This window comes from Paraburkholderia translucens (genome assembly GCF_020881035.1).
Lineage (GTDB): Bacteria > Pseudomonadota > Gammaproteobacteria > Burkholderiales > Burkholderiaceae > Paraburkholderia > Paraburkholderia translucens.
The window spans coordinates 1-230,686 of the sequence record NZ_JAJITC010000003.1; the positions used below are offsets into that span (position 1 = coordinate 1).

At 64.6% G+C, this 230,686-nt stretch carries 193 protein-coding genes, 1 tRNA gene, 1 rRNA gene, 6 pseudogenes and 3 riboswitches (1 of these 204 cut by a window edge); of the genes and pseudogenes, 121 read left to right on the forward strand and 80 right to left on the reverse strand.

The genetic code is table 11. The annotated features are described in order from the left end of the window. A 5S ribosomal RNA gene (gene rrf / locus LJ655_RS05590) occupies positions 1-114 on the forward strand. A gap of 126 nt (positions 115-240) precedes the next feature. Here rrf and LJ655_RS05595 read toward each other — a convergent pair. Continuing rightward, the gene (locus LJ655_RS05595; protein WP_230560277.1) at positions 241-1,191 is read right to left on the reverse strand and encodes a dTDP-4-dehydrorhamnose reductase family protein; all 951 of its coding nucleotides are present in this window, start codon (positions 1,189-1,191) and stop codon (positions 241-243) included. Between the two features lie 11 nt (positions 1,192-1,202). After that, positions 1,203-1,406: a heavy-metal-associated domain-containing protein gene (locus LJ655_RS05600; protein ID WP_230560278.1), complete on the reverse strand. Its 204-nt coding sequence runs from the start codon at positions 1,404-1,406 to the stop codon at positions 1,203-1,205. Positions 1,407-1,541: 135 nt separating this feature from the next. Between LJ655_RS05600 and cueR the strand changes: the two genes are divergently transcribed. The 4 genes and pseudogenes from cueR to LJ655_RS05620 all read left to right on the forward strand — a co-directional run. Then, entirely contained in the window at positions 1,542-1,964 is a 423-nt protein-coding gene (gene cueR / locus LJ655_RS05605; protein WP_230560279.1) for a Cu(I)-responsive transcriptional regulator, read from the forward strand. A 291-nt stretch (positions 1,965-2,255) separates the two neighbouring features. Then, entirely contained in the window at positions 2,256-2,402 is a 147-nt protein-coding gene (locus LJ655_RS05610) for a DUF3563 family protein (protein WP_230560280.1), read from the forward strand. Positions 2,403-2,689: 287 nt separating this feature from the next. Continuing rightward, positions 2,690-2,992 carry a hypothetical protein gene (locus tag LJ655_RS05615; protein WP_230560281.1) on the forward strand — a complete coding sequence of 101 codons (303 nt, stop codon included), beginning with the start codon at positions 2,690-2,692 and terminating at the stop codon, positions 2,990-2,992. 165 nt (positions 2,993-3,157) lie between these two features. Continuing rightward, positions 3,158-3,326: pseudogene (locus tag LJ655_RS05620) on the forward strand (ABC transporter substrate-binding protein); the annotation flags it as partial. Positions 3,327-3,357: 31 nt separating this feature from the next. Here the strand turns inward: LJ655_RS05620 and LJ655_RS05625 are convergent. Both LJ655_RS05625 and LJ655_RS05630 read right to left on the reverse strand, forming a co-directional pair. After that, positions 3,358-4,203: a 23S rRNA (adenine(2030)-N(6))-methyltransferase RlmJ gene (locus tag LJ655_RS05625; RefSeq protein ID WP_230560282.1), complete on the reverse strand. Its 846-nt coding sequence runs from the start codon at positions 4,201-4,203 to the stop codon at positions 3,358-3,360. A gap of 116 nt (positions 4,204-4,319) precedes the next feature. Next, the gene (locus tag LJ655_RS05630; protein ID WP_230560283.1) at positions 4,320-5,291 is read right to left on the reverse strand and encodes a potassium channel beta subunit family protein; all 972 of its coding nucleotides are present in this window, start codon (positions 5,289-5,291) and stop codon (positions 4,320-4,322) included. Positions 5,292-5,526: 235 nt separating this feature from the next. Here LJ655_RS05630 and LJ655_RS05635 point away from each other — a divergent pair, with 235 nt between their 5' ends. Together LJ655_RS05635 and LJ655_RS05640 are read left to right on the forward strand one after the other, a co-directional pair. Beyond that, positions 5,527-6,324 (forward strand): 3-hydroxybutyrate dehydrogenase, encoded by a 798-nt coding sequence (locus LJ655_RS05635; protein ID WP_230560284.1) that lies wholly within the window; start codon positions 5,527-5,529, stop codon positions 6,322-6,324. Between the two features lie 9 nt (positions 6,325-6,333). Continuing rightward, positions 6,334-7,566: a DUF3734 domain-containing protein gene (locus tag LJ655_RS05640; protein WP_230560285.1), complete on the forward strand. Its 1,233-nt coding sequence runs from the start codon at positions 6,334-6,336 to the stop codon at positions 7,564-7,566. A 154-nt stretch (positions 7,567-7,720) separates the two neighbouring features. Here the strand turns inward: LJ655_RS05640 and LJ655_RS05645 are convergent, their stop codons facing one another. Next, on the reverse strand, positions 7,721-8,920 hold the full coding sequence (locus tag LJ655_RS05645; RefSeq protein WP_230560286.1) for an amino acid aminotransferase: 1,200 nt from the start codon (positions 8,918-8,920) through the stop codon (positions 7,721-7,723). Between the two features lie 383 nt (positions 8,921-9,303). On the opposite strand from LJ655_RS05645, the gene uvrB reads away from it, so the two are divergent. The 5 genes from uvrB to LJ655_RS05670 all read left to right on the forward strand — a co-directional run bounded on the left by uvrB (position 9,304) and on the right by LJ655_RS05670 (position 15,070). Continuing rightward, entirely contained in the window at positions 9,304-11,397 is a 2,094-nt protein-coding gene (uvrB, locus tag LJ655_RS05650) for an excinuclease ABC subunit UvrB (protein ID WP_230560287.1), read from the forward strand. A gap of 343 nt (positions 11,398-11,740) precedes the next feature. Then, entirely contained in the window at positions 11,741-12,289 is a 549-nt protein-coding gene (locus tag LJ655_RS05655; RefSeq protein WP_230560288.1) for an iron transporter, read from the forward strand. A 112-nt stretch (positions 12,290-12,401) separates the two neighbouring features. Beyond that, on the forward strand, positions 12,402-12,734 hold the full coding sequence (locus LJ655_RS05660; RefSeq protein ID WP_230560289.1) for a cupredoxin domain-containing protein: 333 nt from the start codon (positions 12,402-12,404) through the stop codon (positions 12,732-12,734). Positions 12,735-12,818: 84 nt separating this feature from the next. Beyond that, positions 12,819-13,664, forward strand: coding sequence for an FTR1 family iron permease (locus tag LJ655_RS05665; RefSeq protein ID WP_230560290.1), 846 nt, complete (start codon positions 12,819-12,821; stop codon positions 13,662-13,664). Continuing rightward, positions 13,661-15,070, forward strand: a complete 1,410-nt coding sequence (locus LJ655_RS05670; RefSeq protein ID WP_230560291.1) for a 4Fe-4S binding protein — start codon at positions 13,661-13,663, stop codon at positions 15,068-15,070. Before LJ655_RS05665 ends, LJ655_RS05670 begins: the two co-directional genes overlap by 4 nt. Before the next feature lie 253 nt (positions 15,071-15,323). Here the strand turns inward: LJ655_RS05670 and hemP are convergent, their stop codons facing one another. From hemP to LJ655_RS05690, 4 genes are all read right to left on the reverse strand, one after another. Then, positions 15,324-15,584, reverse strand: a complete 261-nt coding sequence (gene hemP, locus LJ655_RS05675; RefSeq protein ID WP_230560292.1) for a hemin uptake protein HemP — start codon at positions 15,582-15,584, stop codon at positions 15,324-15,326. A gap of 179 nt (positions 15,585-15,763) precedes the next feature. Continuing rightward, positions 15,764-16,246, reverse strand: a complete 483-nt coding sequence (locus LJ655_RS05680) for an SRPBCC family protein (protein WP_230560293.1) — start codon at positions 16,244-16,246, stop codon at positions 15,764-15,766. A gap of 74 nt (positions 16,247-16,320) precedes the next feature. Beyond that, positions 16,321-16,719, reverse strand: coding sequence for an OsmC family protein (locus LJ655_RS05685; protein WP_230560294.1), 399 nt, complete (start codon positions 16,717-16,719; stop codon positions 16,321-16,323). Positions 16,720-16,929: 210 nt separating this feature from the next. Further along, on the reverse strand, positions 16,930-17,808 hold the full coding sequence (locus LJ655_RS05690) for a pirin family protein (RefSeq protein ID WP_230560295.1): 879 nt from the start codon (positions 17,806-17,808) through the stop codon (positions 16,930-16,932). Positions 17,809-17,930: 122 nt separating this feature from the next. Between LJ655_RS05690 and LJ655_RS05695 the strand changes: the two genes are divergently transcribed. After that, entirely contained in the window at positions 17,931-18,941 is a 1,011-nt protein-coding gene (locus tag LJ655_RS05695) for a LysR family transcriptional regulator (protein ID WP_230560296.1), read from the forward strand. 426 nt (positions 18,942-19,367) lie between these two features. Here the strand turns inward: LJ655_RS05695 and LJ655_RS05700 are convergent, their stop codons facing one another. The 8 genes from LJ655_RS05700 to LJ655_RS05735 form a co-directional block, all read right to left on the reverse strand. After that, positions 19,368-19,787, reverse strand: a complete 420-nt coding sequence (locus tag LJ655_RS05700; protein ID WP_230560297.1) for an ExbD/TolR family protein — start codon at positions 19,785-19,787, stop codon at positions 19,368-19,370. A gap of 16 nt (positions 19,788-19,803) precedes the next feature. Then, positions 19,804-20,535, reverse strand: coding sequence for a MotA/TolQ/ExbB proton channel family protein (locus LJ655_RS05705; RefSeq protein ID WP_230560298.1), 732 nt, complete (start codon positions 20,533-20,535; stop codon positions 19,804-19,806). Between the two features lie 27 nt (positions 20,536-20,562). Next, positions 20,563-21,276 carry an energy transducer TonB gene (locus LJ655_RS05710; protein ID WP_230560299.1) on the reverse strand — a complete coding sequence of 238 codons (714 nt, stop codon included), beginning with the start codon at positions 21,274-21,276 and terminating at the stop codon, positions 20,563-20,565. Positions 21,277-21,555: 279 nt separating this feature from the next. Continuing rightward, positions 21,556-21,816, reverse strand: coding sequence for a (2Fe-2S)-binding protein (locus LJ655_RS05715; RefSeq protein ID WP_230560300.1), 261 nt, complete (start codon positions 21,814-21,816; stop codon positions 21,556-21,558). A 171-nt stretch (positions 21,817-21,987) separates the two neighbouring features. Continuing rightward, positions 21,988-22,875 carry a glutamate racemase gene (gene murI, locus LJ655_RS05720; protein ID WP_230560301.1) on the reverse strand — a complete coding sequence of 296 codons (888 nt, stop codon included), beginning with the start codon at positions 22,873-22,875 and terminating at the stop codon, positions 21,988-21,990. A gap of 163 nt (positions 22,876-23,038) precedes the next feature. Continuing rightward, positions 23,039-23,518 (reverse strand): bacterioferritin, encoded by a 480-nt coding sequence (gene bfr / locus LJ655_RS05725; protein WP_230560302.1) that lies wholly within the window; start codon positions 23,516-23,518, stop codon positions 23,039-23,041. Between the two features lie 150 nt (positions 23,519-23,668). Beyond that, positions 23,669-25,192, reverse strand: coding sequence for a fumarate hydratase (locus LJ655_RS05730; protein ID WP_230560303.1), 1,524 nt, complete (start codon positions 25,190-25,192; stop codon positions 23,669-23,671). Positions 25,193-25,443: 251 nt separating this feature from the next. After that, a complete protein-coding gene (locus tag LJ655_RS05735; RefSeq protein ID WP_230560304.1) occupies positions 25,444-26,346 on the reverse strand; it encodes a DMT family transporter in 903 nt (300 codons plus the stop codon). Positions 26,347-26,759: 413 nt separating this feature from the next. On the opposite strand from LJ655_RS05735, the gene acs reads away from it, so the two are divergent. From acs to LJ655_RS05760, 5 genes are all read left to right on the forward strand, one after another. Continuing rightward, positions 26,760-28,742, forward strand: coding sequence for an acetate--CoA ligase (gene acs, locus LJ655_RS05740; protein WP_230560305.1), 1,983 nt, complete (start codon positions 26,760-26,762; stop codon positions 28,740-28,742). Between the two features lie 156 nt (positions 28,743-28,898). Next, the gene (locus LJ655_RS05745; RefSeq protein ID WP_230560306.1) at positions 28,899-29,315 is read left to right on the forward strand and encodes a DUF4212 domain-containing protein; all 417 of its coding nucleotides are present in this window, start codon (positions 28,899-28,901) and stop codon (positions 29,313-29,315) included. 4 nt (positions 29,316-29,319) lie between these two features. Then, complete coding sequence (locus LJ655_RS05750; RefSeq protein ID WP_230560307.1) at positions 29,320-31,338, forward strand: sodium:solute symporter family protein; 2,019 nt, start codon at positions 29,320-29,322, stop codon at positions 31,336-31,338. 70 nt (positions 31,339-31,408) lie between these two features. Then, positions 31,409-31,499 (forward strand) — tRNA-Ser (locus LJ655_RS05755). Positions 31,500-31,733: 234 nt separating this feature from the next. After that, on the forward strand, positions 31,734-32,153 hold the full coding sequence (locus LJ655_RS05760; protein WP_230560696.1) for a hypothetical protein: 420 nt from the start codon (positions 31,734-31,736) through the stop codon (positions 32,151-32,153). Here the strand turns inward: LJ655_RS05760 and LJ655_RS05765 are convergent. Next, positions 32,088-32,228 (reverse strand): annotated as a pseudogene (locus tag LJ655_RS05765) (phosphohydrolase); the annotation flags it as partial. The gene LJ655_RS05760 and the pseudogene LJ655_RS05765 sit on opposite strands and share 66 nt — an antisense overlap. Positions 32,229-32,663: 435 nt before the next feature. Here LJ655_RS05765 and LJ655_RS05770 point away from each other — a divergent pair. The 3 genes from LJ655_RS05770 to LJ655_RS05780 all read left to right on the forward strand — a co-directional run bounded on the left by LJ655_RS05770 (position 32,664) and on the right by LJ655_RS05780 (position 34,334). Continuing rightward, positions 32,664-32,930, forward strand: a complete 267-nt coding sequence (locus LJ655_RS05770; protein WP_230560308.1) for a hypothetical protein — start codon at positions 32,664-32,666, stop codon at positions 32,928-32,930. Between the two features lie 236 nt (positions 32,931-33,166). After that, a complete protein-coding gene (locus tag LJ655_RS05775; protein ID WP_230560309.1) occupies positions 33,167-33,907 on the forward strand; it encodes a hypothetical protein in 741 nt (246 codons plus the stop codon). Positions 33,908-33,917: 10 nt separating this feature from the next. After that, positions 33,918-34,334, forward strand: coding sequence for a DUF4279 domain-containing protein (locus LJ655_RS05780; RefSeq protein ID WP_230560310.1), 417 nt, complete (start codon positions 33,918-33,920; stop codon positions 34,332-34,334). Between the two features lie 600 nt (positions 34,335-34,934). Here LJ655_RS05780 and LJ655_RS05785 read toward each other — a convergent pair. Next, a complete protein-coding gene (locus LJ655_RS05785) occupies positions 34,935-37,466 on the reverse strand; it encodes a penicillin acylase family protein (RefSeq protein ID WP_230560311.1) in 2,532 nt (843 codons plus the stop codon). Between the two features lie 607 nt (positions 37,467-38,073). Next, positions 38,074-38,970, reverse strand: a complete 897-nt coding sequence (locus tag LJ655_RS05790; protein ID WP_230560312.1) for a LysR family transcriptional regulator — start codon at positions 38,968-38,970, stop codon at positions 38,074-38,076. A gap of 113 nt (positions 38,971-39,083) precedes the next feature. Here LJ655_RS05790 and LJ655_RS05795 point away from each other — a divergent pair, with 113 nt between their 5' ends. From LJ655_RS05795 to LJ655_RS05805, 3 genes are read left to right on the forward strand one after another with little or no spacing between them, the layout of a single operon-like run. After that, positions 39,084-39,308 (forward strand): hypothetical protein, encoded by a 225-nt coding sequence (locus LJ655_RS05795; protein WP_230560313.1) that lies wholly within the window; start codon positions 39,084-39,086, stop codon positions 39,306-39,308. Between the two features lie 25 nt (positions 39,309-39,333). Next, complete coding sequence (locus LJ655_RS05800; RefSeq protein WP_230560314.1) at positions 39,334-40,299, forward strand: NAD-dependent epimerase/dehydratase family protein; 966 nt, start codon at positions 39,334-39,336, stop codon at positions 40,297-40,299. An 8-nt stretch (positions 40,300-40,307) separates the two neighbouring features. After that, the gene (locus LJ655_RS05805; RefSeq protein WP_230560315.1) at positions 40,308-40,889 is read left to right on the forward strand and encodes an SRPBCC family protein; all 582 of its coding nucleotides are present in this window, start codon (positions 40,308-40,310) and stop codon (positions 40,887-40,889) included. A 100-nt stretch (positions 40,890-40,989) separates the two neighbouring features. Here LJ655_RS05805 and LJ655_RS05810 read toward each other — a convergent pair whose 3' ends face one another. Genes LJ655_RS05810 through LJ655_RS05820 form a run of 3 tightly spaced genes read right to left on the reverse strand, consistent with a single transcriptional unit; the run spans position 40,990 to position 43,731 of the window. Beyond that, complete coding sequence (locus tag LJ655_RS05810; protein ID WP_230560316.1) at positions 40,990-42,003, reverse strand: aldo/keto reductase; 1,014 nt, start codon at positions 42,001-42,003, stop codon at positions 40,990-40,992. Positions 42,004-42,040: 37 nt separating this feature from the next. Further along, positions 42,041-42,937, reverse strand: a complete 897-nt coding sequence (locus tag LJ655_RS05815) for an SDR family NAD(P)-dependent oxidoreductase (RefSeq protein ID WP_230560676.1) — start codon at positions 42,935-42,937, stop codon at positions 42,041-42,043. 32 nt (positions 42,938-42,969) lie between these two features. Next, positions 42,970-43,731: a glucose 1-dehydrogenase gene (locus tag LJ655_RS05820; RefSeq protein WP_230560677.1), complete on the reverse strand. Its 762-nt coding sequence runs from the start codon at positions 43,729-43,731 to the stop codon at positions 42,970-42,972. 108 nt (positions 43,732-43,839) lie between these two features. On the opposite strand from LJ655_RS05820, the gene LJ655_RS05825 reads away from it, so the two are divergent. Next, the gene (locus LJ655_RS05825) at positions 43,840-44,769 is read left to right on the forward strand and encodes a LysR family transcriptional regulator (RefSeq protein ID WP_230560317.1); all 930 of its coding nucleotides are present in this window, start codon (positions 43,840-43,842) and stop codon (positions 44,767-44,769) included. Positions 44,770-45,046: 277 nt separating this feature from the next. Then, positions 45,047-45,841 carry an SDR family NAD(P)-dependent oxidoreductase gene (locus tag LJ655_RS05830; RefSeq protein ID WP_230560318.1) on the forward strand — a complete coding sequence of 265 codons (795 nt, stop codon included), beginning with the start codon at positions 45,047-45,049 and terminating at the stop codon, positions 45,839-45,841. Between the two features lie 185 nt (positions 45,842-46,026). Here LJ655_RS05830 and LJ655_RS05835 read toward each other — a convergent pair. The 3 genes and pseudogenes from LJ655_RS05835 to LJ655_RS05845 all read right to left on the reverse strand — a co-directional run. Then, positions 46,027-46,353, reverse strand: a pseudogene (locus tag LJ655_RS05835) (DDE-type integrase/transposase/recombinase); the annotation flags it as partial. A gap of 309 nt (positions 46,354-46,662) precedes the next feature. Beyond that, positions 46,663-47,580, reverse strand: a complete 918-nt coding sequence (locus LJ655_RS05840) for an NAD-dependent epimerase/dehydratase family protein (protein WP_230560319.1) — start codon at positions 47,578-47,580, stop codon at positions 46,663-46,665. A gap of 59 nt (positions 47,581-47,639) precedes the next feature. After that, a complete protein-coding gene (locus LJ655_RS05845; RefSeq protein ID WP_230560320.1) occupies positions 47,640-48,362 on the reverse strand; it encodes an SDR family NAD(P)-dependent oxidoreductase in 723 nt (240 codons plus the stop codon). A 341-nt stretch (positions 48,363-48,703) separates the two neighbouring features. Continuing rightward, positions 48,704-48,816, forward strand: a riboswitch (guanidine-I (ykkC/yxkD leader). Between the two features lie 56 nt (positions 48,817-48,872). Between LJ655_RS05845 and LJ655_RS05850 the strand changes: the two genes are divergently transcribed. The 6 genes from LJ655_RS05850 (at position 48,873) to LJ655_RS05875 (ending at position 54,375) form a co-directional block, all read left to right on the forward strand. Beyond that, positions 48,873-49,877, forward strand: coding sequence for an ABC transporter substrate-binding protein (locus tag LJ655_RS05850; protein ID WP_230560321.1), 1,005 nt, complete (start codon positions 48,873-48,875; stop codon positions 49,875-49,877). Between the two features lie 5 nt (positions 49,878-49,882). Continuing rightward, positions 49,883-50,893 (forward strand): fatty acid desaturase family protein, encoded by a 1,011-nt coding sequence (locus LJ655_RS05855; protein ID WP_230560322.1) that lies wholly within the window; start codon positions 49,883-49,885, stop codon positions 50,891-50,893. Between the two features lie 84 nt (positions 50,894-50,977). Next, positions 50,978-51,763 (forward strand): creatininase, encoded by a 786-nt coding sequence (locus LJ655_RS05860; RefSeq protein ID WP_230560323.1) that lies wholly within the window; start codon positions 50,978-50,980, stop codon positions 51,761-51,763. Between the two features lie 23 nt (positions 51,764-51,786). After that, positions 51,787-52,692: a hypothetical protein gene (locus LJ655_RS05865; protein ID WP_230560324.1), complete on the forward strand. Its 906-nt coding sequence runs from the start codon at positions 51,787-51,789 to the stop codon at positions 52,690-52,692. Beyond that, complete coding sequence (locus tag LJ655_RS05870) at positions 52,679-53,536, forward strand: ABC transporter permease (protein WP_230560325.1); 858 nt, start codon at positions 52,679-52,681, stop codon at positions 53,534-53,536. The genes LJ655_RS05865 and LJ655_RS05870 overlap by 14 nt, the downstream gene beginning before the upstream one ends. After that, positions 53,533-54,375, forward strand: coding sequence for an ABC transporter ATP-binding protein (locus LJ655_RS05875; protein ID WP_425605774.1), 843 nt, complete (start codon positions 53,533-53,535; stop codon positions 54,373-54,375). Before LJ655_RS05870 ends, LJ655_RS05875 begins: the two co-directional genes overlap by 4 nt. Positions 54,376-54,399: 24 nt before the next feature. Here LJ655_RS05875 and LJ655_RS05880 read toward each other — a convergent pair whose 3' ends face one another. After that, positions 54,400-55,092 (reverse strand): cysteine hydrolase family protein, encoded by a 693-nt coding sequence (locus tag LJ655_RS05880; RefSeq protein ID WP_230560326.1) that lies wholly within the window; start codon positions 55,090-55,092, stop codon positions 54,400-54,402. Positions 55,093-55,302: 210 nt separating this feature from the next. Further along, positions 55,303-55,445, forward strand: a riboswitch (guanidine-I (ykkC/yxkD leader). A gap of 60 nt (positions 55,446-55,505) precedes the next feature. Here LJ655_RS05880 and LJ655_RS05885 point away from each other — a divergent pair. The 8 genes from LJ655_RS05885 (at position 55,506) to LJ655_RS05920 (ending at position 64,160) form a co-directional block, all read left to right on the forward strand. Next, positions 55,506-56,261 carry an urea amidolyase associated protein UAAP1 gene (locus LJ655_RS05885; RefSeq protein ID WP_230560327.1) on the forward strand — a complete coding sequence of 252 codons (756 nt, stop codon included), beginning with the start codon at positions 55,506-55,508 and terminating at the stop codon, positions 56,259-56,261. Between the two features lie 9 nt (positions 56,262-56,270). After that, positions 56,271-56,927, forward strand: coding sequence for an urea amidolyase associated protein UAAP2 (locus tag LJ655_RS05890; protein WP_230560328.1), 657 nt, complete (start codon positions 56,271-56,273; stop codon positions 56,925-56,927). Further along, positions 56,924-60,511: an urea carboxylase gene (uca, locus tag LJ655_RS05895; protein ID WP_230560329.1), complete on the forward strand. Its 3,588-nt coding sequence runs from the start codon at positions 56,924-56,926 to the stop codon at positions 60,509-60,511. Before LJ655_RS05890 ends, uca begins: the two co-directional genes overlap by 4 nt. After that, the gene (gene atzF / locus LJ655_RS05900; protein WP_230560330.1) at positions 60,508-62,340 is read left to right on the forward strand and encodes an allophanate hydrolase; all 1,833 of its coding nucleotides are present in this window, start codon (positions 60,508-60,510) and stop codon (positions 62,338-62,340) included. Before uca ends, atzF begins: the two co-directional genes overlap by 4 nt. Positions 62,341-62,423: 83 nt before the next feature. After that, positions 62,424-62,642: a hypothetical protein gene (locus LJ655_RS05905; RefSeq protein WP_230560331.1), complete on the forward strand. Its 219-nt coding sequence runs from the start codon at positions 62,424-62,426 to the stop codon at positions 62,640-62,642. 135 nt (positions 62,643-62,777) lie between these two features. Next, positions 62,778-63,128: a hypothetical protein gene (locus LJ655_RS05910; protein WP_230560332.1), complete on the forward strand. Its 351-nt coding sequence runs from the start codon at positions 62,778-62,780 to the stop codon at positions 63,126-63,128. Between the two features lie 68 nt (positions 63,129-63,196). Further along, positions 63,197-63,685, forward strand: coding sequence for a hypothetical protein (locus LJ655_RS05915; RefSeq protein ID WP_230560333.1), 489 nt, complete (start codon positions 63,197-63,199; stop codon positions 63,683-63,685). Next, the gene (locus LJ655_RS05920) at positions 63,678-64,160 is read left to right on the forward strand and encodes a hypothetical protein (RefSeq protein ID WP_230560334.1); all 483 of its coding nucleotides are present in this window, start codon (positions 63,678-63,680) and stop codon (positions 64,158-64,160) included. The genes LJ655_RS05915 and LJ655_RS05920 overlap by 8 nt, the downstream gene beginning before the upstream one ends. Before the next feature lie 205 nt (positions 64,161-64,365). Here LJ655_RS05920 and istA read toward each other — a convergent pair. Continuing rightward, positions 64,366-64,982 (reverse strand): annotated as a pseudogene (gene istA, locus LJ655_RS05925) (IS21 family transposase); the annotation flags it as partial. A 259-nt stretch (positions 64,983-65,241) separates the two neighbouring features. Here istA and LJ655_RS05930 point away from each other — a divergent pair. The 4 genes from LJ655_RS05930 to LJ655_RS05945 all read left to right on the forward strand — a co-directional run bounded on the left by LJ655_RS05930 (position 65,242) and on the right by LJ655_RS05945 (position 66,882). After that, entirely contained in the window at positions 65,242-65,622 is a 381-nt protein-coding gene (locus LJ655_RS05930; RefSeq protein WP_230560335.1) for a hypothetical protein, read from the forward strand. Further along, positions 65,619-66,005, forward strand: coding sequence for a hypothetical protein (locus LJ655_RS05935; protein WP_230560336.1), 387 nt, complete (start codon positions 65,619-65,621; stop codon positions 66,003-66,005). Before LJ655_RS05930 ends, LJ655_RS05935 begins: the two co-directional genes overlap by 4 nt. Before the next feature lie 17 nt (positions 66,006-66,022). Beyond that, entirely contained in the window at positions 66,023-66,466 is a 444-nt protein-coding gene (locus LJ655_RS05940; RefSeq protein WP_230560337.1) for a hypothetical protein, read from the forward strand. 122 nt (positions 66,467-66,588) lie between these two features. Further along, positions 66,589-66,882: a hypothetical protein gene (locus LJ655_RS05945; RefSeq protein ID WP_230560338.1), complete on the forward strand. Its 294-nt coding sequence runs from the start codon at positions 66,589-66,591 to the stop codon at positions 66,880-66,882. A 115-nt stretch (positions 66,883-66,997) separates the two neighbouring features. Here LJ655_RS05945 and LJ655_RS05950 read toward each other — a convergent pair whose 3' ends face one another. From LJ655_RS05950 to LJ655_RS05980, 7 genes are all read right to left on the reverse strand, one after another. Then, on the reverse strand, positions 66,998-67,288 hold the full coding sequence (locus tag LJ655_RS05950; RefSeq protein WP_230560339.1) for a hypothetical protein: 291 nt from the start codon (positions 67,286-67,288) through the stop codon (positions 66,998-67,000). An 85-nt stretch (positions 67,289-67,373) separates the two neighbouring features. Then, positions 67,374-67,742 carry a Na+/H+ antiporter subunit G gene (locus tag LJ655_RS05955; protein ID WP_230560340.1) on the reverse strand — a complete coding sequence of 123 codons (369 nt, stop codon included), beginning with the start codon at positions 67,740-67,742 and terminating at the stop codon, positions 67,374-67,376. A gap of 14 nt (positions 67,743-67,756) precedes the next feature. After that, on the reverse strand, positions 67,757-68,032 hold the full coding sequence (locus LJ655_RS05960) for a K+/H+ antiporter subunit F (protein WP_008922284.1): 276 nt from the start codon (positions 68,030-68,032) through the stop codon (positions 67,757-67,759). Further along, complete coding sequence (locus LJ655_RS05965) at positions 68,026-68,520, reverse strand: Na+/H+ antiporter subunit E (RefSeq protein WP_230560341.1); 495 nt, start codon at positions 68,518-68,520, stop codon at positions 68,026-68,028. Before LJ655_RS05965 ends, LJ655_RS05960 begins: the two co-directional genes overlap by 7 nt. Before the next feature lie 2 nt (positions 68,521-68,522). Then, positions 68,523-70,313, reverse strand: a complete 1,791-nt coding sequence (locus LJ655_RS05970) for a monovalent cation/H+ antiporter subunit D (protein WP_230560342.1) — start codon at positions 70,311-70,313, stop codon at positions 68,523-68,525. Next, entirely contained in the window at positions 70,310-70,642 is a 333-nt protein-coding gene (locus tag LJ655_RS05975) for a Na+/H+ antiporter subunit C (RefSeq protein ID WP_230560343.1), read from the reverse strand. The genes LJ655_RS05970 and LJ655_RS05975 overlap by 4 nt, the downstream gene beginning before the upstream one ends. Further along, positions 70,642-73,443, reverse strand: coding sequence for a monovalent cation/H+ antiporter subunit A (locus LJ655_RS05980; RefSeq protein ID WP_230560344.1), 2,802 nt, complete (start codon positions 73,441-73,443; stop codon positions 70,642-70,644). Before LJ655_RS05980 ends, LJ655_RS05975 begins: the two co-directional genes overlap by 1 nt. Before the next feature lie 282 nt (positions 73,444-73,725). Here LJ655_RS05980 and LJ655_RS05985 point away from each other — a divergent pair, with 282 nt between their 5' ends. The 3 genes from LJ655_RS05985 (at position 73,726) to LJ655_RS05995 (ending at position 77,383) form a co-directional block, all read left to right on the forward strand. Beyond that, the gene (locus tag LJ655_RS05985) at positions 73,726-74,628 is read left to right on the forward strand and encodes a class I SAM-dependent methyltransferase (RefSeq protein ID WP_230560345.1); all 903 of its coding nucleotides are present in this window, start codon (positions 73,726-73,728) and stop codon (positions 74,626-74,628) included. A gap of 73 nt (positions 74,629-74,701) precedes the next feature. Then, positions 74,702-75,898 carry a phytanoyl-CoA dioxygenase family protein gene (locus LJ655_RS05990; RefSeq protein WP_230560346.1) on the forward strand — a complete coding sequence of 399 codons (1,197 nt, stop codon included), beginning with the start codon at positions 74,702-74,704 and terminating at the stop codon, positions 75,896-75,898. Between the two features lie 222 nt (positions 75,899-76,120). After that, positions 76,121-77,383, forward strand: a complete 1,263-nt coding sequence (locus tag LJ655_RS05995) for an MFS transporter (RefSeq protein ID WP_230560347.1) — start codon at positions 76,121-76,123, stop codon at positions 77,381-77,383. A gap of 33 nt (positions 77,384-77,416) precedes the next feature. Here the strand turns inward: LJ655_RS05995 and LJ655_RS06000 are convergent, their stop codons facing one another. Further along, positions 77,417-78,409 (reverse strand): chemotaxis protein CheV, encoded by a 993-nt coding sequence (locus LJ655_RS06000; RefSeq protein WP_230560348.1) that lies wholly within the window; start codon positions 78,407-78,409, stop codon positions 77,417-77,419. Between the two features lie 346 nt (positions 78,410-78,755). Between LJ655_RS06000 and LJ655_RS06005 the strand changes: the two genes are divergently transcribed. From LJ655_RS06005 to rfbC, 6 genes are all read left to right on the forward strand, one after another. Continuing rightward, positions 78,756-79,322, forward strand: coding sequence for a DUF4142 domain-containing protein (locus tag LJ655_RS06005; RefSeq protein ID WP_230560349.1), 567 nt, complete (start codon positions 78,756-78,758; stop codon positions 79,320-79,322). A gap of 110 nt (positions 79,323-79,432) precedes the next feature. Next, a complete protein-coding gene (locus LJ655_RS06010; RefSeq protein ID WP_230560350.1) occupies positions 79,433-81,172 on the forward strand; it encodes a tetratricopeptide repeat protein in 1,740 nt (579 codons plus the stop codon). Between the two features lie 67 nt (positions 81,173-81,239). After that, on the forward strand, positions 81,240-82,265 hold the full coding sequence (locus LJ655_RS06015) for an aldo/keto reductase (protein WP_230560351.1): 1,026 nt from the start codon (positions 81,240-81,242) through the stop codon (positions 82,263-82,265). A gap of 268 nt (positions 82,266-82,533) precedes the next feature. Beyond that, on the forward strand, positions 82,534-88,473 hold the full coding sequence (gene uvrA, locus LJ655_RS06020; RefSeq protein WP_230560352.1) for an excinuclease ABC subunit UvrA: 5,940 nt from the start codon (positions 82,534-82,536) through the stop codon (positions 88,471-88,473). 695 nt (positions 88,474-89,168) lie between these two features. Beyond that, entirely contained in the window at positions 89,169-90,161 is a 993-nt protein-coding gene (locus tag LJ655_RS06025) for a GlxA family transcriptional regulator (RefSeq protein WP_230560353.1), read from the forward strand. Between the two features lie 116 nt (positions 90,162-90,277). After that, positions 90,278-90,829, forward strand: coding sequence for a dTDP-4-dehydrorhamnose 3,5-epimerase (rfbC, locus tag LJ655_RS06030; protein WP_230560354.1), 552 nt, complete (start codon positions 90,278-90,280; stop codon positions 90,827-90,829). Positions 90,830-90,913: 84 nt separating this feature from the next. Here the strand turns inward: rfbC and LJ655_RS06035 are convergent, their stop codons facing one another. Next, positions 90,914-91,075 carry a DUF1328 domain-containing protein gene (locus tag LJ655_RS06035; RefSeq protein WP_230560355.1) on the reverse strand — a complete coding sequence of 54 codons (162 nt, stop codon included), beginning with the start codon at positions 91,073-91,075 and terminating at the stop codon, positions 90,914-90,916. 222 nt (positions 91,076-91,297) lie between these two features. Then, positions 91,298-91,927 (reverse strand): LysE/ArgO family amino acid transporter, encoded by a 630-nt coding sequence (locus tag LJ655_RS06040; protein WP_230560356.1) that lies wholly within the window; start codon positions 91,925-91,927, stop codon positions 91,298-91,300. A gap of 116 nt (positions 91,928-92,043) precedes the next feature. Between LJ655_RS06040 and LJ655_RS06045 the strand changes: the two genes are divergently transcribed. Next, positions 92,044-92,937, forward strand: a complete 894-nt coding sequence (locus tag LJ655_RS06045; RefSeq protein WP_230560357.1) for a LysR family transcriptional regulator ArgP — start codon at positions 92,044-92,046, stop codon at positions 92,935-92,937. A 66-nt stretch (positions 92,938-93,003) separates the two neighbouring features. On the opposite strand, the pseudogene LJ655_RS06050 reads toward LJ655_RS06045, so the two are convergent. The 3 genes and pseudogenes from LJ655_RS06050 to LJ655_RS06060 form a co-directional block, all read right to left on the reverse strand. Continuing rightward, positions 93,004-93,276: pseudogene (locus LJ655_RS06050) on the reverse strand (methyl-accepting chemotaxis protein); the annotation flags it as partial. Next, the gene (locus LJ655_RS06055; protein WP_230560358.1) at positions 93,272-94,540 is read right to left on the reverse strand and encodes an MFS transporter; all 1,269 of its coding nucleotides are present in this window, start codon (positions 94,538-94,540) and stop codon (positions 93,272-93,274) included. The gene LJ655_RS06055 and the pseudogene LJ655_RS06050, both read right to left, overlap by 5 nt. Beyond that, positions 94,537-95,586 (reverse strand): PRC-barrel domain-containing protein, encoded by a 1,050-nt coding sequence (locus LJ655_RS06060; RefSeq protein ID WP_230560359.1) that lies wholly within the window; start codon positions 95,584-95,586, stop codon positions 94,537-94,539. The genes LJ655_RS06055 and LJ655_RS06060 overlap by 4 nt, the downstream gene beginning before the upstream one ends. A 431-nt stretch (positions 95,587-96,017) precedes the next feature. Between LJ655_RS06060 and LJ655_RS06065 the strand changes: the two genes are divergently transcribed. Beyond that, the gene (locus LJ655_RS06065; protein ID WP_230560360.1) at positions 96,018-97,415 is read left to right on the forward strand and encodes an NCS2 family permease; all 1,398 of its coding nucleotides are present in this window, start codon (positions 96,018-96,020) and stop codon (positions 97,413-97,415) included. Between the two features lie 87 nt (positions 97,416-97,502). Then, complete coding sequence (locus LJ655_RS06070; protein WP_230560361.1) at positions 97,503-98,249, forward strand: DUF899 domain-containing protein; 747 nt, start codon at positions 97,503-97,505, stop codon at positions 98,247-98,249. A 21-nt stretch (positions 98,250-98,270) separates the two neighbouring features. On the opposite strand, the gene LJ655_RS06075 is transcribed toward LJ655_RS06070, so the two are convergent. Continuing rightward, the gene (locus tag LJ655_RS06075) at positions 98,271-98,453 is read right to left on the reverse strand and encodes a hypothetical protein (protein ID WP_230560362.1); all 183 of its coding nucleotides are present in this window, start codon (positions 98,451-98,453) and stop codon (positions 98,271-98,273) included. A gap of 348 nt (positions 98,454-98,801) precedes the next feature. On the opposite strand from LJ655_RS06075, the gene hutH reads away from it, so the two are divergent. The 9 genes from hutH to LJ655_RS06120 all read left to right on the forward strand — a co-directional run bounded on the left by hutH (position 98,802) and on the right by LJ655_RS06120 (position 110,004). Further along, positions 98,802-100,322 carry a histidine ammonia-lyase gene (gene hutH / locus LJ655_RS06080; RefSeq protein WP_230560363.1) on the forward strand — a complete coding sequence of 507 codons (1,521 nt, stop codon included), beginning with the start codon at positions 98,802-98,804 and terminating at the stop codon, positions 100,320-100,322. A gap of 25 nt (positions 100,323-100,347) precedes the next feature. Next, on the forward strand, positions 100,348-101,043 hold the full coding sequence (gene hutC, locus LJ655_RS06085) for a histidine utilization transcriptional repressor HutC (protein ID WP_230560364.1): 696 nt from the start codon (positions 100,348-100,350) through the stop codon (positions 101,041-101,043). 71 nt (positions 101,044-101,114) lie between these two features. Beyond that, entirely contained in the window at positions 101,115-102,803 is a 1,689-nt protein-coding gene (gene hutU, locus LJ655_RS06090) for a urocanate hydratase (RefSeq protein ID WP_230560365.1), read from the forward strand. Between the two features lie 29 nt (positions 102,804-102,832). Beyond that, the gene (locus LJ655_RS06095; RefSeq protein WP_230560366.1) at positions 102,833-103,468 is read left to right on the forward strand and encodes a HutD/Ves family protein; all 636 of its coding nucleotides are present in this window, start codon (positions 102,833-102,835) and stop codon (positions 103,466-103,468) included. Continuing rightward, positions 103,465-104,694 carry an imidazolonepropionase gene (hutI, locus tag LJ655_RS06100; RefSeq protein ID WP_230560367.1) on the forward strand — a complete coding sequence of 410 codons (1,230 nt, stop codon included), beginning with the start codon at positions 103,465-103,467 and terminating at the stop codon, positions 104,692-104,694. The genes LJ655_RS06095 and hutI overlap by 4 nt, the downstream gene beginning before the upstream one ends. 15 nt (positions 104,695-104,709) lie before the next feature. Continuing rightward, complete coding sequence (locus LJ655_RS06105) at positions 104,710-106,095, forward strand: formimidoylglutamate deiminase (protein ID WP_230560368.1); 1,386 nt, start codon at positions 104,710-104,712, stop codon at positions 106,093-106,095. Positions 106,096-106,144: 49 nt separating this feature from the next. After that, entirely contained in the window at positions 106,145-106,960 is an 816-nt protein-coding gene (gene hutG, locus LJ655_RS06110) for an N-formylglutamate deformylase (protein ID WP_230560369.1), read from the forward strand. A gap of 392 nt (positions 106,961-107,352) precedes the next feature. Then, on the forward strand, positions 107,353-108,015 hold the full coding sequence (locus LJ655_RS06115; RefSeq protein ID WP_230560370.1) for a hypothetical protein: 663 nt from the start codon (positions 107,353-107,355) through the stop codon (positions 108,013-108,015). Between the two features lie 45 nt (positions 108,016-108,060). Beyond that, a complete protein-coding gene (locus tag LJ655_RS06120; protein ID WP_230560371.1) occupies positions 108,061-110,004 on the forward strand; it encodes a DUF3857 domain-containing transglutaminase family protein in 1,944 nt (647 codons plus the stop codon). A 60-nt stretch (positions 110,005-110,064) separates the two neighbouring features. On the opposite strand, the gene LJ655_RS06125 is transcribed toward LJ655_RS06120, so the two are convergent. The 5 genes from LJ655_RS06125 to glgC form a co-directional block, all read right to left on the reverse strand. After that, positions 110,065-111,216 (reverse strand): branched-chain amino acid ABC transporter substrate-binding protein, encoded by a 1,152-nt coding sequence (locus tag LJ655_RS06125; protein ID WP_230560372.1) that lies wholly within the window; start codon positions 111,214-111,216, stop codon positions 110,065-110,067. Positions 111,217-111,530: 314 nt separating this feature from the next. Continuing rightward, entirely contained in the window at positions 111,531-111,992 is a 462-nt protein-coding gene (locus LJ655_RS06130; protein WP_230560373.1) for a hypothetical protein, read from the reverse strand. A 135-nt stretch (positions 111,993-112,127) separates the two neighbouring features. Further along, a complete protein-coding gene (pdxY, locus tag LJ655_RS06135) occupies positions 112,128-112,994 on the reverse strand; it encodes a pyridoxal kinase PdxY (RefSeq protein WP_230560374.1) in 867 nt (288 codons plus the stop codon). 265 nt (positions 112,995-113,259) lie between these two features. Beyond that, the gene (gene glgA, locus LJ655_RS06140) at positions 113,260-114,720 is read right to left on the reverse strand and encodes a glycogen synthase GlgA (protein WP_230560375.1); all 1,461 of its coding nucleotides are present in this window, start codon (positions 114,718-114,720) and stop codon (positions 113,260-113,262) included. Positions 114,721-114,810: 90 nt separating this feature from the next. Continuing rightward, complete coding sequence (gene glgC, locus LJ655_RS06145) at positions 114,811-116,076, reverse strand: glucose-1-phosphate adenylyltransferase (RefSeq protein ID WP_230560376.1); 1,266 nt, start codon at positions 116,074-116,076, stop codon at positions 114,811-114,813. A gap of 479 nt (positions 116,077-116,555) precedes the next feature. On the opposite strand from glgC, the gene LJ655_RS06150 reads away from it, so the two are divergent. Beyond that, positions 116,556-117,647, forward strand: a complete 1,092-nt coding sequence (locus LJ655_RS06150; RefSeq protein WP_230560377.1) for an alpha/beta fold hydrolase — start codon at positions 116,556-116,558, stop codon at positions 117,645-117,647. A gap of 158 nt (positions 117,648-117,805) precedes the next feature. Here LJ655_RS06150 and LJ655_RS06155 read toward each other — a convergent pair whose 3' ends face one another. Together LJ655_RS06155 and LJ655_RS06160 are read right to left on the reverse strand one after the other, a co-directional pair. Continuing rightward, positions 117,806-118,660 (reverse strand): hypothetical protein, encoded by an 855-nt coding sequence (locus LJ655_RS06155; protein WP_230560378.1) that lies wholly within the window; start codon positions 118,658-118,660, stop codon positions 117,806-117,808. A 17-nt stretch (positions 118,661-118,677) separates the two neighbouring features. Beyond that, on the reverse strand, positions 118,678-119,715 hold the full coding sequence (locus LJ655_RS06160; protein ID WP_230560379.1) for a hypothetical protein: 1,038 nt from the start codon (positions 119,713-119,715) through the stop codon (positions 118,678-118,680). Between the two features lie 431 nt (positions 119,716-120,146). On the opposite strand from LJ655_RS06160, the gene LJ655_RS06165 reads away from it, so the two are divergent. After that, a complete protein-coding gene (locus LJ655_RS06165) occupies positions 120,147-120,530 on the forward strand; it encodes a VOC family protein (RefSeq protein WP_230560380.1) in 384 nt (127 codons plus the stop codon). A 142-nt stretch (positions 120,531-120,672) separates the two neighbouring features. Then, positions 120,673-121,623 (forward strand): NADP-dependent oxidoreductase, encoded by a 951-nt coding sequence (locus LJ655_RS06170; protein WP_230560381.1) that lies wholly within the window; start codon positions 120,673-120,675, stop codon positions 121,621-121,623. Positions 121,624-121,681: 58 nt separating this feature from the next. On the opposite strand, the gene LJ655_RS06175 is transcribed toward LJ655_RS06170, so the two are convergent. Next, complete coding sequence (locus LJ655_RS06175; protein WP_230560382.1) at positions 121,682-122,809, reverse strand: aldo/keto reductase; 1,128 nt, start codon at positions 122,807-122,809, stop codon at positions 121,682-121,684. Positions 122,810-122,924: 115 nt separating this feature from the next. Here LJ655_RS06175 and LJ655_RS06180 point away from each other — a divergent pair, with 115 nt between their 5' ends. Next, complete coding sequence (locus tag LJ655_RS06180) at positions 122,925-123,845, forward strand: LysR family transcriptional regulator (protein ID WP_230560383.1); 921 nt, start codon at positions 122,925-122,927, stop codon at positions 123,843-123,845. Between the two features lie 192 nt (positions 123,846-124,037). Here LJ655_RS06180 and LJ655_RS06185 read toward each other — a convergent pair whose 3' ends face one another. Then, complete coding sequence (locus tag LJ655_RS06185) at positions 124,038-125,033, reverse strand: LLM class flavin-dependent oxidoreductase (RefSeq protein ID WP_230560384.1); 996 nt, start codon at positions 125,031-125,033, stop codon at positions 124,038-124,040. 315 nt (positions 125,034-125,348) lie between these two features. Here LJ655_RS06185 and LJ655_RS06190 point away from each other — a divergent pair, with 315 nt between their 5' ends. The 15 genes from LJ655_RS06190 to LJ655_RS06260 all read left to right on the forward strand — a co-directional run bounded on the left by LJ655_RS06190 (position 125,349) and on the right by LJ655_RS06260 (position 142,890). Next, a complete protein-coding gene (locus LJ655_RS06190; protein ID WP_230560385.1) occupies positions 125,349-126,950 on the forward strand; it encodes a rhodanese-related sulfurtransferase in 1,602 nt (533 codons plus the stop codon). A gap of 501 nt (positions 126,951-127,451) precedes the next feature. Then, positions 127,452-128,003: an outer membrane protein assembly factor BamE domain-containing protein gene (gene bamE, locus LJ655_RS06195; RefSeq protein ID WP_230560386.1), complete on the forward strand. Its 552-nt coding sequence runs from the start codon at positions 127,452-127,454 to the stop codon at positions 128,001-128,003. 49 nt (positions 128,004-128,052) lie between these two features. After that, on the forward strand, positions 128,053-129,006 hold the full coding sequence (locus LJ655_RS06200) for a patatin-like phospholipase family protein (RefSeq protein ID WP_230560387.1): 954 nt from the start codon (positions 128,053-128,055) through the stop codon (positions 129,004-129,006). Positions 129,007-129,491: 485 nt separating this feature from the next. Beyond that, entirely contained in the window at positions 129,492-130,181 is a 690-nt protein-coding gene (locus tag LJ655_RS06205) for an ABC transporter permease (RefSeq protein WP_230560388.1), read from the forward strand. Positions 130,182-130,186: 5 nt separating this feature from the next. Continuing rightward, entirely contained in the window at positions 130,187-130,900 is a 714-nt protein-coding gene (locus LJ655_RS06210; protein ID WP_230560389.1) for an ABC transporter permease, read from the forward strand. 104 nt (positions 130,901-131,004) lie between these two features. After that, a complete protein-coding gene (locus LJ655_RS06215) occupies positions 131,005-131,796 on the forward strand; it encodes an ABC transporter ATP-binding protein (protein ID WP_230560390.1) in 792 nt (263 codons plus the stop codon). A 48-nt stretch (positions 131,797-131,844) separates the two neighbouring features. Beyond that, positions 131,845-132,888: a GlxA family transcriptional regulator gene (locus tag LJ655_RS06220; protein WP_230560391.1), complete on the forward strand. Its 1,044-nt coding sequence runs from the start codon at positions 131,845-131,847 to the stop codon at positions 132,886-132,888. Positions 132,889-133,081: 193 nt separating this feature from the next. Next, complete coding sequence (locus LJ655_RS06225) at positions 133,082-134,317, forward strand: aspartate aminotransferase family protein (protein ID WP_230560392.1); 1,236 nt, start codon at positions 133,082-133,084, stop codon at positions 134,315-134,317. Between the two features lie 67 nt (positions 134,318-134,384). Further along, on the forward strand, positions 134,385-135,437 hold the full coding sequence (gene aruF / locus LJ655_RS06230; RefSeq protein ID WP_230560679.1) for an arginine/ornithine succinyltransferase subunit alpha: 1,053 nt from the start codon (positions 134,385-134,387) through the stop codon (positions 135,435-135,437). Beyond that, on the forward strand, positions 135,434-136,471 hold the full coding sequence (gene astA / locus LJ655_RS06235; protein ID WP_230560393.1) for an arginine N-succinyltransferase: 1,038 nt from the start codon (positions 135,434-135,436) through the stop codon (positions 136,469-136,471). Before aruF ends, astA begins: the two co-directional genes overlap by 4 nt. A 2-nt stretch (positions 136,472-136,473) precedes the next feature. Next, positions 136,474-137,937 (forward strand): succinylglutamate-semialdehyde dehydrogenase, encoded by a 1,464-nt coding sequence (gene astD, locus LJ655_RS06240; RefSeq protein ID WP_230560394.1) that lies wholly within the window; start codon positions 136,474-136,476, stop codon positions 137,935-137,937. Positions 137,938-137,949: 12 nt separating this feature from the next. Beyond that, on the forward strand, positions 137,950-139,290 hold the full coding sequence (gene astB, locus LJ655_RS06245) for an N-succinylarginine dihydrolase (protein ID WP_230560680.1): 1,341 nt from the start codon (positions 137,950-137,952) through the stop codon (positions 139,288-139,290). Beyond that, positions 139,274-140,356 (forward strand): succinylglutamate desuccinylase, encoded by a 1,083-nt coding sequence (gene astE / locus LJ655_RS06250; RefSeq protein WP_230560395.1) that lies wholly within the window; start codon positions 139,274-139,276, stop codon positions 140,354-140,356. The genes astB and astE overlap by 17 nt, the downstream gene beginning before the upstream one ends. 146 nt (positions 140,357-140,502) lie before the next feature. Further along, a complete protein-coding gene (locus LJ655_RS06255) occupies positions 140,503-141,297 on the forward strand; it encodes an ABC transporter substrate-binding protein (RefSeq protein WP_230560396.1) in 795 nt (264 codons plus the stop codon). Positions 141,298-141,537: 240 nt separating this feature from the next. Then, a complete protein-coding gene (locus LJ655_RS06260; RefSeq protein ID WP_230560397.1) occupies positions 141,538-142,890 on the forward strand; it encodes an EAL and HDOD domain-containing protein in 1,353 nt (450 codons plus the stop codon). Positions 142,891-143,010: 120 nt separating this feature from the next. Here LJ655_RS06260 and LJ655_RS06265 read toward each other — a convergent pair whose 3' ends face one another. Together LJ655_RS06265 and LJ655_RS06270 are read right to left on the reverse strand one after the other, a co-directional pair. Next, positions 143,011-144,468 carry an HDOD domain-containing protein gene (locus LJ655_RS06265; protein ID WP_230560398.1) on the reverse strand — a complete coding sequence of 486 codons (1,458 nt, stop codon included), beginning with the start codon at positions 144,466-144,468 and terminating at the stop codon, positions 143,011-143,013. Positions 144,469-144,563: 95 nt separating this feature from the next. Next, a complete protein-coding gene (locus LJ655_RS06270) occupies positions 144,564-146,378 on the reverse strand; it encodes a putative bifunctional diguanylate cyclase/phosphodiesterase (RefSeq protein ID WP_230560399.1) in 1,815 nt (604 codons plus the stop codon). A gap of 355 nt (positions 146,379-146,733) precedes the next feature. On the opposite strand from LJ655_RS06270, the gene LJ655_RS06275 reads away from it, so the two are divergent. Both LJ655_RS06275 and LJ655_RS06280 read left to right on the forward strand, forming a co-directional pair. Beyond that, positions 146,734-148,035, forward strand: coding sequence for an EAL and HDOD domain-containing protein (locus LJ655_RS06275; protein WP_230560400.1), 1,302 nt, complete (start codon positions 146,734-146,736; stop codon positions 148,033-148,035). A gap of 174 nt (positions 148,036-148,209) precedes the next feature. Further along, a complete protein-coding gene (locus tag LJ655_RS06280; protein WP_230560401.1) occupies positions 148,210-148,773 on the forward strand; it encodes a peroxiredoxin in 564 nt (187 codons plus the stop codon). A gap of 142 nt (positions 148,774-148,915) precedes the next feature. Here the strand turns inward: LJ655_RS06280 and LJ655_RS06285 are convergent, their stop codons facing one another. The 5 genes from LJ655_RS06285 to LJ655_RS06305 all read right to left on the reverse strand — a co-directional run bounded on the left by LJ655_RS06285 (position 148,916) and on the right by LJ655_RS06305 (position 159,692). Beyond that, positions 148,916-152,224 (reverse strand): efflux RND transporter permease subunit, encoded by a 3,309-nt coding sequence (locus tag LJ655_RS06285; protein ID WP_230560402.1) that lies wholly within the window; start codon positions 152,222-152,224, stop codon positions 148,916-148,918. A gap of 3 nt (positions 152,225-152,227) precedes the next feature. Next, complete coding sequence (locus LJ655_RS06290; RefSeq protein ID WP_230560403.1) at positions 152,228-155,362, reverse strand: MdtB/MuxB family multidrug efflux RND transporter permease subunit; 3,135 nt, start codon at positions 155,360-155,362, stop codon at positions 152,228-152,230. A 23-nt stretch (positions 155,363-155,385) separates the two neighbouring features. Beyond that, positions 155,386-156,756 carry an MdtA/MuxA family multidrug efflux RND transporter periplasmic adaptor subunit gene (locus tag LJ655_RS06295; protein ID WP_230560404.1) on the reverse strand — a complete coding sequence of 457 codons (1,371 nt, stop codon included), beginning with the start codon at positions 156,754-156,756 and terminating at the stop codon, positions 155,386-155,388. Positions 156,757-157,172: 416 nt separating this feature from the next. Beyond that, positions 157,173-158,018: an IclR family transcriptional regulator gene (locus tag LJ655_RS06300; protein WP_230560405.1), complete on the reverse strand. Its 846-nt coding sequence runs from the start codon at positions 158,016-158,018 to the stop codon at positions 157,173-157,175. 507 nt (positions 158,019-158,525) lie between these two features. Continuing rightward, entirely contained in the window at positions 158,526-159,692 is a 1,167-nt protein-coding gene (locus tag LJ655_RS06305) for an MFS transporter (RefSeq protein WP_230560406.1), read from the reverse strand. A gap of 463 nt (positions 159,693-160,155) precedes the next feature. Here LJ655_RS06305 and LJ655_RS06310 point away from each other — a divergent pair, with 463 nt between their 5' ends. Beyond that, entirely contained in the window at positions 160,156-161,181 is a 1,026-nt protein-coding gene (locus LJ655_RS06310; protein WP_230560407.1) for an alpha/beta fold hydrolase, read from the forward strand. A gap of 231 nt (positions 161,182-161,412) precedes the next feature. Here the strand turns inward: LJ655_RS06310 and LJ655_RS06315 are convergent, their stop codons facing one another. The 3 genes from LJ655_RS06315 to LJ655_RS06325 all read right to left on the reverse strand — a co-directional run bounded on the left by LJ655_RS06315 (position 161,413) and on the right by LJ655_RS06325 (position 163,828). Beyond that, complete coding sequence (locus LJ655_RS06315) at positions 161,413-161,775, reverse strand: BON domain-containing protein (RefSeq protein WP_230560408.1); 363 nt, start codon at positions 161,773-161,775, stop codon at positions 161,413-161,415. 273 nt (positions 161,776-162,048) lie between these two features. Beyond that, positions 162,049-162,429: a fluoride efflux transporter CrcB gene (gene crcB, locus LJ655_RS06320; RefSeq protein WP_230560409.1), complete on the reverse strand. Its 381-nt coding sequence runs from the start codon at positions 162,427-162,429 to the stop codon at positions 162,049-162,051. Positions 162,430-162,501: 72 nt separating this feature from the next. Next, positions 162,502-162,563: riboswitch (Fluoride riboswitch) on the reverse strand. 77 nt (positions 162,564-162,640) lie between these two features. Further along, positions 162,641-163,828 carry an ammonium transporter gene (locus LJ655_RS06325; protein WP_230560410.1) on the reverse strand — a complete coding sequence of 396 codons (1,188 nt, stop codon included), beginning with the start codon at positions 163,826-163,828 and terminating at the stop codon, positions 162,641-162,643. A 434-nt stretch (positions 163,829-164,262) separates the two neighbouring features. Between LJ655_RS06325 and LJ655_RS06330 the strand changes: the two genes are divergently transcribed. The 5 genes from LJ655_RS06330 (at position 164,263) to LJ655_RS06350 (ending at position 170,788) form a co-directional block, all read left to right on the forward strand. After that, positions 164,263-165,942 (forward strand): sensor histidine kinase, encoded by a 1,680-nt coding sequence (locus LJ655_RS06330; RefSeq protein WP_230560411.1) that lies wholly within the window; start codon positions 164,263-164,265, stop codon positions 165,940-165,942. A gap of 78 nt (positions 165,943-166,020) precedes the next feature. Next, positions 166,021-166,485, forward strand: a complete 465-nt coding sequence (locus LJ655_RS06335; RefSeq protein ID WP_230560412.1) for a BCAL1086 family glycoprotein — start codon at positions 166,021-166,023, stop codon at positions 166,483-166,485. 93 nt (positions 166,486-166,578) lie between these two features. Continuing rightward, on the forward strand, positions 166,579-167,088 hold the full coding sequence (locus tag LJ655_RS06340) for an Rrf2 family transcriptional regulator (RefSeq protein WP_230560413.1): 510 nt from the start codon (positions 166,579-166,581) through the stop codon (positions 167,086-167,088). A gap of 105 nt (positions 167,089-167,193) precedes the next feature. Then, a complete protein-coding gene (locus LJ655_RS06345; protein WP_230560414.1) occupies positions 167,194-167,841 on the forward strand; it encodes an NAD(P)-dependent oxidoreductase in 648 nt (215 codons plus the stop codon). 118 nt (positions 167,842-167,959) lie between these two features. After that, on the forward strand, positions 167,960-170,788 hold the full coding sequence (locus LJ655_RS06350; RefSeq protein ID WP_230560415.1) for a mechanosensitive ion channel family protein: 2,829 nt from the start codon (positions 167,960-167,962) through the stop codon (positions 170,786-170,788). A 59-nt stretch (positions 170,789-170,847) separates the two neighbouring features. Here the strand turns inward: LJ655_RS06350 and LJ655_RS06355 are convergent, their stop codons facing one another. Further along, a complete protein-coding gene (locus LJ655_RS06355; RefSeq protein WP_230560416.1) occupies positions 170,848-171,414 on the reverse strand; it encodes a cysteine dioxygenase family protein in 567 nt (188 codons plus the stop codon). Between the two features lie 138 nt (positions 171,415-171,552). Between LJ655_RS06355 and LJ655_RS06360 the strand changes: the two genes are divergently transcribed. Together LJ655_RS06360 and LJ655_RS06365 are read left to right on the forward strand one after the other, a co-directional pair. Then, positions 171,553-172,026, forward strand: coding sequence for an Lrp/AsnC family transcriptional regulator (locus LJ655_RS06360; protein WP_230560417.1), 474 nt, complete (start codon positions 171,553-171,555; stop codon positions 172,024-172,026). Between the two features lie 171 nt (positions 172,027-172,197). Continuing rightward, complete coding sequence (locus tag LJ655_RS06365; RefSeq protein WP_230560418.1) at positions 172,198-172,407, forward strand: hypothetical protein; 210 nt, start codon at positions 172,198-172,200, stop codon at positions 172,405-172,407. A gap of 19 nt (positions 172,408-172,426) precedes the next feature. Here the strand turns inward: LJ655_RS06365 and LJ655_RS06370 are convergent, their stop codons facing one another. Then, positions 172,427-174,820 (reverse strand): FUSC family protein, encoded by a 2,394-nt coding sequence (locus LJ655_RS06370; RefSeq protein WP_230560419.1) that lies wholly within the window; start codon positions 174,818-174,820, stop codon positions 172,427-172,429. A gap of 214 nt (positions 174,821-175,034) precedes the next feature. Here LJ655_RS06370 and recC point away from each other — a divergent pair, with 214 nt between their 5' ends. From recC to recD, 3 genes are read left to right on the forward strand one after another with little or no spacing between them, the layout of a single operon-like run. Further along, positions 175,035-178,427 carry an exodeoxyribonuclease V subunit gamma gene (gene recC / locus LJ655_RS06375; RefSeq protein ID WP_230560420.1) on the forward strand — a complete coding sequence of 1,131 codons (3,393 nt, stop codon included), beginning with the start codon at positions 175,035-175,037 and terminating at the stop codon, positions 178,425-178,427. After that, entirely contained in the window at positions 178,424-182,143 is a 3,720-nt protein-coding gene (gene recB, locus LJ655_RS06380; protein WP_230560421.1) for an exodeoxyribonuclease V subunit beta, read from the forward strand. The genes recC and recB overlap by 4 nt, the downstream gene beginning before the upstream one ends. Then, positions 182,140-184,149, forward strand: coding sequence for an exodeoxyribonuclease V subunit alpha (gene recD, locus LJ655_RS06385; RefSeq protein ID WP_230560422.1), 2,010 nt, complete (start codon positions 182,140-182,142; stop codon positions 184,147-184,149). Before recB ends, recD begins: the two co-directional genes overlap by 4 nt. 62 nt (positions 184,150-184,211) lie before the next feature. On the opposite strand, the gene LJ655_RS06390 is transcribed toward recD, so the two are convergent. Then, positions 184,212-184,853: a VC0807 family protein gene (locus tag LJ655_RS06390; protein ID WP_230560423.1), complete on the reverse strand. Its 642-nt coding sequence runs from the start codon at positions 184,851-184,853 to the stop codon at positions 184,212-184,214. A gap of 170 nt (positions 184,854-185,023) precedes the next feature. Between LJ655_RS06390 and arfB the strand changes: the two genes are divergently transcribed. Then, on the forward strand, positions 185,024-185,428 hold the full coding sequence (gene arfB / locus LJ655_RS06395) for an alternative ribosome rescue aminoacyl-tRNA hydrolase ArfB (protein ID WP_230560424.1): 405 nt from the start codon (positions 185,024-185,026) through the stop codon (positions 185,426-185,428). Positions 185,429-185,470: 42 nt separating this feature from the next. On the opposite strand, the gene LJ655_RS06400 is transcribed toward arfB, so the two are convergent. After that, entirely contained in the window at positions 185,471-186,790 is a 1,320-nt protein-coding gene (locus tag LJ655_RS06400; protein ID WP_230560425.1) for a sensor domain-containing phosphodiesterase, read from the reverse strand. Between the two features lie 603 nt (positions 186,791-187,393). On the opposite strand from LJ655_RS06400, the gene LJ655_RS06405 reads away from it, so the two are divergent. Continuing rightward, positions 187,394-187,684: a putative quinol monooxygenase gene (locus LJ655_RS06405; protein ID WP_230560426.1), complete on the forward strand. Its 291-nt coding sequence runs from the start codon at positions 187,394-187,396 to the stop codon at positions 187,682-187,684. Between the two features lie 78 nt (positions 187,685-187,762). On the opposite strand, the gene LJ655_RS06410 is transcribed toward LJ655_RS06405, so the two are convergent. From LJ655_RS06410 to LJ655_RS06420, 3 genes are all read right to left on the reverse strand, one after another. After that, complete coding sequence (locus tag LJ655_RS06410; RefSeq protein WP_008923870.1) at positions 187,763-188,020, reverse strand: hypothetical protein; 258 nt, start codon at positions 188,018-188,020, stop codon at positions 187,763-187,765. A 233-nt stretch (positions 188,021-188,253) separates the two neighbouring features. Next, positions 188,254-188,493 carry a hypothetical protein gene (locus tag LJ655_RS06415; protein ID WP_230560427.1) on the reverse strand — a complete coding sequence of 80 codons (240 nt, stop codon included), beginning with the start codon at positions 188,491-188,493 and terminating at the stop codon, positions 188,254-188,256. Positions 188,494-188,782: 289 nt separating this feature from the next. Then, positions 188,783-189,502, reverse strand: coding sequence for a YdcF family protein (locus tag LJ655_RS06420; RefSeq protein ID WP_425605775.1), 720 nt, complete (start codon positions 189,500-189,502; stop codon positions 188,783-188,785). 265 nt (positions 189,503-189,767) lie between these two features. Here LJ655_RS06420 and LJ655_RS06425 point away from each other — a divergent pair, with 265 nt between their 5' ends. Continuing rightward, a complete protein-coding gene (locus LJ655_RS06425) occupies positions 189,768-190,091 on the forward strand; it encodes a hypothetical protein (RefSeq protein ID WP_027197390.1) in 324 nt (107 codons plus the stop codon). A 367-nt stretch (positions 190,092-190,458) separates the two neighbouring features. Here LJ655_RS06425 and LJ655_RS06430 read toward each other — a convergent pair whose 3' ends face one another. Beyond that, positions 190,459-190,710, reverse strand: coding sequence for a hypothetical protein (locus LJ655_RS06430; RefSeq protein WP_230560429.1), 252 nt, complete (start codon positions 190,708-190,710; stop codon positions 190,459-190,461). A 340-nt stretch (positions 190,711-191,050) separates the two neighbouring features. Then, a pseudogene (locus tag LJ655_RS06435) lies at positions 191,051-191,446 on the reverse strand (transposase); the annotation flags it as partial. 410 nt (positions 191,447-191,856) lie between these two features. On the opposite strand from LJ655_RS06435, the gene LJ655_RS06440 reads away from it, so the two are divergent. From LJ655_RS06440 to truB, 9 genes are all read left to right on the forward strand, one after another. Further along, positions 191,857-192,759 carry a LysR family transcriptional regulator gene (locus LJ655_RS06440; protein WP_230560430.1) on the forward strand — a complete coding sequence of 301 codons (903 nt, stop codon included), beginning with the start codon at positions 191,857-191,859 and terminating at the stop codon, positions 192,757-192,759. A 189-nt stretch (positions 192,760-192,948) separates the two neighbouring features. After that, complete coding sequence (locus tag LJ655_RS06445) at positions 192,949-194,169, forward strand: pyridoxal phosphate-dependent aminotransferase (RefSeq protein ID WP_230560431.1); 1,221 nt, start codon at positions 192,949-192,951, stop codon at positions 194,167-194,169. Positions 194,170-194,543: 374 nt separating this feature from the next. After that, complete coding sequence (gene scpB, locus LJ655_RS06450) at positions 194,544-195,581, forward strand: SMC-Scp complex subunit ScpB (protein WP_230560432.1); 1,038 nt, start codon at positions 194,544-194,546, stop codon at positions 195,579-195,581. A 62-nt stretch (positions 195,582-195,643) separates the two neighbouring features. Continuing rightward, entirely contained in the window at positions 195,644-197,428 is a 1,785-nt protein-coding gene (rluB, locus tag LJ655_RS06455; RefSeq protein ID WP_230560433.1) for a 23S rRNA pseudouridine(2605) synthase RluB, read from the forward strand. 624 nt (positions 197,429-198,052) lie between these two features. Then, positions 198,053-198,511 (forward strand): ribosome maturation factor RimP, encoded by a 459-nt coding sequence (rimP, locus tag LJ655_RS06460; RefSeq protein WP_006052964.1) that lies wholly within the window; start codon positions 198,053-198,055, stop codon positions 198,509-198,511. Then, entirely contained in the window at positions 198,508-199,983 is a 1,476-nt protein-coding gene (gene nusA, locus LJ655_RS06465; protein WP_062123531.1) for a transcription termination factor NusA, read from the forward strand. The genes rimP and nusA overlap by 4 nt, the downstream gene beginning before the upstream one ends. A gap of 94 nt (positions 199,984-200,077) precedes the next feature. Further along, positions 200,078-202,999: a translation initiation factor IF-2 gene (infB, locus tag LJ655_RS06470; protein ID WP_230560434.1), complete on the forward strand. Its 2,922-nt coding sequence runs from the start codon at positions 200,078-200,080 to the stop codon at positions 202,997-202,999. Positions 203,000-203,255: 256 nt separating this feature from the next. After that, positions 203,256-203,621, forward strand: a complete 366-nt coding sequence (rbfA, locus tag LJ655_RS06475) for a 30S ribosome-binding factor RbfA (protein ID WP_230560435.1) — start codon at positions 203,256-203,258, stop codon at positions 203,619-203,621. A 77-nt stretch (positions 203,622-203,698) separates the two neighbouring features. Then, on the forward strand, positions 203,699-204,634 hold the full coding sequence (truB, locus tag LJ655_RS06480) for a tRNA pseudouridine(55) synthase TruB (RefSeq protein WP_230560436.1): 936 nt from the start codon (positions 203,699-203,701) through the stop codon (positions 204,632-204,634). 124 nt (positions 204,635-204,758) lie between these two features. On the opposite strand, the gene LJ655_RS06485 is transcribed toward truB, so the two are convergent. The 4 genes from LJ655_RS06485 to LJ655_RS06500 form a co-directional block, all read right to left on the reverse strand. Beyond that, positions 204,759-206,321 (reverse strand): DHA2 family efflux MFS transporter permease subunit, encoded by a 1,563-nt coding sequence (locus tag LJ655_RS06485; RefSeq protein WP_230560437.1) that lies wholly within the window; start codon positions 206,319-206,321, stop codon positions 204,759-204,761. 33 nt (positions 206,322-206,354) lie between these two features. Then, entirely contained in the window at positions 206,355-207,593 is a 1,239-nt protein-coding gene (locus LJ655_RS06490) for an EmrA/EmrK family multidrug efflux transporter periplasmic adaptor subunit (protein ID WP_230560438.1), read from the reverse strand. An 83-nt stretch (positions 207,594-207,676) separates the two neighbouring features. After that, on the reverse strand, positions 207,677-209,197 hold the full coding sequence (locus LJ655_RS06495; RefSeq protein WP_230560439.1) for an efflux transporter outer membrane subunit: 1,521 nt from the start codon (positions 209,195-209,197) through the stop codon (positions 207,677-207,679). Positions 209,198-209,246: 49 nt separating this feature from the next. Beyond that, a complete protein-coding gene (locus LJ655_RS06500) occupies positions 209,247-209,762 on the reverse strand; it encodes a MarR family winged helix-turn-helix transcriptional regulator (RefSeq protein WP_230560440.1) in 516 nt (171 codons plus the stop codon). Positions 209,763-210,087: 325 nt separating this feature from the next. Between LJ655_RS06500 and typA the strand changes: the two genes are divergently transcribed. The 6 genes from typA (at position 210,088) to LJ655_RS06530 (ending at position 219,922) form a co-directional block, all read left to right on the forward strand. Then, on the forward strand, positions 210,088-211,917 hold the full coding sequence (typA, locus tag LJ655_RS06505; protein WP_230560441.1) for a translational GTPase TypA: 1,830 nt from the start codon (positions 210,088-210,090) through the stop codon (positions 211,915-211,917). Positions 211,918-212,319: 402 nt separating this feature from the next. Next, positions 212,320-215,181: a 2-oxoglutarate dehydrogenase E1 component gene (locus LJ655_RS06510; RefSeq protein ID WP_230560442.1), complete on the forward strand. Its 2,862-nt coding sequence runs from the start codon at positions 212,320-212,322 to the stop codon at positions 215,179-215,181. Between the two features lie 151 nt (positions 215,182-215,332). Continuing rightward, a complete protein-coding gene (gene odhB / locus LJ655_RS06515) occupies positions 215,333-216,616 on the forward strand; it encodes a 2-oxoglutarate dehydrogenase complex dihydrolipoyllysine-residue succinyltransferase (RefSeq protein WP_230560443.1) in 1,284 nt (427 codons plus the stop codon). Between the two features lie 138 nt (positions 216,617-216,754). Continuing rightward, positions 216,755-218,185 (forward strand): dihydrolipoyl dehydrogenase, encoded by a 1,431-nt coding sequence (gene lpdA, locus LJ655_RS06520; protein WP_230560444.1) that lies wholly within the window; start codon positions 216,755-216,757, stop codon positions 218,183-218,185. Between the two features lie 88 nt (positions 218,186-218,273). Continuing rightward, entirely contained in the window at positions 218,274-219,371 is a 1,098-nt protein-coding gene (gene zapE, locus LJ655_RS06525) for a cell division protein ZapE (protein ID WP_230560445.1), read from the forward strand. Between the two features lie 98 nt (positions 219,372-219,469). Then, positions 219,470-219,922 carry a transposase gene (locus tag LJ655_RS06530; protein WP_230560446.1) on the forward strand — a complete coding sequence of 151 codons (453 nt, stop codon included), beginning with the start codon at positions 219,470-219,472 and terminating at the stop codon, positions 219,920-219,922. A gap of 122 nt (positions 219,923-220,044) precedes the next feature. Here the strand turns inward: LJ655_RS06530 and LJ655_RS06535 are convergent, their stop codons facing one another. Further along, positions 220,045-220,530, reverse strand: a complete 486-nt coding sequence (locus LJ655_RS06535) for a DUF2147 domain-containing protein (protein WP_230560447.1) — start codon at positions 220,528-220,530, stop codon at positions 220,045-220,047. Between the two features lie 616 nt (positions 220,531-221,146). Here LJ655_RS06535 and LJ655_RS06540 point away from each other — a divergent pair. Then, positions 221,147-221,863: a DUF2968 domain-containing protein gene (locus tag LJ655_RS06540; protein WP_230560448.1), complete on the forward strand. Its 717-nt coding sequence runs from the start codon at positions 221,147-221,149 to the stop codon at positions 221,861-221,863. Positions 221,864-222,105: 242 nt separating this feature from the next. On the opposite strand, the gene LJ655_RS06545 is transcribed toward LJ655_RS06540, so the two are convergent. After that, positions 222,106-222,297 (reverse strand): hypothetical protein, encoded by a 192-nt coding sequence (locus LJ655_RS06545; RefSeq protein ID WP_230560449.1) that lies wholly within the window; start codon positions 222,295-222,297, stop codon positions 222,106-222,108. Between the two features lie 307 nt (positions 222,298-222,604). After that, complete coding sequence (hfq, locus tag LJ655_RS06550) at positions 222,605-223,072, reverse strand: RNA chaperone Hfq (protein ID WP_230560450.1); 468 nt, start codon at positions 223,070-223,072, stop codon at positions 222,605-222,607. 369 nt (positions 223,073-223,441) lie between these two features. Between hfq and LJ655_RS06555 the strand changes: the two genes are divergently transcribed. The 5 genes from LJ655_RS06555 (at position 223,442) to LJ655_RS06575 (ending at position 227,165) form a co-directional block, all read left to right on the forward strand. Further along, positions 223,442-223,579, forward strand: coding sequence for a hypothetical protein (locus LJ655_RS06555; protein WP_230560451.1), 138 nt, complete (start codon positions 223,442-223,444; stop codon positions 223,577-223,579). A 26-nt stretch (positions 223,580-223,605) separates the two neighbouring features. After that, a complete protein-coding gene (locus LJ655_RS06560) occupies positions 223,606-224,166 on the forward strand; it encodes a sigma-70 family RNA polymerase sigma factor (protein ID WP_230560452.1) in 561 nt (186 codons plus the stop codon). Beyond that, positions 224,166-225,074 carry an anti-sigma factor family protein gene (locus LJ655_RS06565; protein ID WP_230560453.1) on the forward strand — a complete coding sequence of 303 codons (909 nt, stop codon included), beginning with the start codon at positions 224,166-224,168 and terminating at the stop codon, positions 225,072-225,074. The genes LJ655_RS06560 and LJ655_RS06565 overlap by 1 nt, the downstream gene beginning before the upstream one ends. Positions 225,075-225,138: 64 nt before the next feature. After that, the gene (locus LJ655_RS06570; RefSeq protein ID WP_230560454.1) at positions 225,139-226,716 is read left to right on the forward strand and encodes an FAD-binding oxidoreductase; all 1,578 of its coding nucleotides are present in this window, start codon (positions 225,139-225,141) and stop codon (positions 226,714-226,716) included. Positions 226,717-226,733: 17 nt separating this feature from the next. After that, on the forward strand, positions 226,734-227,165 hold the full coding sequence (locus LJ655_RS06575) for a hypothetical protein (RefSeq protein ID WP_230560455.1): 432 nt from the start codon (positions 226,734-226,736) through the stop codon (positions 227,163-227,165). Here LJ655_RS06575 and LJ655_RS06580 read toward each other — a convergent pair. From LJ655_RS06580 to LJ655_RS06590, 3 genes are all read right to left on the reverse strand, one after another. Then, the gene (locus LJ655_RS06580; protein ID WP_425605776.1) at positions 227,162-228,094 is read right to left on the reverse strand and encodes a DUF1571 domain-containing protein; all 933 of its coding nucleotides are present in this window, start codon (positions 228,092-228,094) and stop codon (positions 227,162-227,164) included. The genes LJ655_RS06575 and LJ655_RS06580 overlap by 4 nt on opposite strands. A gap of 96 nt (positions 228,095-228,190) precedes the next feature. After that, positions 228,191-229,954: an AMP-binding protein gene (locus LJ655_RS06585; protein WP_230560457.1), complete on the reverse strand. Its 1,764-nt coding sequence runs from the start codon at positions 229,952-229,954 to the stop codon at positions 228,191-228,193. 25 nt (positions 229,955-229,979) lie between these two features. Further along, positions 229,980-230,686: the 3' portion of an acetyl-CoA C-acetyltransferase gene (locus LJ655_RS06590; RefSeq protein WP_230560458.1), read on the reverse strand. The gene runs 595 nt beyond the window's last position; 707 of the gene's 1,302 nt are visible here — the last part of the coding sequence; its start codon lies beyond the right edge, outside the window; it ends in the stop codon at positions 229,980-229,982.

The window sequence follows — 230,686 nt, forward strand, 5'->3', positions numbered from 1 at the left end:
CCTGATGACCATAGCGAGTCGGTCCCACCCCTTCCCATCCCGAACAGGACCGTGAAACGACTCCACGCCGATGATAGTGCGGATTGCCCGTGTGAAAGTAGGTAATCGTCAGGCTCCTTACCCCAGACAGAAACCCCACCCAGCGCGGTGGGGTTTCTGCGTTTACGCACTGTCAATGCACGCCTGAAAAATCCGGCACTCAGCGGCGGTTTTTCTCTTATCTAGGCCATTGCTTCGCCATCACCCTCGTGGACGTGAGCTGTCGGAACCAACTGGACTCGCGGACCCGCGCCACGGAAGCTTCGCCAGCACCTGACCGATCGCAACGTCGAACGGCGTGCGTCGGCCAATTCCAAGCGCCTCCAGGCGGCTTGACGTCAGATGGCAGTTGTGCGGCCGCCGCGTCGAGTCTGTGGGGGCGCGCTGCGGCGTCAGATGCGCATTGAGTTGTAGCGCCGCCGCAAGGCGCACGGCGATCTCGTACTTGTTCATCGGTTCATTGCCCGACCATTGAACGATGCCCGAGATCGTTTCGCCGCGCCCGTGCCGCTCGAGCATCTGCCGAATCACGACCGCGACATCGGGCGTGAACGTGGGATAGCGGATCGCCCAAGCGTCCATCGTGGCAGTCTGGCCGTCCGGCGCGGCCGAAGCCGCGATCGCCGGCACCAGGCTAGTCACGGCCGACTCCGACCAGTTGACGATCGGCCCATACAGCAGAGGCAGTCGTAGCACGCATCCGAGGTCAGCCGTTTCGATTAGCGCTCGCTCGCCTTCGAGCTTGCTCTGGCCGTACGCGTTGAGCGGCCGAGGTGTGCTGTCGTGTCGATAGGGCGGGCGCGTGCCGTCGAATACATAGTCGGTCGAGATCGATAGCGTCCAGGCGCCGTTTCGGTTCGCCGCCCTGGCGATCGTTCGTACGGCATCGACATTTAGCGCGCGTGCAAGCGCTGGATCGCGCTCGCATACATCGGGCCGGCGCTCTGCCGCAGCAATCACGACGGCGTCTGGCGCCACGTGCTCGATGAAACGCTCGACCGCAAAGCTATCGCGAACGTCCAACGCGACCAACTGCAGCGATGGCCGGCTGAATGCGGTGGTGACGATCTGCCAGCCAACCTGGCGTGCAAGTTCTTCGTTGAGCGCTCGGCCCAGCAGCCCGGAACCACCAATCACCGCAACCTTGAACATGATTGGCGCCCTCAGCGCATAGACGTGACCGTGTATCCGGCTTCGTCGATTGCGTGCTTCAGCGCATCGACCGTTTGTGTCGAGTCCACGACGACGCGGCCGGTCGCGAGATCCACTTGAACCTGGGCGGCGGCGTCATGCTCGCGAATCGCGCTCGTAACGGCGCCAACACAGTGCTGGCAGCTCATGCCTTCTACATGGAGTTCGATTGTCATTGGGGAGCTCGGCGGGAATCAGATTGGGGATAGTCGAATTATGCCTGCCGATCCGCATTTGGTGATGCTGACCTTCCGTCCATGGGAAAGAGTAGGATCGGCTCGAGTTCGGCCAAGATCAGGAAGGAAACAGTCATGAACATTGGTGAAGCGGCCCGCGCGTCGGGCGTTACGGCGAAGATGATCCGCTACTATGAAAGTGTCGGCCTGTTGGCAGCGAAGGCGCGTACGAGCGCCGGTTATCGCGTGTATGGCCCGCAGGAAGTGCATTCGCTGCGTTTTATTCGCCAGGCGCGACGGCTCGGATTTCTAGTCGAGGATATCCGGCGACTGCTGGCGCTATGGCACGACCGCTCGCGTGCAAGCGCGGAAGTGAAGCGGATCGCGCTCGAACATGTCGCCGAACTCGATCGCCGCATTGCCGAGCTGACCGATATGCGCGACACCCTCGCGCATCTGGCCGATCATTGCCACGGCGACGACCGGCCCGAATGTCCCATCATCGAGCGCCTCGCCGATACGGATCTGGTCTCGGGACAAGGTTGCCATCCCCTTTAACGGTTCGGTTCCGCAAGAGGTGCAACCTATAACTTGATATTCCTTGACACGCGCGTACTGGCACCTAGATTGTGCATAGAGAGCAGCGAAGCAATCACGATCGCGGGAAGATCGCCAGAAATCGGATAAGATGACGTGATCGATGCACCGATACGGTGCGTCATTCCAGGAGGGAATGCCCCTCATGCCAGGATTTCAATGTCAAGGTTGGACGCTTTGGTTATAATGCGGGTTAACCCTTATGAGGGAAATCCCTGACGTCCTGTCACGGGGATTCGGTGGAGAACATTAATGTTTGCGTACTTCCTTGAAAAGCTGAGCACCTGGTTCGAAACCGCGGAACGTAGCCGCCGCGAAGCGTATCTGGCATCGTCCTCGGATATCGTCCAACTCGAGCAGCGCATCCGTTCGCTCGAAACCAACGGCTTCTCTCTATAAGTCCACGTTTCGAGAGTGACGCGGCGTCGCGAGCAGTCGCGCTGCCATCGCAGTACCAATGTCGGGCCCCGTAAAAGCGGGGCTTTGTTATATCTGAACACCCAAAATTGCGCTCCTGCAGGTATTTTTTCGGGTGGTCGGCACCAGAACGCTTGTCATGCCGAGTATCGACTAGCTTCGAAACGCAGGCCGCGGTAAGGTAGGGCGTTTTTCGCGCAAGACGGCATTCATAATCTATCGGGCCGCCCATGTCCTCCGTCCGTTCGCTCCAAACACTCCGGTCTGTGATGACCATTGCCGCCGTGGCGACGCTCTGCGTCGCGTCGGACGCATTCGCAGTCTCCGATAACGACCGCCGGCCAGTGATTCTCGATACGCTAGGCGGCGTCAATAATGGCCAGAGCGGCACGGTGCTGCTGAATTCGCCGGCTGACCCACAGCCGCTCGTCGGCGCCCCACCGATCTCGGCACCGGTCGAGCTGCCGCAGGAATCGTCGCCGCCGTTCGTGGTCGCGCCCTATATCCAATTGCCGCCGGGTGGCGGCGTACCGCAGGGGTCGACACCTCGACCAGTCCCGCTTCCGCAATGACGTAGCAACGGCACGAAAGATCGCCGGCGACGCTTCTACCCCGGCCGTTTCTGTTCCGTCTTGCTGTTTGTGATTTTCGCGGGCGCGACGGCGCTCGAAACGGCAGTGGGTGGTAGCGCCGAGATCGGCGCTGGCGCCTTCGAGCACCCCATGTTTATGGGGGACAACGTGCGCAACGCGTATTCGCCCGATGGACTAATGCGGACGGACAGGCAGGCGACGGTCGCTGCGCGCGTTGTCGCCGTTCGATAGCCGCCTCGATTCGAAGAAAGTCGATCCGAGCGGGACCGATACGGACGAATTCGCGAGCAAGGCGGTCGCACAGTTCAAGTGAGCGCAAGCCGCTCACGCGCCAATCGTCGCATTCAATTGCCGCGAAACTCGAGCTTGAACGTCGCGGCCTTGTCCTCGCCGAGCACCTTGACGAGCCATGGCATCTGGTCCTTCAGCATCTTGGCGAGCGTATACGGTGGATTCAGCATGAACATGCCGCTGCCGAACAGTCCATAGCCGTCCTCCGGAGGATTGCTGACGGTCAGACTGACGTGCAGCCAGTTGTCTTTCTGCAGTTGTTTTAGCTGATCGGGGAAGCGCTGCGACTCGGGACGCTTAACCTGCGGATACCAGACCGCGTACGTGCCGGTCGGAAACCGCTTCAGGCTTTCCTCGACACAGCGCAACGTGCGCCCGTAATCGCGCTTGTCTTCATACGAAGGATCGAGCAGGATCAGCGCGCGACGCGGCGCCGGCGGCAGCAGCGCGAGAATGCCGTCGAAGCCGTCGCCCGCGTACAGCATCGCGCGACGACCCGCGTCGCGGAAATTGTGTCGCAGCACATCGATTTCGGTGCTGTGCAGCTCGAACAGTCGCATGCGATCCTGCGCACGCAATTGCCGCCACGCGAGATACGGCGAGCCGGGATAGAAATGCAGCTGGCCATCGGCATTGAGCGCGCTGACTTCGTCGACGTAGTCGGCGAACAGCGGCGGCAGATCGTTTCGGCCCCACAGTTTCGCAATGCCCGTCTCGAACTCGCCGGTCTTTGTCGCGTAGCCGTCCTGCAGCGAGTAGACGCCGGCGCCCGCGTGCGTGTCGATATACCAGTAGGCCTTGTCCTTCTGGCCAAGGTAGCGCAGAAGCTGCAACACGACGGCGTGTTTCAGAACGTCGGCGTGATTGCCGGCATGAAAGGCGTGGCGGTAGCTGAGCATGATGAGAAGACACTGAAAGAGCGCAGGCTGGCCCGAAGGAGCCGGTGGCGCGGCTGCGTATTGTACGCGACCGCGCGTGCCTGATTATCCACTCAGTGCGTGGTGCGGCGCGCCGATTACTCGTGCGCGTCGCCGACGATTTCTTCGATCCGCTGTTTGATTTCCGGCGTGATGCGCTCGGCCACCTCGGCGGACTTCATGTTTTCGCCGATCTGTTCGACCCGCGACGCACCGGTGATCACCGTGCTGACATGCGGATTCTTCAGAATCCACGCGATGGCAAGCTGACCGACCGTACAGCTGAGTTCATCGGCAACCGTGCCGAGCCGGCCGACCACGTTGTTTCTCGTCGGATCGGTCAGCTGCTGACGCAGCCAGTCATAGCCCTGCAACTGCGCGCGACTGTCGGCGGGTACGCCGTCGCGATATTTGCCGGTGAGCAGACCCGACGCGAGCGGACTCCACGTCGTCAGGCCCAGGCCGATATCCTCGTAGAGCCGCTTGTATTCCTGTTCGACGCGTTTGCGGTGAAACAGGTTGTATTGCGGTTGCTCCATGACCGGCTTGTGAAGATGATGCCGCTCGGCGATTTCATAAGCCGCGCGAATCTCGTCGGCGCTCCATTCCGACGTGCCCCAGTACAGCGCCTTGCCGCGCGCGATCATGTCGCTCATCGCCCAGACCGTCTCCTCGATCGGCGTGTTCGGGTCGGGACGATGACAGAACACGAGATCGACATAGTCGAGTTGCAGGCGCTTCAGCGATCCGTCGATCGCGTTCATCAGGTACTTGCGGTTCAACGTGTGGTACTGGTTCGGCGCCTCGGTGAGCCCCCAGAAAAATTTTGTCGATACGATGTAGCTCACACGCGGCCAGGCGAGTTCCTTCAATGCATGGCCCATGATCTCCTCGGATTTGCCGCCCGCGTAAACCTCGGCATTGTCGAAGAAATTGACGCCCGCGTCGCGCGCCGCGGCAAGCGATTCCCGCGCGGCGCGATGATCCACCTGGTTGCCGTACGTGACCCACGAGCCGATGGACAATTCGCTCACTTGCAGGCCGGAGCGACCCAGACGTCGATAATTCATGCATGTCTCCTGGTTGGTGATGCCACGGGAACAGAGCCCGAGTTCGGTCCGAAAGGCATCAGTTTAAAGAGATAAGGATCGGTGTGCGTTTTACCTATGTCGTTCACAGGGTTCATGCACAATAGCAAAACCGGCCGCCGCGCTGCATCCGCCGAACGGTGTATGCCGTTTGGCCGACTTCAAACCGGGCGCGGTCTTGTGGTCTCATTGCTCATCAACTGCATGGAGGTTCCAGATGTCGTCTCTGAGCACGAATCTGAACGGCAAGGTCGCCGTCGTCACGGGCGCCGCGAGCGGCATCGGCAAGCAGATCGCGTTGACTCTTTCTGCGGCGGGTGCAGCGGTCGCGATCGCCGATCTGAACCAGGACGGTGCGAACGCCGTGGCTGAAGAAATCAGAAAGGGCGGCGGCAAGGCAATCGGCGTGGCAATGGACGTGACAAGCGAAGACGCCGTCAACCAGGGTATCGACAAAGTCGCCGAGGAATTCGGCTCGATCGACATTCTCGTTTCCAACGCCGGTATCCAGATCGTCAATCCGATTGAAAACTATTCGTTCTCGGACTGGAGAAAGATGCAGGCCATTCACGTGGACGGCGCGTTCCTGACCACCAAGGCGGCGCTCAAGCACATGTACAAGGACAATCGCGGCGGCGTCGTGATCTACATGGGCTCGGTCCACTCGCATCTCGCCTCGCCGCTGAAGTCCGCCTACGTGACCGCGAAGCACGCGCTGCTGGGCCTCTCGCGCGTGCTCGCCAAGGAAGGTGCTGCGCACAACGTACGTTCGCACGTCGTGTGCCCGGGCTTCGTGCGCACGCCACTCGTCGACAAGCAGATCCCCGAGCAGGCGAAGGAACTCGGCATCAGCGAAGAGGAAGTGATCAAGCGCGTGATGCTTGGCGGCACCGTCGACGGGATCTTTACGACGGTCGAAGACGTCGCGCAGACCGTGCTGTTCCTGTCGGCCTTCCCGACGGCGGCGCTGACCGGCCAGTCGTTCGTGGTGAGCCACGGCTGGTACATGCACTAGGGAGAGCCCATGGCGCAACGCAATCTGAAGCGGGCGCGCGCGGGCGTGTCCGGCGACGGAGAGGGCGCGGGTTCAGCGTCCGCCGCTCGTCCGCATCGGCATCTCCGGTTGCCCAACTACGAAACCGTCGCGCTGATGCTGCAAGGCGGTGGCGCGCTAGGCGCTTATCAGGCCGGCGTCTTTCAGGGACTTTACGAAGCCGGCATTGAACCGAACTGGATCGCGGGCATTTCGATCGGCGCGCTGAATACGGCGATCATTGCGGGCAATCCGCCGGAAAAGCGCGTCGAGCGTCTGCTGCAGTTCTGGGAAACGATCTGCGAGCCGGCGTTCGGGCCGCCGTTGCCGGCTCCGATCGAGCACGTGCTGTTCAATTCGAGCGAAGCGGTGCGTAAGGCATTTACGGCAGCGCAGGCGATGGGCGCCATCGTCGAAGGCCAAAAGGGCTTTTTCGTGCCGCGTTTCCCGCCGCCGCTGCCCACTGTCTCCGGTCCGCCACAACTGGCGAGCTACTACGACACCACGCCGCTGAAGGCGACGCTCGAGACGCTGTGTGATTTCGAGCGGATCAATTTGGGAGAAATACGCGTGTCGGTGGGGGCGGTGAATTGCGGCACGGGTAATTTCGCGTACTTCGACAATACGCACACCACGCTCAGGCCCGAGCATTTCATGGCGTCAGGCGCGTTGCCGCCGGGCTTCGCCGCTGTCGAGATCGACGGCCAGTTCTACTGGGACGGCGGACTGATGTCGAATACGCCGCTCTACGAGGTGCTCCAGTCCACGCCGCGCCGCGACACGCTCGCGTTTCAGGTCGATCTATGGAGTGCAATCGGGCCCGTGCCGGACAACATCACCGACGTACAGGGGCGCATGAAGGACATTCAGTATTCTAGCCGCACGCGTTTCGTGACCGACATGCTGCAGCGCTCGCAGCGGTTTCGTCACGTGCTGCGCGAGGTGCTGGATCGCGTGCCCGTCGAGCGGCGCGACGATCCCTGGTGTGAGCTGGCCGAGGAGCTGTCGTGTTCAAAGCGCTACAACGTGATACACCTGATCTACCGGCACAAGGAATACGAAGGACACTACAAGGACTTTCAGTTCGGTCTGTCCACGATGCGTGAGCATTGGCGAAGTGGTCTCGAAGACATACGCCGTTCGCTCGAGCACCCCGACTGGCTCGAGATGCCCGATAACGATGCCGGGTTCGTCACGCACGACATTCATCGAGACTCGCGCTGACCTGCCGCTGATAGAGCCGGCGTTGCGCCGGCAAGGTCAAACTGTCAGGAAATAAAAAACGGCGCCTATTTCGGAAAAGGGCGCCGTTTCTACAAGCGGTGGCAGCGGCGAACCATCTGCATCGGCGCGGTAAAACTCCGCGCCGCGAATCGCCTTACTTCAGCACGTGAGCAATCGCGTTCGCGACCACGTCCAGGTTGCGCGTATTGAGCGCAGCCACGCAGATGCGGCCAGTGCTGACCGCATAGATGCCGAACTCTTCGCGCAGGCGGTCCACTTGCGCTGCCGTTAGGCCCGAGTACGAGAACATGCCGCGCTGTGCGTTCACGAAGCTGAAGTCGCGATCAACGCCGCTTGCCTTCAGACGCTCGACGAGACCATTGCGCATTGCACGGATGCGGTCCCGCATTTCACCCAGTTCGCTTTCCCACGTCGCACGCAGTTCGGGGGACGCGAGCACCGCCGCGACCACCGAGCCGCCGTGCGTCGGCGGGTTGGAGTAGTTCGTGCGGATCACGCGCTTCAGTTGCGACAGCACGCGTGCGGCTTCGTCCTTGCTCGCAGTGATGATCGACAGCGCGCCGACGCGTTCGCCATACAGCGAGAACGACTTCGAGAACGACGACGAGACGAACACGTTCAGTTCCTGCGCCGCAAATAGACGCACCGCTGCGGCGTCCGATTCGATGTTATCGCCGAAGCCCTGGTAGGCGATATCGAGGAACGGCACGAGATTGCGTGCCTTGACGACCTCGACGACCTGCTTCCACTGCTCGACGCTCAGATCGACGCCGGTAGGATTGTGACAGCAAGCATGCAGCACGACGATGGTGCCGGCCGCGTAGCTGTTCAGCGCGCTCAACATGCCGTCGAAGTTCACGCCGTGCGTCTGCGCGTCGTAGTACGGATATGACTCGACGACGAAGCCCGCGCCTTCGAACAGCGCGCGGTGGTTTTCCCAGCTCGGGTCGCTGATCGCGACCTTGCTGTCCGGGTTGACACGCTTCAGGAAGTCCGCGCCGATCTTCAGCGCGCCCGTGCCGCCCAGCGCCTGCGCCGTGACGACGCGGCCGGCCGCGATCAGGGGCGAGTCGTTGCCGAGCAGCAGCTTTTGCACAGCGGCGTCGTAAGCGGCGATACCTTCGATCGGCAGATACCCGCGCGGCAGTGCGGCTTCGACGCGGGCCTTCTCGGCATCGCGCACGGCGCGCAGCAGCGGAATCTTGCCTTCTTCATTGAAGTACACGCCAACGCCGAGGTTGACCTTGGTGGCGCGCGTATCGGCGTTGAAGGCTTCGTTCAGGCCCAGAATCGGGTCGCGGGGAGCAAGTTCGACGGCGGAGAACAGAGACATGATGGGTGGGCAGCAGTAGTGAAAAGAGGGCGGCTCGCGCGCGGCGGTCCGGTCTGCGGACAGCGGCGAGCGAACGCGACTTCGCATTGTAACGAATCCGGGCGCGTTTTTCGGGCCACGAGACAGGCAACGGGCGATTTATTGCTTGAAAAACAGGCACTGCGGGGTCATGTGGCAATGAGGGATTTCGAGCGTGCGCGGCTGTGGCGCAGGCGCAAACGGACGAGATGTGTGTCGCATCAATCGCGCCGCGCATGCTCCCGCAAAGGGTCACAACGCGTCGTGGCCCCAGCGCGCGGCGATACCTTACGCAACCCCGCTCGATCTTCGCTTTTCGCAACCCGTTAGAATGATCCTTTGCCCAAGGCCCGGTGCCGCCCCTCATGTCCGAACACCATCTGACTGAAGCCGACCAGACGCTCGACGAATCCAGGTTCGTTACGTTCAAAGGTTCGCCGTTCAAACTCTACCAGCCATATCCGCCTGCCGGCGACCAGCCCACGGCCATCGACACGCTCGTCGAAGGGATCGAGGACGGGCTCGCATTTCAGACGCTGCTCGGCGTGACTGGGTCCGGCAAGACCTTCACGATGGCCAATACCATCGCGCGGGTCGGCCGCCCGGCGATCGTGTTCGCGCCGAACAAGACGCTCGCCGCGCAACTGTATTCGGAGTTCCGCGAGTTCTTCCCGCGCAACGCGGTCGAGTACTTCGTCTCGTACTACGACTACTACCAGCCGGAGGCGTACGTACCGCAGCGCGACCTGTTCATCGAGAAAGACTCGTCGATCAACGAGCATATCGAACAGATGCGACTGTCGGCGACCAAGAGCCTGATGGAGCGTCGCGACGTGGTGATCGTCGCGACGGTGTCGGCGATATACGGTATCGGCAACCCGTCCGAATACCACCAGATGATTCTTACGTTGCGCACGGGCGACCGGCTCGGCCAGCGCGACGTCATCGCGCGCTTGATCGCGATGCAGTACAGCCGCAACGAAGCCGACTTTCAGCGCGGCTCGTTCCGCGTGCGCGGCGACACAATCGATATTTTCCCGGCCGAACATGCCGAAATGGCGGTGCGCGTCGAGCTGTTCGACGACGAAGTCGAAACGCTGCAGCTATTCGATCCGCTCACCGGCCGCGTGCGGCAGAAAATCCCGCGCTTTACCGTGTATCCGTCGTCGCATTACGTGACGCCACGCGACACCGTGCTGCGCGCGGTCGAAACCATCAAGGCCGAACTGCGCGACCGGCTCGAGTTCTTCTACAGCGAAGGCAAGCTCGTCGAGGCGCAGCGGCTCGAGCAGCGCACCCGCTTCGACCTCGAAATGCTGCAGGAGCTGGGATTCTGCAAGGGCATCGAGAACTATTCACGGCACTTTTCGGGCGCGGCGCCGGGCGAGCCGCCGCCGACGCTAGTCGATTACCTGCCGCCCGACGCGATCATGATGCTCGACGAATCGCACGTTCTGATCGGCCAGCTGAACGGCATGTACAACGGCGACCGCGCGCGCAAGGAAAACCTCGTCGGCTATGGCTTCCGGTTACCGTCGGCGCTCGACAACCGGCCGCTCAAGTTCAACGAGTTCGAGCGCAAGATGCGCCAGGTCGTGTTCGTCTCCGCGACGCCGGCCGATTATGAGAAGAAGAACTCGGGACAGGTCGCCGAACAGCTGGTGCGCCCGACCGGCCTCGTCGACCCCGAAATCGAAGTGCGGCCGGCTCGCACTCAGGTCGACGACGTGCTCGGCGAGATCAACGAGCGCATCAAGGCCGGCGACCGCGTGCTGGTCACGACGCTGACCAAGCGGATGGCTGAGCAGCTCACCGAGTTTCTGGCCGACCACGGCATCAAGGTGCGCTATCTGCACAGCGACATCGACACGGTCGAGCGTGTCGAGATCATCCGCGATCTGCGTCTGGGCGCGTTCGACGTGCTGGTCGGGATCAACCTGCTGCGGGAGGGGCTCGATATTCCGGAGGTGTCGCTCGTCGCTATTCTCGACGCGGACAAGGAGGGTTTCCTGCGCGCCGAGCGTTCACTGATCCAGACCATCGGCCGGGCGGCGCGTAACGTGAACGGCAAGGCGATCCTGTACGCGGACAACATCACCGATTCGATGCGCCGTGCGATCGACGAAACCGAGCGGCGCCGCACGAAGCAGATCGCGTTCAACGCGGCCCACGGGATCACGCCGCGTGGCGTGGTCAAGCGGATTCGCGACATCATCGACGGCGTCTACAACGTCGACGAAGCGCGTGCCGAGTTGAAGGAGCAGCAGGTCCGCGCGAAGTTCGAGGACATGTCCGAGAAGCAGCTCGCCAAAGAGATCAAGCGCCTCGAAAAGCAGATGATGGAGCACGCGAAGAATCTCGAATTCGAGAAGGCCGCGCAGACTCGCGACCAGCTCGCGCTGCTGCGTCAGCGCGTGTTCGGCGCGAACGTCGGCGACCATGTGTCGGGCGTCGAGTGACGGACGCGTTTCTCCTCTGCGTTTGTCCACCATCAAAAGCGCGCGGACATTGGCCGCGCCTGCTCACCGCCGCCGGCGCTTGAGCTCCCGCTCGAACCGGCTGCGCGGCCGCCATGGCCGCGAATCGTACCGTCCCTGTTTCACCGAGCGCAGACCACTTTTCTTGAGCGGGCCTTAAGACCCTGACGGCATAGGCCGGGCGTGTCGGCAGATTTGTTCTCCCCAGCGATCGATGATAAACTCAACCAATATTGAGAATGGTTCGCATTTAAATTCACATCTGGTTTGCGAGCGCTCTGTTCCAGTGAAATCGATTCCCGTCAGATAAAAACAAGGAGTTTCAATGCGGATGTCTTCCTTTGTGCGGGGCGGTGCGGCAGCGGTAGCCGCTGTCGCGGCGCTGTGCGCCTCGGCCGCCGAATATCCGATCGGCAAGCAGCAGATCCAGGGCGGCATGGAAATCGGCGCGGTCTATCTGCAGCCGATCGCGATGGAACCCGAAGGCATGATGCGCAAGGCGTCGGAGTCGGACATCCACCTCGAGTCCGATATCCACGCGGTCAAGAACAATCCGACCGGTTTCGCTGAAGGCGACTGGATGCCGTATCTGCAGGTGCACTACGAACTGACGAAGACCGGCTCGAACCAGCCGGTCAAGGGCGACCTGATGCCGATGGTCGCGAACGACGGTCCGCACTACGGCGACAACGTGAAGCTGCAAGGCCCGGGCAAGTACCACCTGAAGCTGATCGTCGAACCGCCGATGCAGACGGGCCACATGGCGTTCGGCCGCCACGTCGACAAGGAAACCGGCGTGGGTCCGTGGTTCAAGCCGATCACACTCGAATATGACTTCACCTTCGCCGGCATCGGCAAGAAGGGCGGTTACTGATCGGCGCGTGGTGCCAGTGCAGTCAATAACCCTATCAGTGAATGCAGCAGACGGCGCGCGCACGCTCGGGATCACACCCGGCGCCGGCGCGTCGCATTTTCCGGAAAGCTCAATGGGAATCAACCGAAAGATCGCGATGCTCGCCGCCACGCTTAGCCTGGCGGCCACGGCTCATGCGGCCGACCTGCCGACTTTCAAGCTCGAAATGAACGACGGCAAGCTGAACCCGGCTCGCATCGAAGTGCCGGCGGGCCAGCGTATCAAGATCGAAGTGCGTAACACCGGCAAGGGCGCGGCCGAATTCGAAAGCGTGCAGTTGCGCAAAGAGAAGGTATTGGCGCCGGGCGCTGATTCGTTCGTCGTGATCGCCCCGCTCGCGCCGGGCGAATACAAGTTTTTCGACGATTTCCACCAGCAGGCGCAAGGCGTGATCGTCGCGAAGTAAGCATTGGTCTCGGTCGAACGCAAGCGTCGTCTTTCGTGCGAGGCAATGCAGGCGGGTAGTCGAAGGATCGAAGGGAGAACTTGAATGGGTCAGATTCTGTTCATCGTGTGGCGGGAAAGTGTCGAGGCGCTGCTGGTCGTCGGCATCCTGTACGCGTGGTTGAAAAACGGCGACGATGACGCGCGCCGCGGCTTGCCGTATCTGTGGGGCGGCGTGGCGGCCGGCGTGATCGCGGCGGTGGCGCTCGGCGCGGCGCTGATCGGCTTCACGGAGGTGCTCTCCGGCGACGCGCAGGATTACTTCCAGACCGCGATGGTGCTCATTGCCTGTGTGCTGATCGTGCAGATGGTGCTGTGGATGAAGCAGCACGGCCGCACGCTGAAGCGCGACATGGAACGCTCGCTGCAGAAGAGCCAACGCGATTCGAACTGGTGGGGCGTCGCGGTTCTGGTCGCACTGGCGATTGCGCGCGAAGGCAGCGAAACGGTGATCTTCCTGTACGGCCTCGGCTTCGGACAGTCGGGTCATGTCGACGGCGGTCAGACGCTGGCGGTGGTGATCGGTCTCGCGCTCGCGTTCCTGACCTTCTACGTGTTGCAACTCGGCGGCAAGGTCATCTCGTGGCGGCTCTTTTTCCGCGTCACGGAAATCATGCTGCTGTTCCTCGGCGCGGGCCTGTTCCAGACCGGCGTCGACAAGCTGATCGACAAGGAAGTCCTCCCGACTCTCGTCGGCCAGGTGTGGAATTCGTCGGCGATTCTCGACGATTCGAGCACGTTTGGGTCGCTCGTCGCAACGCTGACCGGCTACCGCGCGCATCCGGCGCTGATGAATCTGATTGCCTACGGCGTCTACTGGGCGGTCGTTTATCTGCTGCTGCGCCGTGCCAATCGCAAGCCCGCGCGGCAGGCGGCAGGGCGCGCGGCATGAGCACCGTGACGGCTCTCCGGCCGGGTCGTCTCGCGGCAGCCGGCCAGTGGATGCAGCGCCACGGCGCGGTCATTCGCGGGATCCAGTGGACCGTGGTCGCCGTGTACGCGTTTCTGATCATCGTGCCCGCGCTGATGCCGCTGCCGGACGACACCGCGCATCTTTGGAACAACCTGACGCTCGCGGCGCAGTTCGTTTTCTGGGGCATCTGGTGGCCGTTCGTGCTGCTGTCGATGGTGATGCTCGGACGCGTCTGGTGCGGCGTGCTCTGCCCGGAAGGCGCGCTCGCCGAATTCGCGAGCAAATTCGGCCGCGGCCGCGCGATTCCTCGCTGGATGCGCTGGGGCGGCTGGCCGTTCGTCGCGTTCGGCATCACGACGATCTACGGGCAGATGGTGAGCGTCTATCAGTATCCCAAGGCGGTGCTGCTCGTGCTCGGTGGCTCGACGTTGGCGGCGATCGTGATCGGTCTGCTATACGGACGCGAGAAGCGCGTCTGGTGCAAATACCTGTGCCCCGTCAACGGGGTTTTTTCGCTTCTGTCCCGGCTCGCGCCGTTTCACTACAAGGTCGACGAAGACGCGTGGCGTCGCTCGTACAAAAACGGGGAGCATGGGCATCGCGTGATTCCGATCAACTGCGCGCCGCTCGTGCCGTTGCGCAACATGAAGGGCGCGGCCGAGTGCCATATGTGCGGCCGCTGCAGCGGACACCGCGACGCGATCGCGCTGACATGGCGCAAGCCGTCGACGGAAGTCGTGCAGTTGGGCGACCAGAAGGCGAACCCCTGGGACACCGCGCTGATCCTCTATGGCCTGCTCGGCATCGCGATCGGCGCGTTCCACTGGACCGCGTCGCGCTGGTTCATCGACCTGAAAATGTTCGTCGCGACGTGGCTCGTCGATCGCGACATCACGTGGCCGCTCGACACCAACGCCCCGTGGTTCCTGTTCACGCATTACCCCGACCAGAACGACGTGTTCTCGTGGCTCGACGGCTCGCTGCTGATCGGCTATATCCTCGCGACGGCGCTTGTTTACGGCACCGCGCTGCTGCTGTTGCTGGCCGGCGCGACGCGAATGCTTGGCCGTTTTGACGCAACCCGACTGCATCATCTGACGCAGGGGTTGATTCCGATCGCGGGCGCGGGCGTGTTCCTCGGTTTGTCGGCGACGACGCTGTCGCTGCTGCGCGCGGAGCACGTGTCGCTGTGGTGGGCGTCCGATCTGCGCGTCGCGATTCTCGTGATTGCGAGTGCGTGGAGCGCCTGGCTCGCGTGGCTCGTCACGCGCCGCTATAGCGAGCGCTTCGCGCCGCGCGCGCTGGCCATGTTGTGGTTCGTTGCGGCGCTGGCGGTCGTCAATAGCGCGTGGTGGCTGATGTTCTGGGGTTGGGCGTCGAAATGATGCGTTAGCCCGGGTGTTGCGCGAACCCGGACTTGCGCACAAGCAGAAAAGCCGTGGGATGTTGCTATCCCACGGCTTTTTCATTTTCAACGAATGAGAACCAAAAAAGCGGCCTGGCTGGCTGTGACGGCTGGCATGGTGTCTGCACGAAGGGGTCTAGTTCTCGCGTGCAAGCCGTCTTGGCTGGCTAATGCCCAACACCTCTCTGGGAGGTGGTCCCCACAATACCTGTTACTGACTCCAAGTTGCCTCGCTACTTCGTCAGGATCAGCTTGCCGAGGCGCGTCGCACGCAATTGGTACGTCTCGCCGTTATGCACGATGCTGACGTGACTCTGGCCTTGCAGCAGTGCATCGCTGCGCACGACCCGTTCTGGTGTCTCGCCTGGACCGGTGGCGCGCTTGGCGGCCGGTTTCGCCGCGGGCGCAACCATCGTCGACGCTTTCGGGCGGCTGGTCAGCGCGGCCGCCGAGCGGCGCAGGCTGAGCGTGGAGGAGCGAGTCATATCGGTCATTCGTTTTAGCTTGTTCGTCGATTCGGTGAGCTGATTCTAAATGATAACCATTCCTATTTACAAGGTCCAAAAATCGATCGGATTCGACTGGTGATAGGTGGGCAAAAGAACGGCAGGACGATTTCAGGGAGCATCCTGGACATGCCCCCAAGACGCGGGCAGAGCGCCCGCGCGGAAGGTCAGTGCAAAGGCCCCGGTTGCTGTTTGCCCGCGACGTACTGGCGGATCAGTCGAACCGTGTCGATATCATTCTCGCGATACGCGGACTTGACGATCTCCTGCGTCTGCACGGCATCCTGATCGGTCGAGACGGGCAGCGTGGTCGCGTATTCGAAGCGCAGGAACAGTTGCAGTTCGTCGGGCTGCTCGATCGTCATCGTGAGCGAGCCGCCGACGTACTCGGCGGTCGGCAGGATGTCGTAGCGCACGCTCTGACTTGCCTGCAGCGTAACGCGATCACGCACGGTGGCCTGGCCGTAGTGCAGTTCGCGCTCGAGCACATTGCCGTCGCGCGACAGGATCGTGCAGCTGTCGAGACCCATCACGAACAGCTGAGGTTGCTCGGCGCGCAGCACGAGCCCTTCCCATAACTGTTCGCGAGTCATCGATTCGACGAAAGGATTCAACGGATCGTTGATCTGAATGAGGTGTTCGAAATTCAAGACGACTGCGTCCTATGAAAATGTTGCAATACCCGTAGCCCGATCGGCCGAAGTCAGCTCGCCCTATGTTCGCGCTATGCGACGGCGAGCGCGGAGCGGATCGAGACCGTGCGCGTGAGGATCTTGTGCACCGGGCACGCGTTGGCAATTTGCAAAAGCCGTTCCCGCTGCTCGTCGGTCAACTCGCCGTCGAGCACGATCTGACGGTCGATCGTCGAGCCCGCGTCGCCGGTTTCCATCGACAGTTTGACGCGTACGCTCGCGAGCAGCCAGCCCTTGCGCTGCGCGTACATCTTCAGCGTAATCGACGTGCATGCCCCCAGGCTCGACAGCAGAAGCGAGACCGGTGTCGGACCACGATCGCCGCCGCCGAGAGATTCAGGTTCGTCGGCAAGCCAGGTGTGCTTGCCGTCGTCGAACATCACCTGAAAATTCGTCGAACCGATGTGGGCGTTGACGGTGGGTTCTGCCATGCGCGCTCCTGTGCGGGATGAAGTAGCGTCGCGCCGCGGCCCGTGGCAATCAACGCGCGCCGCGCGACATGAGTCGTTATTGTGAACGAATTTACCGGCGTTCGCGCCCCGAGGCGGGCGGTTTGCTGCGCGTAACAAGCGGGCGGCGCGTTTTGGCTCGCGTCGACGGGCATGAATGACGCACCGTGCTCGGTTGGCTTTCTGTGCCGGTCAGTGCGTGATCGCGCCCATCCGGCCCGCCTGATAGTCGATCACCGCCTGGCGGATCTCGTCCTCGGTATTCATCACGAATGGGCCATACCGCACCACCGGCTCCTTCAGCGGCAGTCCACCGAGCAGAAGCACTTCGAGCGGTTCGTCGCCGGCCGTAAGCGTCACCGCGTCGCCGTCGTTGGCGAACACGACCATCGTGCGTGCGTCGATGTCAGCGCGCGCGTCGCCTTCGCCGTACACCCCTTTGCCGGACAGTCCATACGCGAACACGCGATAGTCGGCTGGAACCGGCTGGCGGATCGTTGCGCCCGGCTGCAGCGAGAAATGCTGATACAGGATCGGCGTGCGCGTTTCGATCACGGCCTTGACTCCGAGCGCTTCGCCAGCGATCACTTTCACGCGCACCTTGCCGTCGTCGGACGTTGCCACTGGAATGCGCGTCGACGGAATCTCCTGATAACGCGGCGCGATCATCTTGTCGCAACGCGGCAGATTTACCCATAGCTGCAAGCCATGCACGCGGCCGCCGGTCCGCACGAATTCCGGGTCCGGCATTTCGCTATGCACGACGCCCGCGCCCGCGGTCATCCATTGCACATCACCGGCGCGCAGCGTGCCGGAATGACCCGCCGAGTCCTTGTGGCCGAACTGGCCCTCGAGCGCATAAGTGACCGTCTCGAAGCCGCGATGCGGATGATCGGGCGCGCCCTTGGCCTCGCCCGGCGCATAGTCGACCGGCCCCATTTCGTCGAGCAGCAGGAACGGATCGAAGTCCATCAGCAGACGCGTCGGAAACGGCCGATGGACGATAAAACCGCCGCCCTCCACCGTGCGCAGCGACGGGAACGTACGTTCAATCGTGCGTGACGTACTCATCAATATCACCTCGAAAAATGGGGAATGGCGTCATTTTTGAAACATGGAGCTATTATAGGGACCGTTTTTCACGGTGCCAGCCGCCCGGCAGCAATGGATTGTTCTGTTAATGGAACGACGAGATGAAGATCGATTCACATAATCTGAACGACCTGATGTACTTTTCACAGGTCGTCGAACATGGCGGATTTTCCGCCGCCGAGCGAGTGCTGGGCATCTCGAAGTCACGGCTATCCCGTCGGCTCACGGAGCTGGAGGCGTCGCTGGGCGTGCGCCTGTTGCAGCGTTCCACGCGCAAGCTCGCGCTGACCGAAGCGGGGCAGCTGTTCTACCAGCACTGTCAGGCGATGCTCAGCGAGGCTCAGGCGGCGGTCAACGTCGTGCAGCAGCTGCGCTCGTCGCCGCGCGGCACGGTGCGCGTGAGTGTGCCGGTCACGATCTCGCAGACGATTCTGTCGACCATCCTGCCGGAGTTCATGCACCGCTATCCGGAGGTGCGCGTCGTGATGCGCGTGACGAATCGCGTGGTCGATCTGTTCGAGGACTCGATCGACGTTGCGCTGCGGGTGCGTTCCGATCCGCCGGAAAACGCGAACATCGTCGTGCGGCCGTTGTGGCGCACCGAGCAGATGCTGGTCGGCGCACCGAGCCTGCTGCAGCAGAATGCGCCGCCGCTGACGCCGGCCGACCTGAACCGCTTCGAAACACTCGACGTGCCGACGAGCGACGGCCGCCACGTGTACAACCTGATCTCGCCCGATGGCACGCGCCATATTCACGAGCACGAGCCGCGCCTCGTGACCGCCGATCTGATGACGATCCGCGAGGCGGTGCTCGCCGGCGTCGGTATCGCCGCATTGCCGGAGATGATGTATGGGGCCGCATTGCGGGCGGGGCAGTTGTCGCCGGTGATGCCGGGCTGGAGTTTCCCGACGCCGCAGTTGTACGCGGTGTTCGTATCGCGGCAGGGCATGGTGCCGGCTGTGCGCGCCTTCGTCGATTATCTGGTCGAGATGCTCGATCCGGACGAGGGCAAGCACATCATGGGCGAGTGTCCGGCGCCCGGCAAAAATACGGTGTCGCAGACATCGGTGGCAGAGACTTCCGCCGTTGCGCCGACGTTGGTCTCCTAGCACGCCTGGCGGAAATTTGAGGGGCACAGGGTGCGCCGGTGGCCGCTATCGCGCGGCGCAAATCGCTTTTAGCATTTAAGCGCGGCCTGTCATCATTACTTTCAATGGCAGTTTGCTTGAATGCACGCGCATGCGGGCCTATATTGAAATCCCTTTCGCTAAGGAGTCTCTTATGCGAAAACTCATGGCCGCTATCATAGCGGGCCTGATAGGGCTGACCGCGCTGTCCGTGTCGACCACGGCCGTCGCATGCGGTGATAGGAGCTATCAGTCTTCGGCCGATGGCAAATGATCCCGCCGCCCGAAGGCGCCGAGCGCGCACAAGAAAAGGCCTTCATCCGATGATGAAGGCCTTTTGCTTTTTGGCCCCTGTTTCAAGGGGTTTTCGCGTGGACACGCATTGCGCTGCGCGTGTCACTTCACCGGTTACTTCGCTTTCGGCTGCGTGACGAAGCCGATCTTCGTCAGTCCGCCAGCCTGCGCGGCCGACATCACCTGCGCGACCTTCTCGTAAGGCACCTTGCGGTCCGCATCGAGGTGCAGTTCCGGCTGCGGGCTCGCCTGCGCGGCCGCGGCGATCTTCGCGGCGAGCGCCGCGTCGTCGACTTGCGTGGCGTCCCACTGCACGTTGCCGTCGGCGTCGATCGACACCGTCACCTGCGCGGGCTTCGGGTCTTCCTTCTGACTGCTCGCATGCGGCAGATCGATCTTGACCGCGTGACGGATTGCCGGAATCGTCACCATGAAGACGATCAGCAGAACCAGCATGACGTCGACGAGCGGCGTCATGTTGATCTCGCTCATCAGGCCGTCGTCATCGTCTGCGGCGAAAGGGCTCATTGCCATTGGAATGCCTCGTCGATCAGTTGGCGCGGGTCGCGAGACGCAGGCCGTCACCGCGCCTCGTCGACGACAGGCGCGCGCCCGTCACGAAGAACGCATGCAGGCCGTGCGCGAAGCGGGCGAGCTTCGCGACGATCGCCTTGTTGGCGCGCGTGAGTGCGTTGTAGCCGAGGACCGCCGGAATCGCGACGAACAGACCGAACGCGGTCATGATCAGCGCTTCGCCGACCGGGCCCGCGACCTGGTCGATCGACGACTGGCCGCTCGCGCCGATCGCGAGCAGTGCGTGATAAATGCCCCACACGGTGCCGAACAGACCGACGAACGGCGCCGTGCTGCCGATCGATGCGAGGATCGCGAGACCGCTCTGCATGCGTGCGACGCTTTCGTCCATCGTGTCCTTCAGGCAGCGCGTGATCCAGTCCGACACGTCCATGCGGTCATGCAGATGCGGCTGCGTCTGATGATGATGGTCGGCCGCCTCCTGGCCCGACAGCGCGAGCGCGAGGAACGGGTTGTGATGTGGCGTCGAGGTACCGCCGCCGAGCTTTTGCACGCCGTCGGCGAGGTCGTCCGAATGCCAGAACGCCTGCTCGGCATTCTTCGTGAGACGCTTCAGGCGCATCACGTTCCGCCCTTTGACGACGATCACGCTCCAGGACATCACCGACATGATCAAAAGCGCGAGCGCGATACCGCGCGTCACGAAATCCCCTTGGGTCCAGACGTGCGCCAATCCGTAGTTTTGCATTGCCATTCCTTGATTTTGAAATCTGCTTCAATCGGTCAGATCGAAGTTGAAAGACTGGGTGTACGCGGCTCTGACGGGCTCACCGTTCTCGAGATGCGGCTTGCAGGCGCTCGCGTGCATGGCGGCTACCGCGGCGTCGTCGAGGCGGCTATAGCCGCTGCTCTTCGTCAGTTCGATGTTGTCGAGCTTGCCGGTCAGGCCGATGACGAACCGCACCGACGCGATGCCGGTTTCGTGGCGCCGTTTCGAAAGCGTCGGGTAATCGGGATGCGCGATATTGCACTCGACGTGCGAGACGTTCCTTGGCGCGCTGATTTCCATCGTCGGCTTGCCGATGGCGGGCGTTGCCGCGGCGGGCGGCGTCGCCAGGCCGGGCGGCGACGCCGGTGCGGCCGGCGCGGGCGGCTGCGGATCGGGGGCTGCGACTTGCGTCGCCGACGGCGCGGCCGCCTGCGGCAACGGAGTCGGCGCCGGCTTGGGCGCCGGAGCCGGCTTTGGCCGGTGCGTCGGCTGCGAATGGACGGACGGCGCCGGATGAGGCGGCGGCGATGCGATCGATTGCAGCGCAGCCGGCGCGGGCGGCAGCAGTTCGGCGGTCATGACACGCGATTCGAGCGCGGCCTGGACGGGTTCGTGACGCAGCGTCATGATCGCGCCGAGCAGCGCGACGTGAATCGCCGCGACCACGGCAGTGGTCGTGAGCGCGCGGGAATTCGGTCGAGTGGACGACGCCGGCGTCATGTTCGGAAAATCAGCAGCGAAATGAACAAAGTAGTCACGAAACCAATCAGCAATTCCATCTCGACCTCCTTTTCAAGGATGAGCGGGGTAGCTGGCTGGTACGACTACTGGCTGGCTGACGGCAGTGGAATAACGCGGTACGGCGGTCAATACCGCGGAGGTGTTGCAGACGCGCGGCACATCCAATGTCACATCAAGTGATGCATCAGATGTGCGTCGCGCATGAACGCGTAGGGGACACATGGACCGCGGCTCGCGCCGCGCCCCGGCAAGCTGGACTCAGGCTGCCTTGCGCTCGCAGAACGTCACTTGCACGACCTGCGCGACGTTCTGCACCTGTTGATGCTCGACGAGACCAACACCGCAACGGCTCGCGCATACGCCGCTTTGCAGCATGACGTCACGCACGGATTCCTCGCATTTGCCGCAGCAGGAAGCGACGCCGAGTTCGAACTGCAACTCGTCGAACGAATCGATGCCATCCGCAATCGAGGAGCGGATTGTGCGGTCGGAGACGGATTTGCAGACGCAGACAATCATGGCAGGGCGGGATAGCTAGAGTTAATGCGAATTATTATCATTATGTTTGTCGCGTTTGGCAAGCGTTCTGTGCGGCTTTTTGTAACAAAACCAGTCCCTTAGCGGGGATCTCGCCAGACGCGAGTGCCGCGAGTGCCGCCCCGGGCACGTCGCGCGCGCCGGATCGAGGCGCTAAGCGGCCCGGGAATCCGGTGCGGCCGTACGCGGAGATGGAATCAGCACCTGTTCGACCGCCGCCTCGATCTGCAACAGCGTGGCAGCTAGTTGTTGCTGATGGACCCCATCGTCGGTGGAATAGAAGCGCGGCAGCGGCGTGCCCGCGGCCGGCGTGGCGGCGCGCAGGCCGTGCTGGTCAAGCACGCGTTCGAGTTGACGGGCGATTGCGACGCTCGTGTCGATCAACGCGAGACGCTCGCCGACGATATCGCGAATCGCCGCATCGAGAAACGGGTAATGGGTGCAACCGAGCACCAGCGTGTCGGCGCCTGCGTCGAGCATCGGCTCGAGATAGCTGCGCAACAGCTCACGCAGCTCGGCCGACCCGATGTCGCAACGCTCCACCGCCTGCACGAGTCCGTGGCCGGGCTGGCACAGAAAGCGGCAGTCGGCGGCGTAGCGTTCGAGTAGTGCCTGGAAGCGGGCGCTGCGCAGCGTCGCCTGGGTCGCGAGCACGCCGGCGACGCGGCTTTTCGACTGCAGCGCGGCGGGCTTCACGCCGGGTTCGACGCCCACGAGCGGAATCGGCAGCTTTTCGCGCACCAGCGCGATCGACTGCGCGGTCGCCGTGTTGCACGCGACCACGACCGCCTTCGCGCCTTGTGCGGCAAGCCATGCGCCGATGGCGAGCGTGCGGTCGGTGATGAAGTCGTCGTCGCGCTCGCCGTAGGGCGCGTATAGCGAGTCGGCGACATATAACAGCGCCTCGTCAGGCAGTTGCGCACGTACCGCGCGCAGCACCGACAGACCACCCAGCCCCGAATCGAAAATACCGATCGGCGCCTGGGACGCGGCGCCAGCGGCAACACTGCGGACAGTCGGGGACGGCGAAGGGGCGGGCATAGGCGAAGAAATCGAGCGTGACGTGGCGGTCGTAGAAATAAGCGAAACCTGAGCGAAGCGCGAGGCGGCGCGCAAGTATACCGTCAGTGTGGTGCGGTCCGGCGCGAGTGCCTCGTTCACAGGCGCCACGCGCTACCGCGCGGGATGCGTCAGCGTGCTCCGATCAGGACTCGACCGAGCCCATCGCGCTTTGCTGGTAGTTCTGGATACCGACCTTGTCGATCAGATCGAGTTGGGTTTCGAGCCAGTCGATGTGCTCTTCGGTGTCCTCGAGAATCGTCGTGAAGATCTCACGCGAGACGAAATCGCGCACCGATTCGCAGTACGCAATCGCTTCCTTGCAGGTGCTCTGCGAAACCTGTTCGAGCTTCAGATCGCATTCAATGATTTCTTTGGTTTCCTCACCGATCAGCAGCTTGTGCAGATCCTGCAGATTCGGCAGGCCGTCGAGCACGAAGATGCGTTCGATCAGCAGGTCCGCGTGCTTCATTTCGCCGATCGACTCGTCGTACTCGTGCTTGCCGAGCTTGTCGAGGCCCCAGTGGCTGTACATCCGGGCATGCAGGAAATACTGGTTGATCGCGGTCAGCTCGTTCTTCAGCTGGGCGTTCAGATATTCGATGACCTTCTTGTCGCCTTGCATGTCCTTTCCTCTTTCGGGGACCTCGAATTTCCAACAACAATAAACGCCATGCCCGAAAAAGCCAAGAAATTGCATGACGCAAGGCAATAAAAAAGCCGGGATCGCGGTCCCGGCTTTTCGACTGGATGCAGTGGCGTTAATTGCCGGTCATCAAGCGGTAGCGACCGGAATCTTGCCGATCTTGGCCTGCCATTCCTTCGGGCCGGTCTGGTGTACGGAGGTACCGGTCGAATCGACGGCGACCGTAACCGGCATATCCTGCACGTCGAACTCGTAGATCGCTTCCATTCCGAGGTCTTCGAACGCGAGGACCTTCGCGCTGCGGATCGCCTTCGACACGAGGTACGCGGCGCCGCCGACGGCCATCAGATACGCGGCCTTGTGCTTCTTGATCGACTCGATCGCGACCGGGCCGCGCTCGGCCTTGCCGATCATCGAAATGAGGCCCGTTTGAGCGAGCATCGTCTCGGTGAACTTGTCCATCCGCGTCGCGGTGGTCGGGCCGGCCGGGCCCACCGCTTCGTCGCGCACCGGATCGACCGGGCCGACGTAGTAGATGACGCGGTTCGTGAAGTCGACCGGTAGCTTCTCGCCCTTCGCGAGCATGTCGGCAATGCGCTTGTGCGCGGCGTCGCGGCCCGTCAACATCTTGCCCGACAGCAGCAGCGTCTGGCCCGGCTTCCAGCTGGCCACTTCTTCCGGCGTCAGCGTGTTCAGATCAACGCGCTTGCTGGTCTCCGTGTTCGGTTCCCAGTGCACCTTCGGCCATGCATCGAGCGAGGGCGCTTCGAGTTTGGCGACGCCCGAACCGTCGAGCGTGAAGTGCGCGTGGCGCGTCGCCGCGCAGTTCGGGATGATCGCGATCGGCTTGGACGCGGCGTGCGTCGGCGCGGCCATGATCTTCACGTCGAGCACGGTCGACAGACCGCCGAGACCCTGCGCGCCGATGCCGAGCGCGTTGACCTTCTCGTGCAGCTCGACGCGCAGCTCTTCGATCCAGTCCTTCGGGCCGCGCGCGATCACGTCCTGAATGTCGATCGGGTCCATCAGCGATTCCTTCGCCATCACCATCGCTTTTTCAGCGGTGCCGCCGATGCCGATGCCGAGCATGCCCGGCGGGCACCAGCCTGCGCCCATCGTCGGCACGGTCTTCAGAATCCAGTCGACGATCGAATCCGACGGGTTGAGCATCGCGAACTTCGACTTGTTCTCCGAGCCGCCGCCCTTGGCCGCGACCTGCACGTCCACCGTGTTACCCGGCACGATCTCGTAGTGGATCACGGCCGGCGTGTTGTCCTTCGTGTTCTTGCGCGCGCCTTCGGGCGGGCTCACGATCGATGCGCGCAGTACGTTGTCCGGATTCAGATAACCACGGCGCACGCCCTCGTTGATCATGTCGGTGACGCTCATCGTCGCGCCGTCCCAACGCACATCCATGCCGACCTTCACGAACACCGTGACGATACCGGTGTCCTGGCAGATCGGGCGCTTGCCTTCGGCGCACATGCGGCTGTTGGTGAGGATCTGCGCGATCGCGTCCTTCGCTGCTGGGCTCTGTTCGAGTTCGTACGCGCGGCCGAGCGCTTCGATGTAGTCGAGCGGATGGTAGTAGCTGATGTACTGCAGCGAATCAGCGATGCTCTGAATCAGGTCTTCCTGTTTGATGACGGTCATGGCTAGCTCAATGGGGAGTGGCGCTTGTTGTCGGATCGCAGCGCGGTGCGGTCAGTCTTACGCCTTCAGGGGAGTGGAAACCTTGATACCGCCCGCGGCGTGCAATGCCGCAGGCGCTTCGAAATGTTTGGACGGAACCCGGGGCCATGTGCCGACGGCGCGGCCACCGGGAGGTCCCGAGACTCGCGCCGGGCGCGCTATTGTACAGCGTCGGTCGAATCTGCTGCTTTCCGGCGGGCAGCCCGCCGGCCTTACGATGCGACCGGCGGCACGCTGCGCGCCTTCAGGCTCGCGAGGCCGATACCGGCGATCACGCAGGCGAGCGCGATGCCGTGCGCGAGCGTGGGCCGCTCGCCGAGGAACACGATGCCGTAAAGCGCCGCGGCGACCGGCAGCACCGCGCTGAACACGCCGGCGAGACTGCCCTGCACGTGACGGATGCCCTTCATCCACAGCCAGAACGAGAAGATGCTGGCCGACAGCCCGTACCACAGCACCAGCATCCAGACGCTCGACGGCACCGCGCGATAGTCGAAGTGCGCGAGCACGCTGGCGCCGAGCGGCAGCATCAGCAGCAGGCCGAACAGATGCGTGTACGCGCAGATGTCGATCGGCTCGAGCGTTTGCGTGAGGCGTCGCGACAGGATGACGTACAGCGATTCGCAGCACACGGCGCCCAGCACCATGAAGTTTCCCGAGAGCGATCCGGCGCCGGCTATCGCATGCGCGCCCGCTTCGGCGTGCGCGACATTGATGACGACGACGCCGACGATCGCCAGCACGATCGACGTGAGCGCGCGGCCATCCGGCCGCTCTTTCAGGATCAGCCACGACAGCAGCGCGACGACCGCCGGAATCGTGCTCGTGATCACGCCGGCGGCGACGGCGCTCGTGCGCGCGACGCCGTTGAGCATCAGCAACGTGAAGCCGAAGGTGCCGAACAGCGCCTGCAAAAACAGGTTGATCCACTCGTCGCGTTTGACGCGGCGCAGTTTGGTCACGCGCAGGAGCGGCCAGAGCACGGCCATCGCGATCACGAAACGCAGCAGCGCGAACAGTGGAACGGGGACGAAGGCGACGATCGATTTACCGATTCCGACATTGCTGCCGACCAGCAGCATCGAGGTAATGAGAAGCAGGGCGTAGCGATTCAAGCTGGAATCCGGGCGGCTGGTTCAGCTAGCATTGTAAGAGGCGGTGCGACAGAGCGTAACCATCGAACGCGCGTAAAACGCACGTAGAACGGGCGATCTTTTCCTCGCCCCTCTCGTCTGATCAACGCGCGGGCGCGTCGACGGCATGCTCGATCTAAGGGTTTTCGCTTGCAGATCAACATGATGCGCGTAAGTGGCTGGTAAGTTGCAGCGCTTATGGTTAAGCCTTGAGGCTCGGGCACGCTTGATGAGCGGGCCCGCATGCACGGATGTTGCGATGCCGCACGCACGCGCGTGGGGCGGCATCGCGAGGTGGGAGACAGTGCCGCTCGTGGCGGCTCGAACAGGATAAGGCCAGCGCGCGGGCCGCGCGCCGGCACAGATTTTTCGTTTCATCTTCCAAGGGGTTGTCGATGTCTGCGATTGAATCGGTTCTTCAGGAAAGCCGCGTTTTTCCGCCCTCCGCTGACACTGCGAAGGGCGCCGCGATCTCCGGCATGGATGCGTACCGGGCGCTAGTCGCCGAAGCGGAACGCGACTACGAAGGCTTCTGGGGGCGTCTCGCGAAGGAGACGCTGAGTTGGCACAAGCCGTTCACGAAGGTGCTCGACGAATCGAAGGCACCGTTCTACTCGTGGTTCGAGGACGGCCAGCTGAACGCGTCGTATAACAGCATCGACCGTCACGTCGAAGCCGGTCACGGCGAGCGCGTCGCGATCGTATTCGAAGCCGACGACGGTACCGTCACCAACGTCACCTATCAGGACCTGCGGCAACGCGTATCGCGCTTCGCGAATGCGCTGAAAAAACGCGGCGTGAAGAAGGGCGATCCGGTCGTCATCTATATGCCGATGTCGATCGAAGGCATCGTCGCGATGCAGGCGTGCGCGCGTATCGGCGCGACGCACTCGGTCGTGTTCGGCGGCTTCTCGTCGAAGTCGCTGAACGAGCGGCTCGTCGACGTCGGCGCGGTCGCGCTGATCACGTCCGACGAACAGATGCGCGGCGGCAAGGCCTTGCCGCTCAAGAACATCGCCGACGAAGCGCTCGCGCTCGGCGGCTGCGAGAAGGTCAAGAGCGTGATCGTGTACCGGCGCACCGGCGGCAAGGTCGGATGGGACGCAGGGCGCGACCTGTGGATGCATGAACTCACGCAGGGCGAGTCGGACCAGTGCGCGCCCGAATGGGTCGACGCCGAGCATCCGCTCTTCATCCTCTATACGTCCGGCTCGACCGGCAAACCGAAGGGCGTGCAGCACTGCACCGGCGGCTATCTGCTGTGGGCTGCGCAGACGCTGAAGTGGACCTTCGACTGGCGGCCCACGGACGTGTTCTGGTGTACCGCCGACATCGGCTGGGTCACCGGGCATACCTACATCACGTACGGGCCGCTGACGCTCGGCGGCACCCAGGTCGTGTTCGAAGGCGTGCCGACCTATCCGGATGCCGGACGCTTCTGGCAGATGATCGCGAAGCACAAGGTCACGCTGTTCTACACGGCGCCGACCGCCATCCGCTCGCTGATCAAGGCGTCTGAGGCCGACGCGAAAGTGCATCCGAAGCGCTATGACCTGTCGGCGCTGCGCATCATCGGCACGGTCGGGGAGCCGATCAATCCGGAAGCGTGGGTGTGGTACTACGAGAACGTCGGCGGGGGCCGCTGCCCGATCGTCGATACGTGGTGGCAGACCGAGACCGGTGGTCACATGATCGCGCCGATGCCGGGCGCGACGCCGCTCGTGCCGGGTTCGTGCACGCTGCCGCTGCCGGGCATCATGGCCGCGGTCGTCGACGAAACGGGCCAGGACGTGCCGAACGGGCAGGGCGGCATCCTGGTGATCAAGCGTCCGTGGCCGGCGATGCTGCGCAACGTGTGGGGCGACCCGGACCGCTATAAGAAGAGCTATTTCCCCGAGGAGCTCGGCGGCAAGCTCTACCTTGCAGGCGATGGCGCGGTGCGCGACAAGGAAACCGGCTACTTCACGATCATGGGCCGCATCGACGACGTGCTCAACGTGTCGGGCCATCGTCTCGGCACGATGGAGATCGAGTCGGCGCTGGTCGCCAATCCGCTCGTCGCGGAGGCGGCCGTGGTGGGCCGCCCCGATGCGACGACCGGCGAGGCAGTGTGCGCGTTCGTCGTGTTGAAGCGCGCGCGTCCGCAAGGCGAAGAGGCCGTCAAGCTCGCGAACGAACTGCGCAACTGGGTCGGCAAGGAGATCGGTCCGATCGCGAAACCGAAGGACATCCGCTTCGGCGAGAACCTGCCGAAGACGCGTTCAGGCAAGATCATGCGCCGCCTGTTGCGTTCGCTCGCGAAGGGGGAGGCAATCACGCAGGACGTGTCGACGCTCGAGAATCCGGCGATTCTCGATCAGCTCGGCGAGTCGATTTAAGGCGTTGTTATCGGGTCTCGCGCGGGCGGCGGCGGTGGTTCAGACACGCTTGCGGCCGCGTCGCGCGAGGCCCGTTGTTCGAGCGGCCGGCTTGCGTCGCGGCATCGCGCGGACAATCCCAATTGCCTGGCCGATGCCTTTTTGATACATAGGCGCATGGCCGCGCCGCATCCATCCTCCCATGTCACGTTGAACCCCGCGCCCGAACCGCCGCGAGTCTCGGCGGCGATGGCGCTCGCACATCGCAAGTACTGGCGTTTCAACCTCGCATTGATCGCGGTGCTGATGACGCTGGGCTTCTTCGTTTCCTTCGTCGTGCCGTTGCTCGCGCCCACGCTCGCGCAGGCGCACGTCGGCGGCTTCAGGCTGCCGTTCTACTTTGGCGCGCAGGGCGCGATCCTGATCTACCTCGCGTTGATCCTCGCCTATATCGTGCTGATGCAGCGCGCCGATCGCCGGTTGCAACGCGCGTTCGAAGCGGATTCGCGGCGCGATGCCGCAAGCGGTCCCACCGTGGATCTCGCGAGTCACGAGGACGCCGGCACGAACGCGCCGGCCGCACGCGGACGCTGAGCCGATGAAGCACACGCATCGGCTGATCCGCTCGTACACGCTTTATACGCTCGGCTTCCTGCTGTTCGTCTTCGTGATGTGGCGCATCGAGCGCCGCACCGGTCCGGGCGTATGGATCGGCTATGTGTTCCTGTTCGTCCCAATCGCGGTGTATGCGGTGATCGGTGTCCTGTCGCGCACGTCGGATCTGGTCGAATACTACGTGGCGGGGCGGCGCGTGCCGTCGGCGTTCAACGGTATGGCGACCGCGGCCGACTGGCTGTCGGCCGCGTCGTTCATCGGTCTTGCCGGCTCGATCTACGCGACCGGCTACGATGGCCTCGCGTACGTGATGGGCTGGACCGGCGGCTACTGCCTCGTCGCGTTCCTGCTTGCGCCGTATGTGCGCAAGCTCGCGCGCTACACGATTCCCGATTTTCTCGGCACGCGCTATTCGAGCCACGCGGTGCGCGGGCTCGCGGCGCTCGCCGCGATCCTGTGCTCGTTCGTGTATCTGGTCGCGCAGATTCAGGGGGTCGGGCTGATCGCGACGCGCTTCATTGGCGTCGATTTCGCGGTCGGCATTTTCTGCGGGCTCGCGGGCATTCTGGTGTGCTCGTTTCTCGGGGGCATGCGCGCGGTGACGTGGACCCAGGTCGCGCAGTACATCATCCTGATCCTGGCGATGCTGATACCCGTGTCGATGATCGCCCACAAAGACGGCCTCGGTTGGGTGCCGCAATTCAGTTATGGACGTTTGATGGAGCGCATGGAAGGGCTCGAGAAACAGGTGCGCGACGCGCCGCTCGAACAGCGCGTGCGCGACGACTATCGACGCCGTGCCGCGCTGATGCAGATGCGCCTCGATACGCTGCCGCAATCGTACGTCGACGAGAAGCAGCGGCTCACGCTTGAGGTCAGCGATCTGCGCCGCCATAACGGTCCGTTGCGCGAGATCAAGGAGCGCGAGCGCGCGCTCGAACAGTTTCCGCGCGATGCCGCCGCCGCGCAGATCGTCTGGAGCCAGCAGCGCGACGATATGCTGATGCGCGCGACCGCGCCGGTGCCGATGCACGAACCGTTTCCCGTTGTCGGCGATGAAGACCGCAGCACGCATGCGCGCAACTTTCTGTCCCTCCTGCTGTGTCTGTCGCTGGGCACGGCGAGCCTGCCGCATATCCTGACGCGCTACAACACGACGACCTCGGTCGCTTCGGCGCGGCGCTCGGTCGGCTGGACGCTCTTTTTCGTCGCGCTGTTTTACCTGACCGTGCCAGCGCTCGCGGTGCTGATCAAGTACGAGATGTTGACGAACGTGGTCGGTCATCACTTCGCCGATCTGCCGCAATGGCTGACGCAATGGCGCAAGGTCGAGCCGAGCCTGATCAGTCTCGCCGATACGAACGGTGACGGCATCGTGCGCTGGAGCGAGATCCAGATGCAGCCCGATATGGTCGTGCTCGCGGCGCCCGAGATCGCGGGGCTGCCGTACGTGATGTCGGGCTTGATCGCGGCGGGGGCGTTGGCGGCGGCGCTATCGACCGCGGATGGTCTGCTGCTGACGATTGCGAACGCGTTGTCGCATGACGTGTACTACCACATGGTCGATCCGAACGCGTCGAGCCAGCGGCGCGTGACGATCTCGAAGATTCTGCTGCTGGGTGTGGCGCTGTTCGCATCGTACGTGGCGTCGCTCAATACCGGGAACATTCTGTTTCTGGTCGGGGCGGCGTTTTCGCTGGCGGCGTCGAGTCTGTTTCCCGCGCTCGTGCTCGCCGTGTTCTGGAAACGCACGACGCGGCTAGGCGCGGTGGCGGGGATGGTCGCAGGGCTCGTCGTGTGCATCTACTACATCGTGTCGACGTATCCGTTCTTCACGCAGATGACGGGTTTCACGGGTGCGCGCTGGTTCGGCATCGAGCCGATCAGCTCGGGCGTGTTCGGCGTGCCGGCCGGGTTTCTCGTGGCGATCGGGGTGAGTCTGATCGATCGCAAGGCGGACGCTTATACGATCGCGCTGGTCGACTATATCCGGCATCCGTAGGCCGTCTGCGCGCGGCGTGGGCCGAGGTGTGGCGCAAGGCGCGAAGTTTGCTATAATTCGGCTCCCCGCCGGAGAGATGGATGAGTGGTTTAAGTCGCACGCCTGGAAAGCGTGTATAGGTTAATAGCCTATCGGGGGTTCGAATCCCCCTCTCTCCGCCAGGACGGAATACCAAAACCCTGTAAGTTCAATGGCTTACGGGGTTTTTGTTTTTTCTGGCCCATCAATTAGCCCATCATCGAGCAACGTTTCACGGCTGGGCCGGCGGTTTCTCCTGCTGGTCGCGCACCGTCGCGCGTTCGCGACACTCCGCTAGAATCCGGCTATGTCCGGTGCCCGCAAGTTGGCCTGCTGTGCAACATCGTCATGGCTACGGCGAGCCCTCAGGAGGCAACGTGAACGACCCGTATTCGTACAAGGCTATCAATCCGCTGTGGAGTCTGGTCGATCCGCTGACCGTAGAGCAGGCTGCGGCATTGATCGCTGGCTTCGATCCGAACGCGGTTGATGAGAGCGGCGAGTGGTTCAAGAATCGAGAAACCGGTTTTACTGACAGCGACGGCATTACATGGGTCCGGACTGCGTTCGAAGCGCTGGTCAACGCAATCAATGCTGGCAAGCTGAAGGCAACGATTCGCCGTTCTGCGTGGGAGCGAGGATGGGACGAAGAGCCCGAAGACAATGAGCGCTTCTCGGAAAAGGTGACGATACGCGAGGACGATGCAGCAGAAGCGTGGCACACCGATCCCGTCGTCGATGCCCCCTTCGTTGGCGAGGACATTGGCGAGTGCAATGGGATGGTTGACGTAGGGTGACGCATTGCTGTCCTTCCGCCGCTGGTTGCGGTGTTTTTCGGCGGCGAAGGCTATTGCCCGGATAAGGTTTTTCATTGTAGTTCTCTCTTCGTCTTGAACACGTTCGACATCGCGTATTTGTGCCCGTTCGTGAATCGACCGCGAACGATAGTCCTACCTTTGCGCGACTGCGAGCACTGCGTACACGCGGCGAGCATGGCTGACAATCATGATTCAAATGCGCCACGCCCCCATTGCCATGCAAATGGCGGCGCGCATGCATGGTGCGCTGTACTTCAAGCGTCACGTACACAGCGTGACCCCGGATTGGCGTCTGGGAACCGAATAGGCGGGCAACCGCCGACCGGCGGTTTTTTTACGCCCGCATCAAGCGCCCTTATGGTCGGGCCTTGGTGGGGGAGCGCTTGCGCTCGCCGGTTTCCTATTCGCCGGTACGCCAACCTTGCCATGTGCCCGGCCACCGCGATTGGCGTCGGGGGCCGGGTTCCAAATTCGAATAGGAGGTGTCTCTTGCACCATATCCCCGCTCGCCCTGAGCAAACTCAATCGCCCATTTCATCCCACAGGATCGACGCACAACGGGATGCCGCGATGCCTGACACCGCTGTTATCCGCGTCGATCAACTGTACGCGCTGGCGGGGCTGTTGAGTCTGGAAGAAGTCGCGGAGCAGTTTTCCGATCTCTCAACCGTTGCTCGGGTTTCCATTTTTGGTCTGTTCGAGGATGCGCTCGCTGACATACGCGCAGCACTGATGCAGACGGCGGCGCGTGAATAGCCTGCTTGCGAGTGCCGCCAGCGGCTGAAAAGCCGCGAATGGCGGCGCGAGTCCTTCCCGCGATCATTCGCACTGCGGGCGCGAAAAACCGCAACGTTCTGCCGGGTGCTTTTTTCTGTTTCGTTAAGAGCTGCGGAGATTTTGGGCCGTCGCCCATGTACGAATGTCTGTCGCACGGTAATCATCTGACTGCTGTCAACCCCGGCAGCGACTTCAGATGAACCGTCGACACACCTATGTCCCTGTCCATATTTGAGATGTTCTCGGTGGAACTGTGCTGCCAGAGGCCACCGGGTGCCCGTTATGTCATCTGTAACGAATTGCACTACAAGGCGTGCCTCGGGAAGGCCGCAGACCTCGGGAAAGCCAGGGCAGAAACCCGCGAATTTCTCGGTATTGCCGACCTGAACCGCAGGCAATGGGAGAAGGACGGGAAACTGATCAGGAAGCTCATTGGCCAGAGCTGGTTGTTTTTTCACAACGTGCGAAACGGGAACCCTGACACCGATGGCTGGTGGGTCATCGTCGCGCTTCTCGAAGAGGTTCGCCGGGGCAAACTGCTTGTCATTAAAGGCCCGCGTGATAGCCTGTTTCCGTCAGCCTACAGCAGTACGCCGTTGAGGAATCTCGCGAGGTCCGCCCAGTACCATCCGGCCACCTGGCAAGCCCAGTTAGCCGCTGCGCGCGCAGCGAGGGCTGGCGATAGAGGCGCATCAACGCTGCTCGGCGACGCGCAGCCGTTCGAGTACATACCAGATACCGTAAGCGGTGATGTCCAAGAACTCGCCGCGAGCACGAACAACCCGAAGTTCGCCGCAAAGATGCTTGGATACGACCAGCATACCTTCGGCGATATCTTGCACGACTTCAAACCCGACAATGGCCTTGGCCCGGCTGATAACGTTATCTGGCACGACAACGGCGACGTCTACTTCAACGGCCGTTTCGTAGCCAACTTCCACGATTGGGCCAACTGAGAGAATCGCAATGACCGACCATCAACTAGCTCACGCGACGTTTCACGTAATGGGTGACGCGGTAATCCCTCAATTCTGGACGGACTATTTCGGCGTTTCCCCGAGTTCGGCCATAACCAAGGGCGAGTCCTTTACCACACCTTCTGGCAGGGTCAGCCGGACACCCGGCCGCGTAGGGCTTTGGGCGGTCGCAAGCAAACCGTTCGTTCGCAGTAACGAACTCGAACCACATTTACGCTTTCTTATCGAACGACTCAACCTCACCCGGCCGGACTTGCGGGAAACGCTGGAGCGCGAAGGGGTAAAGGTGCGATTCTGGTGTTACTGGGACAACGAGAGCGGCGACCGCGTGCCCGATGTGCCCGACGATATTCGCACCATGATGGAAGCGATTGGCGGGACTGTTGAGATTGATGAATATCGATAGAACCTAGCTCGAACGCAAACGCCAACCCTCGCGAGTCGGCTTTTTTGTGCGGGCTTGTAAGGCACAGCGTGAGTGTTATGGGCCGCGCCTCTGAATCAATCCGCTATGCCGCAAACATGCACGGCCCACGCTTCCATCATCGGGCGGCGTTGTTCCAGCAGGTCGGTGCGGTGATATGCCGCCCTCTCTCCGCTAGCCTTCCCATGAGGCCTTCCAGCCGACGCAGCCCCCGATCTGTGCCATAGAACCGGGGGTGTGCCAGAGATTTTCATCGAAGCGGCTTCACGCGCTCCGGTTTTCTGCGGTAAATCCTTTTCGTTACCTTTCCGTCCGCATGGGCAAGAAGCGCTCGCGCGTGCTCGAGCGTCTCTGCATCGCTGGCGCATTTCGCCCGCAGATCGTGCTCGCTGACGTGATGCTGCGGCGCTGGAGATCGAAGCGGGCTGCTCACTCAAAGGGCGAGCGACATCACCGCATTGCTGCCACATGACTGGCAGCCTCTTACCGCTGTCGCCTGACTCACCGTTCGTCAAGGCGGGTTCACCGTGCCCCTTACTGCCAAAGTCGCCCCGGTCTGCAGGGTCTTCGAGGTGTCTTGAGTCAGCGAGGGTTCTTCTGAATCACCAAAGGTCCGCCCATAACGGTTGCCCGATGCGTATCAGCCACGTTGAGCTTAAGCGTATGCACGGCTGGGCCAGGCAGGAACGGCGCCACATCGCCGCGCACCCACGTTTCATGTCCCGCCAGAAAATACGGCGACAGTGGATTGCCGGACTGTCCGCCGGGCATCTCGAAGATGCCGTCCTGCTCACGCCCTGGCGATACTGCAAAACGCTCGGATGCGCCGAACACCGGTGACTGCACGCGCGGCATATTGATGTCGCCCGGCAGCGGATCGCCCGGCGTGCTGAGCCAGCTGCGCACCCACGGCAGCCACGACGGCACGATCCGCGCGAACGGATGCGCGATTGCCGAGCGGTTGCGCTCGCCCCAGCGTGCATCTTCAGGCTTCGTGCCCTTCGGCAATTGCGCGATCGAGCGGTCGATCCGATCCAGCACGAACGCGCGCCAGTCCGCGAAGCCCTCGGGTATCCACGCGTGCTGGCCGGCGAGCGTCTCCATTGTCGCCTCGTAACGCGAGTTCGCCGCCCGATAGCTGAGCTCGGGTGCGATCGCGGTCATCTGCTTGTCGAGCGCACCGAACCAGGCGTCGTACAGGGAGTAGTAGAACGCGCGCACCAGCCGGTAGCCGACCGCAGTCACATCCGCGTGACCATCCCAGGTTTCGACGAGCCGGCGGAATGCCGCGCGTTCGGGATGGCCGTTGAGAGCGGTCGCGTCGAGCGCGTCGAGGGCAGTGCGTCGCCAGTGTTCAATCCAGAAAGCCCGGTCGTCGGTCTGCACCGCCAGCATGTCGCGCTCGGTCGCATGCGGCAACGCGAGCAGATCGTCGCGAATCTGCGTCGCGCGTGCGCCGAGATCGGCGCCCGCATCGCCGATGCGTGCTGCCTCGCCCGGTGGCAACGTCCGGTTGTTCGCAGTCCAGATGCGGCCCGCCGGCGGATCGGTGCGCAACGGATACTCAGCGGGAGGCAGATACTTCTGCCAACCACTATAGGTATCGGAGCGGAACGGGAGGCTGGCGAGCGCCGTGGCATCCGCATCGGCAAAGCGCGGCAGGGGACCGGCGAGCGTCCAACCGATATGGCCCTGTGCATCAGCCGCCATGAAATTCTGCGTTGGCAGGCCGAAGGTCTGCGCAGCGTGCAACGCGTCGATGACGTTCGACACGCTTTCGAGCTGCATGAGGTTCACGTTGATCGCCTGCGGATCCTGCGCAACCCAATGCAAGGCATACGCATGCGGGCCCACCACGATCTGGGGCCCCCAGCGGGTTTGCACGACCGGAAGATCGACACTCGCGCCGCCGTTCACGTCGAGGCGCTCATGGATCACCTGCGCCGTCTGCCAGCCGCCGTCGGGCACTCCATAGCGAAGCGGATCGTCCGGGTCGCGCAGCAGTTCGATGAGATCGATGAACCGCCCGTAGCTGTTCGTGAATCCCCAGGCAATATGGCCGTTGCTGCCGCTCACGACGAGTGGCGTGCCCGGCAAGCTCACTCCCGTGATGCGCCGCACGCTGCCCTCTGGCGCGGGATAGACCAGCGATAACCGGTACCAGATGTTCGGCAGCGACAAGCCGAGGTGCATGTCGCTCGCGAGCAGCGCGCGTCCTTCCACGCCGTGCGCACCGTCGACCGCGAATCCATTGCTGCCGACCATCGAATCGACGTGAGCCCCGGCGTCGATGAGTCTGGGTACGCTGCTCAATGACCCGCTGGTCTGCGCGTCGAAGTCCGCGGCGGACCGCGTTGCGGCCAGCCACGGCGGCGGCGTCGCGGGCAGGGCGGGGGGTGACGGCGCGAATGCGCGCATGCCGTCGAGCGGAGCATCCCAGCGGCTCGTTGCGGGCAGCAGGAACGCAAGCAGGTCCGCAGGCAGCCGCTCGCGCAGCGCCGCGCGTGACAGCACGTGCGTGACCTGGCCGTACTGCAGGTCGATGTACATGGCATAGACGGCGAGCAACGTGTCCTCGGGACGCCACGGGACCGGTTGCGTGCCCAGCAGCCAGTATTCGAACGGCCGCGCGCGAAGCGAGCGCAGGCCGTCGTTGACGCCCGTCGCATAGTGTTCGATCAGTTGCCTCTGCTCTGCGGGCAACGCGGCGAGCGCCGCCCGCGCGTGTTCGCGAAAACGCATCGGCCGGTCGCGCCGGTCCAGCGCCAGCGCAGCCGGACCCATGAGCGCGGCCATCTCGCCGGCGGCGACCCGGCGCAGCAGATCCATCTGAAAGAAGCGGTCCTGTGCGTGAACGAAACCGGTCGCATACGCGACGTCGTCCCGCGTGCTGCCTTGCACCGTGGGCACGCCGAGCGCGTCGCGCGCGATTGTCACCGTTGCCGATACCGGCGCGGCGCGCGTGCCGTCGAGTTGCGGCAGGCTCGCCCGCAGAGTCAACCCGGTTGCCACCACCAACGCGACCAGAACGGTGACTACGGCGCACAGCAGAATCAGCGGCCACGCGCGGCGCCGCTTTTGCGGGAATGGCTCGAACGGATCATTGCGGATCATGCAGGCGGTTGTCCAATGCTTGCTGCAACGGCAATCTCATCGCCGAAATGCCTTGCGACGATAGCATGGCCGTGTGGAGACAATATGCGTGGACGTCACTGGAGCCGGATAATGATCATCGTCGCGCTCCGGATGGCATGGATTTTTTTCAGAGAAGTGAGGCTTTGTGGCCTCCATAAAGGCACTCGGTTTATCTGACGTCCGTATTCGAAGCCCTCCTTTTTGCGCACTCGCGCGCTCGCCTGATGCGCCGCGGAGCTAAATGTCAGCCAGCTCAAATGCGGCTTTGGCCGACGAATGGGCGATCGGGTCAGCCGTCGTACGAGCACTCCAGATCCGAAAGCTGACGGACGAGCTACTCGCACCTTTCGGGCATTGCGGACGCTTCGCCACAGACCTCGTCGGGCAGCAGCATCGTGCTAACCGGCCGTTCGCGCGAGCCTGCTCCCGAGCGGCGACTCTCCAATCGGCGAATACGAACTTACGACCCACAACGGTCCTTTGCCTTTCTCAATACCGGCCATTCGCGACAAGTCGAGCGCAACTGGTCACTGAGCACTCCTGCCAGCGCCTTCCGATGACGCGTTGCCGGCAGCCTCCGGGTAACCTACGAGCGCCGTATGTAAGCCTTCAAACCCGCCGCAATCGCTGAGAACGTCACCGCACAACGTGCGCTCTCGCGCAGGTCCTCGTGCATGGCCACCCAGGTGTCCATCGCAATCGAGAAGCTGGCCGGTAACACGCGTATCAGCGCCTTGTCCTGCGCGGTCAACGCCGCCTGGCACACGCCAATGCCGAAGCCCGCGCGGATGGCGGCTAGCTGGGCCAGGTCGCTGTCGGCGCGAAACGCCAGGGCAGCGCGCGAGAACACTGGGAATTGATCCTGGAGCCGGCGGATGAATGCGTTCTCGTGATCAAAGCCGACGATCGCGTGACGGGACAACTCATCCATCGATTTCGGCGTGCCGTGCGCTGCCAGATAGTGTTCGTGAGCATACAAACCGAGTTCGACGGCGCCTACGCGTCTGGCCACCAACGCGTCCTGCGTGGGCCGGAGCATGCGCACCGCGATGTCCGCCTCGCGGTGCAGTAAATCATCCACCTTGTTCGACAACACCAGTTCGATGACCAGTTCAGGGTGCTCGCGCCGCAATGCAGCGAGGATAGGCGGGAGCACCTCGACGCCCATGACCTCGCTTGCGGTCAATCGCACCGTACCGCGAACGCCTGCCCCGTGGCTGCTGGCCACCCGGAGCAGCGCCGCAGAGGTCGCGGCCACGCCGGCGGCATAGGGCCTCAGTTCGAGCGCAGCATCGGTAGGCGCGAAGCCATCGAACGAGCGCGTGAAGAGCTTTAACGCCAGTGCCGATTCCAGACCGTCGATGTGACGGCCGACCGTCGGTTGGGTCATCCCCATCGCGCGCGCGGCCGCTGACAGTGAACCTGTCTCCAGGACCGTCAGAAAAGTGCGGTACCACTCCCAGTTCGGTTCGCGTTGAATCATGGTATGCATTTTTGTATAGGCGCGATAGCAATCTAGGCGATTTTCGTTTGGCTGTCTATTGAGCAAACTACGGTCTCCAGCAGCAGGATCGATCGAAGTCTAAGGAGCGAAAAATGAACATCGCAGCCATCGAGGCGCGGACATCTCCGCGCCAGGGTACCTGCGTCACAGCCGTGTGGACCCGGCGGGGTGTCAACGTAGTGTTCGCTGCTTCCGTCGCAGCGCTCGAAGCCTGGCTGCGGGCACCGGTTCAACCCGTTCTCGATGCGTATCTGGGCACTGTGCTCGCTCGTGCCTCATCGATCTCTGTTGCGATCTTTCGCCACCTCTCGTCGTGAGCTTTCATCCCCAAGGAGAATCATCGTGTCCAAAGTAGCCCTGTTCGGCGCCGCAGGCGTTATCGGTCAAAGCATTGCCTCCTCCCTCCGTTGCAGCGGCCGTCCCTACCGCGTCGTCGGCCGTACCGAAGCAAGCCTGCGCGAGGCATTCGGCGCCGACCCGCTTGCTGAGATCGTCACCTGGAACCCTGACTCGCCCGCCTCGGTGCTGGCCGCGGCGAAGGGCATCGAGACGCTGATTTATATGGTCGGCGTGAACTACTGGCAGTTCGAACTGCATCCGGAGCTGATGCGCAAGACGATTGATGGTGCGGTCGCCGCCGGGGTCAAAAACATCATTTTGATTGGCACCGTGTACCCGTACGGCAAGTCCCGCGCCAACCCGGTACGCGAAGACCATCCGCGTGAGCCGCACACGTACAAGGGCCGCATGCGCAAGGCGCAGGAGGATCTGCTGATGCAAGCGCATGGCGACGGCCGCATCAACGCAACTGTCCTGCGCTTGCCGGACTTCTATGGACCCGGCGTGGAAGCCAGTCTGCTGCACCGCGCGGCGCAGGCTGCAGTGAACGGCGGCGCCGCAGACATGGTCGGGCCGATCGACCGCCCGCACGAGTTTGTCTTCGTACCGGACGTGGGGCCGGTGGTCGCGCGGCTGGTCGATACCCCCGCCGCGTTCGGGAAAATCTGGAACTTCGCCGGCGTGGGTGTCACGACGCAGCGCGCACTCGTGTCGGAAATGGAACGCCAGACTGGCAACAAGATCAGGTTACGCGTGGCAGGCAACATGATGCTGCGTCTGATCGGCCTGTTCAACCCATTCATGCGAGAGATGGTCGAGATGAACTACCTGATGACCGACCAGCTGATCATGGACGATTCGGCGCTGCAGCAACTGATCGGGCCGATCCGTAAGACGTCGTATGTAGAAGGCGTCCGGCAGACGCTTGCCGCTGTGGCAAATACCCGAGCGCTGGTCACCGCAGCCTGAGCGCCGTCATGAAAAACATCATTTCCAGCGCAGCCGCGCGCTTCGTCGCCCGTGCCTCTGTTCTGACGAGCATCGCGGTAGTCGCTGTTGCACTGCTCGCGGCAGAAGAGGCACACGCGGGGACTACCGTCGATATCGATCTGGCGGCTCCAGTAGTGTCGCGCCATGACGTTGACATCGATGCGCCGCTTTCGACCGTGTGGGCAGTTCAAACCAACATCTCGGCGTGGCCGACGTGGCGCCCCACAGTGACTGCCGCCCACTTTGACGGGACGCTGTCCGCCGGATCGGCATTCAAATGGGAGGAAGGCGGCTTGAAGATCACTTCTACGGTCCGGGAAATCGTGCCGCAGCGAAGAATCGTCTGGACAGGCCCGGCGCAAGGAATCTTCGCGGTGCATGTTTGGGAGTTCTCCGCAACGGGGCGCGGCGTCCATGTGCACACCGAGGAGTCATGGAGCGGTGACGTCGTGAGGGCCAACGCCACGACTTTGCAACCGATGCTGGATGGAGCCCTGGGGGATTGGCTGACGCGACTCAAGCAGGTCAGCGAAGCTGACTCGCCGCAGCGCCAGCAGAAGACTCAGTAAATGCTTGATTCGAGACATGCCGGATAGGCAGCGTCAAGCAGCATGGCCAACGTCAGTCAAGATAATTTGCGGTTGGCCGACCGATAAACAACCAGGGAGCTTAGCGCTCTTCCACCCGCTTTTCGCTGTCGAGCTCGGCGAGAAGAGCAGACGCATAGCGCTCCCCCGCAGCGGCGCCCTTCGGCACGGCCTGCTCAATTTCGCCAAGCTCACGTTCCGTCAGTCGAAGTTCGATGGAGCCAAGAGCCTCCTGAAGCCTCGCGCGCGTGCGTGCACCCACCAGTGGCACGATGTCCATCCCCTGCGCCGACACCCACGCAATCGCCAGTTGGGCAACGGTCACGCCCTTGCGCTCTGCCACCTTGCGAAGCGTTTCGACCAAAGCCAGATTGTGAGAGGCATTGTCGCCCTGAAATCGAGGACTGATGGCCCGAAAATCGTTTGGCCTCGCGCCAGCTTGCCAGTGTCCGCTAATCAGACCGCGAGAGAGCACGCCGTAGGCGGTGATGCCAATGCCAAGCGAGCGGCAGGTAGGCAAAATATCATCTTCAATCCCGCGTGAGATCAGCGAGTATTCGATCTGGAGGTCGCTGATCGTGTGGACGTTTGCCGCGCGCCGGATCGAATCCGCGCCGAGTTCGGAGAGGCCGATGTGCCGTACGTAGCCCGCCTTGACCAGATCCGCGATTGCGCCAACCGTGTCTTCGATCGGGACATTCGGATCGAGCCTTGCCGGCCGGTAAATGTCGATGTGATCGACTCCCAGCCGTTGCAGCGAATACGCGACGAAGTTTCGCACGGCCTGCGGACGGGCGTCATATCCGTGCCAGCCGCGAGCCGGATCGCGCAGCGCGCCGAACTTGACGCTGATCTGCACCGAGTCACGACGTGATGGTGGAAGCACGGACAACGCCTCGCGTATCAGCAGCTCATTGTGACCCATGCCGTAGAAGTCGCCGGTATCCAGCAGCGTAATGCCTGCTTCGATCGCGGCGTGTAGTGTCGCGATGCTTTCGCTGCGATCGGCCGGCCCGTACAGGTCGGAGATGCCCATGCAACCCAGTCCGATGGCGGATACAGCTGGCCCCTTCTGGCCGAGGATGCGTGCTTTCATGTGCGTTCTCCTCAAAAAAATCACGTGGGCAAAGCGGTTACCAGGTGCGCGGCCGGAGCAGGTCGGACATACCGACTCGATGCAGCATTTCGGCTCTGAGACGGTCGAGCACGGCGAATCCGACATCCGCGCCGTCCTGCGCTGGATCAACGTGGACGCGAAACGGTCGCCGACCCATAGGCGCGTCGACCGCATCGACGATGGCGTGCGCTACGAGACTTGCATCGGCGTCGGGCGGCACGATTGCGGCGAATGCCTGCTGGATACGCTCGCCCAGCCCCGCACAGGGCCCTTTTTCGTACTGACCGAGTACGCCCTGATCTTGCGGGCGGCCTGCATGCGCGAAGTGGTTCGTGCCGGACGTGAAGGCCCCGGGAACGACAATCGAGGTTTCAATGCCCCACGGCGACAGTTCTCGCGCGTACTGAACCGCGATGGCATCCATCGCGGCTTTCGCTGCGAAGTACGGCGCGAGGTAAGGCGGAGTGCCGCCTGCGGAACTGCTACTCGACACCCAGAGCACCAGCCCCTTTTTTTCCGCGCGCATGTGCGGCACAACCGCCCGATTGACGTGCTGGGTGCCCACTACGTTCGTGTCGTAAAGCTGGGCGAACTGCTCGGGTGTGAACGCCTCGGCTGGACCGAAGGCCATATGACCCGCGTTATGAACGATGACGTCGATGTGGCCGGCCTCCCTCACAACTCGAGCGATGGCGTTATCGACCGAAGGCTGCGACGAGACGTCCATCTCCGCGGTGCGAAGATCCGCTGGGCAGGTGCGGGCGAATTCGCGCATCTGCGCGACAGTGGAGGCGTTACGTCCTTCGGTTGCACGCATGGTCGCGTAGACGGTATGACCCGCCCGTGCGAGCGCCTCGGCGGCGAGGCGGCCGAAGCCGCTGGAAGCGCCGGTTACGACGATGACTTGTTTCACGTTGATCTCCTTGTCTGGTGGATGGTCGTCGCTCAAATGATTCCGCCATTCACGCGAAGGGTTTGTCCGTCAATCCAGCTCGCGGCGTTGCTAACGAGGAAGGCGACCACTTCGGAGATGTCCGCCGGCTCGCCGAGTCGTTCCATGGGCGCCGCCTTGGCGATGCGTTCGACCTGCTCGGGCGTCTTGTCCTTGAGAAAAAGCTCGGTTGCGGTCGGCCCGGGCGCGACAGCGTTCACTGTGATATTCCGGCCGCGCAGCTCCTTGGCGAAGATGTTGGTCATCGTCTCGACGGCTGCTTTCGTCGCGGCATAGACGGAATATCCAGGCTGCGAAAGACCGTTCATGCTGCTGGAGAAATTCACGATGCGGCCACCGGCGCGCAATCTTTTGGCGGCAGCGCGCAGCGTGTTGAAGGTTCCCTTCAGGTTGATGGCGACAAGCCGGTCGAACAGCGCGTCGTCGGTGTCGACGAGCGAGACGAGGCCGGGCTGCATGATCCCCGCGTTGTTGACGAGAATGTCCACACCGCCGAACAACGTGATGGCGGTATCGAACATTGCAGCCACCTGGGCAGGCACCGTCACGTCGGCGCGAATCGCCGCCGCCCGCCCGCCCGCGGCCTGAATCGATTCCACGACCGCCAATGCGTCGGCTTCGCGCCCCGCATAGTTGACGACGACGGCGATGCCGTCCGCGGCCAGGCGTTGCGCGATCGCTGCGCCGATTCCACGGGAAGCGCCAGTGACAATAGCGACCTTGGCGGCTTGTGCATGGTTGGCTTGGGTACTCATGGCAAATCTCCTTGGGACTGGTGGGTGTGACTGCGATGAGTGCATTTTCGTGAGGAGGCCACTCCAACGGTAGTGGCATGACCCGAATATCGGTTATGCTTTTCTCGTATGAGCATCTACGACAATCTTGACCTCCTTCGCGCATTCGTCGCCATCGTCGATAGCGGCAGCATTTCGGCGGCTGCGCGAAAGCGCCGGCTAAGTCAACCGACGCTGAGCCGACAACTGCAGGCGCTGGAGGCGCAGTCTGGCGCGGCGCTGCTGCGTCGTGATACGCATCGCATGAGTCTCACCGACGCGGGCCAGCAGATACTCGCGGACGCCCAGACGTTGCTTTCGCTGGCCGAGGAATGTGAAAGCCGGCTGCGCAGCGATCAGACAGCGTTGAGCGGTCAGATCCGCGTGTTTTCCACCATCGACTTTGGTCAAACGGTCGTCAGTCGCCTGATCAGCAGTTTCATTCAGACGAACCCTGCTGTGCGGGTCGAACTCGGATATTCGAATCGGCCTCTGCACATGATCGAGGAGGGCTGCGACGCCGGCATCCTCGCGGGGACGCTCAGTGACGAGCGGGTCGTGTCCCGCCCGCTGGGTGAGATAACGCGCTGTGTCGTCGGCTCTCCGTCACTGCTGAAGGAGCACAAAAAGCCGCGCAAACCGGCGCACCTGGCCGGCTTTCCATGGATTGCACTATCGGGAAGTCAGTTCGGCAATCCGAGGCACGTGACGTTGCACTCAGGGTCTGAGAGTTGCTCGCTGGAACTCGAGCCAGTGTTTTTGACTGAGGGTGGTGCAAGTATCCGCGAAGCGGTTCGCATGGGGCTCGGTCTTGCCGTGCTGCCCGAGTGGTTCGTCGAGGAAGACCTGCTGGCTCAGCGGATGGTCCGAGTTCTCCCGAAGTGGCGGCCCAAGCCGTGGTCGGCACAAATCGTCTATCCGGCACAGCGAAGAATGCCGCTTCGGGTCAAGGCATTTGTCGACTTTGCGACGCAATACATGGCAACCGTGCTCAAGCCGCATAAGGCCGCTTCGGGTTGAAAATCCATCCTTCGCGGGCTGCCGGCCGGCCCCGAGGCGCGGCGGGTCGTCCATCAGCCTGATCACTGGCCCCCGTGTCGCTAGCTCCGCGGCGTTGTATTGGAAACGCACGACGACGAGCACGTCTTTGCGGATCGCCACCTTCTCGTAGACAATGCGTCATTTGGGCGACAGACGGGAGGGCGCCACGAAGCCGGACCTGCTTGGCTCGCAAGAACGCTTGCATGGCGCACAGTCGGTTTCGTCGTCGCAGCGATTAATCAATACGGGAATGTGAATGGCAACTTCTAACGAAAAATCTTCGGGACAAGCACGTTACGCGAGCTATCCCAGTCTGGTAGACCGGGTCATCCTCATTACGGGCGGCGCAAGTGGCATTGGCGCTTCGTTCGTCGAGCACTTCGTTGCGCAAGGCGCACGTGTGGGCTTTCTCGACATCGACACGAACGCGGGAACAGCTCTCGCCGAATCGCTCGGTGACGCGCGCCATAAACCGCTCTTCGTCGCCTGCGACGTCACCGACATTCCCGCGTTGCACTCGGCCATCGCCGAAGTGCGGGCGGTATTCGGACCGATCGAGGTGCTCGTGAACAACGCGGCGAACGATCGCCGCCACACGCTCGCCGACGTTACGCCCGAGTCGTTCGATGCAGGCGTTGCAGTTAACGTGCGGCATCAGTTGTTCGCAGCGCAGGCCGTGGTCGAGGATATGAAGGCCGCACGCGCGGGCTCGATCATTAATCTCGGCTCGCATTGCTGGATGCTCAAGAGCAGCCAGTTTCCGGTTTACGCAATGAGCAAGGCGGCGGTACAGGGCCTGACGCGCGGGTTCGCCAAGGAGCTCGGCGCGTATGGGATCCGCGTGAACACGCTCGTGCCAGGCTGGGTGTTGACTGAGAAGCAGCGCAACCTGTGGCTCACCGACGAAGGCCGCGAAGAGATACGGCGCGGTCAGTGCATCGACGAGGAAATGGAGCCCGGCGATCTCGCGCGCATGGCGCTCTTCCTCGCGGCCGACGACAGCCGCATGATCACGTCGGAGGACGTCATGGTGACGGGTGGCTGGTCGTAATAAGGCCGATTCTCGCCAGGCGGTTTCGCCCATTGACGAGCGTAGGGGCATGACTGCTTTGGCGCACGGGTGCCCAGGTCGACGCGAGACAGACATTCAGCGCATGCTTGTGCGCACCACCGCTTCAGATCGCAGGAGCGAACCCCAGAGGACGGCACCCGAACGAGATCGTGTGGAAACGAGATTTCTCCGCCTGTGAGCGAGATCCGTGAGCAGTCGATGGTCACCGTATCGGGAATCCCGTTCCGTGCGATCGACTCTTCAAAGTAACGCGGGGCCGCAGTCTTGTCCCGATGGGCGCGTAGCAGAACGTCAAGGGTATGGCCGTCGTTGTCGACGGCACGGTAAAGATACCGCCATTCCTTTTCGACGCGGATGAACGTCTCGTCCATCGGCCAGCTCTTACCGACCGGGAGCTGGCGGCGGCGCAACGCCTTCTCCAGTACCGGCAACAGCTTGAGCACCCAGCGATGCACGGTTGAATGATCCACCGGGATGCCTCGCTCCGCCATGTGACGACGCTTCCCGACTCCTTCCGGCATCACACCGGCTTCTTTTTCTCTTCCCGTTGACGTTGCTTGCGCGGATTGAATTCGATAAAGCGTGATGCCATCAATGCGTAGAGAAACTGGCGAAGGCGGGGGGCAAACGTCACAGGATGACTCCTCGTCGTGGTGGGTCCCCAACCGACGCAATCCCCATGCCATCGCGCGTGAAGGGCGTTGCGATTCCCGGCTTGCCCTGAGATGGTGCTTTCGCCGTGATGAGGGTGCATCGTTCGCGTCGTTCACGGGCATGGTTCGACCATGCGCTGCTTGTGTTTAGCAGGCGTGCGTAGAGAGCCACTGCGCGTACGAATCGATGCCTTCCTCCAGACCAACCTGTGGCGCGTACCCCAGTTCTCGTTTCGCCAGCGAGAGATCGAACGGCGCGTTGCGATCGAGCACGTCGATCGTCCCCGGACCGATTTCGATCTGGGCTTCAGGAAAGCGCTTTCGCACCAGCGCGGCGACCTCGGCGTAGGAGCGCTGATCACCGCCCGTGATATTGAATGCACCGCCCGCCGCATGTGGCGCGGCGAGCGCCAGCAGGCTCGCCCTCGCGACGTCCGTGACGTGAACGTACTGAAAGCGGTAGTCGGCGCCGGCCGGCTCGTGGGTCGGACGGCCGTCAATCGCGTTGCGCAGCAGCGTATGCAGATAGCACTGCATGAATTGCCCCGGCCCATAGATCCAACCGGGACGCAACGACACGATCTGCATGCCGTAAAGGCCGCTATAGACCGCAGCCAGCTTCTCGGTGAAGACCTTGGTGGCGCCGTATGGCGTGGTGGGATCAAGCGGCGCGTCCTCTCGTGTCACTTCGAGATGGTCGTTGTTGCCGTAGACGCATTCGGAGCTGAAGTTCACAACCCGACGCACCGACTTCAGACGCGCCGCCTCGAAAACGTTTGTCGTGCCCAGCGCATTGGTCACGACCGTTTGCCAGGGAATCTCGCGTGAAAAGAACGGATGCGAGATGGCCGCCGTATGTATGATCGCGTCGATCTCGAAGCGATCGATCGTTTCGAGCAGTTGTGGCAAGTCGTTCAGATCGCCTTGCACATAGTGGACGCCGCGCGCTGTGTCCGTCGCGGCGGCGCGGCGGTCAAGGCTGACCGCAACGCGTCCGCCTTGCGCGATCATGTGCATGAGCGTGCTGCCGAGGAAGCCGCAGCCGCCTGTCACGAGTATTGCCATGTCACGTTCTCCTCTCCGTGTGGGTCGCTCCAGCACGCCTTGGCATGGTGCGCATGGGCTCAGCCGTTCATGACGCCGCCGCCGTTTACGCCGACTATCTGCCCGGTGATGAAGCTGGCCGCATCCGAACTCAGGAACCGCACGGCCTGAGCGATCTCTTCAGGCGTGCCGAGGCGCTTGAGCGGGTAGCGTGCAGCTTCCTCCTCGATATAGCGCGCGCCAAGCGCTTCGACCATCGGCGTGAGCACGCCGCCGGGCGCGACCGCGTTCACACGCACGCCGTGCGGCGCCAGCTCGCGCGCGAGGCTCTTGGTGAACGCAATGATTCCGCCCTTCGCGGCGCTGTAATGACTGAGGTTCTCGCAGCCGAGCTGGCCGAGGTCGGACGCAATGTTGACGATCGCTCCGCGACGCTGCTTTTGCATCAGACGCGCCGCTTCGCGCGAAAAGTAGAAGGCGCCGTAGAGATGCACCTTGATCATCCTGTCCCACTCGCTGTCGCTGATCTCGGTCACTGGCGCCTCACGCAGGATGCCCGCATTGTTGACGAGCACATCGAGCCTTTCGATATCCGCGAAAAGACCGCGTACGCTGGCGGCGTCGGCAACGTCTGCGGCGGCGAGCGTGCATCTCGCGCCTAGCGCTTCGATGTCTTTGCGTAGTTCATCGAGCGCCGCACTGGAGGGCAGGTCGTTGACGATCACATGGGCGCGCTCGCGTGCGAATGCGAGCGCGATCGCGCGGCCAATGCCGCTGCCAGCGCCTGTCACGAGGCACGTCATGGCGCGATCGCGCGCCGGGTCGAAGGAATCGCCTGGTTGCATGTTCAACGGGTGACCGTGAATGGTGATGCGGCCGATTCTAGGTCCGCTTTTTTTTGACGGCCAGCGTCAGCGCGAGATTGCGTGGCGGTGCGTCGTGGTCACCAATGTCGCCAGCCTTGTCCCATCAAGAGGGCATGTTGCACCGGGATGGGGCGGCTCCACCGGATCATGCGTGTGCTGCGCGCCGCTCACATGAGGCGCTTTTCACGCAATCTTTACATGCGCAAAGGGTTTTCCATGGGCTGGCAAGCTTCCTGCATAGTGCCAGGCGTCACGGGATGAGCGTTGAGTTCAGCTATTGACAGGAAAACTAGGGTTCCGGTCCGCGGGAGGTACGAGGCGGATGACTGGTCCGAGAGTTTTCCGGCTCCGGCATCAAGGGGCTCCACGGAGGGATAAAAGCCCGGGAGATGCGCAAGACAGCGCGCCTCCCGTGTCCATTTCCCTTCATGACCAGGAGCCTCAGATATGCCGTTCGGATTGAAAAAAGCGTTGTGCTCGCTCTCTATCGTCAGCGCTCTAGTTGCTTGCGCACTGCCCGGTTCGCCGGCAGTCCAGGCGGCCGAGTCGCTCAAGATCGGCACCGTCGTGTGGATCGGCTATGGGCCGTTCTACGTTGCCGAAGCCCTCGATCTCTACAAGAAGTACGGCCTTTCGGTCAAACTCCAGTACTTCACCGACCCCGGCCTGCTGCCTGCCGCGCTGACCAGCCATTCGGTCAACGGCGTGATGCTCACCTACGATCAGGTCGTCGGCTCGGTCGCCAAGGGGCTGTCCGAAAAGGTCGTGATGCCCATCGACTTTTCCGCGGGCGCGGATGCGATCGTCGCCTCGGGAGACATCAAGTCGGTGGCGGACTTCAAGGGCAAGAAGATCGCCTTCAATCCGCTCTCGCCGTCTGACTTCCTGCTCAGCTACGCGCTGCAAACGAGTGGCCTGAGCGACAAGGACATCCACTCCGTGAACATGACGCCCGAAGGCATTCCGGGCGCGATGCTCTCCGGCAGCCTGCCGGTTGGCGTGACCTACGAGCCGAACGTCTCTCAGATCGTCAACTCGGGCAAGGGTAAGTTCCACGTGGTCTACTCGTCGCGCAATGCGCCGGGCCTGATCGCGGACGTGCTGGTGTTCGACGATTCGTTCATCGACGCGCATCCGGCCGAAGTGAAGGGCATTCTGCAAGCCTACGCCGACGGCCTCGCGTATATGAAGAGCCATCCCGACGACGCCAACAAGATCATCGCCAAGGTGCTCGGCGTCACGCCCGCGGACGTCAAGGCGCAACTGACCGGCGTGTACAACATCCCCGTCGCGGAGATGCCGCAGAGTTTCGTGAAGGGGCCGACGACGCGGTCCTACTACACGAGCGGCGCGGTGATTGGCAATCTGCTGCTCAAGAAAGGGCAGATCAGTGCGCTGCCGCCCACCGAGAAGACGATCGACGCGCAGTTCGTCAACCAGCTCGTGAGGTAAGCGCCATGGCCGCGATCTACCGTTATCGGGACGCGCTGGTGCCCAATAGCGCCGCCATTGCTTACGCGGTCGGCGGTTACGCGCTCGGCGTCGTGATGCTGTGCTCGCATGCTGCATGGGTCGCGGCCGCCGGCGTCGTGTTGCTCGCGCACGCCATGATCATCGGCGCTTATCTGCTGCACGACGCCGCCCATCTGGCGATCTTCCGCACGCCCGAAGCCAACGCGCGTCTCGGCGCGGCCATGGCGTGGCTGACCGGTGCCTGCTATGCGCCGTTTAGCGCGCTGCGCCACAAGCACATGCGCCATCACGTGGACCGTGCAGACATCGTGACCTTCGACGCGAAGGCGTTCCTGCTGAAGCTGCCCGCCAGTCTGCGGCGCGCCATCGTGTTGGCCGAATGGCTCTATGTACCGGCGATCGAGCTCGTGATGCACGGCTACGTGATGCTCATGCCCTTCCTGCACGAGGACCAGCGTGCTCAACGGCGGCGCGTCGTCGTGATCCTGCTGGTGCGTGCCGCGCTGTTCGGCGTGCTTGCCTGGGTGTCGCCGAAGGCGGTGCTGCTTTACCTGCTCGCGTGGTTCGTCTGCCTCACTGTCCTGCGCTTCGCCGACGCCTATCAGCACACCTATGACGCCTTTGCCGTGCTCGAAGGCAACGGCGCGATCGCCGACGACAAGGTGCGCGACCGGGCGTACGAACAGCGCAACACCTACTCGAACCTCGTCTCGGTGCGCTATCCGGCGTTTAACCTGCTGCTGCTGAACTTCTCGTATCACAACGCGCATCACGACCGGCCCGTCGAGCCCTGGTACCGCCTGCCGCGCGCGCATCAGCAACTGTACGGCGACGACGCGAGCCAGGTCATTCCGATGTCGCGACTGCTGCGCGGCTTTCACCGGCATCGCGTCACGCGGCTGCTCTCGGCCGACTATGGATCGATGGATGTCACGCGCAAGCAGGTCGACGACTTCTATGGAGCGGTGGGTGTGTCATTCCTCACTGCGGTTTGACTGGCCGGAGGGCGCGCCGTGCGAGAGGAACGCCGCGCTCCCTTTGACGACAACGAACGCTTTACCCGATCACAGGATCGCTCAATGAATTCTCACCTGATGCAGCATCTGAGCTGGGTCGACTACCACCAGCGCATCCTTGGCGACGAGGCTATCGTGCTGTTGCCTTGCGGCGCGCTGGAGCAGCATGGCCCGCATCTTCCGCTCGGCACCGATGCGCTCCTGTCGAGCGCAGTGGCGCTCGACGTTGCACGCGAAGTGGGCGGCATCGTGGCGCCCGCATTCAATTACGGTTATCGCTCGCAGCCGAAATGCGGCGGCGGACAACATTTCTGCGGCACGACGAGTCTCGACGGCAACAACCTGAGCCAGATGACGCGCGACGTGATCCGCGAATTCGCTCGCCATGGCGTGCGACGGCTCGCGTTGATCGACGGCCACTACGAGAACCAGTGGTTCCTCACGGAAGGCATCGAGCTTGCGATGCGCGATCTGTCCCAGCAAGGCACCCGCACGCCGCCGCTGCGTGTCGTGCGGCTGGAGTACTGGGACTTTCTGACCGAGCCCACGCTCGCCAAGGTATTTCCGGAAGGGTTTCCCGGTTTCGCGCTCGAGCATGCGGCGGTGATGGAAACGTCGATGATGCTGCACTACCACCCGGACCTCGTATCGACCGACAAGATTCCCGACGACCGTCCTGCGGACTTTCCGCCGTACGACACCTACCCGGCACGCACGGGCTGGGTTCCGCTTTCGGGTGTGCTGTCGTCGGCTCGCGGCGCGAGTGCGGTCAAGGGGGCGTTGCTCGCGCAGGAAGTCGCGCAACGGGTAGCCGCCGCGTTGCGCGCGGAATTCTCGGACCTGTCCTGATCTGCACCAGGAGTGAGCCGGACATGACCCACCTGATGAATCAGATAGACGCAAGCGTCGTCGATGCGAGCGCCTGGCTCGACCGGCCCGTTGCGGCTGATTGTGTTGCCCAGCGCTATCGCGGCGTGTGGCGGCGCACGCTGTTGCGAGACGCGGCGGGGTGCGAGGACCGTGCAACGCGCGTGTTCTGGCTGCAAACGGCGCGCGTGCATGTGGATCTGCGCGTGAGCGCGGACCGCTCCGATTTCGAGGGCGTAAGCGGCCTCGACGCATTGCCGCGCGACATGCTGGTCGAGCTGGCGCGGCAGCAGGGCTTCGCGGGTTTCACCGGGATCGAGCCGGGCGCACCCGACGTTTGCACCTGGCATCGCCAGATCGACTTCAGTCCACCGGCCGACACGCGCGATATCGGCACGATGCGCTTCGAGTCACCCGGCGTGCTGCTGGAAGACGGCGTCGACGCCCATTATCACGAGCGCTGGGAACGCGAACCGGCTTCGGATGGCCCGACGTGGGCGGCGCGCGTGCCGCGCACGGCGTTGCTGGCCGCGGGCGCGCTGCAAGGCCCGACGGTGGAGCATGCATCCGATGAAGAGCCAATGAGCTTTCTGGCACGCGCCGGCGGCTTTTTCATGTTTGCGCGCGCGCGTTCTGCAACGGCGACCGCCTGGCTTGCACAGCATCGCGGGCGCACGCTGGCGCAGGTCGTCGGAGATCCGTCCGTCTCGCTCGAACAGGCCCGCGCGCTGCTCGATTTCGAAATATCGCTCGGGCGGGTGGCGGCCTCGCCTGGCGTGCTTCCTGTTATTGCGTTGTCAACACATCCATGGCGCGAAGGGCGCGCCGTGCCCTTCGAACTCGACCCGGATACCGAAATTGCCGAACCCGCTGGAATCGCTGACTCAAGGAGCAACCATGTCGACGACTGAACACGTGAGCCCGCGCGAATTACTGCCCGCGCGCGCCGCGACCAGGGCGCGGTCTGCGCCGCTATGGGCTGTGCGAGGCGAAATCAGCCGCCGCGCCTATATCGGGTTCGCCTTGACGGGGCTGATCGTGCCGCTCCTCGCCTGGTGGGCCTTGTCAATCTCCGGGCTCGTCGATCCGACCTTCATGCCGCAGCCTGGCGCCGTCGTGCATCGGCTCGTGAGCTGGTGGACGGACGACGGCCTTGCGGACGATATCTCCATCAGCATCTACCGCGTGGTGGGCGGCTGGGCGCTCTCGGCGGTGTTCGCGCTGCCGCTCGGCCTGCTGATCGGCACGTTCCGCCCGGTGCAGGCGTTGCTCGAGCCGCTGACCGACTTCATCCGCTACATGCCCGCCGTCGCGTTCATCCCGCTCGTGATGCTGTGGATCGGCATCGACGAAGGATCGAAGATCGCGATCATCTTCATCGGCACGTTCTTCCAGATGGTGCTGATGATTGCCGAGAACGTGCGCGCGGTGCCGATCGCGCAGATTGAAGCCGCGCAAACGATGGGCGCGACGCGAGAGGAGATGATCCGCCTCGTGATCTTTCCGTCGTCGCGGCCGGCCATCGTCGACACGCTGCGTATCACCATGGGCTGGGCCTGGACCTACCTCGTGGTCGCCGAGCTCGTGGCGGCCAACTCGGGACTCGGCTACGCGATCCTGAAGGCACAGCGCTATTTGCAGACGGATCGCATTTTCGGCGGCATCCTGCTGATCGGCGTCATCGGGCTCCTGATCGATCAGGCATTCCGCCTCGTTCACCGGCTGTGTTTTGGAAAATGGATGGCCAAGCGATGATGAACACTTCCTCGAAAATCTCCATCGAACTGGTATCGAAGTACTTTGGGCGCGGCGGCGACCAGGTGCGCGCGCTCGCCAGCATCGAACTCAACGTACGGCAAAACGAGTTCATCACGCTAGTGGGGGCCTCGGGCTGCGGCAAGTCCACCTTGCTGCGCATTCTCGGCGGCCTCGAAACGATCGACGAAGGCGCGGTTCGCGTGGACGGACAAGCGATCGAAGGCCCAGGCGTAGACCGCGCCATGGTGTTCCAGCACTACAGCCTGTACCCGTGGCTGACGGTTCGCCAGAACATCCAGTTTTCGCGGCGGCTCAAGACCAACCGGCGCGATCTGAGTTCGAGCGCGGTCGAGGTGGCGAGCGGGCGAGCGGACGCGCTGCTGCGCCTGATGGGGCTCACGCACGTTGCCGACGCGTTTCCGAACCAGCTCTCCGGCGGCATGCAGCAGCGCGTGGCAATCGCGCGCGCATTGCAGGGCAAGCCATCCATCCTGCTGATGGACGAACCGTTCGGCGCGCTCGACGCGCAGACCCGCGAGGTGATGCACGATTTGATTCTGCACGTGCATGCACTGGAGAAGTCCACTATCGTGTTCGTCACGCACGACGTGGAGGAAGCCATCTACCTCGGCCATCGCGTCGTGCTGATGGCGCCGCGGCCGGGTCGCATCGACACGATCTACGACGTGCCGTTGCCTGCCGTGCGCGATCCGGAGATGAAGCTCGCTCCGGAATTCAATGCGCTCAAACGCCAAATTCTGGCGCGTATTCGCGAGACGTCGGGCATGAAGACCGACCTCGAAATGCTCGAGCAGCTCACACGCACCGAGGCGTGAACCGCGCAGCGGCGCGCCGCATGCTCAGGCGTGCGGCGCGAACGTCTCCAGCGCGGCGAGCAGATCGTTCGAGCGCGCGGTGGCGGCGAGATACCCGCCCTCGACGCGCAGCAAGCGGATCGCGTCGGCGTGATCGCTCGCGTTCGGCTCCGCGCAGCAGTCTTCGAGCACGAGCACCTCATAGCCGCGATCGCTCGCCTCGCGCGCCGTGCTCGTCACGCAAACGCCGGTCGTCACGCCGGTCAGGATCAGCCGCGTGATGCCGGAAACCGTCAACACGTGATGCAGGTCCGTGGCGTGAAAAGCGCCGGTGCCGGGCTTGTCGATCACAATTTCGTTTTCGCGCGGCTGGAGTTCGTCGATGATCTGCCAGCCCGCTTCGCCGCGCACCAGCAACCTGCCGAGGGGCCCGCGGCTGCCGATTGCGGCGCCTGCCAGCGCAGTCTTCAGGCGCTTGCTCTCGGGAAGATCCGCGAGGTCGGGGCGGTGTCCTTCGCGCGTGTGCACGATCTTCATGCCGAGCTCGGCCGCACGGTCCCGTACGCGCTGGATATGCGGCACGATGGCCCGGGCGGGGCCGACATCGGCGCCGCGTGCGCCCATGTAACCACGCGGGTCGCAAAAGTCGCGTTGCATGTCGATGATGACGAGCGCGGTCGACTCGATCGTCAACGGGCCGGTGATCGGAAAATCGTAGGGCTGGGCAGGGATCTTCATGGTTGAGTACGCAAGGACCGAGCCGCCAGATTAAGCCGACAAAATTGTGCGGACACGCAGGCACCGAACTGAAGCTTGCCGTTTTGTGCGAGGCGTAAAGATGGTGCGGAATCGTCTGAAGTGGTGCTTCTTTCCCGGGCCTTTGCGCAGTTTTGATTGGCACGCTATTCGCTTAATTTCTGCTCGAGAGGTGCGAAGCAATTTGCATCATCTTAGGATGGCTAGGGTTCCGGTCGTCGCGCTGCAAAGCGCGACGATGGCTGGTCCGAGAGCCATCCGGTCTTGTTGCCTGCCTCATATTGCAAATCGAAGGCGGCGGTAAGGCTCCACGGAGGGATAAAAGCCCGGGAGGTCGCGATGTCGTCGGAATCGCCCTCTCACTGCTTTTGTCTACCCCGATATCAGGAGCCGCCATGTCGCCGCAACGATTTTCCGAACCCGTTCCCTTGTCCCAGGTTCTCTGGGAAACCGTCATCCCCGCCGGTACGCACTGGTCAGGCGTGCTGCGCCGCGGCCTCGCGCTGCGCCTTGTCGATATCGAGGGTGGCGCCAATCTCTCCGCTGTGTTCTACCGCCAGGAAGATCCGCTCGAACGCTACAACATGGCGGATACACTCAAGGCGCAGCACATCGCACATTTGACGAGCGGTCACGTGCTGTACTCGGACATGGGCCGTGTGATGGCCTCGATCACGCACGACACGCTGGGCTGGCACGATCCGGTCGGCGGTGTCGGCAACGCCAAGCTGTTCGAGCGCCGCTACGGCAAGACGACCTACCAGGCACAGCGAAACGACATGATCCGCAACGGGCGCGACAGCCTCGTGCTCGAACTCGCGAAGCACGGTCTCGGTGCGCGCGATCTGGTCGCCAACGTCAACTTCTTCAGCAAGGTCGCTTTTGGCGATGACGGCTCGCTGACCTGGGTGCCGGAGCACTCGAAGGCGGGAGCGTGCCTGGACCTGCGCTTCGAGATGAACACGCTCGCCGCGTTTTCGACAGCGCCGCATCCGCTCGATGCGAACCCGGCTTATGCGCCGAAGCCGGTGAAGCTCGTTGCCTACCGTGCCTACGCCGCCGATGCCCGCGTGCCCGACAACGACGCCTGCCGCAGCGCCTGCCCCGAGAACACCCGCGGGTTCGTCAACACCGACCGTCTGTTTGCGTAAGGAGCCGTCATGCCTATTGTCGAAAGCCAACTGGACACGCAACGCGCGTCTTACGACTTCACGCTGCTCGCAGGCGAGCCGTGGCTTCACCCGTTAAAGCGCGGCGAGGTGCTGCGCATTCTCGATCTCGAAGGCAACCAGGCCGTCGACACGCTCTTCTACAACAGCGCCGACCCGCTCGAGCGCTATAGCGCGCAGGACACGATTCGCGAGCAGGGCAATTTGTACCTCACGGCAGGCAGCGTCCTGATGTCGAACCTGGGCAACCCGATGCTGACCATCGTCGCCGATACCTGCGGGCGCCACGATACGCTCGGCGGCGCTTGCGCGGCGGAGAGCAACACCGTGCGTTACGCACTCGAGAAGCGCTATATGCACAACTGCCGCGACAGCTTTCTGAATGTCATCACGCATTGCGACTGTGGCGCCCATGCGCGTCTGACCAAACGCGACATTGTCAGTAACATCAACTTCTTCATGAATGTGCCAGTTACCCCGGAGGGAAAGCTGACGTTCGAGGACGGCATTTCGGCGCCCGGCAAATATGTCGAATTGCGCGCGCATATGGACGTGAGTGTGCTGATCTCGAACTGTCCTCAGCTCAACAATCCTTGCAACGGCTATAACCCGACGCCTGTGCGGTTGACCATCTGGGAGGCGTCATGAGCTTCGGCAAGGTTCTGATTGCGAATCGCGGCGAGATTGCGTGCCGCGTAGTTCGCACGCTGCGCCGGCTGGGTATCGCTTCGGTCGCGGTCTATTCGGAGGCGGACCGGCATGCGCGCCACGTGCTGGAAGCCGATGAAGCGGTGTGCGTCGGCCCCGCCCCGGCGGCGCAGAGCTACCTGAACGTCGCTGCCATCCTCGACGCGGCGCGCAAGACAGGCGCACACGCCGTGCATCCAGGCTATGGTTTTCTTTCGGAGAACGCAGCGTTCGCGCAGGCCTGCGAAGAGGCGGGGATCCGCTTCATTGGTCCGCGCCCGGAGCAGATGCGCGCGTTCGGCCTCAAGCATACGGCGCGTGCGCTCGCGCGCGCGCACGACGTGCCGCTGCTGCCCGGCACGGGCCTGCTCCCCGATCTGGCGAGCGCGCAAGCCGAGGCCGCGCGCATCAGCTATCCGGTGATGCTCAAGAGCACGGCGGGCGGCGGCGGCATCGGCATGGCGCTGTGTCGCGACGCGCAACAGCTCGAAGCCGCATTTGCGTCGGTCGCGCGTCTGGGGGAGGCGAACTTTGCCAACGCCGGCGTCTACCTGGAGAAGTTCGTCGAGCACGCGCGGCATATCGAGGTGCAGATATTCGGCGACGGCAAGGGCGGCGTGATCGCGCTCGGCGAGCGCGACTGCTCGGTGCAGCGGCGCAACCAGAAAGTGATCGAGGAAACGCCTGCACCCGGCCTCTCCGACGTGGAACGCGCGGCGCTGCATGCGAGCGCGGTGCGGCTTGCTCAGGCGGTGGCCTACGCTTCGGCAGGCACGGTGGAGTTCGTGTTCGACACGCTGGAGCGGCGCTTTTACTTCCTGGAAGTGAATACGCGCCTGCAGGTCGAGCACTGCGTGACGGAGGCGGTGACGGGCCTCGATCTCGTTGAATGGATGATTCGCCAAGCCGAAGGCACGTTGCCGCCGCTGGAAACGATTGCACGCGCGCCGAACGGCGCGAGCATCCAGGTGCGCCTCTACGCGGAAGACCCGCACAAGCAGTTCCAGCCGAGCGCGGGCACGCTGACCCATGTGGACTTTCCGTCCGATGCGCGCGTCGACACCTGGGTCGAGGCGGGCACCGAGATCAGTTCGTTCTACGATCCGCTTCTTGCGAAGCTGATCGTCAAGGGGGAAACGCGTGCGGAGGCGCTCGCAGCGCTGCGCGACGCGCTCTCGCGCACGCATCTCTACGGCATCGAAACGAACCTCGACTATTTGCGCGCCATTGCCGGTTCGAGCACCTTCGCACGCGCCGAGCAGACCACGGGCTTCCTGTCGCGCTTCGCGTTCGCGCCGCATACGATCGACGTGCTCGACGGCGGTGTGCAGACCACCGTGCAACAGACACCCGGCCGGCTCGGCTACTGGGACGTCGGTGTGCCGCCTTCGGGCCCGATGGACGATCTCTCGTTCGATCTCGTCAATGAGCTGGTCGGGAACGCCCCCGACGCCGCCGGTCTCGAGTTCACGATGGTGGGCGCAACGCTGCGCTTCAACAGCACCGCGCTTTTCGTCCTCGGCGGCGCGCCGCTCGCGGCGACGCTCGACGGCGCACCGGTCGCGTTCTGGCAGGTGCAGCGCGCCGCGCCCGGCGCCGTGCTGAAGCTCGGTGGCGTGACCGGCGCAGGCGTGCGTGCGTATCTCGCCGTCAAGGGCGGCCTCCAGGTGCCGGACTATCTCGGCAGCAAGGCCACGTTTACGCTCGGTCAGTTCGGCGGTCATGCGGGCCGCGCGCTGCGGCGGGGCGACGTGCTCCACTTTGCCGAAGACGCCGGCTCGGGCGAAGCGGGCGCCACGCTCCCTGCGGCCCGCATTCCCGAGCTGACGAGCCACTGGACGCTCGGCGTGCTCGACGGTCCGCATGGCGCGCCCGACTTCTTCACGCCCGCCGACATCGACATGCTGTACGGCACGCGCTGGGCGGTTCACTACAATTCGAGCCGCACGGGCGTGCGCCTGATCGGGCCGAAGCCGCAATGGGCGCGTGCGGACGGCGGTGAGGCCGGCTTGCATCCGTCGAACATCCACGACAACGCCTACGCGATCGGCGCCGTCGATTTCACCGGCGACATGCCGGTGATCCTCGGGCCGGACGGGCCGAGCCTTGGCGGCTTCGTCTGCCCCGTCACGGTGGTGCGCGAGGAGCTCTGGAAGCTCGGCCAGCTCCGTCCGGGCGATACCGTACAGTTCGCGCGCGTGGTCGAAAAGCGGGAACCGGCTGCACCTTCTGCGCCCGCTGGGGAGTGCGTGCTGTATCGCGACGCCGGGGCAGGCGAAGGGATCGGCGTAGTGTATCGGCGCTCGGGCGACGGCAATCTGCTGATCGAGTACGGTCCGCTTGTGCTCGACCTCAATCTGCGCTTTCGCGTGCATGCGCTCATGACATGGCTACAAAGGGCGGACCTGCCGGGCATCGTCGACCTCACGCCCGGCATCCGCTCGCTGCAGGTGCACTTCGACCCACGCGTGCTGGCGCGCGAGAAGCTCATCGAGCATTTGCAGCGGGCAGAGCGCGAGCTGCCCCCCGTCACCGAGATGCGTGTGCCGAACCGCATCGTGCATTTGCCGCTCTCCTGGGACGACCCGTCCACGCGCGTCGCGATCGAACGGTACATGCAGTCGGTGCGGCCCGACGCGCCGTGGTGCCCGAGCAATATCGAGTTCATCCGCCGCATCAACGGGCTCGAGAGCATCGACGACGTCAAGCGCATCGTGTTCGACGCGCGCTACCTCGTCATGGGCCTAGGCGACGTCTATCTCGGCGCGCCGGTCGCAACGCCGCTCGATCCGCGCCACCGGCTCGTCACCACCAAATACAACCCGGCGCGCACGTGGACGCCGGAGAACGCGGTCGGCATCGGCGGCGCCTACCTGTGCGTGTACGGCATGGAAGGGCCGGGCGGATATCAGTTCGTGGGCCGCACGGTGCAGATGTGGAACCGCTATCGCACCACACGCGAGTTCGAGGCGGGCAAGCCCTGGTTGCTGCGCGTTTTCGACGAGATTCGTTTCTACGAAGTCAGCGAAGCGGAGCTCGCGCAGCTGCGCGCCGACTTCATCGCCGGTCGCGCCAGCCTCAAGATCGAAGAGTCTGTATTCGATCTCGGCGCTTACAGCGAGCTTCTCCGTGAACAGGCCAGTTCGATCGCGGCGTTCAAGGCGACCCAGCAGGCCGCGTTCGAAGCGGAGCGCGAACGCTGGCGCGCGGCGGGCCACACGCAATACAGCGCCGATCAGGAGAGCGCGGGTACGGCGTCCGGCGGCGCCGGCGATGCGCTCGACGAAGGCTGCCTGGCACTGTCGGCCGATCTTTCCGGCAGCGTCTGGAAGCTGCTCGTGAAACCGGGCGATGCCATCGAGAAAGGGCAGGTTGTCGCCATTCTCGAATCGATGAAGATGGAAGTCTCCGTAAGCGCGAGCGAGGCGGGCACGATCGAATCGGTCGATTGCAGCGAAGGGGCGGCCATCGTCAGCGGACAACGACTCATGGTGCTGCGCGTCGAGGCGCGCACCCCCACACTTCAAGAGGAATCCCAGGTATGAATGCAGCGCAACCCATGACGATTGCCGGACTGCAAGCGCAGTATCGCGACGGCACGCTTACGCCGGCGCAGCTCGTCGATTCGATCGCCGCACGCCTTGCCGAGGGCGACCCCCATCACGCCTGGATCCGCCCGCTCACGCGCGACGAGATGATGCGCTACGCCGAGGCTTTGGAGGATCGCGATCCGGCGAGCCTGCCGCTTTATGGCGTGCCGTTTGCGATCAAGGACAACATCGATCTCGCGGGCATTCCCACCACGGCCGGCTGCCCCGACTACGCCTACGTGCCACAGACGAGTGCGCCCGTGGTCGCCCGCCTGATCGCGGCTGGTGCGATTCCGGTGGGCAAGACCAATCTCGACCAGTTCGCAACCGGCCTGTCCGGCCAGCGCTCGCCATATGGAGCGTGCCGCAATGCGCTCGACATGCGCTACGCTTCCGGCGGTTCGAGCTCCGGCTCGGCCGTGAGCGTAGCGCTCGGCATCGTCGCGTTTTCGCTGGGTACCGACACGGCGGGCTCGGGCCGCGTGCCCGCCGCGTTTCACGGCCTGATCGGCCTGAAGCCGACCAAGGGCGTGCTCAGCACGCAGGGCGTCGTGCCCGCCTGCAAATCGCTCGATTGCGTGACAATCTTCGCGCAGACGATCGGCGACGCGCGCATCGTGTTCGATGCGGCGCGCGGCGTGGCCGAAGACGATCCCTATGGCCGCCTGTGGTCGCCCCTCGCGGGCGCAGCAAGACCACGCGAAGCCCGGTCGCTGGCAGGCGTGCGGCTTGGCGTGCCGCGTGCCGCGCAGCTCGAGTTTTTCGGCGACGACTCGTATCGCGCCGCATTCGATGCCGCGCTCGCACGCGCGAAGGCAGCCGGCGCACACCTCGTGGAGATCGATTTCGAGCCGTTCCTCGCCACGGCGCGCCTGCTCTACGAAGGGCCGTGGGTGGCGGAACGGCTTGCGGCGATACGCGAGTTCCATGCGGCGAAGCCTGAGGCGCTTCATCCGGTGATCAGGGAGATCATTGGTGGCGCGGCGCGCTGGAGCGCTGCGGACGTGTTCGAGGCCTTCGATCGCCTCGCAACGTTGAGGCTGCAAAGCGAACGCGTCTGGTCCTCGATCGACGCGATCTTCATGCCGACCTCGGCGACGACGGCGACCGTCGACGAACTGGAAGCCGATCCGATCCGTGTGAACTCACGCTTCGGCTACTACACGAACTTCGTCAATCTGCTCGACCTTTCTGCGCTCGCCGTGCCGGCCGGGCAGTGCACCGTGGGGCGGCATGCCAGACTGCCTTTCGGCATCACGTTCGTTGCGCGAGCTCACGAAGACGCCTGGCTGCTCGACCTCGCGAAAGCATGGCTCGGCAATGACGAAACGGGCGCGGAAGCCGCCAACCCGAGCGACGACTTGAACGGCCGCACGCGCGTCGCGGTGGTTGGCGCGCATCTGACGGGGCAACCGCTCAACTGGCAACTCACGCAGCGCAACGCGCGCCTCATCCGCACCACACGCACCGCGCAGGAGTACCGGCTTTACGCATTGCCGGCCGCGCCCGGCGCAGTCGGCAAGCCGGGCTTGGTGCGTACGGCTCATGACGGCGTGGCGATCGAGGTCGAGGTCTGGGAGATGCCGGTCTGCGCCTATGGCAGCTTCGTGGCCGGGATTGCGCCGCCGCTCGGGATCGGCACGCTGAAGCTTGCCGACGGGTCGCTCGTACAGGGCTTTCTGTGCGAGAGCGCGGCGCTGGCGGGTGCGATCGACATCAGCGATGCGGGCGGGTGGCGGTCATGGGTCGGGGGTTGTTCTGAAACGGCTGACGTGGGGCCGTAAACGAGGAGTTGGGAATGGATCGAGGCGAACGCGCGTGAGTCGTTTCGGTCGGCATTGATCGACCGCGCCGAACGGGGAAAGCTATGAAGCCGGAGTCGATCGAAGTGAAGCCGGTTCTCTCCGACGATGAGGCGGAGATCCTCGCTGCACGTAACGCATTCGCGAGATGCGGCGCGGAGATCGCCGCGCGCCGCCGCGCCGCGATGGAGGTCGCCGCGACGAAGGCGGGACCGGACGGGGGCGTAGACCCTGCTTTCGGTTTGCTTGGCATACATGCTCCTTTGGGTACATTTATGCCTTGAACACAAAATTTCTGACAGGCTCAGCTGCGGAGATTTTGGGCCGTCGCCCATGTACGAATGTCTGTCGCACGGTAATCATCTGACTGCTGTCAACCCCGGCAGCGACTTCAGATAAGCCGTCAAACATCAACAGATATGGACAATGCCAAAACCCTTGATGGCTTCCACGACTCCTATCTCATAGGAATCGACGTGGATCATTTAACCAATTCCCTCACACTAAAACTGAGACTTGGCGAAACTGTAACATCTTTGATCTTTCAAGGTGCTACCCGGCTTTTGCTAACAGAAATGCTCATACAAAATATCGTCTATGATATTAAAGAACTGATGCCGGGTTCTGAGGCTCATCAAAACGCAAAGGCGTTACTTGATAAAACGTATTGGAAGGTCAACAATCCCGGCTCGCGCATTATCACAATCACTGCATCGCTTGGGGCGGAATTATTTATTGAATTCGAAAACGTAGAGAAACTGATTCATTGATCACTCGCGCGTAGCGCGGGAAACTGATCAGGAAGCTCATTGGCCAGAGCTGGCTGTTTTTTCACAACGTGCGAAACCGCAACCTTGACACCGATGGCTGGTGGGTCTTCGTTGCGCTTCTCGAAGAGGTTCGCCGGGGCAAACTGCTTGTCATTAAAGGCCCGCGCGATAGCCTGTTTCCGTCACCCTGCAGCAGTACGCCGTTGAGGAATCTCGCGAGGTCCGCCCAGTACGATCCGGCCACCTGGCAAGCCCAGTTAGCCGCTGCGCGCGCAGCGAGGGCTAGTGACAGGGACGCCTCAACGCTGCTTGGCGACGCGCAGCCGTTCGCCTATCAGCCGGACATGCCTGATGTGGACGCTGTGCAGGTCGCGGGTAGTGAGGGAACACCTCGCAACAACCTGGCGCAAAACAAGCAGTTCAAGGCTGTTGTAAAGGCGCTGGGGCTGAATAAAAATCAGGCCAGGCAGCTTCATGACGATATCAGTAAGCAAGGCCTCGGGTATCACGAAATGTTGGAGCGGGGGCAGGACATGTTTGGAGGTGGTGATGATTGATGCAAGGACAGAAATTGCGGGGCGGCTTGCTGTGCTCGTCGGGCTTGATGTGAGCTGGGTTAGCCATGCGGGAGACATGGTCACCATGCAATTTGGCCCACAGCGGCGGTACATGCTTCGGGGAAAAAGTCGGGAGGATGGAGAGTGGGCGCTTCATGTGCAATGTGCTTGGCAGCTCGAACGAGAGGGCGTCACCGTAGCAACGAGAGAGGATCTGCGGGGCTCCGATGAAAAGGCGCACGTCACGACCCGGCGCTTGCATGAAATGCTCGTCGGGCAAGGGCCTCTCAAGGTCGAGGATGCATCGGCAAACGACGCGGGCGGCATCGTCATTTCGTTTTCGCAAGGGTATCGCCTTGTGGTGATCCCGGACGGCGTTGAAGATGACGAGGACTGGCGCTTCTTCGCGCCGGGCAACGATGCTGCACATCTGGTAATTGAGGGGGGCGCGGTCGCCCCTGAGTCTTTCGACTGATAGGCAACAGCCGACCCTCCCGAGTCGGCTTTTTTTGGAGAAGCTCGAACTCTTCCCACGTCGTGCCGTGAATCTCGCCCCACGGGTCACGGTCAGAATCAGCAAGAGCAGGGCGGCGCGCGTGCCGTCGTCTTGCTGGGAGCTCGCAATATGCGCCTTAACGAACGCTGGCACGTTGCGCCAGGGCATGGTGGGCTGGTGTTCCTAATTGCCTGTTCCATCGATGCTCGCCTTCACCGAGCGCGTCGCGCTCGATAACCACGGACTTCGCTCGATCGAACCGCACGTGCTCGCGTTTGCCGCCGAAGTAGGCGAACGCTTCGCGCAGGCATTCGCACCGCGTGGCGGCATCCTCGCCGGCAGTAAAGCGCACGAAGCGGTACGGCTGCATCCGAGTGTCGCCACCAGCGCCGGCAGCGGCGCACGGCCACGCCGGATGACCGTGAAGTCGGCCTGCATCTGCTTGCCCGGCGGCGTTTCGAAGCGCACCACCGGCTCGGGCCCAGCACGCTTGTACGGCGCCAGAAATGCCTTGAGCTGGCTGACACCATCTTGGTAGCCGGCTTCCTGCACCTCCCGCAACAGCACTGTCGCCGGAATCCAGTGCCGTCGTGCAGCAACCACACGTTCGAGCAGATAGTCTTTGAACAGGTCGAGCTTCGTCGGGCGTGGCTCGCGTTGCCTGTAACGGCCCGCCTGGTCATCCCGCAAATAGCGGCGCACCGTGTTGCGCGATAAGCCCGTTTGCCGTGCTATCTCACACACCGCCGTTTCCCGCCTTGCCCATACCTTGATTTCTACTGCTTGCTCCTGAGACAGCATCGGCGGCAAAAAGCCGCCATCCTCTCCCAAGTGGGTCAGGTTTACTTCGGCGGTGGGTCAGTTTTGAATTGGCGCTAACATCTCGCGATCATTCGCACTGCGGGCACGAAAAACCGCAACGTTCTGGCGGGTGCTTTTTTCTTTTATCGAAAGCTGCGGAGATTTTGGGCCGTCGCCCATGTACGAATGTCTGTCGCACGGTAATCATCTGACTGCTGCCAAGCCCGGCAGCGACTTCAGATAAACCGTCGACACACCTATGTCCCTGTCCGTATTTGAGATGTTCTCGGTAGAACTGTTCTGCCAGAGGCCACCGGGTGCCCGTTATGTCATCTGTAACGAATCGCACTACAAGGCGTGCCTCGGGAAGGCCGCAGACCTCGGGAAAGCCAGGGCAGAAACCCGCGAATTTCTCGGTATTGCCGACCTGAACCGCCGGCAATGGGAGAAGGACGGGAAACTGATCAGGAAGCTCATTGGCCAGAGCTGGCTGTTTTTTCACAACGTGCGAAACCGCAACCTTGACACCGATGGCTGGTGGGTCATCGTCGCGCTTCTCGAAGAGGTTCGCCGGGGCAAACTGCTTGTCAAGGCCCGCGCGATAGCCTGTTTCCGTCACCTTACGACAGTACGCCGTTGAGGAATTTCGCGAGGTCCGCCCAGTACGATCCGGCCACCTGGCAAGCCCAGTTAGCCGCTGCGCGCGCAGCGAGGGCTGGCGATAGAGGCGCCTCAACGCTGCTTGGCGACGCGCAACCATTCGAATACACCGAAGATGCTCCAACCGCCGATGCCTTCGACATTGCAAAAACGCCCAATACCGGAGAGCCGGGCACTTGGTACACAAACCCTGGCAGTGGGCAGATGCGCTTATATGGCGATGACGGCAACCCGGTGGTCGATTTTGACTTTGATCACGATCACGGCCAAGGTATTCCGCACGCACACAACTGGGCAATCAACCCGCTGACCGGAAAGTTGAGGCGCGGAGCGGGTGTGCCCATGTCCATCCTTCCTTTTTGAGCGACCCAGAGTGTCATATGAACAACACCACCTATCGGAACGCTATCGGTTTCGAAGACATCCCCACCTTCCACGATGCCGAGCTCATCAAAATTGAGCACCATCCAAGCGAACGAGAACTGCAGCTCCAGTTCCAGCGAGTCGGAGGGACAACCGGAACTTTTCGCTTTACCGGCGTCGTATCGCAACGCATGGTCGACTTCGCTGAACAAAATGTCGTCTCACGCCTTCTGATTTCGCCGGCTTACAGATTTTCGACAGCCGAGGTCGGCCAGTGGCTGAGCTGGGTGGACGGCCGAGTGGATTCGCGATCTCCCGTCGTTGATGTGTCCAGGATTACCCGATGTGTGGAAGACCTTGCAGCCGGGCGACGGGCATTGTTCGTTCTAGAGCCGTCTTGCGGCGCTGAAGGAGTGGTACTTTGCGAGGCAATCGAACTTTGTCTGGAAACTGACGCCTGACATCCTGATCAGGGCAATCGACCGCTGCGGATTCGAGTCCCATCAGTTTCAGTGATTTCGAGCAGGAAATCGCGTCGATTGCAAGTACGGGCGATTTCAAATGCAAGTCGCAACAGCTATTGATGGCGAATATTCCAGAAAGGCGACGTGTCGTGGTTATGTGGTCCGAAGATAAGCAGGCGCTCGTCTCGTACACGCTCGACGCTGAGAAGGTGCAGGCTGTAACGGAGAGGTTTTTTCCTCTTGAACTGCCGCTTGCCGACTACAACAACGCTTTGTACGATGAGTTCGCCAAGCAGTTTGGTGCTGCAACACTCAACCTGCTTGCGCTTTCCAACCCCGATATGAAACCTTTTGTCAAAACTACACCGGCGGAGGATTCGCCGTGTCGCGGCACTCCATCAGGTAGGCAATAGACGGCATCGAGCAGAAGGCGGAGGACATCTCCGTGCTTGAAACACTGTCATAACGGGGCTGAAGGCGATGAAAATACTCCGCCGAAGTCTTATTGTGCCGGTGCTGTTGCTGGCGCTATCCCCTGCGGTTCATGCAATGAAAAAATTTCCCGTTCGCAACGGTACGCCCCAAGGCCCGCTCGGCAAGGTCGCGCGCATCGCCGCGTTTATCGTCGTTCGCCTTGACCCGGCGTAGCAGCGTCGTCAAGGTCATATTGGATAGCAACTTGCCGCGAGGCGACGGAAACACCAACGTCTCTTGCTGCTTCTGTTCCTTTAACGTCTTGACGACAGCAAGCGTTGCCGCCGAAAGCGGAACGCGATGCGGCTCTTTCGCTTTCATCCGCTCGCCGGAAATGGTCCACACCCCGGCCTTCAGGTCGAATCCATCCTACGTCGCGCCGCTGCGGGTCGCGGTCAGAATCAGCAAGAGCAGGGCGGCGCGCGTGCTGTCAATTCTTCCCCGCATCCCCCCGCTCCGCACACGCCCCCGTAACAGGCGGCCGCCCGCGCGTCGCCCCTGACAACGGCACCTGCTGCTGAATCCCAGCCTTCGCCAGCATATGAGCGCTAATGGGCGCCGTCAGAAACAAAAACGCGGGAATCAGCAACTCATGCAGACTTGCATAGTTGTGGTGCACGCTGAAATACACCACCGACGCGAACACGATTCCACCCACACCGAGGGTGGTCGATTTGGTCGGCCCGTGCAGCCGCATGAAGAAGTCAGGCAACCGCGCGAGCCCGATCGCGCCGATGAACATAAACAGACTGCCGACGAGCAGCAGCACACAAACGATCGCTTCGATAACGAATTGCATCGGTATGCCTCCCGCTAGTTGAGTTCGATGATGTCGCCGCGCTGCAGGTACTTGGTGAGCGCGACGGTGCCCACGAAACCCATCACCGCGATCAGCAGCGCAACTTCGAAGAGGACCGTCGAGCGCAGGCTGATGCCGTACACGACGATCAGCGCGATCGCGTTGATGTTCAGCGTATCGAGCGCGACGATGCGATCGGGCAGCGACGGACCGCGCACGAGTCGCCAGAGCGTGAGCAGGAACGCGATGCCGAGGATCGCGAGCGAGATCGGGATGACGATGGCTAGCATGCGAAGATCTCCATCAATGGGCCTTCATAACGGGACTTGATGAGCGCGATGAGCTCCGCTTCGTCGTCGAGGTCGAGTACGTGCACGCAGAGCTGCGTGCGGTCGTCGCTGAGCTCGGCGCACAGCGTGCCGGGGCTCAGCGAGACCACGCTGACGAGTAACGTGAGCGCGATCTCATGGGTGCTGTCGAGCGGCACTTCGATGAACGCCGGGCGCAGCCGCTTCGTCGGCCCGAGCACGAGCAGCGCGACTTCGACGTTGGCGACGATGATGTCGACGACCACACGCCAGGCGAGACGCACGAGCAGCCACGGCCGGACGAAGCGGACCGGCCGCAGCCACAGGCCTTCGGCTACGCGGAAAGAGATCACGCAGCCGAGCACGGCGCCGAGCAGCAGATTGCCCGGGGAGACGTCATTCATCAGCATCACCCAGCAAATGATCAGCACCACGGTGAGCCAGGGGTGAGGGAAGAGCCGTCGCAACATCGTCAGTTCCCCTTGCCGTCGTCGGCGCGTGCTGCCTGCGCCGTCGGCGCCGCGTCCGCGTCAGACAGAATCGCCTGCACGTAAGCACCGCGATCGAAGAGCTGCGCCGCCGTATCTGTGAGATAGTGCCGCACCGCGCCCGCGCCGAGCGTGATGGCCATGACGCAGCCGAGCAGCAGGGAGCAGGCGGCGAGCTTCGCGTTGCTGCCGCGCGGTGCGCGCGCTTCTTCGCCGGCAGCGGCGCGCGCGGCCGGCTCGGCCCACATCAGCCGCGTGCCCGTGCGGCTCAGCGCGACGATCGAGAGCAGGCCCGACAGCAGTACGGCCGGCCACAGCACGGCTGCCGCGCCGCCCGGCGTGGCGGCCAGCACCATTGCCTTGCCGAGGAAGCCCGAGAGCGGCGGCAGGCCGGCGGCGCCCACCGCGGCGATCAGATAGAGCAGCGCGGCAAGCTTCGACGGCCACGGCGCATGCGTTGGCGAGGCCGCTTCAACTTTGCCCTGGGCTTCGGCGGGAGCGGGGGCGACGGCAAGCACGGCAACCGCACCGGCCGCCGCGACCCGCAGCGGCTGCACCCGCGCCAGCGTCGCCACCACTTCGTCGTCCGGCTCAGGCGTGATGGCGGCCGCGGCCGCGTCGTCGAGCGCTTCGAGCGAGCCGGGTTCGATCGTATCGACATCGGCGGAAACGACGACGTAGGGGGCAGGGGCGGCGTGGATCGTCGCGGCGATGTCGGGTTCGAGCGTGTCCGCGAGCAGGAACAGCGCGCCTGTGCAGAGCGTCGTGCTGATCAGGTAGTAGAGCAGCGCGCTCCATGCAAGCGGCGTCTGCTGCGTGATCGCCGCGATCAGCAGTCCCACCGAGACGAGCACGAGATAGCCCGTCGTGGTCTTCAGACTCGACACCGCGAGCGCGCCCAGCGCGCCGAACGCGATCGTCGCGATCGCGAGCCACCACGCCCATTGATGCATGAACGCATCGAGTACGCCGCCCGCCGCGCCGAACACGAGTGCGTCGCAGCGCAGCATCGCATAGATGCCGACCTTGGTCATGATCGCGAACAGCGCGGCCACCGGGCCGATCGCGCTGCGGTATGCCTGCGGCAGCCAGAACGACATGGGAAAGACGGCGGCCTTCAGGCCGAACACGAGCATCAGTGTCGCGCCCGCGAACTGCGCGAGCGGCAGCGACCCGGGGCCAAGACGGGCAAGACGTTCGCCCATGTCCGTCATGTTGAGCGTGCCCGTGATGCCGTAGAGCACGCCGACAGCGATCAGGAAGAACGACGAGCCGACGAGGTTCATCAACAGATAGTGCAGCCCGTTGCGCACCCGCCGCGCGCCGCCGCCATGCAGCAGCAGCGCGTACGACGCGATCAGCAGCAGCTCGAAGAACACGAACAGGTTGAAGAGGTCGCCCGCGAGGAAAGCGCCGTTCAGGCCCATCAGCTCGAACTGGAACAGCGCGCGGAAATAACGGCCGCGCCTCGCGTCCTCGCTCGAGGTGCCGAGCAGGCAGCAGAGCGCCAGCACGGCGGTGAGCACCAGCATCAGCGCGCCGAGCCGGTCGAGTTGCAGCACGATGCCGAACGGTGCGGGCCATGCGCCGAGCGCGTAGCTCATGATCTCACCGTGCGCCGCGCGCTCCATCAGCAGGCACGCAATGGGCAGCAGCGCGATGATGGCGGCCACGTTGACCGCGCGCTGCAGACGATTCGCGCGCAGTGGCAACGCGACGATGACTCCCGCTGTGAAGAGCGGAATCAGGATCGGGAGCAGGAGGGCGTGGTTCATTCGCTGCGCGTCTCCTCGCCATTGACGTGATCGTTGCCCGTGATCGAAAACGAGCGCAGCGCGAGCACCACGGTGAAGGCTGTCATCGCGAAGCCGATCACGATGGCCGTCAGCACGAGCGCCTGCGGCACCGGATCGACGTATTGCGCCCCCGCCGCGATGACGGCCGGCTTGCCGAGCGCGAGCCGTCCCATGCCGAGCAGGAACAGGTTGATCGCGTACGAGAACAGCGTGATGCCGAGAATCACGGGCAACACGCGCGCGCACAGCAGCAGATAGATGCCGCACGCGCAAAGCACGCCGATCGCGATGGCAAAGGCGGCTTCCATCAGCTTTTCTCCACGGATTGCATGTCCTTGTCGCGCACGCCGAGGTGCGAGACGATCGTGAGCGTCGTGCCGACCACCGCGCCCATCACCCCGAAATCGAACAGCATCGCCGTGGACAGCTCGATTTCGCCGATGAGCGGCAGATGCAGATGCCCGAACGCACTGGTCAGGAACGGCCGGCCGAACGTGAGACTGCCGAGCCCCGTGGCCGCGGCGATCAGAATGCCGAGGCCGGCGAGCGAGCGGTAGTTGAGATGAATGCGCGACTCGGTCCACAGCACGCCGTTCGCGACGTACTGCAGCAACAGCGCGATCGAGATGATCAGCGACGCGATGAAGCCGCCGCCTGGCAGGTTGTGGCCGCGCAGGAACACGAACACGGCGACGAGTATGGTGAGCGGCAGCATGAGCCGCGCGAGAATCGCGAGCATCAGCGGATGCGATTGCGACGACCACGGCCGGCCGTCCGGCCCCGCGTCGGGCGACTTCAGGCGCAGCCCGCGCAACAGCGCCTTGACGGCGAGCCCCGCCACCACCAGCACGCTGATTTCGACCATCGTATCGAAGCCGCGAAAATCGACGAGGATCACGTTGACGACGTTATGGCCCCCGCTGCCGGGCAGCGCGTTGTCGAGGAAGTACGGCGCGATGCCCGCCGCCGGCGCGCTCGTCATGATCCTGTATGCGACGGCGCCGAGCAGCGCGCCGCCCGCGAGCGCCAGCACGCCGTTGCGCAACCGCACGGGAAGCGGCTCGACGGTGTTCTGCAACGCGGGCAGAAAATAGACGGCCAGCACCAGCAGCAGGATCGTGACCACTTCGACGGAGATCTGCGTGAGCGCGAGATCGGGCGCGGAGAAGCGCACGAAGACGAGCGACACGAGCAGGCCGCAGGTGCTCAGCATCACGAGCGCGTAAAGCGTGCGCGCTCGCACGAGCACCACGCCGACAGCGAGCAGCGACATCAGCACGAGGCCGCCGGGCGTAACCGGATCGAGCGGCAAGCGCGCGTGGCCGCCGCTCCAACTGCCGGGCGCGACGAGCGATACGCCGGGCACCATCAGCATGGCCGCGATCATCCACGCGAGGTAGCCCGGCAACGAACGCGTCTCGAACACGCGCACGATCACACCGGCGCTCTGTTCGAGCCGCTGCACGAGGCGGTCGAAGATTTCACTGGCGTTCAGCTCGGTGAGCAGCGTGCGGTGATGGCGGAACGCATTGCGGCGCAGGAAAAAGAGGGCCGCGCCGGCCGCGAACGACACCACGCTCATCACGAGCGGCGTGTTGATACCGTGCCACAGACTCAGGTCGTAGCGGGGCAGGTTGCCGCCAACGGTGAACCACGCCGCGGACTCGAGCAGCCTCCCGATGCATTGCTGCGGGAACAGGCCGATCAGCAGGCACAGCGCCACGAGAATTTCGACCGGCAGCTTCATGAAGCGCGGCGGCTCGTGCGGCGGATAGCGCGGCAGGTCGCGCGGCGTCTTGCCGTCGAAGAACACGCCCCACACGAAGCGCAGTGAGTACGCCACCGAGAGCGCCGCGGCCACGATCGCGATGACCGGCACGACGAGGTTGAAGGGCCCGAACATGCTTTGCGCGAGCGTTTCGCCGAAAAACATTTCCTTGGAGAGGAAGCCGTTGAGCAGCGGCACGCCGGCCATCGCGAGCGACGCCACGCTCGCGAGCGCGGCCGTATGCGGCATGTACCTGCGCAGACCGCGCAGACGGCCCAGATCCCGCGTGCCCGTCTCGTGATCGATGATGCCCGCGGCCATGAAGAGCGACGCCTTGAACACGGCGTGGTTGATCGTGTGAAAGAGCGCGGCGACGGTCGAAAGCTGCGTGTCGAGGCCGAACAGCAGCACGATCAGGCCGAGATGACTGATGGTGGAATACGCGAGCAGGCCCTTCAGATCGCGCTGGATCAGCGCCATCGCGGCGCCGCCCACGAGTGTGACGAGCCCGGCGAGCGTCGCCGTGTACGCCCACAGCGGCGAACTTTCGAAAACCGGATAGAGACGCGCGAGCAGGAACACGCCGGCCTTCACCATGGTCGCCGAATGCAGATAGGCCGACACGGGCGTGGGCGCCGACATCGCGTGCGGCAGCCAGAAATGGAAGGGAAACTGCGCCGACTTCGTGAACGCCGCGAATAGCGTGAGCAGCAGGATGGCCGGGTAGAGCGGATCGTGGCGCACTCCGTCGGCCTGGGCGAGCACGTCGTTCAGCTCGTAGCTGCCGCAGACGTGGCCGAGCAGCAGCACGGCCGCGAGCAGCGCGAGGCCCCCCGCGCCGGTGATGGTAAGCGCCATGCGCGCGCCGCGCCTGGCGTCGGGCCGCCATGGCCAGAAGCCGATCAGCAGGAACGAGACGAGGCTCGTGAGCTCCCAGAAGATGACGAGCAGCAGCAGGTTGTTCGACAGCACGATGCCGAGCATCGCGCCCATGAAGAGCAGAAGCAGCAGGTACAGACGCGGCAACGCATCGCTGCCGGCGAGGTAATAGCGTGCGTAGATGAAGACAAGCAGGCCGATCGCGAGTACGAGCAGCGCGAACATGAACGAGAGGCCGTCGAGGCGCAGCGATAGCGCGAGGCCGATGTCGGGCACCCACTCATGGCGCCATTGCATCACGTCGTGGTCGGCAATGCCCACGCGCTCGCTGAGCAGCAGCCCGCAGCCGAACAGCGCCGCCGCGAAGGCGATCGGCGTGCAGAGCGCGGCAGCGTGCCGCCTCGTGAGCGCAATGAGCGCCGCGGCTATGAACGGAAGTGCGACGAGCCACGCCAATACCATTCCGTGCCCTCCGGGAGTTCCAGTGCATGATAGGCGGTATGGCTGGCCGGTGGGAGTAGGCGGCGGTGCCGCCTTCCGGGCGGCTGCCCACGGCGCCCCATCATAGCCGCAAACCGGTCGGCAGTTCACATCGATCCGTGAGGCATGAATATACGCAGTCCGAAGCGCAGTGAGCCGGCTGGCCCCCGAGTCATTCCAATTGATGCGGACGCGCGCGTCGATTTGAAACCCCGCGTGACCGTGCCATAATCGGCAAACTTGACGACCGACCGAGGCGCCAAATTGAAAGGAACTGAACTGGATCTGTATGCAACGGAAGAGCCAGGCCATACCCTGGCTTTCAATCTTTTCAATGGCACATGGGTGTCCGATGTGCCGGGCTATGGTTTAGGTATGGCGCCCCATTTCGACGATGGGCGTCTACACTGGTTCGAGTCGGTGTGCGGGGGATTCTCCGGAAAAAGCGTGCTCGAACTCGGCCCCATGGAAGGCGGCCACACGTTCATGATGGCGAGAGCCGGTGCCTCTCGGGTGCTGGCTGTCGAGGCGAATTCGAAGTCCTTTCTGAAATGCCTGCTCGTGCAGAATGCATTGAAATTCAATGCCGAATTCATGTATGGCGATTTCAGGGAATTGCTGAAAAAGCGCGATCAGCGGTTCGATCTGATTCTGGCAAGCGGCGTGCTTTACCACATGCTCGATCCGGTATCACTACTGGAAAATATGGCGCACGCGTCCGACGCCATTTGCATCTGGACTCACTATTACGATGCCGAAGTGGCCCGCACGAATACGAACATGCAGATTCACGCCGATCCGACGCCAACCGTTTCGGAGTTTCGTGGACGCGAAGTCCATCTGCATCGATACAGTTATCTCGACAGCATCAACCACGCGAAATTTATCGGCGGGACTGCTCCGCAGGCCAACTGGATGACCCGCGAGAGCCTGATGGCAGTCCTCGACGCACTCGGTATGACGGTGATCGTGGGACTGGACGATCGCGACCAGCATCCGGCCGGCCCGTCGATTCTGCTTTTTGCCGCGCGCATAGCGCATTTCGATGAGGCGCGATACCTCCAGCGCTACCCCGACGTAGCGCAAGCGGTCGCGCAAAAGCATTTCAATTCTGGCGCGGAACACTACATCCGCTTTGGCCGCGCGGAAGGGCGCTCGTTCGAGTGATCGACACCGCGGAGCCAGCGTTCTGTTCAAGCCAGTTCCCGAAAACGCGAACCCGGAAAGTTTCCCGTAAAAGATGAATACTCCTGAAAATCAGCGCTTTTTCGATAAGCCCGTCGTCGCGGACGTACCGATCGACAGTCAGACTCAGATCTTCAAGTTCGAAAAATTTCCGGCGTCGGGCCCGATTCCCTGGCTCGATCGGCCGGATGCGCTGGAGCGGGTCGCCGAGCTGTTGTCGAGCGGAGTGATCAGCGAGCAGCAGGCCGAGTGGTGCAGAAAATGGGTGAGCGACGGCTACCTGATCATCGAAGGCTTTTTCAAGCACGAGCAGCTCGATGCGACATGGCAAGCGTATGAGAACGCCATTGCCGACGGCACGCTGCAGCCGCCGCACGAACCGCTGTTTGAAGGCGATACGCTGCCGGGCCGCACGCTGAATCCGCATTTCAAAGTTCCCGCGGTTCGCGAAATGCTATTTGACGAGCGCATGAACGAGATCGTAAGTCTGCTGCTGGGCGCGAAATCGGCGCCTTTCCAGACCATCGGTGGTCATAAGAGCAGCGAGCAACTCGAGCATTCCGATTCGATTCACATGTCGACCTATCCGAACGGGTATCTCGTCGCGAACTGGATCGCCTTCGAGGATATTCATCCGGATTCGGGGCCGCTCGTTTATCACCCCGGCACGCACAAGCTGCCGTATCTGATGTCGACTGAACTGGGCATGCCGTTCGGTTGCGGTTATTCGGCTTATCACGACATCTATGAACCCGCGATCCAGAAGCTGATCGCTGACCATTCGGCTGGCCCGCATTACTTCTACCCGAGGAAGGGCGACGTGCTGTTGTGGCACGCGAACCTGCTGCACGGCGGCAGCAAGCTGCGCGATCCGCAACACGTGAGTCGCAAGGCGCTCGTTTGCCATTTCTTCGCGGAGGGGTGTCTGTGCTATCACGACCTGATCGGCATGCCGTCGAGCCTGACGCCAATCGTCGACTTCGACGGCGAGGCGTACCTCGACGCCAATCCGGACGTGGCGGCGAGCGGCGGCGATGCCTTGCGGCACTACATCTACTACGGTCGATTCGAAGGCCGCCCCCTGACCAGCGCCGCATCGAGCCAACGCAAGGCGCGGCTCGCCCAACTGCCTGACGGGTTCGATGCGAAGCTCTACCTCGAAGCGAATCCCGACGTCGCCGCGGCGGGTGTCGACGCGGTCGATCACTTCGTCGAATTCGGCCGCGCGGAGGGCCGGCCGCTGCGGCCCTGAGGCATGCATGGCAACGCAAGCCGGGGAGGGCGGCCTGCTTCGGCATGTCCGCCGAAAGTGCATGCTGATACTTTGCATGCCGGTGCCCACGATCCAACGCGGGCATCCACTGGAGCGGTCGAGCCGCCCGCGCCAGCCCCCTGCAACACGTCCTCCGATCTTGCTCTAAACTAGCGCCCGCCCAATCCACTTCGCGATGCGCCACGTTACGAACAACAGCTGATGTCCCCCGCCTCCACCGATCCCGCCGATGCCCCGAATTTCAGCCTGCCGAAACACCCGCCGTTCCAGCGTTTCTGGTGCACTCGCATCCTGTCGTCGCTCTCGTTCCAGATGCTCGCGGTCGCGATGGGCTGGCATGTCTACGCGCTCACGCATAGCGCCTTCGCCCTTGGCCTCGTCGGCCTCGCGCAGTTTCTGCCGATGTTCCTGCTGACCCTCGTGGTCGGCCATGTCGCCGATCGTTACGATCGCCGCCGCATTGCCGCCGTCTGCCAGAGCCTCGCCAGCGTCGCCGCATTGCTGTTCGCGATCGGCACCTTCGGCGGCTGGATCAGCGCGCCGGTCGTCTATGTGCTGGCCGCCTGCGTCGGCGCCGCGCGCGCGTTCGAATCGCCCGCGGTGGCATCGCTGCTGCCTGCCGTCGTACCGCGCGGCCATCTGCCCAAGGCGACCGCGTGGGCCACGTCCGCGAATCAGACCGCGCAGATCGCCGGACCCGCGCTCGGTGGTCTGCTGTTCGGCATCGGTCCGGGTGCCGCATATCTGGCATGCACGCTGTCTTACGCGGCCGCGGCGGCCTCGGTGTGGAGCATTCCGCTGCAGGTGAAGCCGGCGAGCCGCGCGCCGGTCACGCTCGAATCGATCTTCTCGGGCATCCGGTTCATTCGCCGCGAGCCGGTGATTTTCGGCGCGTTGTCGCTCGATCTGTTCGCGGTGCTGTTCGGCGGCGCGACCGCGTTGTTGCCGATCTTTGCGCGCGATGTGCTGCATGCGGGCCCGATCGGTCTCGGACTGCTGCGTTCGGCCACGGCAATCGGTGCGCTCGCGGGCACCATCTGGCTCGCGCATTTTCCGTTGCGCAACCGGCCCGGCGCGGCGATGTTCGGCGGCGTGTTCGCGTTCGGCCTCGCGACGATCGTGTTCGGGCTTTCACACCAGTTCCTCGTGTCGCTGCTCGCGCTGATGGTGCTCGGCGCATCGGACACGATCAGCGTGGTCGTCCGGCTGTCGCTCGTGCAACTGCGCACGCCTGACGAGATGCTCGGTCGCGTCAGCGCGGTCAATTCGTTGTTCATTGGGACGTCGAATCAATTGGGCGAATTCGAATCGGGCCTGACCGCGGGATGGTGGGGCGCGCAGCCGGCGGTGCTGGCCGGCGGTATCGCGACGATCGCGATCGCGCTGTTGTGGATGCGGTTCTTTCCGCAATTGCGGCAAGCGCGCACGCTCGAGCGCGAAGAGGCACTCGCTGCGAGCGCCTGATTGCTTGCCGCGCATCGTCAAGCGCTGCAGCGATCAACCCGCCGCCGCATTCACCGGCGCAACCCCGAGCGCCTGACGGATCGCGTCGGCGAGTTCGCTCGCGGCGAACTTCGCGACATAGCCGTTCGCGCCGGCGTTCTTCACATGCGCCTCATTCGCCGCGCCCGTCAACGACGAGTGAATCAGCACCGGAATATCGCGCGTGCGCTCGTCGGCCTTGATCTGGCGCGTCAGCATGAAGCCGTCCATCTCAGGCATCTCGAGATCGGTCAGCACCAGCGCGATGCTGTCCTTCGCGCGCGTGCCGTTTTGCTGCGCTTCGCGTGCGACCTGCTGCAGCGTATGCCACGCTTCCTCGCCGGTCTTCGTCATGATGTAGTCCGCGCCGATCGCGGCGAGCGCCTGCTCGATCAGCTTGCGCGCGAAGCCGGAGTCATCGGCGGCGAGGATCTTCGCGCCGCGGGCAATGCCGAGCGCTGCGCCGACCGAGGCCGGATCGACGCTCGGATGCTGCGACGGAAACACGTCGCGCAACACCTGTTCGACGTCGATCACCTGGGCGAGCCGCGAGTCGCCGGTATTGCCGTCGATGCGCGCGATGCTCGTGACGAGCTGGCCGCCCGCCGAGCCCTCGGCCGACATCACCTGGTTCCATTCGAGCCGCACGATCTCGTCCACTTCCTCGACCGCGAAGGCCTGCGTCGAACGCGCGAACTCGGTGACGAGCAGGATGTTCAGGCCGCGCGTCGGCTCGCAGCCCATCAGCCGCGGCAGGTCGATCACGGGGATGATCTGCCCGCGAATGTCGACGGCTCCCATCACGAACGGCGACGATCCGGCGATCGGCGTGATGGCCGGCATCGTCGAGATTTCGCGGACCTTGAATACGTTGATCCCGTACAGCTCGTGCGCGTCGCTGCCCGGCACGCAGCCGAGCCGGTACAGCAGCAGCTCGAACTTGTTGGAGCTCGTCAGATTGCTGCGCTCGGTGTTGCGATCGTGATTGGCACGGTGATCGTCTGCCATTGGAACCTTTCTCCAGGGTTACGGTGCTGACCGGTGCTAAGCGGTGCCTGTCTCTGGTTATCGGCGTTGATGGCGAAAAATCCAGCTCTGCGTGGCGATTTGCGCGGCGCGCGGTTCGTCGGTATACGGCAAACGAATGCGAATTCATATGAGGCTTACCTAAGGTTACACAAGCGACAGCAGCGTTTCACCTGACCGGGGGCGTGGCTTCTAGAATCGGCAGCGACAAAAGCGTGGCGCCGCGCTGGGCTCGCAAGCTGTCCTCAAGGCCGTGCCTCGCACGCCTCCTTCGCGGCGCACGTATTTGTCGTTTCGCTTTCAGCTGCTTTCACCTCAAGGAGAACGTATGATCCGCCTGCCTTCCGTCCCCTTCGCCCGCATCGCCGCCGCAGCCTGCTTCGGCGGTCTTCTGACGGCCGCCTCGGTGGCCAGCGCGCAGAGCGCCGCACCCGCGGACACGGGCCGCCTGCACGCAGCCGATCAGGCTTTCATCGCGGATGGCACGCAAGCTGTCGCGACGCAGCGCGACGCCGCGCGTATCGCTACCGCGCGTTCGACGGACCGCGAAGTGAAGGCCTTCGCCGAACGCGTGTCGAGCGACGACGCGAAGATCACCGACGCCTTGCGAGCGGCGAGTCCGCGTGGCGTCGACGTGCCGAAGAACGATCCGGATGCCGCCGTGCTCGCGAGCATCAACAACCTGCGCGGCGCGGAGTTCGACAAGACGTACGTCGAGCAGGTCGCGCTCGCGGGTGAACAGAAAGCGCTGTCCGCTTTTCAGGCGGAAATCGCATCCGGCCGCGACGAGAAGTTGAAGAGCGCCGCGAAAGTGGCGCTGCCGACGATCCAGCAGCACTATGCGATGGCGCAGGAGCTTGCGAAGCGCAAGCATCTGTCCGTGGCCGCACAATAAGCGGGCGCTACGTCGCCACGCGGCAGCGGCGGTACTGCGAATGAGGGTTTTTCGGCGATAATCGCGCGCTGCTTCCGACGATTCTTCGCGCCTTCGATTCCAGGTACCGCATGAGCAAGCCAGCCAGTCTGCCGCAACAGTTGGACCATCTGCTTCGACGAGCCGTCGCGCTACAGCAGAACGGCGCGCTCGTCGAAGCGGAGGAACTCTATCGCGAGATTCTCGAACTGAAGCCCCGGCATGTCGACGCGTTGCGCTGGCTCGGAGAACTCGCGCTGCAAACCGGCCGTCTGCAGGAAGGCGTCGATCTGCTGAGAAAGGCGCTCGCGCTCAACCCGAAGCAGCCGGCCGTGCATTCGAATCTCGCCTATGCGCTGAACGCGTTGCAACGTCATGACGAAGCGCTCGCCTGCGCCGAGCGTGCGCTCATGATGCAGCCGAAATTCGCCGATGCGTTGAATAATCGCGGTAACGCATTGGCGGCGTTGAACCGTCTGGCCGATGCGCTCGCGAGCTACGAGCGCGCGCTGTCGCTTGCGCCGGAGTTCGCGGCGGCATGGAATAATCGCGCGTGCGTGCTGCGCGATCTCGGCCGCTATGCCGATGCACTCGAGAGCTGCGGCGAGGCGCTCGCATTGCAGCCGAATTATCCGGATGCGTGGAGCAATCGCGGCAACGTGCTCGGCGATCTCAACCAGCCACATGAAGCCGAGCGCTGCTACCAACGGGCGCTGGAACTCGCGCCCGCGTTCGTCGATGCATGGAACAACCTCGGTCTCGCGCAGATCGATCTGAATCAGCGCGAGGAGGCGTTGTCGAGCTTTGAGCAGGCGCTTGCGCTGAATCCCGCCTCGGCCGAAGCGCACTGGAACCGGGCGCTGTGTCTGCTGCAGATGGGGCGCTTCGATACCGGCTGGCGCGAATACGAATGGCGCTGGGAGCGCAGCCGCATCAAGCCCGGCAAGCGCGGGTTCGCGCAGCCGCTCTGGCTCGGCGATTTTCCGCTCGGCGGCAAAACGATCCTGCTGCATGCGGAGCAGGGCCTCGGCGACGCGCTGCAATTCTGCCGCTATGCGACGCTCGTCGCAGGGCTCGGCGCGAAGGTCGTGCTCGAAGTGCCGGGCCCGTTGTTGCGGCTGCTGTCGACGCTCGAAGGCGTCGATCAGGTGGTCGAAGCGGGGCAGCCGTTGCCGCCGTTCGATTGTCATTGCCCGCTACTGAGCTTGCCGCTTGCGTTCAACACGAACGAAGCGAGCATTCCGGCCGTCACGCCGTATCTTTTTGCGCAGCCCGCGGCGGTGAACGAATGGCGCGAGCGTATCGAAGGGGACGGCAACACTCACGCGGATGGCAACGCAATCAGGCCACTGAGAGTCGGCCTCGTCTGGGCTGGCGAGAACCGCGCGCATGTCGCGGAACTGCGCAAGATCGACGCGCGCCGCTCGCTCGTGTTCGAGCAACTCGCGCCGCTCCTCGACGTGCCGAACGTACGCTTCTTCAGCGTGCAGAAGGGCGCGGCCGCGCCGCAACTAGCCGAAAGCGCCCACCGTGACCGTGTCGCCGATTACACGGACCTGCTGCACGATTTCGCCGATACGGCCGCGCTCGTGGCCAGTCTCGATCTGGTGATTTCGGTCGATACGTCCACCGCGCACCTGGCCGGTGCGCTCGACAAACCCGTCTGGATTTTGAACCGATTCGACACCTGCTGGCGCTGGCTGCTCGAACGCAGCGACACGCCGTGGTATCCGTCCGCGCGTCTGTTCCGCCAACCGGCGCTCGGCGATTGGGACAGTGTGATCGACGCCGCGCGCGATGCGTTGGCCCAGTTGAGCGCGTCGACTTCGTGACGCCTGTTGGCGGACACGCGTAGACTGAATCTCCGTTCATCGACGGCAATGCCACGGAGATTCTGCAATGGAATACAGACATCTGGGTGCTTCGGGTTTCAAGGTGCCGGTGCTCAGCTTCGGCACCGGTACGTTCGGCGGCAAGGGTGAATTTTTTCAGGCTTGGGGGGCGACCGACGTCGCCGAAGCGCGGCGTCTGGTCGACATCTGCCTGGACGCGGGTGTCACGATGTTCGACACCGCCGACATCTATTCGAACGGCGCGTCCGAGTCGGTGCTTGGCGAGGCGCTGAAGGGCAAGCGCGACAAGGCGATCCTCTCGACGAAGGCGACCTTCCGTTTCGACGACGATCCGAACGGCGTGGGCTCGTCGCGCTTCCATCTGATCAAGGCGGTCGATGCGGCGCTCAGGCGTCTGCAAACCGATTACATCGACCTGTTCCAGCTGCACGGCTTCGACGCGAAAACGCCGATCCCCGAGGTGCTGTCCACGCTCGACGACCTCGTGCGCGCGGGCAAGATCCGCTACATCGGCGCGTCGAATTTCTCCGGCTGGCATCTCATGAAGTCGCTCGATATCGCGGACCGTTACGGCTATCCGCGCTACGTCGCGAATCAGACGTACTACTCATTGGTCGGCCGCGATTACGAGTGGGAGCTGATGCCGCTCGGCGTCGACCAGGGCGTCGGCGCGGTGGTGTGGAGTCCGCTCGGCTGGGGACGCTTGACGGGCAAGCTCAAGCGCGGCCAGCCGCTGCCGGAGACGAGCCGTCTGCACAAGACCGCCGACATGGGGCCGCCCGTGCCGGAAGAGTATCTGTTTCGCGTGCTCGACGCGCTCGACGAAGTCGTCGCCGAAACCGGCAAGACCGTGCCGCAGATCGCGCTGAACTGGCTGCTGCAGCGGCCAACGGTCGCGACGGTGCTGATCGGCGCGCGTAACGAGGAGCAATTGCGGCAGAACCTCGGCGCGGTCGGCTGGAATCTGACGCCCGAGCAGGTCGCGAAGCTCGACGCGGCGAGCGCCGTGCGGCCCGCGTATCCGTACTGGCATCAGGAAGGCTTCGCGGAGCGCAATCCGAAGGTGGTTTGAGCGACAAGCAGCGAGGCTCCGGCGTGGCTGCGGGCCGGACTTGGCAGTTGTCGAGCCGGCTGCGGGAGAATCGCCAGGCGGTGAGGCGATGAAACGACAACGCGCCCGCCATGTGCCCCTGTCATGGAAAACTGTATAAACATACAGTATAGTATCCCCCTACAGCCGGGCTTCCGCGCCCCCTCGCGCGGTCCCGGCTGCACCGAACTTGCGCGGTCGCGAGAGCCGGCCGTGAGAGGTGGTCCACTCCTTCAGACGGTCGGAAAAATTGTCCTCCAACGACGCAACCCGTGACACCCTCGCTGACAATCCCCACGGCAACAACCCAGGCAGCAGCAAAAGCCAGGGCACGATCCGCATCCGCGGCGCGCGCCAGCACAACCTGAAAAACGTCGACCTCGACGTGCGCACCGGCGAAATGACGGTCGTCACCGGGCCATCGGGCTCGGGCAAGTCGAGTCTCGTGTTCGACACGCTGTATGCGGAAGGGCAGCGCCGCTACGTCGAAACCTTCAGCGCGTACGCGCGCCAGTTCCTCGACCGGATGGACCGGCCGCAGGTGGACCGCGTCGACGGCGTACCGCCCGCCATCGCGATCGACCAGACCAACCCGGTGCGCAGCTCGCGCTCCACGGTCGGCACGATGACCGAGCTCAACGATCACCTGAAGCTGTTGTACGCGCGCGCGGCCGAGCTGTTCGACCGCCGGACCGCGCACCCGGTGCGGCACGACACGCCCGAGACGATCTACGCGGAACTGCTCGAGCGCACCGCGCAGGAGGAGCCGCGGCTCGTCGTCACGTTCCCGGTCGAGCTGCCCGAGTCGGCCTCCGAGCAGGAGGTCGAGCAATGGCTGTCGGCGAGCGGCTACACGCGCGTGCAGGCGCAGCGCGAAGTCGATTCGCCGACCGGCAAGCGCAGGCTGCTCGACGTCGTCGCCGACCGCTTCCGGCTGCATTCGGTGGACAAAGCGCGCGCGATCGAGGCAATCGAGGCGTCGCTGAAGCGCGGCGGCGGGCGCGTCAACATTTACGTGCTGCCGGCCCCGTCCGACGAAGCGCCGGCTGAAGGCGCCGAGCCGCGTATCTGGCGTTTCTCCACCGGTCTGCACAGCCCCGAAAGCGATCTGCGCTACGCCGATCCGCAGCCGGCGTTGTTCTCCTTCAACTCGGCCTATGGCGCGTGCGACGCCTGCCGTGGTTTCGGCCGTGTGATCGGCGTCGACCTCGGCCTCGTCATTCCGGACGCTCGCAAGACACTGCGCGAAGGCGCGGTCAAGCCGATGCAGACGCCCGCGTGGAAGGAGTGCCAGGACGATCTGATGCGCTACGCGGCGAAGGCCGACATCCGCCGCGACACGCCGTGGGGCGAACTGAGCGAGCGCGAGCGCAACTGGGTCATCAACGGCTCGCCGGACTGGAACGGCAAGTGGCAGACGCATTGGTACGGCGTCAAACGCTTCTTCGACTATCTCGAATCGAAGGCGTACAAGATGCATATCCGCGTGCTGCTGTCGAAGTACCGCAGCTACACGCCGTGCGAGACCTGCGGCGGCGCACGCCTGAAAACCGAATCGTTGCTGTGGCGCCTTGGCAGCAAGGCGAACGCGAACGAGGTGCTCGCGCCCGCGCAACGCTTCATGCCGCGCGGCGTAGAGTGGTCGCGCGCGCAGCTCGAAGCGTTGCCGGGCCTGACCGTGCACGACCTGATGCTGATGCCGATCGAGCGCATCCGCCGTTTCTTCGACGACATCACGCTGCCGAGCGCGTTGCTCGACGACGCGCTGAAGCTGCTGCTCGCCGAGGTGCGCACGCGCCTCAAATACCTATGCGACGTCGGCCTCGGCTATCTGACGCTCGACCGGCAAAGTCGCACCCTGTCGGGCGGCGAGGTGCAGCGCATCAACCTGACCACGGCGCTCGGCACGTCGCTGACCAAAACCCTGTTCGTGCTCGACGAGCCGAGCATCGGCCTGCATCCGCGCGACCTGAATCGCATCGTCGAGGCGATGCATCGCCTGCGCGACGCGGGCAATACGCTCGTCGTGGTCGAGCACGATCCGTCGGTGATGCTCGCGGCGGACCGGCTGATCGACATGGGGCCGGGGCCGGGCGAGCGCGGCGGCTCGATCATTTTCGACGGCGCGCCCGAGGCGATCCGTTCGTCCGGCACGCTGACCGGCGAGTACCTTGGCGGCCGGCGCCATGTCGCCGATGCCGCGCACTGGTCGCGTCGTCCGGTCGATGCGGGCACGCCGCGCATCGTGCTCGAAGGCGCGAGCGAACACAATCTGCGCGACGTCACGGTGGCGATTCCGCTGCAGCGGCTCGTCTGCGTGACCGGCGTGTCGGGTTCCGGCAAATCGACGCTGCTGCAGGACGTGCTGTATCCGGCCATGGCGCGCCACTTCGGCCTCGCCACCGAAGCGCCGGGCGCGTTCACGGCGCTGAAGGGCGCCGACCAGGTCACGGACGTCGTGTTCGTCGACCAGTCGCCGATCGGCAAGACCGCGCGCTCGAATCCGGCCAGCTACGTCGGCGCGTTCGACGAAATCCGCAAGCTGTTCGCGAAGGCGCCGCTTGCGCAGCAGCGCGGCTACGGCCCCGGCATGTTCAGCTTCAACTCGGGCGACGGCCGCTGCCCGACCTGCGGCGGCTCGGGCTTCGAGCACATCGAAATGCAGTTCCTCTCCGACGTGTACCTGCGTTGCCCCGATTGCGACGGGCGCCGTTATCGCGCGGAAATCCTCGAAGTGAAGATCGAACGAGGCACGCCCGCGCGCGCGTTGAGCATCGCCGACGTGCTCGAACTGACCGTCAGCGAGGCCGCCGCGTACTTCGCGCAGGACGCCGAAGTATTGCGCGTGCTGCAGCCGATCGTCGATGTCGGGCTCGAATACGTGAAGCTCGGCCAGCCGGTGCCGACGCTGTCGGGCGGTGAGGCGCAGCGGCTCAAGCTCGCGGGCTTTCTGGCGGAATCGGCGCAGGTGCGCGGCACGAAGCAGGCGGTTGCGAAGCGCCTGTTCATGTTCGACGAACCGACCACGGGTCTGCATTTCGACGACATTGCGAAGCTCATGCAGGCGTTCGGCAAGCTGCTTGCGAGCGGTCATTCGCTGATCGTGATCGAGCACAATCTCGACGTGATCCGCGCGGCCGACTGGATCATCGATCTCGGCCCCGAAGGCGGCGACGGCGGCGGCCGCGTGTTGTGCGCGGGTACGCCGGACGAAGTGAAGGCGTGCGCCGAGTCGCATACCGGCGAGGCGCTGCTGCATTACGACCGCACGATGGACACGGCAGCCGCAACGGAACCCCAGGGCATCCCGCTGCAGAAGGCGCTGAACGCGGCCCGCGCGCGGCGGGCGATCGAAGGCGAGGACGTGGTGCGCATCGTCAACGCGCGCGAGCACAACCTGAAGGCGCTCGACGTCGACATTCCGCACGGCAAGTTCAACGTGATCACCGGCGTGTCGGGCTCCGGCAAATCGACGCTCGCGTTCGACATCCTGTTCCACGAAGGCCAGCGGCGCTATCTCGAATCGTTGAACGCGTATGCGCGCTCGATCGTGCAGCCGGCCGGCCGGCCCGAAGTCGATGCGGTATACGGCATTCCGCCGACCGTCGCGATCGAGCAGCGGCTCTCGCGCGGCGGCCGCAAGAGTACCGTCGCGACGACCTCGGAGGTGTGGCACTTCCTGCGCCTGCTGTACGTGAAGCTCGGCTTGCAGCACTGCATTCACGACGGCACGCCGGTCACGTCGCAAAGCGCCGAATCAATCGCGGCGCAGTTGCTGCGCGATCACAAGGGCCAGCATGTCGGCTTCCTCGCGCCGCTCGTCGTGAACCGCAAGGGCGTCTATACCGACCTCGCGAAATGGGCGAAGGCGCGCGGCAATACGCATCTGCGTGTGGACGGCGAGTTCGTGCCGGTCGATCCGTGGCCGAAGCTCGACCGCTTCCGCGAACACACGATCGAGTTGCCGGTTGCGGACCTCGTCGTATCGGCCGATCACGAAGCCGAGCTGCGTGAAGCGCTCGATCAGACACTCGAGATCGGCAAGGGCGTCATGCATCTGCTCGCGCCGCTCGACGGCCTGCACGACGCGATCAACGGCGGCCGTTCCACCGCGAAGCTCGGCGGCGTGAAGGTGCTGTCGACGAGGCGAGCGTGCCCGGTATGCGGCACGAGCTACCCCGAGCTCGATCCGCGCATGTTCTCGTACAACAGCAAGCATGGCTGGTGCACGAGCTGCGTCGGCACGGGGCTGTCGCTCACACGCGAACAACGCGCCGCGTACGACGACACCATCGTCGTCGACGACAATCGCGGCCGTGAACAGAGCTTGCCGTCGGAGGAGCAGGAACCGGAAGGGCTCGTCGACGAGCCATGTCCCGATTGCGCGGGCACGCGTCTGAACCCAGTCGCGCGTGCGGTGACGTTCGACTCGCAGGCGATCGTCGACGTCGCGCAATGGACCGTGTCCGACACACGCGCGTGGATCGATTCGCTGCACCTGACGGGCCGCGACGCCGAAATCGCGCGTGACGTGGTCAGCGAAATCGGCAGCCGGTTGCAGTTTCTCGAAGAAGTCGGGCTCGGCTACCTGAGCCTCGATCGCGCGGCGCCGAGTTTGTCGGGCGGCGAAGCGCAGCGTATCCGGCTTGCCGCGCAGCTTGGCAGCAACCTGCAGGGCGTGTGCTACGTACTCGACGAGCCGACCATCGGCTTGCATCCGCGCGACAACCAGATCCTGCTGAACGCGTTGCGCAAGCTCGGCGACAAGGGCAATACGCTCGTCGTCGTGGAGCATGACGAAGATACGATCCGGCGCGCCGATCACATCATCGATATCGGGCCGGGCGCGGGCAAGCGCGGCGGCACGCTGATCGCGCAAGGCAATGTCGCCGACCTGGCCGCGCAGCCCGACTCGCTGACCGGGCGCTTCCTCGCGCAGCCGATCGTGCATCCGCTGCAGCCGCGTCGCCAAGTCGTCGCGCCGGGCAAGCGCGCAGCCGCGGTGCCGGAGAACTGGCTGACCGTGCATGGCGGCAAGCTCCATAACCTGCGCGACGTGACGGTCGGCATTCCGCTCGCGCGGCTCGTCGCGGTGACGGGCGTCAGCGGCTCGGGCAAGTCGACGCTCGCGCGCGACGTGCTGATGACCAATCTGCTCGATGCGGTCGGGCGCTCTGTGCTGTCGTCGCCGGCCACGCGGCGCGCGCGGGCGGCTGCCGAGGAGAAGCCGGCCGCGAACCGGCGCTCGAGCGTGCTCGCGCGCACCGCGCCGCGCGCACCGCTCCACGTCACGCACACGTGGCAAGGCTGCGATTCGGTCACCGGCTGGGAAAGCATCGACCGCGTGCTCGAAGTCGATCAGACGCCGATCGGCAAAACGCCGCGTTCGTGTCCCGCCACCTACATCGGCGTATGGGATGCGATCCGCAAGCTGTTCGCGGGCACGCTGGAGGCACGCGCGCGCGGCTATACCGCATCACGTTTCTCGTTCAATACCGGCGAAGGCCGCTGCCCCGCATGCGAGGGCCAGGGGGTGCGCACGATCGGCATGAGCTTCCTGCCCGACGTGAAGGTGCCGTGCGACGTTTGCCACGGCCAGCGCTTCAATCCGGAGACGCTCGCGGTCACGTGGCGCGGCAAGAACATCGGCGACGTGCTGACCATGGAGATCGACGAAGCGGTCGAATTCTTCGCGTCGATCACGAACATCGGGCATCCGCTGCAACTGATGAAGGACGTCGGGCTCGGCTATCTGACGCTCGGCCAGCCGTCGCCAACGCTGTCGGGCGGCGAGGCGCAGCGCATCAAGCTCGTCACCGAGCTGAGCAAGGTGCGCGACGACATCACGCGGCGCGGCCAGAAACCGCCCCACACGCTCTACGTGCTCGACGAGCCGACGGTCGGCCTGCATATGGCGGACGTCGCGAGGCTGATTCGCGTGCTGCATCGGCTCGTGGATGGCGGGCATAGCGTGGTCGTCATCGAGCACGACCTCGACGTGATCGCCGAGGCGGATTGGATCATCGACCTCGGTCCGGAGGGCGGGGTAGGCGGCGGCACGATCGTCGCCGCGACGGATCCCGAAAGCCTGTCGCGCGTCGTCGCGAGTCATACGGGCGCCGCCTTGCGGCCGGTGCTCGCGCGCACGGCGGCAACGGCGACGCTTGCCGGCGAAGGAACGAACGGTTGAAATAAAGTGACGTGCGCTGGCGCGGCAGTGCCTCATGGCTTGCCCGCCACGCGCGATTGCTGCACCGCATTCAATCGTCTCTGGTGAACTTCAGGTAGCGTGCGCGTGGGGTTAAGTCATACAAAATCGTTCAGCGATGTTTCAATTTTGAAACGTTTTTGAACGCATGATAAACGCGCATTTGGATATTAATTTGCGGCGTAGAATAAATACAACGGAAATGACTAATGCCGAGGGCCATAAATTCTTGCCTTGCGAATAGAAAGCGAAATCGCGATGGCATTATCGGGCGATAAGCAGTTCACGACTGAAACATTTTTGAAGTCCGCAAGAAACGTACTCGGTAGCGCCAATCAACACGCTTCGCATTACCGGAAGCTTTCTCTGAATACGGGAAAGCGGCGTCCGTAAAGGCCCGGCGGTAAGTTATCGATATCAGGGCCCGCACGGGCTTACCGCCGTATCCTGCCTCGGCGGGATGTTCATATCGAATACTCCATCACGGTTTTCCTCAGACATTAAATTTCGTGATGAAAACCGTTTTTCAAATTTACTATAGCGGACCATTCCGCTAACATCACGGTTATTCCTTTATGCGGCGCGACTTCGCTTTTCCGCCGAATAAACGCATTCTCTCGTCTCGTTTGGTTACGGGGCATTAGGGTCCACAATGTATGACCGCTTGGGGAAAGATCATGCCGCACATGCACCTTGATCCAACCAGAATTACGTGGCCACACACGCCCGCCGTGAACGTCCGTACTGCAGTGCGGCGAATCGGCATCCTACTGTTCGATGGCTTCTGGCTGCTCGGCCCGGGCACCGTCGTTGAAATGTTTCAGACCGCCAATGAGTTCGCGGGCACGCGAGCCGGCGAAGATCCGCCTTACGAAGTCCAATTCCTGTCGATGGAGGGCGGCAATGTCGCCAGTTCATCGTCGGCGCGCATCTGGACCGACCGCATCGACACACGCTTTGGCGGCGGCTTCGACGCGCTGTTCATCGCGGGCGGCTACGGCGCCCACGTGGCCGCCCGCGACGAACGCCTGCTGAACTGGCTGCGCGCGGTGCAATCGCGCACGCGCGCGATCGAAACCATCGGCGAGGGACGCCTCGTGCTCGAAGCGGCCGGCCCGACCGAGCATGATGGCCTGATGAGCCGCTATCCCGGCGCGAACGCAAGCGAAGGCGCGTTCAGCGCGGCCAACGACCGTCACGACTGCGCGCGCAGCGCGTTGATGTTCATCAAGCGCGACCTGGGCGCCGAGATCGCGCGCAGCGTCGCCGATCGCGTGATGCCCGGCATGGCCGCGACGTGGGTGCCGCTGCCGGCCGAGGGCGGCACGCTGAGCGTCGCCGAAAAGATTCGCGCGGCCGCGCGTTGGATGGAGGCGAACTGCGACCGTCCGGTATCGGTCGCCGATGCCGCGCAGGTCGCCGCAATGAGCGAGCGTAATTTTCTGCGCCGCTTCAAGCACGAGATGCAGGTCACGCCATCGGACTACCTGCTGCAGGTGCGGCTGCGCATCGCGTGCAACTTCCTGACCGAGACCGAGTTGCCGGTCGACAAGATCGCGCGTCGCAGCGGCACCGGTAACGGCGATCGTCTCGCCAAAATTTTCCGCAAGCGCATGGCATTGTCGCCAACCGAGTACCGCGCCCGCAGCCGGGCGGCCACTGAGGCGTAGCATGTATCTTTAGCATGCGATTGGGCGAGCGCGCCGCCAGTGCGCCTCGTCGGTCGGACGCGGCCGCGTTAGCGGTCGTATCTTCGCTGGCCTGCCTTTTTACGAGCACATTGGCGATGGGCAACACGGTCATGGCGACGGCATTGCCGGAAGTGAAACTGATCGAGCCGGAAGTGTTCGTCGACGAGTTCGGCTTCTGCTTCGAGAGTTTCAGCGCGGACGAGTTTTCGGACGACGTCGCGCAGGGTTTCAACTTCGTGCAGGACCGTCATTTGCGCGCGGTGCATCGCGTGCTGCGCGGCTTGCACTACCAGGTGCAGCGCCCCCAGGGACGGCTGTTGCGCGTCGTGCGCGGCGAGATCTTCGACGTCGCGGTTGACGTGCGCCTCAACTCGCCGAACTTCGGCAAGTGGAGCGGCGAGTATCTGAGCGCGGCCAACCACCGGCAGATCTGGGTGCCGCCCGGTTTCGCGCACGGTTTCGTTGTGCTTTCCGACGTCGCCGAGTGCGTGTGGAAAACCACCGAGTACTGGTTTCCCGAGCTCGAACGCTGCCTGCTGTGGTCCGATCCCGACATCGGCATCGAGTGGCCGATCGACTTTGAGCCGATCCTCGGCAGCAAGGATGCGGCCGGCCGCCGTCTCTACGAAGCCGAAAACATCGAGTGATTGGCATGTGAGTCTTGCGATATTTGTTCGCGCCGTCGGCAGCGATTGCAATACCCTGCGGCAAGTATTGCAACCGCTGCGGCGTCACCGTCGGATCAAGCCCATCAACAGGGTGACGAGGAAGATGACGACGAAGATGAAGAACAACACCTTGGCGATTTCGGTTGCGCCCGCCGCAATGCCCCCAAAGCCGAACACGGCGGCGATGATGGCGATGATGAAGAAAATCACAGCGTATCGAAGCATGGTGCCTCCACCGGTGGATTGTTGAACCGACGTCGGACCGGCGATCCGTTGCGTACGTCACGCGGCTTCGCGTGCGAGATGCCGGCGAGCGGGATTCAGCAATAGATGTGCCACCGCTTCATTTGCCCCGACCTTCACGTTCGCACGGGCGCGGGGGCAACGAGTCGGCAATGGCAGGAACAATGCACAAGACGCCGGACGGCGTGGGCTCGCGTCGAAATTTCAACGCAACTGGGTCACCGCGAGCAGCAACACCATGCTGCCGATGGCGCCATCGAGTACACGCCACGCGCTCGCGCGGCGAAACAGCGGCGCAAGCATGCGCGCGCCGTAGCCGAGCGCGACGAACCACACAGCGCTGACCATCATCGCTCCAATCGCGAAGGCGATCCGTGCGCCTTCCGGCTCGCGCGCACCGGCCGTGCCGATCAGCAGGAACGTGTCCAGATAGACGTGCGGATTGAGCCATGTGAACGCGAGCGTCATCAGCACGATCGGCAGCGCACGTTGCGCGGGCGGCGCCTGATCGGCGGCGGCGCCGCTCGAAGCGTCGAGCACCGCGTGTCCCGGCCGCAGCGCGCGCGAGAGCGCGCTGACGCCGAACCAGGCGAGATACCCGAGCCCGACGTAGAGCATCGCGTGCACGAAGTTCGGGTAGCGCTCCATCAGTACCGCGGCGCCGCCGACGCCCGCGCCGATCAGGACGAAGTCCGACAGTGTGCACAACAGCACGATCTTGCCGACGTGCGAGCGCATGATGCCCTGCCGCAGCACGAATGCGTTCTGCGCGCCGATCGTTACGATCAGCGACGCGCACAGCGCCGCGCCATGAGAAAAAGACGACCAGTTCATAAGCGGTCCGGAAGACGGGAGCAGTGGGGATGGACGGGGAAAAGCGACAGCGCTAGTCTGCGGGTTCGCGTCTCGTAAGAGAAGCTAATTTACTTAATGCAGATTAAGGAACGCTAATGCTCGACTATGCCTTGCTCGGCGCGCTGGCCGCCGTGGTGCGCCACGGCTCGTTCGATCGTGCTGCGAGCGAGCTCAATATCACGCCGTCTGCCGTATCGCAGCGGGTCAAGCTGCTCGAGGAGCGCGTCGGCAGCGTGCTCGTGAAGCGCGGCCAGCCCTGCGTGGCGACCGCTTCCGGCGCGCTGCTGTGCCGCCATACCGAGCGCGTCCAACTGCTCGAAGCGGAACTGAACGGCCGCTTGCCGGCATTGCCCGGCGCGCTCGTGGGGCCGTGGCCGGCATTGCGCGTCGCCGTCAACGACGACAGCGTCGGCACCTGGTTCATCGATGCGGTCGCGCCGTTCTGTGTCGAACGCGAGATGCTGCTCGACCTCGTGATCGACGATCAGGACTACACCGCGCAGCGTATTCGCGACGGCAGCGTGCAGGGCGCGATCACGACGCAGGCCGAACCGGTACAGGGCTGCCGCTCGACGCGCCTCGGCCGCATGCGTTACCTCGCGGTCTGCTCGCCCGCGTTTCGCGCGCGCTACTTCGCTAATGGCGTCACGCGCGAGAGCCTGCGGCGCACGCCGTGCGTCGACTTCAATCCGAAGGATCAACTGCAAAAACGTTTCATGCGACGCATCACGCGCGCGGAGCTCGATCCGCCGTTGCACTGGATTCCGCACGTCGCTGGTTTTCTGCGCGCGTGCGTGATGAGCCTTGGCTGGGGCATGTGCCCCGAGCGGATGATCGCGGGGCATCTGGCGCGCGGCGAACTGGTCGAGATCGCGCCGGGCAGGCATATCGACGTCGATCTTTACTGGCAGAGCTGGCGCCTGTCGATCGGCTGGCTCGACGATTTCAGCGCGATGCTGAGAAAGCGCGCGAGCGAGTTTCTGGATTGACTTTCTGATTGAATTGGCGGGTCAAGTGGCAAGCCGGAACACCGATACCGCCGACCTCGAGCGAGTCGCCATGCTTTCGATCACGGCGGTGATGTCAGCGATCCGAACAGACTGATCTGAAATCTGCCCCATCGTCTCGACGACTTCCTGCACGGCTGAACCGCCGAGCTCGGTCGCCGCCTTTGCGGTGGTCACAAGGCTATTGGCCTGACGTGCATTCCCGGCGTTCTGTTTTGCCGTCGCGGTGATCTGCTCCATGCTGGCGGCCGTCTCCTGTAGCGAGGCGGCCCCTTCCTCCGTGCGTTCCGACAGGTCCAGATTGCCTTGCGCGATCTCACCTCGCCGCCGACTTTCCGCGATCGGTCACGGCCGCGCCGTCCCCATTGCCGTTGCTGGCCGCCGGGGCGTCGCGCGTCTCGGGCATCGCCGCCCACACCAGCAGCACCGCGAGCGCGCCCGCCGCCGCGAGGCAGAAGAAGCTCACCGCATTGCCGAAACGATCGGCGACGAAGCCCGCCGCCGTCGTGCTCAGCGTCGCGCCGATGCCGGCCGCGAGCCCGAACAGGCCGATGCACAGGTTGTAGCGGCCCTTGTCGCCGGCCACGTCGGCGGCGATCAGCGGCAGCATCACACCGAACACCGCGGCGCTCAAACCGTCGAGCATCTGCACCGGCACGAGCAGATAGGGACTGCTGATGCCCGCGAACAGCAGCGCGCGGATCGGCAGCGCGGAGAAGCCGAGCAGCAGGATCGGTCGGCGGCCCCAGCGTTCGGCCGAGCGCCCCACCCACGGCGACATGATCGCCACGATCGCCTGCGGCACGATGATGCACGCCGCGATCACGAGCTGCACGTTGTCACCCATGCCGGCCGTTACTTCGCCGGCGGCCAGGTTCAGCATGGCCGCGTTCGACAAGTGGAATAGCACGATGCACGCCGCGAACAGCAGCATGCGCCGGTCGCGCAGCAGCTCGCGCAGGCTTTCGCGCCGTTCGAGTTGCTCCGGAGTGGGCGCCGCCTTTGGCAGCTCGATCGTGTCGGTGCGCTGGATCATCGCGAGCGCGATCAGCGCGGGAACCGCGAGGCCCGCGGTCAGAAAGAACACCGCGCGCGGCGTGTAGTACTCGCCGAACAGGCCCATCAGTCCGGCCGCGACCGCGCTGCCGATCGACGCCCAGCGCGCATTGCGCCCGAGCCGGTCGCCGAGATTCGCGCGCCCCACCAGCGCGAACGAAATCGCGGCGAGCGCCGGCGTCAGCATGCAGCTCGCGAAACCGTGGAACACCTCGGCGGCGATCACCGGCAGCACGGTCGGGCTCATCGCGAGCAGCATCGCGCTCAGGATGATCGCGCCGATCGCCCACGCGGCCGCTGCCTTCTTGTTGCGCAGCGCGTCGACCGCGGCGCCGCCCGGCACCTGGCTCACCATCGCGCTGATCGTGCCGACCGACAGCACCATGCCGATCTCGCCCTGGGTCCATTTGTGCGACGCGAGGTACGACGCGATGAACGGTCCGAAGCCCGTCTGCACGTTGGCGACGAAGAAGTTGAGCCAATCGAGCGCGCGCAGGCTTCGCGCCGTGACCAGAGTGCGGACCGTCATCGGACCGCCCGTGCGTTGGAAACCGGAAGGGCCGTCGACGCCGTCGGCGGCGCGGAGGCCGCGGTCGCGGCGCTCGCCGCGGGGGGCGCGGCAGGCGGCGCGGGCGACACTGCGCGGATCGGCTTGCCGGTCGCGTAGGGCGGCGTCGCGTTGATCTGCGCGTCGCTCAGATCGAGCTGCGGATGCAGCTCCTTGTCGCGCGTGACGAAGCGCAGCGCCGACCAGTTCGCGGCGATCGTGCGCCGGTCGGTGCTGACCATGCCGCTCACGTCGAGCACGATCGCCTGTGGCTGCGCGTTGGCATCGATCAGCACGTCCACCACGCGACCCACCTTCGCGCCGTTCGCGCGCTCGACGGTCGCATCGAGGAGCGCCAGTTCAGGCACGTTCGATTTGGTCGTCGTGCTCGGCACGGCGGTCGCGTTCAGCGTGATCGGCGCGCCTTTTGCCGTCGGCGTGAAGTGGAAGGTACCCCACGGGAAGTTCACCTTGCGGTCGCCGACGCCGAGGAAGCCCAGCAGATTGACGACCATCTCGCGTGGCTTGCCGGCCGCGTCGGCGGTCATGTCGATCGCGCGGCCCACCACCTTGCCGTCGGGCTTTTGCACCTGACTGTCGAGCAGCGTGCGCGCGTCGCTGCGCTCGATCGTGCGCAGCACGATCAGCGGCGGCGGGGGCGGGGGCGGCGGCGGGGCCGGCGCGACGACGGGCGGCGGCGGTTCGACCTTGTGCGGCTTGACGGCCGGCTTCTTCGGTTTCTTCTGCTCGGGACCCTCGTTCGCCTCGGTCTCGACCGGCTCCGGCGCCGAAGCGGCGACAGGCGCGCTCGCCGGCTCGACCGGCATCACGGTCGCCTCGACGATCGGCGCCTGCTGCGTACCCCACAGCAGCGCGCTGCAACCGGACAGCGCGGCGAGCGCGAGCAGCGCGGCCACGGCGCACAGCAAGCGGAACAGACGGAACAGATCAGGCGAATCGAGCGGACCAAACGGTCCAGGCGCGACAATCGGCAGGCGCCGGACGGGGCGCGGAAAACCGCCAGTCATCAGGAAAAACTCCACGGGCTGGTGCGGACGGGCGCAATGAGCCGCCGCGGTTGGATCGGGTACGGCCCAGAGTTTAACCCGCGCTGCCGCGCGGGGCCGTCTTTCGCAGGCTGTTTTGCCGGCAGTCCGGCGGCATCGCGCTGCACACCCCGTGCCAGGAATCTCGCCGCCGATGCGGCTTCGGCGCGTTTTCGCCGCAGGCCGAATGACGTAGGTGTAAACGCGCGGCGCGCTCGCGCGACCAACTGTCGCGCAGAACTCATAAGTCGCGCGACATGCCCGGCATGCGGTTCATGCGATTGGGCTCATGGTTGTCTTCACCTACATTTCGCCTCAGCAAAGCGCTACCCACACCAACGCATCCACGAGACGAACCTGATGACGGCCGCCGTAGCCGCCGTTTCAGCACGCTGATAAAGGAGGCACTCATCATGATGGAACCGCAGATCCTCGCGAATCCCGACGTCGCGAGCGAATCCTTCGACACCGGAGCACCGCGCGGCAAGGGCTTTCTCGACCGCTACTTCGACATATCCGCGCGCGGCAGCACGCAGCGTCGGGAGTTCGTCGCTGGCGTGACGACTTTCCTCGCGATGGTCTATTCCGTGTTCGTCGTGCCGGGCATGTTCGGCAAAGCGGGCTTCGACACCAGCGCGGTGTTCGTCGCGGTCTGTTTGACCACCGCGTTCGGTTCGTTGCTGATGGGCGTGTGGGCGCGTCTGCCGATCGCGATCGGCTGCGCGATCTCGCTGACCGCGTTCACCGCCTTCGGGCTCGTGCTCGGCAAAGGCCTCCATCCGAGCGTCGCGCTCGGCGCCGTGTTCCTGATGGGCGTCGTGTTTACCGCGATCTCCGTGACCGGCGTGCGCTCGTGGATCTTGCGCAACCTGCCGGCGGGCATCGCGCACGGCACCGGGATCGGCATCGGTCTGTTCCTGCTGCTGATCGCCGCGAACGACGTCGGGCTCGTCGTCAAGAATCCGGGCGCCGGCTTGCCGGTGTCGCTCGGCAATATCACCGCCTTGCCGGCGCTGATGTCGGTCGCCGGACTGGCCGTGATCTTCGGGCTCGTGCGGCGGCGCGTGCCGGGCTCGATCCTGATCGTGATCGTGGCGATCTCGGCAATCGGCCTCGCGATCGATCCGGCCGTCGCGTTTCACGGGGTGTTCGCGGTGCCGTCGTTGAGCGCGCCCGGTCATGCGTCGCTGATCGGTGCGATGGACGTGCGGGGCGCGCTGTCGATGGCGGTGCTGCCGAGCGTGCTCGCGCTCGTGATGACCGCCGTATTCGACGCGACCGGCACGATCCGCGCGGTCGCGGGCCAGGCGGGGCAGCTCGACGAGAACGGCCGCATCATCAACGGCGGCCGCGCGCTGACCGCCGATTCGCTGAGCTCGATCTTCTCGGGGCTGCTCGGCGGCGCGCCGGCGGCCGCGTATATCGAGTCGACGGTCGGCGTCGCGGCGGGCGCGAAGACCGGGATGGCGGCGGCCGTCGTCGGTCTGCTGTTTCTCGTCGTGATGTTCTTCTCGCCGCTCGCCGCGCTGGTGCCTGCGTATGCGACCGCGCCCGCGCTGATGTACGTGGGGCTGCTGATGTTGTCGAACGTGAGCAAGCTCCATATGGACGACATGGTCGACGCGATGGCGGGGCTCGTGTGCGCGGTGTTCATCGTGCTCACTGCGAACATCGTGACCGGCATCATGCTCGGCTTCGCGACGCTCGTGATCGGGCGGGTCGTCAGCGGCGAGTATCGCAAGCTCAACGCGGGGACCGTGGCGATCGCGGCGGTGCTGGCGGGGTTCTATCTCGGCGGCTGGGCGATCTGAATTCGTAGCGGGCCCTTGACTTTGGCCTCGGCGTTTCTAAACCATAAGCTTATGGTCAAGCCTGCATCCGCAGGAAAGGAGACGCAGATGGAACTGCAACATCGCATCGGCAGTCGGGAAGAATGGCTCGCCGCGAGCCGCGCGCTGCTCGCCGAGGAAAAAGCGCATATGCGCGCCGGCGACGAACTCGCGCGCAAGCGTCGCGAATTGCCGTGGGTCAAGGTCGAGAAGCTTTATACGTTCGATACGCCAGAGGGTCCCAGGACGCTCGCGGAGCTGTTCGACGGCCGCAGTCAACTGATCGTCTATCACTTCATGATGGGACCGGACTGGCAGGAGGGGTGCGTCGGCTGCTCGTTCCTGTCGGACCATATGAGTGGCATTCTCACGCACCTCGTCCATCACGACGTCAGCTATGTGACGGTATCGCATGCGCCGCTCGCGAAGATCGACGCATTCAAACGGCGCATGGGATGGACCTTTCCGTGGGTGTCGTCGAGCGGCAGCGAGTTCAATTTCGACTACCACGTGTCGTTCACGCCCGAGGAGCTGGCGAGCAAAAAGGCGTTCTACAACTTCAGCGAGCAGGACGTCGGCATCGACGAGCAGCACGGTCACAGCGTGTTCTACAAGGACGAAAACGGCGACGTGTACCACACATACTCATGCTATGGGCGCGGCGACGAGCGCTTCCTGAACACGTACGCGCATCTGGATATCACGCCGAAAGGGCGCAACGAGAAAAGCAATCTGACCGACTGGGTCAGGCATCACGACCGCTATGACGACCATGTGCACGCGGCTTGCCCGGCGTGCGGATCGTACACGGTGTGAAATGGCGAGGCGCGTTCAGCGCTACAGCGCCATATCGAAGGCGGGTTTGAGAAATACCTCGATCGCCATCACGACGAGGCCCATCGCCGCGGCGGAGAGCGTCAATACGCCGTATTCGTCGTAGCGCGTGTCGTACAGGCACGCGACGACGAACAGAATCGCCAGCAGGTTGGTCAGCCAGTAGAAGTCCAGCGCGAGGGGCATCGTTCGAATCCGGGCTCAGGTGTGACGGTGCGAATCGCACCGTCACGTCCGCGCGATTCTATCGAAACGAGATTACGAATTCTCGACGGCTGCGCTTACACGGATTACGGTCGTCACGCTCTAATTCCACCACCAGGTGTATATACAAGTCTCGGACTCGAGCGCGGCGGCCATGCCGACTCGACGCCCCAACCGCGGCACCCCCTAGCCGTGCGCCAGCGGGGGATTTTCCGCCTGAACGAAGCCGCAAACTATGGAAATCCCGAGGCACGATATTTAAAAAATAAGTTGTATATACAAGACTCGCCCGATAGACTTACTTGAACTTGTATAGACAGGACGACAACCATGATTCTGAAGCCCGGCTGCCTGACCCTCCCGCAACTGCGCCAGATCGCGCGTGAGCCGGTCACGCTTGAACTCGATCCCGCCAGCCATGCCGCTATCGACGCGTGCGCGCAGGCCGTCGCCGAGATCACCGCCAGGGGCGAGCCGGCCTACGGCATCAATACCGGCTTCGGCCGCCTCGCCAGCACGCACATTCCGCGCGATCAACTCGAACTGCTGCAGCGCAATCTGGTGCTGTCGCATGCGGTCGGCGTCGGCGAGCCGATGTCGCGCCCGGTCGTGCGTCTGCTGATGGCGCTGAAGCTGTCGAGCCTCGGCCGCGGCCACTCGGGCATCCGCCGCGAAGTGATGGAAGCGCTGATCGCACTGTTCAACGCCGACGTGCTGCCGGTGATCCCGGTCAAGGGCTCGGTCGGCGCATCGGGCGACCTCGCGCCGCTCGCGCATATGTCGGCGATCCTGCTCGGCGTCGGCGAAGTGTTCGCGAAAGGCGAGCGCATCCCGGCTACCGAAGGCCTCGCACTCGTCGGCCTGAAGCCGCTCACGTTGCAGGCGAAGGAAGGTCTGGCGCTGCTGAACGGCACGCAGGCCTCGGCCGCGCTCGCGCTCTACAACATGTTCGCGATCGAAGACCTGTACCGCACGGCGCTCGTCGCCGGCGCGCTGTCCGTCGACGCGGCGATGGGCTCGGTCAAGCCGTTCGACGCGCGCATCCACGAACTGCGCGGCCATCGAGGTCAGATCGACGCGGCGGCGGCTTATCGCTCGCTGCTGCAAGGCTCGGCGATCAACGTGTCGCACGCCCACTGCGACAAGGTGCAGGACCCGTACAGCCTGCGCTGCCAGCCGCAGGTGATGGGCGCGTGTCTCGACCAGATGCGTCAGGCCGCCGAAACGCTGCTGGTCGAAGCGAACGCGGTCTCCGACAATCCGCTGATTTTCCCGGACACCGGCGAAGTGCTCTCGGGCGGCAACTTCCACGCCGAGCCGGTCGCGTTCGCGGCCGACAACCTCGCGCTGGCCGCTGCGGAAATCGGCGCGCTCGCGGAACGCCGCATCGCGCTGCTGATCGACGCGACACTGTCGGGCCTGCCGCCGTTCCTCGTCAAGGACGGCGGCGTCAACTCCGGCTTCATGATCGCGCACGTGACGGCGGCGGCGCTCGCGTCCGAGAACAAGACGCTCGCGCACCCGGCCTCGGTCGATTCGCTGCCCACGTCCGCGAACCAGGAGGACCACGTGTCGATGGCGACTTTCGCCGCGCGCAAGCTCGGCGATATCGCCGAGAACACCGCGAACATCCTGTCGATCGAACTGCTCGCCGCCGCTCAGGGCGTCGATCTGCGCGCGCCGCACAAGACCAGCCCGAGCCTGCAGAAGGTGATGGACCTCGTGCGCAAGCACGTGCCGCACTACGAGCTCGACCACTACTTCGCGCCGGACATCGCAGCCGTCACGAAACTCGTGCAGGCCGGCTCGATCGCGAAGCTGAGCCCGTTGTCGTTCGCCTCGGAACAATGAGTCGCCGGGAACACGGATCACACCTATGAACGCACCGGCTTATCAGGGCATCAAGGACTTCATCCTCGCGCGCATTCACGCGGGGGAGTGGGGCGAGGGCGACCAGGTTCCCTCGGAAAACGAGCTTGCGCGCGAGTTCAACGTCGCGCGCATGACGGTCAACCGGGCGTTGCGCGAGCTGACCTCGGAACAGGTGCTCACACGCGTACAAGGCTCGGGCACCTTCGTCGCCCGTCCCAAGTACGAGTCGACGCTGGTCGCGATCCGCAGCATCTCCGATGAGATCGTCGCGCGCGGTCATCGCTATCAGGCACAGGTGCTCGACATCGGCGCAAGCATCGCCGATGCGGCGCTCGCCGAAGAGATGCAGGTGAGCGCGGGCAGCCCCGTGTTTCATTCGCGCCTGCTGCATTTCGAAAACGAGGAGCCGGTGCAGCTCGAGGAACGCTGGGTCAACCCGGCCGTCGCGCCCGAATATGCGTTGCAGGATTTCACCATCACGACGCCGAACCAGTACCTCGTGCGCGTCGCGCCGCTGCAGCGCGTCGAGTACCGCATCGAGGCGCTCGGGGCCGACGACATCACGCGCGAGCTGCTGACGATGAGTGAACGCGAGCCGTGTCTCGTGCTGCACCGGCGCACGTGGTCGCAAGGGCAGGTGGCCTCGATCGCGAATCTGTGGCATCCGGGCACCCGTTACCGCTTCACCGGTCATTTCTGAATTCGTTTTTTCGCGCCTTTTCGTTTGCGCCGAATCTTTATCGAACCTCTTCACGCCTCCCGAGGGACACCATGAACGATCCGAAACCCGTCGATCCGCGTCTTGATCCGAGCCGCACGGTCCGCGCACCGCGCGGCGCGCACAAGACCTGCAAGACCTGGATCGCGGAAGCCGCGTACCGGATGATCCAGAACAATCTGGACCCCGAAGTCGCCGAGCATCCGCACGCGCTCGTCGTGTATGGCGGCATTGGCCGCGCCGCGCGCAACTGGGAGTGCTTCGACCAGATCCTCGCGTCGCTGAAGGACCTGAACGAAGACGAAACGCTGCTGATTCAATCGGGCAAGCCGGTCGGCGTGTTCCGCACGCACGCGGACGCGCCGCGCGTGCTGCTCGCGAATTCGAACCTCGTGCCGCACTGGGCGACGTGGGAACATTTCCATGAACTCGATCGCAAGGGCCTGATGATGTACGGCCAGATGACCGCGGGCAGCTGGATCTACATCGGCAGCCAGGGCATCGTGCAAGGCACCTACGAGACCTTCTTCGCGGTCGCGAACCAGCACTTCAACGGGGAGCCCGCGGGCCGCTGGATCCTGACTGGCGGTCTCGGCGGCATGGGCGGCGCGCAGCCGCTCGCGGCGACGATGGCGGGCTTCTCGATGATCGCGGTCGAATGCGACGAGACGCGCATCGACTTCCGTCTGAAAACGCGCTACGTCGACCGGAAAGCGAAGACGCTCGACGAAGCGCTGGCCATGATCGAAGCAGCGAAGCAAAGCGGCAAGCCGGTGTCGGTCGGTCTGCTCGGCAATGCCGCCGACGTGTTCGCCGAGTGCGTCGCGCGCGGCATCACGCCGGACTGCGTGACCGATCAGACGAGCGCGCACGACCCGATTCACGGCTACCTGCCGCAAGGCTGGACGGTGGAGGACTGGCGCGAGCGTCAGAAGACCGCCCCGCAAAGCATCGTCACGCCGGCCAGGCAGTCGATGGCGAGGCAGGTGCAAGCCATGCTGACGCTGCAGGAACGCGGCGCGGCAACGCTCGACTACGGCAACAACATCCGCCAGATGGCGCTCGAAATGGGCGTGGAAAACGCGTTCGATTTCCCGGGCTTCGTGCCCGCGTATATCCGTCCGCTGTTCTGCGAAGGCAAGGGGCCGTTCCGCTGGGTCGCGCTGTCGGGAGATCCCGAGGATATCTACAAGACCGATGCGAAGGTCAAGGAACTGATTCCCGACGATCCGCATCTGCATCACTGGCTCGACATGGCGCGCGAACGCATCGCGTTCCAGGGTCTGCCCGCGCGGATCTGCTGGGTCGGCGTGAAGGATCGTTATCGTCTCGGCCAGGCGTTCAACGAAATGGTCAAAAACGGCGAATTGAAGGCGCCGATCGTGATCGGCCGCGACCATCTCGACACCGGTTCGGTCGCGAGCCCGAACCGCGAAACCGAATCGATGAAGGACGGCTCGGACGCGGTCAGCGACTGGCCGCTGCTCAACGCGCTGCTGAACACGGCAGGCGGGGCGTCGTGGGTGTCGCTGCATCACGGCGGCGGCGTCGGCATGGGCTTCTCGCAGCACGCGGGCGTCGTGATCGTCGCGGACGGCACCGAAGCCGCGCACCAGCGCCTCGGCCGCGTACTGCTGAACGACCCGGCGACCGGCGTGATGCGTCACGCGGATGCGGGCTATGAACTCGCGCAGCAAACGGCGCGCGAAGTTGGCCTGAATCTGCCGATGCTGGGCCGCTGATCGTGCGCGTTGTCAACGACGCGGGCGGCATGGCAAGCGTCACGCTGATTCGCGGCGCTAGCCTCGTGGCGGCGCCGTGGAAAAACGGCGGCGGGCTCACGCGCGAGGTGGCCGCGTTTCCGCCGCCGGGCAGCGGGCAGGGCGCGGCGGGCAGCGACTTCCTGTGGCGCGTGAGCGTCGCCGATGTCGAGCAGGCCGGGCCGTTCTCGCGCTTCGACGGCGTCGAGCGGACGCTCGTATTGCTCTCGGGCGCGGGTATGCTGCTCGATGAGATCGGCGACGCGGGCGTGGTCGCGACGCAGGCGTTGCGGCAGCCGCTCGACATCGCGCGCTTTAGCGGCGAGACGCGCATCGACGCGCGGCTCGTCGACGGCGCGACGCGCGACTTCAACCTGATGGTTCGGCGCGACGTGGCGCAGGGCGAAATGGACGTGTGGCGCACTGGCGGCCAGGCCGATGCGCCGCGCTCGCTCGACGGCGACGTGGTGCTGCTGTTTTGCGCGAGCGGCGCGGTCACGGTCACGGTCCCCTTGGCCGCCGAGCACGCGCAGGCTGTGCGGCTCGACAGCGGCGACACGCTGCGCATCGACGGGCCGAACGCGCTAGCCTGCGCACTGGCGGGCGAGGGCGCGGTGCTCGCGATCACGATTCACTACACGCGATGAAGCAAACTCTCTGGCATCACCTGAACCTGTGTGCGCAGGGCGATCCTCGCCACACCGTTGCCGATGCCGCGATCGCGGTCGAAGACGGCCGCATCGCGTGGCTCGGCGCGGCTGCCGAACTTCCCGCGCAATACGCCGGATGGCCGCGCGAAGATCTGCGCGGCGCGTGGGTGACGCCGGGCCTGATCGATTGTCATACGCACCTTGTGTACGGCGGCCAGCGCGCGGACGAATTCGCACAGCGTCTCGCGGGTGTCAGCTACGAAGAAATCGCGCGGCAGGGCGGCGGCATTCTGTCGACGGTGCGCGCGACGCGCGCGGCGGACGAAGCGTCGTTGTTGCGGCAAGCCGCGGCCCGGCTCGAACCGCTGCTCGCCGACGGCGTGACGGCAATCGAAATCAAATCCGGCTACGGCCTCGACCTCGCGAGCGAGCGCAAGATGCTGCGCGTCGCCCGGCAACTCGGCGAGCGCTATCCGGTCACGGTCTATACGACGTTTCTCGGCGCGCATGCGCTGCCGCCTGAATTCGCGGGCCGCGCAGACGCGTATATCGACGAAGTCTGCAACACGATGCTGCCCGCGCTCGCGGACGAGGGCCTCGTCGATGCGGTCGACGTGTTCTGCGAGCGCATCGGTTTTTCGCTGGCGCAAAGCGAGCGCGTCTTCAACGCCGCCGCGCGCTACGCGTTGCCGGTCAAGATGCACGCCGAGCAGTTGTCGAACGGCGGCGGCACGGCGCTCGCGGCGCGGCACCGCGCGCTGTCGGCGGATCATTTGGAGTTTCTCGACGAAGCCGGCGTCGCCGCGATGAAAGAAGCGGGCACCGTCGCGGTGCTGCTGCCGGGCGCGTACTACTTCATTCGCGAGACGCAGTTGCCGCCGCTGGAACTGCTGCGGCGCTACGAGGTGCCGATCGCGCTTTCGACCGACAGCAATCCGGGCACCTCGCCCGCAACTTCGTTGCTGCTGATGATGAACATGGCGAGCACGCTGTTTCGCATGACCGTGCCGGAGGTGCTGCAAGGCGTCACCGCGCATGCGGCGCGCGCGCTCGGCAAAGCCGGCGAGCACGGCGCGCTGCAAGTCGGTCGCGCGGCCGATTTCGCGGTGTGGTCGGTGGATTCGCTGGCCGAGCTTGCTTACTGGATTGGCCGGCCTTTGTGCGCGCGCGTCGTGCGCGCGGGCGAAACCGTTTATACGCGGCGCGAGTCGAGTGCGACCTGAACCAGAGCCAGATAGATGACGCAATCCAATCAATCGCTGTTCGCCGCTCACGCGTATCTGCCCGACGGCTGGCGCCGTAACGTGCTGCTCGAATGGGACACGCAAGGCACGCTGAGCGCGGTCACGCCGGATCGACCCGAAGCGCCGCCGGGTGTGCCGAAAGCGGCGGGCCCGCTGATGCCTGGCATGCCGAACCTTCACTCGCACGCGTTTCAGCGCGCGATGGCGGGGCTGACCGAATATCGCGCCAACGCCACGGATAACTTCTGGTCCTGGCGTGACCTGATGTATCGCTTTGCCGCGCGCATCACACCGGAAGGTCTCGCGAGCGTCGCGCAGTGGCTCTACATCGAAATGCTGAAGGCCGGCTATACGTCGGTGTGCGAGTTCCACTACGTGCATCACGCGCAGGACGGCCGGCGCTACGCGAATCAGGCCGAGCTTGCGCAACGGGTCGTGGATGCGGCATCGGCGAGCGGCATCGGCATCACGATGCTGCCGGTGCTGTATCAGTTCAGCGGCTTCGGCGCGCGTGCGCCGCGCGACGATCAGCGGCGCTTCGTCAATACGCCGGAGAGCCTGCTCGATCTGCTCGGTACGCTGCGCGCGGCGCGACCCGAAAACACCGCGCGGCGTTACGGGGTGGCGCCGCATTCGCTGCGCGCGGTGCCGCAGGCGTCGTTGCGCGCGTTGCTTGGCGGCATCGATGCCAGCGCGCCCGTGCATATTCATATTGCCGAACAGACCGCCGAAGTCGACGCATGCCTCGAAACCGAAGGCGCGCGGCCGGTGCAATGGCTGCTCGATCGTTTCGATGTGGACGGCCGCTGGTGTCTGGTGCACGCCACCCATGTCGATGCGAACGAAACGCTCGCGCTCGCGAAGAGCGGCGCGGTCGCGGGTTTGTGTCCAAGCACCGAGGCCAATCTCGGCGACGGCATCTTTCCCGCGCACGACTATCTCGCCGCGCACGGCCGCATCGGCGTCGGCTCGGACAGCCATATCGGCGTCGACTGGCGTGCCGAGTTGCGACTGCTCGAATACGGCCAGCGTCTGACACGCCGGCAGCGCAACGTGCTGGCCTCGGCGCGAGCCCCGCATGTCGCGGATGGTCTGTACGCGGCCGCGCTCGACGGCGGCGCGCGTGCGACCGGCCGCGCGGTCGGTGCGTTGCTGCCGGGCCATCGCGCGGACTGGCTCGTGCTCGACGCCGAGCATTCGAGCATCGCCGAACATGCGCCGCAGGCGTGGCTGTCGGGCGTCGTCTTCTGCGAGCATGGCGAGACGCCGATCCGCGATGTTTATGCAGGCGGCGTCAAGGTCGTCGATGATCGCAGGCATCGAGACGAAGAGGGCGCGTATGCGCGCTATCGCACGGCGCTCGTGGAGCTGCTCAAATAACGCCATGACCCGCCGAACCGATTCTCCGATCCCCCGATTCTGGACTGACATGACTGCGTCGAACCTCACGCCGGTTTTCTCGCTGCATCAGGGAAGCCTGCCGCTTCTGATCTCGATCCCGCATCTGGGCACGCAAATCCCCGCCGACATCGCCGCGACGATGACGCCCCTCGCGCAACGCACCGACGATTGCGACTGGCATCTCGATCGCCTGTATGCATTCGCGAAACGCCTCGGCGCGTCGATCCTGACACCGACCTACGCGCGCTACGTGATCGACCTGAACCGCCCGCCCGACGGCGCGAACCTGTATCCGGGGCAGGACACCACGGGCCTGCTGCCGGTCGATACCTTCGACAAGGAGCCGCTCTATCTCGACGGCCACCTGCCCAGCGACGCCGAAATCGCGCGCCGTCGCGACGTCTACTGGAAGCCGTATCACGACGCGCTCACCGGCGAGCTCGCGGCGCTCAAGGCGAAGCACGGCAAGGTGCTGCTGTGGGAAGCGCATTCGATCCGCTCGCGCGTGCCGCGGTTTTTCGACGGACGTCTGCCGGATTTCAACTTCGGCACCGCGAATGGGGCGAGCGCGGCGCCCGGCATGGCCGACGAACTGGCCGCGCTGGTCGAGCGCCACGGCGGCTATACGGCGGTCGCCAATGGCCGCTTCAAGGGCGGCTATATCACGCGGCAATACGGGCAGCCCGGGCAGGGCGTGCATGCGGTGCAACTCGAACTGTCGCAGATCACCTACATGGAAGAGCAACGGCCCTATGCGTACGATGAAAACCTCGCCGCGAAGGTCGCGCCGCTGCTCGAAGCACTGGTGACGACGGCTCTCGCGCGCGTCGAAGCAAAGGTGTAACAGCATGTGTCCGTGATTGCATGCTGGCGCGATCATATGGAATGGTTTGAGCGTTTGGCGCGCGCGGCGTGATCGTGCGCCGGCTGTTTCACGACGCGGTGCGCCATGAAAAAAAGCCCCGCGAATGCGGGGCTTTTTGATGTGCGCCGCGCCCATTGGACGCGGTTTCAGTCAGTGTTGTGGAGCAACCATTGCGGCACCACGCGTGCCGCAATGGCGCATAAGCATGCCACATCGCGCCGTCACGGATAGGAACGGCGCGCGAATACGTGTATCAATGCAACACGCGGTGTGTCGTACGGCATTGCACGTCAACCGCGAGGCGACGACTCTTTCAGAACGATGACATGGCGGTCATCGGTTCATCAGGCGAAAAGATGGAAGACCCAGCGATGGAAGATTCCGACGAATTGCTGCTGCCAGTCTGGCGCGCGAACCTGGTGTTGCTGACCAGCGAGGTCGGCGCCGCGACCCGGCTCGCGCGCATGATGACCTTTTCCGCAAGCTATCTGAAGCTGATGCTGTCCGGGCAGCGCGAGTTCAGCGAGGAGTTCGTGCGCGGCGTCGAGGCCGTTACCGGCTTGCCGGGCGGGTGGATGGACGTGCTGCACACCGGTCCCGACATCCCGCCGAATGCGCGCGAGGCGATCGACAACGAGCAGCCGCTCGCGCGCTTTCGCGGCACCGCGCATCCGGTGCGCAAGAAGACCGTGCTGCGGCCCGAGCCGATTTTCTTGCAGCCGCAGCCCGCGCGTCGCATCGAGGAACAACCGCTCGATGTCGAAGCGCACCGCCGTCACGCGCATTTTCGCAAGGTGCGCGATCTCGCCACGCAGGAAGTGCGGCGCTTCGAGCGGCATCTGCTGCATGCGCCGGTGGAGCTCGCGTCGATGCGCGCGAAAGTCGAGGACGTGATGGCCGCGGCCGAACTCGACGACCGCATTCAGGCCGATCTCGCGGGCCGCCTCGAACAGATCGACAAGCATCGGAACATGCTGCTCAGGCACGTGGAAAAACTGCAGGCGCTGCTCAGTCAGCTCGACGACAGCGAGTGACGGTACTGTGCTGGAAGCACGACACGAACCTGGCCGAGGTCGATCTTGCGGAACATTGTCGTCACGTTGGCGCACACGCCGATCGGCGGGAGCGGGCTCGCGCGGCGCATGCGTGGTGCCGCGTTGCTTGCCGCACTATGCGCCGCCATCGCCAGCGCCATCGCCTTTCCCCTGCGCTGCGCCGCAGGCGAGCGCGTCCCCTCGACGATCGAGCGCGACGTTCACCTGTTCGTGATCCAGAAGGACGGTTCCGTCGAGGAACACGACGACACCGTGATGCGCGCGGATACGGCCAGCGGCATCGACGATATCGCGCAGCGCTACGTGTGGTTCAACAAGGACATCGAGCAGGTGCAACTGCTGGCCGCCGAAACCATCGACCCCGACGGCACCAGGCACATCGTCGGTCCCGAGGCGATCCGCGACGTGGATGAGCCGCGCTCGGCCGGCGCGCCGAGCTTCGAGGACGGCGTGTTGCGCACCGTGATCTTCCCCGCCGTCCAGGTCGGCTCGCGCGTGCATCTCGCGTTTCGCAAGACGCGCGCGAAGCCGCTGCAGGCGGGCACCTTCGCTTATCTGGTCGAACCGTCGCTCGAGCCGGTCGAGGAGCAGCGCCTGATCTTCGATCTTCCGGCCGACGTGCCGCTTTATACGGACGCGCGCGGCTACGTCGCGCTGCCGCCCGTGAGCGCGAACGGCCGCACCCGCTACGAGTTCGACTATCGGCACGGCCCGTATGCGCGGCACGAAGCGGGCGCGGTCGGCTATGCGAACTGGGGCGACCGGCTGATGGTCTCGACGGTGCCGGACTTCGCGAGCTTCGCCGCGCGCTATCGCGGTCCCGCCGACAGCGACGCGACCCGCGACGATCCCGCGATCGTCGCGCTGGCGCAGCAACTGACGGCAGGTCTCACCGATCCTCGCGACAAAGCCCGCGCGCTCTACGACTGGATGCGGCTCAACATCCGCTACGTCGCGCTGTTTCTCGGCGAGACGGCGGCGATTCCGCACAAGGCGGCGGACATCCTGCGCAACCGCTATGGCGACTGCAAGGACCACGTCGCGCTATACGGCGCGCTGCTCGCGGCGACCGGTATTCGCAGCGAACCCGTGCTGCTCAATCTCGGCCCGTACTACTCGCTGCCCGATGTGCCGGGCTACGGCGCGAGCGCGATCAATCACGCGATCATCTGGATCCCGGAACTGGCGCAATTCGCGGACACGACGGCGGGCGGCACCGAGTTCGGCTATCTGCCGGGCGGCGTGATGGACCGGCCGGTGCTGCTGGTCGACGACGGCGTGCTCGCCCGCACGCCGGCTACGCAACCGCGCGAGCGCAACGCCCGCCTGCAGATCGACATCGACGACGACGGCACCGGGCATTACGCATATCGTGTCGAGGATGCGGGCTTTCCTGCCGAGCTCGAGCGCAACAGGTTCCGGCGCGCGACGCGCCAGGGCGCGCAGCAGATTGCCGCGAGCCGTCTGCTGCAAACGGGCCTGCACGGCACTGCGCAGTCGGAGACCGAGGACGTGAGGGCGACCGCCGGCGCGTTTGCGACATCGACGGAAGGCCGCGTGCCGCACCTTGTCTGGCCGGACGGCACGACTGCGGTGCCGGCCCTGACGAGCCTCGCCGGCGGCATGAACTCGCAGGTCGAGGCGTGGCTGGCGGAACCCGTCAGAACGCAGCCGTGGACCTGCATCGGCGGGGAGTTCGATGAAACCCTGGAACTGAGCTTGCCGCGCTTTGTGCGCGTGACGGACTTGCCGGCCGACAGCCTGGTCGAGGACCCGCTGCTCACGTTCGCGTCACGCTACGTCTTCGATCCTCAGACACGCACCTTGCAGGTCAGCCGGCACCTGCGCGCCGCGTTCGGGCATCAGATGTGTACCGCAAGCGAATTCGCGGCGATTCACGACGACCTCGTGCGCATCGAGCGCGATCTGGATGCCGAGCTGGTCGTCAAGTCCGTGAGCGTGAGATAGAAGCGGGCCCCGCATCGGCCGCAAGCCGGGCAGGGCCGCTCTCCTGGCCGGAGTTCGCGCTTACGTGCCGCTCTTCGTCACGATCGGCACCCACGCGCCGTTCTTCACCTGATACAGCGTCGAGGCGCCGCTCTTCAAGGCGCCGGTGCTGTCGAACGAGATCTTGCCGGTCACGCCATCGTAATCGATCGACTTCAGCACCGGACGGTACACGTTCGGCGAGTCGGATTTGGCCTGCTGCATCGCCCTGATCGCGACCCACGCGCCGTCATAGCCGAACGGCGCGTACGACAGCACGTCCGCGCCGAAGCGCTTCTTGAACTTGGCGTTGAAGTCCTTGCCGCCCGGCAGCTCCGCGAGAGGTCGGCCGTATTCCCAGGCCATCGCGCCGTCGGACGCTTCGCCCGCGAGCTTGATGAAGTCCTCGTCCATCACGCCGCCGCCGCCGACCAGCTGTGCGTTCAGGCCGAGCTGCTTCATGCGCCGAGCGAAGCCCGCGGCCTGGCTGTCGAGGCCGGCGAAGAACACGAGGTCCGCATTGGCGCCCTTGAACTTGGTGATCTGCGTGCTGAAGTCGACTGCATGGTTGTCGGTGTAGTCGCGCGCGACGATCGTGCCGCCATGCGCCTTCACGGCTTTCTCGAACTCGTCGGCCTCGCCCTGGCCGAACGCGGTGCGATCGTCGATGATGGCGATGCGCTTGGCCTTCGTGACGTCGACCGCATAGACGCCTGCGTTGCCGGCGTTCTGCGCATCGGTCGAAATCACCATGAAGGTGTTCGCGAAGCCGCGGCCCGTGATGATCGGGTTCGTCGCGGCGGGGTCGAGCACCGGAATGCCGGCCTGCTCATAGACCTGCGAGGCCGGAATCGTCGTGCCCGAGTTGAAGTGCCCGACGACCACCGCGACGCCCGAGTCGACCAGCTTCTGCGCGGCCTGCACGCCGACGCGCGGGTCGGCCTGATCGTCCTGCGAGACGATCTCGAAGTGCGCGACCTTGTCGCCGATCTTGATCTTCTGCGCGTTGGCTTCGTCGATCGCGAGCCGCACGCCGTTTTCCAGATCCTTGCCGTAGCCGGCATTGGCGCCCGTCAGCGGCGCGGCGAAACCGATCTTGACCGACAAGTCGTCGGCGAAACTGGCGGCAGGCGCGACGGCGAACATCGCGCCCACGAGCAGGCTCAAGGGTTTCAGCGTGTTGCGAAGACTCATGGTCTCTCCTTGCATCGACGGTTGTTATGAAAACGGCAAAACAGCCAGGCGGTAGGACACGTGATTCTGGCGGGAATATAGAAAGCCAAATTGCCGTCGTCTTGGCAATTCGTGGCGTTTTGGATGAGCATTTCGGCACAGGCCGCGACCTGTGCGCGAAGTGCCTATAAAGCGTGTGGGCGGGAGACAACCAGGCGTGCCGCGCGGAGCGCCGCCATGGCTGCCGATTGCCGCATATGCTTGAGAAACCGGCGCGAGCGCGCCGGCGGGAGGTGCGGTGTTGCGGTGTTGCGGGGGAAGGCGGAGTCTTCCGCCTAGCGCCCGCCTTGCTGGCGCAGCAGTTCTTCACGCAGACGCTGGAGCGGCGCCTTGGTGTCTTCGTCGGCCCATGTGTCGAGATCGTCGATCGCGCGCTGGCAGCCGTCGAGCACCACGTCGAGATCGACCGGCACGCCGTTGTTCAGCGCGAATTCGATCGTCTCGGCGAACTGCTGGCACTCGTCCTCGCCGTACGAGATGTCGAGGTTGTCGGCGATGATTTCGGCGATGTTGCTGCGCGCCTTGTCGTCGGCCGTCACCATGTCGACGATGCCGCGCGCCACCGCCAGCGAATAGTAGAGCGCGATATCGAGCCATTGCGCGGGATCGAAGTCGGGCTGGCCGAACTGGTCCTCGAAGAACTCGATCGCTTCCTGTTCGTGCGCTTCGTCCGCGTCGACGCTCATGCACAACTGTTCAAAAAATTCTTCCCGCTCGCTGCGGATATGACCGTCCATCGATGCCTCGTCTGCTGAATGCCGGATGCTGTAAATTGCCGCGCGGCGCGGGCGCAAGCCCGTCGCGGCGCGGCACGCATTATAGGACGGCGGCCAGCACAAGCCCGCTATTGGCGTGAACGGGCCCCAAGTGACCTAAGCCGTCTCCGCGACCCACGCATCGAACCACTCGCGCGGCTGCGCGATTTCGTTCTGCGACGCCACGAGTTCGAGTTCATAGCGTCCGGCCAGCCAGGTCGTCTTCACGACGGCGTTCACCGCGGCGAGCGTGTGCTCGAAGGCCGAGCGGATCGAATCGCCGAGCAGCGTGCGCGCGACGAAGACCGCGCTCGTCAGATCGCCGACGCCGACCGGCTGGCGCGCGAACGGATAGAGCGGGCGTTGTCCCATCCACGCCTCGCGCTCGGTGACGACCAGCATGTTGAAGCGGTCGGCGAGACTGTTGCGATCGAGCAGATGCTTGACGAGCACGAGCTTAGGCCCGCGTGCGATCACCTCGCGGCACGCGGCCACCGCTTCCTCGAGCGTCTCGATCTCGCGGCCGACGAGGCGCTGCAATTCGATGTGATTCGGTGCGATCGCGTCGGCGACTCGCGGCATCTCGCGCACGAGGAATTCCTGGATGCCCGGCTCGACCTTGCAGCCGCCCGCCGCGCCCATCACCGGATCGCAGAAGTACCAGGCGCGCGGATTGGCGGCCTTCACCGCCCTGACGATTTCGATGACCGCCTGCGCCTGTTCGGTCGTGCCGAGATAGCCCGAGAGCACCGCGTCGCAGCGCGGCAGCATGCCGATTGCGCCGATGCCCTCGACGAGCTCTTCCATCTGCGAGGCGTCGATCGCGCTACCGCTCCAGTGCCCGTATTGCGTGTGATTCGAGAACTGCACGGTGTTGAGCGGCCACACGTTGATGCCCAACCGGCGCATCGGAAACTCGGCCGCGCTGTTGCCGGCGTGACCGAACACGACATGGGACTGAATGCTCAAAACGTTTTTCGTCATGGTAAGGCTCGCGCGACCGGTCCAGCGCGATCAACAAAGCGGGAAGGAAGGGCTCGCGCGGGCGGGACGATGGCCCGGGCGCCGCGCGGCAGACATGCCTGACACAGATGGTGCAGGAAAAACGCACGAACTGCATCACCGGCAAGTCAGCCAACAATACAGGAGATTGGCCGCCGCGAGTTGATCCGGCCCCGTGTTGTTGCGCCGAACCATCAAATGCGCGCGGAGATTCGCGGAACCTGACAATCCGCGCGCCGCCGACGCTTCAGACCAGCTCCTGATACAAGGCCAGATAGCGCTCCGCCGACGCGCCCCAGCCGAAGTCCTCGCGCATGGCGCGCCGCTGCGTGGCCTTCCATTCGGTGCGGCGCCCGTAGAGCGCGAAGGCGCGCCGGATCGCCGCGGCGAGTCCTTTCGGATCGAAACGCTCGAACACGAAGCCGGTCGCGAGATCGTCGGCGAGGTTTTCGAGCGATGCGTCGGCGACCGTATCGGCGAGACCGCCGACGCTGTGCACGAGCGGCAGCGACCCGTAGGCGAGCGCATAGAGTTGCGTGAGCCCGCACGGCTCGAAGCGCGACGGCACCGCGACCACGTCGCTGCCGGCGATGATCGTATGCGCGAGCGCTTCGTCGAAGCCGAGCTCGACCGCGACCGATTCCGGATGCGCCTGCGCGACCATCTTGAGGCCGGTTTCGAGCGCCGGATCGCCGGTGCCGAACACCACCAGCTGGCCGCCGCGCTTGACGATCTCGGGCACCGCGCCGAGCAGCAGGTCGAGGCCCTTCTGCTCGGTCAACCGGCTGACGACGCCGAACAGCAGCGCGTCGCTGCGCGGCGCGAGGCCGAAGCGTTTTTGCAGCGCTTCCTTGCAGGCGAGCTTGCCGGCCAGCCGCGAGGCGCTGTAATGCGTCGCGAGCAGCGCGTCGGTGGCGGGATTCCATACCGTGTAGTCGACGCCGTTGAGGATCCCGCTCAGATCGTGCGCGCGATGGCGCAGAAGTCCGTCGAGCCCGCCGCCGTGCGCGAGCGTCTGGATTTCGCGCGCATAGTTCGGGCTGACCGTCGTGATGCGGTCGCTGTAGTAGAGCCCGGCCTTCAGGAACGATAGCTGTCCATAGAATTCGACGCCGCGCATGTTGAAGAAATCGTGCGGCAGGCCGAGCAGGCCGAACTGATGCGCGGGAAAAATCCCCTGGTAGGCGAGGTTGTGGATCGTGAACACGCTGCGCGCCGGCGCGCGGCCATGCTCGCGTTCGGCGGCCTTCAGATAGGCGGGCGCGAGTCCCGCGTGCCAGTCGTGCGCATGGACGATCTGCGGCGACCACGTGGGGTCGAGCTGCTGCGCGAGTTGCGCGGCGACCCAGCCGAGCAGCGCGAAACGCTGCGCGTTGTCGCCGTACGGCACGTGTTCATCGTTCAGATACGGGTTGCCGGGCCGGTCGTACAGCGACGCGGCGCTGATCACATAGACGGTGAGGCCGTTCGTGGGCAGCGTGCCGCGCTCGAGCGTCACGTCCGGCGCGCCGAAACGGCTTCCCAGCTGCGCGACCGTTTGCAGGTCGCCGAGGCCGGCGAGCACGGCCGGAAATCCCGGCAGCAGCACCCGCACGTCGGCGCCGCGCTCGATCAGCGCGGACGGCAGCGCGCCCGCGACGTCGGCGAGACCGCCCGTTTTGAGGAGAGGATACAGCTCGCTTGCGACGTGCAGGGCGCGAATCGTCATAGGCCGGGTCTCGGTCGGGATGGCAGGGTTGATCGGGCAAAGCGTGGCCGGCGGCTGGCGCCGCAGGCGCGGACAAAGGGCAGGCCGGCGCTACTTCTGCGACTTGCGCAACGCCTCCTGAGTGACCAGCACGACGCCTTCGTCGGTGCGATAGAAGCGCTCGGCGTCGCGCGCCGGGTCTTCGCCGATCACCGTGCCTTCGGGAATCGTGCAGCCACGGTCGATCACCACCTTCTGCAGGCGGCAGCTCGCACCGACCATCACCTGTGGCAGCAAGACTGCCTCATTGATGTTACAGAACGAACTCACTTTCACGTTCGACGACAACACCGAGCGCGAAATCTGCGAGCCCGAGATCACGCAGCCGCCGCAGACGATCAGATTGTTGCCCGAGCCCTGCAGCCCCTTCATGTCGCGCACGAACTTCGCGGGCGGCAACTGCTCCTGGTACGTCCAGATCGGCCAGGTCTCGTCGTAGAGGTCGAGCGTCGGGATCGTCGAGGCGAGATCGAGGTTCGCGGCCCAGTACGCGTCGATCGTGCCGACGTCGCGCCAGTACGGCTCGACGCTCGGGTCCGACGATACGCACGACATGCTGAACGGATGCGCGATCGCGACGCCCTGGGTGACGACGCGCGGCAGGATGTCCTTGCCGAAGTCATGATCGGTCTCGAGCGCGGCGATGTTCTCTTCGAGCAACGCGTACAGGTAATCGGCGTTGAACACGTAGATCCCCATGCTCGCGAGCGCCGTGTCCGGGCGGCCGGGTATGGCGGGCGGGTCGGCCGGCTTTTCGACGAAGCCGGTTACGCGGCGGTTTTCGTCCACCGCCATCACGCCGAATGCGACCGCGTCCATGCGCGGCACCTCGATGCAGCCGACCGTGCAGTCGGCGCCGCTGTCGGCGTGATCGGCGATCATGCGCGTGTAGTCCATCTTGTAGATGTGGTCGCCGGCGAGCACGACTACGTACTTCGGATGGATCGAGCGGATGATGTCGAGGTTCTGGAACACCGCGTCGGCGGTGCCGCGATACCAGTGCGCGCCTTCGACCCGCTGCTGCGCGGGCCACAGGTCGATGAACTCGCCCATCTCGCCGCGCAAAAAGCTCCAGCCGCGTTGCAGATGACGCAGCAGCGAATGCGCCTTGTACTGCGTGACCACCGCGATGCGGCGGATGCCGGAGTTCAGGCAGTTGGACAGCGCGAAGTCGATGATCCGGTATTTGCCGCCGAAGTGCACCGCCGGTTTCACGCGCTTGTTCGTGAGCGGCCCGAGGCGAGTGCCGCGTCCGCCTGCGAGGACGATCGCGAGGGTAGTGCGCTGCAAGTCGTTCAGCCGTGCCGGAGTACTCATGGTTGTCTCCTGTCGACCGGAGTCAGCGCATCAGTGCTTGCTCCGATCCCATGCAAGATGGTTGCTCGATTGTTCTACCCCGGGTGATCTGGTCGTTATCCCTGCGCCGATGTTTCGTGCTGCGCGGCAGTCGTGCCGCGTCGCCGCTTGTTCGCTACGCGTTTTCGCGGGCCCGTCAGTCAGTTCTAGCACCGATTGGACGCGAGCGAGGCGTGTTTATTCAGCGGGCCGCGTGGTGGACCCCCCTCGAACGATCGGCTGTTAGCGCACGATGATCGGTGCGGCGCAGCACATAGAGCACGAGGTTACGGTCGGACGGTGCGCAATCCAAGCTGCCGCAATACCCATGCCACATTGCCGCGGCCGCGCGCCGTGTCCCGCCGTGCGGGACTGGCGCCGGAGTTCGGCGGCGCGTCGTAGAATCGTGCGCTCCTGGCCTCGTCCGTTCCCTGTCGCGTTTTTTCCAGAAGAACCTCGCAATGAAACTTCACCGCCCATTCGTGCATGCCCTGTCGAGTCTGTGCGCGGGCGCCGTGCTGTGCGCGGCGTCCGTCGCTCTGGCCGCGACGCCGGTGAGCGAGGCGAGCCCGGCCGCCGTGACCGCGTCCGCGCCCGACGATGCCGGCCCGGCCTACGGTCCCGAACTGCAAGGATTCAACTATCCGGCGCCGGTCGAACGCTTCGACTTCACGTCGCAAGGCGTGCCGTTGCAGATGGCCTACATGGACGTAAAGCCGGCGCATGGGAACGGCCGCACCGTGGTGTTGCTGCACGGCAAGAATTTTTGTTCGGCGACATGGGACCCGACGATTCGCCGATTGAGCGACGCCGGCTATCGCGTGATCGCACCCGATCAGATCGGCTTCTGCAAATCGAGCAAGCCGGAGCATTACCAGTACAGCTTCCAGCAGCTCGCGCGCAACACGCATGCGCTGCTCGAGTCGCTCGGCGTGAGCGACGTCACGGTGGTCGGCCACTCGACGGGCGGTATGCTCGCCATTCGCTATGCGCTGATGTATCCGCGCGAAACGCAGCAACTGGTGCTCGTGAACCCGATCGGGCTCGAGGACTGGAAGGCGAAGGGCGTGCCGTCGCTGTCGGTCGACCAGTGGTACCAGCGGGAGCTGAAGACTAGCGCCGATGGCATCCGCCGCTACGAACAGGCGACCTACTACGCGGGTCAATGGCGCGCCGATTACGAACCATGGGTGCAGATGCTCGCCGGCATGTATCGGGGGCCGGGCAAGCAGATCGTCGCGTGGAATTCCGCGCTGCTGTACGACATGATTTACACGCAGCCGGTTGTTTATGAACTGGGGCAGCTCAGTATGCCGACGCTGCTTCTGATCGGTCAGAAGGACACCACTGCGATCGGCAAGGATGCCGCGCCGCCCGAGGTGCGTGCGAAGCTCGGCCACTATCCGGAACTGGGCCGCGCCGCCGCGAAAGCGATTCCGCATGCGACGCTCGTCGAATTCCCGGATCTGGGGCACGCGCCGCAGATGCAGGATCCGGACGCGTTTCATAAGGCTTTGCTCGATGGGTTGGCGGCGGTGCCGGGGAATCGCTGAGCGTTCAAACTGATTTTTGTCCCGTCACCGTACTCCCGCTTCGTTCAACGTCAGGCGAAATTGCCTGAGGGATTTGGCGGTTTTCTCCGCGAATCTCTGGCGAGGCCCCTTGCAGACACGAGTCAACTTGCTTGCATTCGCCCTGAATCGTGAATCAGTTAAAAACGATATTTTATTTTTATACCAATCGCTTTACGTACATGCTCCGGTTGTGCTACGGTCCCGACCGGAGAGCCATTTTTAGTCAATATCGCATCACCGCTGCGGCCAACCCGCATCCATTCGAAATCACTCTCGACACTGACGTTGGAATATGCTTTTGGCCGCACTTCGAGTGCGAACCGTGCGCCGATTGCCGCTTTGGTCGTCAGGTTTGCCTGGTCAAATAACTGGTTATCGAAGTTCACTTCGAGATGCTCCGGGGAAGACACGACGAGCAAGCCGGTCAGATAGATGTCTGACCATGATGCTTGCAAAAGACGTGTTTGCGCTCCAGCCAGAAATCGCCACGAATTGTATTCTTCCTGCATTCCCAGTGTAGCGCCTCGCCCCAGAATATCCCGCTTCCAATAGTCCCATTCGGTGCCCACGAGAAGTAGCACTGCATCGGAAATATATCGGCCTGCCTCGGTCGTTACGCGAAACTGTCTGGTCCTCGTGTCCGTGGAAAACGATGTTCCGTTTTGCATTTGACCGTCGTAGCTGAGGTTGCCTCCATAAAACTCACCGCCCAAGGTGACGAGCCAGTCTCCTTTTCGATAGTTAGCCTTGAATTCCAGGCCGGGGAGAAAGCCGTGCTCTTTTACCAGCGGGTTGCCGTTGGTATCAACTTCTTCCGTGGTTGCGTACCGAACTCCTCCCGCGCCGGAAAATTGCCACTGCGCATAGGCCGATCTGCCAGTAGCTAATGCAATGATCAAAACGATGAATAGGACAAATTGCCTCATGAAATGCCAAAGATAAGTGTTTATGCGACGGAAGCCAATAAAAAATGGGCGCGTAAACGCGCCCATTAATCACGAACCTTTGCTTAAATTCGGCTATTCAAATCCGCCCAGGTGGTATTGATCGTTTGATCAATGACCCCGTCGCCATTGCTGTCGATATCGATTTTGACATTGGTGCTGTCAATTACCGTGAGTGTGGCGCTGCTATTATTTGCGGTTACCGTCATCGATCCGACCGACGGGTTCGCTGAGCCAATAGCCTGGAACGGTGTCTTGGTCTTCACCGTGTAGCTGACGCTACCAAGCGTGGGCGAACTGCCCGTCAACGTAAAGTTTGCGCTGGAGGTGTTAGTGGTGCCAGCGATCGAACCGTTAAAGCTATAAGCCGTCAGCTTGCGGCTAATGACGGTTCCATTGCTCTGCGTCAGGTTCATCTGGAGCGACGATCCACTGACGGTAGCAGTGGCGTGCTGGGAATCAGTTTGGCTGTAGCCGAGTGACATATCGCCGTTGGCAGCGATAGTGATGCCGCCGCTTTGCAATGTCAGATTGTTATAGTTAAGGGTGAGTGTGGCACTCCATTGGGTGCTGGAGCCAATTGTGCCAGAGAGGTTGTTAAATCCATACGTGAGCTGGCCATTTATTACCTCGCCATTTTCCGAGCAACTATTGGCGGTAATCGTCATGCTGTCGCCGTTGCTGACTATCCCCGGATTCGCTGCGGTAACGGATACCGAAATTGTCCCTCCGCTTGCGCATGCGCTTGCTGCCGAGGTCGTTACACCGGCTACGAGGTTATTGACGGGTTGTACACCAAGACCCTTGTAAAGCTGTGCGAGCGAGGCTGTAATCAGGCCAGCGGTCGGGGTCTCTACGGACACCCCGGTTGCCAGCGATGCTCCGGTACTACTTTGAGTGCCTAAGTCCTGCACCCCGGAATACGCATATGCCACAGCGTCCTGAGCGTTAGTGGAGGTAATAACGCCTACGGCACCGGAACCTGAATTTGAATTTGAACCTGGATTTGACGCCGAAGTACCACCGCCTCCGCCGCCACATGCCGCCAACAGGCAAGCACTGATCAAACCAGCAAACACGCTTTTCTTAAACCCGACTGACATTAGTTTTATCCTTTTATTCGAGGAATTTTATGGTGCTGCGGCAACCAACCAACCCGCGCGTGATCTCCCGCGATGCTGCCAGTTGGCCCGCGAGATTGTAACGTTTTGTAAGTACCTGTATCAATCCTTGGAATAGAAGCGCGCATCGGATTTCGTGGTCATTTATGCCTTACGAATATTCAGCGCAATCAAAAATCGATCAGGGCTGTTCGGAGCGTGGTCGCTAAGGGTTATTCGTCGCGTGCTCACATAATGGGAGTGAAGCGGGCATCGAATAAACCTTAACGGCATTCGCTTTTCGACCGAAATCCGTGAAAGGGCTGTCTGGTCCTTCGCGGATTTCCGGAGGACCACTTGCGGACATGCTGTAGTCGGTCCGGAGGCGACCTACACTCAAATCGCTCTCTTCCCAAGCCTCCGGAGCCCTCGTTATGGTCGCGCAACTCAATCACACCATCGTCTGGTGCTCGAACCAGAGCGCCTCAGCCAGGTTTCTGGCCGAAATGCTGGGCCGGCCAGCGCCGGGTCGCTTCGGCCACTTCGACGTCGTCGAGCTGGACAACGGTGTCTCGCTCGACTTCGCCGAAGTCGAAGGCAAGATCCAGCCGCAGCACTACGCCTTCCTGATCAGCGAAGCTGATTTCGACGCCGTGTTCACCCGCATCAAAGATCGTGGACTGGAATTCTGGGCCGATCCGAGGGGGCACCGGCCGGGCGAGATCAATCACAACGATGGCGGGCGCGGCGTCTATTTTCACGATTCTGACGGCCACTATCTCGAAGTGATCACCCGGCCGTACGGCAGCGGCGCATGAGCGCGGGTATGCCGTGCGCCGTGGAGCGACCCGCATTCCATACAGCCCAATGACGACCTCGAAGATCGTGGGTCGTCGGATGCGGGCTTTCGTACTCAAGACGTACGGTGGCCCGGAGTGCACGAGTCTGGAAGATGTTCCCGTGCCCGCTCCCTCTTCACGGCAACTGCTCGTCGGCGTTCGCGCCGCGGGCCTGAACCCTGTGGACTTCAAGACGCGCAGGGGTGATCTGCGAGTCGTACAGCGTTACCGGCTACCGGTTGTGCTCGGGAACGATCTGTCAGGCGAGGTCGTTGCGTGTGGTGACCAGGTGCGCCGGTTTCGCGTCGGCGAGCGCGTGTTCGCATGCGTTGCCAGGGACACGATGGGCGCGTTCGCCCAGTTCGCCGTCGTCGACGAAGAGCTCGCAGCCGTGATACCCGCGAGCATCGACTTTGCAACTGCCGCGGCTATTCCGGTTGCCGGGCTCACCGCGCTGCAGGCGCTGCGCGATGAATTGCATGTCTCGAAGGGACAGCGGCTGTTCATCTCCGGCGGCGCGGGTGGCGTAGGCACTTTCGCCATACAGCTTGCCAGGCGCCTCGGCACCCAGGTTGCCACGACCGCGTCGCCGCGTGGAGAAGCGCTCGTTCGACAGCTTGGCGCCGACCTCGTCATCGACTACACGCGCGAGCGGCCCGCATCGGTTCTCTCGGGATTCGACGGCGCATTCGACCTGCTCGGCGGCGACACGCTCAAGCAGGCATTCGCCATTGTCCGGCCGGGCGCCACCGTCGTTTCTGTCGCCGGAATGCCCGAACCGGATGCAGCGTCGAACGGCCCCGGACGCGGGCCGGGATTGCAGGCGCTGTTCTGGATTGGAAGCTTTTCGCTGAGACGCTGCGCGCGCCGGCACGGAGCGCGCTACCGCTATCTCTTCATGCATCCGAGCGGCCCTGACCTGTCCGAACTCGGCCGCCTCGTCGACGCCAATGCGCTCGAGGTGGTGATCGACAGCGTGCATTCTTTTGAGCACATCGCCGACGCCATGGCCAAGCTCGAGTCGGGACGTGCCAAAGGCAAGATCGTCGTCACGATGACAGACGTCCCGTAGGCCAGGGCGCAGGTCGTTGTTTCTGCCGCCGTGGTGTTCCCTGAGGCTCATCGTGTCGCTACTTCGCGGTCGGCTGCGGCGCTGGCACGCGCTGCGAGCGGGCATGGTTCGGCGGTTGCGCGGCTACCTCGACTTGTCCATGAATGCGTGCTTGATGAGCGTCCGCGAACATGTAGTACGGGAAAGGGTGGGGCGGCTCGGAGGCTGCGTCGAGCCGGTCAACCAGTTCCGGCGCCAGCGTGAAATCGAGAGCCCCGAGCGACTCCTCGAGTTGCGCCGCCTTCGTCGCGCCAACGATGATGCTCGCGACTCCGCGTTTCTGGTAGAGCCAGTTCAGCGCCACCTGCGCCATTGGCCGGTTCGCAAGGCGCGCGACTGCCTCCAACTCCGCGACGATGGCGAAATTGCGCGCCGAAAGCTTGTCGAATCCGGGCGGCGGCTTGTCGCCGACGGTCTGCAAACGGCCGCTGCCCGTGACGTCGGTCGGATGTTGCGCGCCCTGTGACGGACGGTATTTGCCGGACAGCACACCCATGCCGAGCGGGCTCCACGCCACGAGCCCCATCCCGAGGCTCGTCGCGAGGTCGGCGAATTCGTGTTCCGCGTTGCGCTCGATCATCGAGTACTCCAGTTGCATCGCCGCGACCGGTTCGAAGCCGCGCCAGTCCGCGAGCGTCTGCGCACGCCCGGCATACCACGCGGGCACGTCGGAAAGCCCGACGTAGCGGATCTTGCCCGCGCGCACGGCGTCATCCATCGCGCGCATCACTTCGTCGGCGGGCGTCATACGGTCCCACGTGTGCAGGTAATAAAGGTCGATGTAGTCGGTGCCGAGCCGCCTGAGCGAGCCTTCCAGCGCCCGCAACAGGTTCTTGCGATGGTTGCCGCCCGCGTTCGGGTTGCCGGGCTGCGCGTTGTACGAGTATTTCGTCGCGATCACGAGCCGCTCGCGCAGTCCACGCGCCGCCGTAAACCGGCCGACCCATTGTTCGCTCGTGCCTTCGGTGTAGAGGTCGGCCGTGTCGATGAAGTTGCCGCCTGCGTCGACGTATAGGTCGAACAGCTGCCGCGCGGCCGCTTCGTCGGCGCCCCAACCCCATTCGGTGCCGAACGTCATCGTGCCGAGCGAGATCGGGCTCACGCGCAGGCCGGAGCGGCCGAGCAGGGTGTAGTGGTCGAGTGTCATGGCTGTCTCCTTGGGAGGTGGGCAAGCGATGACTTCATCTTGCGCCGGTTCTTTTTGTGGAAAAATCGGCTTCACCTGAAAGCACTATGAAGCAAGCCTTCACAATGGAGCCGCGATGGACGCATCCTCCTTGCCTGCCGTGTTGGCCGTCGCGGCGGTCGCACGGCACGGCAGCTTCACGCGCGCCGCGAGTGCCGCGGGCATGTCGACATCGGCTCTTTCGCAGAGTGTGCGTGCGCTCGAGGTCCGGCTGGGCGTGCGCCTCTTCAATCGGACGACGCGCCGCGTCGTCCTGACCGAAGCCGGTGCTCAGTTCCTGGCGCGTGTGCAGCCGGCGCTGGCTGAAATCGACGCCGCTTTCGACGCGCTGGACGAAACCCGCGGCTTGCCGGCGGGTACCTTGCGCATCAACCTGTCGCGCATCGCGAGCGAGTTGCTGGTGATGCCGCATGTCAGTGAGTTCTTGCAGCGCTATCCGCAGATCCGGCTGGAACTCGCACTCGACGACGGCTTCGCCGATCTCGTGGGGGAAGGCTTCGACGCCGGCATCCGGCTGGGCGAGAGTCTTGCGCCGGGCATGGTCGCGGTGGCGCTGGGCGGGCCGATAAGGCTCGTGGTCGTCGGGTCGCCGGACTACTTCGCGAGCCATCCGCCGCCAGCGACGCCTGATGACCTCGCAGCGCACGACTGCCTGCATTACGGCTTCGCGACGGGTGGGGTGTATCGATGGGAGTTCGTGCGACCTGAGGAGCCCCAGCGCGTGTTCGACGTGATCACGCAAGGCCGCCTCGTCACCAACGATCTGAGGACGATGGTGCAGGCGGCGGAACGAGGCGTCGGCTTGCTGCATGTGATCGACGATTACGTGCGTGCGCAACTGGACGAAGGGCGGCTCGTGCCGGTGCTTCAAATGTGGTGCCCTTCGTTTCCGGGCTTCTACCTTTACACGGCGGGACGCGCGCAGATGCCCGCGAAGCTGCGCGCGCTCATCGACTTTCTGCGGGAGAAGCGAGGGACGGCGCAAGTCTCAGGCTGACCCCCGGGAATCTGGACTTCATTTGTTGCCGTACGTCCCCAGGCCCCAATCTGCTGTCGGTGGCCTCGTCCGCGCTGGTGATGGGTGCATTCGGCCCGCCTGGTGCAGATCGGTGCAAAAGACGAGGGCGGTTGCCCATGACCCGCCCTTCTTTTGTGCGTTACCGTGCCGGCCGATCGATTCGCTTTCCGCTTATTTACCCGCCGCCAATTCATCGCGCACCTGCGCGCCGATTTCGAACGAGCGCAGCCGCGCTTCGTGATCGTAAATCTGCGCGGTCAGCATCAATTCGTTCGCGCCGGTCTGCTCGATGATCGATCGCAGACCTTCGCGGACTGCGTCGCGATCGCCGAGCACCGTGCAGGCGAGCGCCCGTGCGACGTTGTTCAGCTCGATCTCCGATGCGTCGAGCCGCTCCACCGGCGGCTGCAATTGCCCCGGCGTGCCGCGCCGCAAATTGATGAACTGCTGCTGCAGCGAGGTGAAAAGACGCGCGGCTTCGTCGTGCGTGTCGGCGGCGAACAGATTGACGCCGACCATCGCATAAGGTTTCGCGAGCGTCGCGGACGGCCGGAACTGCGAGCGATACACCTGCAGCGCGCTCATCATGTAATCGGGCGCGAAGTGCGACGCGAACGCGAACGGCAGGCCTAGCGCCGCGGCCAGTTGCGCGCTGTACAGCGAGGAGCCGAGCAGCCACAGCGGCACCTGCAGGCCCGCACCCGGCACCGCGCGAATCCGCTGGCCCTCGACCGGCTCCGCGAAATAGCGTTGCAACTCGACGACGTCGTCGGGGAAGGTTTCGGCGCTCGCCTGCAGGTCGCGGCGCAGCGCGCGGGCGGTGGTCTGGTCGGTGCCGGGCGCGCGGCCCAGGCCGAGATCGATCCGCCCAGGATACAGCGACGCGAGCGTGCCGAACTGTTCGGCGATCACGAGCGGCGCATGGTTCGGCAGCATGATGCCGCCGGAGCCGACGCGAATCGTCTTCGTGCCGCCTGCCACGTAGCCGATCACGACCGAGGTCGCCGCGCTCGCGATGCCGGGCATGTTGTGATGCTCGGCGAGCCAGTAGCGTTTGTAGTTCAACGTTTCCGCGTGCTGGGCGAGTGACAGTGTGTTCCTGAACGCGTCCGCCGGCGTGGCGCCCGCGGTGACCGGTGAAAGATCGAGAACCGAGAAGGAGATCATTGTGGGTTGATTGCAGTGGGCGGCGCTTTCGCGCGATGCGGCATTGTGGCAAAGCGGCGGCTTTTCTGCTGGCGGCAAGGCGATGTCCACATCGGCCGAAGGGTTTGCGCGGAGCGCGGCAACGATTCGTGGCGCGGAAATTGCACCCGCTGGCATGTTCGCGCCGCGGTGTTTCGCATTCGCCTTGCGCGGGTATAAGCAATCCAGCGAGTGACCGTGCGCCAATCTGCATTCGAGAGTACGGTTGAATTATCGACACGGTGACGCGAGCCGTTACCGGAGTTCTGGAATGAAAGCGAAGGAGTTCCCGATCCCATGAATGTCGTCAAAGAGTTTCATACCCGATCATTCCAAGACGTGTGCCACGCCTTGCTCGCCCGCGAGGAGATCGCACTGCTCGACGTGCGTGAGGAAGATCCGCACGCGCGCAGTCATCCGTTGTTCGCCGCCAATCTGCCACTGTCGCGGCTCGAGCTCGACGCGCCAGCGCGGCTGCCGCGCCGCGCGGTGCCGATCGTCGTGCTCGATGCCGGCGAGGGCCTCGCGAGGCGCGCGGCCGAGCGCCTCGGCGCGCTCGGCTATACCCACGTCGCGTTGCTCGAAGGCGGCCTGCAAGGCTGGCGCGAAGCCGGCGGCGAGCTGTTCAGGGACGTCAACGTGCCGAGCAAGGCATTCGCCGAACTGGTCGACAGCGTGCGTCATACGCCATCGCTGTCCGCGCAGCAGGTGCAGGCGCTGCTCGATCGCGACGCCGATGTCGTGGTGCTCGACGCGCGCCGCTTCGACGAGTTTCAGACCATGAACATTCCCGGCAGCATCAGTGTGCCCGGTGCGGAACTGGTGCTGCGCGCGCGGCAGCTCGCGCCGGATCCAGCCACGCGCATCATCGTCAATTGCGCGGGACGCACGCGCAGCATCATCGGTGCGCAGTCGCTGATCAACGCGGGCGTGCCGAATCCGGTCGCGGCGCTGCGCAACGGCACGATGGGCTGGACGCTCGCCGGTCAGCCGCTCGCGCATGGCGGGGCGCGGCGCGCCGAAGGCGCCGTCGACGACGCCTCGCGACTCGCCGCTGCGGAGGGCGCGCGCGCGGTTGCCGATCGTGCGCGTGTGCACCGCACCTCGCGCGACGAAGCGCGTCGCTGGGCTGACGAAGCGGTGCGCACGGTGTATCGCTTCGACGTGCGCATGCCTGAGGAGTACGAGGCGGGCCACGTGCCCGGTTTTCGCAGTGCGCCGGGCGGCCAGCTCGTGCAGGAGACCGACCGGTTCGTGCCGGTGCGTGGCGCGCGCGTGATCCTCGCGGACAGCGACGGCGTGCGCGCGAACATGACCGCTTCGTGGCTCGCGCAGATGAACGTCGAGGTGTACGTGGTCGATGGCCTGACGGCGGCCGATTTCGCCGAGAAGGGTGTGGCGCCGCTCGCGCGCAACGCGGTCGCGCCGCCCGACGTCGACGAGATCGCTCCGGCCGAGCTCGCCGCGCTTCTGCAATCGACGGGGACCGTGGTGCTCGATTTCGCGAACAGCACGAGCTACCTGAAGCGGCACGTTCCGGGCGCGTGGTTCGTGATTCGCAGCCAGCTCGCCGACGCGCTGCGCATCCTGCCCGACGCGAAGCGCTATGTGCTCACGTGCGACGGCGGTGTGCTCGCGCGCTTCGTCGCGCCGGAACTCGCCGAGGCGACCGGGCGGCCGGTGCAGGTATTGCGCGGCGGCACGATGGCGTGGATCGACGCGGGCTTGCCGGTCGAGTCGGGCGGCACGCGCATGGCGTCGCCGCGCATCGACCGTTATCAGCGGCCGTATGAAGGCACCGACAACGCGCGCGAGGCGATGAGCGCGTATCTGGAGTGGGAGCATGGGCTCGTCGCGCAACTCGCACGCGACGGCACCCACGGCTTTCGGGTGATATGACGGGCCGGCCATCCGGCGGCCGCGAGAATCCTCTGCCGATTCGGTGTAAACGCGCTCTCCTCGAAAGCCTCCAATGCGTCTAAATTAACGGCATCAGGAAGGCTTATCGAGGGACCAGGGCGGCCAGGAAAAAGGCAGCGGTTCGTCATTCGGCGATGGCGCAAGGTGAGCAGCCAAGGTTGCTCATCGCTTCGGCTGGAGCGGACCGCTGCGCGTCGTCCGTGGTGCTTCGCGCAAGGCGGCCAGTGAGCCGCCGTCACTTCCGGTTGATCGCAATCGACCGAGCTGGCGACGCTGTGTACAGCGTCGCCTTTTTGCATCTGGCGTGCCCATCTCATTCGACCTTTTCGCGCCGCGCGCAACACTTTGCGCGTGTAGCCGCACGCGTCTTGCCCGCGTCGCTCGCGGTTTTTTCCGCGCACGGTTATGCTTGTAGCACACACTACAGACCGGCAATGCACACGGATGGCAGATCCCGCGCGCATCCGGACAGGAACCGACGTGAGTCTCAAACCGCTGGGTGTCACGCTGCTGATAGCGTGCTTCGCGCTGACCGGCTGCGACCAACAGCAGAGCGATCAAGCCGTGCAAAAACTCAAGGACTTTTTCAACGCGGTCAAACCGGACGCGTTGCTGCTCAAGGACATGACGCCGGGCGTCACGACCGAAGCGCAGGTTCTCGCGCAGATGGGTAAGCCCGAAACCGCGCGCGCCTTCACCGACGGCTCGAAACGCTTCGAATATCCGCGCGGCCCGCAGGGCCTCAACACGTACATGGTCGACATCGACCGCGACGGCAAGCTGCAGGCGATCACGCAGGTGCTGACCGCGGCCAACTTCGCGAAGATCCGCTCCGGCATGACCGAAGAGGAGGTGCGGCGCTTGCTCGGCAAACCTGGACAGATCGCGGTGTTTCCGCTGAAGCCGGAGACCGTGTGGAGCTGGAAATGGCGTGAGGGCGGCGTGACCGAAGAGGGCATCTTCAACGTGCACTTCGACCGGAACCAGCGGGTGTACACCACGTCGCGCTCTGACGTGATACGAGGACGATAGGCGTGGAAATGCCGGCCAGAATGCGGGCCGAAGAAAGCGGGGTGAGGGGATGATACGTCGACGTCGGTACAGCCGGATCGGGCTGGTGTTGGGAGGCGGCGCCGCGCGCGGCTGGGCGCACATCGGCGCGATTCGCGCGCTGCAGGACGCGGGCATCAAGCCCGACGTGGTGTGCGGCACGTCGATCGGCGCGCTGGTCGGCGCGGTCTATGCGAACGGCGATCTCGACTGGCTCGAGGAGTGGGTGTCGCGGCTCACGTGGCAGACCGTGGTGCGGCTGCTCGATCTGCGCATCTCCGGCGGACTACTCGGCGGGCGCAAGGTGATCCAGCTGTTCGCCGACAAATTCGACGGCCGCGCCATCGCGCAACTGGGCATACCGTTCGCCGCGGTCGCGACCGAGCTCGACACGGGCCGCGAAATCTGGCTGCAGGACGGCAGCACCGTGGAGTGTGTACGCGCGTCGATTGCGATTCCGGGCATTTTCACGCCGGTGTGGCACAACGGCGTGTGGCTCGTCGACGGCGGGCTCAGCAACCCGGTGCCGGTGTCGGTCGCGCGCGGCATGCGCGCGGACTGCGTGATCGCGATCGACTTGAACAACGACATCCTGAACGGCCGCGACTTCGGCGGCGCGGTCGTCGAAACGCCCGCTCTCGATCCCGCCGCGCCGCCGCCCGTCGCGCTGCGCCGCAACGGCAAGCCGTGGCCGCGCTGGCTCGCGCCAGCCGAAGCGAGCACCACCGGCGACGTGCGCGTGCCGCCGAAGCCGAGCGCGCATGTGCCGTCGATGTTGAGTTCGATCGCGCAAAGCATCGACATCATGCAGGTGCGCATCACGCGCAGCAGGCTCGCCGGCGAGCCGGCCGATATCCTGATCCAGCCGCGTCTCGGCGGCATGGGCATCTTCGATTTTCACCGCGCGGCGCCTGCCATCGAGGAAGGGCGCGCGGCGGTCGAGCACATGCTGCCGGCGATTCGCGCGCGGCTCGAGCTCGACTGAGCGCGCCCTCAGATCGAGCCCTCGGGCGCGGCGGTGGGTCTGCCACAGCAGCGCCGCGAGGGCGGGCGGCGCGCCTTCGAAGGCAAACGGATTGAGAAACTGGCGCGGCCACATCGGCGCGCTATCGCCTGTGAGTCGCAACCCGGCCTTATGGCTCATAGATGAGTCAATCTGACGGCTTCCGGTCGGAGTGGCGGTTGAAGCAGTCGCCGCGTCGCCTATCGAAAAAGCGACCCGAAACTTGCGAAATCGAGGCACGACCGAGCGCGCGTGGCGCACCTGACAAAACGACAACCCTTGTGAAACCAAGCGCTACGAGCGTTCCAACCGGCGTCGGTGCATCATGTTGCATCGCAGCAAGACAGCCGCCCGGCATTTGAGAAATTGATTTTCGCTTGCGAGACTCCGCGCCATGCCGGAGTAGCGCGCAGCCAGCGAAGCCGCCGCCATCCGCGCGATTTCAACAACTCTGGATGGAGACACGCGTGTTCCTATACGGCTTTGGTCCGGTGCTGCTCGCCGGCACGATCCAGACGATCGAGCTGTCCGTTCTGTCGCTGGCGGCCGCGGTGTTGCTCGGCCTCGCGGGCGCGGCGGCGAAACTCTCGTTCAACCGGCCCTTGCGGGCCATCGCGACTGGCTATACGACGCTGATCCGCTCGGTGCCCGACCTCGTGCTGATGCTGTTGCTGTTCTACAGCATCCAGATGGCGGTCAACGATGTCACCGACGCGCTCGATCTGCCGCAGTTCGACATCGATCCGTTCGTGGCCGGCGTGCTGACGCTCGGTTTCATCTACGGCGCGTACTTCACCGAAACCTTCCGTGGCGCGTTTCTCGCGGTGCCACGCGGCCAGCTCGAAGCGGGCAGCGCATATGGCATGCGCGGCGTGCGCGTGTTCACGCGCATCCTGTTCCCCCAGATGATGCGTTTCGCGCTGCCCGGCATCGGCAACAACTGGCAGGTGCTCGTGAAGGCGACCGCGCTCGTCTCGATCATCGGTCTCGCCGACGTCGTGAAGGCCGCGCAGGACGCGGGCAAGAGCACTTTCAACATGTTCTTCTTCATTCTCGTCGCCGCGCTGATCTATCTGGCGATCACCACCGTATCGAACGTCGTGCTGATCTGGCTGAACCGCCGCTATTCGATCGGCGTGCGACACGCGGAGCTTTGAGCGTCATGATCGATATCCTCAATCAATTCTGGCAGGCGTATCTGTTCTGGGACGGTCAACGCCTGTCGGGTCTCGCGGTCACGCTGTGGCTGCTGGTCGCGTCGATCGCGATCGGCTTCGTGTGCGCGGTGCCGCTGGCGGTCGCGCGCGTGTCGAACAGGCGCTGGCTCTCGACGCCAGTGCGTTTGTACACCTACGTATTTCGCGGCACGCCGCTTTACGTGCAACTGCTGTTGATCTACACCGGCGTGTACAGTCTCGCATTCGTGCGCTCGCACAGCCTGCTCGACGCGTTCTTTCGCAGCGGTTTTCACTGCGCGATCCTCGCCTTCGCGCTGAACACCTGCGCGTACACGACCGAGATTTTCGCGGGTGCGATCCGCTCGACCTCGCACGGTGAAGTCGAGGCGGCGCGCGCTTACGGCATGAGCTGGTTCACGATGTACCGGCGCGTTGTGATACCGTCCGCGCTGCGCCGCGCGCTGCCGTTGTACAGTAACGAAGTGATCCTGATGCTGCACGCGACCACGGTCGCGTTCACGGCCACCGTGCCCGACATCCTGAAGGTCGCGCGCGACGCGAACTCGGCGACCTATCAGTCGTTCAACGCGTTCGGGCTCGCGGCGTTGCTTTATCTCGTGGTGTCGTTCGCGCTGGTCGCGCTGTTCAGGCGCGCCGAGCGTCGCTGGCTCGCCCATCTCGCGGTGCGCACGCATTGAGCGCGCGACGGCGCCAAAGCCGGGGGCGCCACGCGCTTCGGCACGGCGGCGTCCGCACCAGACCGATCCGTAGACTGATCCGCATTTTTCACTGGGAGAGCATCTTGCTCCATACCACTCAAACCGAAGCTTGCAAGCTCGCCGTACAGGACATCCACAAGCGCTACGGCGACAACGAAGTGCTCAAGGGCGTGTCGCTCAACGCGAACAAGGGCGACGTGATCAGCATCATCGGCGCGAGCGGCTCGGGCAAAAGCACTTTCCTGCGTTGCATCAACTTTCTCGAGCGGCCGAACGCCGGGCAGATCATCGTCGATGGTGAAGCGGTCAAGACGAAGACCGATCGCGCCGGCAATCTCGAAGTGGCGGACCACAAGCAACTGCAGCGCATCCGCACGAAGCTCGCGATGGTGTTCCAGCATTTCAATCTGTGGGCGCATATGAATGTGCTGGAAAACGTGACCGAAGCGCCGATTCATGTGCTCGGCCTGAAGCGCAAGGAAGCCGAGGACCGCGCGCGCGAATATCTCGAGAAGGTCGGTCTCGCGCCGCGTCTCGAGAAGCAGTACCCGTCGCATCTGTCGGGCGGCCAGCAGCAGCGCGTCGCGATTGCGCGGGCTCTGGCGATGCATCCCGACGTGATGCTGTTCGACGAACCGACCTCCGCGCTCGACCCGGAGCTCGTCGGCGAAGTGCTGAAGGTGATGCAGAAGCTCGCCGAGGAAGGCCGCACGATGATCGTCGTCACGCACGAAATGGGCTTTGCTCGCAACGTGTCGAACCATGTGATGTTCCTGCACCAGGGCCGCAGCGAGGAAGAGGGCAATCCCGCCGAGGTGCTTAGAGCGCCGCGCAGCGAGCGCCTGAAGCAGTTCCTGTCCGGCAGCCTGAAGTAACGCGCGGCTCGCTCGCGCGTCAGCACTTCCCTCACACCCCCGCAACCGATGGCCCGCACGTCCAGCCCGGCTCGCACGACGCAGGTCGCGATCGTCGCCTTGCCGCCTGTGTCGATGTCGGGCGTCGGTCCGATCGTCGACGCGCTCAATCTCGCCAATGAAATCGACGGCCGCGCGCTGTATCGCGTGCAGGTGTGTTCGTGGGACGGCCGCGCGGTGCCTTTGTCGGGCGGCGCGCAATGGCCGGCCGATGCCGCCTTCGGTGACGCGATCGCGTGCGACTGGCTCATCCTCGTCAGCGAGCAGTTCCAGCAGTTCGCCGACTACCGGTTGTTTCTCGCGAGCCTCGCGCGCGTCGGCCAGCGCACGCCGCTCGTCACCGGCATTCATCACGGCGTGTGGTGGCTCGCGATGGCGGGGCAGTTGTCGGGCTATCGCGTGAGCGTGAACTGGGAAACCTATCAGCAGTTCTCCGAACAATTCGAACGCTCGATCGTCACGCAGCAGATCTTCGAAATCGATCGCGATCGCGCGACCTGCGCGGGCGGTCAGGCGACCGTCGACTTCATGCTCGCGATGATCGGCCGCGAGCACGGGCCCGAACTCGCGGAGCGCATTGCCGATACCCTCGGTGTCGGGGCGTTGCGCACCGGCGAGGAGCGTCAGCGCATTCCGTTCGTGACCGCGCCGGGCGAGCGTCATCCGCGCCTGAACGACGCGCTGCTGCTGATGGAAGCGAACATCGAGGACCCGCTTACGACCGATGAAATCGCCGGCCTCGTCGGCGTCTCGCGGCGGCAACTGGAGCGGCTGTTTCGACAGTATCTCGGCTCGATGCCGTCCAAATACTATCTGGGGCTGCGGCTGTCGAAGGCTCGCACGCAATTGCAGCGCACCAGCAAATCGGTCGTGCAGATCAGCCTCGCGTGCGGATTTTCGTCGGCGGCGCACTTCTCGAATGCGTATCGCGAGCGCTTCGGCGTCACGCCGCGCGAGGATCGCCGCAACTGGATCGACCGGCAGACCGGCGCGCACGGCGGCGCGAGCGAACCGCGGCCCGCCGCGCTGATCGAGCGGCCCGAGGTGGAATGACACGAAGTGAAGGCGCCCACCGGAAGCTACCTGAAAGCAAACCTGGCACGCACGCGACACAACGTGACGCAAGCGCGACGCAAGCGCGACACGAGGCCCGGAACCTCATAGAAAGCGTCGCCTATGCGCAAGACTTGCCGCGCGCGGTTTCCTACACTAGCTGTATTACCTGTCACCCGTAAGAGGATTTGCCATGAACGACCTGACTGTGACACGCCAGACCTTCGACGAAGTCATGGTGCCGGTGTTTTCCCCCGCCCCTTTCGTACCGGATCGCGGTCTCGGCTCGCGCGTGTGGGACACGCAAGGCCGCGACTATATCGACTTCGCCGGCGGTATCGCCGTCACCGCACTCGGTCATGGCCATCCGGAACTGCTGAAGGTGCTGCATGAGCAGGGCAGCAAGCTGTGGCACATCGGTAATGGCTACACCAACGAGCCGGTGCTGCGCCTCGCGAAGCGCCTCGTCAGCCTCACGTTCGCCGACCGCGCGTTCTTCGCCAACTCGGGCGCCGAAGCGAACGAGGCCGCGCTGAAGCTCGCGCGCCGCGTCGCGGTCGACCGTCATGGCGAGCAGAAAGCCGAAATCATTTCGTTCACGCAGTCGTTCCACGGCCGCACGCTGTTCACGGTCAGCGTCGGTGGCCAGCCGAAGTACTCCGAAGGCTTCGGCCCGGTGCCGGGCGGCATCACGCATCTGCCGTACAACGACATCGCGGCGGCGAGGAAGGCGATCGGCGCGCAGACCTGTGCGGTGATCGTCGAGCCGATCCAGGGCGAGGGCGGCGTGATCCCGGCCGACCCGGCGTTCCTGAAAGCGCTGCGCGAAGCGTGCGACCAGCACGACGCGCTGCTGATTTTCGACGAAGTGCAAACCGGCGTGGGCCGCAGCGGCTACTTCTACGCATACCAGGACACCGGCGTGACGCCGGACATCCTGACCACCGCGAAGGCGCTCGGCAACGGCTTCCCGATCGGCGCGATGCTGACCACCCACGAGCTCGCCGCGCACTTCAAGCTCGGCGTGCACGGCACGACCTACGGCGGCAATCCGCTCGCCTCGGCGATCGCGGAGAAAGTGGTCGAGCTCGTCAGCGACCCGAAGGTGCTCGAAGGCGTGCGCTCGCGCAGCGAGACGCTGAAGGGCCACCTCGCGAAACTGAACGCGCGCCTGGGGCTCTTCACCGAAGTGCGCGGCAAGGGCCTCCTGATCGGCGCCGAACTGAATGACCGCTTCCGGGGCCGTGCGAAGGACTTCGTCACCGCGGCCGGCCAGCACGGCGTGATCATGCTGATGGCGGGCCCGGACGTGCTGCGCTTCGTGCCGTCGCTGATCATGCCGCTCGACGACATGGCCGAAGGCTTCGCGCGTCTCGAGAAGGCGTTCGGCGAGCTCGTCGGCGCGAACGCGCAGGCGGCGTCGCGCTGATGCTCAGGCAGCTCCGGACGCCCACGCTGATGCAGCGGATCATGCGTCACATTCAACAGGAACGATGATGCTCTTCGTACGTCCAGGCCGCCTGGCCGATCTCGATGCGCTCGAGCAGATGGCGCGCACCGCGCAACCGGTGCTGCATTCCCTGCCGCACGACCGGCGCGCGCTCGAAGCGCGCGTGGCGTTGTCGGAAGACTCGTTTCGCGCGGAAGTCGATTTTCCGGGCGAGGAGTTCTATCTGTTCGTGCTCGAAGACTCCGAAACCGGCAAGCTGATGGGCACCGCGAGCATCGTCGCGGCGGCCGGTTACGCGGACCCGTTCTACGTGTTTCGCAACGACGCGCTGATTCATGCGTCGCGCGAGCTGCACGTGAATCGCAAGATCCACGCGCTGACGATGTCGCACGAATTGACCGGCAAGAGCCGGCTCGCGGGCTACTACATCGACCCGTCGCTGCGTGGCGACGCGGCCGCGCAATTGATGTCGCGCGCGCGCATGATGTACATCGCCGCGAACCGCAAGCGCTTCACGCCCGAGGTGTTCTCACTGCTGCTCGGCGTGACCGACGAAAACGGCGTGTCGCCGTTCTGGGAAGCGGTGGGGCGCAAGTTCTTCGGCCGCGATTTCGCCGACATCGAAGTCGAATCGGGCGGCCGCAGCCGCACGTTCATCGCTGAAGTGATGCCGACCTATCCCGTGTATGTGCCGCTATTGCCCGAAGCGGCGCAGCGTGTGCTCGGCGAGCCGGACGCGAACGCGCTGCTCGCGTATGAGATTCATATCGAGGAAGGCTTCGAGACCGATCGCTACGTCGACATCTTCGATGCGGGTCCGGTACTGACCGCGCAGGTGGATCGCAGTGTCAGCGTGAGGCACAACGAAACGCGCGTCGTGCGCGAAGGGCCCGCGACACACGGCCAAACCTACCTGATCGCGCACAACGGCGCCGGCGGCGAGTTTCGTTGCGTGCTCGGCGAGCTCGCGCCCGGCAAGGAGGCGGGCGCCGTGTTGTCGCAGGCGGCGCGCGCCGCGCTCGGCGTACGGGAAGGCGATGCGGTGCGCTGCGTGCCGCTGCATCAGCCGCAGAATGAACAATCGGGAGAAGCGCAATGATCGTCGTTCGCGTCGTACAACGAAGCGATGTGGATGCGCTGATGCGGCTCGCACAGGAAACCGGGCCGGGCCTGACCACCTTCAAGCCGGATCGCGATGCGCTCGCGGCGCGGGTCGAACGCGCGCGCCGCACCATGGAAGACAAGGCCGAGCCGCATGAGGCGGGCTATTTCTTCGTGATGGAAGACACCGCGACCGGCGACGTGGCCGGGGTCTGCGGTATCGAAACAGCGGTGGGTCTGCAGCAGCCGTTCTACAACTATCGCGTGAGCACGGTCGTGCACGCGAGCCAGGACCTCGGCATCTGGACGCGCATGCACGCGCTGAACATCTCGCACGACCTCACCGGTTATGCGGAAGTGTGCTCGCTGTTCCTGAGTCCGCGTTATCGCACGAGCGGCGTCGGCGGCTTGCTGTCGCGCTCGCGCTTCATGTTTCTCGCCCAGTTTCGCGAGCGTTTTCCGCAGCGTCTGTGCGCGGAACTGCGCGGCCATTTCGATGAGCAGGGCACCTCGCCGTTCTGGCGCGCGGTCGGCTCGCATTTTTACCAGATCGATTTCAACGCGGCCGACTATCTGAGCTCGCATGGCCGCAAGGCGTTTCTCGCCGAGCTGATGCCGCGCTATCCGGTGTACGTCGAACTGTTGCCGGAGGAGGCGCAGCGCTGCGTCGGCCTCACGCACAACGACACGATACCGGCGCGCCGCATGCTCGAAGCCGAAGGGCTGCGCTACGAGAATCACGTCGATATCTTCGACGCGGGTCCGGTGCTCGAATGCCATATCGCTGATTTGCGTACGGTGCGCGAGAGCGTGCTGGTGACGGCTGAGATCGGCGAGTCAGCCGCACCCGCCGCGCAGGATGGACCCAGGTCGATGGTATCGAACACCTCGCTCGGCGATTTTCGCGTTGGTGTCGTGGCGGATGTGCCGCGCGACGGTGCGTTGCGCCTGAGCGCCGCCGCGGCCGCCGCGCTGAATGTGAAGGCAGGCGATTCGCTGCGGGTGCTGCCGTTGAAACACAAACAAGGATGATCATGAGCGAGCTATTCATCGACGGCGAATGGGCCGCCGGCACAGGACCCGCGTTTGCATCGCACAATCCCGGCACGGGCGCGGTGGTGTGGCAAGGCAATAGCGCGTCGGCGGACGACGTCGATCGCGCGGTACGTAGCGCGCGCCGTGCGTTCGCCGCATGGTCGGCGCTCACGCTCGAAGCGCGCTGCGCGGTGGTGCGCCGCTTCGCCGCGCTCGTGACCGAGCGCAAGGAAGCGCTCGCCGAAGCGATCGGCCGCGAGACCGGCAAGCCGCTGTGGGAAGCGCGCACCGAAGCGGCCTCGATGGCCGCGAAGGTGGAAATCTCGATCCAGTCGTACAACGAGCGCACCGGCGAAAAGCGCTCGGCGATGGCCGACGGCACCGCCGTGCTGCGGCATCGTCCGCACGGCGTGGTGGCGGTGTTCGGGCCGTACAACTTCCCGGGGCATCTGCCGAACGGGCATATCGTGCCTGCGCTGATCGCTGGTAACGCGGTCGTGTTCAAGCCGTCGGAACTCGCGCCCGGCGTCGCGGCGCTGACCGTGCAAATCTGGCGCGACGCGGGGCTGCCAGCCGGGGTGGTGAATCTCGTACAGGGTGAGAAGGACACCGGCATCGCCCTCGCGAATCACCGGCAGATCGACGGTTTGTTTTTCACCGGTAGTTCGGATACCGGAACATTGCTGCACAAACAGTTCGGCGGCCGGCCGGAGATCGTGCTCGCGCTCGAGATGGGCGGCAACAATCCGCTCGTGATCGCCCCGGTCGCGGATCTCGACGCTGCCGTGCACCACACCATCCAATCGGCGTTTCTGTCAGCGGGGCAGCGTTGCACGTGCGCGCGTCGCATCTTCGTGCCCGACGATGCGTTCGGCGAGCGCTTCCTCGCGCGCCTGACGGAAGTGACGGCGCGCATCCGCGTCGGCGAATACAACGCCGATCCGCAGCCGTTCATGGGCGCCGTGGTGTCGGCACGCGCGGCCTCGCGTCTGATGAGCGCGCAGGAGCGTCTGCTCGCGAGCGGCGCGAAGGCGCTGCTGAAAATGGAGCAGCGCGATCCGCAGCTCGGTTTCGTCACGCCGGCGATTCTCGACGTGACCGGCGTGAAGGACCTGCCCGACGAGGAGCACTTCGGTCCGCTCGCGCAGATCATCCGCTACCGCGGCTTCGACGACGCGCTCGAACAGGCGAACGATACCGAGTTCGGTCTCTCGGCCGGACTGCTGGCCGACGATGAAGCACTGTGGACGCATTTCCAGCGCACGATTCGCGCCGGCATCGTCAACTGGAACCGGCCGACCAATGGCGCTTCTTCGGGCGCGCCGTTCGGCGGCACGGGCCGCTCGGGCAATCATCGGCCGAGCGCGTACTATGCGGCCGACTACTGCGCGTACCCGATGGCCTCCGTCGAAAGCGCGCAACTGAACATGCCCGCGAGCGTCTCGCCGGGCCTTCAATTCTGAGGATCGACGATGCTGCAAGCCACTGAAGCCAATTTCGACGGCCTGGTCGGCCCGACTCACAACTACGCGGGCTTGTCGTTCGGCAACGTCGCGTCGCAGAACAACGAGAAGTCGGTCGCGAATCCGCAGGCCGCCGCGCGCCAGGGTCTGCGCAAGATGAAGCGGCTGGCGGACCTCGGGTTTCATCAGGGCGTGCTGCCGCCGCAGGAACGTCCGTCGATGCGTCTGTTGCGCGAGCTCGGTTTTTCCGGCGACGACGCTTCGGTGATCGCGCGCGTCGCGAAGAACGCGCCCGAGTTGCTCGCGGCCGCGAGTTCGGCCTCGGCGATGTGGACCGCAAACGCGGCGACCGTGAGCCCGTCCGCCGATACGCACGACGGCCGCGTGCATTTCACGCCCGCCAATCTGTGCAGCAAGCTGCATCGCGCGATCGAACACGAGTCGACGCGCCGCACGTTGCGCGCGATCTTCAGCGACGCCGACCGCTTCGTCGTGCACGAGGCGCTGCCCGGCACGCCCGCGCTCGGCGACGAGGGCGCGGCGAATCACACGCGCTTCTGTGCGCAATACGAGGCGCGCGGTGTCGAATTCTTCGTGTATGGCCGCAGCGAGTATCGTCGCGGGCCGGAACCGAAGCGCTATCCGGCGCGCCAGACGTTCGAGGCGAGCCGCGCGGTCGCGCATCGTCATGGCTTGCAGGAAGCGGCGACCGTGTACGCGCAGCAGAATCCGGAAGTGATCGACGCCGGCGTGTTCCATAACGACGTGATCGCGGTGGGCAATCGCAGCACGCTGTTCTGCCATCAGCTCGCGTTCGTCGAGCAAAGCGCGGTGTACGACGAGCTGCGCTCGAAGCTCGCGAGCCTGCACGCCGAGTTCAATGTGATCGAAGTGCCCGACGCGCAGGTCGGCGTCGCCGATGCGGTGTCGTCGTATCTGTTCAACAGCCAGCTGCTGACGCGCCCGGACGGCAGACAGGTGTTGGTGGTGCCGCAGGAGTGCCGGGAAAATCCGCGCGTGGCCGCGTATCTGGACGAGCTGACTTCGCGCAGCGGTCCGATCGACGAGGTGCTCGTGTTCGATCTGCGCGAGAGCATGAAGAACGGCGGGGGCCCCGCATGCCTGCGTCTGCGTGTCGTGCTCGATGATGCCGAACGCGCGGCGGTCGCGCCGGGCGTGTGGATCAACGACGCGCTGTTCGGCCGTCTCGACGCGTGGATCGAAAAGCACTACCGCGATCGTCTCGCGCCGGCCGATCTGAGCGATCCGCAACTGCTGGTCGAATCGCGCACCGCGCTCGATGAGCTGACGCAAATCCTCGATCTGGGCTCGCTGTATGACTTCCAGCGCTGAGCACGCAATGCCGGCCCCGAGCGCGATGCTCGACGATTTTCTCGCCTTTACGCTGGCGGGTTCGCAGCCTCGCGCGCATGACAGGCGAGGGACGTGCGCGAATGGCGTGCGCTGGACCTGGCAGGATGACGGCGTACTTGTCATCGAGCCCGCGCACGAGCAGGCGGACTTACGCAGCGTGCTCGTCTCGGCTGGCGTGCATGGCGACGAAACCGCACCGATCGAACTGTTGTCGCGCATCGTTGCCGATATCGCGCAAGGCCGCGCCGCCCTCGCGTGCCGGCTGCTAGTGGTTCTCGGCAACATCGATGCGATGCGCGACGGCGGCCGCTATCGTGACGACGATCTGAACCGGCTCTTCAGCGGTCGTCATCTGCAACTGCCGCGCAGTCACGAAGCGCCGCGCGCGGCCGCGCTCGAACAGGCCGCGATGCGCTTTTTCGCGGACGCGTCCGAGGCGCCAGGCGCGCGCTGGCATATCGACATGCATACGGCGATCCGTGCGTCGGTGTTCGAGCGCTTCGCGCTGCTGCCGCATACCGGCAAGCCGTTTTCGCGTGCGATGTTCGAATGGCTCGGCGAGGCGCGCATCGACGCGGTGTTGCTGCACACGACGAAGGGCAACACGTATTCCCACTTCACCGCGCAAGCCTGCGGCGCCGATGCGTGCACGCTCGAACTCGGCAAGGTGCGGCCGTTCGGCCAGAACGATCTGACGCGCTTCGAGGGCGCGGATCTCGCGGTGCGCGCGCTCCTGGCCGGCGCGCGGGTGGACTCGCGAAGCAACGCACCAACCGGCGGCGAGAGCACTTTGCCGCGCGTGTTCACGGTCGTCGATCAGCTCACCAAGCAAAGCGACGCATTCGAGTTGCTGCTCGCATCCGACGTGCCGAACTTCACGCCGCTCGCAAAGGGCACCTTGCTCGCGCGGGACGGCGACTATCGGTACACCGTGCGGCGCGATGAAGAGCGCATCGTGTTTCCGAACCCGGCGGTCAAGCCCGGCCTGCGCGCGGGTCTGCTTGTCGTCGACACCACGGCCGAGACGCTGCGGCGTCTTGTCTAGACAGGTTGCGTGTAAAATCGCGGGCTTCGCGGCTCTCGCATCCACCGATTACGCGGGCCGTGCGAGTCGGAAGCGCGACGGACGCAAGCCGTCCGTGCGTGCCCATCCGGCTCCGTTTTAGTCAACCCCGTAGAGGAACACCCGTAATGAAGATGAATTGGCCCAACATGGCCGCGCTCGCGCTGTTCGCGACGGCGGCGCTGGCGGCAGGCACCGCGTCGGCGGCTGAGATCAAGGAAGTGCGCTTCGGCGTCGAGGCGTCGTATGCGCCGTTCGAATCGAAGTCGCCGGCTGGCGAGCTGCAGGGCTTCGACATCGACGTCGGCAATGCCGTGTGCGCGAAGCTGAAGGCCAAATGCGTGTGGGTCGAGAACTCGTTCGACGGTCTGATCCCGGCGCTCGAAGCGCGCAAATTCAGCGCGATCAACTCGGACATGACGATCACCGACCAGCGTCGCCAGGCGATCGACTTCACCGATCCGATCTACACGATCCCGAATCAGATGATCGCGAGGAAGGGCAGCGCTCTGCAGCCGACGCCTGCGTCGCTGAAGGGCAAGCACGTCGGCGTGCTGCAGGGCACGATCCAGGAAACGTATGCGAAGGCGCGCTGGGCGCCGGCCGGCGTCGACGTCGTGCCGTATCAGACGCAGGACCAGATTTACGCGGACCTCGCGGCGGGCCGTCTCGATGCGTCGTTCCAGGATGCCGAAGCGGCTTCGAAGGGCTTTCTGAAGAAGCCGCAGGGCGCGGGCTTCGAGTTCGCCGGTCCGGCCGTCAGCGATGAGAAGCTGCTCGGCGCGGGTGTCGGTTACGGCGTGCGCAAGAACGACAAGGCGCTCAAGGATGCATTGAACGGCGCGTTGAAGGAGCTGAAGGCGGACGGCACGATCGACCGCCTCGCCGCGAAGTACTTCGACGTGAAAGTCGTCCTCAAGTAACGACGGTGAACGACTGACAACGGCCGCTTATGCGGCCGTTCTGCTTTTTGCGCCTGTCGCAAACGTTCAACAAATATTTCGAGATATTGCCCCGTAAGCTGTTCGCGCCTGATGACGCTGCGATAAAATCGCGAGGCACGCCGCGCCCGATGGACCTTTCAACGTCACGGAAATGCGCCGACGTGCAGCGAAAAACAGAACATAGCGGCCAGGCGCCAGCGGCGCTGAGCGGGGACTGGAATGACCACCATCGCAATCGAGACTCTGAGCCACAGCGGCACGACCGACGACGCGTCGCTGATCGCCAGCTTCGCGCGTCAGCCCATTCTGAATCGGGACGGCATGCTGTGCGGCTACGAGATCAAGGTGCGTGCGCCCGAGCTGCCGCTCGCCGACGCGGACCACACGGCGTCGCGAGCCGACGCCTTGCCGGGCCGCCCGCCAACACCGGCGCAACGCGTCGTGCGCGCGGTCGTGCGCGGTCTCGTGCAGGGCGACGTGCTCGGCGCGCTGACCGGCCATCCGGCGTACGTCGACGTGAGCCGCGAACTGCTGCTCGACGACGCGATCATGAGATTGCCCGCCGAGCGCTTCATGCTCGAACTGCCTTCATCGCTCGAAGTCGACGGCGAGTTGATCGCGCGTATCGTGCATCTGCATGGCCGCCGCTACCGTTTCGCGCTCGACGACGTCACGCTGCCCGACGAGACCTTCGCAAAGCTGCTGCCATACGCCGAAGTCGTGAAGGTCGACGTCGCGCGTGCGCCGCGCGCGCTGCTGCCGAAGCTCGCGAGCGTGCTGAAGTCGGCGGGCAAGCTGCTGCTCGCAGCGGGCCTCGATTCGCAGGCCGACTTTGAAACGGCGCATGAGCTCGGCTTCGACCGCTTCCAGGGCTACTACTTCGCGCGTGCGCAAAGCTCGGCGACGCGCCGTGTCAGCGCGCCGCGCCACGCGCTGCTCAATCTGCTGCAACTGCTCGCGGGAGACCCGACGGTCGCGCAGCTCGAAGCCGAGCTGAAGCTGAACCCGTTGCTCGTCATGCATCTGATGAAGCTCGCGAATTCGAGCGGCCTCGCGGTCGGTCACAAGGTGACGACGTTGCGCGACGCGATCAACGCGACCGGCACCGACCGCATCGCGCGCTGGACGCAACTGCTGCTCTACGCCGACGGCCGCAAGGTCGCGCTCGAGGACGATCCGCTGCTGCAACTCGCGGCCTCGCGCGCGCGCTTCATGGAGCTCGCAATCGAGCGCATGCCCGAGGCGGGCCGCGATGAAGCCGACGCGGCCTTCCTGACCGGTGTGTTTTCGTTCGTCGATGCGGTGTTTGGGGGCTCGCTCGAAAAAACGCTGAACATCCTGACGCTGTCGCGACCGATCCAGGCCGCGATCCTGCATCGCGAGGGCACGCTTGGCGTGCTGCTGAGCGCGGTCGAAGCGCTCGAGAGCGGCGCATGGGAGCGCATCGCGACGCTATGCGAGCGCCTTGCGCCATTGACCGTGGAAGAGGTCGCGCGCATGGGCCTCGCGGCCGGCGCATGGGCCGGCGTCGCGGATCACAGCGCGCATGGGCTGGAGCGGATCGAGGACTGAGCGGTGCGCGAGCGTCGCGAACCTGAAGCTCAATGCCCTGCGCGTTATCACGCAATCGTTTTCGGGCAAACACGGAAGGGATGGAAGTGAAGCAGGGTGATCAACGATCACGCCAGGTCTTCACGTCGTCTCCATTTCCCGCATCTGCCCCTGGCCGAAAAAACGCCCTAACTCCTGCGCCAGTTCGTTGAGCACGCCCATCTCCTTCTGCGAGATGCGGCGCGCCTCCTGCGTATGCGACCAGTCGCCGTACATGAGCGCGACAGTCTGATCGGTTTCGTCGAGGATCGGCAGCAGGACGAACGCGCGCGCGTCGTCGAACGCGCGGCGGAACCACTCGGGCAGCCGCGCGACCATCTTCGGATCGCGCGCATTCTCTATGAAGATGCCCACCGAGTTCGCGATCGCGAGATGAAACACGTCGGGCTCGAACGCGGTGTTGAACGTGAGCCGGGGCAGCGCCGCGTCGATTTTCGGCCCGAGGCCGAGGCGCGCCTTGAAGGTGCCGTTGCTGTGCTTGACGAACACCACGACGCGCGCGAAGCCGAGGCCCGCGAGCACGGTCTCCGCGGCCATCGCGAGCGCCGGTGCGAGCGGGCTGCCCTCGGGCAGGTCGCGCAGGTCATTCACGCCGACCGCGATGCGTGCTTCGGGCGTGAGCGCTTCGCGCGCAATCGCATCGGCATTCGCGCGCAGCTCGACGATTTCTGCCATCACGCCGTCGCCGCCTTCCTCGCGCGCAAGCGCGACGCTCATCTGCAGCAGCACGTCGGGGTCGGTGTTCAACGCGCCGCTGTACTGCTGCGCCAGTTCGCCGATGCGTGCCTCGCGTTCCCAGTCGGGCATGTTTTGCTGCGTGAGCACGTCGGCGACCGCGGTCGAGTAATTGGTGATCGCGCGCAGCCACTGCACCTGGCGCGGTTGCGTCACATCCTGCGGATCGAACTCGCCCATGCCCGAACGGATCGTGTCGGGCAGGCGCCAGCGCACCGCGGCTTCGGCGCCGATTTCATCGAACGTGACGCCGAGCACGAGCACGCACGCATCGGTTTCGAGCGCGCCGCCTTCGATATGGCGGCGAATCTGGTCCCATTCGGCGTCGAGATAGAAAACGACGAGCAGCTTGCCGATCTGCCGCATCAGCGTGCAGACCACCGCTTCCTCGCCGGCGCGCAGGTCGCCGCGCTCGGTCAGCTTGCGTGCGACGCACCCCGACAGCAGCGTGCGGTTCAGTTCGAGTTTCGCGTCGATGCGGCGCGGCGCGCTGTGATGAAAGTGATCGACGATCTTCAGACCGACGACCAGATGGCCGACCGCATCCATGCCCAGCACCATCAGCGCGCGCGACACTGTCGTGATGTTGCCGCCGAACGCCATGTACATCGCCGAGTTCGCGAGCCGCAGCACCTTTTGCGTGAGCGCGAAATCAGACAGTACCACCTGCACGAGGCCGGTGAAGTCCAGGTCGTCGTTGTTCACCGCCGCCATGGTGCTGCGCAGCGATTGCGACAGCATCGGAAAATCGCCGCGCTCGCTCATTCGCGTCCAGAGCCGGTCGAGCACTGCCGCCTTTACCATGTGAGTCCCGCAAAAGCCATACGTGTTCCAGTGAATGCCATGCCGGTCGTGAGCCGGCTTGTTGCGCTGCGTGAGCGTCGCGTCTGCATCGCCCGTTACGCGCTGTGCAACTCGAGCTCGCGCGTTTCGAAACGCTGCGCGAGTTCTTCGGACGGCAGCGCCTTGCAGACGAGCCAGCCCTGAATGTGATCGCAGCCCATCTCGGTGAGCAGCTCGCGTTGCGCTTCGGTTTCGACGCCCTCGGCGACCAGTTCGAGATCGAGCGTCTGCGCAAGGCCGACGACAGCGCTTACGATTGCCTGATCGTTTCGCGAGGTTAGCAGATTCTCGACGAAACTCCGGTCGATCTTCAGCTTCGCCAGCGGAAAGCGCTGCAGGTACGCAAGGCTCGAATAGCCGGTGCCGAAGTCGTCGACCGCGAAGCGGATGCCCATCGCGGTCAGGTCTTCGAGCAAGACCTTCGCGTGCGCCGGGTCGTGCATCAGCAGACTCTCGGTGATCTCGAAGACGACGCGGCGTGGATCGATGCCGGTCAGCTCGATCGCCTCGCGCACCGAATCCTTGAAGCGCGGATCACGGAACTGCTGCGGCGATACGTTGACAGCGACGTACTGCAGCGGGATGCCCTGCGCGTCCCACTGGATCAGCTGCATGCACGCGATCTTCAGCACCCAGTTGCCGAGGAAGTTGATGAGCCCGATCGACTCGGCGAGCGGAATGAACATCGACGGCGGCACGAGGCCGTGCACCGGATGCGCCCAGCGGATCAAGGCCTCGACACCGACCACGCCCCCCGTGCGGCTGCTCGTGATCGGCTGGAAGTGTAGCGAGAATTCGCCGTTGCGTACGCCGTCGTAGAGGTCAGCCTCGAGCTTCAGGCGCTCGGCGTCGGCCGGATTGTCGTCGGGCACGTAGAACGCGAGCGTGTTGCCGCCCGCGGCCTTCGCCTGCAACAGGGCGTGATCGGCCCAGCGCAGCAGATGGGTGTCGATGCCTGCAGTGTCGCTCGCGTGGCGCACGTCCGGGTACAGCGCAATCCCGATGCTCGCGGACAGGTGCACCTGTTGCCCCTTGAACACATACGGCTGCTGGATCGCGGTCAACAGCCGCCGCGCCAGCGCCTCGGCGGCGGCGGCCGCGTCGGTGCGGTTCGCGGCCGGCTTGACGAGGATCGCGAACTCGTCACTGGCGACGCGCGCGATCGTTTCGTTCGGGCTCGTCATGTTCAGCAGGCGCCGCGACGTGTCGCGCAGCATCTCGTCGCCGGCGTCGTAGCCGAGCGCGCGGTTCACGCGTTGATAGTCGTCCAGATCGAGCAGCAGCAGCGCGACCGGCGTGCCGTGCGTGTCGGCCTTTTGCTGAGCGTCGACCAGGGCGTGCAGCAGCCCGGCCTGGTTCGGCAGGCTGGTCAGCCGGTCCAGATGCAGCGCCTGGGTCAGGCGCTCTTCGGTGGCGCACCACGACGACACGTCGAAGCCGGCGATCGCGTAGCCTGCGACGCCGTCGTGGCTGCTGCGCACGACGCGCAGCTCGACCGTGATCGGATAGGTCAGCGACTTGACGAGCCCGAGCGTCGCTTTCTCGACGTTGCCCGAGGCCGCCGCCTGCTTGAGCAGCGCGTCGAGGCGCGGCACGTCGGCGGGCGCGACCAGATCGTGCAGTGTCGCGGTCTTCAGATACTCGCGGTGATAGCCGATAAAGCGCAGGCTCGCGTCGGACACGTAGACGAAATGCAGCGCATCGTCGACGTGTGCGAGCAGGTCGACGGCGCCAACCACCTGTTCCAGTGGGGGCGGGCGGTTCGTGCTGCCCGGCCGCTTGTCGTCCTCGCGACGGCCGAACGCCCGCATCCGGTCCAGGACCGTGCGCAAGGAGCCCCGGCGGGGCGCGGTGATCGTGTTCGCTTCCATGTCTGTCGCTGGCAACCTGGGTTCGTCCGCGGGCGGGGCTGCTTGTCCGTTGGCCGGGGCGGCGGCCAGATAGCAGGCCGCCCCATCAGAACGAGATAACGACTCGCGCGGGAAAATCTTTAGCGGCCGGCGCAGAAAAACATCTTGCAAGCAGGGGCCTGGTGCCCTGGCTCGGGCGATTCGGTTAAAGTGACGCCGCTTTGCGGCCGTTAATACGGCGAATCTCCGTAGTTCCCGGCGACGGTCATGACGTCGCACAGCCTAGCCTTTCCAGACCTTGCACCGATGATCCATATTCGAACGCCCCGTTGTCAGGTCCGCCGGACCTCTTCGGCCCGTCTTGCGGGACGTCGAGGTGCGTGATGCTTCCGCCGCCCGGTTGGCCGGCTTTCCCGGGCACGCGCAGCCGGACGTTGCCGCGCAGTACGTCTACGTCGGCCGTCAGCCGATTCTCGATCGCGACGGCGCGCTCCATGCGTATGAGCTGCTGTTTCGCGCGGGCAGGTACAACTACGCCGAAGTCAACGACGACGCCCAGGCCACCGCGCAGGTGGTCGCGCGCACGATCGGCGGCATCGGCGTGCCGGCCGTGCTCGGCCAGCATCGCGGCTTCGTCAATATCGACCGCGCGCTGCTCTTTAGCGACATCGTCCATCTGATGCCGCCGGAGCGATTCGTGCTCGAAATCCTCGAAACCGTGCACTACGACGCGTCGCTCGCGCGCCGTCTCGAAGAGCTGCGCGGCGCCGGCTTCCAGATCGCGCTCGACGACGTGCACGAGCCGTCCGACGAGCTGAACGCCATGCTGCCCTACGCCGACATCGTCAAGATCGACTTCCTGCAGACGCCGCCCCGCACGGTCGAGAAACTCGCGGCGATGCTGCGCGGCCACGGCAAGACGCTGCTCGCCGAGAAGATCGAGACGCGCGAGGACTTCGCGCTCGCCCACGAGTTCGGCTTCGACCTGTTCCAGGGCTACTTCTTCGCGCAGCCGCAGGTGCTTGCCACGCCGCGCAACCGCTCGCTGCGTCCGGGCCTGCTGCGGCTGCTCGCGCTGCTGTCGGGCGATGCCGGCATCGTCGAGCTCGAGGCGGAGCTGAAGCTGAATCCGAGCGTGGTCGTGCAGCTGCTGCGGCTCGTCAATTCGAGCGCGTTCGGCCTCGGGCGCAACATTGCGTCGCTGCGCGAGGCGATCATCGCGACCGGCACGCGGCAGATCGCGCGCTGGGCGCAACTGCTGCTGTACGCGGACACCGGCGACCTGCCGTGGCGGGCCGATCCGCTCGTGGAACTGGCCGCGACGCGCTCGCGCTTCATGGAGCTCGCCGCGAACTGGCTGCGGCCGGGCGACGACGAATTCGCCGATGCCGCGTTCATGACCGGCATCTTTTCGCTGGTGCACATCGTGCTCGACAGCACGCCCGACGCCGTGCTCGAAAAGCTCGGCCTCGCGCCGCAGATCCGCGAGGCGATCGTCGCGCGCAAGGGCGAGCTGGGGGCGCTGTTGCTGATCGCCGAGGTCGCGGGAGAGGGCGGCGACGCCGCGCCGGTCGCGGCAGCGGCGGGTTTCCCGGCGCTGACGCCCGACGTGCTGTCGGATCTGAACCTGTCGGCGGCGGCCTGGTTCGGCGCACATCTGGCGGAGCCGGTCGCTTGATGCACCGGGCTCGCGCGCCGCGAGCTTTCGATTCGCTTGTGGTTCGCGCGACGTGCTGTCGCTCCGTGCGCATCCGTGCTCCAATAGGGCGTTCAGCGACGGCCGTTGTGACGCCGCTCGAAGCTGTCTTTGATGCACCAGATCAAACGCGTGAGCTCACGCATGGAGAAGCAGATGAAGACAAAACACATCGCGGCGGCGCTGAGCGCCGTCATGGCTTTCGGATTCGCGACGCATGCCCCGCTCGCTTCTGCGGCACTGAAGCCCGGCGACACGGCGCCGACGTTTACCGCCGAAGCCTCGCTCGGCGGCAAGACCTACACGTATTCGCTGGCTGATCAACTGAAGAAGGGGCCGGTGGTGCTGTACTTCTATCCGGCCGCGTTCACGAAGGGCTGCACGATCGAGGCGCACGAGTTCGCCGATGCGGTCGACGAGTACAAGAAGTACGGCGCCACGGTGATCGGCGTGTCGCACGACAACATCGATACGCTGACGAAGTTTTCGGTCAGCGAATGCCGCAGCAAATTCCCGGTCGCGGCCGACGCCGACGCGAAGGTGATCAACGCCTATGACGCGGGCATGCCGATGAAGGCCGGCATGGCGAATCGCGTGTCGTATGTGATCTCGCCCGACGGCAAGATCATCTACGAGTACACGAGCCTGTCGCCGGAGAAACATGTCGAGAACACGCTGAATGCGCTCAAGGAATGGGCGGCCGCGCATAAGGGGCAGTGAGGGGCTGCGCGCGGCATCGCGTATCGCTCGTGCCAGGCTAAATTCTCTTACCGGATGAGATTGCGATGCCGATTCTCGTTGGGTTGATTGCGCTGGTCGCGCTGGCCATCGAGCAGAAGCGGTGAGCGCCGCCTTGATTGCATCATGACGACGTCGGCGCCGCACCACCGGCGCGGCGTGCCTTTCTCGCCTCCCAGCGCACGCGGAAGCGATCCATATACAGATAGACGACCGGCGTCGTATAGAGCGTCAGCATCTGGCTGACGATCAGTCCGCCGACGATCGAAATACCGAGCGGCGCGCGCATCTCCGCGCCTTCGCCGCTGCCGAACGCGAGCGGCAGCGCGCCGAGCAGCGCCGCGAAGGTGGTCATCATGATCGGGCGAAAGCGCAGCAGGCAGGCCTGGTAGATCGCCTCGCGCGACGACATCCCCTGGCGCGACGCCTCGATCGCGAAGTCCACCATCAGGATCGCGTTCTTCTTGACGATGCCGATCAGGAGAATCACGCCGATCAGCGCGATGATGCTGAATTCGGTCTTGAACAGCAGCAGCGCGAGCAGCGCGCCGACGCCCGCAGAGGGCAGCGTCGACAGGATCGTCAACGGGTGGATGTAGCTCTCGTACAGGATGCCGAGCACGATATACACCGCCGCGAGCGCGGCGAGGATCAGGATCGGCTGATCGGACATCGACTGCTGGAACGCCTGTGCAGTGCCCTGGAAGCTGCCGTGAATGGTGGCTGGCATGCCGATCTCGGCCATCGTGTCGTAGATCGCCCGCGTCGCGGTGGACAGCGACACGCCCGGCGGCAGATTGAACGAGATCGTCGACGCGACGAACTGGCTCTGGTGATTGACCGACAGCGGCGTGGTGCCCGGCCCGAAGGTCGCGATCGCCGACAGCGGCACCATCGTTTCCTTCGCGATCGACACAGGCGAGCCCGAGGACGCGCTCGACTTGCCGCTCGCCGCGATCGAGTTGATCGCCTGATTGCGCGCGGAGTCGGCCGCGATGGCGGCTGCGCTCGATGTGGTGGTGGCCGCGGTGCCGCCACTCGCCGCGCTCGTTGTTTTGGACGTCACGGTGCCGGCCGGCGCATTGGTGGTTTGTGCGCCGCTCGCGCTGCCGCCCGAGGTGCTGACGAAAATCTGCTTCAGCATCTCAGGGCTTTGCCAGTAGCGCGGCGCCACTTCCATCACGACGTGATACTGATTCTGCGGGTTGTAGATGGTCGACACCTGGCGCTGGCCGAACGCGTCGTACAGCGTGTTGTCGATCTGTGCGGGCTTGATGCCGAGGCGGGATGCGGTGGCGCGGTCGATCGTCACCATCGCTTCGAGGCCGCCTTGCTGCTGGTCGGAGTTCACGTCCGCGAGCTCCTTGCGCGCCTGCAGCGCCTCGGTGAGCTTCGGCCCCCACTTGTACAGGTCGGGCGTCGAATCGGCGAGCAGCGTGAACTGAAACTGCGCGTTCGATTGCCGGCCGCCCACGCGGATATCCTGCACCGCCTGAAGGAAGGTGCGCACGCCGGCCACGTCGCCGAGCGGCGCACGCAGTTGCTGGATCACCTGGTCGGCGGACAGCTTGCGCTCGTTCTTCGGCTTGAGCGACACGAACATGAAGCCCGAGTTGGTCTGCCGGCCGCCCGTGAAGCCGACCACGCTGTCGACTGCCGGGTTCTTGCCGACGATCGCCATCATCTCGGAGAACTTGCTCTTCATCGCCTGAAACGACGTGGACTGGTCGGCCTGGATGCCGCCGATCAGGCGTCCGGTGTCCTGCTGCGGGAAGAAGCCCTTCGGCACGATCACATAGAGCGCGACGTTCAGCGCGATGGTCAGCAGCAGGACGATGAGAATCAGCAGCGGATGACGCAGCGCCCAGCCGAGCGTGCGCTCGTAGCCGCGCTGCATCGATGCGAAGCCGCGTTCGAGCCAGCGGCCGAAGCGGCCTTCCTCGACCTTTTCGTGCGGCTCGCGCAGCAGGCGCGAGCACATCATCGGCGTGAGGGTCAGCGAGACGATCAACGACACCGCGATCGCGAGCGACAGCGTCAGCGCGAACTCGCGGAACAGCCGCCCGACGATGCCGCCCATCAGCAGGATCGGCAGGAACACGGCGACGAGCGAGATGCTGATCGACATCACCGTGAAGCCGACCTCGCGCGCGCCGAGAAACGCGGCCTTCATGCGCGGCACGCCGTCTTCGATGTGCCGAGAGATGTTTTCGAGCACGACGATCGCGTCGTCGACGACGAAGCCCGTCGCGATGGTCAGCGCCATCAGCGACAGATTGTCGATCGAGAATCCCATCAGGTACATCGCGCCGAACGTGCCGACGATCGACAGCGGTACGGCCACGCTCGGAATCAACGTGGCGCGCCAGTTGCGCAGGAACAGGAACACGACCATCACGACCAGCGCGACCGCGATCACGAGCGTGCGCTCGGTGTCCTTCAGCGATGCGCGGATGGTCGTGGAGCGGTCCGAGGTCGGCTCGATATCGACGTCGGCGGGCAGCGACGCGTGCAACTGCGGCAGCATCGCCTTCACACGGTCGACGGTCTCGATGATGTTCGCGCCCGGCTGCCGGTACAGGATCACCAGCACCGATTGCTTGCCGTTGAAGAGGCCCAGGTTGCGCAGGTCCTCGACCGAATCGACGACCTCGCCCATGTCGGAGAGTTTCACTGGCGCGCCGTTGCGATAGGCGATCACGAGGTCCTTGTACTGCGACGCCTTGCTCGCCTGGTCGTTCGTATACAGCTGCACGCGATTCTCGCCGAACTCGATCGCGCCTTTCGGGCTGTTCGCGTTGGCCGAGGCGAGCGCCGCGCGCACGTCTTCGAGGCCGATGCCGTAATGCGACAGCGCATGCGGCAGCAGTTCGACGCGCACCGCCGGATTCGCCGACCCGCTGACGTCCACTTCGCCGACTCCCTGCACCTGCGACAGCGATTGCTGCAACACCGTGGCGGCCGAATCGTAGAGCTGGCCGGCGGTGAGCGTGCGGGAGGTCAGCGCGAGAATCAGGATCGGCGCGTCGGCCGGGTTGACCTTGTGGTAAGTCGGGTTGCTGCGCAGGCTCGTGGGCAGGTCGGCGCGCGCCGCGTTGATCGCCGCCTGCACGTCGCGCGCGGCGCCGTCGATGTCGCGGTTCAGGCCGAACTGCAGCGTGATGCGCGTCGAGCCGACGGAGCTTTGCGAGGTCATCTCGGTCACGTCGGCGATCGAGCCCAGATGCCGTTCCAGAGGGCTCGCGACGCTCGTCGCGACGGTCTCGGGGCTGCCGCCCGGCAGCGTCGCCTGAACCGAAATGGTCGGGAAGTCGACCTGCGGCAGCGGCGCGACCGGCAGCTTCGTGAACGCGAAGATACCGGACAGCGCAATGCCGATCGCCAGCAGCGTCGTGGCGACCGGGCGGGAAATGAACGGACGCGACAGGTTCATCGCTCAGTTCCTTGCATCGGCGGCGGGCGGCGTGGCGCTACCGGACGAATCGCCGCGGTGAAAGCGCGCGCGCAGCCGGCGGCCGAGCGAATCGAACGCGAGGTAGATCACCGGCGTCGTGAACAGCGTCAGGAGCTGGCTCACGATCAGACCGCCGGCGATCGCGATACCGAGCGGACGGCGCAGCTCCGAGCCCGCGCCGGTGCCGAGCATCAGCGGCAGCGCGCCGAGCAGCGCGGCGAGCGTGGTCATCAGGATCGGCCGGAAGCGCAGCAGACACGCCTGATAGATCGCCTCGCGCGGCGGCTTGCCTTCCTCGCGTTCGGCGTAGAGCGCGAAGTCGATCATCATGATCGCGTTCTTCTTCACGATACCGATCAGGAGCACGATGCCGATGATGCCGATGATGTCGAGATCGTGGCCGGTGATCAGCAGCGCGAGCAGCGCGCCGACGCCGGCCGACGGCAGCGTCGACAGAATCGTGATCGGATGGATGAAGCTCTCGTACAGCACGCCGAGCACGATGTACATCGTGACGATCGCCGCAAGGATCAGGAACAGCTCGTTCGCGAGCGACGCCTGGAACGCGAGCGCCGCGCCCTGGAAGCGCGTCTGGAACGACGCGGGCAGGCCGATGTCCTTTTCGGCCTGCTCGATCGCCTGCACGGCCGCGCCGAGCGACGCACCCGGCGCGAGGTTGAACGACACCGTGGTGGCCGGGAACTGGCTCAGGTGCGTAATGAGCAGCGGCGCGGGCCGCTCGATGAACTTCGCGATCGATGACAGCGGCACCTGGCCGCCCGCCGACGTGGACGAGGGCAGGAAGATCGAGTTCAGCGACTCGGTGTAGCGCTGCATCGTCGGCTGCGCTTCGAGAATCACGCGGTACTGATTCGACTGCGTGAAGATCGTCGAAACGATGCGCTGGCCGAACGCGTCGTACAGCGCGCTGTCGATGGTGGCCGGCGTGATGCCGAAGCGTGCCGCGGTCGCGCGGTCGATTTCGATGAACACCGAGCGGCCGTTGTCCTGCAGATCGGTGGCCACGTCCGCGAGTTCGGGCGACTGCTTGAGCCGGTCGACCAGCTTCGGCACCCAGGTCGTGAATTCGCTGATGTTCGGATCGGTCAGCATGAAGTGGTACTGCGTCGGGCTCACGGTCGAGTCGATCGTCAGATCCTGCACCGGCTGCATGTAGAGCGACGCACCCGGAATGTGCGCGACGTCCTTCTGCAACTGGCGGATCACGTCGCTCGCGGTGTTGCTGCGGTCGTCGCGCGGCTTCAGGTTGATCAGCATGCGGCCGCTGTTCAGCGTGATGTTGCTGCCGTCCACGCCGATGAACGAGGTCAGGCTTTCGACGTCCGGGTTCTTCAGGATCTGCGCGGCGAGCGCCTGCTGACGCTCGGCCATCGACGCGAACGACACCGATTGCGGCATCTGCGTGATCGCCTGGATCACGCCGGTGTCCTGCACCGGGAAGAAGCCCTTCGGCACGAACACATAGAGCAGGCCGGTCAGCACGAGCGTGAGCAGTGCAACCACCAGCGTGGAGCGCTGGCGGTTCAGCACCCACGTGAGCGCGACCGCGTAGCGCGCGATCACCCAGTCGATGAACTGGTGCGCCTTCGCCTCGAAGCGGTGGCTTTCAGGCGGCGGCGTATGGCGCAACAGCTTCGCGCACATCATCGGCACGAGCGTCAGCGACACGACCGCCGAGATGACGATCGTGACCGCGAGCGTGATCGCGAATTCGTGGAACAGGCGTCCGACCACGTCGCCCATGAAGAGCAGCGGGATCAGCACCGCGATCAGCGAGACCGTCAGAGAAATGATCGTGAAGCCGATCTGCTTCGAGCCCTTCAACGCGGCTTCGAGCGCCGTGTCGCCTTCCTCGACGTAACGCGCGATGTTCTCGATCATCACGATCGCATCGTCGACGACGAAGCCGGTGGCGATGGTCAGCGCCATCAGCGACAGGTTATCGAGCGAGAAACCGAACAGGTACATCACGGCGAGCGTGCCGATCAGCGAGAGCGGCACCGACAGGCTCGGAATGATCGTCGCGTAGACGTTGGCGAGAAACAGGTACATCACGAGCACGACCAGCACGACCGACATCGCCAGCTCGAACTGCACGTCGCGCACCGACGCGCGGATCGTGGTGGTGCGGTCGGTGACGACCTGCACGTCGAGCGCGGCGGGCAGCGCCTGCTGCAGTTGCGGCAGCAGCGCCTTGATGCTGTCGACCACCTGGATCACGTTCGCGCCCGGCTGGCGCTGCACGTTCAGGATGATCGCGGGCGTGTTGTCGACCCACGCGCCGAGCTTCGTGTTCTCCGGTCCCGCCACGATGCTCGCGACGTCGGTCAGCATCACCGGACGGCCGTTCCTGTATGCAACGACGGCGGTCTTGTACTCGTCGGCGTCGGTCAGCTGGTCGTTCGAGTTGATCGTGTAGTTGCGCGTCGGGCCGTCGAAATTGCCTTTCGGCGTGTTGACGTTGAGGTTCGAGATCGTGGTGCGCAGGTCGTCGAGGTTCAGGCCGTATGCGGCGAGCGCGCGCGGGTTCGCCTGAATGCGGATCGCCGGGCGCTGGCCGCCCGACAGGCTCACGAGACCCACGCCCGCGACCTGCGAAATCTTCTGCGCGAGCCGCGTATCGGCGAGATCCTGCACCTGCGTGAGCGGCAGCGTCTTCGAGGTGATCGCGAGCGTCATGATCGGCGCGTCGGCCGGGTTGACCTTCGCGTAGATCGGTGGCGCGGGCAGGTCGGACGGCAGCAGGTTGCCCGCCGCGTTGATCGCCGCCTGAACTTCCTGCTCGGCGATATCGAGCGGCAGATCGAGGCTGAATTGCAGCGTGATGATCGACGAGCCCGCCGAGCTTTGCGACGACATCTGGTTCAGCGACGGCATCTGCCCGAACTGCCGCTCGAGCGGCGCCGTCACCGACGACGTCATCACCTCCGGGCTCGCGCCCGGATAGAAGGTCTGCACCTGGATCGTCGGATAGTCGACCTCGGGCAGCGCGGACAGCGGCAGAAAGCGCAGCGCGACGAGGCCGACCAGCATGATCGCCGCCATCAGCAGCGCGGTGCCGACGGGACGCAGAATAAAAGCGCGGGATGGATTCATGCGGTAAGTGCCGTGCCTTTACTTTATTGCGATGCGTGCGCTGCGTGCCGGCCGTGACGCGCGGGTGCGCCCGAGGCCGCTGCCGGAGCGCTAGCGCCCTGTGCGCCGGATGCGCCACGGGGCCGCTCGGCCGGGATCGTGATCTTCGCGCCTTCGCGCAGTCGGTCCGAACCGTCGGTCACGACGCGCTCGCCGACCGCGAGGCCCGAGCGGATGCTGGTGCGCTCGCCGTCGACCGGGCCGGGCTTGACCTGGCGCACGGTGACCGTATTGTCGGGCTTCACGACGTACACGAACGGACCCATCGAGCCGTTGAGCACCGCCGAGGTCGGCACGATGACCGCGTCCTTGATCGTGTCGACGAGCAGGCGCGTGTTGACGAACTGGTTCGGGAACAGTCCGTTGTCCTTGTTCTCGAAGATCGCGCGCAGCCTGATCGTGCCGGTGGTCGTGTCGATCTGATTGTCCATCGTCTTCAGCGTGCCCACTTCGAGCGGATGGGTGTTGCTGCGGTCGTAGGCGGTCGCCGAGAGCTGCTCGCCGTTGCGCGTGTGCTCGATGATCTGCTGGAGGTTGTCTTCGGACGTCGTGAAGACCACGCTGATCGGATCGAGCTGCGTAATCACGACGATGCCGTTGGCGAGGCCCGAGGTCACGTAGTTGCCCGGGTCGACCTGACGCAGACCGACGCGTCCCGACACCGGCGCGGTGATGCGCGCGTAGATGAGGTCGAGCTTGAAGCTGTCGACGTTCGCCTGATCGGCCTTCACCGTGCCTTCGTATTGGCGCACCAGCGACGCCTGCGTGTCGACCTGCTGGCTTGCGATCGAGTCCTGCGCGAGCAGCGTCTGGTAGCGCTTCAGATCGAGACGCGCGGTGGCGAGCAGTGCCTGGTCGCGCAACAGCGTGCCCTCGGCGTTGCGCAGCGAAATCTCATACGGGCGCGGGTCGATCTGGGCCAGCACGTCGCCCTTCTTGACCATCTGGCCTTCCTTGAAATAGACGTCCTGCAGCACGCCGCTCAGCTGCGGCAGCACGGTGACGGTGGCGAGCGGCGTGACCGTGCCGAGCGCGGTCAGCACGACCGGCATCTCGCCCTGCGTCGCCGCGGCGACGTGCACCGGTTGCGGCACGTCGATCGCGTTCGGACCGCCGCGGCCGAAACGGCCAGCGCGTGCACCGCTCGCGGCGCCCGGCGCGCTCGCGCCGGGCCCGCCCCACGGATGCCAGCGCCACAGCACGACGCCGAGCACGACCAGCGCCGCGACGATCAGCGCAATGGTGCGGCCACGGTGGCGTTTCACCGTGCCGGGCGCGCTCGACTGCGCGCCGCTCGCGGCCGGTTCAGACGCGGCGGGGCGTTGGGTTTCCGGGTGCTTTTGTTGTTCGTCCATCGGTTCGGTCAGGTGGCTGGGCTTGATGATGTGAGCCGCTCATGCGGCCGCCGCCATTCGAAGAGCGGGGCAACGGCACATGGGCGGCAGGTCAGGCGGTTGTGGCAGCGAGCGCCGCGAAAGTTCAGGGCGATGCTACCCGAGGCGCGGGACAGAGATGTTAGCGCAATGCGGAATCACCACAGATGGGCGGGGCCGATTTCGCCGGCGCTCACGGCTCGCCGCGCACGCGTTCGCGCGACGCGATGCGATGCGATGCGATGCGATGCGATGCGTGATCGTACGTTGCGGCGTCCGTAACAGTCCACCCGCGGTTTTTTTCGTTTGATTACGAAGGTTACAGGATGTCAGTGGATTGCCGGGCGAGGGCAGGGCGCCAGCAACGGGCGCCGTTTGGCACCCGTTGCTGCGGGATCTTATTCGTCGAGTCGGCGCCCAGGCGCGCCGCCGATCTCCATGACGATCATGTCGATGCATTCGAGCAATGCGGGCGCGGCGTGCGAGATCAGCCAGTCGCGCGGACATTGGTTGGCCGAGCCGCCGCAATTGACCGCGTAGCGCTCGCCCGACGGCCCGACGAAGCCAAGCGCGATCGCGTTCAGGCCGTCGTACCACTCGCCGGTGGCGATCGCGAAGCCGCGCTCGAGCGTGTCCTCTATCGCGCTTTCGAGGCGGCTGCCGAGATAGCCCCAATCGTCGCCTTCGGCCGTCTGCAGGCCGGCGAGCAGACGGTCGCGCTCCGGCTGCGCGAGCGAAGCGAGGTACGCCCGGCCGACGGCGGTGCGCGTCAAGCTCATGCGCGAGCCGACTTCGAGCCGCGAGACGAGCACCGCGGAACGCGGCCGGATCGTGTCGATCACGACCATGTCGTAGCGGTCGCGTACAGCAAGATGCACCGACAACGCGGTGCGCTCGGCGAGCTCGATCAGGAAGGGCCGGGCGCGGGAGCGGATGTCGAAGTTGCGCAGAAAGCCGTTGCTCAGTTCGAGCACGGACGAGGTCAGCACGAAGCGCTCGCTGTCGGGCAACCGCAGCAGGAAACCGGTGCCCACGAGCGTGGCGGTGATGCGCGACACGGTGGGCTTCGGGATGCCGGTCAACTCGGTCAGCTCGCGGTTGCTGAGGGGCGCGTGCGCGGCGGCGACGGTGCGCAGCACGGTCAGGCCGCGCGCGAGCGCGGTGACTTCGTCGCCCGGGCCGCCCCGGTCTTTGCTGGTTGGGACCCTGGCGGCTTCGGTCTGGTTAGGCGTGGATTGGTTCATGCGTTATTTTGAAACTTTATTTCAAATTATTCGTTCGGCAACCTGTTGCGGGGTGCTTTTCGAATGCGCGGACATCTCCAAACCGGGGCGAGAATTTTTTTATATTTTAGAAAGCTTATTGTATCGGAACGAATTGCTCATTGGCGGACCGATCGATGTTCTACTTGACTTAATCAGCATAACCATAAAAAATGGAACCTCATTTCAAAAGCCGCTTCCACAGGCTGTATTCTGGTGCATGTGAGCGCAAAATCCCGGAATCCAGGACCGATTGCTCATTCAATGAGTGTCGCGGCTTTTGAATACCGTCTCTCAGGTTCTAGCACGGCCCTCGGAATGGCTAGAACTTTTAAGGCGTCACGGCAACGTGACGCCTTTTTTTTGTCGTCCATCAGGCACGCCACAGTCGAGGTCTGATTGGATCGGTTTTTCAGATGCGGAAGCCGAGGCGAATATTGCAGCCGTCGATCAGGACGTGATGACAGCGATTGGCGGATCCGGATGCGCTCACGAATTGAATTTCGCAGCGAGGCTTTGCCGGTCGCGCAGCACGGATAGCACGAGCGCTCCCATGCCGCACATGGCGATCAGCGCGGTCAACGCGCTTTTTCCGGCGTGCACGAGCACCCAGCCGCCGACGGCCGGAAAGCCGAACGCACCGAGCGAATAAGCGACGATGAACCATGTCAGCGCGGCCTGACGATGGCTGACATCGGAATCGTTGACCGCCTGTTCCTGGATCACAGGATAGGCGAGCCCGTAGCCGGCCCCGAACAGCACGGCGCTGGTCGGGTGGAACAGCGTGTGATACGGAACGGCGAACATGGCTGCAATGCCAAGCAGCATCAATATGATTACGAGTTTGGTCGCGATTTCACGCGGCGAACTGATCACGAGCCGTCCGAGCAGCCAGCGCGCGAGAACGACCGTCACGGTGTAAAAACTGAAGAACGTCCCGGCGTGGGATCCGGTACCCTGAACGAGCGACATCTGGAACGTCAACAGGCCGGAGAAGACGCAGGCGCATAAGCCAATCATCGCGATCGAGTGAACCGCGCGCGTGCGGAGAATGGCGCCCGAGTTGAGCGTCCATGTCTTTTGCGGGTGCGTTGCGGGATCCGGCGACAAGCGTGCGAAAACTTCCAGCATCAACGATCCGACCATGCACAGGCCCGCGATGACGAGCAGCACGCTTGCGACGGTCCAGTGCAGCGAGCGGATCGCGAACGCGGCTAACGCCGGACATGCGCCGATGCCCAGCATTTGAATCGTGCCGAATCGCATGAACCATGAGCCTCGATCGCTATTCGTGGTTCGTTCGGCGAGTGCCATTGGAGCAGCGAGGCTGAACGAACCCCAGCCAAAACCGACAAGGAATCCGGGAAGAAAGCCGATCGCATTCTCGGGCGCGATTATCGTGAAAGCCGCGACGCCTGTGCCGAGGCATAGCGTCGCGATCGACGTCAATCTCGCCGCGCCTATGCGCGGGGCGAACCAGTCGACCAGCGGAAAGCTCAGAAACGTGCCGATCACTGCTTGCGCGAACGCAACTCCGGTGTTCAGATCGGTTCCGCCCGTGGACCGGAAATGCATCGAAAGCAAAAACGTCGCGCCATAACCGCTGGCGGCGAGCAGCGTGCCGAGTAGTACGAAAAGAGCATGGAATGGTTGCATGCGCCGAACTCTGTTGATCGACAAGGGCACCGGCTGCCCTGATGGATTGGGCGAAACGCTGGTTCGCGAGCCTTTCGCAACGGTGACCTGCAGCTGTCTATCTGGCGTCGCCCTACGCATGGCGACGCGATTAACGAATCGCCCAGTCGTGTGACCGGCTGACATATTAATCCTTCAACCCGCGCGAATTTCCAATACCAAAGTACTAGAGCCTCTTCAATACACTCAATGTAAGCTTCAGGCTTGACGAACGGTTGAAACAGGCATTGAAGTTTGATTGACATCGAGGGTGTCTGCGATGGCTTTCCTTGCGTCCGACGTGGTAGCCCGCTGCGGATATATCTGCGTATAGCTCGCTAAATCGATCGCCGTATAGTCCTATCCACTGATGCGATGGTGCATCGTCACATCTGCCCATAAGCTTGATCGAGTCGGCTTTTAACTAATCACGAGGAGATGAAGCGTGGCAGAACTGATTAACGAACGCCGTCGGCGAATTCTGGGAACCAGCTTGGCGGGCGTTGCGCTGGCGGGAACGGGCGTTGCCGGATTCGCCGGCGCGCAGTCGGCGTCCGCGAGCCCGAACGCGGCGTCCTTCGGTGAAATTCACCGGGTTCAGGCGAATGGCCTGAGCATCGGATATGTGGACGCCGGCCCGAAAGAAGGTCCGGTCGTCGTCTTGCTGCACGGCTGGCCCTACGATGTCTACAGCTTCGCCGAGGTCGCGCCGATACTCACGGCGGCGGGGCATCGGGTGCTCGTGCCGTATTTGCGCGGCTATGGTCCGACGCAATTCGTGTCGGCTGACATACCGCGCAATGGTCAGCAAGCCGTTGTCGCCGTCGATATCGTCGCGTTCATGGACGCGCTGAACGTCAGGCAGGCCGTCATCGGCGGGTTCGATTGGGGCGCGCGCACCGCCAACATCATCGCCGCGCTGTGGCCGGAGCGCTGCAAGGCGCTCGTCTCCGTGAGCGGTTATCTGATCGGCAGCCAGGCTGCCAACGAGAAGCCGCTGCCGCCAGCGGCTGAACTGGCATGGTGGTATCAGTTCTATTTCTCCACGGCGCGCGGCCAGGCGGGGTACGCTCAGAACAGCCACGATTTCAACAAGCTGATCTGGCGTCTTGCGTCGCCACAGTGGCGCTTCGATGACGCGACTTACGAACGCACGGCGGCTTCGTTCGACAATCCCGACCATGTTGCTGTGGTGATCAACAACTATCGCTGGCGTCTGGGGCTCGCGCAAGGCGAGGCCAAGTACGACGACATCGAGAAGAAGCTTGCGCTGTCGCCCGCGATCGCGGTGCCGACCATCACGCTCGAGGGCGATGCCAACGGCGCGCCGCATCCGCAGCCGGCCGCGTACGCCGCGAAGTTCACGGGCAAATACCAGCACCGCGACATCAGCGGCGGGATTGGCCACAATCTGCCCCAGGAAGCGCCCCAGGCGTTCGCGGACGCGCTGCTGCAGGTCCAGCGCCTGTGACCGAAGCGTGCGCTCAATGATGCTCGCTTGCGTGTCAAGGATCGCGACTGCGAGTTCACGCGCTACGCGCGTTGCGTTGCGTTGAACGCATTGGCTGCGCCGGTGCTGGCGACGCGAAAATCCGCGATCCGCGTCACGGCACATCGCGCACCGTCGACAGAGCCGTTCTCGTGAGACCGCTGGAATGCGCCGGCACAGCCGGCGCGGTCTTCGACGATGAAACCGGCAGGATCAGGGCGCGGCGTACAGCGTCAGCTTGCTCGTCACCGACTGCACGCCCGGCACTTTCGACGCGAGATCCTGAGCGACCTGGTCTTGCGATTCGTCGAGAATGGTACCTGCCAGGGTGACCTTGCCCGAGCGCGAATTCGCGAACACGGCGATGTCCGTGTCATTCAGTTCTTTCGACTTGAGCAGAGCCTCGCGGACCTTCTTGGCCAGTGCATGATTGGCGGCGCGATCGGCATGCATCTCCGCGCGAAGCTGCTCTTTGGTGGGAGCGGCGGTGTCGGCGGCGGTCGCAGCCTGTACGAGTGCGGCCGACGACAGCAGAGCGGCGAGCGCACCCGTGAGTGCCTTGTGGCGTAACGTCATGAAATCACCTGTTCACGAGGGATTGAGGAGGAGTCTTGAGTGTGGGTCTTGCCCGCTAGAAAGGATAGTCTGCGGTCCGCTTCTTTTCTATCGGACGTTCGGTGCCGAACACTATACGGATGTGGACAGAGCGTCATACCTTCGGATATTGCGCGTCGAACCGTCACTGTGTCTTTATCGGTGACCGGGAAAGACGAGGATCAGGAGCGCGGTCGGGATCGCTAGCGGATCGAAGGGTTCGAGCGTGTGTGGGCCACGCGTGACGCGTGCGCCTCAGCGCGCCAGCAACGAAACCGTGGCGATGCCGAGAATCGTCATGATCAGCGACGCGCTCACGTGGATCGCCACTTCGCCGGCCGCCCAGCCGAGCCGCCCGTCCTGCAAGCGCTGCACGACCTCCGCGGAGAATGTCGAGAACGTCGAGAGGCCGCCCATCAAACCCGTGATGACGAACAGGCGCCATTCCGGCGCGAGCTGCGGCACGCGCGCGAAGCCCGCGACCGCTACCCCGATGATGTAGCCCGCGATCACGTTGGCAGCGAGCGTGCCGAGCGGCAGGTCGCTAAAGATGGCGTTCAGGCGAAAGCCGAGGAACCAGCGGAACAGCGAGCCGAGTGCGCCACCGATGGCGACCGCAAGAAAAGACCAATACATGGAAGAGGATCGAAACCGGAATGTCGACAAACCGGTTGATGCGGGCGAGTGGATGCCGCGTCCGCAAAACCGGGCGTAGCAGGCATCATCAGCCCCAAAGGCGGTTAATGGAGAATGCCATCTCCAGCCGCGGAGTCTAACATCGGCGCGCGCATTTGGGGACAGGCACGTGATGCGCGCCTGTCCCGTTTTCCTCGCGCGCCGCCGCCTGTTACTCCGCGGTCGCCGAAATCTTGTGGATCGACAGGTCGGCGCCGTTGTACTCCTCTTCCTGGTCGAGCCGCAGACCGACGGTCATGCGGATCACGCCGTACACGATCGTGCCGCCGAGCCCCGCGACGACTATGCCGCCGAGCGTGCCAATCACCTGCGAACCGAGCGACACGCCGCCCATCCCGCCGAGCGCTTGCATGCCGAAGATGCCGGCCGCGATGCCGCCCCATGCGCCGCACAGGCCGTGCAGCGGCCACACGCCGAGCACGTCGTCGATGCGCCAGCGGTTCTGCACACAGGTGAACATATAGACGAACAGCACGCCGGCAATACCACCCGTGACCAGCGCGCCGAGCGGATGCATCAGATCCGAGCCCGCGCACACGGCCACGAGTCCCGCGAGCGGGCCGTTGTACGTGAAGCCCGGGTCGTTGCGGCCCGCGAGCCACGCGGTCAGCGTGCCGCCGACCATCGCCATCAGCGAGTTGACCGCGACGAGGCCGCTGATCTTGTCGAGCGTCTGCGCGCTCATCACGTTGAAGCCGAACCAGCCGACCGTGAGGACCCATGCGCCGAGCGCGAGGAACGGGATATTCGATGGCGGATGCGCGGCGATGCCGCCGTCGCGGTGATAGCGGCCGTTGCGTGCGCCGAGCAGCAACACGGCGGGCAGCGCGACCCAGCCGCCGAACGCGTGTACGACCACCGAGCCCGCGAAATCATGGAACGGCGCGCCGAAAGCATGCGTGAGCCAGTCCTGGATGCCGAAACGGTCATTCCACGCGATACCTTCGAAGAACGGATAGACGAACCCGACCAGCACGAACGTCGCGCACAGCTGCGGATTGAATTTCGAGCGCTCGGCGATGCCGCCCGAAACGATCGCGGGGATCGCGGCGGCGAACGTCAGCAGGAAGAAAAAGCGCACGAGGCCGTAGCCGTTGTGCTCGGCGAGCGACGCGGCATTGCCGAAAAACTGCACGCCGTAGGCGATCGTGTAGCCGATGAAGAAATACGCGATCGTCGAGACCGCGAAGTCGACCAGAATCTTGACCAGCGCATTGACCTGATTCTTCTTGCGCACGGTGCCGAGCTCAAGAAATGCGAACCCCGCGTGCATTGCCAGCACCATCGCGGCACCGATCAGAAGAAACTCCGTGTTGGCCCCGTATTTCAGACTTTCCATCGATATGTCCCGCTTTTTTTACCAAAAAAGTGCGCTATAGAGCAAGAAGCGGGCCAAAGTTGTGCGAATCGCGTTGATGCGGTGCAATCGGGCACCGGGATGGGATCCGAAACCGCTGCGGCGATAAGTGGTGCAATGACCTCATGCACCGCGAAAGAGAGTCAAAGCACAGGAAAAGTGCATAAACCGGCGTCGCTGCCACGCGTGACCCAGACAAGGGCGCAATATTCGATTTCTATTACAGTTTTATTCGGAATCCTGACGCATCGACCTGTTCGCCGGTCGCGCGCCTGCCCATTTCTGGCGCAAAGTCTGCCGACGCGGGAAACCGCGGTAGGCGTGTTCGTGACCCTCTTTGTCTTCGCGCACAAACGCCGACATAATGTGCCGACCCCGTGCTTGAACCGTCGGCCAACTCCTCGAGATGCGCACGCATGAGACTAACTACCAAGGGCCTGCTGCTGATCGCGATTCCGGCCGTCTTCGAACTCGCGCTGCTCTCCGGGCTCGTGAAGGCCCAGGCCGACGCGACTTTGGCCGAACGCTGGGCGATGGATAGCGAGGAGGTGCTGCGCCAGACCACCGGGATTCTCGACCCGGTGCTGTCCGAATCGGTCGCGCTGCGCGGCGCGGTGCTCGCTAACGACATCCGCTTCGCGACACCGGTCGCGCTGTGGGTGGAGGTCGACCGGCGCATCGATCAACTGGCCGAACTCGTCGCCGACAATCCCGCGCAGGTCGAGCGCGTGGTCCAGGTGCGTCAGGCGGTGCAGGCGTACCGTCAGTGGTCGGACCGGATCCAGGACCTGCTGCATGCCGGGAGGCGCGGCGAGATTCTCGAGCGCTTCCACGATCTCGCTCAGGCCGACGTGCTCGATCGTTTCCGTTTGCAGGTAACCGCGTTCCAGACCGAGGAGCGCCGCCTCGACATGGCGCGCTCGAATGCGGCCGCCGCCGCGCGCGCGCGGCAACAGACCCTGATCGTCGCGGCCGCACTGGGCTCGCTGCTGTTCGTCGCGCTCGCCATCTGGATGTTCACGCGCGGCGTGCGCGGCCGGCTCGCGCTTCTGTCCGACAACGCAGCACGGCTCGCCGGCAACGAGCCGCTCGCGCCGATCGGCGCGGGCCACGATGAAATCGCACGGCTCGACCTGACCTTGCACGAGACGAGCCGCCGTCTGCTCGAAGCCGAGCGCATCGAGGCACGCTTTCACGCGGACCTCGAGCGCCGCACCGCCGAGCTCGCGAGGATCAACGAGACTTTGCGTCAGCAAACGCAGGAAAACGAAATGTTCATCTATAGCGTGTCGCACGACCTGCGCGCGCCGCTCGTGAACCTGCAAGGCTTTTCGAAGGAGCTGATTCGCGCGTGCGACGAGTTGCGCGACGCGGTGCGCGACTCGTCACTTGCGATGAGCACGCGCGAGCGTATCGAGCGGATCGTCGACGAAGACATCGGCGAGGCGCTGCATTATCTGCAAACCGCGGTGCTGCGCGCGTCGCACATCATCGACGCGCTGCTGCGGCTCTCGCGTGTCGGACGTGTCGAGTACCGGCGTCAGAAGGTCGATGTGCGCGACATCGTGCAGCGCGTCGTCGATGCGATGCAGGGCTCGATTCGCGCGCGGCGCGCGCGCGTGACGGTGGGCGAACTGCCCGCGGTATGGGGCGACCCGACCGCGCTCGAACAGATCTTCGCGAACCTGGTCGGCAATGCGCTCAACTATCTGGACCCGGCGCGCGAAGGCCGCGTCGAAATCGGGACGACGCCCGCGCCGCCGGGCGTGCATTCGCTGCGCATCTTCTACGTGCGCGACAACGGCCAGGGCATTCCGGCGATCGCGCTGCCGCGCCTGTTCACCGCATTCCAGCGCCTGCATGGCAATGCGGCGGCCGGCGAGGGCATCGGCCTCGCGCTCGTGCGGCGGATGGTCGAGCGGCACGGCGGCCGCGTGTGGGCGGAATCGAAGGAGGGGGCGGGCACGACGTTCTATCTGTCGTTGCCGGAGGCTGGCGCGGCGGTCTCCGAGGCTGCGGATGGCGCGCCTGCGCTCGCCGTGGCGGACACGGTAGGACCGCTCGAGAGCAACCGGCGAGGATCCGCCGCGCTCTGAGCAGCCGCGCGGCGCAACGGCGGTATGATGGGCGCCTCTTCGCATGCGCGAGCCGCCCGGCGCGGCTCCTTCCTGATCATGATTTCATCCCTTTCCTCATCGTTATTGCGCCGCGCCGCGGTCGTGGTCCTCGTGTTCGGCGCGCTGGCCGCGTGCCAGAAGAACGACGCGTCGGCCGGCCAGGCCGCGGGCAAGCTCAACGACGCCGCGCAATTTGCCGGCCAGAAGCTCGATCAGGCCGCGAGCTACGTCGGCCAGCAGATCGACGCGACCAAAAACGCCGCGCAGCAGAACCTCGACTCGGCCTCCGCGCCGTCGATCACGATCGACCCGTCCGCACTCGCGTCGAGCGCGCAGGCGAATCTGCAGAACGCGGCGAGCGCGGCCAGCGCCCAGCTCGGCAAGGCCGCCTCGATTACGGGCCAGGGTCTCGAAACGGCGGGGCGCAAGCTGCAGGCGTGGTCGGCGCAGAACGCGGGCACGTCGGCTTCGTCGAGCGCGCCGGCCGATTCCTCCGACGCGCAAAAACAGATGGACAAATGAGCTGCGCGAGGTTGCGTTCGTGGTTCGCGGATTGACGTTCCGAATAAATGTAATTACGATCATTACACATTGTCGTTGCGGGACGGATTTGCTGTGAACACGAGTAGCCGGTTTGCGTTTGCGGTGCATGTGCTCGCGTTGCTGTCGTTGCAGGGCGGCGTGCCGTTGTCGTCGGAGATGATTGCGGGCAGCGTGAATACGAATCCTGCGCTGATCCGCCGGCTACTGGCGATGCTCTCCGACGCCGGGCTCACCACGTCGCAGTTGGGGGCCGGTGGAGGCGCATTGCTCGCGCGGCGGCCCGAACAGATCACCCTGCTCGAAGTCTATCGCGCGGTGGAAGACGCGCAGTTGTTCGCGTTGCATCGCGAGGCGCCGAATCCCGCCTGCATGGTGGGGCGCAACATCCAGGGCGTGCTGCGCGGTGTCATCGACGAAGCGCAGCAGGCCATGGAGGCCGCGCTCGTCGGGCGCACGCTCGCCGACGCGACGGCTGATGTCGTGCGCTCGGAGAAGCAGCGCGAGCGCAAGCGCCGTGCTCGAGCGGACAAGACTGCAGTGAAAACGACGAAAGAGCAGAGCCGCAGCGTGCGTGCCGAATGATTGCGGTACGCGCCAGATCAACGAACGGGGTGAGCGCCCCGCTTTTTTTTTCGTTATATGTAACTGTAATGATTACATATAAGACTACCTGAGGAGGACGTCGAAATGAGCAAGCAACTGAAGATCGCCTTGTTTGGCGCGACCGGCATGGTCGGTTCGCGGATCGCCGCCGAAGCGGCGCGTCGCGGGCATCAGGTGACGGCGCTCGTGCGCGATCCGGCGCGCGTGCCGGCGGGCGTCGCGAATCTGCAGGCGTCGAAGGCCGATTTGCTCGACGCCGCGAGTGTTGCCGAGGCGCTGCGCGGCCAGGACGTGGTCGCAAGCGCTTATGCACCGCCGCAAGACGATCTCGCGACGCTGGCGCAAGCCACGCGCACGCTCGTCGAAGGTGCGCGTGCGGCGGGGGTCAAACGCGTGGTCGTGGTAGGCGGCGCGGGTTCGCTCGAAGTCGCGCCGGGCAAGCAACTGGTCGACACCGACGGTTTTCCGGACGCCTACAAGGGCATCGCGCTGGCGCATCGCGACGTGTTCGACTACTACCGTGGCATCGCCGATCTCGACTGGACGTTCTTCGCGCCGGCCGCGCTGATCGCGCCGGGCGAGCGCACCGGCAAGTTCCGCACGGGGGCGAACACGCTGATCGCGGACGCGCAGGGCAATAGCCGCATTTCGGCCGAAGACTACGCGATCGCGTTCGTGGACGAACTGGAGCAGGGCCGCTTCATCCGCCAGATCGCGACGGTCGCGTACTGACGACTGCCGTTCCGGATTCGCCGGCCGCGCAAGCGTACTAACATTCGGTTACGCATGTTCGGGCGCGCCGGGCAAAACTGCGGCTACACTGGCGTGTCCCGTTTTCTTACGGATTGCCATGCAGTCATGCCCGTCGCGGCTTGAGTCCGAGGCTGCGCCGTCTGGCGGCGGACAGCAGCCGGCGGGTCGCACCGCCACCCCTCTATCCTCCAGCCCCACCGCTCGCGGCCCTTCCATCTGCGGCGCCCGACCGCGCCCGAGCGCGAGCGGCTGGTTCGCGGCGCTGCTGTGCGCCGCGCTGATGCTGTGCATCGCCGCGCTGCCGCGCACGGCGCAAGCTGCGAGCCCCGCGCTCGGCGGCGGCACGCCGGTGATCCCGGCATTGCAGAGCCTGATCAACAGCGCGACGGTGAACGCGCCCGCCGCGTCCCCGGCGTCGGGCGCCTCGGCGGCCGAGGCGGCGTCGGCGCCGTCGCCAGCAAGCCAGGCGGAGCTCGCGCGCTCGCTCGACAGCGTGATCGGCACGCTCGAGAACGACCATCAGCGCACCGCGCTCCTGACTCAGTTGAAAAAACTGCGCGACGTGTCGCAAAGCGCCGCGCAAACCGTCGGCCCGCCCGCGCCCGCGCAACCGAGCCCGGGACTGCTCGGCGCGATCGCATCGGGCATCGCGTCGTTCGAATCCGACGTGAACCACGGCCGAACGCCGTTGCGCTACTGGAGCGGGCGTGTGACCGCGGCCGGCAACGAGCTGTACACGATCGTCTCGGGGCAGGGGCGTGAGGGTCTCGGCAGGATCCTGTTGACGATGGTAGCGATGCTGGCCGGCTGGGGCGCCTGCGCCGGCGCGCTGATCTATCTGCAGCACCGTCTGCACCGGCGTTTCGGCATCGAGCTCGTGCTGCGGCCCAATCCCACCACGCTCGAACTGGTGATCTTCGCGCTGCGCCGCGTGGGTCCATGGATCATCGCGTTCATCGCGGCGCTGCTGTTCGTGCGCGCGATGCCCGATGCGCTCGGCCGCACGCTCGGCCTCGTGGTCGCGTATGCGATCGTGGCGGGCGCGGTGTTTTCCGCGATCTGTCTGATCATGTTTTCGCTGTTCGGCTCGGGCCACCGGCGCGTCGCGGTGCGCCTGCTGATCGATCACGCGCGCCGGGTGCTGTTCTTGATCGGCGTGTGCGGCGCGCTCGGCGACGCGGCCGTCAATTACGACGTCGAGCATCAGCTCGGCACGAATCTCGCCGCACTGCTTTCGACCGGGGCCAACATGACGGCCGCAGTGCTCACCGGCTACTTCGCGCTCGCGTTCCGCCGGCCGGTCGCGCACCTGATCCGCAACCGGCCGTATCAGCAGCGCAACGACCACAAGGCCGCGACCGACGCGTTCGACGTGCTCGGCGCGCTGTGGCATGTGCCGGTGCTGGTGCTCGCGGCCGCGTCGGTGGTGGCGACGCTCGGCGGCTCCGGCTCCAGCGAGGACGTGCTGCAAATCTCGGTCGTCACCGCGCTGCTGCTGGTGCTGGCGTTCTTCCTGTCGGCGATCGTGCTGCGCATGACGCGGCCGCGCAGCGCCCGCGCGCGGCGCCGCTCGCCGTACCTGACGCGGCTGCTGCGCTTTTGCGGCACGCTGCTGACGCTGTTCATCTGGCTGTTTTTCTTCGAATTCGCGGCGCGTCTGTGGGACGTGTCGCTGGCCGCGGTGATCGAGAAAAACGTCGCAGCGCGCGGCATCGCGCATGCGATGTCGGCGATCGTCGCGACGCTTTTCATCGCGTGGCTGCTGTGGATTCTGGTCGACACCGCGATCACCGAGACGCTCAATCCGGCCGGGCCGCGCAACAAAGGGCGCGCCCCGAGCACGCGCGCGCGCACGATGCTGCCGCTGGTGCGCAACGTGTTGCTGGTGACGATCATGACGATCGGGGGCATCGTCACCGCCGCCAACCTCGGCATCAACGTGACGCCGCTGCTCGCGGGCGCGGGCGTGATTGGCCTGGCGATCGGTTTCGGCGCGCAGTCGCTCGTGACCGACCTGATCACGGGCCTGTTCATCATCATCGAGGACACGATCTCGGTCGGCGACTGGATCGACGTCGATGGCGGGCACGCGGGCACGGTCGAGCACCTGTCGATCCGCACCGTGCGGCTGCGCGACGGGCAGGGCGCGATCCACGCGATTCCGTTCTCGCAGATCAAGATCGTGAAGAACCTGTCGCGCGATTTCGCGTATGCGGTGTTCGAGGTGCGCATGTCGTTCTCGACCGATGTCGACGAGATCACCCAGCTGATTCGCGAAGTCGGCGCCGAGTTGATGGCCGACTTCCGTTACCGGCGCGAGATGCTGGGGCCGATCGAGGTGTGGGGCCTCGACCGCTTCGACCCGAACTGGATGGTCGTCAAAGGGCAGATCAAGACGCGGCCTTTGCAGCAATGGAGCGTTGCGCGCGCGTTCAACCTGCGGCTCAAGCGCAAGATGGACGAGGCGGGGATCGAGATTCCGGTCGCGCGGATGCGGCTCTACACGTCGTCGAGGGATAGCGAGGGCGAGCCATTGCGCGACGATGAGATGGCCGGTTTCGGTGCGCCTGCACATGCCGCGGCCGATGACGGCAGACACGCGCACGGCGATCCGCGTCAGCGGGTGCGGGATGGCGGGCACGATAGAGCTCAGGATGCGGCACCCGAGCGGGGCCATGAAAAAGCACATGAAAGGGCGCATCAAGCCGCGCGCGAGAAAGTCCGCGAAGCAGCACACGAGTATTCGCGCGAAGCTGGGTATCAAGCGGGTGGCGTTGGCCCGGCGGCGGGTGCATCAGCGCATGTGCCGCTTGCGCCCGCGCGTGACGTGTCGCACGAACCGCGTCCGGCGCCGCCGCCCACCGGGCAGAGCGAGCCGGTTCCGCCACAGATTCCGACGGCGAACGACGGCGGGGGGAAGCGTTGAGACCGGTGTTCGCGTGATGGCGTAGTCGCCTGATCACTTCACGGCGTGACGTCGAACGGTTACAGCAACTCAGCCGTGTCGGCCACGCGCACGATGTCGTTCACATGCGTGCCGAGCGCCGCGCCCTCGACACCATAGATGTGCAACGACACGGCCGGCGCATCGCTACAGTTGCCTAGCCGATGAATCGCACCGCGGCCGCTGCGCACGAACGACACCGCGCCGCTTTTGCGTGCCACTACGCGCTGCGCGCTCGCGCATTGCCGCGCGTCGTCCCATTCGAAGATCGTTTCGCTCAGCGTGCCGTCGATCACCGTGTAAGCGCACCACGTGTGATGAGCGTGCACGGGGCTCGCCTGGCCCGGCTGCCAGACCAGCGCGGCAACCGCGTAGCGGCCGCGTGGATCGGCGAGCAGCAAATGGCGGCGATAGGTGTCGGCCCACCCCTCGCGTTGCGTCGGCGCGAGCAGCGCCGGATCGGCGGCTGCCTCGGCGAGCGCGAGCCGCATGGTGCGGGCGAAGGACGGCGAATGCGACGGTTCCGGGAACCTCGAGCAGGCTTCGAACATCGCGTCGAGCGAGTCGGACAGGCGCCCGAAAGCGGTGGCGCGAAGGTTGTCGATCATGGTTCTGGCGCAGCGTGCCCGCTGCTTGTTGGCAATTTTCGGTATCGTGATTTATACCCGTTTGACCGGAGAAAGAGTTTCCATATAATTCCCTCGACCGCAAGAAAAGTAGAATAATTTCCTATAGGGGGTGGTGGCATGAGTATGGATATCATCGATCGGAAGCTGCTCGAACTGCTGCAGATCGACGCTACGATGCCGATCGCCGAACTCGCGCAGCGCGTGAATCTGTCGCAAACACCTTGCTGGAAACGGCTGCAGCGCCTCAAGGAAGCGGGCGTGATTCGCGCGCAGGTGGCGCTGTGCGATGCGCGCAAGCTAGGCGTCGGGACGACGGTGTTCGTGGCGGTGCGTACCAATCAGCACACGGAGGCGTGGGCCAGCGCGTTCACGCAGGCGGTGCGCGATATTCCGGAAGTGGTCGAGGTCTACCGGATGAGCGGCGAGACCGACTATCTGCTGCGCGTGGTGGTCTCCGATATCGACGACTACGACCGCATCTACAAGCAGTTGATCACGGCCGTGCCGCTATACGACGTGAGTTCGAGCTTCGCGATGGAGCAGATCAAGTATTCGACAGCGTTGCCGGTGCGCTCTTCGGCGGTAACCTGATCGTCGCGGCGACGGGTTGGGCGCGAGGCGCGCCGCTTGCTCGCTGCAAAGCGAACGCGCCACGGCGCATCCCTATCGCCCCGGCCGGCTGCAAGCCGCGTGCGAGCCCACTGGGCGTAGAATGCCGCCTTCCCGATTCATGCGCGACCGCTTCGCGAACCGAGCCACTTCATGACCAGACCGCCGCACAAGAAGAACCCGACCTTTGGCGTTGCCGTCTTTATCGTGGTGGCGATCCTGCTGGTGATCGCCACGCTGTTCTACAACGCGATCCGCCAAAAGCAGGAGTTCGACAGCCTGGACGCGCAGGCAAGTTCAGCGACTTCGGAAGCTGCCGCGGCGGCCGATGCGATCAAACCGGCGAGCGGCGCGGCGCAGTAACGCCAGCGCGTTTTCTTGCTCACTCCTCCGGCAGCCTGATCACGCTCGCGTCCTTGCGAATCTGCGCGGACGCCGCGAGCATCTGCTTGCATTGATGCGCGAGCAGCTTCGTGTCGTGCACCGCATCGGCCGTATAGTCCGGCGAATTCTCCGTTTTGACGACCATCGCATCGAGTTCGCGATTCATCAGTTTGATCTGCTCGCTCTGTTCGGCGGGCAACGGGGTGCCGGCTTCGGCGGCGCTCAGGTTGTCGCGCACGAGGCTCAAAGCGCGCTGCAGCGGTTGTAGCGAGACGTCCTCCACCTGTTGCTGCTGTTGCGCCGAGGCGCGCAACAGCGGCGCGGCGGCGGTGATCTGCGACGCGAGCACGTGGCTGCGCACGAGCAGACCGTTCAACTCCGGGACGAACTTCTGCGCGGACTTCGGTTCGAGCATCATCCGCTGGAACGCCTGGCCGAGATTCGCGAATGCGACGTGGACATTCTTGCGCGCCAGACGGTAGCGGTAATCGCGGTCGAGCGCGGTCGCCGCCGCGCTGGTGCGCCCAGCGGCTAGCGCGCCCACGCCGCGGGCTTCGGCTTTGACTCCAGCGACAGCGAGCGCCGGGCCGCCAAAGTCGATCGCCGGATCGGCCATCGCCGCCGCCGGCGCACGCGCGCCCGCTTCGGTCACGGCGGCGACCACCGCCGCGGCCGGCTTGCCGCTCCACCACCAGCTCGCTTCGAGATACTGCCGCGTCGCGCTGATCATGTTGTTGACGAGCTTGCCCATCAACCGGTACTCCCAGTATGGGAACAAGTGACTCGCCGCGATTGCGATCGCGCAGCCGACCACGGTGTCGATCGCGCGCTCGCCGATGATGCGCATGCTGCCCGGCGCGAGCAGATGGAACAGCAGCAGCACATACGACGACGTGAACACGACGCTCGCGGCGTAGTTGAACAGCAGCAGGCTGTAGCTCATCACCATCGAAGCGAACATCACCACCATCAGGATGTGCGGCTCTTTCACGAAGATGATCAGCGCGATGCTCGCCGCGCAGCCGATCAGCGTGCCGATGATCCGCTGCCCGTTGCGCTGCTTGGTCAGCGAGTAGCCGGGCTTCAGGATGATCACCGTGGTCATCACGATCCAGTACGCGTTCGTGAGCGGCAACAGCCGGCCGAGCCAGAAGCCGACGGCGACCGCGATGGTCACGCGCAACGCGTGGCGAAAGCTCGGCGAGGCCATCGTCAGATTCGAGAAGATCTGCCCGAGCGGCACGCGGCGGCTCGACACGAAGCGGGTCAGCGCCTCGTCGATGCGCAGTTCGGTTTCGGTGGGGCTCGGCTCGGTGGTGAGGCTTCGGCGCATTCTGTCGATCAGCCGCGTGGCGCTCCAGATGCGGCGGAAATTCGACGACACCGCCGAATACGCCTCGGGATTCTGCGTCGGCAACTCCTGCTTGCGCATCAGCTCGATTTCATACTCGATAGCGCGCAATTCCGCCTTCACGTTCACGCGCTTGCGCGGCGCCTGGTTCTGCAGCACCGCGAGGCCGATCTCCTCGAGATCTTCGGCTGCCTTGCGGATCAGATCGCGGTAGAACACCAGCAGATCGGAGCCGCCGAACGTGGTTCGCACGAGTGGGTAATCGGTGTGCGCGCCGACGAACAGTTCGTGCAGATCGACGGTATTGATGAACAGGTTGTAGAGCATCGCGCGGCGTGGTTCGAGCTTGCCGCGCTTGAGCCTGGGCAGATTGCGCAGCACGATGTCGCGCGCCGCGTCCTGGCGCTCGACTGCGGAGATCTGCTTGTCGACGAGGTTGCGGTAGCACTCGTCGAGATCGTTGTCGAGATCGTAGAACGCGGCGCGCGCGAGCAGATAGTCCGCGCACGCGAACACGCTTTCGGCGAGCGCCTGCTGCTCGATCCGATTCATCATCCGGTGGCTCACCAAGGTCGACCAGTACGTGTACCAGAGCCCGCCGAGCAGGATCCACGACGCGTTGACGAGTGCCTGCATCGGCGTGAAGTGCTCCTCGAGCGTCATGATCATCATGAACAGCGTCGCGAAGCTGATCTGCGGCCAGCGGTTGCCGTACACGACGATCAGCGACAGCACGAACGTGAGCGGCACGACCGTGCACCACAGCGCGATCGGATTGACGGTGGCGAGGCCGGTGGCGAGCGCGGACAGAAAGCCGATCACCGTGCAGGCCAGCATTTCGTTGTGCTTGTACTTGAGCGGGCCCGGCATGTCGACGACGCAGGCGCCGAGCGCGCCGGTCGCGATCGTGAAGCCGAGCTCACGATCGTGGAACACGACCAGGCACAGGATGGCCGGTAACGACACGCCGACCGCGATGCGCAGGCCGCCATAAAAATACTGGCTGTAGAGGAATTTTCTTATTTCGACTGAATAGCGCATCGACTACCTGAATCCATTCACCGAGGGAACCGCAAGTGGGAAAGACAGCGCGAAACTGCCGTCGAGTCTAACTGATTTTGCGCGCGTTCTGACCTCGTCCATTCGGCCAGGTTATGCCCTGGGGGATGGTTTGTTATGCTGTCGCTTCAATGTCCGCCAGGACTCGCGCCGAGCGCCTCGCGGCCATCCGCGTGCCACATGTCATCCGGAATCCATGCTTCAGCTCTTCTACTCGAACCGCTACGAAACGCTGGTCGGCGCGCTGCTCGACGACCTCGCGCAAGCGCCGTCCGACCCCTGGACCGCGCGACCCGTGATCGTGCCGAGCGCGGCCGTACGCCGGCGGCTCGAGCTCGATATCGCCGCTCGTCAGGGCGTCTGCGCGAACGTCAACTTTTGTTATCTCGCGCAATGGCTGTGGGCGCAGATCGGTGGCGTGATCGAGGTGCCGAAGCATTCGCCGTTTGCGCCCGACCGGCTCGTGTGGCGTTGCTACCGGCTGCTGGGCGACCCGGACGAAGCGCTGCCGTGGAACGCTTCGCCGCGTCTGCGCACCTATCTCGATGCGGCCGACGCGTCGATGCGCTACGAACTCGCCAGGCGCGTGGCGACCGTGCTCGATCACTATTTGACCTATCGCCCCGAATGGCTGCTGCAATGGCACAAGGGCGGCTCGATCTTCGCGAGTGGCGCAGCGGACGACACCGGTCCGCGTCTGACCGGCGCGAGCGACGCGGCGCGCGAGGACGAGCGCTGGCAGGCGGCGTTGTGGCGCGCGGTGCTCGCGGAACTCGCGCAAGCCGGCGGCCATGCGCAAACGTCCGCGGCCGCGCTGCCGCCCGCGTACCGGTTCCTCGATGAAATCGGCGCGCTCGATCTAGGAGCCATCTCGAACGCGCAATGGCCCGAGGCGGTCAGCGTGTTCGCGCTGCCGACCATGCCGCCGCTGCATATCGCGTTGCTGCGCGCGTTGTCGCGCTGGATCGACGTGCGTCTGTACGTAATGAATCCATGCCGCGAGTTCTGGTTCGACGTGGTCAGCGAAGGGCGCGTGCAGGCGCTCGACGCGGCAGGGCAGCTCGACTATCAGGAAGTCGGTCATCCGCTGCTCGCCGAATGGGGCCGTCAGACTCAGGCGCAGCTGCATATGCTGCACGAGCTGACCGAGAGCGCCGCATCGGCCGAAACCGGCGACTTCACCGAGAACCCCGAGCCGAGCTGGCTCGCCGCCGTGCAGAACGGCATCCTCGCACTGCGCGATGAAGCCGATGCCGACGAACCGCCGCTCGAGCGCGGCATCGAGGTCCACGTCTGCCATAGCCTGTCGCGGCAACTCGAAGTGCTGCACGATCGCCTGCTCGGCTGGTTCGACGAGTTCGACGATCTGCAGCCGTCCGACGTGCTGGTCGCCGTGTCCGATCTCGCGGCGGCCGGTCCGCTGATCGACGCGGTGTTCGGCACCACGCCCGCCGGCGATACGCGCCGCATTCCGTACCGGATAACCGGTTTGCCGCCGTCGCAGGCCAATCCGGTCGCGCGGCTGTTGCTCGACTGGCTCGCGCTGCCCGAGCGCAGTGTCGGCGCGCCGGATCTGATCGAATGGCTGCGCGTCGATGCGGTCGCGGTGCGTTACGGCATCGACGCTAATTCGCTCGAAGCCGCGCAGGAATGGCTCGCGGCGGCTGGCGCGCGGCGCGGGCTCGCGCCGCTCGAACCGGTTGGCGAGCACGTACCGGTCGCGCGCCATACGTTCGCCGATGCGCTGACGCGCCTGTACCTCGGCTACGCGATGCCGGCCGGCGGCGAGCCCGTCGATGCGTGGCTGCCGGTCGAAGGCGCGGATGGTTCGGATGCCGAATTGCTCGGCCGCCTGTCGTGTTTCGTCGACGATATCGACAGCTTCGCGGCGACCTGCGCAGTCGAGCGCACACCTGCCGAATGGTCGCAACTGCTGCTCGAAACGCTCGGGCAGTGCTTCGACGGCGGGATCGACTTCGCCGATTCGCTCGCGGCGGTGCGCGACGCGCTCGACGCGATGAGCGCAGCGATGCAGGCGGGCGCCCAGGACGTGCTGCTGCCCGCTTCGGTGGTGCGCACCGCGCTCGCCGAAGCGCTCGACGATCCGGCGCGCGGCGGCGTGCCGTGGGGCAGCGTGACGTTTTCTTCGCTGACGAGTCTGCGCGGCTTGCCATTCCGCGTCGTCTGTCTGCTGGGCATGGACGACGGTGTGCTGCCGTCGCTCGCGCGCGCGGACGAATTCGACCTGATGGCCGCGTTTGGCAAGGCAGGCGACCGTCAGCGCCGCGACGACGAGCGCAATCTGTTCCTCGATCTGCTGCTTGCCGCGCGCGAGCAACTCTTCATCGCTTACACGGGCCGCAGCATTCGCGACAACGCGCCGCTGCCGCCGGCCGCGCTCGTCGACGAACTGCTCGATCATCTCGCGCGGGTGTCGGCGGGTGAGAACGCGAGTCCGGCCGAGGTCGACCGCGCACGGCGTGCGTTCATCGTCGAGCATCCGTTGCAGGCGTTCGCGCCGGACTATTTTTCGTCGAATCCCGACCTGTTCACGTACGACGCCGATCGCGCCGAGCTGGCCACGCTGCTGGCCGAGCCGCAGCATCCCGAGACCGCGCCGTTCTTCGCTCGACCGCTGCCGCCGGAAGACACGCGCGAGGTCGGGTTCGACGACTTCGTGCGCTTCTGGCGTCATCCGGCGCGCGCGCTGCTGCGCGACCGGCTCGGTATCGCGTTGTCGGATGCGCAGGGCGAGTTGCTCGACACCGAGCCGTTCGATCTCGACTATGCGGGCCGCGACGCGCTTGCCGAGCGTCTGCTGCCGGTGCTGCTCGACGCCGACGCCGAAGACGACGTGATGTTCAGCCGCGTGCAGCGCGTCGCCGAGGCGAGCCCCGAGCTGCCCGGCGGCGCGACCGGCGCGGTCTGGCGCGCGCGCGAGCTGTCCGCGCTGCGGCAGTTGGCATCGAGCGTGCGGCGCGAAGTGGCCGCGGGCGTCGAGCGCTTGCCGTTTGCGCTCGATATCGCGCCGCGCTGGCCGCAGGGCGGCGAGGGCGCCGATAGCCCCGTCACGCTGTTCGGCGACTACGACGCGCTGCTGCGCGAGTCCGCCGAAACACCGCTGCAATTGCGCGGCACGTTGAACCTGCTGACCGGAACGGGACAAGTGATCTTTCGTTATGCCAAAGCCAGCGCACGCGACTATCTGTCCGCGTGGCTCGCGCATCTGGTCTATTGCGCGGCAAGGCCGGACGGTCCGCGCCGCACCGTGTGGCACGGCAGCGGCGAGAGTTTCGAGCTCGCGCCGGTCGCTGCTCCGCTCGACGAACTCGCGCCGTTGCTTGCGCTCTTCAATGCCGGGCGCCGGCTGCCGTTGCGCTTCTTCCCGAAGAGTGCATGGGCGAGGATCAGCGAGAGCGAATCGGCGGCGCAAGGCGTGTGGATCAACGACCGCGTGCGCGGCGAATCCGACGACCCCGCATTGCGCATCGCGCTGCGCGGTACGCCGCTCACGCTCGACGAACCGTTCGGCAGCCTCGCTGCGATCGTCTTCAAGCCGTTGATCCAGCACTTGAGGAGCGCCTCATGAGCGACGCGCTGCGCCATCAAGGTCTCGCCGCCGACGAACTCGACGTGTTCGCGTGTCCGCTCGACGGCGTGAACCAGATCGAAGCATCAGCGGGCACTGGCAAGACGTGGAACATCTGCGCGCTGTACGTGCGGCTGCTGCTGGAAAAGAACCTGAACGCGGATCAGATCCTCGTCGTGACTTTCACGAAGGCGGCGACCGCGGAACTGCACGAGCGTATTCGCGGGCGTCTCGCGGAACTGCATCGCGCGATCGAGATGGACGACGACGGCGGCGATCCGTTCATCCGCCGGCTGTTCGAGACGACGCTCGCACCGCAAAACGGCATCGAGCGCGAGGCTGCGTTGAAGGTCGTGCGCCGCGCGCTGCGCACGTTCGATCAGGCCGCGATCCACACGATCCACGCGTTCTGTCAGCGCGCGTTGCAGGAAGCGCCGTTCGCGGCCGCGATGCCATTCGCGTTCGAAATGGAAGCCGACGACGCGGCACTGCGTTTCGAACTCGCCGCCGATTTCTGGCGCGAGCAGGTCGAACCGGTCGCGTATGCGCATCCCGCGTTCGCCGCGTGGCTGGTGGCAAGGCGCGCCGGCCCCGCATCGCTCGACGAGCAGTTGGCGCGGCGCCTGAAAAAACCGCTCGCGCAATTGCGCTGGGGCGGCGTCGATGCGCCCGGCGCAAGCGCCGATCCGCAGGCCGGCTTCGATGACGCGTGCGCGATCTGGCAGGCCGAACGCGACACGATCGTCGCGCTGCTCGCCGAGGCGCAGGAGCGTCTGAGCAAGACCACGCACAAGCCCGATCACGTGAGCGCGGCGATCGCCGCGTGGAGCGACTACTTTGCGCAGGGCGACTGCCATGCGCCACCGCCGCGTGCGGCGTTGAAGCTGACGGCGTCGGCGTTGAAGAAGGCGACCAAGGTCAAGTTCGAGCCGCCCGCGCATCCGTTCTTCGAGCATGCCGAAGCGTTGGCCGCGGCCGTGGTCGCCGCGGAAGCCGCGCAGCGCGCGCGCTGGCTCGCGCTCGTGCAGAGCTGGCTCGACTACGCGCCGGACGAGTTGGTGGCGCGCAAGCGCACGCGCCGCGTCGTGTCGTTCGACGATCTGCTTGCCAATCTGTATCGCGCGCTCGCCGCGCATGCGTGGCTCGCCGATGCGTTGCGCAGCCGCTATCCGGCCGCGTTGATCGACGAGTTTCAGGACACCGATCCGCTGCAATTCGCTATTTTTGGCCGCATTTTCGCGCCGGCGGGGCCGCTTTTCCTGGTCGGCGATCCGAAGCAGGCGATCTACAGTTTCCGCGCCGCGGATCTGCACACGTACCTCGCGGCGCGCGAGTCGGCGTCCGCACGCTACACGCTCGCGGTCAACCAGCGCTCGACCGCGCCGATCGTGGACGCGTGCAACCGGATCTTCGAAGCGAATCCGCAGGCGTTCGTCCTCGACGGTCTCGACTATCAGCCGGTCCGCGCGGGCGAGCGGCGCCGCGCGCCGTTCAGCGATCCCGAGGCGAGCGCCGGAGATTTCCGCATCTGGACGTTGCCGCAAGGCGACGCCGCGCTGAGCAAACGCGACGCGCAGCGCGCCGCGAGCGAAGCTTGCGCGGCCGAGATCGTGCGGCTGTTGCGAGGCGCGCGTGAAGGCGTGGTGACGATCGGCGACAAGCCGCTCGCACCGGGCGATATCGCCGTGCTCGTGCAGACCCACAAGCAGGGCAGCCTCGTCAAACGCGTGCTCGCGGCGTGGGGCGTCGGCAGCGTGGAGCTTGCGCAGGCGTCGGTGTTCGCGACGCTGGATGCCGAGCAGATCGAGCGCGTGCTGGCTGCCATCGACACGCCCGGCGATCTGCGGCGTCTGCGCGCCGCGCTCGCCACCGACTGGCTCGGGCTCGACGCCGCCGCGCTGTGGCGTCTCACGCAGGTCGCCGATGCGCCCGCGGCCGTCGACGAGTCGACGCAAGCGCTCGACCCCGCGGACGCGATGGGCTGGGTCGAACGTTTTTCGCGCTACCGGATGTTGTGGCACGAACGCGGCTTCGCGGTGATGTGGCGCACGCTGATGCGCGAGCTGCGCGTCGCGCAGCGGCTCGTCGCGGGAGCCGACGGCGAGCGGCGCCTCACCAACGTGAACCATCTTGCCGAGCTCGTGCAGGCGCGCGCAGCTACCCAGCCCGGCATCGCGCCGACCTTGCGCTGGCTCGCCGCGCAGCGCGAGCAGGGCGGCGGCGAAGAGGCACAGTTGCGGCTCGAGTCGGATCGCAATCTCGTGCAGATCGTCACGGTCCACAAGTCGAAGGGGCTCGAATACGCGGTCGTGTTCTGTCCGTTCCTCAACGATGGCGGCTTGCGCGAGCCGCCATCGTCGGGCTTGCCCGATGCGCGCGAGTATCACGACGACGGCGGCGAGGCGGTGCTGCACTACGGTTGCGATGAAGAGGAAGCCGGGCGCGCGTCGCGTTATGCGGTGCGCGAGCAGGCGGCGGAACGCGCGCGGCTCGTCTACGTGGCGCTCACGCGGGCGGTGTACCGCTGCTACCTCGTCGCGGGCACCTATCTGTCCGCACGCTCGACGAAGGAGTCGCGCCGCAGCGTGCTGAACTGGCTCGTGGGCGGCAGCGGACAGACGTTCGACGCGTGGCTCGCCGAGCCGCCCGACGAGGCCGCCCTCGCGGCGAGCTGGCACGCGCTCGCGGGCGGACCGGTCACGCTGCAGCCGCTGCCTGAATTGACTCGCCGCGTGCCGCTCGAAAGTCTGCAGGATCACGGTGCGCGTCGCCATGCGCGCGCGAATCGGCGGCCGTTGCGCGATCAGTGGCGCATGGCGAGTTTCAGCGGCTTGATCGCGGCAGGCGGCAGGAGCGCGGAGGCGCACGGTCTCGCGCCGCAGGAAGACGTGCGGCCCGATCATGATGAAATCGCCGATGCCCCCGAGTCTGCTCCGCTCGCCGTAACGGCCGCCGCGGCGAACGCCCCGGCGCATGCCGACGACGACATTCTCGCGTTCCCACGCGGCGCCGCGGCCGGCGAATGCCTGCATCGCATGTTCGAGCTCGCCGATTTCACCGACGCCCGCACGTGGCCCGACGCGATTCGCGGCGCGCTGCACGAGCGTCCGGCGCCAGCCGCGCCCGAGCTTGCCGCGCGCTTGCCCGCGATGATGCATCGGCTGCTCGCCGACGTCGTTTCGACCGAACTCGTGCCGGGCATGACGCTCGCGCGGCTCGATCCGCATCGGCGCCTGAACGAACTCGAGTTCTTGTTCGCGGCGCCGTCGCTCGATTTTTCGGCGCTGCGAGAACTGCTGATCGAATATGGTTATCCCGACGTCGCGCTCGAGCCCGGCGCGCTGCGCGGGTACGTCAAGGGATTTATCGACATGATCGTCGAGCACGACGGCCGCTTCTGGATCGTCGACTGGAAATCGAACCATCTCGGCGACACCGCCGCCGATTACGCGGCCGGGCCGCTCGAAGCGGCGATGGCCAGTCATGCGTATCACCTGCAGGCGCTGCTGTATACGGTCGCGCTGCATCGCTATCTGAAGACGCGCATGCGCGACTATGCATACGACACGCACATCGGCGGCTATCTCTATCTGTTCGTGCGCGGCGTGCGGCCCGACTGGCGCGACGCCGACGGTTCAGCCGGCGTGCATAGGCGGCGCGCGCCGTTCGAACTCGTGGCGCTGCTCGACGCGGCGATGATCGGAGGCACCGCATGAGCACGCCCGGCACGCTCGATCAGCACCCGGCCGCGCCGCTCGGGCTTGAGGACATCGGCGTCAATCTGCCCGCGCCGGCCGATTTCAGCATTGCGCTCGCCGAGGGATTCGCGCGCCGCATCGGCATGCTTGCGCGCCGCGGTGGCGCTTCGACCGAGGTGGTGAAGTGGGCCGCGCGCGGCGCGTTCGCGGCGAGCCGCGCGACGGCCGAAGGCCACGTGTGCGTGCCGCTTGCGACGCTCGCGCGCCGCTTCGACGCGTCGAGCGCCGAGGTGCGCGCGGCGCTGCTCGCGAGCGGCATGGCAAGCGACGGCGCGGCGGGCGCGGCGGCGTTGCGGCCGCTCGTGATCGACGGCCAGGGGCGTCTTTATCTCGCGCGCTACTACGACTACGAACGGCGTCTCGCGCAAGCATTGGTCGCGCATGCGACGAACGAAGGGCGCATCGCGAAAGCTGAAGCCGAAACCGACCCCGCCGCGTTGCGTGAGCGGCTGTTGCGCTACTTCGGGCCGCCGAAGGACGACGACATCGACTGGCAACGCGTCGCGGCCGTGATGGCGCTGTCGGGGCGGCTGACGATCGTCAGCGGCGGCCCGGGCACCGGGAAGACGACGACCGTGGTGGGCGTGCTCGCGTGTCTGCTCGATGCGCGCGCCGATCTGCGCATCGCACTCGCGGCACCGACCGGCAAGGCGGCGCAGCGGATGCAGGAAGCGTTGCTCGCGCGCGCGGGCGACCTGCCGCCCGAACTCGCCGCGCGTTTGCCGCAGACCTCTTACACGCTGCATCGCTTGCTGGGGACGGGGCCGGGCGGGCGCTTCCGGCATCATCGCGAAAATCCGCTGCCGTACGACGTCGTCGTGATCGACGAGGCGTCGATGATCGACGTCGCGATGGCCACGCATCTGCTCGACGCGATCGCGCCGCACACGCGACTCGTGATGCTAGGCGACAAGGACCAGCTCGCGGCGGTCGAGGCGGGCGCGGTGTTCGCCGAACTCAGCGCGCGGCCCGCGCTCAGTTCGAGCGGATCGCGGCGGGTCGCGCAGGCGCTCGGCATCGACGAGGCGCGGCTCGCGCGGGCATTGCCACGCGTGTCGCCGGACACGTTCGACCTGGTACCGTCGGATGATCTGTTCGGCGGCGGCCAGGCCGAGCGGGATACAGGATCGGCGACCGAACGCAATCCGCTTGCCGACTGCGTCGTCTGGCTCGAGCGCAACTACCGGTTCGGTCTCGAGTCGCCGATCGGCCGTCTGTCGGTCGCGATTCGCAACGGCTCGCCAAGCGCGGCGCTCGACGTATTGCGGATCGACCCGACCGATGTCTGCGCCGCGGCGCTGTACGAGGACGCGAACACGGCTCTGGCCGAGCGCACCGTCTCGCGACTTGCCGCCGGCTTCGCGCCGTATGCCGAGGCGCTTGCCACGGCGCTCGCCACCGATACGCCCGATCCATTGCCGCTCTTCGACGCGCTCAACCGCTTCCGCATTCTGTGCGCGACGCGGCTCGGCTCTCGCGGCGTCGATCAGGTCAATGCGGCGATGGCGGCTCAGGTGCGGCGCGCCGCCGGCGTCACGCTCGCGGTGGGGGCGCAGTGGTTTGCGGGGCGTCCGGTGATGGTCACGCGCAACGATTACGCGCTGGGTCTGTTCAACGGCGACATCGGCATTGCGCTGCCGGGCGCGGCCGGCGCGCTGCGCGTGTATTTCCGCACCGGTGACGGCACTGTGCGCGCGGTGTCGCCGGCCGCGCTGCCGCCGCACGACACCGCGTTCGCGCTGACGGTCCACAAGTCGCAAGGTTCGGAGTTCGAGCACGCGGTGCTGGTGCTGCCGCCGGTGTTTAGCCGCGTGCTCTCGCGCGAGCTCGTGTACACGGCGATCACTCGCGCGCGCGAACGTGTCGAGGTGATCGGCGCGCGAGCCGTGCTCGCGCAGGCAATCGCGACGCCGACGCAGCGTGATTCGGGGCTGGAAGCACGGATTGCGGATGCATCGCGTTGAGCGCGGGGCCACAGTTAGGCAGCTGGGGTGGAGCGGTCATGTGGTGCCTTGGCGCGAGGCGCTTAACCGGCCATCCCGCTCGCCCGCTCGATGGCGTCGACGCGGTTGCGCATCGTTTTGCGGTACCACAGCGTCCACAGTGCCAGGCCCACGTAAATGCCGTAGCCGATAAAGGGCGACACGACGAGGAAGCGTTCGATCGGCCATGTCAGCGCCATCCACGCGCGCAGCGCGGTTTCGCCGGTCAGGCCGAGGCCCCAGACGAGCGTCATCGTGCGCATCGCGATGGCGAGGCCGGGGCGTTCGCGCCACAGCGCCTCGAAATGCGCGGCGCCGCCTTCCATCTCGCGCGCGACCGTCGCGCGTGCAAGGTAGAAGATCAGCGGACGGCGCATCGGCAGCGACAGCAGGAACGCGACGCCGACCGCGCCGGACACGAGCGACTCGCGCAACAGCAGCATGCGCGGACTGCCACCGAGCGCCATTGCCGCCACCGACAGCACGATGCCCGCGACGACCATCACGCTGAGCGCATCGACACGCCGAAAGCGCGCCAGCTCGATCGCGCTCCACGCGAGCGGCGGCGCGGCGGACGCGATCAGCGCGCCGGTTTCCCCGACGCGCGGCAACGCGAGCCGGTAGGCAAGCCACGGCAGCAGAAAGTTGACGGCCAGTTCGAGGACGAAGCCCGGACGGATTTTCATATGGGTTTACGCCATAAGCGAAAAGAAGCAGTATCGAGGAGCCAGCCATGCCGGCGCAAATGGTCTTCTTCGTAGCATTCGCGAGCCGGTGATCCCGGGCACGCAGCGCACGCATCGGGCATCTCGCACCGAGCGCTTGTACACTGACGCACCTTCTGTCCCTGCCACCGATGACATCCCGCTACTCGATCCCGCCGAACGAAATCGAATTGACCGCCGTGCGCGCGCAGGGGGCGGGTGGTCAGAACGTCAACAAGGTGTCGAGCGCGATCCATCTGCGTTTCGACGTGCGCGCTTCGTCGCTGCCGGAAGTGCTGAAGATGCGTCTGCTCGCGCTGTCCGACCACCGGCTCACGCGCGACGGCGTCGTGATCATCAAGGCGCAGGAGCATCGGACCCAGGAGATGAACCGTGCGGCGGCGCTCGCGCGGCTCTACGAGCTGATCGAAAGCGTCAGCGTGACGCGCAAGCCGCGGGTCGCGACCCGGCCGACCCGCGCGTCGAACCTGAGGCGGCTCGACAGCAAGTCGAAACGTGGCGAGGTCAAGTTGGGGCGCGGCCGCGTGCACGAGTAGCAGCGCGCAGCACGCGCGTCAGGCGCAGCGCAAGAATGGCCGTCAACGCCTGGCGTCGCGTCGAGCGGTGCACGCATCCGGGGCCGATGCCTCCGGCACGAAATCGACGCACAGCACGTGCGTGCCGTCGCGCTCGAAGGCGATCGCCGCGGTGTAGCAGTCCTGACCATCGGCGAGCGAGTAGTGCGGCCCCATCATCGCGACGCGGCCCGGTGCCGCGAGCGCGTGCCGGAAATAGGCGCGGCGCGACCAGTTGGCGCGTGTCTGCGCATAGAGCGGCGCGAGCCGCTTTGGCGGAGGGGGCACCGATGCCGCCTTCACCGAAGGCTGGGTCTGCTCGCCCTGGCCGTCGGTGAGAAACACGCGGCGCGCTTCGGGCAGATGCCAGATCTTTTGCGCAGCCTGTTCGAGGTCGCCGGTTGCCTTGTAGGTGTCGACGGCCGCGAGCACCGCTTCGGCGCAGCCCTCGAAACCGATCCGCTGGTGGCCGGCGTGCGCGCGCTCGTACTCGGCGAACTTGCTCCAGATCGACGCAACAAGCGCTGGTACCTTCGTGCAGGCAGCCTGCACGCTGCTCTTCGGCTGACCGAACCAGAAGCCCTGCACGAAATCGACGTCGGCCTGCATCAGGATCATGAGTTCTTCGTCGGTCTCGACGCCTTCGGCGAGCACCAGTGTGCCCGACTGATGCAGCATCGCGATCAGATGGCTGATCATCGATTCGTCGCCCTCGCGTTTGCCGGCGCGCGCGACCAGCGAACGGTCCAGCTTGACGATGTCGGGACGGAAGCGCCACACGCGGTCGAAGTTCGAAAAGCCGGTGCCGAAGTCGTCGATCGCGATCAGGAAGTCGCGCGGCTGCGAGGCGGCGAGCATGCTGGCGACGGCGGATTCGTCGTCGGCGGGTTGCTCCAGCACTTCGATGACGATGCGCTCCTGCGGCAGCCCGAAATGTGCGGACAACTCGTCGATGAACGCGCGCTGCGGCCAGCCGGTTTCGAACACCTGCGGACGCGTGTTCAGAAACAGCCACCCGGTGCTGATGCCTTGCTCCATGAAATTCGCCACATGCAGGCAACGCGCGATGCGATCGAGTTCGCGCGCTTCGGCGGCCGAGCGCGTTCCTGAGAACAGCACTTCGGGCGAGACGGGCAGGCCGACCGGATCGAACGCGCGCAACAGGCCCTCGTAGCCGACCACGCACTGATGCGTGACCGACAGCACCGGCTGGAACACGCTGTGCAACGTCAACGCGCGCCAGGTCGCAGTCCAGCCCGATTCGCCGCGGACCAGGTGCGGGAGCAGGCCGCTTACGGTCAAATCGCTGACGGTTGGCTTGGAAACGGGCATGAGAGCTTGCATGAGATTCTTGCGGCAAGGGGGTGAAGGGGCACGCAACCCATTCGGACGCGCAGCGATCGCAGACCCGAAGCGTCGAGCGGACGAAACGAACCCGTCCCGCGAACACGAAGGGTAGTATCTCAGCTACGCTGGACTCCGGCGAATTGGTCAAAGTCAGTCTAGCAGTTTGCCGCCCGCACCAATGTGCGAGTCGCCACAAACTCACGGGCGCGAAAATTCTCCGCAAACCGGCTGACTACGGCCGAGCGGCAATCCATTGCGGGTAGTTCGCCGGAGCGTTTCGCACGCTTGCCACGCGCGAAACGGATTCTCACTCGCAATCCGTTCCCGTACCACGCCGAGGGTAACAGGGCACTCAGTGGTCGCCCGCCAAACTCCAGGCGTCGACGCCGTTCACAGGTGAGTGCCGGCGCGGAGCTCTGGCGTGGTCGTTTGGGCGAGGGCTCGGCACGGCTTGGCTCTGCGAGATCGGTCTGACGCGACGTTGCTGCGGCATGGCGGGCGGAGGCGAGATTCGTGCGTCGCCATGCTGGCCGGCGCAGTCGGCGGCGAGTTCGGCAATCGACGGGTATGCTGCTGCTTTTCGCAAAAAGGAGATCGGGTATGGCGGAAATCGCGGTGGTCGCAATTTCGGTGGCGAAGCCGGGGCATGAGGAGCAGTTACGCGAGGCGCTCGAAGGCATCGTCGGGCCGACGCGCAACGAAGAGGGCGTGCTGCAGTACGACCTGCACCGCGACGTGCAGGAGCCGCGCCGGTTCGTGTTCGTCGAACGTTGGGAAAGCCGGGACGCGCTCGCGGCGCATGCGAGATCCGCGCATATCGAGGCCTATAAGAAGGCGGCCGCGGATTGGATCGAGCACGCGGAGATTCGCGTCGTGTCGAAGATCGCCTGAGTTGTGGCGCGGGCGGCGTCAGGGCGCGCCGACGCGCCGGGCAGGTGCGGCGGCCTGCGCCTCGCGCGCCGTCAACGATCAGTGGGTCGCTTGTGGGACATCGAGAATCAGGATGATGGTCCAGTCGGCGTCGCCGTCATGATGATACTGGCGCTCCGCGACGATGAACGGCTGCTGTTTGCCGGCCGGGCCGAGAAACAGCACGTCGCCTTCCATCGGCAGGCATTCGACGGGCGGCAGCGCGAGGTACGCTTCCTGACCGCCACGCGGCATCAGTTTTTCAATCTTGCGAGATGCTGCTTCGGTCCATTCGATATCAAGCTGGATGTTGCTCATGCTGTCCTCCGCACCAAGGTGCGCACGGGTTAGGGGATGCCGGCGGCTTGCCGGTGGGTGCGCGACTTTAGCACACCGAAAGCGGCGCGCCGGCGGCCTCGTCAAGCCGATGCGCGCATGGACCGCCGCGTCAGCGCCGCTCGAATCACTGAAATAAAAAAGCCGAAACCGGCGCTGCCAGCTTCGGCTTTTTACCTGCACGGCTCGGCCGCGAGGCGAGATCTCGACGTCGCTCAGGTGCCCGAGGATTCGGCACCCTTCTTCGGATGATGGGGAGCCATCTTGTGATGCTTGGCCGGAGCGGCGGGTGCGGTTTCCATCGACTGCTCGCGGTTTTGCAAATCTTGCGCACGCTGCTCGACGTCCGCCGCCTTGGCTGGATCGGTGCTCGTCGTGATGCCGCTGTCCTGGGCGTAAGCCGCACCGGCTGCGGCACAGAGGGAAACCAGGATCGCCAGGAATACTTTCTTCATCGTTACCTCCATAGAGTGATGGTGGACCCGAGAATTGCTTTTCCAGTCGGAAAGACAATGCATTCTATCGAGCTGACTCTGGTCCAGCCGATTGGTTTGTAACCGCGCTAAACAATTGTTTCAGATTGTAATTAGCGCGATCTGCCTGCCGTTCAAACAGCTTATACGATGCGCGCGCGACAATGCCCCGGCGGTCGCGATGCATTCGCTCGGCCCGGGAAAATGGTTCGCATGGTTCAATTAGTCGAGCTGTACTCGACACGCGAGGGCGAATCGGCGGCGTCGTTCGTCAGAACCAGCCGATGGCGCGATACAGGTGAAATTGCGCAAGGCCGGCCAGCTCATGCAGCGCAATCTCCGCGGCCTTGAGGTTATCGATGTGCGGCAGCAGGCCGAGTCGCGCGTACCGCGCGCCCGAAATCTCCGGCTGCGGCTCGAGACCGAAGCACTGAAAGTCGAGCAGCGCACGCGGCATGTGGTATGCAGACGTGACGAGTATCAACGTGTCGTAATGCGACCGGCCAACAATGGCTGAGACATTGCGCGCGTTTTCGTAGGTCGTGCGGCTGCTGTTCTCGAGCACGATGTCCGAGCGCGGCACCTGCTGACGCAGCAGATAAGGCAGGTAGGTGTCGGCTTCTGTCGCGCTATGCCGCTGCGGATTGCCGCCGCTGACGATTATCTGGCAGGTGTTGGCCGTGCGCTTGCATGCCGCATAGTTTCGCGCGCTGAGCTCGATGCGCGAAAGCACGTCGCGTGGCGGCACCAGCACGTGGTCGTGGTTGTAGATCGTGCCGCCGCCGAGCAGGATGATCGCGGTGCGCGGCGCGTAGGTGACGGTCGTGGCGCTCTGTCGTTGCGGCTGAGCCAGATCGAGCAGCGGCGCGGTCAGCCAGCCAGCCGCGAGCAGCCAGAACAGCGCGATCATGCAGATAACGAGCGGTCGGCGCGCGCGCTTCGATCGCAGGATTGCAGCGAAAAAAAGCGCTAATAAAGTGAATAGAATCAATTTAAATGGGGTAACGTATGTCTTTCGGGACAAATCTACGGGCTTGCCATCGCGCTGCGGCGCACGCATCAGGGGTCCGTGGAGAGAACGCTAACATGCCGTTCTGACGGGGGTTCCGAAAACGAGACCAGGCAGCACCTGGCGGAAATCCGCTGCCAGACAGGCGGCGAGCTTCTGACCAGGGGCGGGTGCCACGTGCGTCGCCGGTGGCGCAGTGACGCGTGGGCATGAATGTGTCATAGCTGCACTTTAAGAAAGAAGTGAGATGACCACGTATTCCAACGAAGCCGTACTTGAAGCGCTCCGGCGAGCGCAATATCGTCAGGTTCCCTGGGCCAGAAGGCCGGGCGTCTTCCAATATCTTCGCGCACTAGGGCTGATGGACACCGTTCGGCAGCGAACTGTCGCGCCGGCACCGGGCTTTCATGCCCCCGTCGACATCGCCGTGCTCACCGAGCGGGGCAGAGCGGAGTTTGCGCGGCTCGAGCACGACGAGCGTCTGCTTACGTGGACAGCGCAACGCATGAACGACTATGTTCTCGGCGCGGCCGAACCGCGGTCGGCCGCGACGGCCGAGGTCAGGTCTTAGCACAGAGTACATCGCTTTTCTGCATCACGGTCCGCCCGGGCTTATCACCCCTCGGCGGGCGTCCTCTTCTGTCGCCCCGTCGCCGCGCGCCTCCGGGGGCCAATTTTGTTTTCCACATCGGCGAAGCGCGATGCGGTTCGCGCCGGGCGTTGCTTTTGTGCATCTTCCACGCCATTGACGACTTGCGGGCAAAAAAAAGCCCGTATCGCGAGGATACGGGCATACCGGAATTACTACTGCCACGCTGTGCTAATGGCGTTGAGTCAGACTGGCGACGCGGCCGGTGGTTCCCCGATTCTGTATGCGGCAATGCAAGCGACCGTGCACAGCCCCGCACCACTCGTTGTCCGGATGGTGATCGAGGACGTCAACGCCGCCGCTGATTCTCGCGCGGCGTATCAGGCCGTGCCCGCACGTTGCTGGCAATGTCGCCGCGCAGGTCGCCCCGCGGCGCGGGCGGCGTGAAGTCGCGATTGTGCGCCTCGCTTTGCTGCGACGCTTCCAGCGTAGCCGGATGGTCCGGACGCCAGTTCCACCCTTGCGGGCGTTGTTGAGCGAATGACGGCGCGGCCATCAATGAAATCACAATGCCGCACAACAGCAGTGACATTGGTTTCATCCGAAATCCCCCTCGACCTCAAGCCAGTCCGACTCAAGGCCCGTTTGCACACCTCATAAGGTATGCCCCGCTGCGAAAGCACGCTGTAATTAATAGTAAATGGATGTTTCACCCGCAGCTATCGGGCGGCTGAGGAGTCTCAGGCAGCACGGATTGGACGCTGGAGCGGTCATGCGCAAAGATCGCGGAAACGCTCGGGCGGTCGACCGCAGGGACGAAGTGTCTCGCGAAGGCCGTCAAACGCGAGCGCGTCGTGCGCGCACACGCAACTGCGGAAAAGTGGGCTGGATAAAAAACCGGGCGCCCGCAGGCGCCCGGTGACAACGTAGTTTGCGCGTCAGGCCATCTTGACCGGCGCGCGCCACGATTCCGGATTGGTCCAGAACGCACCGCGCAGACGGTCCCGGCTCGGCGGTGCTGGCGGTTTCGCGGCCGTTGCGCCGATCCGGCCGCGCAGCGAAATCTGGCGGCCGCTCGTGCCAAGCCGCTTCACGATTTCAGCGAGCGTGCCATCGGCCTGCCACTCGTCGAAGCGCCGGCGGCAAGTCGGCGGCGACGGGTAGCGGCCCGGCAGCTTGGACCAGCCTTCGCCCGTCGAGAGCACCCAAAGCACGGCGTTGACCACCGCCCGCGCTTCCACGCGCGGACGACCGCGCCGTTCGCTGCGCGCCGGCTCGGCACAGAACAAAGCCTCGACCAGCGCCCACTCGTTATCTCTCAAATCGTCGAACAGCATCATGTTTCACCTCAGCGAAGCTAACCCCGGTGCGCTGCCCCGCGCCGCGCACTCTTCCTGCACTCGATAGGCGAGTACCAAAAGGGACGGGCTTGCCACGGATTGCCTTTTAGCCGGAAAACCATGGCGCCGACCCTGCGCATCTCGCAACGCACGAAGTGTGCCAATCGGATTCCGATCGCCCGAAAGCCCCATGGCGGCGGGCCCGCGCGGGCGCCAACCAGGGGCGTATAAGAATCCAAAAAAACCTTCTCCGAAATCAGGGCAATCACCAATCTTGTGCACGCAGGCCCGACGAACGTGCGTTCGCGCCTTTTTGCTGCAATGCAGCGAGCGTTGAGTCCGCTGTCATGCCGCGCGGGCCAGGTCGTACAATGCGCATCAAATTGCGCTATTGATGAGGTGGACAAATGAATGTCACGCTGCGGCAGCTCAGGGTTTTCATCGAGGTGGCGCGCCTGCAGAGCTTCAGCCGGGCTGGTGACGAAATCGGCCTCACACAGTCGGCGGTCAGCCGCTGCGTGCGCGAACTCGAAAGCGAGATCGGCCTGAAGCTCATCGATCGCACGACGCGCGAGGTACAGCTGACCGATGTCGGCGGCAACCTTGTCTCGAGTGTGTCGCGCCTGCTGTCCGACCTCGACGATGCGTTGCGCGAGATCCGCGAAATTGGCGAGCAGCGGCGGGGACGCGTGGTGGTCGCGGCGAGCCCGACCGTCGCTTGCCGGCTGATGCCGCGCGTCGTTGCGTGGTGCGGGCAGCAATTTCCTTATGTGACGCTCGGTCTGCGCGACGACGTGCAGAGCGATGTGGTCCGCAAGGTGAAGTCAGGCGAGGTGGACTTTGGCGTCATCATCGGCCCTTTCTCCGACGACGATCTGCTCAGCGAAACGCTGATGACCGACTCGTTCTGCATCGTGGCGCGCGATGATCATCCGCTCGCCGCGCGCAAACAGGTCACGTGGAAGGACCTCGACGGCGAGCAACTCGTGATGCTCGATTACGCATCCGGCAGCCGCCCGCTCATCGACGCCGTGATGCAGGCGCAGGGCGTGAACGCCACCGTGGTGCAGGAACTCGGTCATTCGGCGACCGTGTTCGGGCTGGTCGAGGCGGGCGTCGGGATCAGCGTGCTGCCGTGGCTCGCGCTGCCGTTGCCAGCGGGGGCGTCGCTGGCCGCCCGTCCGCTGGTGCCGCGCGCCGAGCGGCTCGTCGAGCTGGTGCGGCGGCGCGACCGGTCGCTGTCGCCCGCGGCCGAGGCGGTGTGGAATCTGATCCGGCAGTTGCCGGGGCGGGCAGAGGAGTTGAATTGACCGACGCTAACGGCGCGTTCGCGCGCGGCGCGTCTGTCCGTTGGATCGGCGCAATGCACGGCCGGCCTTGCCCTCATAGTGCGCTTCACCGCTGCCCGGCCACCCGTCGGGATAAACTACCGCCTTCATTGCGCAGGCCTTCGCGGTTGCGCCCCGAGTCTCTTATCCTTCATCCACCCGGAAGCCTCGATGAGCGAATTGGACCTGTCCGTGCCCTCCATCCCGAATGCGCGCGACGCCGTGCGCGCGCTGCGTCCATCGCAAATTCGTGAAGTTGCGAACGCCGGTTTCGGCGTTGCCGACGTCCTGCCGTTCTGGTTCGGCGAGTCCGACCGCGTGACACCCGCGTTCATCCGCGACGCCGCGAGCGCCGCGCTTGCGGCCGGCGCCACGTTCTACACGCATAACCTCGGCATCGCGCCGCTGCGCGCGGCCCTCGCCCGCTACGTGAGCGCGTTGCACGGTGCGACTTCGCCCGAGCACGTCGCGGTGACGAGCGCAGGCGTCAACGCGCTGATGCTCGCCGCGCAGCTGGTGGTCGGCGCCGGCGATCGGGTGGTCGCAGTGACGCCGCTGTGGCCGAATCTGGTCGAGATTCCGAAGATCCTCGGCGCGCACGTCGAAACCGTCGCGCTCGGCTACGGCGAACACGGCTGGCAGCTCGACGTCGGGCAATTGCTGGCCGCGCTGACGCCCGACACGAAGATGCTGATGATCAACTCGCCGAACAATCCGACCGGCTGGGTGATGACTCGCGACGACCAGCGCACCGTGCTCGAGCACTGCCGGCGTCACGGCATCTGGATCGTCGCGGACGAAGTCTACGAGCGGCTCTACTACCCTGGCGACGGCATCACCGGGTCGACCGGCACGCGATCCGCGCCGTCGTTTCTCGACCTCGCGACGCGCGACGAACGCGTGATCTGTGTGAATTCGTTTTCGAAAGCCTGGCTGATGACCGGATGGCGGCTGGGCTGGATCGTCGCGCCGACCGCATTGATGGACGATCTGGCCAAGCTGGTCGAGTACAACACCTCGTGCGCGCCGTCGTTCGTGCAGCAGGCCGGCATCGCGGCGCTCGAGCAGGGCGAGGGCTTTGCGCGGGAGCTGGTGCGCGACTTGAGAACGTCGCGCGATCATCTGGTGCGCGCGCTATCGGCGGTCCCGGGCGTCGATGTGAAGGCGCCACTGGGCGCAATGTATCTGTTCTTCTCGATGCCGGGCTCGGCGCGCAGCCTCGATTTGTGCAAGGCGATGGTGCGCGAAGTCGGGCTCGGCGTGGCGCCGGGCAGCGCGTTCGGGCCGCAGGGTGAGGGGTACGTGCGTTGGTGCTATGCGTGCGATACGGCGCGGCTCGATGCGGGCGTCGCGCGCTTGAGGCAGTTTCTGGTGGACCACGCCGGCATCTGAACATGCGACCTCGCGTGCCCGCGGGGCGGCGTCTTGCGCGCCGCCAGCGGCGAATGGTCACTGATCGTGAGATTTTCTCTCTGGCGGCTCACAGCCGCGGCGCTCTCGGGCGCACCGGTCGGTGCGGCGGCGGAAGGTACGCGGGGATAGCAGCTTTACGCCCCGACCGTTTTTGCGTAATATGGCGCTCAGTCACGCGATTCCTTTCAGGAATATCGCCGCTCCGTCCGGCTGGGTCTGGCTCGATAAGTCTGTTCGCCACCCCCCGGTGCGTGCTCCCATCAATATGACCGATCAGAATCGGGCGAGCGCGTCTTCAGTTCCACATCGTCTGTTTGATCCGGTTCTTTGACCACAGGGTCTGACCTAGCTGCATGAATACCCAAGAGGCGAAGATCGTCCTCGAGACTGCCTTGATCTGCGCACAGGAGCCGTTAAAGCTCGGCGAATTGCGCAAGCTCTTTGCCGACGGCGTGTCGGCAGACACTGTTCGGACTTTGCTCGAAGACCTGAAGCGGGATTGGTCTGGGCGCGGTGTAGAGCTGGTCGGGCTGGCGTCGGGCTGGCGGTTTCAAAGCAAGCCCGCGATGCGTTCGTATCTGGATCGGTTGCATCCGGAAAAACCGCCGAAATATTCACGCGCGGTGCTCGAAACGCTCGCGATCATTGCCTACCGGCAACCGGTAACACGGGGCGATATCGAAGAAATTCGCGGCGTGACGGTGAATACGCAGGTCGTCAAGCAACTCGAGGACCGCGGCTGGATCGAGGTGATCGGCCATCGCGACGTACCGGGGCGTCCGGCGCTGTACGCGACCACGCGCCAGTTCTTGGACGATCTCGGCCTGAGCGCGCTTGACGAACTGCCGCCGCTTGCCGATCCGTCCGCGCAACTGAACGCCGATCTGCTGGGTCAGCACGCGATCGAGTTTGCCGAGGGCGACGCGCAAAGCGTACAGCCAGCAGAGCAGAGCACGGCGAGTGAGGCTGGCGAGGGGGCTTCGCTGGAAGCGGCGCAAGCCGACGCGGCGCAGCATGCCACGTCGGGATTCGAAGCGCAGCGGCACGAGACCGTAGCCGAGTCGACCTCCGAGCCAGAGGCTCATGCGCAGGCGCCCGGGCAGGCCGGCACGACGGATGCGTCGAACGTGCCGCAGGACACGCAACAAGAGCCCGAACCGGCGCCCGCGGCAACGCAGACCGGCGTTAGCGGCGCGGCACAGTATCACGATCCGGTCGCCCAGAGCGATCCGGCAACACCCGCGCATGATTCGGGCGTAGTTCGCAAGCCGGCGCACGCCGCCCGGCCGAACCCGATCGAGGCGGCGCACGACGATCCCGAGGATCGCCGCGATGCCGCGCAGGACGCAGGCTTTCTGACCGACGACGAAACCGAGTCGCGCAGCGCCTGACGTAACCGAACTTTTTGCCGCGCCCGCAACGGGCGCGCGCGACCTGACATTTTGAGGTTGTTTTGACACATACCCACGACACCGATTCGTCCGAATCCGAGCGCGCCGTGCCGTCGGCGCGGACCGACGAACGCGCCACGCAAGCGTCGGCAGGCGAGGGCGAGCGCCCGGCTCACGGCGCGGAAGCCGACGGCGAAGAGCGTCCGCGCCGCGGTCTGCGTCGCGGACCGCGCAGCCTGATCGCGCGACGCCGCGCCGGCGCGAAGACGAAGGCAGCCGACGGTGCGCCCGCACAAGGCGCCTCGGTTGCTTCCGAAGCGCCGCCGGACGGCGAGGTCGTCGCGCAGGCGCACGCACCGCGCAATAATGCGGCCACCAAACAGGGCGGTCGACGCAACGCCCGTGCAGCGAAGCTCGAGGACGCGTCACGCGAAGGACAGCGCGAACGTCAAGCGCAACAAGGCCAGCGTGAAGGTCAACGCGGGGGGCAGCGCCAGAACCGTCGCGGCGCCGATACAGCCGCGGCCTCGGGCGCGGATTCGACTCAGGACGATCTGTTCTCGTACGTGACGTCGCCCGCGTTCGATGCCGACAACAGCACGACAGGCGGCGTGCGCGCGCCGATGCTGCGCCGTGGCAAGGCCGCGGGCCCGAAGCGCGTGCTGTCGCCCGACGACGACGCGCCGAAGCTGCACAAGGTGCTCGCCGAAGCGGGCATGGGCTCGCGCCGCGACATGGAGGAGCTGATCATCGCCGGCCGCGTGTCGGTGAACGGCGAGCCGGCGCACATCGGCCAGCGCATCATGCCGACCGACCAGGTTCGCATCAACGGCAAGCCGGTCAAGCGCAAGCTCGCCAGTAAGCCGCCGCGCGTACTTCTGTACCACAAACCGACAGGCGAAATCGTCAGCCACGCGGACCCCGAAGGCCGTCCGTCGGTGTTTGACAAGCTGCCGCCAATGAAGACCGCCAAGTGGGTCGCGGTCGGCCGTCTCGACTTCAACACAGAGGGTCTGCTGATGCTGACCACGTCGGGCGATCTCGCAAACCGCTTCATGCATCCGCGCTATAGCGTCGAGCGCGAGTATGCGGTGCGCGTCGTCGGCGAACTTGCCGAGGGTATGCGTCAGAAGCTGCTGCACGGCGTCGAACTCGAGGACGGCCCGGCGAATTTCCTGCGCATCCGCGACGGCGGCGGCGAAGGAACCAATCACTGGTATCACGTCGCGCTTGCCGAAGGGCGGAATCGCGAAGTGCGCCGCATGTTCGAAGCGGCCGGCCTGATGGTCAGCCGCCTGATCCGCACGCGTCACGGCCCGATTTCGCTGCCACGTGGTCTGAAACGTGGTCGTTGGGAAGAGCTTGAGGATAACCAGGTCCGTGCGCTGATGGCCTCGGTCGGCCTGAAGGCGCCGACGGAGGAGCGCGGTAGCCGCAACGCGGCGCCGGAGCGCCGTCAGCCGGATCCGATGCAGACGTCGATGGGCTTCATCAACCGCGAGCCGGTTCTGATGTCGCACAGCCGCTTCGAGCAGCAGCCGCGCGGACAGGGCCGCCGTGGCGCGGCGGCTGGCGGCTTCGGCGCGGGCTTCGGTGCCGGCGTCGGTAATCGGGGCGCCGGTGGCCAGCGCGGCCGGGACGTTGACGGCAATCGCGCGCCGTCGCCGAATGGCAATCGTGCGCGTGCCGGTGGCAAGCGTGCCGGTGCGGCGCCGGGCAATGGCGGCGGCAATCGCGCGCCGGGCGGCAACCGGGGCGGTAACGCCAACCGCGCTGGCGGCAACGCAGGTCCGGGCGGCGTCAATCGTGGCGGCGGCGCGCCGCGCGGTCGTTCCCGCGGCCGGTAAGCGGGGCGCAGCGTTTGAGGGATGGCCGTTGAGCGGCCGCCCTTTCATGCGGGGCGCGTCACCGCCGGGTCGCACGAGCTTCAGACGGCTCGACCAGCATCGCGAGGTGCAATCCCGAATGTTTACCGCGCGAGCCGTTGATCGTTTTCAGCGATTTGCGGCTGAGTGTTTGGCGTAGTGCGGCGGTCTCCCGAGAGTTCAAACGCCGTGCGAAACGACGCCCGAGACATCAGGGAAGCACTTCATGAAAGAGTTGACGCAGTCCTTGCAACCCCCTTTCCGGATTGCTCGCACGACCTCGCCAAAGCCCGGATTCGTCGCCCTCTTGTCGAAAGATTCCCATGAAATCAAGCGGAAATGCGCGGCGCCCGGCGTACTGCGGATTGCGTTTGGGCCGAAAAATGGCTACAATCGCGAAGTCGCTGGGCGTACGGTTTCATGTGCGGCTCAGGTGCGACCACCGGCAATAAGATGATGGGCGTTCAGCCCATTTTTTTTTGCCGCTCAGTTCATCGTGGTTCGGCATCTCGGGTTCGCACGAACGTGCGCCAGCTTGGCGCGCGGCCCGCATTGGTTGTTTGCAGAAGAGGCGAGGCTCGCTGCGCGAACATCTAAGAGGGCACTGTGCAACTGACGGAACTGATTGAAACCACGGTCGTGGGACTCGGCTACGAGCTCGTCGATCTCGAGCGCACCGGGCGCGGCATGTTGTGTATCTATATCGACCAGCCGGCCGGCATCGCAATCGAAGACTGCGAGAAAGTCACGCGTCAGCTCCAGCACGTTCTGACGGTCGAAAATATCGATTACGAGCGGCTCGAAGTGTCGTCGCCCGGTCTCGACCGCCCGCTGAAAAAACTGGCGGATTTTGAACGCTTCGCGGGCAGCGAAGCGGTTATCACACTGAAAAAGCCATTGGACGGTCGAAAATCGTACCGGGGTATCTTGCATGCTCCGCAGGGCGAGACGATCGGTCTTGAATTTGAAGGAAAAGAAGGCGCCGCGATGCTCGATTTCACGCTCGCGGACATGGACAAGGCGCGCCTTGTTCCGAAAGTTGACTTTAGGAGCCGCAAACAATGAGTCGCGAAGTGTTGATGCTGGTGGATGCGCTGGCACGCGAGAAGAATGTCGATAAGGACGTGGTATTTGCCGCGCTCGAAGCGGCTCTCGCTTCGGCCTCCAAGAAACTCTTCGAAGAAGATGCGGATATCCGCGTCCACATCGACCGTGAAAGCGGCGAGCACGAAACGTTTCGCCGCTGGAAGGTGGTGCCGGACGAAGCTGGTTTGCAGGAGCCGGATCAGGAAATCCTGCTGTTCGAGGCGCGCGAGCAACAGCCGAATATCCAACTCGACGAGTACATCGAGGAGCCGGTACCGTCGATCGAATTCGGCCGTATCGGCGCGCAGGCCGCCAAGCAGGTGATCCTGCAGAAGGTGCGCGACGCCGAGCGCGAGCAGATCCTGAACGACTTTCTCGAACGCGGCGAACACATCATGACCGGTTCGGTGAAGCGCCTCGACAAGGGCAATTTCATCGTCGAATCGGGCCGTGTGGAAGCGCTCCTGCGTCGCGACCAGTTGATCCCGAAGGAAAATCTTCGCGTGGGCGACCGCGTGCGCGCCTATATTGCGAAGGTCGATCGTACTGCCCGTGGTCCGCAGATCGAACTCTCGCGTACGGCGCCGGAATTCCTGATGAAGCTGTTCGAAATGGAAGTGCCGGAAATCGAGCAGGGCCTGCTCGAGATCAAGGCCGCGGCGCGAGACCCGGGTGTACGCGCGAAGATCGGTGTGGTCGCTTACGACAAACGCATCGATCCGATCGGCACTTGCGTCGGTATCCGCGGCTCGCGCGTGCAGGCCGTGCGCAACGAGCTCGGTGGCGAAAACGTCGACATCGTGCTATGGTCGGAAGACCCCGCCCAGTTCGTGATCGGCGCGCTCGCGCCGGCAGCCGTGCAGTCGATCGTCGTCGATGAAGAAAAGCATTCGATGGACGTCGTCGTCGACGAGAACGAACTGGCGGTCGCGATCGGCCGCAGCGGCCAGAACGTGCGTCTTGCCAGCGAGCTCACTGGTTGGCAAATCAACATCATGACGCCGGATGAATCTGCGCAGAAGCAGAATCAGGAGCGTGGCGTCCTGCGCGACCTGTTCATGGCGCGTCTCGATGTCGACGAGGAAGTCGCCGACATCCTGATCGACGAAGGCTTCACGAGCCTCGAAGAGATCGCTTATGTGCCGCTCAACGAAATGCTCGAAATCGAGGCATTCGACGAAGATACCGTTCACGAACTGCGCAACCGGTCGCGCGACGCGCTGTTGACGATGGCGATTGCGAACGAAGAAAAGGTCGAGAATGTGGCACTCGACCTGAAGAGCCTGGACGGCATGGACGCCGACCTGCTCGCGAAACTGGCCGAACATCAGATCCAGACGCGCGACGAACTCGCCGAGCTGGCCGTGGATGAACTGGTCGAGATGACTGGGATGGGAGAGGATGCCGCTAAGGCGTTGATCATGAAAGCACGTGAACACTGGTTCCAGTGAGAAATGACCATGGCGCACTGAATTGAACGCGGCCGCGAGGCCGCATGACCCGATGCTAACCGCAAGGAATCGGTCCTTGCATTAAGAGGAATGAATGGCGAGTAACAACGTAGCCCAATTTGCCGCGGAACTGAAAATGCCTGCTGGCGTGCTGCTCGAGCAGCTGCAGGCAGCGGGCGTCCAGAAAGCGAGCGAAGACGACAACCTGTCCGAGGCGGACAAGGCGCGTCTGCTCGATCACTTGCGCAAGTCGCATGGCTCGAACGATGCCGACAAGCGCAAGATCACGCTGACGCGCCGGCATACGTCGGAGATCAAGCAATCCGATGCGACGGGCAAAGCTCGCACCATTCAGGTCGAGGTGCGCAAGAAGCGCACGTTCGTCCGCCGCGACGAGGCAGTCGCGGAAGGCGGGGAGGCATCGAATCATGTGGCCGAAAACTCGGACGCCGAAGATCTCGAGTTGCAGCGTCGTGAAGAAGAAGCACGTCACGAAGCTGAACTGCTCGAAAAGCAGGCGCAGGAGCTGAAGGCGCGCCAGGAACAGCTCGAGCGCGAAGAGGCCGAGCGTCAGGCGCGCGAGCAGGCTGCGGAAGCCGAACGTCAGCGCGCGGAAGATGAGGCGAAGAAGCGCGCGGCGGCTGCGGCCGAGGCGGCAGCTCGCGAGAAGGCCCAGCAGGCGGCGGCTCAAGCCGCTGCACCGGCTGCCACGAAGGCAAGCGAGCAGGACGACGAACGCGCGGCCGCGGAACGCGCCGCACAACGCGAAGCCGCGAAGAAAGCGGAAGACGCCGCGCGTGTGGCCGCTGAAAAGGCGCGTGCGGAACAGGAAGAAATCGCCAAGCGCCGCGCGGCGGCCGAAGCCGAAGCGCGCGCGATTCGCGAAATGATGAACACGCCGCGCAAGGCGCAGGTGAAGGCGCCGGAACCGGCGCCGAAGCCCGCCGAGCCGGCCAAGGCAGCCGAGGCCAAGGGTACGCTGCACAAGCCGGCGCGTCCGGCTGGCGAAGCGCCGGCGCGCCCGGCAGCCAGGAAGCCTGCAGCTGCCGCGGCTCCGGCGCCGGCGAGCGCACCTTCTGCGGGCGACAAGAAAAAGCCGGCCGGCGGTAAGAGCGGCTGGCAGGACGACGCAGCCAAGCGCCGCGGCATCAAGACGCGCGGCGACTCGAGCGGCGGTGTGGACCGCGGCTGGCGCGGCGGTCCGAAGGGCCGTGGCAAGCATCAGGAACAGGCCACGACGTTCCAGGCGCCGACCGAGCCGATCGTGCGTGAGGTGCACGTGCCGGAAACCATCACGGTCGCGGATCTCGCGCACAAGATGGCGGTGAAGGCGTCGGAAGTCATCAAGGTGATGATGAAGCTCGGCCAGATGGTCACGATCAACCAGATGCTGGACCAGGAAACGGCGATGATCATCGTCGAGGAACTGGGCCACCGTGCGGTTGCGGCGAAGCTGGACGATCCGGAAGCAATGCTGGTCGAAGGCGAAGCGACCGATGCGGAAGCGTTGCCGCGTCCGCCGGTCGTCACGGTGATGGGCCACGTCGACCACGGCAAGACTTCGCTGCTCGACTACGTCCGTCGCTCGAAGGTTGCCGCGGGCGAAGCGGGCGGCATTACGCAGCACATCGGCGCTTACCATGTCGAAACGCCGCGCGGCGTCATCACGTTCCTCGATACGCCGGGTCACGAAGCCTTTACGGCAATGCGTGCCCGTGGTGCGAAGGCGACCGACATCGTCATTCTGGTGGTCGCTGCCGACGACGGCGTGATGCCACAGACGAAGGAAGCGATTTCCCACGCGAAGGCCGGCGGCGTGCCGCTCGTCGTCGCAATCAACAAGATCGACAAGCCTGACGCGAATCCGGAACGCGTGAAGCAGGAACTCGTCGCCGAAGGCGTCGTGCCGGAAGAGTACGGTGGCGACTCGCCGTTCGTGCCGGTGTCGGCGAAGACCGGCGCGGGCATCGACGATCTGCTCGAAAACGTGCTGCTGCAGGCCGAAGTGCTCGAACTGAAGGCACCGGTCGAATCGCCGGCCAAGGGTCTCGTGATCGAAGCGAAGCTCGACAAGGGTAAGGGTCCGGTCGCAACGATCCTCGTCCAGTCGGGTACGCTGAACCGCGGCGACGTCGTGCTGGCAGGCAGCGCCTATGGTCGCGTGCGTGCAATGCTCGACGAAACCGGCAAGCCGACCAAGTCCGCTGGCCCGTCGATCCCGGTCGAAATCCAGGGTCTGTCGGAAGTGCCGCAGGCGGGCGAGGAAGTGATCGTGATGCCGGACGAGCGCAAGGCGCGTGAAGTTGCTCTGTTCCGGCAGGGCAAGTTCCGCGACGTCAAGCTCGCGAAGCAGCAGGCCGCGAAGCTCGAGACGATGCTCGAACAGATGGGCGAAGGCGAAGTGCAGTACATGCCGCTCATCGTCAAGGCCGACGTGCAGGGTTCGCAGGAAGCGCTGGTGCAGTCTCTGCAGAAGCTCTCCACCGACGAAGTGCGCGTGCAGATCGTGCACGGCGCGGTTGGCGGCATCAGCGAGTCGGACGTCAACCTCGCGACGGCGTCGAAGGCAGTCATCATCGGCTTCAACACCCGCGCGGATGCGCAGGCTCGTAAGCTCGCGGAAGCCAATGGCGTCGATATCCGCTACTACAACATCATCTACGACGCCGTGGATGACGTGAAGGCGGCGATGTCGGGCATGTTGGCGCCGGAGAAGCGCGAAGTCGTAACGGGCACGGTCGAAGTGCGTCAGGTGTTCAAGGTGCCGAAGGTCGGCACGGTGGCCGGCTGTATGGTTACGGACGGTTTCGTCAAGCGCTCGTCGTCGGTGCGCGTGCTGCGCAACAACGTCGTCATCTTCACGGGCGAGCTCGATTCGCTCAAGCGCTTCAAGGACGACGTGAAGGAAGTCCGTCAGGGCTTCGAGTGCGGTATGTCGATCAAGAACTTCAACGATATCGTCGAAGGCGATCAGTTCGAAGTGTTCGAGGTCACGGAAGTCGCGCGTACGCTGTAATTCACGCGGCACGGCACAACAACGGGCGGAACGGGCTTGACGCCCGCTCCGCCCGTTGTTTTTGAGCCCGCTGCCTCGAATTTATCGCATCGCTTCGATGCCGCGTTCATCGTGAATTGGCTTACGGCGCGAGGCCATCGCGCCGCCGAGCTGCTCACAGGCCGCGGCGAAACACGGCGCCGTCGTATCGAATGGATAACAAACACGGCTCGCGCGAACCATTTTTTGCATCCGTCATCGCGGAGCACACAACACCATGTCTAAAAAACGTACTTCTCCCAATCGCAACGCGCAGATCGCCGATCAGATCCAGCGCGACCTGGCCGAGCTGCTGCGCGAGGTCAAGGATCCGCGCATCGGCATCGTCACGTTTCAGAGCGTCGAGCTCACCCCCGACTACGCCCACGCGAAGGTCTACTTCACGACGCTGACGGGCGACCCGCAGCAGACGCTCGAGGCCCTGACGCACGCGGCCGGCCATCTGCGCAATCTGCTGTTCAAGCGCCTGCATATCCATACGGTTCCGACGCTGCATTTCCACTACGACAAGACGATCGAGCGCGCTGTCGAAATGTCGCGTCTGATCGACGAGGCAAATTCCACGCGCGCGAAGGACGACTGAGCGACTGCGGCGCTGCGGCGTCCGACGTAGCGCGCGGCGCCGGTTTTCGTATTTCCCGAACATCTGCCTCACTCGACATGACCGCACCTCATCGCCCCCGCGTGCCGCGTCGCGCGCTCGACGGCGTGCTGCTGCTCGACAAGCCGCTCGGCCTGTCGAGCAACGACGCGCTGATCCGCGCGAAACGTCTCTATCTGGCGAAAAAGGCGGGCCACACCGGCACGCTCGACCCGCTCGCAACCGGCCTGTTGCCACTCTGCTTTGGCGAGGCCACCAAGTTTTCGCAAGACCTGCTCGAAGCCGACAAAACCTACGAGGCCACGATGCGCCTCGGCATACGCACGACCACCGGCGACGCCGAAGGCGAGGCGCTCGACATCCGAGCGGTCGATTGCGACGAGTTGGCGGTGCGGGCGGCCTTGCCACGCTTCATTGGCGAGATCGTTCAGATTCCGCCGATGTACTCGGCGCTCAAGCGGGACGGCAAGCCCCTGTACGAGTACGCGCGCGCCGGCAAGACGGTCGAGCGGGAAGGGCGTTATGTGACGATTCACGCGCTCGAGCTGATTGCTTGCGCGCTGCCGGAAGTGACGTTTCGCGTGACGTGCAGCAAGGGCACCTATGTGCGCACACTCGCTGAGGATATCGGCGAGGCGCTCGGCTGCGGCGCGCATCTGATTGCGCTGCGGCGCACGGGCGTCGGCGCGCTGACGCTCGAGCATTCGGTCACGCTCGACGCGTTGTCCGAGGCGACCCAGGCCGAACGCGACGCATGGCTGCGACCGGTCGACGCGTTGCTGTCGACGTTCCCGCTGGTCCGTCTCAACGACGACGACACGCGCCGTTTCCTGCACGGCCAGCGGCTGAAGCTGTCGTCGTTGACGATCGGCGCCGATGCGGTGCGTGCGCCGCGCGTGAGAGTGTACTCGGCGCAGGGGCGGCTGCTCGGCGTCGCGAAGCCAGGCGAAGGCGTGCTTGCACCCGAACGACTGGTCGTGACGACGGAGAACTAGACGCAGGGCTTTTCCAGTCGCATGCGGAAAATAAAAAAGCGGGATCGCCCGATAGCGGCCCCGCTTTTTTTTCACGCCATCTACGACGCGGTGTCGAACTAGCGCAACGCAACAACCAACGTGTTCAATGCGCCGCGGACGCCGCCGCTCCCGCATTGCCACCTGCGCGTTCCGGTCGTGTGATCCAGATCAGCGCGATCAGCGCGACAAAAATACCGGCCGAAATGAAGAACAGATCGTTCACGCCCAACTGCGCGGCTTGCTGCGTGACCATGGTGTTGAAGAGACCGTAGGTCTGCTGCTGATTCAGTCCCGCCGCGCCCATTTGTTGAACGGACTGGCCAAACGCGGGGTTATAAGCGTTCGCCTGTTCGGTCAGCTGTGCGTGATGCATGATCGTGCGGTGATCCCACGCAGTTTGGAAGATCGACGTGCCGATACCACCACACATGATCCGCACGAAGTTCGACAACCCCGACGCGGCCGGAATCCGATGGCCCGGCAAGCCCGACAGCGTAATCGACACGAGCGGAATGAAGAAGCCGGCCATGCCGATGCCCTGAATCAGCGTGGGCAGCATCAACGAGGATGTATCGACGCCCGTCGTGTAACGCGAGCGCATCCAGAAACACAGCGCGAAAATCAGGAACGACAGGGTCGCGATGTAGCGCGGATCAGTTCGCGGTAGGACCTTGCCGGTGAGCGGCGACAGCAGGATCGCGAACAGGCCGACGGGCGCCATCACGAGTCCGGCTTCTGTCGCCGTGTAGCCGATATCGGTCTGCAGCCACAGCGGTAGCAGCACGAGGTTCCCGAAGTAGAGCCCATAGCCGATCGATAGCGCGATCGTGCCGCCGGTGAAGTTACGCCGGCTGAACAGCGACAGATCGACCACCGGGTGCTCGGCCGTCAGTTCCCACACGATAAAGAATGCGAGTGCGATCAGCGCGACGAGCGCGAGCACGACGATCGTGGTCGACGAGAACCAGTCGAGGTCCTTGCCCTTGTCGAGCATGACCTGCAGCGAGCCGACCCAGACGATCAGAAGACCGAGGCCGACGCCGTCGATCGGTGCCTTCCTGACGAGTGAATCGCGGTTGCGAAAGATCGCCCACGTCGCGACGGCCGCCACCACGCCGACCGGAATGTTGACGTAGAAAATCCACGGCCAGGAAATGTTGTCGGAAATCCAGCCGCCAAGAATCGGACCGGCAACCGGCGCGATCAGTGTGGTCATCGCCCACATCGATAGCGCCATCGGTGCCTTCGCGCGCGGGTAGCTTGCAAGCAGGAGCGTCTGCGACAGCGGGATCATCGGGCCGGCCACCGCGCCTTGCAGCACGCGCGACGCAAGCAGGAACGGCAGGTTCGGCGAGAGACCGCACATCCACGACGAGAGCACGAACAGCACGATCGACGCCATGAACAGACGCACCTGGCCGATGCGGTCGGTGAGCCAGCCAGTCAGCGGCACCGAGATTGCGTTGGCCACCGCAAACGACGTGATCACCCACGTGCCCTGGTCGGACGACACGCCAAGGTCGCCGGAAATCGACGGGATCGACACGTTCGCGATCGACGTGTCCAGAACGTTCATGAACACGGCGAGCGACACCGCGATGGTGCCGATCACCAGTTGCGCACCCTCGAGCGGCGGGTGAGGGACTTGCGCCTGAGCCTGAGCCATTGAAGAGCCTTCTATGAATCGTCGGGCCGAGCCTTAGCTCTTTTTGGCAGCCGGTTTCGCGGCCGCGCCGTTCTGCGCCGTCGATTTCTGCGCGCCGCCGTTCACGTTCGGGCCGGCGTTTTCCGAAATGATGCGGGCGATTTCCGCGTCGGCTTCCGCGCCGTATTTGTCGAAGACGTTGGTCTGGTAAGCCGTGCTCGGTGCCTGGCCAAGCTGGCCGCCAGTGTCGTCCTTGATGTTGACGTCGGCCTGCATCGACAGACCGATACGCAGCGGGTGCTTTTCGAGTTCCTGCGGATCGAGCGAAATACGCACCGGCAGACGCTGCACGACCTTGATCCAGTTACCGGTCGCGTTCTGCGCTGGCAGCAGCGAGAACGCCGAACCCGTGCCGGCCGAGAAGCCGACCACCTTGCCGTGAAACGGCACCGACGAGCCATACACGTCAGCCGTCAGTTCGACCGGTTGGCCGATACGCATGTGCTTCAGCTGCACTTCCTTGAAGTTTGCGTCCACCCACACGTCTTGCAGCGGCACGATCGCCATCAGGGGCGTACCCGGCGAGACGCGCTGGCCGACCTGCACCGAGCGTTTCGCGACATAGCCGGTGACCGGTGCGGGCAGCGTGTTGCGCGCGTGGTTCAGGTAGGCATCGCGCAGCTTCGCGGCGGCCGCCTGCACGTTGGGGTGATCGGCGATCGTGGTGTTCGCGGTCAGCGCGCGGTTTGCCGCAAGCTGCTGTTTGGCGGCGTCGAGCGCGGCCTGGGCGGACTTGACGGAATCGCGTGCGTGCGAGATTTCTTCTTGCGATACCGCGCCGGTCTGCGCGACCGTCAGACGGCGCCTCAAGTCGTCCTGAGCGCGCGACAAATCAGCCTGGCGCGCCGCGACTTGCGCTTCGTACTGGCTGTCGTCGGCGAACAGGCCGCGCACCTGGCGCACCACCTGCGCGAGATTCGCCTCGGCCTGCTGGAGTGCGACACGCGCATCGGCCGGGTCGAGCACGACGAGGGGGTCGCCGGCCTTGACGACCTGGGTGTCGTCCGCGTTGACCGCGATCACGGTGCCCGTGACCTGCGGCGTGATCTGCACGACGTTGCCGCTCACGTAGGCGTCGTCGGTGTCTTCATGAAAGCGTGCGTCCAGGAAGTAGTAGAGACCATATGCGACCGCCGCGATCAGGATCACGATGACGAGCAGCGTCATCATGCGTTTGCGTTTGCCGTTGGTCGCCGCTTGCGGCGCAGTAGCGGGCTGCTGGGGGGTGCTCATTGATTTGCTCCGGGCTCTCTTAAACGTCGTCGTTTATTCGGGTGTTCGTGCGTATGCGTGTTCGTTGCCGCAGGCGGGCTCGCTCAGTTCGCGGCGGTGTTGGTGGCTTGATTCGCGGCGTTGGCCGATGCGGGCGCGTCGGTCGGCACCACGAGACCCGTCTGGGTCGCGTCGAAGCCCCCGCCCAGCGCCTTGATCAGGCCGATCTGCAGATCGCGGCGGCGCATCTGCAGACTCGTGACGGTCTGTTCGGCGGCCAGCCGGTTTTCGTCGGCGGTCAGCACCTGCAGCTGCGGCGAGAGGCCGGCCTTGTAGCGGATCACGGCGAGCTGGTACGCCTGGCTCGACGCATCGAGCGCGCGCTGGGCGTCGCCTTGTTGGCGGTCGATAGAGCGAATCGACGACACCTGGGTCGACACGTCCTGCAGCGCGTTGATCAGCGTCTGGTTGTAGTTCGCAACGTCGAGGTCGAAGTCGGCGTAGCGGCCCTTCAACTGCGCGCGCAACGCGCCGGCGTCGAAGATCGGCAGATGGATCGCCGGCCCGAACTGGATCTGACGGCTCGACGCAGTCAGGAAACGGCCCCAGCCGAACGCGTCGAAACCGAAGCCGGCCGCGAGGTTCACGTCCGGGTAGAACTCGGCCTTCGCCTCTTTCACGTCGTGCATTGCGGCTTCGACCTGCCAGCGCGCGGCGACGATGTCCGCGCGGCGCGCCACGAGGTCGGCCGGGATGTTGTCCGGCAGCGCGACCACGCTGCCGCCGGTCAGCACCGGTTTGTCGATCTGCAGGCCACGGTCTGGGCCCTTGCCGAGCAGCGCGCCCAACTGGTAGCGCACGACGGTGATCTGGCCATCGAGGTCGGTGAGGTTCGACTGGCTCGTCGCGATGTTGCCGGCGGCGGTCTGCTTCTCGACGTTGGTATCGAGGCCGGCCCTCACGCGGTCGTTGGTGATGCGGCCGACGTTCTCGCGGTTGGCGATTTCGCGCGCGGCGATGTCGCGGAACGCATACAGTTGCGCGAGCTGGTTGTAGGTGCTTGCGACCGACGCGGCGAGCGTCACGCGCGCCTGCTGCATGTCGGCCTCGGCCGCTTTCTGCTGCGACACGGCCTGGCCGAGGCGCTGACGGTTCTTGCCCCACAGGTCGAGCTCCCACGACGCGCTCGCGAGCACGTTGTTCTCGCTATACCAGGTGCCACCGAACGGAGGGGGGTAGAGGGAATTCGCCGAGAACAGCTCGCGGGTCCACGAATAGCTCGCGTTGACTTTCGGAAACAGCGCTGCGCGCGAGCTTTCGATATACGACGAAGCCTTCGCGAGCCGCGCCTGTGCCTGTGCAATCGACGGGTTGCCGTCGAGCGCCTCCGCGATCAGCTTCGGCAGTTGCGGGTCGCCGAACTGGTTGGCCCAGTCGAGCGACGGCCACTGACCGCCCTCGTTGGGCAGGCTTTGCGTCGACTCATACTGCGTCGGCGACGCGATCTGCTTGTCGCTTCTGACGCCGAAGTAGTTCGCGCACCCCGTGAGGGCGAGCGCTGCCGCCGCTGCGGCGACAGCGGCCCGGCTCGACAGCGCGGGCGCGGACAGGGAAAGGGATTTCATCGCTCGACTCTTTGAGTGGAATGTAGTGGTGGACGCAGCAAGCAATTTCTTACGATTTGCTATCGAGATGGCTGGCGGTATCGCGGGGAAGTCCCGCCTGTTCACCGGAATTGATGAGCACGCGGCGTAGCATGCTCTTCAGGAAGCCCACTTCCTCGGGGGTGAACCCATTCAGCAGGCTATCGAGCACGCCATTGAAAATGCCCGGCATGCGGGCTGCGATCGCATGGCCTTCCGGTGTCAATGCGAGGCGCACGACGCGCCTGTCTTCGTTGCTGCGCACCCGCGTGAGCAGCCCGCGCTTTTCCAGCCGGTCGATCAGGCGCGTGACGGCGCTTGCGTCGATGCCGTATTCACGCGCCAGTTCGGCCGCGAGCAGGCATTTGCCGCTCGCCACCATAAACAGGATGCTCCCCTGTTGGCTGGTGATGCCGAGTTCAGCCATGCTGCGTTGCGTGATCAGATTCGACAGGGTCGATTTCACGCGCGAGATGAGATAGCCGACGCTTTCCCCGAGCTGATACTCGCTCAGGTCCGGCGTGGATTCGTTGGACGGCTCCGTCATGATTCTCGTGCGAATGCAATGGTTGACTATGCATTAGTATAGCGGGCTGTTGATTGACACGACAAGCGTTATCACAGCTTAGGCAAGGAATTTTTGCGCTCAGGCAGCAAATGCATGCGGTTTGGCGTGGGCGCGGCGCCGGACATTTGCCCCTGACCTTGCGTAGCGCCGGGAGCGGACGGTCTATCGGGGAATACCAGAAAGGATCATCCGTGCGTGCTATAATTTTGGGTTCCCAAAAGTGCGCTTTGGGCTTGTTATCGTGGTTTATCTCGTCAACCAGCAGCATAAGCAAGCGGCGCACTCAACCGTCTTCAGGTTTCCTATGACCCGCGCCCTACGCAACATCGCCATCATTGCTCACGTCGACCACGGCAAGACCACCCTCGTCGACCAGCTCCTCCGTCAGACCGCCACGTTCCGCGAGAACCAGCAGATCGCCGAGCGCGTGATGGACTCGAACGACATCGAAAAAGAGCGCGGCATCACGATCCTGTCGAAGAACTGTGCGGTGGAGTACGAAGGCACGCACATCAACATCGTCGATACGCCGGGGCACGCTGACTTCGGCGGCGAAGTGGAGCGCGTGCTGTCGATGGTCGACTCGGTGCTGCTGCTCGTCGACGCGGTGGAAGGCCCGATGCCGCAAACGCGCTTCGTCACGAAGAAGGCGCTCGCGCTGGGTCTGAAGCCGATCGTCGTGATCAACAAGGTTGACCGTCCGGGCGCGCGGGTGGACTGGGTGATCAACCAGACCTTCGACCTGTTCGACAAGCTCGGCGCCAGCGAAGAGCAGCTCGACTTCCCGATCGTCTATGCATCGGGGCTGAATGGCTATGCCGGTCTCACGCCGGACGTGCGCGACGGCGACATGCGTCCGCTGTTCGAGGCGATCCTCGAGCACGTGCCGGTTCGCCCGGCCGATCCGGAAGGTCCGCTGCAGTTGCAGATCACCTCGCTCGACTATTCGTCGTATGTCGGCCGTATCGGTATTGGCCGCATCACGCGCGGCCGGATCAAGCCGGGCATGGCGGTCGCGGTGCGCTCGGGTCCGGAAGGCGAAATCCTCAATCGCAAGATCAACCAGGTGCTGTCGTTCAAGGGCCTCGATCGCGTGCAGGTCGACTCGGCTGAAGCCGGTGACATCGTGCTGATCAACGGTATCGAGGAAGTCGGCATCGGCGTGACGATCTGCTCGCCGGAGCAGCCCGAAGCGCTGCCGATGATCACGGTCGACGAACCCACGCTGACGATGAACTTCCTCGTCAATTCGTCGCCGCTCGCGGGCCGCGAAGGCAAGTTCGTCACGAGCCGTCAGATTCGCGATCGCCTGATGAAGGAACTGAACCACAACGTCGCGCTGCGCGTGCGCGACACCGGCGATGAAACCACGTTCGAAGTGGCGGGCCGCGGCGAGCTGCACCTGACCATTCTGGTCGAAAACATGCGCCGCGAAGGCTACGAGCTGGCCGTGTCGCGTCCGCGCGTCGTGATGCAGGAAATCGACGGCGTCAAGCACGAGCCGTACGAAAACCTGACCGTCGACATGGAAGACACGCACCAGGGCGGCGTGATGGAAGAACTCGGCCGCCGCAAGGGCGAAATGCTCGACATGGCGTCGGACGGTCGTGGCCGCACGCGTCTCGAGTACCGCATTTCGGCGCGTGGTCTGATCGGCTTCCAGTCGGAATTTCTCACGCTCACGCGCGGCACGGGTCTGATGAGCCACACGTTCGATTCGTACCAGCCGGTCAAGGAAGGAGCGATCGGTGAGCGTCGCAACGGCGTGCTGATTTCCCAGGACGACGGCGCGGCTGTCGCGTACGCTCTGTGGAAGCTGCAGGATCGCGGCCGCATGTTCGTGTCGCCGGGCGAGGCCCTGTATGAAGGCATGATCATCGGCATTCACAGCCGCGACAACGACCTCGTCGTGAACCCGATCAAGGGCAAGCAGCTCACGAACGTGCGCGCGTCGGGCACCGATGAAGCCGTGCGTCTGGTGCCGCCGGTTCAACTGTCGCTCGAATACGCGGTCGAGTTCATCGACGACGACGAACTCGTCGAAGTCACGCCGAAGTCGATCCGTCTGCGCAAGCGCTACCTGAAGGAACACGAGCGCCGCAGCGCGAGCCGCAACAAGGTTGCCGGCGAATAAGCGGGACTCGAACCTGTCCGGATAGCAGCGAATGCAAGCCACCTTCGGGTGGCTTCGTCGTTTTTGGCCCATCATTCTTTGCGGCGCTGCATCACCCCAGTTTTTTGCCGCGGCGGCCCGCGTGTCGCGGCCGCTCGCGCTGTTCGCCTCCATTTCTCGCAGAACACTGTTGCGCGCCTCGAAGAGGTGTCCGCCACCCGTGAAATGCCCGCCGTTACAGCGTTTGCGCCCGCGCGGTTCGCTATCTGGGCTATTCGTTCTGTGCTATGCTCCCGGGTGCAAAGTTTTAGGTCCTTCCAAGCAAGACTTGATTCGCGCAATCCGCTAAACGGTCAGGCCGTGTCGCGGAAGGTTCGGTAACCCGCTATTTCTCGAGAAACTCGAAGAAAGGTGAGCGTAAAAATGATGAAGCAATTCCAGTCGAACTCTTATCTGTTCGGCGGCAATGCTCCGTACGTTGAAGAAATGTACGAAGCGTATCTCGATAATCCGGCGTCAGTGCCCGAGACCTGGCGCAGCTATTTCGATGCGTTGCAGAACGTGCCCGCATCGGACGGCACCAATGCCAACGACGTGGCCCATGGCCCGATCGTCGAATCGTTTGCACAGCGCGCCAAGGCCAATGCCTTCCTGCCGCGCGCAACGGCCGGCGGCGAAGATCTCGCAACCGCCCGCAAACAGGTTTACGTCCAGTCTCTCATCGGCGCATATCGCTTCCTCGGCTCGCAATGGGCCAATCTCGATCCTCTGAAGCGCCGCGAACGTCCCGCGATCCCCGAACTTGAACCCGCGTTCTACGACTTCACCGAAGCCGACATGGACCAGGAGTTCAGCGCCACGAATCTGTACTTCGGGTTCGAGCGCGCGACGCTGCGCGAGATCGTCAAAGCCCTGCGCGACACGTACTGCGGCACGATCGGCGCCGAGTACATGTACATCAGCGATCCGGAGCAGAAGCGCTGGTGGAAGGAACGCCTCGAATCGATCCGTTCGACGCCGAACTTCAGCAACGACAAGAAGAAGCACATCCTGAATCGCCTGACGGCCGCAGAAGGCCTCGAGCGTTTCCTGCACACCAAGTACGTCGGCCAGAAGCGCTTCTCGCTCGAAGGTGGCGAGAGCTTCATCGCGGCGATGGACGAAGTCGTGCGTCACGGCGGTCTGCGCGGCGTTCAGGAAATCGTCATCGCGATGGCGCACCGCGGCCGTCTGAACGTGCTGGTCAACACGCTCGGCAAGATGCCGGCTGACCTGTTCGCCGAATTCGAAGGCAAGCACGTCGACGATCTGCCCGCTGGCGACGTCAAGTATCACAAGGGCTTCTCGTCGGACGTCGCGACGGAAGGCGGCCCGGTTCACCTGTCGCTCGCATTCAACCCGTCGCACCTCGAAATCGTCAACCCGGTGGTCGAGGGTTCGGCGAAGGCGCGTATGGACCGCCGCGGCGACGAAAACGGCGTCCAGGTGCTGCCGGTGCAGATTCACGGCGACGCGGCTTTCGCGGGCCAGGGCGTGGTGATGGAAACGCTGAACCTCGCGCAAACGCGCGGTTACGGCACGCACGGCACGCTGCACATCGTCATCAACAACCAGATTGGCTTCACGACGTCGGACCCGCGCGACTCGCGCTCCACGTTGTACTGCTCGGACGTCGTCAAGATGATCGAAGCGCCGGTGCTGCACGTGAACGGCGACGATCCCGAAGCGGTCGTGCTGGCCATTCAGATGGCGATCGACTTCCGCATGCAGTTCCACAAGGACGTCGTCGTCGACATCGTCTGCTTCCGCAAGCTGGGCCACAACGAGCAGGACACCCCGGCGGTCACGCAGCCGCTGATGTACAAGACGATCGCGAAGCACCCGGGCACGCGCGCGCTGTACGCAGAAAAGCTCGTGCAGCAGGGCGTGATCACCGCCACGGAAGGCGACGAATTCGTCAAGGCGTATCGCAAGGCGATGGACGAAGGCCATCACACGGTCGACCCGGTGCTCTCGAACTACAAGAGCAAGTACGCGGTGGACTGGGTGCCGTTCCTGAACCGCAAGTGGACCGATGCGGCCGACACGGCCGTGCCGCTCGCGGAACTGAAGCGCCTTGCCGAGCGCATCACCACGATTCCGGAAAACTTCAAGGTTCACCCGCTCGTCGAGCGCGTGATCAACGACCGTCGCGCAATGGGCCGCGGCGAAGCAAAGCTCGACTGGGGCATGGGCGAACACCTCGCGTTCGCGTCGCTGGTCGCATCCGGCTATGCCGTGCGCCTGACCGGTCAGGATTCGGGCCGCGGCACGTTCACGCACCGTCACGCGGTGCTGCACGACCAGAACCGCGAGCGCTGGAACGACGGCACGTACGTGCCGCTGCAGAACATCGCCGAAGGTCAGGCGAAGTTCACGGTGATCGACTCGGTGCTGTCGGAAGAAGCGGTGCTCGGCTTCGAATACGGCTACTCGACCGCTGAACCGAACACGTTCGTCGCGTGGGAAGCGCAGTTCGGCGACTTCGTGAACGGCGCGCAGGTCGTGATCGACCAGTTCATCTCGTCGGGCGAAGTGAAGTGGGGCCGCGTGTCGGGCCTGACCATGCTGCTGCCGCACGGCTACGAAGGCCAGGGTCCGGAGCACTCGTCGGCGCGTATCGAGCGTTTCCTGCAACTGTGCGCAGACCACAACATGCAGGTCGTGCAGCCGACCACGCCGGCGCAGATCTTCCACCTGCTGCGTCGCCAGATGATCCGCCTGTTCCGCAAGCCGTTGATCGTCTTCACGCCGAAGTCGCTGCTGCGTCACAAGGAAGCCGTCTCGGATCTGTCGGAACTCGCGAAGGGTTCGTTCCAGCCGGTCATCGGCGAAGTGGACGAAACCATCGACGCGAAGAAGGTCAAGCGCGTGCTGGTGTGCTCGGGCCGCGTGTACTACGACCTGGTCGCGCATCGCCGCGAAGCGAAGGCGAACGACGTCGCGATCGTCCGTATCGAACAGCTCTATCCGTTCGCGCACAAGCAGTTCGAAGCGGAAATGAAGAAGTACGACAACGCGACCGAAGTGGTGTGGGTGCAGGACGAGCCGCAGAATCAGGGCCCGTGGTTCTACATCGAGCACCATCTGAAGGAAGGCATGAAGGAAGGGCAGAAGCTGGCATACAGCGGCCGTCCGGCTTCGGCCTCGCCGGCAGTCGGCTACTACGCGAAGCACTACGAGCAGCAGAAGGCGCTGGTCGAAGGCGCTTTCGGCCGCCTCAAGAGCGCGTCGATCGCCAAATAAAGAAACAGACGAGCCGGGAAAGCGCAATGCGTTTTCCCGCGCCGCGCTGAACCGCGTTGAACGGTTCCCATGAGGTTCAGGCGCGGCGCGCACGGTTCGCAGGCGGTCGTGAAGAAGGGCCGTCACCCGATACGTATTCAGGATACTCATAATGGCTATTGTTGAAGTCAAGGTTCCCCAGCTCTCCGAGTCGGTCTCGGAAGCGACCATGCTGCAGTGGAAGAAGAAGCCCGGCGAGGCTGTCGCTCAGGACGAAATCCTCATCGAAATCGAGACCGACAAGGTCGTGCTCGAAGTGCCGGCGCCGGCAGCAGGCGTGCTCGCGCAAGTCATCTCGAACGACGGCGACACGGTCACGGCTGACCAGGTGATCGCGAAGATCGACACCGAAGGCACCGCAGGCGCCGCCGCTGTCGAAGCCGAAGTGAAGCCGGCTCCGGTCGCCGCACCGGCTGCGGCTCCCGCGCCGGCTGCACAGGCCGCTGTCGCAACGGGCTCGAACACCGCTGCTTCGCCCGCTGCCGGCAAGCTGATGGCCGAGAAGGGCCTGGCTGCTGGCGACGTCGCCGGCACGGGCCGCGACGGCCGCATCACGAAGGGCGACGTGCTCGCCGCTGGCCAGGCTGCTCCGGCAGCGGCCAAGGCTGCACCGGCTGCGGCCGCCGCTCCGAAGGCTGCGAAGCCGTCGCTGCCGGAAGTCAAGGCGCCGGCATCGGCCGACCAGTGGCTGAAGGACCGTCCGGAACAGCGCGTGCCGATGTCGCGTCTGCGTGCGCGTATCGCCGAGCGTCTGCTCGAGTCGCAGCAAACCAACGCCATCCTCACGACGTTCAACGAAGTGAACATGGCGCCGGTCATGGAACTGCGCAACAAGTACAAGGACAAGTTCGAGAAGGAACACGGCGTGAAGCTCGGCTTCATGTCTTTCTTCGTGAAAGCGGCTGTCCACGCGCTGAAGAAGTTCCCGCTCGTGAACGCGTCGATCGACGGTAACGACATCGTCTATCACGGCTACTTCGACATCGGTATCGCTGTCGGCTCGCCGCGTGGTCTGGTGGTGCCGATCCTGCGCAATGCGGACCAGCTGAGCCTCGCCGACATCGAGAAAAAGATCGCCGAATTCGGTCAGAAGGCGAAGGACGGCAAGCTGTCGATCGAAGAAATGACCGGCGGTACGTTCTCGATCTCGAACGGCGGCGTGTTCGGCTCGATGCTGTCGACCCCGATCATCAACCCGCCGCAGTCCGCGATCCTCGGCGTGCACGCCACCAAGGAACGCGCTGTGGTCGAAAACGGCCAGATCGTGATCCGCCCGATGAACTACCTCGCGCTGTCCTACGACCACCGTATCATCGACGGCCGCGAAGCAGTGCTGTCGCTGGTCGCGATGAAGGACGCGCTGGAAGATCCGGCGCGCCTGCTGCTCGACCTGTAAGCGCACGTTCCACTGACCGCGGCTCGCGTTGTGCGCGAGCCGGGGTCATCCGTAGCACGTCTTTAGCATTCCGCAGTACAGGAACGGCGCGCGCCACCTCGGGTGGCCCGGCGCCGTTCCGCCATCAAAGGGATTGTCATGTCCAAAGAATTTGACGTCGTCGTGATCGGCGCAGGCCCCGGCGGTTATATCGCCGCCATCCGCGCAGCGCAGCTCGGCAAGACCGTCGCATGTATCGAGAAGTGGAAGAACCCGGCCGGCGCGCTGAAGCTCGGCGGCACCTGCCTGAACGTCGGCTGCATTCCGTCGAAGGCGCTGCTCGCGTCGTCGGAAGAGTTTGAAAACGCCTCGCATCACCTCGCCGACCACGGCATCTCGGTGGAAAACGTCTCGGTCGATATCTCGAAGATGATGGCCCGCAAGGACGGCATCGTCGAGAAGATGACCAAGGGTATCGAATTCCTGTTCCGCAAGAACAAGATCACGTGGCTCAAGGGCCATGGCAAGTTCACCGGCAAGACCGACGCCGGCGTGCAGATCGAAGTGAGCGGCGAAGCTGAAACCGAAGTCGTCACGGCGAAGAACGTGATCATCGCGACGGGTTCGAAGGCGCGTCATCTGCCGGGCATTCCGGTCGACAACAAGCTGATCGCCGACAACGAAGGCGCACTTTCGTTCGACACGGCACCGAAGAAGCTCGCCGTGATCGGCGCGGGCGTGATCGGTCTGGAGCTCGGCTCGGTGTGGCGCCGCCTCGGCGCGGACGTGACCGTGCTCGAAGCGCTGCCGGAATTCCTCGGTGCGGCTGACCAGGCGCTGTCGAAAGAAGCGGCCAAGCAGTTCAAGAAGCAGGGTCTCGACATTCACGTCGGCGTGAAGGTCGGCGAAGTGAAGACCAGCGAAAACGGCGTGACGATCGCCTACACGGACAAGGACGGCAACGCGCAGACGCTCGAAGCCGACCGCCTGATCGTGTCGGTCGGCCGGGTGCCGAACACCGACAATCTGGGCCTCGAATCGATCGGCCTGAAGGCCAACGAGCGCGGCTTCATCGACGTGGACGACCACTGCGCGACGGCTGTGCCGAACGTGTACGCGATCGGCGACGTGGTGCGCGGCCCGATGCTCGCGCACAAGGCCGAAGACGAAGGCGTGATGGTCGCGGAACTGATCGACGGCCAGAAGCCGCACATCGACTACAACTGCGTGCCGTGGGTGATCTACACCGAACCGGAAATCGCATGGGTCGGCAAGACCGAGCAGCAGCTGAAGGCCGAGGGCCGCGAGATCAAGACGGGCCAGTTCCCGTTCATGGCGAACGGCCGCGCGCTCGGCATCAACAAGGCGGATGGTTTCGTCAAGATGATCGCCGACGCGAAGACCGACGAACTGCTCGGCGTGCACATCATCTCGGCGAACGCATCGGACCTGATCGCGGAAGCCGTGGTGGCGATGGAGTTCAAGGCGGCGTCGGAAGACATCGGCCGTATTTGCCATCCGCACCCGTCGCTGTCGGAAGTCATGCGCGAAGCGGCACTCGCCGTCGACAAGCGCGCGCTGAACATGTAAGCGCGCACGCCTGACCGAAACGCAACCTTGGCATCACCGAAGGCGGGCGGGGTTCACTCCCTCCCGCCTTTCTTTTTGCGGCAACACGATGAACGTCACCGAATACTACGAAAAAGAACTGCAGACGCGCGGCTATCGATCCGATCCGGCGCAACGCGCGGCGGTCGAGCGCCTGCAGCGGTGCTATGACGAGTGGACCGCGTACAAGTCGCGCCGCTCGAACGCGTTCAAGAAACTGATCATTCACCCGGATCTGCCGCGCGGCGTGTACATGTGGGGCGGCGTGGGCCGCGGCAAGAGCTTCCTGATGGACAGCTTCTACACGATCGTGCCGCTGCACCGCAAGACGCGTCTGCATTTTCACGAGTTCATGCGCGAGGTGCATCGCGAGCTCGAAGAACTCAAGGGCACGGCCGATCCGCTCGACGAACTCGCCCGCCGCATCGCGAAGCGCTATCGGCTCATCTGTTTCGACGAATTCCACGTCTCGGATATCGCCGACGCGATGATCCTGTACCGCCTGCTCGACAAGCTATTCGAGAACGGCGTGCAGTTCGTGATGACGTCCAACTACGATCCCGACAAGCTTTACCCGGACGGTCTGCATCGCGACCGCATGCTGCCTGCGATCGAGCTGATCAAGCAGAAGCTCGACGTGATCAACGTCGACGCGGGTATCGACTACCGGCAGCGCACACTCGCGCAGGTGGAGGTCTATCACACGCCGCTGGACGCCGCCGCCGGCAAGGCACTGCGCGACGCCTTCGCGCGCCTTGCCGCGGTGCCCGACGAAAGCCCGCTGCTGCATATCGAGAAGCGCGAGCTGAAGGCGCTACGCCGCGCGGATGGGGTTGTCTGGTTCGACTTCGCGACACTGTGCGGTGGTCCGCGCTCGCAGAATGACTACCTCGAACTCGCGACGCGCTTTCATGCGGTGATCCTGTCGGACGTGCCGCAGATGTCGGTGCGCATGGCGTCGGAAGCGCGCCGCTTCACGTGGCTGATCGACGTGTTCTACGACCACAAGGTCAAGCTGCTGATGTCGGCCGCCGTGCCGCCCGAGCAACTGTACGTCGATGGTCCGATGGCCAACGAATTCACACGTACGGTATCGCGCATCGTCGAAATGCAGTCGAAGGAGTATCTCGACACGCCGCGCCGGATCGTCGATACGTCGCTGACCTGAGTCGCAACGAACGGCGCATTTTAGGAATCGGAGTGGTCTTATATTCTGCGTACGGGTGACTGGCTATCTTTTGTCGTTGTTCTGACAAAGGAGGAAGCATGAACCCTTATCGCGATATCACCGATGAAGAATGGCAGCGCGTTGCGCCGCTGCTGCCCGAACTGCGGCCACGTACCGAACTGCGTGGCCGCCCGCTTGCCGATACCCGCTCGGTGCTCAACGGTGTGCTGTGGGTCATGTATAGCGGCTCGACGTGGTCCGCAATGCCGCGGCGCTATCCGTCGTATCAGACCTGTCATCGCCGCTTCAAGTCGTGGTACGAATCAGGCGTAATCAAGCACGTCACGGAGCAACTGGCCGGCGCCGCGAGTGAAGATCTCTGCAAATTGATGGAAGCGCGGATGCGCATGCATTCCAATGCGTCTCATAAGCGCGGAGTGGTCGGGCCCGCGGCGTTCCGTGTTCCGCCCGTCGTATACAACCCGGCATCGGCCCCGCCGGTCCCCGCGTCGCCACTCGCTTCCCCTGCATCGTTGAAACAGGCCGCATGACCATTGCAAACGGCAGGCCACAATTGAAACGGCCGCGCGATTCATGATCGCCGGCCGTTTTTTTCATGCTGCAATTACGCTAGCCATGTGACACGCGCTACGCATGCGCCGGGCATCGAATCTCACTGCTGCCGGATCCACGTCTGCGAGCGGCCGAGCAGCGCTACGCCGATGTAGCCGCGTACCACGAGCTTGTTGCCACCGTCTTCGAGATGCATCTTGCACTTGTAGACCTTCCCGTTTTCAGGGTCGAGAATCTGGCCGTGATCCCACGCGTCTCCATCCTTCTTCATGCTGTTGATGATGGTCATGCCGAGAATCGGTTGATCCTTGCGCGCGTCGGTGCATGCCGTGCAGCGGCGATCCGGCTGGTTGTTCGCGCCAAGACCCTTGATGACCTTGCCGTTCAACTCGCCATTGCTGTCCTGCGTGATCTGCACGAGCGCCTTCGGCTGGCCCGTCTGATCGTCGATCGTTTGCCACATGCCGATCGGGCTCTCGGTCTGTGCCATCGCGCTCATGGCGCTGGCGAGCAGAACCCCGGCGAGCGCTGCGTGACGGGCGGTGCGCAGCGCGAGCGCGCGAGCATGTTGAGTGAATTGCGTCATTGGCTTCCTCCTTGATGTGAGACAGCGCGATCTTGGTCGCGCGGCGTTATGAGCATCGCGGCCGGATGTGCTGTAGCGGCCTTCGCGATGCGAGACGATGCCAGCGGCGTGCCGTTTGCATCGTCAGCGCAGAATACGCGAAAGTATTACCGCCGTTTGATAGTGGCGCTTCTAATCATTGCGAGGCACGCTCGAGATGTGTCGCTTCAGCGAGTGGGGGAGCGTCGCATATCCGCAACTGCATCACGCGCCCCTCCGAGAAAAATCCGCTCTCCGCGCCGGTCTGCCTGATTTGATGGCGGTCCTCCATGCCCGATGCTCGATGCATATGCCGACACGGTGCCGAACATGCCACGCGAGCCGCTCGGCAGCAATGGACCAGATAACGGACAACTGCGCTTGTCGCTGATAACGGGTGCGCCGCGCGAGGGTACTCGGGGCTTGTCGAGCGGATTGCCGCCTGCTGCCGCGCGGACCGGACGGGATTGCATCTGTGCTCGTTCCAGCTGAAAAAACACGCAAATACCAAATTTTTGACGAAGAGCCCGAAACCCGCGAAACTGAGTAATAATGACCAGCTTCTACCAAAAAACAAAATCTGTTCAGCAGGTAATACATGGACCGAAAGTCAAAGCTACGAGAGATTGCTCTGGCCGCATGCATCGTATTGGGGGCTCTTCAGGGCGCGAACGCACAGGCCCTGGAGAACAGTAGCGCAAGCAGTCCAGTCGTGTCCCAGCCGGGTACGACGAGCGCGTTGCCCGAAACTTCGCCGGCCGGCCAGGCTGAGACCACTGCACTGACGCCGGACGAAAACCGGCAATCCGCCACCGGCAATGTGGCGGAATTGCAGCAGATGATCCGCGGTTCGGAACTCAGCGAACTGCGCACCACATACAACGGCACGTATGGCGCGAGCCTGATGTTCTACGGCAAGGAGATGACCTACTACGTCTCGCTGTTCGAGCAGAAGAACTTCTGGCGCGTGATCAAGACGCAGGACGCCGCTCGCGCCGAACTCATCTACAAGGATTTCGTGCGGCAGACGGTGCAACTGTCGGACGTCGAGATCCGCCGTACGCAACTCGAAGCGCAGAAGGCGTTCACACAGCGCATGGTCGCGCTGTCGCAGGAACGCGCGAGCCGGCTGCAGGCCGACCTCGACATCGCGCGTCAGCAGCAGAGCATCGTGGCGAGCCAGCAGGAGCAGAAGCGTGCCGAGGCGACCGAACTGGCACAGCAGAAGGCTGCCGCACAGGATCAGTTGCGCGTTGCCCAGCGTCAGGTTCGCGACCTGCAGCGTCAGCTCGATAGCGGATTGCCGTTGCATTGAACGCAGCGGGATGAGCCGTTCGTGAATGGACGGGATGGCGCGGCAATCAATGCGCCGCCCGGTTTTTGCCATTCCCGTCGCCTGCCAGAAGCGCCGACCGGGTCGTTCGGTGCTTTTCGCACGCCGCTATCCGGCGCATCGCACTTTCGCCGCCGGGCTCTTCCGCACCTCCCTGCGTTTTTTCGCAAGCTGCGAGAACGTCGTGCGCTCGCGGCCATCGCGCGGCGCTAGATGACTCGACTTCAATGTCGCTTGCGCGTACCCGCCTGAGTCTTGCGCATCCGCTCGTGAGACGACTTCGTCACGTCGACCGCGATGGGATCGCTGGCGGGGAAGCTTTCCATCAGCGCTTCGTCGAGCCGCATATCGACGGACGTCGACGGCGTCCGGGGCACGCGCGCAGGCTGCGGAGCGTGCTGGCTTTTGCTGGTCATGTCGAACTCCATCAGCAGAGGGTCAATCATTCAGAATAGCGCATCGCGGCAATCCGAGGAGGCCGGTTCAGTGGCTTCACGAACGCGAAAACGCCGGCGTGTACGCCACGTGTGCACGCAGCCCACGTCGTGGAACCCAAATTGGAACACTGGAATTGGGCGACGCGGCAACCGGCGCTGCCCGGTGCCGGCGGTCAAGGGAAGATTCGAGCTGACTGAGCGGCAGCTGATGCGATTTGAGAAGATTCTGCGGCGCCTCGGTCCGGCCACGGAGTAGCGAGGCGCGGCCGTTACCGCCTTTGCGTCGTTATTCCTGAATGCCGCCGGGACTGCCGCCGCCGTGATTGCCGCCTTCGCCGCCGGTGCCGAACAGGCGCCGACGCCGCGTGACCACCACCGGCCCTTCGGAGTTACCACTTCCGCGCTCGCCCGGTGCCCGCTCCGGCGACGCCGCCCCATACGATTCGCGCGCATCGCGCGGCTCACGATGTTCGCGCGAACCATGCGGGCCGCGCGCGCCGTGCTCGCCGTGCGACGTTCTGCCCCCCGTACGCGGCGCCGGCCGCGTGCCGGTGTCGAGCTGGATCGTGGAGATCGCGCGCTTGTAGATGCCCTGCAGGCCAACCGGCGTGCGCAGCATCACCAGGTACTGATCGAACGACTCGATGCATCCGGTCAGGCGGATACCGTTGACCAGATAAATCTCGACGCGCTTGCGTTCCTTGCGCGCGGCATTCATGAAGTCGTTTTGCGGATGCGATTCTGCGGAAGCCATGGACAATTCAGGTTAGATAAACGGTGGTTCGCCGCGATTTTACTCTTTCTACTCAAGGCGGGGGCAGAGCATGTCGACGGGGTTAACTTCGCCCACTATAACGACTTGTGAGCGCATAAGCATCCGATAACGTGACGCCGTAACGTTGAGTTACGAATCTGCTGATCAATGGCGGCTTCTTCCGGTCTCTCCAGGCATTGCCGGCATGGTTGGCGGAAAAGGAAGAACATTGGAGAGCGCTGCGACGGCGGTGGAATAAACCGGGCGCCCGCAGCGTTAAGTCCAGTATGACAGCACCGCATTCTGCGGCCTGCCGCCCGCCGCGCCGGTCGATGGATCGCGCGCCGGGTACCTGCCAGGAGGTTCACCATGAAAGCATCCCGAATTCTGTCAGCGCTCTTCGTCCTGCTCGCGCTTGCATGCGGCTCGCTTGCGCACGCCGCCGGTACCGACACCGCGGCGTCGGGCTCGAGCAGCAACAGCACGAGCAGTGGCGGCGGCTACTAACGCCGCGACCGAGCCTGGCACACCGGGTGAAATTCGAAGCAGAAGTGATCGCGTGGTTGCCGCAGTTGCGCCGTTACGCGCGCGCACTGACGGGCGACCTCGCCTGGGCCGACGATCTCGTGCAGGATACGGCGGAGCGGGCGCTTGCGCACTGGTCGGCGTTCCGGCCGAACAGCAATCTGCGCGCGTGGCTGCTGACGATCCTGCGGCATCTGTACATTGACCAGTTGCGCGGCCGCCGCGAGATCGCCGTCGACGACGAAAGCGCGCCGTGGCGCAATCTGGAGGCGCCGCATGGCGAGGTCGACGGTCTGGTGCTGCGCGACGTGCAGCGCGCGCTGTACTGCCTGCCGCTCGAGCAGCGTGAGGTGCTGCTGTTGGTGTGTGTCGAGGAGCTATCGTACCAGGAGGCATCGAGCGCGCTGGGGGTGCCGATCGGTACGGTGATGTCGCGGCTGTCGCGCGCGCGCGAGCATATGCGCGCGTTGCTGTGCGAGGAGCCGCAGGGACCGATACAGGGGCCGCATCCCGGTGCGCCGCAGGCGGCGCACAAGATCGCGCCGCTGAAAGTGGTGAGAAACCGATAATGAACAACGACGATTTCGATTCTGGCCTTCCCGACGAGCTCGATCTGCGCGTGCTGTCGGCCTATGTCGATGGCGAATTGCCGGATGCACAGCGCGCCGCGGTTGAAACGCAGCTTGGCCAGCATCCGCAGGCCGCCGCCCGTGTCGCGGCGTGGCGCGCGCAGAAGGCGGCGCTGCGCGCGCTGTGCGGCGCGCCGCGCGGCGAGGCGGGACAAGCGCAAGCAGCGCAGCACACGCACGATCAACGGCAGGCCGCCGAACCGGGCGGGCGACATCACGCGGCCAGCCCACCCGCGGCGGCGCAGGAGCCGGCCTTCATCATCGTGCGTCGTTCGCGGCCGTGGTGGCAGCGCGTGGGTCTCGCCGCCTGCTGGCTCGCGGCCGGCGCCGGGCTCGCGCTGGCGCTCGGTCCGCTCGCGCCGCGGCTGACCGGCGGCGCTTGGAGCGGCTTCGGCGCCCAGCCGGCCGGTTTTGCGCAGCGCGCGGACATCGCCTACGCGGTGTACTCGCCGGAGCGGCGTCATCCGGTCGAAGTCGCCGCGAGCGAAGAGGCGCATCTGATCACGTGGCTGTCGAAGCGGCTGAATCGTCCGCTGTCCCTGCCGTCGCTGCAGGAGTATGGTTATTCGCTGGTGGGCGGCCGGCTGTTGCCCGGCGAGGCGGGACCGGCGGCGCAGTTCATGTACGAGAACCAGGCCGGTGCGCGCCTGACACTGTATGTGACCGGCGTCACGCGCGACGAAACCGCGTTCCGTCTGTTGCGCGATGGCGAGCGCCGCACCTTCTACTGGATCAGCGACGGCTTGGGCTACGCACTGTCCGGCGCGATCGCGGAAGGCAAGCTGCGCGAGATCGCGCTCGACGTGTGCAACGAACTCGGTGGCAAGCCTGAGACGTGGCAGCAGTAGCGGACGGTAGCGCGCGGCTCGCCGAGCGCGCCTGCGCCCGCCACTAGCCCGACAAGGAGACGTCTTGCCCCAGACGCTGCCCCCGAACCTGTCCGCCGCTCAGTTCGATCGCGCGCTCGCCGGCTGGCGCGCGATCGTCGGCGACGCGCACGTGGTGAACTCGGAGGCCGGCCTTTCCGCCTATCTCGATCCGTTCGCGCCCGGCGATCCAGGCGCATTTGCCGCGAGCGCGGCGCTGCTGCCCGCGTCAGTCGATGAAATCCGCGCGGTGTTGCGCATCGCCAATCAATACCGGATTCCGCTGTGGACCGTGTCGACCGGGCGCAACTTTGCGTACGGCGGCGCGGCGCCGCGTCTGACCGGCTCGGTCGTGCTCGACTTGCAGCGCATGAACCGCATCCTCGAAGTGAATGAAACGCTGGCCTATGCGCTCGTCGAACCCGGCGTCAGCTATTTCGATCTGTACGCGCATCTGCGCGAGAAGGGCTACAGGCTCTGGGTCGATCCTCCCGCTGCCGGCTGGGGCAGCGTGCTCGGCAACACGCTCGAGCGCGGCTTCGGCTATACCGACTACGGCGATCACGCGGCCGCGCAATGCGGGATGGAGGTGGTGCTCGCCAACGGCGACGTGCTGCGCACCGGCATGGGCGGCATCGAGATCGGCACCGCGTGGCAGCTGTATCAGCCGGGCTACGGACCGTCTTTCGATGCGATGTTCATGCAGTCGAACTACGGCGTCGTCACGAAGCTCGGGGTGTGGCTGATGCCGGCGCCACCCGCCTATCTGCTCGGCGAATTCCAGTTTCGTCGCGAGGCGGATCTGGAGGCGATCGTCGAGATTCTGCGGCCGCTGCGGCTCGACGGCACGATCCGCAATCATGCGGTGATCGAGGGCGGGTTGCGGCGCGCGGCGAGTCTCTCGGCGCGCCAGCAGTGGTACGACGGCGCGGGCGCGATGCCCGAGGCCGCGGTGCAGGCCATGCTCGACAAGCTCGGCGTGGGGCGCTGGAACCTGCATTTCGCGCTGTACGGCACGCCCGAACTGATCGACGCGCGCTATGCGCTGATCGAGCACGCCTTCGCGCGCGTGCGCGAGGCGCGGCTATCGGCGGCGCGTTATGCGGGCGATGCACAGCCCGCCGGCGGCGGCGATCGCAACATGGCCGGCATTCCCGCGATGACCGCGTTTCGCATGCTCGACTGGCGCGGCGGCGCGGGCGCGCACGTCGACTTCGCGCCGATCTGTCCGGCGACCGGGCGCGACGCGATGCGCCAGTACACGATGGTGAAAGCGCGCGCCGCGGAATATGGTTTCGATTACTACGGCGGCTTCACGGCGGGCGCGCGGCATCTGCATCACATCTTCGCGGCGATTTTCGATCGCGGCGACGCGAACCAGGTGGAGCAGGCGGGCGAGCTGCTGCGCTCGCTGATGAGCGATGCACGCGCGGCCGGTTATGGCGAATATCGCGCGCATCTCGCGTACATGGATTTTGCGGCCGCGCAATACAGCTTCAACGATGGCGCGTCGCTACGCTTCGCGGAAACGCTGAAGGATGCGCTCGACCCGAACGGCATTCTCGCGCCCGGCAAGCAGGGCATCTGGCCAGCGGCGTGGCGCGACCGGCGAGGGTACACGTGAACTGGACGTGCACGCCAATGGACCGACGCACTTTCCTCGTCACCGGCGCATGGCTCTCGACGGCCGCGGGCGGCGCATGGCCGTGGCTCGCGCAAGCCGCCGCGCGCGCCGATGCCGCTCGCACGTTCGCGATCGTCGACTCGACGCTCGAATGCGGCGCGTCGTTCGCGCGCTATGCCGCGCAGCTTCGCTTGCCGACTTTCGAAACCGGCGACGATGCCGGCGTGCTCTGGTTCACCGCACTCGCGCCGCTGCTCGGCGCAAGCCAATTGCCACCCGCGACGCCTTCGCTGATCGGCTTCACGCGCGCGTCCGATTACTTCGTCCTGCGACACCTCGCCCTTCGCACGGGACGCTTCGTCGAGCATCGACACGAAGAGCGCGACGGGCCGCACGCAAGGCCCGCCTACGTGGCCTTCGCGCTGACGCCGCGGTGCGCGCGCGGCTAGAACTTATAGTCTTTGTTCTCCGGGTCGAACGTCGCGTCATCGAACGTCATCGGCGTGATCTTCTCGAACACGATCCGCTCGAATAGCTTGCCGTCGTTGTCGTAAGACTCGACGCTGCGAAAGAACGGATGCCGCAGATCGAGCCCGAGCGTTTCCTTCTTCGCGTAGAACTGGGGTTGGCCGACCGGCGTTTCAAACGTGAACGCGACCACGCGCACGCCGTCGATCGTCTTGACGGCGATCTGCACCGAACGGGGCAAGCCGGTCTCCGCGTATTTCCTTCCTTCGCTCAGATATTGAGTGGCGATGTACTCGGTGCCGAGATCGCGCAGGTTGTGGTTCGATTGCGAGCGCGCGAGCGTACCGGTCAGCGACGTCCACATCGGCATCACGTTCAGGATGCCGCCGAGGTGGCCGAGCATTTCGTCGTCGCGCTTCGATTCGTCGTAGATGACTTCCTGGCCCGCATGCCCGCCGTCGGGCAGCCATTTTGCGTAGATTCGCAGCGGATCGTGCGCGATTCGCACCAGCATGTGATCGGGCTCGTCGGGCCACTGGCCGCGAATGCGTTCGGAGCGCAACATCGTGAACTCGTACGACGGGTAGCCGTTCGGCCCTTCCTTGATATAGCGCGGCAGCGCAAGCGGGTTGAGCGACTGGAACAGCGCGACCAGTTGCGCGTCGCCGAGCTTTTCGAGCGCGCCGCTTTGCTGCGCGGCCCGCAGCCATTTGACCTGCTGGTCGAGCGTCAGCTTGCCGACCTGAGCGGCCGGCGTGGCCGGCGGCTTGACGGCGCTGGGTGGAGCAGGGGGATCGTCGTTCTTCGCGTAGGCCGCGGGTAGCGCAAGCAGGGCCAGCGCGACGAGCAGTGCGCACGCCGGTAAGCGTTGCCGCAGGCGGTGCGAACGAGCGGACATGCGCTGCTTCATGAATCTCTCCGGAAAGTGCCGCGGCCGCTCATGCAACCCGGCGAGGCAAACGCAACGCAACAAAGCATTAACGCTTTGAAGCAGCGCTTATTCCCGTCAGGCAGACTTCTGCTTCGCGAGTTCCTCGTCGCGCAACGCGCGGCGCAGGATCTTGCCGACGTTGGTTTGCGGCAGCTCGTCGCGGAACTCGACCAGCTTCGGCACCTTGTAGCCGGTTAGATTCTTGCGGCAGTACGCGATCACCTGCTCGGCGGTGAGCGTCGGCGTGCGCCGCACGATGAAGACCTTCACGCGCTCGCCCTGCGCGGGGTCGGGCACGCCGATCGCCGCGACTTCGCGCACGCCCGGATGCGCGGCGATCACGTCCTCGATTTCATTCGGATACACGTTGAAGCCCGACACGACGATCATGTCCTTCTTGCGATCGATCAGCCGGATAAAGCCGCGCGAATCCATCACGCCGATGTCGCCGGTCGCGAGCCAGCCGTCGTCGTCTAGCACCTTCGCGGTTTCCTCCGGGCGGTTCCAATAGCCTTTCATGACCTGCGGCCCCTTCACGCACAACTCGCCCGCCTCGCCGATATTGGCCCAGTTGCCGTCGTCCTTTCTGAAGCGCACCTGCGTGGATGGCGCGGGCAGGCCGATCGAGCCTTCGAAGTCGCGCAGATTGGACAGATCGACAGGATTCATCGATACGATCGGCGAGCACTCGGTGAGCCCGTAGCCCTCGACGATCGGCTTGCCCGTCACCGCCTTGAAGCGCTCGGCGACGGCTTTTTGCGTCGCCATGCCGCCCGCCATCGCGAGCTTCAGGCCGGAAAAGTCACGCCGGCAGAATTCCTCGTTGTCGAGGAACGCGTTATAGAGCGTGTTGACGGCGGTCATGCCGGTGAATTTCTCGTGACGGATGATCATCATCACGCGCTTCATGTCGCGCGGATTCGCGATCAGAATGTTGCGCCCGCCGAGCCCCATGAAGATCATCGCGTTCAGGGTCAACGAGTAGATGTGATAAAGCGGCAGCGGCGTCAGCACGGTTTCGCCTTCGCCGGACAGCTGTCCCGCGGCCCACGCCTTCGCCTGCAACAGATTGGCGATGATGTTCCGGTGCGTGAGCATCGCACCCTTCGGGATGCCGGTGGTGCCGCCCGTGTATTGCAGGAATGCAATGTCTTCATGTGTCGCGCTGACCGGCTTGAGAGGCAGCGAATAGCCAGCTGAGAGCGCTTTGAGCAGCGGCACCGCCCGCGGCAGCCTGTAGGCGGGCACCATCTTCTTGACGTGACGCAACATGAAATTGAGCAGGCGCCCCTTCAGGTTCAGGCCGTCGGCGAGCAGATCGCCGAGGCCCGTCACGATCACGTTGCGCACCTGGGTGTCCGGCAATGCATCTTCGAGCGTCTTCGCGAAGTTCTCGAACACGACGATCGTCTGCGCGCCGCTGTCTTTGAGCTGATATGCGAGTTCGCGCACCGTGTAGAGCGGATTCACGTTGACGACCACGCCGCCCGCCTTGATCGTGCCGAACAGCGCGACCGGATACTGGAACGTGTTGGGCAGCATGATCGCGACGCGATCGCCCGGCTGCACGCCGATGCTTTGCAGGTACGCGGCAAACGCGCTCGCCTTGCGGCCCAGCTCGCCGTACGTCAGGTTCGCGCCGACGCTCACGTAGGCGACGCGGTTGCGGAACTGCGCGGTGCATTCGTCGGAGAACTGGCCGATCGACTCGTACTGCGTAATGTCGATATCACGCGGCACGTCGTGCGGGTAGGACCCGTACCAGATGCCGTCGGTGTTGGGCGCATGCGCGCCGCTCGCGTCATGCGTTTGCGGCGGGGCATGGGTAGGCTGGGTCATCGGTTGTCTCCTGAAGTGTTGGAATCTAGCGTTCCAGAATCGCGACCACCCCCTGGCCGCCCGCCGCGCAGATCGAGATCAGCCCGCGCGCGCTGCCGGCCGGTTTGTCGAGTTGCGCGAGCATCTTTGCGAGCGCGGCGAGGATGCGTCCGCCCGTCGCCGCGAACGGGTGGCCGGTCGCGAGCGAGCCGCCGTTCACGTTGAGCCTCGCGCGATCGATCGCGCCAAGCGCGCCGGTGAGGCCAAGCTGCGTGCGGCAATATTCGTCATCCTGCCATGCCGCGAGCGTGCACAAAAGCTGGGCAGCGAACGCTTCGTGGATTTCGTAGAAATCGAAGTCCTGCAACGCGAGGCCCGCGCGCGCGAGCATGCGCGGCACCGCGTAGGCGGGCGCCATCAGGAGGCCTTCCTGCCGGCCGAAAAAGTCCACGGCCGCCGTCTCCGACCAGCTCAGATACGCAAGCACCGGCAAGCCGCGCCCGGCTGCCCACGCTTCGCTCGCGAGCAGCACCGCGGAGGCGCCGTCGGTGAGCGGCGTCGAATTGCCCGCGGTCAGCGTGCCGGCGTCGCGGTCGAACACCGGCTTCAGATTCGAGAGCTGGTCGAGCGACAGGTCGGCGCGCAGGTTGTTGTCGCGCGCGAGGCCTTTGTACGGCGTCATCAGATCGTTGATGAAGCCGCGCGTGTACGCATCGGCCAGCTTGCGATGGCTCTCGTACGCCAGCGCGTCCT

Excerpts from the sequence above, each read along its gene's own strand:
- LJ655_RS05595 (WP_230560277.1), bottom strand. The coding sequence starts at position 1,191 with ATGTTCAAGGTTGCGGTGATTGGTGGTTCCGGGCTGCTGGGCCGAGCG.
- LJ655_RS05600 (WP_230560278.1), bottom strand. The coding sequence starts at position 1,406 with ATGACAATCGAACTCCATGTAGAAGGCATGAGCTGCCAGCACTGTGTT.
- cueR (WP_230560279.1), top strand. The coding sequence starts at position 1,542 with ATGAACATTGGTGAAGCGGCCCGCGCGTCGGGCGTTACGGCGAAGATG.
- LJ655_RS05610 (WP_230560280.1), top strand. The coding sequence starts at position 2,256 with ATGTTTGCGTACTTCCTTGAAAAGCTGAGCACCTGGTTCGAAACCGCG.
- LJ655_RS05615 (WP_230560281.1), top strand. The coding sequence starts at position 2,690 with ATGACCATTGCCGCCGTGGCGACGCTCTGCGTCGCGTCGGACGCATTC.
- LJ655_RS05625 (WP_230560282.1), bottom strand. The coding sequence starts at position 4,203 with ATGCTCAGCTACCGCCACGCCTTTCATGCCGGCAATCACGCCGACGTT.
- LJ655_RS05630 (WP_230560283.1), bottom strand. The coding sequence starts at position 5,291 with ATGAATTATCGACGTCTGGGTCGCTCCGGCCTGCAAGTGAGCGAATTG.
- LJ655_RS05635 (WP_230560284.1), top strand. The coding sequence starts at position 5,527 with ATGTCGTCTCTGAGCACGAATCTGAACGGCAAGGTCGCCGTCGTCACG.
- LJ655_RS05640 (WP_230560285.1), top strand. The coding sequence starts at position 6,334 with ATGGCGCAACGCAATCTGAAGCGGGCGCGCGCGGGCGTGTCCGGCGAC.
- LJ655_RS05645 (WP_230560286.1), bottom strand. The coding sequence starts at position 8,920 with ATGTCTCTGTTCTCCGCCGTCGAACTTGCTCCCCGCGACCCGATTCTG.
- uvrB (WP_230560287.1), top strand. The coding sequence starts at position 9,304 with ATGTCCGAACACCATCTGACTGAAGCCGACCAGACGCTCGACGAATCC.
- LJ655_RS05655 (WP_230560288.1), top strand. The coding sequence starts at position 11,741 with ATGCGGATGTCTTCCTTTGTGCGGGGCGGTGCGGCAGCGGTAGCCGCT.
- LJ655_RS05660 (WP_230560289.1), top strand. The coding sequence starts at position 12,402 with ATGGGAATCAACCGAAAGATCGCGATGCTCGCCGCCACGCTTAGCCTG.
- LJ655_RS05665 (WP_230560290.1), top strand. The coding sequence starts at position 12,819 with ATGGGTCAGATTCTGTTCATCGTGTGGCGGGAAAGTGTCGAGGCGCTG.
- LJ655_RS05670 (WP_230560291.1), top strand. The coding sequence starts at position 13,661 with ATGAGCACCGTGACGGCTCTCCGGCCGGGTCGTCTCGCGGCAGCCGGC.
- hemP (WP_230560292.1), bottom strand. The coding sequence starts at position 15,584 with ATGACCGATATGACTCGCTCCTCCACGCTCAGCCTGCGCCGCTCGGCG.
- LJ655_RS05685 (WP_230560294.1), bottom strand. The coding sequence starts at position 16,719 with ATGGCAGAACCCACCGTCAACGCCCACATCGGTTCGACGAATTTTCAG.
- LJ655_RS05690 (WP_230560295.1), bottom strand. The coding sequence starts at position 17,808 with ATGAGTACGTCACGCACGATTGAACGTACGTTCCCGTCGCTGCGCACG.
- LJ655_RS05695 (WP_230560296.1), top strand. The coding sequence starts at position 17,931 with ATGAAGATCGATTCACATAATCTGAACGACCTGATGTACTTTTCACAG.
- LJ655_RS05700 (WP_230560297.1), bottom strand. The coding sequence starts at position 19,787 with ATGGCAATGAGCCCTTTCGCCGCAGACGATGACGACGGCCTGATGAGC.
- LJ655_RS05705 (WP_230560298.1), bottom strand. The coding sequence starts at position 20,535 with ATGCAAAACTACGGATTGGCGCACGTCTGGACCCAAGGGGATTTCGTG.
- LJ655_RS05710 (WP_230560299.1), bottom strand. The coding sequence starts at position 21,276 with ATGACGCCGGCGTCGTCCACTCGACCGAATTCCCGCGCGCTCACGACC.
- LJ655_RS05715 (WP_230560300.1), bottom strand. The coding sequence starts at position 21,816 with ATGATTGTCTGCGTCTGCAAATCCGTCTCCGACCGCACAATCCGCTCC.
- murI (WP_230560301.1), bottom strand. The coding sequence starts at position 22,875 with ATGCCCGCCCCTTCGCCGTCCCCGACTGTCCGCAGTGTTGCCGCTGGC.
- bfr (WP_230560302.1), bottom strand. The coding sequence starts at position 23,518 with ATGCAAGGCGACAAGAAGGTCATCGAATATCTGAACGCCCAGCTGAAG.
- LJ655_RS05730 (WP_230560303.1), bottom strand. The coding sequence starts at position 25,192 with ATGACCGTCATCAAACAGGAAGACCTGATTCAGAGCATCGCTGATTCG.
- acs (WP_230560305.1), top strand. The coding sequence starts at position 26,760 with ATGTCTGCGATTGAATCGGTTCTTCAGGAAAGCCGCGTTTTTCCGCCC.
- LJ655_RS05745 (WP_230560306.1), top strand. The coding sequence starts at position 28,899 with ATGGCCGCGCCGCATCCATCCTCCCATGTCACGTTGAACCCCGCGCCC.
- LJ655_RS05750 (WP_230560307.1), top strand. The coding sequence starts at position 29,320 with ATGAAGCACACGCATCGGCTGATCCGCTCGTACACGCTTTATACGCTC.
- LJ655_RS05775 (WP_230560309.1), top strand. The coding sequence starts at position 33,167 with ATGTCCCTGTCCATATTTGAGATGTTCTCGGTGGAACTGTGCTGCCAG.
- LJ655_RS05780 (WP_230560310.1), top strand. The coding sequence starts at position 33,918 with ATGACCGACCATCAACTAGCTCACGCGACGTTTCACGTAATGGGTGAC.
- LJ655_RS05785 (WP_230560311.1), bottom strand. The coding sequence starts at position 37,466 with ATGATCCGCAATGATCCGTTCGAGCCATTCCCGCAAAAGCGGCGCCGC.
- LJ655_RS05790 (WP_230560312.1), bottom strand. The coding sequence starts at position 38,970 with ATGATTCAACGCGAACCGAACTGGGAGTGGTACCGCACTTTTCTGACG.
- LJ655_RS05795 (WP_230560313.1), top strand. The coding sequence starts at position 39,084 with ATGAACATCGCAGCCATCGAGGCGCGGACATCTCCGCGCCAGGGTACC.
- LJ655_RS05805 (WP_230560315.1), top strand. The coding sequence starts at position 40,308 with ATGAAAAACATCATTTCCAGCGCAGCCGCGCGCTTCGTCGCCCGTGCC.
- LJ655_RS05810 (WP_230560316.1), bottom strand. The coding sequence starts at position 42,003 with ATGAAAGCACGCATCCTCGGCCAGAAGGGGCCAGCTGTATCCGCCATC.
- LJ655_RS05820 (WP_230560677.1), bottom strand. The coding sequence starts at position 43,731 with ATGAGTACCCAAGCCAACCATGCACAAGCCGCCAAGGTCGCTATTGTC.
- LJ655_RS05825 (WP_230560317.1), top strand. The coding sequence starts at position 43,840 with ATGAGCATCTACGACAATCTTGACCTCCTTCGCGCATTCGTCGCCATC.
- LJ655_RS05830 (WP_230560318.1), top strand. The coding sequence starts at position 45,047 with ATGGCAACTTCTAACGAAAAATCTTCGGGACAAGCACGTTACGCGAGC.
- LJ655_RS05840 (WP_230560319.1), bottom strand. The coding sequence starts at position 47,580 with ATGGCAATACTCGTGACAGGCGGCTGCGGCTTCCTCGGCAGCACGCTC.
- LJ655_RS05845 (WP_230560320.1), bottom strand. The coding sequence starts at position 48,362 with ATGACGTGCCTCGTGACAGGCGCTGGCAGCGGCATTGGCCGCGCGATC.
- LJ655_RS05850 (WP_230560321.1), top strand. The coding sequence starts at position 48,873 with ATGCCGTTCGGATTGAAAAAAGCGTTGTGCTCGCTCTCTATCGTCAGC.
- LJ655_RS05855 (WP_230560322.1), top strand. The coding sequence starts at position 49,883 with ATGGCCGCGATCTACCGTTATCGGGACGCGCTGGTGCCCAATAGCGCC.
- LJ655_RS05860 (WP_230560323.1), top strand. The coding sequence starts at position 50,978 with ATGAATTCTCACCTGATGCAGCATCTGAGCTGGGTCGACTACCACCAG.
- LJ655_RS05865 (WP_230560324.1), top strand. The coding sequence starts at position 51,787 with ATGACCCACCTGATGAATCAGATAGACGCAAGCGTCGTCGATGCGAGC.
- LJ655_RS05870 (WP_230560325.1), top strand. The coding sequence starts at position 52,679 with ATGTCGACGACTGAACACGTGAGCCCGCGCGAATTACTGCCCGCGCGC.
- LJ655_RS05875 (WP_425605774.1), top strand. The coding sequence starts at position 53,533 with ATGATGAACACTTCCTCGAAAATCTCCATCGAACTGGTATCGAAGTAC.
- LJ655_RS05880 (WP_230560326.1), bottom strand. The coding sequence starts at position 55,092 with ATGAAGATCCCTGCCCAGCCCTACGATTTTCCGATCACCGGCCCGTTG.
- LJ655_RS05885 (WP_230560327.1), top strand. The coding sequence starts at position 55,506 with ATGTCGCCGCAACGATTTTCCGAACCCGTTCCCTTGTCCCAGGTTCTC.
- LJ655_RS05890 (WP_230560328.1), top strand. The coding sequence starts at position 56,271 with ATGCCTATTGTCGAAAGCCAACTGGACACGCAACGCGCGTCTTACGAC.
- uca (WP_230560329.1), top strand. The coding sequence starts at position 56,924 with ATGAGCTTCGGCAAGGTTCTGATTGCGAATCGCGGCGAGATTGCGTGC.
- atzF (WP_230560330.1), top strand. The coding sequence starts at position 60,508 with ATGAATGCAGCGCAACCCATGACGATTGCCGGACTGCAAGCGCAGTAT.
- LJ655_RS05905 (WP_230560331.1), top strand. The coding sequence starts at position 62,424 with ATGAAGCCGGAGTCGATCGAAGTGAAGCCGGTTCTCTCCGACGATGAG.
- LJ655_RS05910 (WP_230560332.1), top strand. The coding sequence starts at position 62,778 with ATGGACAATGCCAAAACCCTTGATGGCTTCCACGACTCCTATCTCATA.
- LJ655_RS05920 (WP_230560334.1), top strand. The coding sequence starts at position 63,678 with ATGATTGATGCAAGGACAGAAATTGCGGGGCGGCTTGCTGTGCTCGTC.
- LJ655_RS05930 (WP_230560335.1), top strand. The coding sequence starts at position 65,242 with ATGTCCCTGTCCGTATTTGAGATGTTCTCGGTAGAACTGTTCTGCCAG.
- LJ655_RS05940 (WP_230560337.1), top strand. The coding sequence starts at position 66,023 with ATGAACAACACCACCTATCGGAACGCTATCGGTTTCGAAGACATCCCC.
- LJ655_RS05945 (WP_230560338.1), top strand. The coding sequence starts at position 66,589 with ATGGCGAATATTCCAGAAAGGCGACGTGTCGTGGTTATGTGGTCCGAA.
- LJ655_RS05955 (WP_230560340.1), bottom strand. The coding sequence starts at position 67,742 with ATGCAATTCGTTATCGAAGCGATCGTTTGTGTGCTGCTGCTCGTCGGC.
- LJ655_RS05960 (WP_008922284.1), bottom strand. The coding sequence starts at position 68,032 with ATGCTAGCCATCGTCATCCCGATCTCGCTCGCGATCCTCGGCATCGCG.
- LJ655_RS05965 (WP_230560341.1), bottom strand. The coding sequence starts at position 68,520 with ATGTTGCGACGGCTCTTCCCTCACCCCTGGCTCACCGTGGTGCTGATC.
- LJ655_RS05970 (WP_230560342.1), bottom strand. The coding sequence starts at position 70,313 with ATGAACCACGCCCTCCTGCTCCCGATCCTGATTCCGCTCTTCACAGCG.
- LJ655_RS05975 (WP_230560343.1), bottom strand. The coding sequence starts at position 70,642 with ATGGAAGCCGCCTTTGCCATCGCGATCGGCGTGCTTTGCGCGTGCGGC.
- LJ655_RS05980 (WP_230560344.1), bottom strand. The coding sequence starts at position 73,443 with ATGGTATTGGCGTGGCTCGTCGCACTTCCGTTCATAGCCGCGGCGCTC.
- LJ655_RS05990 (WP_230560346.1), top strand. The coding sequence starts at position 74,702 with ATGAATACTCCTGAAAATCAGCGCTTTTTCGATAAGCCCGTCGTCGCG.
- LJ655_RS05995 (WP_230560347.1), top strand. The coding sequence starts at position 76,121 with ATGTCCCCCGCCTCCACCGATCCCGCCGATGCCCCGAATTTCAGCCTG.
- LJ655_RS06000 (WP_230560348.1), bottom strand. The coding sequence starts at position 78,409 with ATGGCAGACGATCACCGTGCCAATCACGATCGCAACACCGAGCGCAGC.
- LJ655_RS06005 (WP_230560349.1), top strand. The coding sequence starts at position 78,756 with ATGATCCGCCTGCCTTCCGTCCCCTTCGCCCGCATCGCCGCCGCAGCC.
- LJ655_RS06010 (WP_230560350.1), top strand. The coding sequence starts at position 79,433 with ATGAGCAAGCCAGCCAGTCTGCCGCAACAGTTGGACCATCTGCTTCGA.
- LJ655_RS06015 (WP_230560351.1), top strand. The coding sequence starts at position 81,240 with ATGGAATACAGACATCTGGGTGCTTCGGGTTTCAAGGTGCCGGTGCTC.
- LJ655_RS06025 (WP_230560353.1), top strand. The coding sequence starts at position 89,169 with ATGCCGCACATGCACCTTGATCCAACCAGAATTACGTGGCCACACACG.
- rfbC (WP_230560354.1), top strand. The coding sequence starts at position 90,278 with ATGGGCAACACGGTCATGGCGACGGCATTGCCGGAAGTGAAACTGATC.
- LJ655_RS06035 (WP_230560355.1), bottom strand. The coding sequence starts at position 91,075 with ATGCTTCGATACGCTGTGATTTTCTTCATCATCGCCATCATCGCCGCC.
- LJ655_RS06040 (WP_230560356.1), bottom strand. The coding sequence starts at position 91,927 with ATGAACTGGTCGTCTTTTTCTCATGGCGCGGCGCTGTGCGCGTCGCTG.
- LJ655_RS06045 (WP_230560357.1), top strand. The coding sequence starts at position 92,044 with ATGCTCGACTATGCCTTGCTCGGCGCGCTGGCCGCCGTGGTGCGCCAC.
- LJ655_RS06055 (WP_230560358.1), bottom strand. The coding sequence starts at position 94,540 with ATGACGGTCCGCACTCTGGTCACGGCGCGAAGCCTGCGCGCGCTCGAT.
- LJ655_RS06060 (WP_230560359.1), bottom strand. The coding sequence starts at position 95,586 with ATGACTGGCGGTTTTCCGCGCCCCGTCCGGCGCCTGCCGATTGTCGCG.
- LJ655_RS06065 (WP_230560360.1), top strand. The coding sequence starts at position 96,018 with ATGATGGAACCGCAGATCCTCGCGAATCCCGACGTCGCGAGCGAATCC.
- LJ655_RS06070 (WP_230560361.1), top strand. The coding sequence starts at position 97,503 with ATGGAACTGCAACATCGCATCGGCAGTCGGGAAGAATGGCTCGCCGCG.
- LJ655_RS06075 (WP_230560362.1), bottom strand. The coding sequence starts at position 98,453 with ATGCCCCTCGCGCTGGACTTCTACTGGCTGACCAACCTGCTGGCGATT.
- hutH (WP_230560363.1), top strand. The coding sequence starts at position 98,802 with ATGATTCTGAAGCCCGGCTGCCTGACCCTCCCGCAACTGCGCCAGATC.
- hutC (WP_230560364.1), top strand. The coding sequence starts at position 100,348 with ATGAACGCACCGGCTTATCAGGGCATCAAGGACTTCATCCTCGCGCGC.
- hutU (WP_230560365.1), top strand. The coding sequence starts at position 101,115 with ATGAACGATCCGAAACCCGTCGATCCGCGTCTTGATCCGAGCCGCACG.
- LJ655_RS06095 (WP_230560366.1), top strand. The coding sequence starts at position 102,833 with ATGGCAAGCGTCACGCTGATTCGCGGCGCTAGCCTCGTGGCGGCGCCG.
- hutI (WP_230560367.1), top strand. The coding sequence starts at position 103,465 with ATGAAGCAAACTCTCTGGCATCACCTGAACCTGTGTGCGCAGGGCGAT.
- LJ655_RS06105 (WP_230560368.1), top strand. The coding sequence starts at position 104,710 with ATGACGCAATCCAATCAATCGCTGTTCGCCGCTCACGCGTATCTGCCC.
- hutG (WP_230560369.1), top strand. The coding sequence starts at position 106,145 with ATGACTGCGTCGAACCTCACGCCGGTTTTCTCGCTGCATCAGGGAAGC.
- LJ655_RS06115 (WP_230560370.1), top strand. The coding sequence starts at position 107,353 with ATGGAAGATTCCGACGAATTGCTGCTGCCAGTCTGGCGCGCGAACCTG.
- LJ655_RS06125 (WP_230560372.1), bottom strand. The coding sequence starts at position 111,216 with ATGAGTCTTCGCAACACGCTGAAACCCTTGAGCCTGCTCGTGGGCGCG.
- LJ655_RS06130 (WP_230560373.1), bottom strand. The coding sequence starts at position 111,992 with ATGGACGGTCATATCCGCAGCGAGCGGGAAGAATTTTTTGAACAGTTG.
- pdxY (WP_230560374.1), bottom strand. The coding sequence starts at position 112,994 with ATGACGAAAAACGTTTTGAGCATTCAGTCCCATGTCGTGTTCGGTCAC.
- glgA (WP_230560375.1), bottom strand. The coding sequence starts at position 114,720 with ATGACGATTCGCGCCCTGCACGTCGCAAGCGAGCTGTATCCTCTCCTC.
- glgC (WP_230560376.1), bottom strand. The coding sequence starts at position 116,076 with ATGAGTACTCCGGCACGGCTGAACGACTTGCAGCGCACTACCCTCGCG.
- LJ655_RS06150 (WP_230560377.1), top strand. The coding sequence starts at position 116,556 with ATGAAACTTCACCGCCCATTCGTGCATGCCCTGTCGAGTCTGTGCGCG.
- LJ655_RS06155 (WP_230560378.1), bottom strand. The coding sequence starts at position 118,660 with ATGGGCGCGTTTACGCGCCCATTTTTTATTGGCTTCCGTCGCATAAAC.
- LJ655_RS06160 (WP_230560379.1), bottom strand. The coding sequence starts at position 119,715 with ATGTCAGTCGGGTTTAAGAAAAGCGTGTTTGCTGGTTTGATCAGTGCT.
- LJ655_RS06165 (WP_230560380.1), top strand. The coding sequence starts at position 120,147 with ATGGTCGCGCAACTCAATCACACCATCGTCTGGTGCTCGAACCAGAGC.
- LJ655_RS06175 (WP_230560382.1), bottom strand. The coding sequence starts at position 122,809 with ATGACACTCGACCACTACACCCTGCTCGGCCGCTCCGGCCTGCGCGTG.
- LJ655_RS06180 (WP_230560383.1), top strand. The coding sequence starts at position 122,925 with ATGGACGCATCCTCCTTGCCTGCCGTGTTGGCCGTCGCGGCGGTCGCA.
- LJ655_RS06185 (WP_230560384.1), bottom strand. The coding sequence starts at position 125,033 with ATGATCTCCTTCTCGGTTCTCGATCTTTCACCGGTCACCGCGGGCGCC.
- LJ655_RS06190 (WP_230560385.1), top strand. The coding sequence starts at position 125,349 with ATGAATGTCGTCAAAGAGTTTCATACCCGATCATTCCAAGACGTGTGC.
- LJ655_RS06200 (WP_230560387.1), top strand. The coding sequence starts at position 128,053 with ATGATACGTCGACGTCGGTACAGCCGGATCGGGCTGGTGTTGGGAGGC.
- LJ655_RS06210 (WP_230560389.1), top strand. The coding sequence starts at position 130,187 with ATGATCGATATCCTCAATCAATTCTGGCAGGCGTATCTGTTCTGGGAC.
- LJ655_RS06220 (WP_230560391.1), top strand. The coding sequence starts at position 131,845 with ATGGCCCGCACGTCCAGCCCGGCTCGCACGACGCAGGTCGCGATCGTC.
- LJ655_RS06225 (WP_230560392.1), top strand. The coding sequence starts at position 133,082 with ATGAACGACCTGACTGTGACACGCCAGACCTTCGACGAAGTCATGGTG.
- aruF (WP_230560679.1), top strand. The coding sequence starts at position 134,385 with ATGCTCTTCGTACGTCCAGGCCGCCTGGCCGATCTCGATGCGCTCGAG.
- astA (WP_230560393.1), top strand. The coding sequence starts at position 135,434 with ATGATCGTCGTTCGCGTCGTACAACGAAGCGATGTGGATGCGCTGATG.
- astD (WP_230560394.1), top strand. The coding sequence starts at position 136,474 with ATGAGCGAGCTATTCATCGACGGCGAATGGGCCGCCGGCACAGGACCC.
- astE (WP_230560395.1), top strand. The coding sequence starts at position 139,274 with ATGACTTCCAGCGCTGAGCACGCAATGCCGGCCCCGAGCGCGATGCTC.
- LJ655_RS06255 (WP_230560396.1), top strand. The coding sequence starts at position 140,503 with ATGAAGATGAATTGGCCCAACATGGCCGCGCTCGCGCTGTTCGCGACG.
- LJ655_RS06260 (WP_230560397.1), top strand. The coding sequence starts at position 141,538 with ATGACCACCATCGCAATCGAGACTCTGAGCCACAGCGGCACGACCGAC.
- LJ655_RS06265 (WP_230560398.1), bottom strand. The coding sequence starts at position 144,468 with ATGGTAAAGGCGGCAGTGCTCGACCGGCTCTGGACGCGAATGAGCGAG.
- LJ655_RS06270 (WP_230560399.1), bottom strand. The coding sequence starts at position 146,378 with ATGGAAGCGAACACGATCACCGCGCCCCGCCGGGGCTCCTTGCGCACG.
- LJ655_RS06280 (WP_230560401.1), top strand. The coding sequence starts at position 148,210 with ATGAAGACAAAACACATCGCGGCGGCGCTGAGCGCCGTCATGGCTTTC.
- LJ655_RS06285 (WP_230560402.1), bottom strand. The coding sequence starts at position 152,224 with ATGAACCTGTCGCGTCCGTTCATTTCCCGCCCGGTCGCCACGACGCTG.
- LJ655_RS06290 (WP_230560403.1), bottom strand. The coding sequence starts at position 155,362 with ATGAATCCATCCCGCGCTTTTATTCTGCGTCCCGTCGGCACCGCGCTG.
- LJ655_RS06295 (WP_230560404.1), bottom strand. The coding sequence starts at position 156,756 with ATGGACGAACAACAAAAGCACCCGGAAACCCAACGCCCCGCCGCGTCT.
- LJ655_RS06300 (WP_230560405.1), bottom strand. The coding sequence starts at position 158,018 with ATGAACCAATCCACGCCTAACCAGACCGAAGCCGCCAGGGTCCCAACC.
- LJ655_RS06305 (WP_230560406.1), bottom strand. The coding sequence starts at position 159,692 with ATGCAACCATTCCATGCTCTTTTCGTACTACTCGGCACGCTGCTCGCC.
- LJ655_RS06315 (WP_230560408.1), bottom strand. The coding sequence starts at position 161,775 with ATGACGTTACGCCACAAGGCACTCACGGGTGCGCTCGCCGCTCTGCTG.
- crcB (WP_230560409.1), bottom strand. The coding sequence starts at position 162,429 with ATGTATTGGTCTTTTCTTGCGGTCGCCATCGGTGGCGCACTCGGCTCG.
- LJ655_RS06325 (WP_230560410.1), bottom strand. The coding sequence starts at position 163,828 with ATGGAAAGTCTGAAATACGGGGCCAACACGGAGTTTCTTCTGATCGGT.
- LJ655_RS06330 (WP_230560411.1), top strand. The coding sequence starts at position 164,263 with ATGAGACTAACTACCAAGGGCCTGCTGCTGATCGCGATTCCGGCCGTC.
- LJ655_RS06335 (WP_230560412.1), top strand. The coding sequence starts at position 166,021 with ATGATTTCATCCCTTTCCTCATCGTTATTGCGCCGCGCCGCGGTCGTG.
- LJ655_RS06345 (WP_230560414.1), top strand. The coding sequence starts at position 167,194 with ATGAGCAAGCAACTGAAGATCGCCTTGTTTGGCGCGACCGGCATGGTC.
- LJ655_RS06350 (WP_230560415.1), top strand. The coding sequence starts at position 167,960 with ATGCAGTCATGCCCGTCGCGGCTTGAGTCCGAGGCTGCGCCGTCTGGC.
- LJ655_RS06355 (WP_230560416.1), bottom strand. The coding sequence starts at position 171,414 with ATGATCGACAACCTTCGCGCCACCGCTTTCGGGCGCCTGTCCGACTCG.
- LJ655_RS06360 (WP_230560417.1), top strand. The coding sequence starts at position 171,553 with ATGAGTATGGATATCATCGATCGGAAGCTGCTCGAACTGCTGCAGATC.
- LJ655_RS06365 (WP_230560418.1), top strand. The coding sequence starts at position 172,198 with ATGACCAGACCGCCGCACAAGAAGAACCCGACCTTTGGCGTTGCCGTC.
- LJ655_RS06370 (WP_230560419.1), bottom strand. The coding sequence starts at position 174,820 with ATGCGCTATTCAGTCGAAATAAGAAAATTCCTCTACAGCCAGTATTTT.
- recC (WP_230560420.1), top strand. The coding sequence starts at position 175,035 with ATGCTTCAGCTCTTCTACTCGAACCGCTACGAAACGCTGGTCGGCGCG.
- recB (WP_230560421.1), top strand. The coding sequence starts at position 178,424 with ATGAGCGACGCGCTGCGCCATCAAGGTCTCGCCGCCGACGAACTCGAC.
- recD (WP_230560422.1), top strand. The coding sequence starts at position 182,140 with ATGAGCACGCCCGGCACGCTCGATCAGCACCCGGCCGCGCCGCTCGGG.
- LJ655_RS06390 (WP_230560423.1), bottom strand. The coding sequence starts at position 184,853 with ATGAAAATCCGTCCGGGCTTCGTCCTCGAACTGGCCGTCAACTTTCTG.
- arfB (WP_230560424.1), top strand. The coding sequence starts at position 185,024 with ATGACATCCCGCTACTCGATCCCGCCGAACGAAATCGAATTGACCGCC.
- LJ655_RS06400 (WP_230560425.1), bottom strand. The coding sequence starts at position 186,790 with ATGCAAGCTCTCATGCCCGTTTCCAAGCCAACCGTCAGCGATTTGACC.
- LJ655_RS06405 (WP_230560426.1), top strand. The coding sequence starts at position 187,394 with ATGGCGGAAATCGCGGTGGTCGCAATTTCGGTGGCGAAGCCGGGGCAT.
- LJ655_RS06410 (WP_008923870.1), bottom strand. The coding sequence starts at position 188,020 with ATGAGCAACATCCAGCTTGATATCGAATGGACCGAAGCAGCATCTCGC.
- LJ655_RS06415 (WP_230560427.1), bottom strand. The coding sequence starts at position 188,493 with ATGAAGAAAGTATTCCTGGCGATCCTGGTTTCCCTCTGTGCCGCAGCC.
- LJ655_RS06425 (WP_027197390.1), top strand. The coding sequence starts at position 189,768 with ATGACCACGTATTCCAACGAAGCCGTACTTGAAGCGCTCCGGCGAGCG.
- LJ655_RS06430 (WP_230560429.1), bottom strand. The coding sequence starts at position 190,710 with ATGAAACCAATGTCACTGCTGTTGTGCGGCATTGTGATTTCATTGATG.
- LJ655_RS06440 (WP_230560430.1), top strand. The coding sequence starts at position 191,857 with ATGAATGTCACGCTGCGGCAGCTCAGGGTTTTCATCGAGGTGGCGCGC.
- LJ655_RS06445 (WP_230560431.1), top strand. The coding sequence starts at position 192,949 with ATGAGCGAATTGGACCTGTCCGTGCCCTCCATCCCGAATGCGCGCGAC.
- scpB (WP_230560432.1), top strand. The coding sequence starts at position 194,544 with ATGAATACCCAAGAGGCGAAGATCGTCCTCGAGACTGCCTTGATCTGC.
- nusA (WP_062123531.1), top strand. The coding sequence starts at position 198,508 with ATGAGTCGCGAAGTGTTGATGCTGGTGGATGCGCTGGCACGCGAGAAG.
- infB (WP_230560434.1), top strand. The coding sequence starts at position 200,078 with ATGGCGAGTAACAACGTAGCCCAATTTGCCGCGGAACTGAAAATGCCT.
- rbfA (WP_230560435.1), top strand. The coding sequence starts at position 203,256 with ATGTCTAAAAAACGTACTTCTCCCAATCGCAACGCGCAGATCGCCGAT.
- truB (WP_230560436.1), top strand. The coding sequence starts at position 203,699 with ATGACCGCACCTCATCGCCCCCGCGTGCCGCGTCGCGCGCTCGACGGC.
- LJ655_RS06485 (WP_230560437.1), bottom strand. The coding sequence starts at position 206,321 with ATGGCTCAGGCTCAGGCGCAAGTCCCTCACCCGCCGCTCGAGGGTGCG.
- LJ655_RS06490 (WP_230560438.1), bottom strand. The coding sequence starts at position 207,593 with ATGAGCACCCCCCAGCAGCCCGCTACTGCGCCGCAAGCGGCGACCAAC.
- LJ655_RS06495 (WP_230560439.1), bottom strand. The coding sequence starts at position 209,197 with ATGAAATCCCTTTCCCTGTCCGCGCCCGCGCTGTCGAGCCGGGCCGCT.
- LJ655_RS06500 (WP_230560440.1), bottom strand. The coding sequence starts at position 209,762 with ATGACGGAGCCGTCCAACGAATCCACGCCGGACCTGAGCGAGTATCAG.
- typA (WP_230560441.1), top strand. The coding sequence starts at position 210,088 with ATGACCCGCGCCCTACGCAACATCGCCATCATTGCTCACGTCGACCAC.
- LJ655_RS06510 (WP_230560442.1), top strand. The coding sequence starts at position 212,320 with ATGATGAAGCAATTCCAGTCGAACTCTTATCTGTTCGGCGGCAATGCT.
- odhB (WP_230560443.1), top strand. The coding sequence starts at position 215,333 with ATGGCTATTGTTGAAGTCAAGGTTCCCCAGCTCTCCGAGTCGGTCTCG.
- lpdA (WP_230560444.1), top strand. The coding sequence starts at position 216,755 with ATGTCCAAAGAATTTGACGTCGTCGTGATCGGCGCAGGCCCCGGCGGT.
- zapE (WP_230560445.1), top strand. The coding sequence starts at position 218,274 with ATGAACGTCACCGAATACTACGAAAAAGAACTGCAGACGCGCGGCTAT.
- LJ655_RS06530 (WP_230560446.1), top strand. The coding sequence starts at position 219,470 with ATGAACCCTTATCGCGATATCACCGATGAAGAATGGCAGCGCGTTGCG.
- LJ655_RS06535 (WP_230560447.1), bottom strand. The coding sequence starts at position 220,530 with ATGACGCAATTCACTCAACATGCTCGCGCGCTCGCGCTGCGCACCGCC.
- LJ655_RS06540 (WP_230560448.1), top strand. The coding sequence starts at position 221,147 with ATGGACCGAAAGTCAAAGCTACGAGAGATTGCTCTGGCCGCATGCATC.
- LJ655_RS06545 (WP_230560449.1), bottom strand. The coding sequence starts at position 222,297 with ATGACCAGCAAAAGCCAGCACGCTCCGCAGCCTGCGCGCGTGCCCCGG.
- hfq (WP_230560450.1), bottom strand. The coding sequence starts at position 223,072 with ATGGCTTCCGCAGAATCGCATCCGCAAAACGACTTCATGAATGCCGCG.
- LJ655_RS06555 (WP_230560451.1), top strand. The coding sequence starts at position 223,442 with ATGAAAGCATCCCGAATTCTGTCAGCGCTCTTCGTCCTGCTCGCGCTT.
- LJ655_RS06565 (WP_230560453.1), top strand. The coding sequence starts at position 224,166 with ATGAACAACGACGATTTCGATTCTGGCCTTCCCGACGAGCTCGATCTG.
- LJ655_RS06575 (WP_230560455.1), top strand. The coding sequence starts at position 226,734 with ATGGACCGACGCACTTTCCTCGTCACCGGCGCATGGCTCTCGACGGCC.
- LJ655_RS06580 (WP_425605776.1), bottom strand. The coding sequence starts at position 228,094 with ATGAAGCAGCGCATGTCCGCTCGTTCGCACCGCCTGCGGCAACGCTTA.
- LJ655_RS06585 (WP_230560457.1), bottom strand. The coding sequence starts at position 229,954 with ATGACCCAGCCTACCCATGCCCCGCCGCAAACGCATGACGCGAGCGGC.